The sequence below is a fragment of the Neorhizobium lilium genome, from assembly GCF_004053875.1.
Classification (GTDB): Bacteria; Pseudomonadota; Alphaproteobacteria; order Rhizobiales; family Rhizobiaceae; genus Neorhizobium; species Neorhizobium lilii.
The window spans coordinates 111,752-339,570 of the sequence record NZ_SBIP01000004.1; the positions used below are offsets into that span (position 1 = coordinate 111,752).

Sequence of the window (227,819 nt, forward strand, 5' to 3'; positions counted from 1 at the left end):
CCAACCAAAGTGACCACGCCCGAGCCAAGGCTTGCCTTGCCCTCGTCTGCCAGGCTCTTGAGGTCCTTGGCATCGATGCCGGACAGCACCTTGCCCATGAACTTGATACCGGCGACCTCACGGATTTCGCTTGCCGAACCACCCTCGCCGCCACCCATGGCGAGGCGACGCTTGGCATCCGCCAGTTCCTTCTCCAGCTTGCGGCGTTCTTCCACAAGCGTTTCGACGCGGGAGACGACTTCGGCAGGCTGTACCTTCAGCGCGCCGGCAAGCGCCTTGATCCGTTCGTCCTGCTCGGCAAGATAGGCGCGTGCCGCATTGCCCGTGACGGCCTCTACCCGCCGCACGCCGGACCCGACCGCACTTTCGCCCAGCACCCGAACCAGACCGATATCGCCCGTCGCATTCACATGCGTGCCGCCGCAGAGTTCGATCGAGTATGGCTTGCCGGCCTTGGGGCCTTCCACCGATGTTCCCATGGAAACGACGCGAACCTCGTCGCCATACTTCTCGCCAAACAGCGCCATGGCGCCTTCAGCAATGGCATCGTCCACGCTCATCAGCCGAGTAGTTACAGGCGCGTTCTGAAGAATGATGGCATTGGCCATGTCCTCGACCGTCTGCAGTTCTGCGGCGGACATCGGCTTTGGATGCGAGACGTCGAACCGCAGACGCTCTGGCGCCACAAGCGAACCCTTCTGGGCCACATGGCTCCCTAGAACTTCGCGCAGCGCCTCATGCAGAAGATGGGTCGCCGAGTGGTTCGAGCGTAACCGCAAGCGGCGCGCGTGGTCGACGACGAGCTGGACACTGTCGCCCACCTTCAGCACGCCTTCAACCACGGTCGCGACATGAACGAAGACGCCCTCGCCTCTTTTCTGGGTGTCGGTGACATCAAGACGGGCATGATCCGTCGAGATGACGCCCGTGTCGCCCATCTGCCCACCGGATTCGCCGTAGAAGGGCGTTTGGCTGACCACGATCTGGACCTGCTGCCCGACGGAGGCGCTGTCGATCGCCTTGCCGTCAACCACGATCGCTTGGACGACCGCTTCCACGGTTTCCGTGTCGTAGCCGAGGAATTCGGTCGCGCCGAACTTCTCCTTCAGTTCGAACCAGATCGTTTCCGTTGCCTTGTCGCCGGAGCCGGCCCAATGCGAACGGGCCTCCGCCTTCTGGCGCTCCATGGCGTCGGTGAAGCCTGAAATATCGACGCCGATTTCGCGGGCGCGCAAGGCATCCTGCGTCAGATCGAGCGGGAAGCCGTAGGTATCGTACAGCTTGAAGGCAGTCTCGCCGTCCAGCATGTCGCCCTTGTCGAGCGTGTTCGTGGCATCGGACAGAAGCGAGAGGCCGCGCTCAAGCGTCTTGAGGAAGCGGGTTTCCTCAAGCTTCAGCGTCTCGGAAATCAGCGATTCCGCTCGCACAAGCTCCGGATAGGCACGGCCCATCTCCTGCACCAGCGTCGGCAGCAGCTTGTAGATCAGCGGCTCCTTTGCGCCGAGCAGCTGCGCGTGCCGCATGGCACGGCGCATGATGCGGCGCAAGACATAGCCGCGGCCCTCATTAGACGGCAGGACGCCATCCGCAATCAGAAAGGCGGACGAGCGCAGATGGTCGGCGATCACCCGATGGCTAGCGCTGTCCTTGCCAGAGACGCCCATGACATCCTCGATCGTGCCGATCAGGGTGCGGAACAGGTCGGTGTCGAACACGCTCTGGACGCCCTGCAGGATGCAGGCCATGCGCTCAAGGCCCATACCGGTATCGATCGACGGACGTGGCAGCGCTATACGCTCGCCGGGCGCCAGCTGGTCGAACTGCATGAAGACGAGGTTCCAGAACTCCAGGAAACGGTCGCCATCCTCTTCGGGAGAACCGGGCGGGCCACCCCAGACGTTCTCACCCTGATCGATGAAGATCTCGGAACACGGGCCGCAGGGACCGGTGTCGCCCATCTGCCAGAAATTATCGGAAGTCGGAATGCGGATGATCTTGTCGTCGGAGATGCCGGCAATCTTCTTCCAGAGCGTAGCCGCCTCTTCGTCCTCGGAATAGACGGTGACGAGAAGGCGATGCTTGGGAAGATCGAAGCCCTCGGTTACGAGCTTCCAGGCAAGCTCGATAGCGTGCTCCTTGAAATAGTCGCCGAAGGAGAAGTTGCCCAGCATTTCGAAGAAGGTCAGGTGCCGCGCCGTGTAGCCGACATTATCGAGGTCGTTATGCTTGCCGCCGGCGCGTACGCTCTTCTGCGCTGTCGTCGCCCTCGTGTAGGGCCGCTTCTCCAGACCGGTAAAGACGCTCTTGAACTGCACCATACCGGAATTGGTGAACATCAGCGTCGGGTCGTTGCGCGGCACCAGAGGACTGGATGCGACAACCTCATGGCCGTTCTTCTGGAAATAGTCGAGGAAGGTCGACCGGATCTCATTCACGCCGCTCATGCCAAGCCCTTTTCACCGCCCCTTGGCGGTCCGAAATTCGAAAACAATGGCTTGTATCGTCCGCCTCCGCCACTGTCCAGCCGCCCTTAGTGCGTCGCGATCATTCAGATTGGCTTGGCCACGCTTCAGATATTTTTCTGCCGATGTCATTGGCACAAACTGAGGCCCATCTTCGCGCTATATGCTCGTCCCGCAACACAACGAGAAACCGGCCGCTCATCTTTCAATGGCGACCGGTTTCAGCAAGCAGCCAGGGAAAACCCTGAAGGCGGCGGAACCGCTTACATTCCGTTCAAACCCAATTACAGATCCGCGGCAACCTCACCATCATCGGCGTCAGGACCACCATTCTGCAGGAAGCGGTCGGCAATCAGACCGGCATTCTGGCGAAGCGACGTCTCGATCTCGCGCGCAATTTCAGGGTTGTCGCGCAGGAATGTCTTGGCGTTCTCGCGACCCTGTCCAAGACGCTGGCTGTTATAGGAAAACCAGGCACCGGCCTTCTCGACGATGCCGGCCTTGACGCCGAGGTCCACCAGCTCACCGGTCTTGGACACGCCTTCGCCATACATGATGTCGAATTCGACCTGCTTGAAGGGAGGCGCCATCTTGTTCTTGACGACTTTCACGCGGGTCTGGTTGCCGACAACCTCTTCACGCTCCTTGACCTGGCCGATGCGACGAATGTCGAGGCGAACCGAAGCGTAGAATTTAAGGGCATTGCCGCCGGTCGTCGTTTCCGGAGAGCCGAACATGACGCCGATCTTCATGCGGATCTGGTTGATGAAGATCACCATCGTATTCGACTTGGAGATCGAGGCGGTCAGCTTGCGCAGTGCCTGGCTCATCAGGCGGGCCTGCAGGCCCGGCAGGCTGTCGCCCATTTCGCCTTCGATTTCGGCACGCGGCGTTAGCGCAGCAACCGAGTCGATGACCAGCACGTCAACCGCGCCCGAGCGGACAAGCGTATCCGTGATTTCCAGTGCCTGCTCGCCTGTGTCCGGCTGCGAAATCAGCAGGTTATGCAGATCGACGCCGAGCTTGCGGGCATAGACCGGATCGAGCGCGTGTTCGGCGTCCACGAAGGCGCATATGCCGCCCTTCTTCTGAGCTTCTGCAATCGTCTGCAGGGCAAGCGTCGTCTTGCCAGAGCTTTCCGGACCATAGATCTCGACGATACGACCCTTTGGCAAGCCACCGATGCCGAGGGCGATATCGAGGCTCAAAGAACCCGTAGAGATAGTCTCGATCTCGACGATGCTCTCGTTCGAGCCGAGCTTCATGATCGAGCCCTTGCCGAAGGACCGTTCGATTTGCGACAGTGCCGCTTCCAGCGCCTTACTCTTGTCCACGCCTTTTTCCTCTACGAGCCGCAAACTATTTTGAGCCATCTGGTCCACCTTTAGGTTATTGCCGCCCTGCACGCAACGAAGCAGTCGATGGACTTCATGTACATGTTTTGTTCTGGTGGTGCAAGGACCATATAAGGCGCTGGAACAAAATAATTATCTCGCCTTCGTTCTTGATGCGTTCTCGCCCGCTTTTTCCGCGACTCCGGCCTTTAAAAGCCAGGTGTCTGAGCTGCTGAGGGGCCGAATCAAATGCCGTAAGATCGTCCGGTCGGCCCCTCTATTCGGCGTCCAGCATCTCCCGCACGGCCACAGCCAACTGCTTGAGCGAGAACGGCTTTGGCAGGAAACCGAACTTGGCGTCGGCGGGAAGGTTTCGGGCAAAGGCATCTTCCGCATAACCCGACACGAAGATGAATTTCAGGTCGGGATAGGTCTTGCGCAGTTCGCGCAGGAGCGTCGGTCCATCCATTTCGGGCATGACCACATCCGAGACGACGATATCGACCTGCCCGTTGAGCTCTTCCATGATCTCGAGCGCTTCGGTGCCGGACCCAGCCTCATGCACGGTATAGCCACGGGTCTCCAGCATGCGCTTGCCGCCGCGGCGCACGGCCTCCTCGTCCTCGACCAGCAGAACGACGGCGGATTTGCCGGTAAGGTCGAGATCCGAAGGCGGCAGCGAGACGACGGGAACGGGTTGCGGTGATTGTGTCGAAGCATCGGCTCCGCCGGATCCAGGCAGGATGGCGGGCTGCTCCGGAATATGTCTGGGCAGGAAAAGGCGGAAGCTCGTTCCGCGGCCAAGTTCCGATTCCGGGTAGATATAGCCGCCCGACTGCTTGACGATGCCGTAGACCATGGAGAGCCCAAGCCCCGTCCCCTTGCCCACTTCCTTGGTGGTAAAGAAAGGCTCGAAGATCTTGTCCATGATCTCCGGCGCGATCCCCGTACCGGTATCGGCAACCTCCACCATGACCAGATCTTCCCGCGGCAGGTCGGCCTGATGGAAGGTCACGGCCTCGTCCGCCGTCACATTGCGGGTTTTGATGAGGATCGTGCCACCCTGGGGCATGGCGTCGCGCGCATTGACGCAGAGATTGATCAGGACCTGCTCGAACTGGGAAAGATCGGTGCGGACGGGCCAGAGGTCGCGGCCGTAATCCACCTCCAGCTTCACATTGGTGCCCGAGATCAGCCTATCGACCAGCATCCGCAGATCGCCCACGACATCGGTCAGATTGAGAACAGCCGGCCGCATGGTCTGCTTGCGGGAGAAGGCAAGCAGCTGACGCACGAGAACGGCGGCGCGGTTGGCGTTGCGCTTGATCTCCATCAGGTCCGCGAAGCTGGCGTCCGAGGGCCGCGCCTGCAGCAGCAGATGGTCGGAGGACAGCAAGATGGCGGTCAGTACATTGTTGAAGTCGTGGGCGATACCGCCGGCAAGCGTTCCCACAGCGTTCAGCTTCTGGGTCTGCGCCATCTGGGTTTCGAGCGCCTTCTGCTCGGTCGTCTCGACGGCGTAGATGATGGCGGCTTCTTCCGGTGCCTCGTCGCTCTCGTCGATTACGGCATTGACGTAGAAGCGGACATAGCGGGTCTCGTCGCCCGGACGGCGGGACTCGATCGGCGTGATGTCGCCCTGTCCGTCCTTGGCCGCGGCCAGGGCCTGCATCAGCTGCGGGCGGACGCTCTCGTGAACGATGCGTTCAAGCTCGGCTCCCTCTTCCACGTCGTCGCGCGAGACGACGCCCGCGAACAGACGGAGGAAGGGCGCGTTGATTCGCAAGATCCTGCCAGCGCCGTTGACGGATGCGATAGCCATGGGCGTGTTGTTGAAGAAGCGCGTGAAGCGCATCGCGGAGGCCGATTGGTCACCCTCCCCGCCCCGCGGACGGACAAGAACCACGCTGCGGCTTTCGCCGGGCGCGCCGTCGCGCATGGAGCTGACGCTGTGGATGAGGCGGACCGGCAGGCTTTGGCCGCTGGTGCGCCGCAGGTCCAGATCCAGCGTTTCCGTGCGTTTCAGGCCAGGCGCCGGATGCACGGACTGAATGAGCGCCATACCCTCGCCCGCCACGATATCGTCAATGGACAGGGATCGCGGCACGAACTTGGTCAGGTCCAGGCCCAGCCATTCCGCAAGGGTGGCATTGAGGTAGAAGAGTTCGCCGTTCTTGCCGGCCGAGAAGAAGCCGACAGGCGCATGGTCGAGATAATCGATCGCGTTCTGAAGCTCACGGAAGAAACGTTCCTGGTCCTCACGCTCCGCGGTAATCTCGGTGATCTGCCATATGTCAAGCTGCCTGCGGCTGGCACCTTCCGACGGCGCCAGCAAACCGGCCTTCAGCCTGTACCAGAAGGCGGAGCTTCCATTGCCGGTATCGCGGCCGAGCGGCTGCAGCAGGCGGAACTCCTCGTGCCCCTCGCGTCCTTCGCGAAGCGCCGTCGTCAAGCGATACAAGGCCTCGGTGGATTCGCGGGTCTTCGACAGCAGGGTCTCGATGGATTGTACGTTATTGGATTTGGTGGCGCCGGTCATGCGGCCATAGGCGGCATTGGCGTAGACGATGCGACCCTTGGCATCGGTAATCAGTATGCCGTCCGGATGGTTTGCCAGGAAAGCGCGCGCCAGTTCGTCCGATCGCGATTGCGGCATCACTTCCACGAGGCCGATCAGCGAGGATACCACGAAGAATATCCCGACCATGGCAAGAATGCCGAGCATGCCGAGCACGACCTGATTGTCGAGCGCCTGCTGAAAGACAACGAAAGCGATCGCAACGGCGATCAGGACAAGGGCGAGGAGCACGATCTTCAATACCGTCCCGCCCCGTGTACCGCGATCCACCAGAGGCGTTTCGTAAGTGCCGCCGGGCTGCAGCTTCGTCATCAATCCCTCACACTTCGCCAGGGCCACCAAATGCGCGCCCACGGACTGTTGCGGGAAATCCCGCGATTCTTGTCTTAGCAATTTGCATATCAAGCAAAAAGCTCCATGGCTCCATAAAACCCGGGACAGACGCCAGTTCTGACCTATCTAATCATTGGCAGCCATTCACCGCTGAACAAAAACCACCGATGGCTTGCCTCAAGCTGAAAAAAATCGTCTCTGCAGAGCGTTCGAACCAGGAGTGCCATACATGATCGAAGAATTGATGGGCGCCTATGGTGGCCGGCTCGTGATCGCGGTGATCGGGGTTGCCATTGGTCTCGTCTGCCTTATCGGCATCCTGTGGCTGTTGCGCGGGCGCAACGGCCCCTCCCCCTTCGTGCGGGGCGGGCGCAATCGTAACCCGAGGCTTCAGGTTCTGGATGCGGCAGCAGTGGATACGCGGCGGCGCCTCGTGCTCGTCCGGCGCGACGACGTCGAGCACCTGATCATGATCGGCGGCCCGACGGATATCGTGGTGGAAAGCGGCATCAGGACTGGTTCGCCTGTCCGCGCTCCGGTCGAAGCAACCGCCCCGACTGCTCCCATCGGTGTATCGGACCTGCGGAGCCAAGCCCCGGCGCGCCTTGCAGCTCCCGTAGCGGAACCGCGCCTGCCGGCCCGCGAACCACCCAGGCAACCAACTTTGTCGGAAGACCCAGCCCGCGAGGCAGCCCTCCGTCCGGCACCGCGCGCTGTGTCTGCCCCCGCCGCCCCGCCTTCGCCCGAGCCACGCCCGGAGCCACGCCTCGACCAGGGGCCAGCGCAGCGCGTTACGCCTTCTGCGGTCGTTGCGCAGCGGAGCGAGCCCGCCGCGCCTCCGGCTATCGCTGCAACCAGGAGCGAGCCCGCTTCTTCGCCTGCCGCCAAGATGCCCGCTTCCAGTGCCACGCCACCTTCTCCGGCCGTGAACGAGGCTGCGAACGCCCTTGACGCTGCCCGCGGTCGCGTGCTGCAGGAGCGTCCCGAACCGCCCAAGATCGTGCCAGTCGGCGCTGCTGCCGCTGCTCAGCCCGCTCTGCAGCAGGCTGCGGAAAAGCCAAAGATCCTGGGCAGCGATTTCGAGCAAATTCTCGAGGAGGAAATGGCAAGCAATCTCGCGGGCCGCGAAGCTCCGGCAATTTCACCCGCTGCGCCGCAAGTGCCGCCGCGGGATGCCCGAGCCGCGCCGATTATTACCGGCGCCACAGCCGAGCCTTCGCTTCAGGACGAAGTCGCGCGCATCTTCGGTGAAATGTCCGTTACCCGCGACAAATAGGCGAGAGCGCCAAACGAAAAAGGCACGGAACGCTTCCCGTGCCTTCGTAAACCAGTGGTTGAGCCCTGGCGTCTATTCGTCGCGATAGACTTTTTCGCGCCGCTCGTGCCGCTCCTGCGCCTCGATCGACAGGGTGGCGATCGGGCGGGCATCCAGGCGCTTCAAGCCGATGGGTTCGCCCGTTTCCTCGCAATAGCCATAAGTGCCGTCATCGATGCGCTGAAGTGCCGAGTCGATCTTCGAGATCAGCTTGCGCTGGCGGTCTCGGGCCCGAAGCTCAATGGCTCTGTCCGTTTCGGACGAGGCGCGGTCCGCGAGATCGGGGTGATTGGCGCTTTCTTCGGCCAGGTGACCCAAGGTCTCCCGGGCCTCCCTCAGAATGTCGTTTCTCCAGGCGATAAGCTTCGCGCGGAAATAAGCCTTCTGATTGGCATTCATGAACTCATCGTTTTCCGAGAGCACATAGTTACTAAGATCGATCTTCTCACTCAACGCGATTCTCCTGAAGAACATCTCGTGGGCGCTCTATATCCTATTCAGCTAGGCTGGTTCAAGCCTCGCGCCATAGCTGCGAACATTTTTAAAACTGTTACAAAAATCGGCTAAACGACTATTTTTTCATCTTTATTGCAGCTTTGCGTCAAAGCCCGACCACGCTTCTAGCCATCCTGCCTTGAGCACCTGGTCGGGCGCGAAGGCAGTTGACGAGAGGCCGGACGAAGGGCTACCCATTTCAAAACGGAGCTTGCGGAACTGCAATGGCCTCAATCGATCCCCCTCCCTTTCGGATCTACCTCCTGCGGCATGCAAAGGCAGTGCGCGGCGACCCCGGGCAGCGTGACTTCGACCGAGGCCTCGACGATCAGGGCTATGCCGAGGCGGAGATGATTGCCGAAAGGGCGGCCGATTGCGGTTACCGTCCGGATATGGTGATCAGTTCCACCGCAGTTCGCTGCCGCCAGACGGCGGATGCGGTGCGCCGGGCGATCAGCGAGACGATCGAGCCCATGTTCGTCGACGATCTTTATAACGGCTCCGCCGAGATCTATCTCGATATCCTGTCCGCGCAGCGCGACAGCCGCTCCGTCATGCTCATCGGCCATAACCCGGTGATCGAGCAGACGCTGGCGGCACTTATCGGAACGAGCCAGGTTTCCGCTGCCATTCCTTCAGGATATCCGACGGCAGGGCTAGCCGTTCTGGATCATCAGGGCAGCGGCACTGTCTGGACGCTGACTGATTTTCTCAAGGCCTGATGCAGCCGCTTTGCGCCGACCTGCGGGGACCCTATATAGGCGTGGACCCTCGGATCCGGGAATGACGCCTTGCCGCCTTCGCTGACCAGTTTTTCCGATGACGCGCGTATCGCGTTCGACAACCTTGCCGACCGCGCATCCGGTCTGCTGCACCCGACCATACGGCTCGGGGTTACAGGGCTCTCCCGAGCGGGCAAAACCGTCTTCATCTCGTCTCTCGTCCATAATCTTTTGAACGGTGGCCGCCTGCCGCTGTTCGAGTCGCTGCGGTCGGGGCGGGTTTCGTCGGTCCGGCTGGAGCCTCAGCCAGACGATGCCATTCCCCGCTTCCAGTACGAGGATCATATCCAGGCACTGGTGCGCGACCGGATCTGGCCAGACTCCACCCGCGCCATTTCGGAGCTGCGGGTCACTCTCGACTACCAGAGCGCCAGCGGCTGGGGGCGGATGTTCTCGCGCGGCAAGCTGTCTATCGACATCGTCGATTATCCGGGCGAATGGCTTCTCGACCTGCCGCTCCTGACCAAGGATTTCCGCAGCTTCGCTCAAGACACAGTAACTCTGGCACGGACCGGCATCCGGCAGGAACTGGCGGCGGAATGGCTCGCGCTCTCTTCCAGCATCGATAGCGAGGCACCGGCGGACGAGACGACCGCGCGACGGCTGGCGGAAGCCTTTGCCGGCTATCTCAGGGCCTGCAAATCCGATGAGCGTTCTCTTTCCACCTTGCCGCCCGGCCGGTTTCTGCTTCCGGGGGATCTGGAGGGCTCGCCCGCCCTCACCTTCGCGCCCCTCCCCGATATGCTGGACACCAAGGCGCCAAAGGGGTCGCTTCGGGCGATGATGGAGCGGCGTTACGACGCCTATAAGAATATCGTCGTGAAGCCATTCTTCCGGGAGCATTTCGCCCGGCTCGATCGCCAGATCGTGCTGGTCGATGCGCTACAGGCGATCAATCGGGGGCCGGAAGCGGTACAGGATCTGGAGAGAGCGCTGACCGATGTGCTTGCGTGCTTCAACCCGGGGCACAACAGCCTGATTTCCTCGCTGCTCGGCAAGCGCATCGACAAGGTGCTGGTTGCCGCCACCAAGGCGGACCATCTCCATCACGAGAGCCATGATCGGCTCGAGAGGCTGACCGGACGCCTTGTCGACAGGGCGATCCAGCGCATCGGCATGGCCGGTGCCGGCATCGAGGTCATGGCCATCGCTTCGGTGCGGGCAACGCGGGAGGCGACTGTCCAGGATGGCTCGGACGTCATTCCGGTCATCGTCGGCACGCCGATCGCCGGAGAAACGATCAATGGAGAGCGCTTCGACGGTCTGCGAACGACGGCAATCTTTCCTGGCGAACTTCCGGAAAATCCGGAAAGCCTGTTCCGCCAGCTGGATGCCGACAAGGCGGCGCTGCCGGAAATCAATGTGGTGCGGTTCAGACCGCCCGCGCTGGACGAGGCGGCGGGCGGCCTGAAGCTCTCCGTGCCGCATATACGGCTAGACCGCGCCATGCAGTTCCTGTTTGGAGACCGGCTCGCATGATCGAACCAGAAGACATCCGCAAAGGCAGGCGGCCCTCCTCATTTTCCGTGCAGGACGAGGGCGCGCCGCGAACAGAGCTCTCCCCGCCTCCCCGCCGCAGTCCTCGAAGCTTCGAAGATGGCGTGCTCGTCACTCCGGATGCCGAGGATCCCTTCCTCGCTTCCGAGCTTGATGCAGAAGCATTGGCGGTTGCCGTGCCGCGTCCAAGGCGGAAATTCTCTTTCCTAAACCTGGCGGCCGGCGCATTCGGAACATTCCTGTCACTGGCCTTCGGCCTATGGGCGGATGGGGTCGTGCGCGATCTGTTCGCCCGCGCCGATTGGCTGGGTTACGCCGCCCTGACGGCTCTTGGGATCGGCCTCGCCGCCGTGGCCATCATCGTCGGCCGGGAGATATTCGGAATGATGCGCCTGTCGGCGGTGCAGACGCTGAAGACGAGCGTCGAGGAAGCCACCCTTTCGGCAAGGCCGGCTGCGGCGCGCACAACCGTGGCGGCGCTTACCAAGCTGCTTGGTCACCGGCCTGAGACAGCCAAAGGGCGCGCCGCCCTTGATGCCACGAAGGACGAGATCATCGACGGCCCGCAGCTCATCGAACTGGCGGAGCGCGAACTCCTTTCTCCCCTGGACCGCAAGGCGCGCGCGCTGATCCTCGGCTCGTCAAAGCGGGTTTCCGTCGTCACGGCCATCAGTCCGCGCGCCATCGTGGATCTGGCCTTCGTCCTGCTGGAGGTGACCCGGCTGATCCGGGCCATGGCGGATCTCTATGGTGGCCGGCCGGGAACGCTCGGGCTGCTCCGATTGATGCGCGACGTCATCGCTCATCTGGCTGTGACGGGTTCCATCGCCGTCGGCGACAGCCTTGCGCAACAGGTGCTAGGCCACGGCATTGCATCCCGCCTTTCAAGCCGGCTCGGCGAAGGCGTCATCAACGGCCTGCTGACCGCTCGGATCGGGATTGCCGCCATGGACCTCTGCAGGCCTATGCCCTTCCGTGCTTTGAAACGCCCTGGCATCGGAGATTTCATGGCCGACATCGTGGCGGTGGGCACAGGCAAGGAGCGCGCTTGACAGGTCTTTTGGGGTGTCGCAATCCACCCATCGATACCAGTCGTTAACCATTCGCAGCTAAATTCCAGCATACGTTCAGGTTCTGCTTGCAGGGGAAAGTTCATGTATCCGCGCTTCGTATCGCTCATCGGCGGGTTCGCTGCTCTCACAGTCGGGGCGATCGCAACCATGGCACCGCAGGCCGAGGCCGCATCGCGCGACAAGGCCTTCTTCCAGTCCGTTTCCGGCATCTGGAAAGGACCCGGCGAAATCGTGGCCGGCAAGTACAAGGGCACCAAGTTCAGCTGCAATCTCACCGGTTCGCCCGCGCCGGCCGGCGATGTCGGCATGAAGCTCGACGGCACCTGCCGCGTCGGCGTTTTCCAGCAGCCGATGTCCGCCGTGATCAGCCAGAGCGGCAGCGGCTATTCCGGCAAATTCCTGGACGGCGCCCAGGGCAAGGGCCTCGACATCATTTCCGGCTCGGTGAATGGCGACAAGGTCGTGATGGGCATCAACCGCGCCCAGCTCAATGGCGCCATGGTGGCGAGCCTGCGCGGCGACAACAAGATGAATATCACCATCTCGGTCAAGGTCGAAGACCAGATGGTGCCGGTCATCGGGCTGTCCCTCGACCGCGATCTGGATGCGATCGCCGTCGGCTCGATCAAGTAGTCCGGCGCGGAGCTTGACCGTCGCGCCACCACTCCCTGTCATCGTCGGCAATCCTGATCCCGGCGATATCAGCTTCCGATAGCCAATCCCGAACGCTTCTGCCCTGCACCATCATGTCAGGTGCAATATCGGCGAGCGGCATGATGACGAAGCCCCTCCCCGCCATGCGCGGATGCGGCAGTTCCAGCCTTTCCGTCTTCTGCTCAATGTCCCCATAGGTCAGGACGTCGATATCGATCGTCCTCGGTCCCCAGCGCTCGGCGCGCACCCGCTTCATCTGGCGCTCGATCGACAGACAGAGATCCAGCAACTGCTCGGCCTCTAGAGAAGTCTCCACCAGCGCACAGCAATTGAAGAAGTCGGCCTGGTCGGTCTTGCCCCAGGGCGGCGTGACATAGAGCCTGGAGACGGCAAGCACATGACAATCGTCCCGTTCATCGAGATGACGAAGGGCCTGCGCCATCGCGGAACGGGGATCGCCGAGATTTCCTCCAAGCCCCAGGGATGCGACCGTCTTGTCTGCGTCAGGCGACATGCTGAACCCGCACCTGCGCGTAATCGAGAATGCCGGCAATCGGTACGCTCGGCTTGCGCACCGTGATATCGGCACGGCGGATCAGCGGCGACCAGGCGCACAAGGCCTTGGCGATGTCGTTGGCCAGCGCCTCGATCAGGTTGCGCCGGCTACCGGTGACGATTTTTTCGACGATCTCGTAGACCAGCCCGTAATGAACCGTCTTGTCCACGTCATCCGTCTCCAGCGCCTCATCCGCCTCGACATCCAGTTCTACATCAACGAAGAAGCGCTGGCCAAGCGAAGCCTCCTGCTCGAAAGCGCCATGCCGGGCATAGAAGGCGCAATTCTTCAGCGTGATCGTATAAATGGCCATCCAGCCTCCCTTACCCTTGCCGCCGCGCTGCCAGAACGGCATCCGCCATGGCGAGCGCATCCTTGTTCGTCGGCACATCGTGGACGCGGAAGATTGCCGCACCCGCAAGCCTCAATATAGCAGTCGTCGCGGCCGTCCCCACATCTCGGTCCGACGGCTTTTCGCGACCTGTGACTCCGCCGATGAAGCGCTTGCGGGAAGTTCCGGCTAGGAGTGGGAAGCCGAGTTGATGCAGTTCGGCGAAGCGGGCGATCAGTTCCAGGTCGTCATCCCGGTCCTTGGCAAATCCGAAGCCCGGATCAAGGACGATATGGTCCTCCAGAACCTTCGCGTTTCTGGCGATTTCCAGGGACTGGCGCAGAAAATAGAGCTGGTCGTCGACAAGGTCCGCGCGCCGGTCGTCGCGGTTGCGGCCTGTGTGCATGATGCAAAGGCCAGCACCCGTTTCGGCCGCTACCGAAGCGATCTCCGGATCGCGCTGCAATCCATGGACGTCGTTGATGATGTGCGCACGGGCCGCCATGGCCAACCGTGCAGTTTCGGCGCGGTATGTGTCGATCGAGATCAGCGCATCCGTCTCTTGCGCCAGCTTTTCGATGACCGGCAGAACCCGGTCCTGCTCTTCTGCGGCGGAGACTTCGGCTGCTCCCGGACGCGTCGATTCGCCCCCGACATCCAGGATGACCGCCCCATTTTCGACGCAAGCAAGCGCCTGCGCGACCGCTGCCTCGACGCCATCATAACGGCCGCCATCGGAAAACGAGTCGGGCGTCACGTTGATGATCGCCATCAGATGTCCGGCCGCTTTAAGATCGAGGCTTCGCCCGCGCCCGACGATCCAGGTTCTGTTGCGCTGCGATGTCACCGGCCCACCATCTTTCAAGCGATAACGTAAATTTGGAAGTCTTCATGTTGCGCTTCGGCTGGCTATGCCCCAAGCTTCCGGCAAGTTCAACGTCGCAGGCCATAGAATGTTTTCGATACGCAGGGTCCACCGGATCTTCGGTGCTGTTTTCCTTCTCTGCGTGATCCCGGCCACGGCGTCAGCCGAGCCAGTCATCACCAAGACCTATTCCTATTTCCGGATCGGCGGGCGCACGGCGGACGACCTGGACCGTGAGCTGGATCGGCGCGGTCCGCTGACGCACAATACCGGTCATCGCCACCCCGGTGCCACGGAAATCAAGTTCGGCGGCGACGTTACCTACGTGGAAAAGGGCGGCCGCTGTTCGGTCGGCGGAACCCATGTGACACTACGAACCCACATGATCCTGCCGCGCTGGAGCAACCGCTCCCGCGCAGATGCCGATCTCGGCTTCATCTGGGACACGCTTTCCATGGATATCAAGCGCCATGAAGAGCGGCATGCGGAAATTGCGCGCAGCCATGCCAGGCAGCTCGAACGCACTCTTCTCGATTTGAGGCCGGAAAAGGATTGCGACATGCTCGAAAGGCGTGTGGCGGAAACGACCAGGCAATTGCTGGAGCAACACGACCTGGATCAGGCGCGATTCGATCAGGTCGAAGCGGCCAATTTTGACGCCCGCATGATGCGCCTGCTGCAATATCGCCTGCAGCAGAAGAAGAAATGACGCGGCTACGGCCCCCAAGCTGGTGCCAGGCTTGCGCCTGCCCTCGTCAATCACGGGTTACTTATCGCGATAGCCTAATACACATCTGTCGGATATAACTTCAGCCATAGCTTACGGAATGGCAGATCAAAGAGCTCCACTCCGAAAGTACCGAGGTTCCCGCACTTCATGTCAGTGCGAAAACGGCTCACCGTGTCATGGAGCCGTACAATTTCCGAGTTTCTGTTCCCGAGTTCTGTTCTCCTGGCGCGTCTTCAAGCCGCATGCGGATCCTCCCTCCCATGCCGGTGATGCGCCCGCCTCGCCTCGCTGAACGCTTTTGCGCAGCGAGGCTTTTTTTCGGTTCAGGCCTGGCGTTCGGGCACGTTGACCACGAGGCCGTCCAGGTCGGCCTTGATCTTGATCTGACAGGAAAGCCTCGACGTCGGGCGTACGTCGACAGCGAAATCGAGCATGTCTTCTTCCATGGCAGCAGGCGGACCAACCTTTTCGGTCCAGGCTTCGTCCACATAGACATGACAGGTTGCGCAGGCACAGGCTCCGCCGCATTCCGCCTCGATACCGGGAACGGAGTTGCGAACCGCATTCTCCATGACGGTCGAGCCCGGATCCACATCCAGCTCGAAGCGCGTCCCGTCGAAGGCAACGATGGTCAGTTTCGTCATTATAGGGAGTTCCGGTGTTGGTGGTGGCGCTCAAGCGCGGTGTCTTCCGATAAAACACTTGGCCAGTCAACACGAGCAGGCGACGTGACCTTGTCTCTCGACGCCCACTGTCTCAGCGACAGAGTTTCAGAATGAAATTCTCTGCTTCCACCACGGCAGCTCCGACCGCCGCTTGCAACGCGGCATCTCCGGCTTCTGCTTCAAGCCGCCCGGCGGCGGCGGAAACCTTGAAGGCTCCGACAGCTGACGCCGCGCCCTTGAGGCGATGCGCGGCGGCTGTGACGGCCGCCGGTTCGGCTCCGGCGATCTCCTGCAGGGACTTTCGTGCCTGACGCGCAAACATCTGCAGGACTTCGTTTTCGAGGTCCTTGTCCCCCATGGTCTGGTTCGCCAGATGTACCAAATCGACCGGCCGGTCCTGAGAAGGACATGGCATGCGAGCAGGTTGAAGATCGAAGGCGATATTGGCGGCGGCCATTCAGCATTTCCTTTTATTGCTTGGCTGTCCCGAATTGTGCGGGAGCCGCGCGTCTATCCCGTTAAATTCCGGCACAATCGCGGCCAAATTCTCCACTCATGGTTAATTTCCGCTAAGATCTCGGTAATTCAACGCTTTCCGCCTAAAGCATGGTTTAAATCCTGTTAACAAGGACTGGGCCTGCTTGGCACATGACGGGCATCTAATTGTGCGGCTGGCGCGAATGTGCCACTACAGTACGGTTAGAGCGACGGGATCCGGCATCACGGCGCTATCGACGGAAGCATGGTAAGCTTTCATTATCATCCGTTTGAAAGAACGGCCGTTCGACCTGGAAATGAACAGGAAACACCGTCTCCATGATGGGAGGTCCGGGTTTCCCGGCAGGCAAGACGTTTACGCCACGCGGCAGTGGCTGAGATGGAGAGCCTGGCGTATGTAACGAGGCGTAACCGCATGGCGAAGAACACGGGCACCGAGTCGATCGACGAAACGGCGTTCCAGGCACTGGAAGAAGCGCTGAAGATCGACTTCAGCGATGACGAGCCGCCTCGCGCCAAGCCTGCTGCACGGGCATCGGAAGCTCGCGTCTCGGATACGAACAAGCAGCGCTCCGCCGCTCCCCGCCGTGAATCCCAGCCGGAGCCCCAGCGTCAGGCTGCCGCCGAGACTGCGGCACGCGCACCTGCCTTCGAACCTGCCAATGACAGCGGCCGCCGCAACCCTGCCAGCATATTGCGGTCGCTGGAGGGCGGATCCATGCGCTCCGCCCTGCGCAATGCCTCGTTCATCTCCGTGCTTTGGGCCCTTGCAGGACTTGGCCTCGGTCAGTTGATCTATGGCAGCCAGCTTTGGCAGACGACATCGGTGGCCGGTGTGCTTGCAGCACCTGGCATCGTCGCGCTGGCGGTCGGCATCATCGTGCCGATCCTGCTTTTCTTCGCCTTTGCCACCATGATGGCCCGCGCCCACGACCTGAAGAACGCCGCCCGCTCCATGGCGGAAGTGGCCCTGCGCCTATCGGAGCCGGAAACTATCGCGTCCGAACGCATCATGAGCGTCGGCCAGGCCGTTCGCCGCGAAGTGTCTGCGATGAACGAAGGCATCGAGCGCACCATAGCGCGTGCCGCCGAACTGGAAACGCTCGTGCACTCCGAAGTCAATGCGCTGGAGCGCAGCTATAGCGACAACGAACTGCGCGTCCGCGGTCTCGTGCATGAGCTCAGCGCCGAGCGTGATGCCATCGTCAACCATGCCGAACGCATTCGCTCGTCCATCGTCGGCGCCCATGACCAGCTGAAGGAAGACCTGTCTCTCGCGACGGAAGAAATCTCCGTACGTCTGGCGACGACCGGCCAGGCACTGGCATCGCTGATCGACACCCGCGCCGCCATCCTGATGGAAAAGACGGATGCAGCCGGCGAAGCCTTGAGTTCGCTGCTGTCCGCCAAGACGGACAATCTCGTCCAGACGCTGAGCTCTTCGGGGATCGCGCTGGCCAATGAATTCGACGATCGTCTGGAAACCCTCTCGAGCACCATGTCCCAGCGCGGACAGGCGCTTCTCGGCGAATTTGCCACCCGCGCCTCGACGCTGGATGCAAGCACCGAAAAACTCAATGCCGCGCTTGCGGACCGTACCCGCCAGCTCAACGAAACCCTGCTTGCCCGCACCCGCGAAATCACCGAGGGGCTGAACGGCAGCGAGCGGACGCTGATGGGTTCGTTGGACACGGCGCTTGCGACGCTCAACCGTTCGCTGAACGACAAGGGCGCAGCCTTCCGCCAGACGCTGCAATCGGCTGCCGACGACGCGGTCATGGATCTCGACCTGCGCTCCGGCCTGTTCGAGGAACGGCTCCACGCCACCGTCGGCCAGCTTAGCACCACGTTCGATGAGGGCCTGTCGCAGTTTACGACCGCCTTCGATCAGCGCGCCGGCTCGCTTGACAGCAAGCTGATGGACAGCCTTGCCCGCATCAACGAGACGGTTGCCGGCGGGACGGAGGCTATGGAAGGCCTTCTCAGCACCAGTGTGGAACGGATCGGCAATGCCCTGACCGACCAGCAGCTGACGCTGGCGACGACGCTCGGCACAGGCCAGGAAGTCCTGGACTCCATGCTTGAAAGCCGTTCACGCGAGTTTTCCGATGCACTGGCCGCACGGGCGACGGAAATTCAGGATAGCATCGGCAACGCCCATCAGAAGATCGATACGGTCATGGCCGAGCACGGCGGCGCGCTGGCGAATGCCCTGTCGGAAACGCAGAACCGATTCGAAGACACGATCGCTACGCGTACCGGTTCAATCATCGAATCCGTCACGGGCAGCCATGACCGCCTCGCGACACTGCTCGACGAACGGACCGCATCCATCGGCCAGCTGATGTCCGGCACGCCGGAGCGCCTGGCCGGCTTGTTCGACGAAAAGACATCTTCTCTCGCGCAGACCCTGTCGCAGGGCGAGGAGCGTCTGGGCGGCGAGCTGGAACGGCGCGCAACGCAGATCGACGCGACCCTTTCGGCCAATCAGGCTCGCATGAGCGAAATCCTCGACGACAAGTCCATGGAGCTTGCAACCTCGCTCGCACTGCATGAAGACCGCCTGACCGGCGAACTGGACCGCCGCGCGACGCAGATCGATGCCACACTTTCGGCCAACCAGGCCCGGATGAGCGAGATCCTCGACGACAAGTCCATGGAGCTTGCAACCTCGCTGGCGCTGCACGAAGATCGCCTGACCGGCGCCCTGGACGAGAAGACGACGACGCTTCTCGGCGCGGTGGCCGATGCAGACCGGCGCATCGAGAATGCCTTTGCCCAGCGTGCGGAAGCCATCCACTCGGCTTACGCGGACAACCAGCTCAACCTCGACATCTCGCTCGAAACCCGGACAGCGGAGCTTGCCCGTCTTCTGGAACATGGCGGCGCCCGTCTCGAAGAAACCGTCGGCGGTGCCGCCGGCCGGATCGAGACCGCACTTGCCGAAGGCTCGTCGCGTTTCGACACCAGCTTTACCGAAGGCCTGCAGAAGATGCAGGATACGCTCGGCACCAGCCAGGATCGAATGACCGCAACGATCGGCATCGGTCACCAACAGTTGGCCGATACGCTGACTTCCGCGAGCCAGGATATCGCCACCACCCTCGGTTCCGCCAGCCAGGGTATCGCATCCACACTTGGCGCCGCGCATCGGGAGATTGCCGGCACGCTCCGGACCGGCCATGAGCAAATCTCGACAACGATCGGCGCCGGCCACCAAAAGATGGCGGACACGCTCGGTTCGGCAAACCACGAACTTGCGGAAACGCTCGGCGCTGCTACGCAGCAGCTCTCCGGCACGGTTGAAACCGCAAGCCGCGAAATCGCCGGTAGCGTCGGCACAGCGCATGTCCTGATCGGCGATACTCTGAGCACGGCAACCCGCGACATTTCCGAAACGCTCGGCTCCGGTTACGAGCGGCTGCGCGCAGCTCTCGACGATCGTTCCAATGCCATTGCGACCACGCTCTCCGAAGCGCAGGACAATCTCGGCAACCTGCTGATGGACCAGACCACAGTTATCGGCACGACTTTGGCAGCCAGCGCCGGCATGCTCGAAATGTCGCTGGAAACGCAGCAGGATGCGCTTCGTGCCACCATTGACAGCGCCGGCGAAGCTCTAGAAACCCGTCTTCGCGACAATGTCGGTGCCATTGCCGGGCAGCTTGGCGTGGCCGCCCGCGACATCAGCCAGTCGGCCGACATGTTCTCGAGCCGCGTCGAGCAGACGGTCGGCGGCGTATCGTCCGCGCTCGACACGGCCGGCTCGCGCATCGAGACCACGTTCGGCGGTCTTGAGGATCGTATCCGCAACGAAGTTGGCAACGTAACCCAGCTGGTCGACACCGCCGGCGACACCCTCGCCAGCGCACTCGGTGCCCGCACCGCCGAACTGGAGCGCATCACCAACGACGTCACCGAACGCGCCTCCACCGTCATCGGAGCCCGCACCGCGGATCTCGAACGCGTCTCCGGCGATGCTGCGAACCGTCTTGAAGAAACGCTTTCCAGCCGTGCCGCGGAACTGGATCGGCTTTCGGGAGACACAGCAAACCGCATCGACCAGGCGCTAGCTACCCGCGCTGCCGAGCTGGAACGCCTTGGTCTCGAAGCGTCGAACCGGATCGCAGATACGCTCGACAGCCGCACGGCACGCATCGAGGAACGTCTCGGCACGATGGACCGCGCCCTGACGGTCGGTCTGGATAACGTGACGAGGACCATCGAGGGCAAAGCTGTCGGCCTCGCCTCCACGCTGCGTGAAGCCGTCAGCGCCGCCGCGCATGACATGGACAGTGAAGCAACCCGCTCGGCGGAGGCTCTTGCCCGTGCAGGTGCTGAATTCACCCAGGAACTGACGACCCGCAACAGCGAGTTCACCCGTTCGATCGAGGAGCGTTCCAACGACATCGTCGGCCGGATCTCCGAAACCCAAGGCCGTCTTGCGGGCCAGGCGGCGACGGTGGCGCAGGCCTTCTCCGAGGCCGGCAATTCCATCATCAACAAGGTGGCGGAAGCCGACAACCTGGTAAAGAAGCAGGTCACTGCCATCAACGAGGCGCTGGACGAGGCCGAAAAGGTTCTCGATGCACGCGGCAGTTCGCTGCGCACCAACCTCACCGAGACGGCAGGCGAACTCAATGTGGCGCTGGAAGCGGTCGATCAGGCTCTGGCTGCTCGTGGCGACGCCATCCGCTCGGCGCTCGACAGCCGCGCCCGCGACCTCAACTCCATGCTTGCCAGCCGTTCGGCCGAACTCTCGCGCCTGCTGGACGAGAAGGCAAAGCCCATGGTCGAGCAGTATGCGGAGACCGGTCGTTCGGCCGCCGAACGCATCGGGGCTGCAGCACAGGAAGGCGCAGAGCGTCTTTCCGCTGCCGCCTACGACACCGGCAACCGCATTCGCAACGAAAATGCCGCCCTCATCGACGCCATTTCGGCACGTACCAACGAGACGCTGGCCGCCATCAACCAGCGAACGGAAAATGCCGCCGGCACGATCCGCGCCGCAGAACAGGGCCTTGCCGCCAATGTCAGCAGCCTGATCGACCGGCTCGAACAGAGCAATTCCGGCATTGCCGCGCTGGTGCAGCAGGCAGCGCAGGAAATCGGCCAGGTCGCAGACCAGGCAACCCAGCAGATCAGCGAGGCGGATCAGCGGCTGGATGCGACCGCCAACCGCTTCGCCCAATCCGCCAGCAACGCGGCCGATCTCGTTTCCGGCTCCAGCCGGCTTCTCGAAAACAATATCGACCGTCTGGTCAATGTGTCGGGTCAGACACTCAGTCAGGTCGGCGGCATTGTCGGCCGCTTCGAGGAGCATTCCAAGGTTCTCGGACAGGCATCGGAACTTCTGGGCGCCGCGCAATCCAACCTTGCCAGCACTCTCGAAGAGCGCCAGAACGCGCTGCGCCATCTGTCTGCCGGCCTCGTCAAGCGATCCGAAGAAATCGAAGGCGCGCTGCTCAACCTCACCACGCTGGTGGACGGCGCCTTCCAGAGGGCCGAAGAGCGGTCTTCGCAGGTTGGCGTTTCTCTGCGGGAGAGCCTGCATGCGTCCTTCGCAGATATTGGCCGCCGTCTGGGCGAAACCCAGCAGCGCGCGGAACTAACGGCTGAAGCCATGCGTGAAGCGCTGCGCGGTGCCGGTGACGAAGCGACCCGCAACATCGAAGCAAGCCTGACGGATGCCGAGAAGCGCGCTCGCGAGCTTTCGGAACGCATGAGCAGCAGCCTTGCCAGCTCGCTTGGCGATGTGGACAAGCTGTTCGGCGATGCCGCCAGCCGCTCGGGCACTGCGGCACAGCAGCTTCGCGAGACGATGCGGGAGTCGGTCGAAGATGCTATCGGCCGCTTCGCCGGCGCCACGGACGAAATCCGCCGCTCGGCACAGGATATCCGCCAGGAGCTGGACGCGACCCGTTCGGAGCTGAAGCGTGGTGCTTTCGACCTTCCCGAAGAAGCGAAGGAAAGTGCTGCCGCCATGCGTCGGGCTGTGTCCGAGCAGATCAAGGCCTTGCAGGACATTTCCCAGCTCGTCGGCCGTTCAGCCCAGCAACTCGAGATCGCCGAGCCCACCCCGGCTCCTGCTTCCGCGCCGGCACCGCGCCCGGTCGCTCCGGCTCCCGTTCCTCGTGCGGCTGCCCCCGCGCCGCAGGCCGCTGCTCCTCAGCCGGTCGCACCGCAGGCCTTCACCCAGCCTGCACCGGCGCCGCAGATCACCGAGCGTGTGCAACCGGCTCCGGCCGCCGCACGTCCGGATCCTTACGCCGCCAACTCCCTGCGCGGCACGCTGCCGCTTGATCGTCCCGCCCCGGCAGCGCCTGCCCGGGTTTCGGATGCAGCGCCACGCAGCGGCGAAGGCGGCTGGATCAGCGATCTGCTGCGCGGCGCGTCGCGAGACGAACATCGCGACGCTGCTCCTGTTCGCCAGCAGTCGGCCCGCCCGCCCGAGCCCGCCCAGGCACAACGCCCGGCGACCGATAACCGCAACCCGCGTCATATGGTGGAGTCGCTCAACTCGCTCTCCGTGGACATCGCTCGCGCCATCGATCACGACGCCTCCGTGGATCTATGGCGTCGTTACCAGCGCGGCGAGCGCGACGTCTTCACCCGTCGCCTCTATACGCTGAAGGGCCAGCAGACCTTCGACGAGATCAAGCGCAAATACGACCGCGAACCGGAATTCCGCACCGCCGTCGACCGCTATATCGCTGATTTCGAGAAGCTGCTTGCCGATGTGGCCCGCACCGATCGCGACAAGACGGTAACGCAGAGCTACCTCACTTCCGATACGGGCAAGGTCTATACGATGCTAGCCCATGCCGCTGGACGGTTCGGCTGATCAGGCGCTAATGCTAATGTGAAAAAAGCCGTCCTGAGGACGGCTTTTTGAGCTTAAAGACTTCGATGATACTGCAGCTTGGCATGCGCATGCCTCTCGGCCAGGAAATGGCGCAGTTGGTGTTGTGAACGTCCAGACGCGGTACAGCAACTTCAGGAGGCAAGATGACTTTGGACAGCCGAGCAGTCTCGGCAGCCGCAAACAATGCCGACTTGTATCGCTGCGTCTTTGAAGCGCATGGGCTTCGCTACGCGTTGACACGATTCGCTTTCATTGGACTCGATCCACCTCCACCATACTATTCTAACCTCACGACCCTCACTCCGCATGATCAGCCTGAGCAAGCGGAGTGCATTGCGACCTTGCGGAGCGCAAATAGCGGCAGCTTTGGTTTCAAGGACAGCTTTTCTAACTTTGACATGAGTAAGGCCGGAATGACCCGACTGTTCGAGGCCGCTTGGCTCTGGGCACCGGCCGCAGCAGTAACAGCGCAGCCACTCGATGGCTGGAAACGCATTAAAACCGACGACGACCTGAACCTTTGGGAGGCAGGCTGGAAGGCTGGAGGCTCGCCTTCTTCACAGCGCATGTTCCCTGCTACGATGCTAAGCAGGCCCGATATTGGCTTTTACGGTCGCTTTATCGGTGCAACTTGCCAGGCAGGCTGCATCGCGAATCTCTCGGGAGATTGTGTGGGTCTGTCGAATATCTACTCGGTAGAGCCGGGCCGTGCGCAGGTCAGAGCATCCGCCGCACGTTGTGCCGCTAATTTCGCGCCGGGGAGACCGGTGGTAGGTTACGATCGCGGCAATGCATTCGAAACGATGGTCTCGATCGGTTTCGAACCGGTGGGGAAACTTATCGTGTGGGTCGATCCGCCGAGTAGATCGATGGCGGATCAATCACACGTTACATCGACTTGAGCGCCCAATCGACAATCTCGCCGCCGACCTTCGCGAAAGCCTTGTCCAACGCTTCGATGAAGCGCCGGTTCTCGGTCCCTGCGACGGGCACGGTTGCCTTGAAGACGCTTTGCGCCTTTACGGTGCCGTTGCGGTCGTTGAGGAGCTTTGCGGAAATCTCCACATTGGCGACGCGCGTACCTGCCGTCGTCACCTCGAAATTGCGGATATCGGTCACGATCTGGTAGTCGATCGCCAGGCCCTGCCCCGGCTTGCCGACGCCGCCGAGCCTGCCCGAGTTCTCGAAGGCTTCCACGAGCTTCGACTGGACGAGGCGCGGAAGGCGGTCTCCCCAACGCGAATTGGCGAGATACTGAACCTCGGAGGAAGAAACGCGCACGACCACCTGATCGCTGTCCAGCATCTTCACCGCTGTCGGCTCGGGCACAAGGATCTGCCGGTTGCGGGCCGAGGGGCCGGCCGCAGACGGCGTCAGCGACAGATCGAACGTGTCGTTATCGGCCTTGCTGCCGCAGCCGCTCAAAAGCGCGGCGACAAGCGGAAGCGTGACCATCCATCGATTGCGCATCATGCGCTCCGTTACAGAACTCGAACCCATCAAACCCTGAACTCCCGCACTAGCGTCGTGCTCTGCCATTGTATTCCTTGACCGTTTCTCCGCCGAAAATCAGGCGTTGCGGGTTCTGGTCGAAATTGTCGATTGCGTTGTTCAGCGACTGCACTGTCTGGCGCGTATCGGTCACCAGTGTCTGAATGTCTCTCAGGCCACCGGCGGAGAAACGCTGCAGATTGTCGGCGATCGGGCCGACACGCGCGTTGATGTTGTCGGCAACCGTCTTGAAGGACTGCAGCGTCTCGCGCGCCTGGGCGAACAGCCCTTGCGAATCGTCGCTGGAGACAAGCCCGTCGACTTTGGCGAGGATCGTATCCACGCGGCTGGAGGCTGTGTTCAGCTTGCTGGCGAGATCCCTGAAGTCGCTGATCGCACTGTTGATGTCGTCGCGGCGATGCGCCACGTCGTCCACCACGGTGCGGGCAGAGCTCATCGTCTGGCGCACGTCCTCGGATGCGGAGGCAATATTGCGGATCGCAGTGCTGATCTGCTCGGGGTTGGCAGCGGCCATGAGGCTGTCGGCGCGCTTCAATGCACTCTGCGCCTCGGTGCCTGCCTGGGCGAAGCTGGCGGCAGCGCCACGGACATTGTTGATCACGTCGTCGAAATTGTCGGACGCGTTGGCGACATTGCGGGTCAGGCGCTCGGCGTTCGATACAACGGCATTGACCTTTTCCGCATCGACGGCACGAACGAGTTGTTCAGCGGCTGCAAGCGTGGAGTTAAGCGTTGTGGATACCCGGTCGACGGCGGAAGACAGGGTCGCCAGGCTGTTCAGGAACTTGTCGATATTGCCTGAATTTGCGCTCAACGCCGCCGTGAAGACTTCCACATTGCGAATGGTCTGCGTCAGCGGCCCCCGGGCATCGCCGACAAAGCCCTGGATGTCGCCAATGGCATGATTGGCGCGGTCCATGATTTTGTCCGCCGTGGCGAGAAGGTTTGTCACGCTCGATTGATCGGCGATCAAGACGGCGGGGCGCCCGCTCTCGATCGCCTTCTGAAGGATATTGTCCTCGCCTTTGGCGCCGCCCGACATTTCGATGTAGGCTGCGCCGGTCAGACCCTGAACTTCCAGCACCGCCTTGGTAGACTGGTAGACCGGGGCATCCGCACGAACTTCCGTGAAGGCGATGGAATATTTGGGGTCGTCAGGGTCGATGCTGAGGCTACGCACGGAGCCGACCGGAATACCATTGAAGCGGACGGGAGAACCGACCGAAAGTCCATTCGCCGAACCCGGAATGCGAATCGCCAGCTCCGCTGTCGGACCGCCGCGGCCCGATTGCGCCATCCAGTAGACAAATCCGAAGGCGGCCGCGATCACCAGCAGTGTAAAGAAACCGACAAGGGCGTAATTGGCTTTGGTTTCCATAAGTTAGGCTACTTCTCTACTTGCCGGTGGGCAGGTTGTTCATTGGTCACGACAGAACGCGCGCGCTTGCCGCGGAAATAGGACTGAACCCACGGATCGTCAAAGGCGAACATATCCTTAAGCGTACCTTCCACCAATACCCGCTTCTGACCGAGAACAGCAATACGGTCACAAACGGAAAACAGGCTGTCGAGGTCGTGGGTCACCATGTAGACCGTCAACCCCAGCGTATCACGCAAACGGGCAATCAGCGCATCGAAATCCGCCGCCCCGATAGGGTCCAGTCCCGATGTGGGTTCATCGAGAAAAACGAGGTCCGGGTCGAGCGCAAGCGCCCGCGCCAGAGCGGCTCGCTTGATCATGCCGCCCGAGAGCTCCGAGGGGTACTTGTCGCCGGCATCCGGCGGCAGGCCGACCATTTCGAGTTTCAGATAAGCAAGCTCGTCCATCAGCGACTGCGGCAGGTCCAGATATTCCCGCATGGGCAGCTGGATATTCTCCTTGACCGTCAGGGCCGAGAAGAGCGCGCCGTGCTGGAAAAGCACGCCGAGGCGAGTATCGAGCGCGACGCGCTGTTCATCATCTGCCGTGGCATAATCGACACCGAGGATTTCGATCGTACCGGATCTTTGGGGAAGCAGCCGCAGCACGGTGCGCATGAGCACGGACTTGCCCGTTCCGGACGCACCGACGAAGCCGAGAATCTCGCCGCGATAGATATCGAGGTTCAGTTTGTCCAATACCAGATTGTTGCCGAAACCGACTGTCAGGTCCCGCACCGAAAGCACCACCTTGCGGTCGTCTTGCGACTTCGCTTCCGTTGTCTGCGGTTGGTCCAATTCGGTCTCCATCAGAAATCGATCGCGGAATAGAAGACCGCAAAGAAAGCGTCGAGCGCGATGACGGCGAAGATCGCCTTCACGACGGAAGCCGTCACATGGCTACCGAGCGATTCGGCGCTTCCCCCGACCTTCATGCCCTCGACGGCTGCGACGATGCCGATGACCAGCGCCATGAACGGTGCCTTGATCATGCCGGCTGCAACAGAGCTGTGATCGACAGCCTCGTGCAGGCGCGAAAGATAGGTGTCGAAGGTGATGCCGGAATAGGTGTAGGCCACCACCGCAGCACCGTACAGTGCCGAGAAATTGGCGATGATCGTCAGCAGCGGCAGAGCCACGGTGAGCGCGACGAGACGTGGGAAGATGAGGACGCCGATCGGGTTGAGGCCAATAACGGTGAGCGCGTCGATCTCTTCGCGCATCTTCATGGAGCCGATTTCGGCGGTGATGGCGCTGCCCGAGCGGCCGGCGATCATGATCGATGTCAGCAGGACGCCGATCTCGCGCAGCTGCAGAATGCCGACCAGATCCACGACGAAAATTTCGGCGCCGAAATAGCGCAGCTGGAACGCACCCTGCTGGGCGATGATCGCGCCGATCAGGAAGGACATGAGCACGATGATCGGCACGGCCCGCACTCCCATGCGGTCGATATGAGTAACCACCGATGCGGGTGAAACACCGGAGCCTCGGCCGAATTTCAGCTGCGCGCCCCGCACGGCCGAGCCAAGAATGTGCATGGCGGCATAAAAGTCGCCGCCGAGATCGACCATCATGCGACCGAGAGGCGTAAAGGCTTTCTCGAACAGAGGGCGGCGGTCGGCACCGGCGGGCGGCGGAACGGGCGCCTCTTCCGGCATGACATCGATGAGTTCCTGGACCGTCCCTCCGACGCCGGTCAATACCGCCTCGCGGCCCTGATGGGCCTTTGCGCTCATCAGGCGGCGAACGAGCCAGGCGCCGGCCGTGTCGATCCCCTCAATGCCGGAAAGGTCGATCTCCAACCTGCCCTGCCCCTCGGCTTTTTCCAGCTGCTCGAATTCCTTGAGCGTCTTGCCGATGGAGTGGTTGCGCCATTCACCTGTCAGAACGTAACGTTCGCCGCCATCAGGCGCATTCTCGGCTTTGATCTCGGCTGACTTGGTCGCCACGGATTGTTTCGCTTGTATTCGAAGGGGTTGGGCTGTGACCAGGTTGATCGCAGATCGAAGAACCGCAATATAGCCACCCCGATCAGATTTGCCACGATCCGCAATGGAAAACCTATGACGCGTCACCTTGAAGCAACAATCGAGAGTTTTCCGATCGCCGGCATCTTCACGATCTCCCGGGGATCGAAGACGCAGGCGGACGTCATCACCTGCACGATAACGGAGAACGGCGTGGCGGGTCGCGGCGAGTGCGTGCCCTATCGCCGCTATGGCGAAAGCCTGGAGGGTGTACTGGCAGATATGGAAGCCGCAGCGGACGCCGTGCGCAACGGCCTTTCCCGCCAGGACCTGCAGCGGCAGATGAAGCCGGGTGCCGCACGCAACGCCATCGATTGCGCCCTGTGGGATCTTGAAGCGAAGCAAAGCGGCCAGCGCGTGGCACAGACGATCGGTGCCACGGCGGACACTCCTCTGGTCACCGCCTTCACCCTGTCGCTTGGCGAGCCGAACGCCATGGCTGCCGAAGCTCGCAAGCATGCCGGCCGGCCGCTGCTGAAGGTCAAGCTCGGCACGGACAACGACGAGCCGCGCCTGCGGGCCGTGCGAGAAGCAGCTCCGGCGTCGCGAATCATCCTGGACGCCAATGAGGGCTGGACGGGGGAGAATATCGAGCGACACATGGCGCTTGCGTTGGAACTCGGCATATCCCTGATCGAACAACCCCTTCCGGCGGGCCGGGATGCCGCACTTGCCACCATCCGCCGTCTCGTGCCGGTCTGTGCCGACGAGAGCGTTCACGCGACGGCAGATCTCGAGAACCTCCGTGACCGGTATGATGCGGTCAATATCAAGCTGGACAAGACGGGCGGGCTGACGGAAGCACTGATCATGAAGGCAGAGGCGCAGCGTCTGGGCTTTGCGATCATGGTCGGCTGCATGGTCGGCACGTCACTTGCCATGGCGCCGGCCGTGCTTCTGGCGCAGGGCACTGATTACGCCGATCTGGACGGGCCGCTGCTTCTCGCCAACGATCGTCCGGAAGGGCTGACATATGAAGGTTCGCTGGTCTACCCGCCTGACCCGCTTCTCTGGGGCTGAAGCCTTGCCGCAAGGCTGATCGTCGCCAGCCCCGCCAGCGCAATCAGCGACATGCCGAGGAAACCGAACCCGCCGAACTGCTTGTAGAGCAGGCCTGATGCCAGTGTGGACAGGCCCAGCAGCGCGCCGCCATAGAAGACATAGGCGCCCTGCACCGACGCTTCCTGATCCTCCCGCACCGATTCGACCAACCTGTGCTGCAGTCCAAGATGAACCAGCGCGAAGGTCAGCGCGTGGGACAACTGGAGAGCCAGCGTACCCCATAGCCCGAGCGGCAACGGGAAGAGCGCCCAGCGGATCACGGACGCGACGCATCCCCAGCGCATCAGGGTCCAGGGCGAGACCCGCCTTGCAATCCAGCCGGACGAAAAGAAGACTAGGATTTCCGCAACCACGCCTGCGCTCCACAATACCCCGATCGTGCTGCTGGAAAGCCCTGCCTGCTGCCAGTACAGCGTGCTGAAGGCGTAATACATGCCGTGGCTTGCCTGGATGAGTGCGGCTCCCAGCATCAGCACATGCAGATGGAGAGGAGTGCGGCGGGCGGATGCCGACGCGCTTTGGGCTGCAGGCAGCGGCAGCGGCGTCCCGAGCTTGGGCGCGGCAAAGGCCACCGCCAGTGTTACGAGAAAGGTCACGACGAGAGCCGACGGCACGATGCCTGCACCCCAGATGCCGATCAGTTCGCCCACCGCAAGCGTAACTGCCACGAAGCCGATCGAGCCCCAGACGCGCATGGCGCCATATTCGAAGCCCCAGCGACGCACGCCTGTCACGGTGATCGCTTCGACGATCGGCGGATAAGGCGCGAAGACCGCAGCCTGCAGGCCGAAGACGATCAGCACCGGCCAGAAATTGGTGGTGCCGAACAGCATGACGGCGGTGATCAGGGACAGGATCGCCGACCAGGCCAGCATGCTGCTGCGTTCCGTCATCCGGTCCGCAAGCATGCCGGCAAACGGTGCGGCTGCCACCCGCAGGATCATCTGCGCGGCGAGCACGATGCCGATCTCAAAGGAACTGAAGGCCAGGCCTTGAAGCCAGACCGGAAAATAAGGGAGGATCACCCCGTTCACGGCAACCGCCGCGCCATAGGCGAGCGCACAGCGCAAGGGAAAAAGCCGAGGCGGCGAGAGCGCCTGATCTGCAGATGTCACGGAAACACGGAGAGTTGCGAAGGGATTCGCTTTGCTAGCACGGATCGCCGCGTGATTCCTATGCCAAGAACTGGCCGCCGACGCGATCCGCCAGAGGTCGCCCTATGCAGCCTGCATGCTGTTTGCAGACACGGGGCCGGGAAGCAGGGTGATTTCCGCCGTTTCGGAAATCTGTCCCCAGGTGATGAGTTCCAGCGTCCCGTCGTGATGCTCGGCAATCGCCGTACAGCTCTCCACCCAGTCACCGGTATTGACGTAGTGGATGCCGTCTATGTCCTCCATCACCGCGTGATGGATATGGCCGCAGATGACGCCCTCGACGTGGTTGCGGCGCGCTTCCTCTGCCACCACCCGCTGGAATTCGCCGATGAAGTTGACCGCATGCTTGACCTGCAGCTTTGCCCAGGCCGAAAACGACCAGTAGGGCATGCCGAGCTTGCGGCGTACGGCGGCCAGCACGACATTGATGGCGATGGCAGCGTCATAGGCCCAGTCGCCGAGATAGGCCAGCAGGCGGGCATTGCGCACCACTACGTCGAATTCGTCGCCATGCAGGACGAGGTATTTCTTGCCGTCGGCCATTTCGTGGATGGCGCGTTCTGCGACTTCGATGCCGCCGAAATGCGTGCCGGGGAAAGACCGGAGGAATTCGTCGTGATTGCCCGGGATGTAGACGATCCGCGTTCCCTTGCGGGCCTTGCGCAACAGTTTCTGGACCACGTCATTGCAGTTCTGCGGCCAGTACCAGCTGCGCTTCAACCGCCAGCCGTCGATGATGTCGCCGACGAGGAAGATCGTGTCCGCTTCGTGATAGCGAAGGAAGTCCAGCAGGAAATCCGTACGCGCTGCCTTGGAGCCCAGATGGACGTCCGAGATGAACAGTGTCCTGAAATGCTTCGGCTGAACTGTACCGGTCACGGAAGTCTTCCTCTCGTCGCCGCGGGATGACATTTCAAAATCAGACTCGTGTTTCAGGATGATGACAGGGGCGTCGGCTGGCAGCGGCGCGTCGCGGTGCGGCTGCGCAAGTTGAGGGTGGACCCTCCGCTCATTTGTAGTATTGAGGGAACCTTCCGGAACAGAAGACCGAGCTTGAAATGACATCCATTCCGTCGCAACCCACGTCCAGCTCAGAGACGCCTGGCGATCTCGACGAGCAGGCGCTGTTTTATCACCGCTATCCCCGCCCCGGCAAACTGGAGATCCAGGCGACCAAGCCGCTCGGCAACCAGCGGGATCTGGCGCTTGCCTATTCCCCAGGCGTTGCCGCTCCGTGCCTGGCGATCAGGGACAATCCGGAGATGGCAGCCGAATATACCGCGCGCGCCAATCTCGTCGCCGTCATTTCCAACGGTTCGGCGGTTCTCGGTCTGGGCAATATCGGCCCGCTCGCCTCCAAGCCCGTCATGGAGGGCAAGGCCGTCCTCTTCAAGAAATTCGCCGGCATCGACGTGTTCGACATCGAGATCGATGCGCCCGGCATCGACGCCATGGTTTCCACGGTTGCGGCATTGGAGCCCACATTCGGCGGCATCAACCTCGAGGACATCAAGGCGCCGGAATGCTTCGACGTGGAGCGGCGCCTTCGCGAGAAGATGAACATTCCGGTCTTCCACGACGACCAGCATGGCACGGCCATCATCGTCGCGGCCGCGATCGTCAACGGTCTGGAACTGGCAGGAAAGAAGATCGAGGACGTCAAGATCGTCACCTCGGGCGCAGGCGCTGCAGCACTCGCCTGTTTGCATCTGCTGGTCTCGCTTGGCGCCCGGAAGGAAAACATCTGGGTTCATGACATCGAAGGGCTCGTCTACGAAGGACGTGTCGAGCTGATGGACGAATGGAAATCGCTCTACGCCCAGAAGAGCGACAACAGGGTGCTTGCCGACAGCATCGGCGGCGCCGACGTGTTTCTCGGCCTGTCCGCGGCCGGGGTCCTGAAGCCCGAACTGCTGGTGCAGATGGCGCCCAATCCGCTGATCATGGCGCTTGCCAATCCCAAGCCGGAGATCATGCCGGAACTCGCCCGCGCCGCACGGCCCGATGCGATGATCTGTACCGGTCGCTCGGACTTCCCCAACCAGGTCAACAACGTCCTCTGCTTCCCCTATATTTTCAGGGGTGCGCTTGATTGTGGTGCGCGCACGATCAACGAGGACATGAAGATGGCCGCCGTGAAGGCCATTGCGGCTCTTGCGCGCGAAGAGGTCTCGGACGTTGCCGCCCGCGCCTATTCCGGCGAGACACCGATCTTCGGACCGAACTACCTCATCCCCTCGCCCTTCGATCCCCGCCTTATCCTGCGCATTGCGCCGGCCGTTGCCCGCGCCGCTGCCGAATCGGGCGTGGCTGCCCGTCCGATCCAGGACTTCGAGGCCTATCTCGACCAGCTGAACCGCTTCGTGTGGCGCTCCGGTTTCGTGATGAAGCCGATCTTTGCGGCTGCCAAGGATGCGGACAAGAAGCGGGTCATCTTTGCGGAAGGCGAGGACGAACGCGTGCTGCGCGCCGCCCAGGTTCTGCTGGAGGAAAAGACGGCGGTTCCGATACTGATCGGCCGCCCTTCGGTCATCGAGGCGCGTCTGAAGCGCTTCGGCATCCGCATTCGCCCGGACGTGGATTTCCAGGTGGTGAACCCGGAAGACGATCCGCGCTACCGTCAGTATGTCGATGACTACATCGCGCTGGTCGGCCGCCAGGGTATCAACCCCGAAGCTGCCCGCACCATCGTGCGCACCAACAACACGGTGATCGGTGCCCTGTCGGTGAAACGTGGCGAAGCCGACGCGCTGATCTGCGGCGCCGAAGGCCGCTACGACCGGCACCTGCGCGACATCAACCAGATCATCGGCAAGCGGTCGGGCGTCTGCGCGCTGTCGGGCCTCAGCCTGATCATTTCCCAGCGCGGCGCGGTCTTCTTCACCGACACCTTCGTGAACTACAATCCGACCGCGCGGGAGATTGCCGAAATCACGGTCCTGGCCGCTGAGGAAGTCAGGCGCTTCGGCATCGTGCCGAAGGCTGCCCTGATCTGCCACTCGAATTTCGGCTCGCGCAATTCCGAAAGCGCGTCGAAGATGCGCGAAGCTCTGGGGATTGTCCGCGAACGCGCTCCGGATCTGGAAGTGGACGGGGAAATGCAGGCGGGCTCGGCACTTTCGGAGACGCTTCGGAAACGTGCCATACCCAATAGCGCCCTGACCGGCGAGGCCAATCTGCTCGTCTTCCCGAACCTTGACGCCGCCAACATTTCGCTCGGCATTGCCCGGACCATGATGGATGCGCTGCATGTGGGCCCGATCCTTCTCGGCGCGGCCCTGCCTGCCCACATCCTGTCGCCCTCCGTTACCTCACGCGGCGTCGTCAACCTTGCCGCTCTTGCGGTCGTGGAAGCGTCGCAGGGTATTGTCGTCGGATAAGTTGGGACAGGATGCCTCCCGCCTTATGGGTTTTTAACCTGCATGGCCTTAAGCTCCCGCCGACGTCATCGAGCGGGAGTTAAAATACGTGGATCTTCGCCAGCTGCTGGTCTCTGTGGTCGTCCTTTTGCCCCAGGCAGCCGTGGCGCGCGACATTGCTGCCTGCGCGGATCTCTATCGGCAATTGCGGAATACCCCCGAAATCATCGGCAATACCCAGGAAATACGCCGCTATGCCCAGGAGCTCGGGCAGAAGAATAACGACATCCGCAATTTGCGGACAGAGATGCGCCGCAACGGCTGCGGCGGCGGCAGCATCGTCAAGCTAGGGGGCGTTTCCGACGGCAATTGCGAGGACATGCGCCAGAACCTTCAGACACTCGAGTCCGAGCGCGAATCCCTGGTCGTGGAACGCCGCAATGGCATTGCACTCGTCCGCTCCACGGATGAGAGGACCCCTATTCTCGCGGCGATTCGCGAAAACAGCTGCATCCCTTCCGATCTTGAGGAACAGCAGCGGCAGGAAGAGGAAGAGCGGTTGAAGGTGCAGGGGCTCGAACTGCCCAAGGAGCAACCCTATTCCGGCATCGTCGATCTACGGGGCCGGCCGCAAAGGCAAACGGCCGCCGCCGGTCCGCCGCCAGTGCCCGACCGGCCTTATGATCCGAATAAGAAGGTCCGCACCGTCGGTCCTGTTTTCTTTCCCGAGGAAAGCATCGACCTGGCGCACCCGAGGCTCAGCGGCACCCAACCGCAGCAGTGATGGCTGTCACCCCTATGGGTTGTCCCGCCAGCCATCCTCGAAGATCAGATCCTCCAGAGGCAGGCGCTGCCGCCAGCCTTTCACCGCCAGTTCCGGGTCGCAATACAGCTCGTCCACATAGCCAAGGCAGAGCCAGGCGACGATCTCGATGCGCTCCGGGATGCCAAGGATGGCGCGGACATCCGTCTCTTCGAAGATGCTGACCCAGCCGACGCCCACGCCTTCCGCCCGCGCCGCAAGCCAGAGATTCTGCACCGCGCAGACGGTGGAGTAAACATCCATGCGCGGATTGTGGGTGCGGCCAAGCACCACCGGCCCAGCACGATCCGGATCGCAGGTGACGCAGATCGACAAGGGCGCCTTCCTGATCCCCTCCAGCTTGAGGCTGCGGTAGAGATCGCGGCGCTCCGGCGGAAACAGGGCGGCTGCATCTTCATTGGCGCGACTGAAAGCCTGCCACGCCCTCTCTCGCACGGTTGGGCTTCGCACGAGGATGAAGTTCCACGGCTGCATGAAGCCGACCGATGGGGCGGCATGGGCAGCGCGCAACAGGCGCATTACCAGATCGTCCGGCAAAGGATCCGGCCGGAACTGGTCGCGCACATCGCGCCGCGTCTCGATTGCCTTATAGACGGCGGCGCGTTCGCAACGGTCAAAAGGTGCTGCCGGTTGCAGCGCCGGAAAAACAGGTTCAGGTCGCATCGTTTATCCCAACAATGCCGTGTCCGACACGCCTTAATCGGTCGGACCGTCACAACCTGCCCGCCGTCCGCGCGGGTGGTCCATGATGCCAGGCCGGTCTTCTGACTTGGCGTCATCCGCAGGCTGCGCCTTCCCGGTTTCCCAGTGGCTTTGTCGCAGCAGCGTCGGCCTTACAGCGTTGGGCACGTTCCGGATCTTCCCCGGATTCCCGATTCTCCCGCTTGGCACGGGCACCTGACCGTGCAGTTATGCACCAGCCAAGCAGGCCCCGGCAAGCGCTCAAGCCTCTGGAAAATAGCGGACATAGGCGAATTCCTCGCCATCCGGCCCCCAGTTCGGCGAGTTCATCGTCCCCTGTCCGCCGAAGAGATCGAACAGCGTCTCCACATTGCCGCCATCCATGTCCATCAGCCTGATCCGGACGTTCAGATCGCGCGGATGGTCGAAGACATCACCGTCGTAGGAGAGGAAGACCACCTTGTCACCTTTCGGTGACGGATGGGGAAACCAGTCGCCATAGGGGCTGTCGGTCATGCGCTCCGCCTCGCCGCCCTCGGCGGGAACGCGCCAGATCTGCATGCACCCGCTGCGGCTGGAGTTGAAGTAGATCCAGCGCCCGTCGCCTGAAAAGTCAGGGCCGTCATTGCGACCCTCTCCGAAGGTCAGCCTCCTCTCCTCGCCGGCCTCCACGCCCATCGTGTAGATGTCAAAGACATTGTCCCGGATGCCGCAATAGGTGAAGCGCTGCCCGTCGGGCGACCAGCCGTGCCAGTAAGAGGGCAGGTTTTTCGTGACGAGCCTCGGCTCGCCGTAGCCTGCGGTCAGGACATAGATGGCTGTCTTGCCGAATTCCACCTTGTCAGAGATCGCGATGCAGGTCCCGTCCGGCGAGATGCCGTGATCGTTGTTGCAGCGCGTGGCAAAGCCGGTGTCTACGGCGACGGGCTCCGCATCACCCTCCAGCGACAAGCGATAGAGGCGGCCTTCGCTGTTCAGCATCAGGTAGTGGCCGTCCGGCGACCAATTGGGTGCCTCGAACAGCCGCTCCGTCTGCCATACCACGCGGTGCTGACGGGTGCGGATGTTGAAGGTCTCGACGGAACTGCGGATGGGCATGCGCTTCAGCCTGAGCTCGGGCGATCGCCGGGATAGCGCGGCGCTTGATCATCGGGAAGATCGTAGAAGTCGCCCCTGTCCGCGCAGTAGATGTGTTCGGCAACCTTCAGGCCGAGAGGCTGGTCGAAGGCGCCGGCCATGATGGAAATGTCGGGCGAACCATCCGCCTGCCAGAACAACGCCGAACCGCAGATGGAACAGAAGCCGCGATTGGCCGTCTCGCTTGCCCGATACCATTGCAGCCGGTCTTCGCCATGAAGCGTCAGGCGCTCCATGGAGGTTCGGGTTGCAACATAGTGGAGACCGGTCTGGCGACGGCATTGAGAGCAGTGGCAAGCCGTCAAACCCTCCAGCGGCCCTTCCGTCTCGAAGCTGATTGCGCCGCACAGGCACTGTCCGCGGTGGGTGTCTTGCACGCTCTTTCCTCCGTCAGGTTGCGGCCGCAGTCTTCCTTCACTTCGGCTAATCGTCAAACCGATTCCGTTCAATCTTCGAATGAATTTGGATTGACCCTGGCTCGAGGTTGGGGCTGCAAAAGGAAAGGCCGGCGTCTCCGCCGGCCTTTGGAAGTCCCGATTTATCAGCGATATCAGCCGTTGACGACCATCCGCTTTTCGTCGCGGCCACTCTTCATGCGCTCGGCCAGAAGGAATGCCAGCTCCAGCGCCTGATCCGCGTTGAGGCGCGGGTCGCAATGGGTGTGGTAGCGGTCCTGCAGATCGCCGGCCGTCACCGCACGGGCGCCGCCGGTGCATTCGGTCACGTCCTTGCCGGTCATCTCGATATGGATGCCGCCCGGATGCGTGCCCTCTGCCCGATGGATCTGGAAGAAGCTCTCCACTTCCGACAGTATCCGGTCGAAAGGCCGGGTCTTGTAGTTGTTGAGCGTGATGGTGTTGCCGTGCATCGGGTCGCAGGACCAGACGACCTTGCGGCCTTCCCGCTCCACGGCGCGCACGAGCTTGGGCAGGTGATCCGCCACCTTGTCGTAACCGAAACGGCAGATCAGCGTCAGGCGGCCGGCCTCGTCGGCCGGGTTCAGCGCGTCGATCAGCCTGATCAGCTCGTCCGGCTGCAGCGACGGGCCGCATTTCAGGCCGACCGGGTTCTTGATGCCGCGGAAATACTCCACATGAGCATGGTCGAGCTGACGGGTGCGGTCGCCGATCCAGATCATATGGCCGGAGGTCGCGTACCAGTCGCCGGTGGTCGAATCGACGCGAGTCAGCGCTTCTTCATAGCCAAGCAGCAGCGCTTCGTGGCTGGTGAAGAAATCCGTCTCGCGCAGGCTCGGATTGTTGTCCGCCGAGATGCCGACAGCCTGCATGAAGTCCATGGTTTCGCTGATGCGGTCGGCAAGCTTCCGGTAGCGCTCGCCCTGAGGCGAATCCTTGACGAAGCCCAGCATCCACCTGTGGACGTTTTCGAGGTTCGCGTAGCCACCCATAGCGAAAGCGCGCAGCAGATTCAGCGTTGCTGCCGACTGGCGATATGCGTCCAGCTGACGCTCCGGGTTGGGAATGCGCGAGGCTTCCGTGAAGTCGATGCCGTTGATGATGTCGCCGCGATAGCTCGGCAGCTCGATTGCACCCTGCTTCTCGATGTTGGAGGAGCGCGGCTTGGCGAACTGGCCGGCAATGCGCCCGACCTTCACCACCGGCAACTGGGCGCCGAATGTCAGCACCACGGCCATCTGCAGGAAGGCGCGGAAGAAGTCGCGGATATTGTCGGCGCCGTGTTCGGCGAAGCTTTCGGCGCAGTCGCCGCCCTGTAGCAGGAAGGCGTTGCCTTCCGCCACACTGGCGAGCTGCTTTTTCAGGCGGCGGGCCTCACCGGCAAAAACCAGCGGCGGAAAGGTTGCGAGCTGGGCTTCCGTTGCTGCCAAAGCAGCCGCGTCCGGAAAATCCGGAACCTGCTGGATCGGTTTGTGCCGCCAACTGTTCGGGGTCCAATTCTGTGCCATCTCGCTCACCTATCCCGCCTCGGCGGATTTGCCGGGCGTTGTCTTTCAATTTGAGCGGGGCTTATAAACCTTAACGAATGCCTTGCATAGCCGCTTCCTCAGGACCGTCTCAGCCGGCTTTAAGCGGCATTCTCTCACTCTTAAAAGACAGGATTTACTTGCGTTTTTTACGGCGGCGTTAAGCGGCATTTCACGTCTATAGGGCAATGTCAGATCATGATGGCAATGGGCGTGGGGGCAAGCATGCGTCGGTTCTTGAAAGAGCGCGGGGGCAACTTCGGCATAATGACGGCGTTGCTGCTCGTGCCACTCTGTGGGGCCGCCGGCCTCGTCATCGATTTCGGCCGGGCGCTTTCAGTGAAGTCAGAGCTGCAGGCGGCAGCCGATGCGGCCGCTGTTGGTGCCATTGCAGAAAAGTCCAAGGCGGTGGCGCAGGCTTTGACCTTGCCCGGCGACGGGACTGTCACGCTCGACCAGACGGAAGCCCGCAAGATCTTTTTCGGGCAGATGTCGAACGATCTTTCGGACGTGCCGGTCGATGTGGACATAGTGCTCACCAAGACCAACGGCATCATCACGTCCCGCGTCGCATTCAACGCCACGCTTCCCACGACATTCATGCGCGTGTTGGGCCGCGAACAGATCAGCGTCTCGGATGCCGCAACCGCCCAGTACCAGACACCGTCCTTCCTCGATTTCTACATGCTGCTGGACAATACGCCGTCCATGGGCGTGGGCGCGACACCGGCGGACGTCGCCAAGCTGCGGGCCGCCACCGTGAACGGCCGCAACGGTGCCGACAAGGACTGCGCCTTTGCCTGCCACGTGGTTTCCGAAGCCGGCGTGGAGGATAAGGGAAGCTATTACAACCTCGCAAAATCAATTGGCGCGACTATCCGCATCGACGTTGTCGCTGAAGCGGTATCCGCATTGATGGAGACGGCACAGGACAGCCAAACGGTGACCGGGCAGTTCCGAATGTCCGCCTACACGTTTGGAAAGACCGCACTGGACGCCGGTCTTTATACGGTCTCAACGCCTACGACGGATTTCAGCAGTGTCAGCAAGGCCACCTCCAAGATCGAGCTGATGAGTATTCCCAGCCACGACTATCCCAACAACCAGACCGATTATAATGCAGCGCTGACCGGCATCAACGACAAGATCAAGGCGACCGGAAGCGGTATCAGCAGCGCCGACCGCCAGGCCATCGTCTTTCTGGTCGCAGACGGCGTCGGCGATGCACCGCGCTCCAATTGCACCAAAAAACTCGCTGGCGGGCCTCGCTGCATGGAGCCGCTCAACACCCAATACTGCGATACGCTCAAGGGCCGGGGCATCAAGATCGCGGTGCTCTATACGACCTATCTGCCGCTGCCTGAGAACGGTTTCTACAATAGCTGGATCGCGCCCTTCCAAGCGGAGATTCCCAACAAGATGAAGAGTTGCGCGAGCTCGGGCTATTACTTCGAGGTGAGCCCCACCCAGGGAATTTCAGACGCCATGAACACGCTGTTCCACAAGATTGTCAGCACGCCGCGCATCACCAGTTGATGCGCCTCAGACGCGTTGGCCGTCTCTGATCCGGTAGCTCGGATTGTACATGGTCACCAGTTCCTCCGAGGCAGTCGGGTGCACCGCCATGGTGCGGTCGAAATCGTCCTTGGTGACACCGGCCTTGAGCGAGACACCCAGCAGCTGGGCCATTTCGCCTGCGTCATGACCGAGAATATGGGCGCCCACCACCTTGCGGCTCTCTGCATCCACGACCAGCTTCATGATGGTCTTCTCGGCTCGGCCGGACAGCGTCGCCTTCATTGGGCGGAACTCGGCGCGATAGATTTCCAGTTCCGGATAACGTGCCGCGGCTTCCTCCTCCGAAAGACCGACCGTGCCGATCTCCGGCTGCGAAAACACCGCGGTCGGAATCAGGTCGTAATCCGGCGATGTCGGGTTATTCCTGTAGACGGTCTCAATGAAGCACATGGCCTCGTGGATCGCGACCGGCGTCAGCTGGACCCGGTTGGTAACGTCGCCGAGCGCATAGATGTTCTCGACACTGGTGCGGGAGTACTTATCGACGACAACCGCGCCACGCTCGTCCACCGCGACACCCGCTGCATCGAGCCCCAAGCCTTTGGTGTTCGGATCGCGCCCCAGCGCCAGCATCACCGTATCAACGGCAATCGTCTCGCCGCACATGGTCTTGGCAATCAACCCGCCCGCCGGCGCCCGCGTGACCTCCTGGATCACATCGGTCAGAAGGATGCGGATGCCTTTTTCCACCATTGCCTTGTGCAGGCCCTGGCGCATGTCCTGATCGAAGCGCGACAGGATCTCCTGTCCGCGATAGATCAGCGTTGTATCGACGCCGAGGCCATGGAAGATATTGGCGAATTCGACCGCGATATAGCCGCCGCCGGCGATCAGGATGGAGCGCGGCAGTTCCGGCAGATGGAAGGCCTCGTTGGATGAAATGCAAAGTTCGTGGCCCGGCAGAGCCGCATGGGGATTGGGCGTTCCACCGGTCGCGATGACGATCTTGTCCGCCGTTACCGTCTTGCCCGTCTTCAGCAGCCTGACCGTATGCGCGTCGACAAGCTCAGCCCGCGTGGCAATGATTTCCGCGCCATTGTTCTCCAACCCGCGGCGGTAGAGACCTTCGAGACGCTCTATTTCCTTGTCCTTGGCAGCGATCAGCTTCTTCCAGTCGAAGCTTCGTTCACCGACCTCCCAGCCGAAACCGACGGCGTCCTCAAAGTGCTCGGTATATTGCGAGGCATAGACGAAGAGCTTCTTCGGCACGCAGCCACGGATGACGCAGGTTCCGCCGAAACGGTATTCCTCGGCGATCGCCACCCGCTTGCCAAGCGACGCGGCAACGCGGGCCGCCCTCACCCCGCCGGATCCGCCGCCAATGACAAAAAGGTCATAATCATAGGCAGCCATGGCATTCTCCTTTGGGCAGGCGGCGGGACGCAGCGCTCTGATATAGTGCCTGGCGCAGACAAGCAAAAGCCCGGATCGCTCCGGGCTTTGTCTAGATTGAGAAGATCCGAATGCTCAGGGCTTCGGCGCCGGGGGAACAGTGAGCTTGAGAGGTGCGCTCGGCTGCTTGCCAGCTGCCGGAGCGGCAGGCTTCTGGGTAGCGGGCTTGGCCGGAGCCGGCGTCGCTGCCGGTTCGGCAGGTGCAGGATCGGCGACAGGAGCCTGAACCGGAGTGGAATCGATGATGCCCTTCAGCTTGGCAGTGCTCTGATTGGTCAGGTCGCGTGAAATGCCGTTCGCCCAGATCTGGACCGCCTTGCCGAGTTCGCGGGAGACCAGCGGCTGATTGGTAAGAAGCTTCTTGCCGGTTTCGGTGTTGAAGAAGGTGGAGATCGCCTTCAGTTCTTCGGTGGTGAAGCTCTTGGCGTAAATCGTCGCGGCTTCCTTTTCGAGATCCGCACGACGCGGAGCGAGCGCGAGTGCCTGCGCATCCACGACGGAGGAAATCTGGGTCTGGTAGTTCGGGGATGCCTGGATGAACTGCCCCTTCAGGCGCTCAGCCACCGTGGGCAGGATGTTGTCGTAGAGGTCGGTCGCCTTCAGCGCGGCGATGGCGTCACGGGCGGCCGCAATCTGGGCGTCGGACACTTCCTGAGCGTGGGCCGACATGGTCATGGCGCCGGACAGGAGGATAGCGAGAGCGGCGGCACGGCCGAATACCGCGTGTTTGATCATGGGATGTCTGCTCCTAGTTATTTCGCCTTCAGCGTCCACGCACCCGCCTCGCCGGCGATGATCGCTAAAGACGCCATGTGAATGAAAAGCCCGTGTTCCAACACACCTGGGATGGAATTCAGTTCGCCAGAGAGAGCCTCTGCATCAGGAATACGGCCAAAAGATGCGTCGAAGATATAGTGGCCGCCATCGGTCGTGAAGACATCTTCGCCGCCTCTGCGCAGCTTGACCTCGCCGCTGAGCCCCAGCCGGGACGCCGCTTTCTCGATTGCGATGCGGGTCGCCTTGTGACCGAATGGATTGACCTCGATCGGCAGGGGAAAAGCGCCGAGCGTATTTACCAGCTTGCTTTCGTCGGCGATTACCAGCATCCGCGCCGAGGCCGCCGCGACGATCTTTTCGCGCAGGAGAGCACCGCCGCCACCCTTGACCAGGGTCAGATCGGCGTCAAGCTCGTCGGCGCCGTCGATCGTCAGGTCCAGTTCCGGCAGCTCGTCCAGCGACTTCAGCGGAATGCCGAGCTCCACGCATAGCCTCGCCGTCCGTTCCGAAGTAGGCACGCCCTGTATCCTCAGCCCGCCATGAACTTTTTCGGCAAGGAGACGTACGAACTCGTCGGCGGTCGAACCGGTGCCGATGCCGAGCCGCATTCCGTCTTCGACATGGGCCAGCGCCGCCTCGGCTGCCTTGACCTTCATTTCCCGGGCGTCCATCCGCCAGAAGCTCCCGCTGTTTCTTCGAGTGCTGTGTACACGCTGGTTTTCACAAGCGAAAGTCCCCTTTCCCGGTTTTGACGGCCATCGTTCGGCCAGTCTCTCGGATTTGCAATTTGGCCGGGACATGATTATTCCAAGACCAACTTCCGACAGAGCATGCGAGGCAGTTTTTGAGCAATCCTCTCGTCATATTCGATCTCGACGGCACGCTGATCGACACGGCGCCCGATCTGATCGACAGCCTGAACCACACGATCACCGCCGTCGGGCTAAAGCCGGTGTCCTTCGGCGATTTGACCTATCTCGTCGGCCAGGGCGTACGGGTGATGATCCGCCGCGCCTTCGAGCTTCGCGACACGCCGCTGGACGAGCAGATGTTCGAGCAGCTGATCACGCGCTTCATGGATCACTATGCGAGCCAGATGCCCGGCAGAAGCCGCCCCTATCCGGGAGCGCTGGAATGCCTTGACCGTCTTGCGGCAGCAGGGCTCGGCATGGCCGTGTGCACCAACAAGCCGGAGCAATTGGCGCTCCTGCTGATGGGTAAGCTCGGCCTCACCGACCGGTTCGCAGCTATCACCGGGGGCGATACGTTTCCGGTTCGCAAGCCGGATGCGCGGCATATCCTGGGCACGATCGACATGGCGCTTGCCGATCCGGCGCGCAGCATCATGGTGGGCGACAGCGTCAATGACATCCTGGCGGCGCAGAACGCCGGCATCGCCTCGATCGCGGTCTCATTCGGCTATTCGGACGTGCCGGTCGAGACGCTGGGTCCCGACCATGTGATTGCAAGCTATGACGAGCTGACGCCCGCCCTCGTCGAACAGGTTCTAAGCCGTCATTCGGCAAAGGCTGCCCTGTCGAAATAGCCGACAAAGAAAAGGCGGCCCGAAAGCCGCCTCCATACTCTTCAGCATTTCTCGCAACGGGTTAGATGTGGCTAGCGCGGGCCTTGGTCGTAGTCTCGAATGCCTTTACCGTTGCGGCATCGCGGCCATAGACATCACCGAAATATTCGACGCGACCATCCTTGTTCGGCCATGCAGTGAAGTAGGCGACGTAGACGGGGATCTTTACCGGCACCTTGACCGCAGCATTCTGGCCGGTGGCGATGCGCGCATCGACGTCCTGCTGGGTCGTTCCGAGCACAGCCGCCGCCATCTTGCGCGGCTCCGCCAGGCGAACGCAGCCATGGCTGAGTGCCCGCATGTCGCGCTGGAAGAAGCTCTTCGAAGGTGTGTCGTGCATGTAGATGGCATGCGCGTTCGGGAACAGGATCTTCAGGTCGCCGAGGGCGTTGTCGCCCGAGGGCGGCTGGCGAACGGAAACGTTCTGCGTGGACCCGTACCAGTTGACGCTGCTCGAAGGCACCGCCTTGCCGTTGACGGCGACCTCGTAGCCCATGCGATCGAGATAGCTCGGATCCTGGCGCAGATGCGGCAGCATTTCATTGACGATGATGGACTGCGGCACGCCCCAGTAAGGGTTGAATTCGACCGTTTCGATCTCGTCCTGGAAGAAGAAGGTCTGGTGCGCCTTGGCGCCCACGACGACTCGCATGGAAAACTGCTCCACGCCCTGGTCATGGTAGTAGACGGTGAAGGCCGGCTGGTTGATGAAGACATAGCGCTGGCCGAGGTCGTTCGGGAGCCAGCGCGCCTGCTCCATGGCAACCACGAGCTTGCCGACCTTGTCCTGCGCCCTATCGCCGATCATCTTGCGCACCGTCGCCGCGCCGATCACGCCATCGGGCTTCAATCCGACTTCGCTCTGGAACGACTTGACCACTTCCACCAGTTCCGGCGTGTAGTCCGGGCTCTGGCTGTAGGCGGCAAGCGTCGCGGCATGCTTGGTCTTCAGCGCTTCCGACCCCGTATGCTGGATGGCGGCGATGATGCCGGGCATGTCCGGGCTCGTTGCGCCAGGCTTCAGCAGCAGCTTTTCGGGAAGCGCGATAGGTGCGGATTCCTGCCCGGCCTCGGCCAGAACGCGGTCGAGCTCGGCCTTCAGCGCCTGGAACTGCGGGCCCTGGGGAACCGTGCTCTGCAGATATGCGACGGCATCCTGGCTCTTCGCAGCCGGGAGTACAGCGGAAAGATTGACGTCCTTGCGCTTGAAATCGTGATAGCCCGAAATGCCGTTCGGATCGAGCCTGCCGCGTACCATGTCCTGCGCGAACATCAGGACCTTTGCGGACAGCGCCAGTTCGAACTGCATCAGAACGCGGTCGTGTTCGTCTCCCGGCGAAGCAGGTGCAGCCGGCTTATCGTCCACCGATGTCGTCGTTGCAGTGTCGGTTGCCGATGCAATTTCGCCCGGAGCCTGGCTCTGGGACGGGGTCGTGACGCTTGCCGTCGTCAGAGCCGGTGCCGGCAACATGTAATCGGATGGCTCCAGGCCATACTGATCCGCATGCTCGAACAGGTTCAGGACGCCGCGCGCCTTGTCGTTCACGTCGCCGGAGGCAACCCATAGCGGTTCACCGTTTCCGGCGTAGAAGGCCTCAAGCGCTGCGGCGATATCCGGAGCGGCAAAAACCTTGGCCTGAACCAGGAAGCGTGTGGCATCGGACGCCGAGACAGAGGCAAAGCCCGCGGTCCTGACCGCGCGCGTCGCAGCCGGTTTGTATGTGTAATATTGCGGGCCGGACACTTTCGGCAGCGGCTCAGGGTCGGCAAGCGCTTTCTCGCTCGGCATGCGGCCGACATCGACGCCCGGAAGCGCCGTGGTTCCACGGTTGCCGCTGTTGCCAGGACCGCCGCGGATGAAATCCATCAGCGTCATCGCCTGCGCCGGGGCGGCAAGGCTTGCTGCGATCGAAATTCCGGACAAGAGGGCCAGCGCGATGGAGGCCTTGTTTTTCTGTCTGTGAAGCAATGTCGTCCCCGTCACCTGATCCGCACTGATTTGCGGTCGAACACTTAGCACGCCCTCTAGCCGATGACATGCGAGAAGCAAAGAAGCACCTATGAGGCCAATATGTTGGAAATTGGCCGCAAGCGCGCCGAAGCAGCCGGAAGGTTAAGAAAATATTGGTTAAATATTTACTGACACAGTGGGCCGGTCAACATTTTCTCTCGCTAAAACACGTGCATAATTATTGCCTTCGTGTTCAAAAAAGCACGCGCGGAGTGCTGCCGAACCAAGGGCTTGCGACTTGCAGACTGGCTGCAATCGTATAGTAATGCCGCCGCTGGCCATGCAGGCAGTCACGCCTTTTTGATCTTGATCCGACCGGCACAGCGCAGACGCGAACAGAGGCACCGACCATGGCGACGACCCGCACCGAATCCGATACGTTTGGCCCGATCGAGGTCGCGAGCGACCGTTACTGGGGCGCGCAGGCCCAACGCTCCCTCGGCAACTTCAAGATCGGCTGGGAAAAGCAGCCTCTCGCCATCGTGCGGGCGCTCGGCATCGTCAAACAGGCTGCCGCGCGCGCCAACATGCAGTTGGCGGGGTTGGACCCGGCCATCGGAAAAGCCATTATCGATGCCGCCCAGGAAGTCATAGATGGTAAGCTCAACGACCATTTTCCCCTCGTCGTCTGGCAGACCGGGTCGGGCACGCAGTCCAACATGAATGCCAACGAGGTGATCTCCAACCGGGCGATCGAAGTGCTGGGCGGCGTTATGGGCTCAAAGAAGCCCGTACATCCCAACGACCATGTCAATATGAGCCAGTCGTCGAACGATACATACCCGACGGCCATGCACATTGCCTGCGTCGAAACCATCGTGCACCACCTGATCCCCTCGCTGAAGCATCTGCACGAGGCACTGGAAGCCAAGGTGAAGGCCTTTGCTCACATCATCAAGATCGGCCGCACCCATACGCAGGACGCAACCCCGCTGACGCTCGGTCAGGAGTTTTCCGGCTATGCCGCCCAGGTCGCTTCGGCAATCGCCAATATCGAGCTGACCCTGCCTGCGCTTTCGAAGCTCGCCCAAGGCGGCACGGCCGTCGGAACCGGGCTCAACGCTCCGGTCGGCTTTGCCGAGAAGGTCGCCGAAGAAATCTCAACGATCACCGGCCTGCCCTTCGTGACCGCGCCGAACAAGTTCGAGGCCCTCGCATCGCACGACTCCATGGTCTTTGCCCATGGCGCGATCAATGCCGCCGCCGCGGCCCTGTTCAAGATCGCCAACGACATCCGCTTCCTCGGCTCAGGCCCCCGCGCAGGTCTCGGCGAACTGTCGCTGCCGGAAAACGAACCCGGCTCCTCGATCATGCCGGGCAAGGTCAACCCGACTCAGTCGGAAGCCCTGACCCAGGTCTGCGCCCATGTCTTCGGCAACCATGCCGCCCTCACCTTTGCCGGCAGCCAGGGCCATTTCGAGCTCAACGTCTACAATCCGATGATGGCCTACAACTTCCTGCAGTCGGTGCAGTTGCTCGGCGATGCCGCCGTCTCCTTCACCGACAATTGCGTCGTCGGCATCGAGGCGCGCGAGGACAACATCAGGCGTGGCGTGGAAAACTCGTTGATGCTGGTCACGGCGTTGAACGGCAGGCTGGGCTACGACATCTGCGCCAAGATCGCCAAGACGGCCCATAAGAACGGCACGACGTTGCGCCAGGAAGCGGTCGGCGGCGGATATCTTACTAACGAAGAATTCGATCAGTATGTCCGGCCCGAAAACATGATCGGTCCGAAGTAATACCGAAGCGTCAATTGAAAATCGGAAGGCCTGAACATCACAGGCCTTTCTTTACAACACTAAAAATCAATCCGAATTTACGTGCTTCGGTGATCACTGTCGCCAATCCGGCATCTGTGTTTTTCCTAGACAATTGTTATTGCTAGCCTTTTTGAAGTACAACCTTAAGAGGATAATCGATTTTACTTACCGCAATGGATGCAGCTCTTAATTCTTTTCCAATAGTTTCGTTATACTCATTGTTCAAGTAAACATGGTCCGAATGATAGGGAATTGTCGATGACGACGGCAATGGCGGCAAAGGCGCAGTCTGGAGACATCGTAGGGCAGATCATCTATGCCGTCCGCTCGATGGGTGTCGCGTCGATTCCCCGAAACTACCAGCTGTTCTATGAAGCCTATCTGGGCTCCAATCCCGAGCTGACGCGAGATTTGGCGGCGCTCGGCAGCCGCGCCACCCAGGAAGAACTCGATGCGATTGCGGCTCGGTATCTTGGCACCGGGCAGGTCGCCGTCATCGAGAAGGCGCATGACCGGCTCCTGGCCGAGCTCGATGCGCTCCTCAAGCTGCTGCGCCAGGAACAAGCGTCCCTGGAAAGCTACAGCCGTCTGCTTGGCGAAACGGCAAGCCGCATCAACTCCAAGACCAATTTCTCCTCCGAACTCATCCGCAACGCCATCAGCCTGCTCACCGAAGCGACGGGCGATACCATGGCGCATGGTGAAAAGACCGTCGGAAATGTCGCCGAACGCTCTCACGAGATGGACCTGGTTCGCAAGGAACTGGACGAATACAAGCGCATTGCCAACACGGACTCGTTGACACGGCTCGCCAATCGTCGTGCCTTCGACGAGAAGCTGGCCGCAGTTTTCGACGATCGGGCAGCCCTTCCGGTCACGGCGCTGGTATTGGCCGACATCGACAACTTCAAGAAGATCAACGACAGCTACGGCCATCCGGTCGGCGACAAGATCCTCGCCACCGTCGCCTCCGTCATCCGCGCCAATGTCCGCAACGACGTCTTCGTGGCCCGCACCGGCGGGGAAGAATTCGCGATCATCGTCCAGGGCAATACACCGGAAGAAGTGATGGCAATCTGCGAACGAGCGCGGCGGGCGATCGAAACGCGCTCCTTCCGCAACTCCCGTTCGGGCGTGAACTACGGGCCGGTGACGATCTCGCTCGGCTATGCCATGGCATCCAATGCGGCCGATCCGGGCGAGCTTTACGACAAGTCGGACAGTGCCCTCTACTACGCCAAGAACAACGGCCGCAACCGGACGGTGGGCTTCGAGGAAAGCATGCAGAAGGACTCCGTCAACAAGAGCTGGTTGATCTACAAGAAGTAGATCACCATTCCGTCCTGCAACGCTACCACATGGTCTTGGCGGCGCGCTCCGGCCATTCCCGGTCATAAGTTTCGCTGTCGAAATCGGCCTTGGCGGCTTTCAGCAACGTGCCGGGCGTCGGCAGGCTTTTCGGATCGACGAAACGCTCCGGGTTCCACAGATCGGACCGCATCAGTGCGCGGGCGCATTGGAAATAGACTTCCTGCGTCGTAACGACCGTCACCGACCGCGGATGGCGACCATCCATTTCGAAGCTGGCGAGAAGTTCAGGATCGATCGAAACGACCGCTTTCCCATTGACGCGTATTGCGGTGTTCGACCCGGGGATGAGGAACATCAGCGCCACTCTCGGGTCGCGCACGATGTTGAGGAGCGAATCGATCCGATTGTTGCCGCGCCAGTCGGGCAGAAGCAGCGTCTTCTCATCCTGAACCCGAATGACACCGCCGAGATCGCCGCGAGGGGAGCAATCGAGACCTTCCGGCCCGACCGTCGCCAATGCCACGAACGGCGCCATCTCGATCATCTGGCGGTATTCGGCGGTAAGCCCGCTCGTTACCTTGGCAACGGAGGCTTCGGATACCCCATCGTAAATCGCCTTCAACTGTTCGACAGTCGTGATAATGCTCATTTCCAGTCCCCGCGTTCGCGCCCCCGCCGTAGATCGCCTGTGCGACGGGAGTATGACAAGGTCCTCCCGCCTGCCGAGACAAACGGGTCGTCTAGTGCCTCTGGCCAAACTGATCGCGGCTTAGGCCTTTCTCGGCCAGTTCCCGCTCGTATTCTCCAAAGAGTTCCGCACCCTTCTCGCCGAGTTCGCGCAGATAGGTCCAGGTGAAGATGCCGCTATCGTGACCGTCGTCGAAAGCGATGCGCACAGCGTAGTTGCCGGTCGCCGTGACCCCGGCGATGCCCACGTCGCGCTTGCCCGGCACTGTCACCTTCTGACCCGGACCGTGGCCCTGAACTTCGGCAGACGGCGACAAGACGCGCATCATTTCAGCAGGAATCGCAAAGCCCGCCCCGTCGTTGAAGGTTACGGTCAGGTTGCGGCGATCCTTGGAAACCCGCAGCTCCGTCGGCCAGATATCGCTCATCGCCCAGGATTCCTTTTAACGCATGGCCCCGCCCGAGGATTAGAAGCTGGCGCAGGAAGGGGCAAGCCTTTTCGTCCTGCACCCGAGCGCCGCCGGGCCTGATGCCCTCCCTTGACGTGCAGCGGCGGAAGGCCCATTTTCCCCTCTCAAGGGAGACGCATGTGAACAGTTTTGCAGGACCAGTCGGCGGGGCTACACCGCTTATCTCCGACAAGGCGCCGATGATCGATCCCTTCGGCCGCTCCGTCACCTATCTTCGCGTCTCCGTCACGGATCGCTGCGATTTCCGCTGCACCTACTGCATGGCGGAGAACATGACCTTCCTGCCGAAGAAGGACCTGCTGACTCTGGAAGAGCTGCAGAGGCTCTGTTCCGGCTTCATCGACAAGGGCGTTCGAAAGATCCGCCTGACGGGCGGCGAGCCCCTGGTGCGCAAGAACATCATGTTCCTGATCTCGGCCTTGGGCGACAAGGTCAAGGCGGGCCTGCTGGATGAACTCACCCTCACCACCAATGGGTCCCAGCTAGCCCGTTATGCCAACGATCTTTTCGAGGCGGGTGTGCGGCGCATCAACGTATCACTCGATACGCTCGATCCGCATAAGTTCAAGGAAATCACCCGCTGGGGAGATTTCGGCAAGGTGATGGAAGGGATCGATGCCGCGCAGAAGGCGGGGCTGAAGATCAAGCTCAATGCGGTGGCGCTGAAGGGATTCAACGATCGCGAGCTGCCTGAGATGATGCGGTTTGCGCATGGCCGCGGCATGGATCTGACTGTGATCGAGACCATGCCGATGGGCGAGATCGAGGAAGACCGCACCGACCGGTATCTGCCGCTCTCACAGGTCAAGGCCGACCTCGAGCAGCGCTTCACGCTCAAGGACATCCCCTACAAGACGGGTGGCCCTGCCCGTTATGTGGAAGTTCAGGAAACCGGCGGACGCCTCGGCTTCATCACACCGATGACCCATAATTTCTGCGAAAGCTGCAACCGGGTGCGGCTCACCTGCACAGGCACGCTCTATATGTGCCTCGGGCAGAACGATGCAGCGGATCTGCGCACGGCGCTGCGCGCCTCCGACAGCGATGACTATCTTTCCGCCGCCATCGACGAAGCCATCCGCCGCAAGCCGAAAGGCCACGACTTCATCATCGACCGGACACATAACAAGCCCGCCGTCGCACGCCACATGAGCGTTACCGGCGGCTGACGAGATGTCCTGGAAACGAAGAGAGCCGCGGCGTGGACCGCGGCTCTTTTTGTTTGTTGCGCGTGCTTGCTGTCAGGCGGCATCGCTGCGACGATAAGCCGACCTCGCCTGAGGAGCGGCACGGTGGAACGAAGGCTCCTGCCCTGTCTTGAAGCGCTCGATCTTCTCCGACAGCATCTCCACCCGGCGGCGCAGGCCGTGGATCTCGGCGTTGTTTTCTTCGACCATCGCCGCATTGCGCTGGGTGATCAGTTCCACCTCGTGGACGGCATTGGTCACTTCGCTGATGCCGGTGGACTGCTCTGCCGTCGCCGAAGAAATGTCGGAGACGAGTTTGCGGACATCGGACACATGGGCGATGATCTGACCGAGCGCCTGGCCGGTTTCCTCGACGAGGTTGACACCGTTGTTGACCTGGGCCGAGCTTGCCGAGATCAGCCCCTTGATCTCGCGGGCAGCGGCCGCGCAACGCTGCGCCAGTTCGCGAACTTCCTGCGCCACGACCGCAAAGCCGCGGCCCGCCTCGCCGGCGCGTGCTGCTTCGACGCCGGCATTGAGGGCCAGAAGGTTTGTCTGGAAGGCGATCTCATCGATGACGCCGATGATCGTGGCGATCTTGTCCGACGAGCGGCTGATTTCGGCCATGGCACCCACGGCGCGGGCGACGACGTCGCCGGAGCGCACCGCGAATTCCTCCGTTTCGTTGACGGAGACGGAGGTCTGCCGCGCGCTGTCGGCGGTCGTGCGCACGATCTCGCTCAGATGCCGCAGGGCACGCGAACTCTGTTCGAGGGCTGCGGCCTGCTGTTCCGTGCGCCGCGCCAGATCGTCGGCGGAGGATGCGAGGTTGCCGGTGCCGCCGTCGATATCGGCCGCTGCCGAGCGCACGTCGGCCAGGGTGAGCCGAAGGGCTTCGATGGCCTGGTTGTAGGTATGGGCCATTTCCACGAAGTCGGCCGGCAGGTTCTCGTCCATGCTGCGCTCAAGATCTCCCTCGGCAAGCCTGGATAGGACTTCGTTGAGCGCCGTCAGCGCCTGGCGCTGCTCGGATGCCACCTGGGCACGCTCGGCTGCACGCCGCTCGGCGTCGGCTGCCGAAAGCTCCCGCGCCGAGGTTGCCTCCTGCTCGAGCCGGATGTTTTCGATCGCCGCATCGCGGAAGACGGTGACGGAGCGAACCATGTCGCCGATTTCGTCGGCACGCTCGCGTCCTTCGATGCTGACCTCCAGATCACCATCGGCCAGACGCTTCATCACTTCTGTCACCCGGCGCAGCGGGCCACGCAAGGTTTCCACCAGCATGAGGCCGCCGGCAATGGCAAGCAGAGTGCCGACGACCATGGCAACGACCGAGACATTCGCCGAACGTTCGCTGTCCTGCTTGCCCACTTCCTGGGCCTGTGCCACGAAGTTCTTCAGTCCTGCCATGCCGCCGGTCAGCGTCTCGGTTGCGGCAGCGCGGGCCGCACTCCATTCGGTGCCGATCGCAAGTGTCTTGGTCGTGCCGTCCACAAGAGCATCGAGGAGCTTGGCGAGTTGCGGTCCGAAGTCGCGGGTGGCTGCATTGGTGGTGTTGAGCTGCGAGACCTTGTTGCTGGCGGCCCTGAGGCTGCCGATATCGTTCATGACGACCGATCGCGTATCCGGATTGGGATTGGCGAGAAAACGCTCCGTATTGAGCTGCAGGGAATTGGCGATCTGTAGAGACATTTCGATCTGCGAGAGTAGGTCGCGAAGATTGCTGACCTCGCTTTCCAGCTGCACGAAGCGTTCCGCAGCATCGCTCGACTTCTTGGCAACGTCGGCCGTCAGATCACCCTGCGGCTTCATGAAGGTGCTGGCCGCAACCCGCAAAGCCTGCGCCTTGTCGGCCGCGGCCGTGTCGCCCTTGGCTGTGGCGAGGAAGGCATCGGACGCCTGCATGATCGGCTGCATCACCTTGTGGCCTTCCGACGAGAGCATGCTGTCGATCTTGTCGAATTCCGCCTTGAGCGGCTCGCCGTAAAGCGTCGCAGCCTTCACGACGGCATCGTCGCTTTCGGCGCCGCGGATGGCATTGCGCAGGTTGTCCAGGCGTTTCGCGATCGACTTGTAGGCAAAGGCTTCGAACAGCAGCTTCTTGGCAAAGCGCTCCTTGCCGTCGAACTGACGCTGGATCACCGTCACCTGCTTGTCCACGCCGGCGGAAGCATCACGGATGCCGGTCAGCAGCGTGGCGATCGCCGCCGTGTTCTGCCTGCGCTTCTGCTCGATCGACCAGAGACCGTCCGTGCTGGCATTCAGCTTTTCGGCCAAGGCCGCGACGACGGCGATCCGTTCCCGGTCACCGTCCGTGACGAGCAGCGCTTCCAGCCGGTCGACGCCTTGGGCCTGGCGGTCGATGCTTGCGCGCATGCCGGTGAGCGTGTTGTCGCTTGGCTTCTCGGTAAAGGATTGCAGCGCGGCCTGGAGGTTTTCGAAGTCGCCGATGTTCTCGATCGTCGCACGCGTCACGGTCATATGGCCGTTCAGCGTGTTTGCCGTATAGTAGCCGGCAAGACCTATGCCGGCGATCAGCAACACCAGGGGGACCACGAACAGAAGAACCTTGGTGACGATCTTCCGGCTTTGAAGCATACGATCGATGAAAGACATGATTTTCCCAGCGCAGATCATGTGCCTGTTTCGCGCAGGCATTCGCGAAGTCATGGCCGAAGCTTTCCAGCATCATGCGGGAATCATTGGGTCTCACAGTCAGAACTTTGCATTTAGCAAGAGTTAAAGACGAACGTCACAATTTGCCATTCCGGCCGTTTCTTGGAAAAAATGGATCTGCAAGACTTCGCTACGGTTAGCTAAACCTGAAAGAGGCTGGCTTGAGCTGCGGCAGTGATCTAAGAAATCCGGCAGTGGAGGAATCGCATGGCATTGTCGGATAATTCTCGCGGCGCGCTGCTGATGTCGCTCGCCATGGCCTCCTTCGCCTGCAACGATGCCATCGTGAAATCCATCACCACGGAATTGACGATCGCCCAGATCATGGCCGTACGTGGCGTCATGACCACGGGTCTCGTCTACCTGATAGGGCGGCGGATGGGCGTCGATCTGTCCTGGCAGGCGCTGAAGAACCGCCATGTATTGCTGCGAATCTTCTTCGAGCTCGGAGCCACGCTCACTTTCTTCTCGGCGCTGTCTCGCATCCAGTTCGCCACTGCCTCCTCCATCATGCAATCGCTCCCCTTGGCCGTGACGCTCGGCGCCGCACTCTTTTTCCGCGAGCCGGTGGGTTGGCGCAGATGGGCTGCAATCGTGGTCGGCTTCCTCGGCGTGCTTCTGGTGATACGCCCGGGGCCGGAAGGGTTCGCGCCGGCTGCGCTGTTTGCCGTGGCGGCCGTCTTCTTCACGGCAAGCCGCGATCTCACGACACGCCGGGTCAGGGCAGATATCCCGTCGCTCACCATCACGCTTTATACCGCAGGGGCCAATGCGCTGCTCGGCGCGCTGCTGATCCCGGCCATGGGCGGCTGGCAGCCGGTCAGCGCCGTGACCTTCGGCCATCTCGTTTTCACAGCGTTCGCCGTGCTTGCCGGCTACCAGACCGTCATCATGTCGATGCGTCGCGGGGAGATCTCCTTCGTTGCGCCGTTCCGCTATACGAGCCTCATATGGGCTCTGCTGATCGGCGTCTTCGTGTTCGGAGAACACCTGACGGCGAGCATGCTGACCGGGGCCGGGATCGTCATCGCGTCCGGCCTCTATACGTTCGTGCGCGAAAACAAGAGGCGCCGAGCTCTCGCAGAAACTGCGGGCATGGTGCTAGAGGCCGGCAGCGCCCAGCGTGAGGGCAGCCGATGACGGAAGGCCGCCTGCCCGGCCTGATCCTTGCCGGCGGACGCTCCAGCCGGATGGGTGCCAACAAGGCCCTGCTGGCGCTCGGCAGTGACACGATCCTCGGCCATGTGGTGCGTCGTCTGTCCCCGCAGGTGCAGCCTCTCTGGCTCAATGCCGCGGCCGATCTGGCGCGGATGTTCGCGCTGCCGGCCGTCCCGGACACGATTGCCGACCATGCAGGGCCGCTGGCGGGCGTGCTCGCAGGGCTTCGGGCGCTGGCAGACGCAGACGCCACGCATCTCCTGACAGCCCCTTGCGACAGCCCCTTCCTTCCGCGTGATCTGGCAGAGCGACTTCAGGCTGCCTGCGACAGCCCAAGCAGCATCGTGGTTGCTTCCTCTGCCGGTCGGGACCACCTGGTCTTTGGCTTGTGGCCATTTTCCCTGGCGGACGATCTGGAAGCCTGGCTGTCGGATGCGAACAACCGGCGGCTCAACGCGTTCCTGCGTCGTCACCAGGTGGTGACGGTCGATTTTCCTCTTGTGGAAACCTCGAACGGGCTCCTTGATCCTTTTCTCAACCTCAATACGCCGGAGGATCTGGCGGAGGCGCGGAACTTTGTGGGGCTGCTTGCATGACGTCGCAACCTGTTTTCGGCATCGTGGGATGGAAGAATTCCGGCAAGACTGGGCTTACCGCGCGGCTGGTCGAAGAATTCACCCGCCGAGGCTACCGGGTCTCGACCATCAAGCATGCCCACCACGAATTCGACATCGATAAAGTGGGCGCCGACAGCTTCCGCCATCGCGAAGCGGGTGCGCACGAGGTGGCAATCGTTTCGGACACGCGCTTCGCGATCATGCACGAGCTGCGCGGCGACCCGGAACCAACGCTGGAGGATATTCTCGCGCGCCTCGCCCCGGCGGATCTGGTGCTGATCGAAGGCTACAAACGCGAACCCGTGCCGAAGATCGAGGTGCGCAGGCTGGATGCCCGCAGCCGCGAGCCTCTGGCGCCGAACGATCCCCATGTTGTGGCGATCGCCGCAGACCATCCCGTTTCAGACACGTCGCTGCCCGTGTTCGATCTGAACGACACTGTCGCGATTGCCGATTTCATCTGCAGCCTGCCACAACTGGCAGTCACGTAAAAAGCCGCCGGATCGCTCCGGCGGCCTTGTTTCAAACCAGCTCCAGGCTGCTACTTGGAAGCGACCGGCTTCACCAGCGCCGTGATGCGGCGGATGGTGACGCGGCGGTTCTCCTGGTTCGGTCCATCGACGCGCACCTTCAGATACTGCTCGCCATAACCCTGAGTGGTCAGGTTTTCCGGCGGGATGTTGAACGCATCCGTCAGCACCCGTGCCACCGACTCGGCCCGCTGGTCCGACAGGACGAGATTGTCCTGGTCGGAGCCGACCGCATCCGTATGACCTTCGATCAGGAAGGTTTCGGACGGGTCCTTGCGCAGGACCTTGTTGATGGCATCGGCAACCTTGCGCAGCGAGCTTGCCTGGTTCATCGGGATCTCGGCACTGCCCGTCGCGAAGGTGATCGTGTCCAGGTCGATGCGCGGAACCTTGTCGCGGATACGTGCGGAATAGCGCACTTCATCCAGCGAATAGACACGTTCCACAGCTTCCACCGGCGGCTGTTCCAGGAACTGGTAGTAGTCGCGATCGGGATCGCTCGACGTGTCCATGATGTAGCGGTCGAGCGGCACGCTCAGGCGCATGGGCGGCAGGTCCTGGCCTGGGTCGCGCCAGACGTAGTTGCGGTCGCGACCGTTATCCATCAGCTCGGGCGCTTCATAAAGGACGTATTCCTGGCCGCCACGAACGACGCGGGTCCGCTGGACGATTTCGCCGTAGCGGTTGCGGATCGTGACGACGCGGGTGCCGTCGTCGCGGACGATGACTTCACGATAGCGGTCGTCGTCCAGACGCTCATATTCCGGCTGGCGGCCGTCGCGGTCATAGAAGCGGCGGCTATCGTCGTGGCGGACGACGGGCTGATTGTCGATCGAGATGATGACGCGGCCATCGTCGCGGTCACGACCACCTGGCCGCTGGGCCTGGCCGTCGTAATCCCACCCTTGGGGACGCTCGAAATCCGGGCGACGGTCGAGCCGTTCGCCGCGAGCTTCGTTCAGCTCACGGAACTGAGCGCGCTGTTCGCGCGACATGCGCGTGCTCTGCTGGGCATCGGCGTCGTTGCGCGGCGGCGGTCCGACCGGCCGGTCGTCGGCCTGCGGCTGCTGGCGCCTTGGGCGATCGCTGTCGCCGGGCTGCTTGGCACTGTCGAAGACAGCGGCGCCGTTTTCAACCGGAAGGTTCATCTGTTCGCCATTGGCGGCGGCGTTCGGATCGCGGGCCAGTTGGCGGGCGCGCTCAACCTGCTGGGGGGTGTTGGCCGTTGCCGGCTGGCCCGGCTGCTGCCCAAGCTGCTGGCCCGGCTGTTGTCCTTGGGCCGGACGCTGCTGATCCGCCTGGTTGCGCGGCGGCTGGCCATCGAGGGTCGGCTGTCCGTCGGTGGTTTGGCGGCGAGGACGTTCACCCTGGGGCTGCTGGCCGTCAGGCTGCTGGCCTTGACCTGCCTGGTTGTCGGAAGGACGCACCTGCTCCGGCTGCTGCTGGCCGTTCTGGTCGCGGCTCGGCCGGTTTGCACGGTTCTGGCCATCGGGAGCGGTCTGCTTCGTAGTGTCGGTAGCGCCATTGGTGGCCGGCGCGGCGTTCCCAGGCGCATTATTGAGAGCGGGGCGCTCTTGCGTCGCATCCGGAGCAGCCGGACGATCCTTACCCGGCTTGACGGGCTGTGCGGGCTGTTCCTGCGTCGGCTTGGCCTGCTCCGGCTTGGCCTGCTCTGGAGTTACGGCGCTGCTCGGCGGCTGTGCAGCCTTGTCGGCTGGTGCCGGCTTCTGTTTCGTGTCGGGTGCGGCGGGCGGCTCCGCATCCGGAGCGGCATTCTGAGGTTTGTGGTCTCGGGGAAGCGGCGTGCGGCCGTTGTCGGGTTTGTTGTTCTGCTCAGCCGACTGCTGGCGCTGCGGGCGAACAGCCGGCGCTTCTTCGGCCGGTGGCTCGGCTGGCTGTGCACGGCGGGGATTGGCCTGCTGGGGAGCGGTCTCCGCATCGGCGGGACGCGGCCGTTGCTGCTCCTGTTGGCCTTCGGGCGCCTGGGCAGCCTTTGGCGGGCGCGGCGGACGGTCGCGCTGTTCTTCGCTCGGCTGACCCTGGCCTTGGCCCTGGCCGTTGTCCTGGCCCTTCTGGCGCCGAGGCTTGAGCGGCTCTTCGCCCTGCGGTTCGCCTTCCGGTGCTGCCTGGGCAAGAATGATAGGCTGCCGGCTATCGGTGAGGCCCGGCACACTGCCCGACTGCAGCGACGACAGCGCCGCGGCGGGCTGAACCATCAGCGGCAGCGACACCAGTGGCACCGCCACGCTGGCGAACAGTCTGAATTTTTTCGACATCGACAAGTTTCCTTCTTACGCGTGCCGTCCCTAGATGCGCGTCCTTTGTTTCGGCTTCAGGAGCCGGACTGGCGCCGCGACTGAATGCTCTCAGTCGCGATTTGTTCCAAAGCGAGACTGGGCCTGGCTGGCTGAACCCTCTATGAACGGTGACGCAGATGCCTCCCTGCCCCTCCCGCCAATGCGCGAAGCCCGTTGCATTTTGCACGGGCCGGTCTTTATAAGATGAGGCAAGGGCGACCGGAGAATGCGGGCGCCCTCACCCTTGCGTCGAGAAAAACCAAGACGCCGCAAGCAAGGTCAACAGAGAGGATCATCATGAACATCTCCACCCGTTTCTTCGCCGCTGCTTCGATTGCCGCGCTTTCCATGACTGCCGGTTCGGCGATGGCGCAGGACAAGCTGGTTATCGGTACGGAAGGCGCCTACCCGCCCTTCAACAGCCTGGAAGCCAACGGAGACCTGACCGGCTTCGACATCGACATCGCCAAGGCGCTGTGCAACCAGATGAAGGTCACCTGCACCTTCGTCACCAATGACTGGGACGGCATCATCCCGGCGCTGCAGGCCAAGAAGTTCGACGCGATCGTGGCCTCCATGTCGATCACGCCGGAGCGCAAGGAGCAGGTCGCCTTCTCCAAGAAATACTACAACACGCCGCCAGCGATCGCCGTACCGAAGGATTCGCCGATCAAGGACGCCTCGCCGGCTTCGCTGAAGGGCAAGACATTCGGCGCCCAGGGCTCCACGACCCATTCCAACTATGTCGAGAAGCACATGCCCGACTCGGAGCTGAAGCTTTATCCGACTGCCGACGAATACAAGCTCGACGTGTCCAACGGCCGCATCGACGGTGTGGTCGATGACGTCGTCGTTCTGTCGCAGTGGGTGAAGTCGGATGCCGGCAAGTGCTGCAAGATCCTGAGCCCGCTGCCGATCGATCCCGAGATCAATGGCGAAGGCGCCGGCATCGCCGTGCGTAAGAACGAAACGGCGCTTGCCGACAAGTTCACGGCCGCGATCGCCGCCATCCGCGCCGACGGCACCTACAAGAAGATCCAGGACAAGTATTTCGACTTCGACGTCTACGGCGACAAGTAATCGCTCCCGGCACGACACGCTCGGCGGAAGGCTTGCCCTTCCGCCGATTTTCTTTTTAATGGCTTCAAAGACAACAAGGCAGAAGCGGCGCCTTTGAAGCTGCAGGGGAAGACAATCATATGGGCGGAGCCCTTTCCGCACTTCTCGACGGCCTCGATCCGTTTTGCGGACCGGTGGGCCTCTTCCGGCTGTTCGGTGCAAATTCCATTATCGCCTGCGGCGATGCCGGCTGGGGCGACGAGATCGCTTTCGGCGTCAAGGTCACCATCTCGCTGGCGCTGGCAACGGTGCCGGTCGGGCTCGTCCTCGGCTTCCTCATTGCCCTCGCGGCCCAGTCGCAGGACAGGTTGCTGCGTATGGCAGCAGGGATTTACACAACCATCTTTCGCGGCCTGCCGGAGCTCCTCACCCTCTTCATCGTCTATTACGGCGCACAGATTCTGGTGCAGTCGGTATTGTCGTCATTCGGCGTCGAGGAGCGGATCGAAATCAACGCCTTTGTAGCCGGCATGATCGCACTTGCCGTGGTCTTCTCCTCCTATTCGTCGGAAGTGCTGCTGTCGGCCTTTCGTGCCATCCCGCGCGGACAGTACGAGGCGGGTGACGCACTCGGCCTGCGCCGCCACCGCACGATGCGGCTGATCGTCCTGCCGCAACTGATCCGCATCGCCCTGCCCGGCCTCACCAATCTCTGGCTCATCCTTCTCAAGGATACGTCCTACGTTTCCGTGGTCGGCCTTTCCGACATCTTGCGGCAAACGGGGATTGCGGCGCGGGTCAGCAAGGAAGCCTTCTTCTTCTATTTCATCGCCTGCCTGCTCTATCTCATCCTGGCGATGATCTCCTCCTTCGGGCTCGGCTTCGTTGAACGTTGGGCGAAACGTTCGGGGGTCAGCCGATGAGTGCCGTCAGCGAACTCATTCCGCCGCGTGCTCCGCCTCCCTCCGCAAAGGTGCCCGTCACGGCGGCCCGGATTGCCGGTATTGCAGTGCTTATCCTGTGGGGCCTGCTTGGCATCGGGCTGATCATGACGGTGATCAACGGATGGGACCAGACGAAATTCCTGCGCTACGGCCCTCGCTACCTGCATGGGCTATGGGTGACTGTCTCGCTGGTCGGCCTGTCGGTCGTGTTGGGTGCGGCCCTATCGCTGCCGGTCGCCTTTGCGCGCATGTCGCAGAACCGCGTGCTGAACGGAATTGCCTATGGCTATGTCTATGTCTTCCGCAGTACACCGCTGCTCGCCCAGCTGTTCCTCATCTATTACGGGCTCGGCAGCTTCAGGCCGGAACTGGAAACGGTCGGCCTCTGGTGGTTCTTCCGCGAGGCATGGTATTGCGGCCTCCTGTCCTTCGTGCTCAACACCGCCGCCTATCAGGCAGAAATCCTGCGCGGGGCGATCCAGAGCGTACCGCGCGGCCAGCACGAAGGTGCCGCCGCGCTTGGCCTCTCACCAAGCATCGCCTTCCGCAAGATCGTCATGCCGCAGGCGCTGATCGTCGCGCTGCGTCCCTACGGCAACGAAATCGTCCTGATGATGAAGGGTTCGGCGGTCGTGGCGATCGTCACCGTCTTCGACCTGATGGGCGAAACACGCTACGCCTTCTCCCGCACCTTCGACTACCAGGCCTATCTCTGGGCGGCGATGTTCTATCTGGTCATGGTGGAGGGCCTGCGCCAGGTCTGGGCGCGTTTGGAAAAGCGTCTGACGCGTCATCTGCGCCGTTAGCAGCACTCAAGATACGTCGCTGCTAACACATTGAATTTCTTTGGATATCTCCATGTAGCGGGCAATTGTTAATTGCGCATTAAGCATGACATGTTCTCCTTGAGAAGAGCGCACAAAGCGCCGTTTATCAAGAATGGGAACAGCCGATGTCTGACATGGAATTGATGCTGAGGGGCTACGGCCTCACCACTGCGGAAATCTTCTACCGCCTTCCCGACCATCCTGCCCTAATCCAGACCTATGTCTGGCAGAACTACGATCTGGCGCCGGACTTCCCGGAGATGAACGGCTTCCTGAAATTCTGGCGAGAAAAGCTGGACGGGCCGCTGCATTCGGTGCGTTACGTGCATCGCAAGCTGATTTCGGCCAGCGAATGGCGGTCGGTCAAGGGCGAGATCATCGTCCACTGATCGACGCCACAACAACGCTATCCGGCTCTCCCGATTGCCGAATGTGGATCCTGATCCGCTGCATGGACAAACAGCGCATATACGCTTAAATCCCCGGTCAAACGAGGATATGCCATGAAGAAGATCGACGAGGAAGCACTGGCGGAAGCCTATAATCGCGCACTGGCACTGGAGAAGGCTGGCGATCTGGATGCTGCCGCCAAAGCCTATGAGGAAGTGCTGGCAATCGATCCGGAAGATCACGGCGGTGCGGCTGTCCGCCTTGCCTCCATGGGACGCGGCGAAGCGCCGCCCAAGGCTCCGGACGCTTATGTGGAGACACTGTTCGACCAGCATGCGGAGAGTTTCGAAGACATCCTCGTCGAGCAACTCGGATATGCGGTGCCCGTTTTGGTGCGCCAGCGGCTGCAGGCCCTGGAGCTCGGGCCGTTCAAGCGCATGCTCGACCTCGGCTGCGGCACCGGCCTGACCGGCGGCGCATTGCGCGACATGGTGGAGGACGTCACCGGCATCGACATTTCCGAGAACATGGTGGAGATCGCCCACGAGAAGGACCTCTACGACACGATTTACGTCGCCGAGATCGAAGACTTCCTTGAGGACAATGACGACGAGCCATTCGACTTGGTGACCGCCACCGACGTGCTGCCTTATCTCGGCGCGCTCGAGCCCTTGTTCTTCGGAACTGCGGAAAACCTGTCGGCAGGCGGCATATTCGCGTTCTCGTCGGAAACCGTGCCGGCAGGAGACGAGCGCCCCTATACGGTCGGCCCACACCAGCGCTTTCTTCATTCGGAAGCCTATGTCCGGCAACGGCTCGCCGATACCGGGTTCGACGTGGTCGAGATCAGCGATATCAACGTGCGCATGCAGGACGGCCAGCCAAGCCCCGGCCATCTGGTTATTGCGCGTCGCAAAGCATAGCCGGGAGGCTCCGGCCCGGCAGCACAGGCTCATTTCCATTCGCTCAGCATCTCGATCCAGGAACCAGACCATGCTCTATTTCGTCATCAAGGCCCTGCACATCGTCTCCGACTTTCTCCTGATCGGCGGCATGTTGATCAACGCTTTCGTGATCGGCATGGTGCCGCCGACGATCCGGGTGGGCGTGATTACCGCGCTGCGCCGATATGACCGCATCGTCACCACGGCAGCGCTTGCCGGCGCCTGGATCTTCGGCCTTTGGCTGATCTTTGGCTGGGTCGGGTTTTCGCAGGGCTGGCTTCATGCCAAGCTCGTATTCGTGGTCCTGCTTTCCGCCCTCCACGGCATGCAGCAGGCTTCCATGCGCCGGATGGAAGCAGACCCGAAGCTCGATCCGAACGCCTTCGTGCGCGCCGGAATTCCGATCATTCTGGTCTCGACCCTGGTGGTCATCTGTCTGGCCGTGATCAAGCCGTTCTGACCGAAGCAAGCTGCTCCGGTCAGAACGTGCGGGATCAGGTGCGCGATGTTTCCGTCGGCGGCTCGACATCCGAGGGAGCCGCAGGCTCTTCCCTGGGTGCGTCGGACACTGCTACTGGCGCGACGATGTCCTGATCTGTGGCAGCAGGCCGTTCAGCATAGTCGTCATCCGCCTCATCCGTCCGCTCGAAGCGGTAGTGGATCTGGTCGAGGCTCTGCAGCATGCCATAGGCGATTTCGCGCTCGCCCATGATGGTCCGGTCTGCACCCAGCTTGTCCAGATGTTCTATCTCCGCATCGGTATTGGCGCGGCACAGGACCAGCAGCGCCGGGTTCACCTGCCGGGCCTGCATTACCACATTGCCCGCCTCGAAGGCATTCGGGATGGCAACAACCAAGCTCTTCGCGCGGTTGAGATTGGCGAGCTCCAGCACACGCGGCGAGGCCGCATTGCCGACGATGACCTCGATCCCCTGCTTCAGCAATTCCTCAACCCGGTTTTCCGAATCCTCGATCACCAGGAAGGGGATGCCGGAAGATTTCAGGTTGGCGACGACGATGCTGCCGACCCGGCCATAGCCGGCGACCACGGCATGGTCTGTCAGGTGGCTCGTCGCCAATTCTCCTTCGGCACCGGCCGTGGTCAGAACCGGTTCCGCGTCCTTCGCCGTCGTTGTTTCCTGTCCGGGAAGGGCCTTGTCACCCTCGGCACCGGCAATATGGGCTATCTCCGATTCGCCCTCGCCGGCCGGCGCGCGGATGAGGCGGGCTTCCAGACGCGGGGCCAGCTTGTCGCTTAGGTAGAACATGATCGGATTGAGGATGATCGATATGATCGCGCCGGCGAGGATGAGATCGCGTCCTTCTTCCGGCAGAAGCTTCAGGCCCACACCTAGTTCCGCCAGGATGAAGGAGAACTCGCCGATCTGCGCCAGACTGGCGGAGATCGTAAACGCGGTCGGGATCGTCATCCGGAAGAGAAGCACGATGACGAAGGCCGCCAGCGACTTGCCGATGACGATGATGAAGACGGTGGCAAGCAGCGGCAGCGGGTTGGACAGGATAATGTTCGGATCGAACAGCATGCCGACCGACACGAAGAACAGCACGGCAAAAGCATCCCGCAGCGGCAGGCTTTCCTGCGCGGCCCGATGGGAGAGCTCGCTTTCCGACAGGATCATACCGGCGAAGAAGGCGCCGAGCGCCAGCGACACGCCGAACAGCTTGGCTGCACCGAAGGCGACGCCGAGCGCGATCGCTAGTACGCCGAGACGGAAGAGTTCGCGCGAGCCGCTATGGGCGATGCGGTGCAGTATCCACGGGATGACGCGCCGGCCGACGACCAGCATCAGTCCCAGAAAAGCACCGACCTTGAGGAGCGTGATGGCGATGATACCAACTATGCCAAGCTCGATGTCGAGCAGTTGCGCGACCGCGACCGCAAGCGGGTCGGGATGCGCCACCTCTCCGCCGCCCATGCTGGCGATTGCCGGGATCAGCACCAGCGCCAGTACCATGGCCAAGTCTTCTACGATCAGCCAGCCGACGGCGATCTTGCCGCGCACGGTCTCCACCAGCCGTCGCTCTTGCAGCGCCTTGAGAAGCACCACCGTCGAGGCGACGGACAGGGCAAGACCGAACACCATGCCGCCGCCGAGCGACCATCCCATCAGCCATGACAGGCCCCAGCCGAGAAGTGTCGCAAAAGCGATCTGGACGATGGCGCCTGGAACGGCCACACCGCGCACGGACAGAAGATCTTTCAGGGAGAAATGCAGGCCGACCCCGAACATCAGCAGGATCACCCCAATTTCCGCGAGTTCCGGCGCCAGGTTCTGGTCCGCTACGAAGCCCGGCGTATGGGGGCCGACGAGAATGCCCGCAAACAGGTAGCCGACCAGCGGCGGGAGCCGGAAACGATGCGCGATCGCCCCGAAAATGAATGCAAGCACAAGGCCGCCTACAATAGTCGATATCAACGGCGTATCGTGCGGCATCCGCGTCTCCCTCTGGAAATCTCCTGTAGAACCTGCCATATATGGCTTAAGTTGACCAATATGGGTATGTATTTATGATGGGTCAAGACGCGCGGCCGATTTTAACGCCGGCTTTGTGCCGTGCGGCACGAGGGCTTCTCGACTGGACGCAGGCGGATCTCGCGGAGCGTTCCGAAGTCTCCCGCAGCACGATCCGCGATTATGAGGGGAGCCGCCACGATATCCATCGGGCTACGGCGGCGCAGCTGTTGCGTGCGTTTGAAGATCAAGGCGCGGTCCTCGTGCATGTCGAGGGTCACGGCCTGGGTGTCTGCTGGAAAAATCAGGACGACGCCGTAGCGACGGGCTGATCAGGCTTCGCCGAGGATGGAGGCGAGCAGCTGGCCTTCCAGCTCCGCCAGAACCGGATCGCCATGCCGCCTTGGATGCGGCTGCGGCACTGGGAGATCGAGCTTGATGCGCCCCTCCTCCAGCACGATCACCCGGTCGGCCAGATGAACGGCCTCTGCCACGTCGTGGGTCACCAGCACTGCGGTGCAGCCCAACTCCCGCCAGACCCTGTTCAGCAGCTTCTGCATGCTGATCCGGGTCAGCGCATCCAGCGCGCCAAGCGGTTCGTCGAGCGCCAGCAGGCCGGGCCGGCTGACCAGAGCCCGCGCCAGCGCCACCCGCTGTTTCTGACCGCCGGAAAGCTTGGCCGGCCATTCCCGCGCCTTTTCCGCAAGCTGCACCTCGCCCAGTGCTGCTTCCGCAAGCCGGCGGGCTTCCGGCTTCGGTACATCAGGTCCCAGCCCCGCGGCGACATTATCGGCCGCATCGAACCAGGGCAGAAGCCGCGGTTCCTGGAAAACGATGCGGGCATTGCTGGCGGTCTCACGGCCCTCCTCATCCAGGAAGCCGATATGCCCATCGGTCGGCACGTCGAGGCCGGTCAACAGGCGCAGGAGCGTGCTCTTGCCACAGCCGCTCTTGCCGACGATGGCGAGAAACTGACCTGGCTCGAGATCGAGATCAATGCCACGCAGGACACGATTGTCCCCGAACTGCTTTTCCACCTTGTGAAGCTTCAGCGCTACCGCTTTCGGCGGGGATATCCGGAAATCCCTCGGCGGAGGCTCGTCGGCGACGTCCGTAGAGATGAAGGCGAGCGGATGCTGGTATGGACCAATGACCATGGTTCTTGCCCTACTTCTGGTAAACCGGGTTCCAGGCCAGCGCCCGGCGCTCCAAAGCCCGCGCAACGACGTCGGCGAGCTTGCCGAGCGCCGCATAGATCAGCAACGCCAGCACCACGACATCGGTCATCATGAATTCGCGGGCATTGTTGGCCATGTGGCCGATGCCCGACGACGCGGCAATCGATTCCGACACGATTAACGTCAGCCACATGATGCCGAGACCGTAGCGCAGGCCGACGAAAATGGATGGCAAGGCTCCCGGAAAGATGACCTTGCGGAACAGCGACCAGCCGCTCATGCCGTAGATGCGGCCCATTTCGAGCAGGTCGCGATCGACATTCCTGACGCCGTGATAGGTGTTGAGATAGATGGGAAAGAGGACGCCTAGCGAGGTCAGGAAGAGCTTAGCTTCCTCGCCGATCCCGAACCAGAGAATGACGAGCGGAATCAGCGCCAGATGCGGAATGGTGCGCAGCATCTGCAGTGTCGTGTCTGTCAACTGCTCCGAGAGCTTGGACACGCCATTGGCAAGGCCTAGCAGGAAGCCGATCGAGCCGCCGACGATCAGGCCTGCCAAAGCGCGGGCGCCGCTGACGGCGATGTCGTTTGCAAGCGCGCCCGAGGACGCGGCCTCCCAGAAGGCAGCGAGCACAGCCGCAGGAGACGGCATGATCCGGTCCGAGATCCAGCCGATAGACGAGCCTGTCTGCCAGACCAGCACAAGAACCGCCGGCAGCAGATAGGGCAGTAGCACATCCCGAGAGAGTGATGGCAGCCGCAACTGCCGCCGGGAGGAGACAGCCTTGTGCCGCCGGGAGGAGACAGCCTTGCGGCCGGTATCGGCGAAAGTTTCGAAGGTCGTCATGGCTGTCCTCCAGCTCGGGTCAGTCGGGCGGCTTGATGCACTCATCCGGCTTCGGCCGGTCAGGACGCCGAAACGGCCCGCGGCCTTTCATGCCCTCCGCCGGCAAAGACGCGGGCGCCGCCGAACTCGCTGGCGAAGCTGGTGCGCTGCTCTTCGCGGGCGATGCCCAGTTCCGGGAAGAGAAGCTCGGCCACGCGATATGCCTCTTCCAGATGCGGATAGCCCGAGCCGATCACCGTCTCGATGCCGAGCTCCTGATATTCCCGCAGCCGTGCCGCAACCGTCTTGGGCGAGCCCACAAGCGCCGTTCCGGCACCAGAGCGAACCAAGCCGATGCCGGCCCAAAGATTGGGTGCCACTTCCAGCTTATCGCGCCGTCCGCCATGCAGAGCGGCCATGCGCTTCTGTCCGACGGAGTCTGAGTTATTGGCGAAATTGGCCTGTGCCTTTGCAATGGTTTCGTCGTCAAGCTTCGAGATCAGGCGATCGGCCGCTTCCCAGGCTTCCTCGTCGGTTTCGCGCACGATGAAATGCAGGCGGATGCCGAAGCTGACCTCCCTGCCCTTGCGCTCGGCTGCGGCGCGCACAGCCTTGATCTTCTGTTCCACCTGCTCCGGCGGCTCGCCCCAGGTCAGGTATTTGTCGGCCCGTCCAGCGAAGAAATCGATACCGGCATCCGACGATCCGCCGAAATAGAGAGGCGGCCGCGGTTGCTGCACGGTCGGGAAACCGAGCCGGGCATTCTTGGCCTGGATGTGTTTGCCGTCCAGATCGGCGTGGCCTGTCGTGACCAGATCCTCCCATACCTGGAAGAACTCTTCGGCATGGGCATAGCGTTCGTCATGCTCCAGGAAGATTCCGTCGCCGGCAAGTTCGCCCGGGCTGCCGCCGACCACGATATTGAGAAGCAGGCGGCCGTTCGACACTCGGTCGAGGGCGGCGTCCAGCCGCGCATAATAGGCGGGGGACGCCGTGCCGGGGCGGATCGCGACGAGGAATTTCAGCTTTTCGGTAAAGGGTGCGATGGCGGCGGCCGTCACGAAGGATTCCTCGCAGGACACCCCGGTCGGCAACAGGACGCCGGAATAGCCGAGACGATCCACGGCCTGGGCGATCTCGCGCAGATAGCGATGATCCGGCGCGCGGTTCAATTCCGTGCCACCGAGATAGCTGCCATCGCCGGCCGTCGGAATGAACCACAGGAAGTCGATGGGATTGGATGTGCTGGACATGAAGGTAATTCCTTGGCGTAACCTGATGACGGCGGGCGCTCAGCTCTGTTTGGGACGCCAGACGATGTCAGCGATGGTGAGCTTCTTCGGGATGATCTTCAGGTCATAGAATTCGTCGGCCAGCGCCTGCTGGTAGGCGACCGCCTCATCCGGCAAGGTCGATACGGCCCCTAGATCCGCATTGTTGCGGGCCAGCGTCTTGCGCGTGATCTCTTCCGGCACGCCCGTGATCGAGGAGATGTCCTTGGCTGTCTGGCCGAGATTTGCCTGCGCCGCGGTGCCGACCTTCTTCAGTTCGTCGATGATCTCGACGATCACATCGCCATTCTTGGCCGTGAAGTCGCCATTGGCGAGGAAGTAACTCCAGGCCGGCACGATGCCATCGGCGGTGATGAGGACGCGTGTCTGGGGATCGTTCTCGGCAATCGCGGTATAGGGATCCCAGATCGACCAGGCATCGATCGAGCCGTTCTTGAAAGCGGCCGCGGCATCCGGCGGGGCGAGATCGATCTGCGTGACATCCTCGGGCTTGAGGCCGCCCTTGCGCAGGATCTTGACCGCCACGTTATGGGCGCTGGAGCCGCGCTTGAAGGCCAATTTCTTGCCCTTGAGATCAGCGATCTCCTTGATGGGCGAATCCTTGTGGACTAGGATGGCGGAACCCGCAGAACTGCCGCGATAGGTGCCGACATAGAGCAGGTTGCCGCGCGCGGCCTGGGCAAACAGCGGCGGAACATCGCCGGTCGGGCCGAAGTCGAGAGCGCCTGCGCCAAGCGCTTCGAGAAGCGGCGGACCGGAGGTGAATTCAGACCAGCTGACCTTGATGCCGCGATCGGCAAAACGTTTCTCCAGCGAGCCCTGGCTCTTCGCGAGCGCCAGCACGCCATTCTTCTGCCAGCCGATACGCAACTCACCCGATGCCGCCCTGGCCTTGCCCGTGCCCGTGCCCGGCAGAAACGCAGCGGTCGCAGCTGCCCCGATCAACCCCAGTGTCTGTCTGCGCGTCGCCATGTCCGTCACCCTCTCCTAAGGTCGCGGCACCAGCTAGAATTCCAGCCGATCACCGCATGACGGAATGCTTCCATAGTCTACGGGGCGAGTCGATATTGCCCTGTTTCAATCTCGGCAGCATCGGGAGCAAATTCATTCGCTGAACTCGATATTGGAAACATATTCCTCTGAGCACGTTCAAACTGCCCGCCAAGAGCAACCGATTTTCGATTTCGGCGCCTTTCGCAAATGTCTGCTTTGTTCTACTTCTTTGCTCATCTGAATTCTGGAGGTCGGCATGGCGAAAGTGGCATTCATCGGTCTGGGCGTAATGGGGTTTCCGATGGCGGGACATCTGAAGCTGAAGGGCGGCCACGACGTCACCGTCTATAACCGCACCTCCGCCAAGGCGTCGGACTGGGTCGAGAAGTTCGGCGGCCAGAAGGCGGACACGCCGGCCGAGGCTGCAAAGGATGCGGAATTCGTCTTCACCTGCGTCGGCAATGACGAGGATCTTCGCTCAGTGACATTGAGCGAGACGGGCGTGCTGGCAGGCATGAAGCCCGGCGCTATCGTGATCGACAACACGACCGCGAGTGCCGAAGTCGCCCGCGAACTGGAGGCGGCTGCCAGGCAGAAGAACATCGGATTCGTGGATGCACCCGTGTCGGGTGGCCAGGCCGGTGCCGAAAACGGCGTGCTGACCGTCATGTGCGGCGGCGACGAGGCGACCTTCGACAAGGCCAGGCCGGTGATCGAAGCCTATGCGCGCATGGTCGGTCTGATGGGGCCGGCAGGCTCGGGTCAGCTGACCAAGATGATGAACCAGATCTGCATCGCCGGCGTCGTTCAGGGACTGGCGGAAGCCATCCATTTCGGCAAGCAGGCCGGGCTCGATATCGAGAAGGTCATCGAAGTCATCTCCAAGGGCGCTGCCGGTTCATGGCAGATGGAGAACCGCTACAAGACGATGAATGCCGGCAAGTACGATTTCGGATTCGCGGTCGATTGGATGCGTAAGGATCTCGACATCGTGCTGACGGAAGCCCGCCGCAATGGTGCGGCGCTTCCGGTGACGGCACTGGTGGATCAGTTCTACGGCGACGTTCAGCAGATGGGCGGCAAGCGCTGGGACACATCCTCGCTGCTGGCCCGCCTCGACAGGAAGTAGGCCGGGTGAGAGGCAGGAGCCGGGCGCTCCTGCCTCTCTTGGAGATCAGTCCTCGCCGGACTTCTGGTTGTCGATCATCATGTAGTCGAGCGGCAACTGCGTCGTGTACTTGATCTGCTCCATGGCAAAGACCGAGGAGACGTCGCGGATCTCGATCTTGGCGATCAGCCGCTTGTAGAACGCGTCATAGGCGCCGATATCGGGCACCACAACCCGCAGCAGGTAATCGACATCGCCGCTCATGCGGTAGAATTCCACCACTTCGGGAAACTCCACCACCACTTCCGAAAAGCGCTTCAGCCATTCGATCGAGTGGCTGGCCGTGCGGATCGAGACGAAGACGGTGACCTTGGTGTTGACCTTGCCCGGATCGAGAAGTGCGACCCGGCGGCGGATCACGCCATCCTCTTCCATCTTCTGGATGCGCCGCCAGCATGGCGTGGTCGACAGGCCGACTTTTTTCGCGAGATCCGCGACGGCGAGGGTGGAGTCCTCCTGGAGAATACGCAGAATCTTGCGGTCAAGCCGGTCCATTATGAGCCCTTTCGAAATGATTTTTCGTTATACACTGATTTGGCGGTCATAAAGCGAAATCTGTTTCAACGGATATATCTATCCACATCCTGTCGCAGAACAGGCAGAAGCTCTGCCTCGAACCACGGATTTTTCTTCAACCAGCCGGAATTTCGCCAGCTCGGATGCGGAAGCGGCAGGATGCGCGGTCCCTGATTCGCAAAATAGTATTCCCGCCAGTTGGCCACCGTTTCCGTCATACTTTTCCTCGCTCGCGCACCGAGATGCCAGCCTTGAGCATATTGACCGACCGCCAGGACCAGCTCGATCTGCGGCATGACGTTCATTACGACTTCCCGCCAGTGCGGCGCACATTCCCGCCGCGGCGGCAGATCGCTGCCGTTTTCGTCATATCCCGGGAAGCAGAACCCCATCGGCACGATGGCAAAGCGATCCGGGTCGTAGAAGGTGTCGCGGCCGACGCCCAGCCAGTCGCGCAGCCGGTTTCCGGACGCGTCGTCGAAGGGCAGTCCACTCTCATGGACCCGCAGCCCCGGCGCCTGGCCGGCAATCAGGATCCGCGCCGTTTCCGAGATCACCACGACGGGCCGCGGCTCGTGGGGCAGCGGACCCTGCCCCGCCAAGTAAGGCCCGTCGCGACAGATGCGGCAGGTGGCGATCGCCGCCCGCAGCGCGTCCACACCGGAAACCGTAACACTCGCGCTGTTCATATCGCGGTCCTGCCCAGCTTTTCCTTCAGCCAATCCCAAAATCCCTCAAGCGGATCCGCTTCTTTCGTTCTTGCGTGTTCGTCACGCCACTGGCGCGGCCGCTCGAACTCGCCAGCCCACAACCCTTGCCTGGCCTGCTGGGCCTCGGCCTCTTCATGTTCATAACCACCGGACGCCACCGCCAGTCCCTCTCGCACCATCCGGCCGTTGATGCTGTCTGCCCCGCGCCGACACTCGACCAGCAGCCGGTGGTAGCGGTCGCGCGCCCTGCCCCGGCATTCGACGTCGCCGGCTTCAACAAGCCGGATCAGCCCCATCCTTGCAGCAGAACCGCAGCGCCAGTCCCGGCCTTCGGCATCCTTGCAGATCTGGTGAAGCTCAGGCGCGTCGATGCCGAGCAGGCGCAACCTCTCCCCGCCAGCGCTCAGCGTGTCGCCGTCAATCACATGGAAGGGACCTCTCATGTCGGTCTCCTTCCCAGTGTCGAGCCTCGCTGCAATCAGCAGCAGCACTCCGAGCAGGGCCGTGGCTAGCAGGAGGTCGCGGAGGATCGGCATTGTTCGGGTCACAATCCCGCCCCAGTTGAAAACGGAAACTTCACAAGAATGGAAAACAAAACCTTTCCCGGCAGGATCTTCTTAAGGTTTGGAAACTAGTCTCACAAGCTTCACAGGTTATCAGTTTGCAAGCCATGAGTAGCGGCGTCAGTACCTCGACCGACAAGAACATAGTTGATCGATCGCGCGGCCATCGCAACAAGGCTGTGTCGAAGGCGGTCCGCGCCACCCGTGAACGTCTGCAGTCCAGCGCCAATGGCAGCCATGTCTTCGACCGCGACATGCTGGGCATGCACATCAACACCATTCTTCAAGGCGCGGCCATCATGCCGCTCATGGTTGCGCTGGTCACGGTCGTCGGCATTTACGTCAACCCGGATGCGCATCTGTTCGGCTGGGCGCTCATCATGCTCTGCCTGCACGCCGTCAACGTGTTCCTGGCGCGGCGGGCATCACGACAGGATATTTCTGCTGCCGGCATCGGCAAATGGCGGTGGCGGTTTCTTGCCGCGCAGGTTCTGACCGGCTGCGGCTGGGCGCTGTTTGCGCTCCAGAACTGCCCTACCTGCACCGGCGACAGTTTCTACTTCTACAAGGGCGCTGTTCTGCTGTTTGGCGTCTCGATCACGGCCATGGGCAGCTTCATGCTGCGGCAGGGCCTGCTATTCGGCTTCCTGCCGACGATCGGTGCGCTGCTCCTAACGGCAATCCTCTCCCGGCACGTCCTCGATATCGGCCTCACCGCCATGTCGGCCACCGCGCTTGTTTTCTTTCACTATATCGCCGACCGGCTTTATCGCACCAATCTGACGCTGATGTCCTACCAGTCGGAAAAGGACGATCTCATCGCCGAGCTCGAGGTCGCAAAATCCATGTCGGACGAGGCACGCCGGAGGGCGGAAGAGGCGAACCTCGCCAAATCACGCTTCCTCGCCTCGATGTCGCATGAGTTGAGGACGCCGCTCAACGCGATCCTCGGCTTTTCCGAAGTGATGAGTTCGGAGGTTCTGGGTCCCCTCGCCAACCCCACCTACCGCGAATATTCCGGCGATATCCATCGCTCCGGGCAGCACCTCCTCAACCTCATCAACGAGATCCTCGATCTCTCCCGCATCGAGGCTGGCCGCTACGACCTCAGCGAGGAATCGCTATCGCTTCTGGAAGTGGCGGAAGATTGCATCGGCATGGTGCAGCTTCGAGCGCGCGGCAAGAACATCACCATCCAGTCGCAGTTCGAAACACAGTTGCCGCCCGTCTGGGCGGATGAGAAATCCATGCGCCAGGTGATGCTCAACCTGCTGTCGAACGCGGTGAAGTTCACCCCGCAGGGCGGCGAGATCACCGTCAAGGTCGGATGGACGGCGGGCGGCGGCCAGTATGTCGCGATCAAGGACGATGGTCCCGGCATTCCCGAAGACGAAATCCCTGTCGTCCTCTCCGCCTTCGGTCAGGGCTCGATTGCCATCAAGAGCGCGGAACAGGGCACGGGCCTCGGCCTGCCCATCGTTCAGGCCATTCTCGCCAAGCATGACGGACAGTTCATCCTGCGCTCGAAACTGCGCGAGGGCACGGAAGCCATTGCCATCCTCCCCTCCACGCGTGTGCTGCAAAGCGTTCCGGCGGTGGCCGAGGCTACCGCTATCGAACGACGCCGCCGCAGCTTTGCCTGAGGCCGACGAGGGCCTTTTCTGCGCCTGGTTTTCAGGGCATAATGTGGCCATGACAAAGCTCCTCGACATTGCTATCGAAGCCGCCAAGGACCTTCCTGCCGAAATGCAGGACGAGATCGCGGGGATTCTGCTGAGGTTCATGGGCGAGGGTGAGGGTGAGATCTATCAGCTCACGCCGGAAGAAGAGGCCGATCTCGATGAGGCGCTTGCTGAAGCCGAGCGCGGTGAATTTGCCACGGATGAAGAAGTCCGCGCCATGTGGGCAAAGTACGGCCTGTGAAGCTGAGATATACGCCACGAGCCCTTCGCGAAGTGAAGCGTGCAATCTCCTATATCGGTGAGCGTTCTCCTGAAGGTGCACGTAGTGTAGCGGAGCGACTTAACGGCATACTGATATTTTTGCAGGAACATCCCTTTGCCGGCACCAGCAACAGTTACAAAGGCACAAGGCACTTCTTCATGAAACCGTATCCCTACGTCGTACATTATCAGGTCGTCGGGGCCGAGGTCGTTATTCTGCGATTTCGTCACACATCGAGAAAAGTTATTTGAGGTAGCTCAGCCCCAAACTGTCCGCGCCACCACGTAAATGGCAAACATCCCGTTGGCGCCGAGCAGGCAGAAAACCGCGAATGAACCGAGATCCTTGGCATAGCGGCCGACGGTTGAGATTTCCGGCGAGATGCGGTCGACCAGTTCCTCGATCGCCGTATTGAGCGCCTCTACAGCAAACAGCACAAGCATGAGAACCAGGAAGACGAGGTAATCGGCAGTCTGCGCGCCGATGGCGGTAAACAGGATAATCCCGGCGATGAAGGCGATCACCTCATGCCGAAACGCCTCCTCCCGCCACAGCCGTATCGACCCTTGAGCGGAATAACGCGCCGCGGCGACAATCCGACGGATGCCGCTCGCCTTCTGGAGATTATTGTCGAGCGGCGCCTTGTCCATCGACTAATGGCTCTTGTTGCTGACGCCGGCCTGTTCGAAGGTCGCCATGCCGGAATGGCAGGCGGCCGCCGCCTTGACGATGCCGGCAGCGAGTGCCGCACCGGTTCCCTCTCCAAGCCGCATGCCGAGCGCCAGAAGCGGCGTCTTCCCAAGCATTTCGATGGCTCTCATATGTCCTGGCTCACCCGACACATGCCCGATCAGGCAGTGATCGAGCGCCGTCGGATTGGCGGCCTTGAGAATGGAGGCAGCCGCCGTCACCACATAGCCGTCGAGCAACACAGGGATCTTCTCCATCCGCGCCGCCAGGATGGCGCCGCAAATCGCGGCGATCTCGCGGCCGCCGAGACGGCGCAGGATCTCCAGCGGATCATGCAGATGGTCGCGGTGGAATTCCACCGCCTGCTTCACCACCGCCACCTTGCGCGCCAGAAGTTCGCCATGCGAGCCGGTGCCGGGACCGACCCAGTCCTCGGCCTCGCCGCCGTAGAGCGCAAGGTTGATGGCGGCTGCGATTGTGGTGTTGCCGATCCCCATTTCGCCGATGCAGAGCAGGTCCGTGCCGCCGGCAATCGCTTCCATGCCGAACGCCATGGTGGCGGCGCAGTCGCGCTCGGAAAGGGCTGCGTCCGTTGCGATGTCGCCGGTCGGATAATCCAGTGCGAGATCGAAAATCTTGAGGCCAAGATCATGAGTCACGCAGATCTGGTTGATGGCGGCACCGCCGGCCGCAAAGTTCTCGACCATCTGCTGCGTTACGGACGATGGAAACGGGGTGATGCCGTGACGCGTGACGCCGTGATTGCCGGCAAAGATGGCAACCAGCGGCCGGGTGACGGCGGGCGGGCGCCCGGACCAGGCGGCAAGCCAGAAGGCGATCTCCTCCAGGCGTCCCAAGGCGCCGGGCGGTTTGGTCAACTGCGCATCGCGCTCGCGCGCCGCCACCAGGGCACGGCTGTCGGGACCCGGAAGGTTTTGCAGCAGGCTACGGAAATCGTCAAAAGGCAGGCCGCTCACGCTCATGCAGTTTCTCTCGATCTTGAAGCCGGCGCTTGTGTTTCCCGGCAAATCGCGCTTGTCTGCGCCATCTCATAGTCGGGGACGACGGGAGGGACAACTGCCAAACGCGACCCAATTCATCGCCGACCTCGCCCGTTCGGTTGGCTTCCTCAGCCGTTTGCCCGTGCCGGACCGGTTTTTCAGCGGCCACGACGGAACGGTTTCGCGCGCCGTGCAGGCGTTTCCGGTCGCCGGGCTGGTGATCGCGGTCGTCCCGGCGCTCGTGCTTTTCCTGCTATCGCGCTCTCATGATCCGCTGCTGCCTGCAATCGTCGCACTCGGCCTGCAGAGCCTGCTTACCGGGGCACTGCATGAAGACGGGCTGGCGGATGCCGCCGACGGGCTTGGCGGAGGGCGCGACCGGGAGCACTCTCTTTCCATCATGAAGGATAGCCGCGTCGGCTCCTACGGGGTGATCGTGCTGATCCTGTCCTTCGGCCTTCGGGCATCGGCGCTGTCAGCGCTTGCCCAATATGATCCGGCGCTTGCATCTCTCGCTCTGCTCGCCGCTGCCGCTATCAGCCGCGCGTTCATGGTGGCCCATTGGCGGTCACTGCCGCCGGTTCGCGAAGGCGGCGTTGCGGCCAATGCCGGCCAACCGGAGGAGAAAGCCCGAAACATCGCGCTCGGCATCGGGGTTGCTTCGGCGCTTCTGCTTCTCATCCCCGTTGCGGGTCTGCCGCGAGGCGCATTGTCGCTCGTCTTTGCCGGCCTCGTTGCCTTCGGCTTCACCCGCTATGTCGGCGAAAGGCTCGGCGGCCATACCGGCGATACGATCGGCGCGACCCAGCAACTCAGCGAGATCGCCATGCTCATCGCCCTTGCACTGCTCCTGTGACACCACGATATTCATCCCTATGATCTCGCCCTGCATCCTCGTCTGCTCCATCGATACAAAGACCGGCTACTGCTTCGGATGCGGCCGCACCGGCGGCGAAATCGCGGGCTGGCTCGACTATTCCGATGAGGAAAGACGGGCGGTGATGGCAGCCCTGCCGGCGCGCATGGAAACGGTGGAGCGCAAACCGCGACGGGAAACGCGCCGACGGCAGATGGCCAGGGAGCGCGGCTAGGGCCAATCGACAATCAGGGTTTGGAGCGTGGTATGAGGGGAAATCATTCATTTCGAGGAGCGAAGCCGAAGGTGGATCCTATATCCATCGAGGGTTCGCGACGTGGAAATGGGCGATTTTCACCATATCCCTGCGGGACGCGGCGGATTTTACCTCTGGGCCTTCGGGCGTTTGGCTGGCAAAAGGTCCACTGGACCTTTTGTCGGGCAAGCCCGATAAACCAGACCTCACCGTCGGAAAGGCCTTGTGGAGGAGAGGCTCCACTGCAGCCTTCCCTCCTGTTCAGAAACAAAATCCGCTCGCGCCACGCCCGAAACCTGATTGCCGATTGGTCCTACACATGAAGGCGCTCACGCTCGTCTTCCTGTGCCTCGGCGCCGGCCTGGCTCTGTTGATCTTCAACCATGATAGCGGCCGCACGCTCGGCCTAGACAATGACGATTTCGGCCGGCTGGTCTACCTCGTGCCGATCGCAGCGCTGTTGTCGGCCGGCATACTTCAGGGCGGCCGGGGAGCTTTGGGTCAGGTCGTGCGGCAGTTGGCGATCTGGCTGGTGATCGTGCTTGGCCTTGTCGCAGCCTATCTCTATCGCGACGACGCCCGCAGCTTCGGCGCACGCATGACCGCGGGGCTCTTTCCGGGCACCGCCGTCGTCGTGACGACCAGCGACGGCAGCAATGAAGTGATCATCCACAAGGCGCACAGCGGCCACTTCCAGACCAATGTCACCGTACAGGGCACCGTGCTGCCGATGCTGGTGGATACGGGCGCAAGCAGCGTCGTTCTCTCCTATGAAGACGCCCGCGCCATCGGCATCGACCCGAAAATGCTCAACTATACGATCAGCGTGATGACGGCGAACGGCGCGGCCATGGCAGCTCCGGTTCGGCTCGACGAGATATCGATCGGCCCGATCATCCGCCGGGACGTGCGCGCCATGGTGACCGAAGAGGGAAAGCTCGACGAGAGCCTGCTCGGCATGACCTTCCTGTCGACGCTGGACTATCTGCAGATGCGCACCGACGAGCTCAGGCTGCGGGACTGATCTCGGTTAGGGTGAGGACTCAATCATGTTGTTGAAATGGCGCAGTGGACGGCAATGATATGCGAGAAGAAGCGCGCACGCATGGGTTCCAGACCCATTCAAGCGCTTCGACAAAGCAGATCGCAGCCGTTCGCGCGTCCTTCGGATGTGGGCGCTCCGGCGATCTACGTCGTTGAAAAGCCTCGCCGATGCGTCAAGCATCGCCTGCGTTTTTCGCCTCGTATCTCATCCGGATCGCCTCACACCATTTCAACAAGATGATTAAGTCCTCACCCTAGGGTTTCCATGTGCCGCGGTTCACCTGCCCCGACCCTTTTCCTGAACTCGCTCGGAGGCGCGCCGATGACCCGCTTGAAGGCGCGGCTGAACGAGGCTTCCGCATCATAGCCCAGCCGCTCGGCGACGGAAGCGACACGCATGCCGTCCTTCAGCCATAGCCGCGCCTGGTGCATGCGCACCTTCGCCACATAGCGTGCCGGAGTTTCGCCGACGACGCGCGCGAAACGTTCCGCAAAGCCGGATCGCGATGCGCCCATCAACCTTGCCAGTTCGCCCACCGTCCAGTCCCGGTCGGGCTCCAGATGGACGGCTGCCAGAACGCGCCCGACATCGGGGCTGCGCACGGCGGCGATCCAGCCTGCGGTCTGTCCGCAGCCATGCTCCACCCAGGCGCGGATCATGGTCGCCATCAGCACATCCGCCAGCCGCGCCAGTATGCCGCCCGCGCCCACGCGGTCCATGTCCACTTCGCGGCCCATGGCCTCCAGCAGATGCGGGATGGCAGGCTCGTTGCGGGCGAGATCGCTGGTCAGCATGGTCTCCGGCATGAGTTGCAAGAGCGGATGCAGCTTGTCGATATTAAAGCGCATGGACGCCGTGAACGCCAGCGTGCCGCCACGAACCTGCGCGCACTGAACATCGAACACGCCCTGGCACACTTCCGTGCGGCCGTATTGTTCAAAGGGTATCGGATCGGCATCCGGGGCGCTGGCGAACACATGCGAATCGCCGCGCGGCAGAAGTGCCGCATCGCCGGCATTCAACTGCAGCCATTCGCCCGACGGCGTTTTCAACCAGGCGGAACCGGAGGATATGAAGTGAAATCGCGCCGCTTCCTGCGCGGGAAAGAAGGTCGCCCAAGGGTCGGCCAAGCGGCAACGGCCATAATCCACGCCGTCCAGGCGAAGACCGCGGAGCATTTCGGTGAGCGGATCACCAAAACTATCGGAAGAGATTTTGGACGAATGATCAAGCATATCGGATTTCCTAGCATGGAAAAGACAGGCTGTCATCCATAGAACCAGAGTACGCCCTCCCAAGGCAAAACACTGCTCCATCTTCGAATACAGGACATGACAATGACAAACCGATCTTTCGATGACGCCAGCGATGGCGACCCTGCGGCAAATGCCGGTTCGCAAGCCCGGGCCCGCTGGGATGCCATCGTCTCGCTGACGCTTGGCGTATTCGGACTGGTCACAGCCGAATTCCTGCCGGCGAGCCTGCTGACACCGATTTCCGCCGACCTCGGCATCAGCTCCGGCACGGCCGGGCAGACCGTGACTGTGACGGCTGTGGTTGCCGCCATTGCCGGACCTGCGATCGTCATCGGCACGCGCAGCCTCAACCGGCGGTGGACGCTTTACGGCCTGACCGCCCTGCTCATCGTCGCCAGCGCGCTTGCGGCACTCGCCAATGGCCTTCCGCTCCTGCTTCTGTCGCGCGTGCTGCTCGGCATCGGGCTTGGCGGCTTCTGGGCCATGGCGGGCGCACTCGCCATGCGGCTCGTGCCGATGGAGCAACTGCCCCGCGCCATGGCGATGATCTTCACCGGCGTCTCGGTGGCGACGGTCATGGCGGCGCCGCTCGGCGCCTATATCGGCGCCACCTTCGGCTGGCGCGCCGCCTTCGTGCTTTCGGGCACGGTCGGGGTCGTGGCGCTCATCGCGCAGGCGTTCACCGTACCGTCGCTGCCGCCGGCCGGTCATGCGGGCCTCGGCACCATGCTGGCCGTCCTGCAGCGGCCGAAGATCCGCATCGCCCTCTTCGCCACGCTGCTGACCGTCGCCGGTCATTTTGCCGGCTTCACCTATATCCGGCCTTATCTTGAAGGCATTCCGCATCTGGGCATCGATATGGTCTCGCTGGTCCTGCTCGCCTATGGCGTCGGCGGCTTCTTCGGCAATATCGTCGGCGGTATCATCACCAGCCGCAGTGCCACGCTCGGCACCGTGTTCGCCTCCGGCGGGATCGCGGCTGCCGCCGTCATTCTCGCCTTGCTCGGAACATCCGAAATGGCATCCGCCGTTGCGGTTACGCTATGGGGCTTCGCCTTCGGCGCCTTCCCGGTCAGCATCCAGAGCTACGTCACCCGTGCCGCACCCGATGAGGCGGAAAGCGCCGGTGCGTTGTTGCTCACCACGTTCCAGATCGCGATCTCGAGCGGTGCGGTGCTGGGCGGCGTGCTAATCGACCTGCAGGGGCCGATGGGCGTGGTGTCCTTCCTCGGCGTCGCGGCCGCTCTCGGCGCCTCGGTCATGGTCGCCCGCGGCGGCAGGCAGATGCAGCTCAGCCAGGGCTGAACCGGTTTTGCCCCTACCGGTTGCGCATTAGAGCGCTTCAGGGCTCTAGCTGCGCAGCCGGTAGCCGGTCTTGAACATCCAGCCGAGCACCGAAAGGCATAGCAGCAGGAAGAAGCCGATCATGGCCAGGCTGATCCCCGGGTTGACGTCGGCGATCTCGTAGAAGCTCCAACGGAAACCGCTGACGAGATAAAGCACCGGATTGAAGTGGCTGACCGTCTGCCAGAAGGGCGGCAGCATATTGATCGAGTAGAAGCTTCCACCCAGGAAGGTCAGCGGCGGCACGATGAGCATGGGCACGACGTTCAGCTGCTCGAAATTGCGCGCCCAGACGCCGATGATGAAGCCGAACAGGCTGAAGGTGACCGCCGTCAGCACCAGGAAGACGACCATCATGAATGGGTGCGCGATCCTGATGTCCACGAAGAAGGACGCAGTCGCCAGAATGATCAGCCCGATGATCAGACCCTTGCTCGCCGCCGCTCCCACATAGCCCAGCAGGATTTCCGTCATCGCCACGGGTGCCGACAGGATCTCGTAGATTGTGCCGGTGAATTTCGGGAAATAGATGCCGATCGAGCCATTGCCGATGCACTGGGTCAGAAGCGTCAGCATGATCAGGCCTGGCGTGATGAACGCGCCGTAGGACACACCCTCCACCGTCTGAATGCGCGAGCCGATCGCCGTGCCGAAGACGATGAAATAGAGCGAGGTGGTGATGACCGGCGAGATGACGCTCTGCAGGAGCGTGCGGCGCATACGCGCCATCTCGAAGGTGTAGATCGATTTTACGGCTTCGAAGTTCATGCCTTTTCTCCCACCAGCGCCACGAATATGTCCTCGAGCGTGCTTTGCCGTGTCGACAGGTCCTTGAAGTGAATGTTCTCCTGGGCAAGCCTGTTCAGCAGCGACGGCACCGTCCCTTGCGCTTCGTCGCCGTGATATTCATGCAGCAGCGCCGAGCCGTCCTCCGATAGCGCAAGATTGTAGCCAGCCAGGCTTTCCGGCAGGCTCGTCATCGGTTCAGCAAGTTCGAGCCGCAGCTGCTTGCGTCCGAGCTTCTTCATTAGCGTCTTCTTGTCTTCCAGAAGCAGAAGCTCGCCGCCATTGATGACGCCGACGCGGTCGGCGATCTCTTCCGCCTCCTCGATATAATGCGTGGTCAGAATGATGGTGACGCCGCTTTCCCGCAGCTTCTCCACCACCTGCCACATCTCGCGGCGCAGATTGACGTCGACGCCAGCGGTCGGTTCATCGAGAAACAAAACGCGTGGCTCATGCGACAGGGCCTTGGCGATCAGCACGCGCCGCTTCATGCCGCCGGAAAGCTCGCGGATCATATTGTCCTTCTTGCTCCACAGCGACAGCTCCTTGAGCACCCGCTCGATCAGCGCCGGGTCCGGCTTGTAGCCATAGACCCCGCGCGAGAAGCTGACCGTATTCCAGACCGTCTCGAACTGGTCGGTGGTCAGTTCCTGCGGCACCAACCCAATCAGTGCTCTCGTCCTGCGGAAATCCTTCACTACGTCATGGCCATCGACCAGAACCTTGCCGCCGCTCGGATTGACGATGCCGCAGATGATGGAGATCAGCGTGGTCTTGCCGGCGCCGTTCGGACCGAGCAGGGCCAGGATCTCGCCCTCCTTGATGTCGAGATCGACGCCCTTCAGCGCCTCGAAGCCATTGCCATAGGTCTTCGTGAGACCTTGAACCGAAATGATGGGTGTCATGATAATCTTCTTCTGTAGGACCGATTTGCGCAAGCCGCGCCAGATATAGGCGAGACTATTCCCCGAGCCATCCCCCGATGGAAGAATATTGCGTTCCGATTTCCGGCCCAATCCGCAGCCGGTCCGAATTCATGTCGGCCTGTCATGTTCCCGTGACCTTGATCGGCCATAAATTGCAGCAGGCAAGCACCGGTTCTGCCTCGCGCCGCTGACCTCCTCACAGGAACCGGGATCGTTTATTGTTTGATCTAGCTGTTTCAGCTTGCCGACTATGTTTGGTCGTTACTTCGACACAAAACCTTTAGGAGCAGGTCCGCATTGGACCTTTCTCCACCCATGCCGGCCTCTGGCCGGCATTTTTTATTGGGCAGTGGTGCTTGTTCGTCAGTCGCAGTAGCGGCGGCTGCCCTTGCGGGAGCGCAGGTCGAAATGGAAGTGATTCCAGTGCTCGGCATTGCTGCCTGGTCCCAGCACGGTGCTGAAATACTTGCAGCTGTCGGTGCGAACCGATTTCAGCAGCCCGCCTTCGCGGAAGGAGAAGAGCCCCTTCTTGCGCACATCGATCTCATGGCCGTTCTTCAGAACAATCGCGCCGATGTCGATCGCGTTGCCTTTGGCGTGCTCCGAGATGGGGTTATACCGCTGACGGCTGTTGTTCATGCGACGGCAGGAATAGCCGCCCAAGGGCACGATCGTCTGGACGCCGGTCAGGTAGCGGTAGCGGGCGGACGGCGCAAGCTCTCCCTTCACCCATCTGGCGAAGGCAAGCGTCGTCTGGCAGTTCAGCGTCACCGCCGGCTTCACGTCGATATTGCCGGAGAGGCCCGAGAGCTTGACCGGGTAATCAATGCCGCAGCTCGGGCCGCTGGAGATGCGCGGACGCTCCTGGAACTCGACTCCCAGGCGCCGCAGCTCGGCGCGGCAGCTCGCTTCCGATTGCGGCATGACGCTTGGCATGAACGACTGGTTGGGTTCGCTTATCGGGCCATCGTCGCTCATGGGATTGTTCGGCCGCAGCATGGCCACCTGCTGGGTACCGGCGACTGGCGCTCTGCCTGCCGGAGCCATGGCGACGCCATTGTTCCAGACCGAGCTGCCGCTCGACATGTCGCCCTGAAGGCCGGCCGGCTGACGCTTGGGCGGCACGATGATGCGGTCGTCCGAAACGGGCTGGCGGCGGGGATTGATGGCGCGAGGATTGTCCGTGCCAATCCCATCTACGACCGGCTGGCTGCCGACGCCTTCGGCCATGTTGTCGGCTTCCTCCTCGGCCAGTCCCGTCACGTCGCTTTCGTCCGGGGAGAAGCCGAGCTCCCCGTCTATATTCACACCCTGCTCGGGAATGCTCGTCAGGCGGCTGGACGGCGATGCGGGCGCGGCGCGGCGCGGCGTCTGACGCATCGCCTCGTCGCTATCGATCATGGGCAAGCGGCCAGCAGGCGCTGCCGCCATACTTCGCGGGGCTTGAGGAGCGACGGGCACGCTCTGATCGGGAGCCCGCAGATAGTTCCCGGTGTCACCCGTATAGGCGTCGCCGACACCCGCCGACGGCTGGGGATAGCCATAGCCTGACGCATCCCCTTGGCTCATGGGCGCCTGGCTCGTGGGCGCCTGCCCATCCTGGTATGCGGGCTGAGGCGGCAAGCCGCGGCTTGGCCGGATCGCGCCGACACGCGTGCCGCTGTCGATCGATGCCGGCGGCACAAGGTCTGCAGAAGAACAGGCCGCCAGCATTGTCGTGATCATCAGCAAAGCCACGGCCCGCCGAGAAGAAAGAGCATACGCCATACCAGTTGCCAGTCTTCTGATGCCGAAATGACACAAGCGTCTATTTTGGCGCAGACTGGTAAACGAAGCCTTGAGCGATCTGGGCGGTTTCATGGTCTTTTCGCGCAGGAATTGCGCAACCTCTTGTCGCAAATGTCTATCTTTCGCAAAAGAACGAGGTGGGATTTTCCAAAGTCCGCCTTTAGGTTACCGATGGAGGGCAACATCCAGGAACAGGAAGACTGATGACCGATACCGCCAAACCCACTGGGGAACTGACCCTTCGCACACTTGCCATGCCGACCGACGCCAATCCGGCAGGCGATATCTTTGGCGGCTGGGTGATGTCGCAAATGGATTTGGCAAGCGGCATTCGCGCGGGCGAACGTGCCCATGGCCGGGTGGTGACGGCGGCCGTCAAGGAGATGGCCTTCGAACTGCCGGTGAAGATCGGCGACACGCTCAACGTCTATACCGAGATCACCCGGGTCGGCCGCACGTCCATCACCCTTCAGGTGGAAGCCTGGGCCCATCGCGGTCGCCACCGCATTCTGGAAAAGGTCACGGCCGGCATCTTCATCATGGTGGCTCTGGACGAAGACGGCAAGCCAACCCCGCTGCCGGTGGAAGGCTGACCATGGACAAGGTGACGGCTGCCGAAACATTCTCCCAGATCCGCGTGGTGATGGGCATGGTCGTCAGCCTCAGCCTTGCCCGCCTGCTCAACGGTCTCGCAGGCATCGTCCAACATCCGCGAAGCACACGGATCTACCCTACTCATCTCGGGTGGGTCACCTTCATGATCCTGTTCCTCGTGCATTTCTGGTGGTGGGAGTACCGGTTGCACACGCTTCCGGTGATCAGCTTTGCCGGCTACCTTTTCCTGATATTCTTTTGTTCGCTGTTCTTCTTCCTGTGCGCGCTGCTGTTTCCCACCTCCATGCAGGACTATGATGGCTACGAGCACTATTTCATGTCTCGTCGGAAATGGATTTTCGGCCTGCTGGCGGCGCTCCTTGCCACGGATATCATCGATACGGCGCTGAAGGGCCGTGACTATTTCATGTCGCTGGGGTTCGAATATCCCGTCCGCACGGCGATCTATATCCTGCTCAGCCTTACAGCTGCGGTGACGGCCAACAGGCGATATCACGCAGCCTTCGTGATCTTCGCGCTGACGTATCAGCTCTACTGGATTTTCCGCATTTACGACTTCATGGATTGAGGAGGCCCATCACCCCCTCAGATACTGCGAACTCTTGTCGAAGCTCAGGCCCGGAAAGATCTTTGCGGTCAGGTTGTCGGGGCTGACGCCGAACTGCCGGTAGAGTATGGCGGCTGCGATCTCGCGGACATCGCCGGTCGGCATGAGGTCGCGCTGGTCCAGCAACTGGTCCTCTCTGAGGCCGGGCCAGCGTCCCATAACCTTGCCGCCGCCGATCACCCCACCCGCCAAAACCGCGAGACTGCCCGTACCATGATCGGTGCCATCAGTGTCGTTTTCCCCGGCGGTCCGGCCGAATTCGGTCATGGCGAGCACTGCCGTCTTGCGCCAGGCATCCTCGCCCAGCGCCTCTTTCAAGGTGAAGATCGCTGTTGAAAGATCGCCTGCCGCTTTCCTAAACTGCGCCTGCTGGCCAACATGCGTGTCCCAGCCGTTGATCGAGAAGCTGGCGATCCTGTAATCCCCGCGCAACATGCCGCCGGCAAGCCGCGCCATGTCCGCAATTCCGTCGCTGTAGAGCGTGTCGGCGGATTGGTCCGCGGTCCGGGCTTCCTCCAGCGCCTGCGCGAAGGGCGCATCATGGGCATAGAGGCGCTCCAGAAAGGCGATCTCGTCCTCGGCTAGCGCGAAATCGCTTTGGCTCGACCAGGAGGCGACCTTGTTCGGCCCGGTCAGGATCAGGTCCATGGAGGTGTTGATATCGATCGCCGTGCGGGCGCCGGACTGGGGAATGACGCCGAGCGCCCGGTTCAGCCAGCCGGTCTTCATGCTCTTGTCGCTGCCGCCGGTCTCGAGAATATCCTGACCGTCGAAATGGCTGCGCTGGTTTCGGTAGGCCGTGGAGACGGCATGGACGAAGGACAGTTCCTGCGCCTGCCAGAGCGGCATGAGCGCCGCGGCTGCCGGGTTGAGCCCGAAGAATCCGTCGAGATCGAACAGGCCCCCGTCCGGCGTCAGCCCAAGCTTCGGACGCAGGGCCGCATAACCCGGATCGCCATAAGGCTGGACCAGGTCCAACCCATCCATGGCGCCGCGCAGAATGATCGTCACGAAACGGTTGTCGCCCGGCATGGCGGCAAAGGTAACGGGCGTCATGACCGGAGCAGCGGCGGCGCAGCAGGCACCGGCCAGGAAACCGCGGCGGGACAAGAGGACGCGTTCTGATGCGGCCATGACTATCTCCTGTTGAACTCGGGCGAAGCGAGAACCATGGTGATCCCGTGCAGCCTGTTGGGCGCCTGCGAAATAATCTGCCGCGTATCCGGGCCAGCCGCATCGGCAAGGGCCGCCTCCAGGAATTGTGACGGCTCCATCTTCTGGCCGAAACTCTTCGCAACCATTCGCGACCAGCTGATCCTTTCCGTCAGCTGGTCCGGCGACAACCACAGATCGGCCTTGTCGGGAAATCCTGCCGGGCTCGGGGGCTGCCAGATGGGCTGCCCCATGCGCTGCAAGGCTCCAAGCGTCAGGGAGCTCGCCCTGCCGCTCCGGCGCTTGACCTCGTCATCGGTCGGGAGACCCATCGGGCCAGCCGATTGCCCTGTCATCTGGCCCGCCACGTCGCCGGCCATCTTCATGGCCTTGTCGACCGGGCCCTCCTCCACATCGACCGTATCCATGTCGCGCAGCAGGGTTGCGAAATTGCTTTCCGGCAGGCCCAGCGACCGGAAGCCGGAGGCGACGAACTCGAAAGGCTGCTTGATCTTCTGGCCGGGTTCGGCCCAGGCCCGCGGATGCGTGAGCATGGCGCGGTAGACTTCGGTGAGATTGCCCTGGCTGCGGGCCCAGGCTGCCACCATGGGCGCAACCAGGTCTTCCGGCGGGTCGTCAGCAATGAAATGGGCGACGAGCTTGCGGCAGATATGCTCGGCCGTCTTCGGCTTTGCGGCAAGATCCTCCAGCATCAGCACATGGTCCTGCCCCTCGCCCTCGTCGCCATCGTAATCGCGCCCGAGCAGGGTGATGGCGCCGCCTTCCGCGAAACGCGGGCGGTAGACGACCTGAAGCGCGCGGTTATCGACCGACAGGCCGGTCAGGATCAGCGCCGCCGCCCGAACATCGCTTTGCGTGTAGCTGCTGCCGGCGCCCAGCGTGTGAAACTCCAGCAATGCACGGCCGAGGTTCTCGTTCAGCCCTCGGCCCGCCTTTTGGGCCGTCGCCGGGTCCACCCCGGTGTTCTGGTCCTGGTCCAGGTAGATGAGCATGGCCGGATGGAGGATCGAAGCCGTCAGCAGTCGCGAGAAGCTGCCGCCGATATTGGGGCGGATCGCCTCGGCTTCGTAAAGCGGAACGACCATGCGCATGGGCAGCGATTTCAGCGCGCTCGTGGAAAAATGGTCGGTCCAGAAACTTGCCAGCCGCTCGTAGAAGCCGAGCGGAGAATGCACCGCCTGCGCCAGACGGGCCATCGCGTCCTGCCAGTAGATGCGCTGCATCTCACGCTGGGTCTGCTTGCGGATGTCCTCGTTGGGCTTGCCTTCCCTGGCGGCCTTGGCTTCGGCAGTGCGCAGCGAGATGATGCGGGTCGCGGTCTCGCGCCGTCCGGCAATGCCTTCACGCGGGAATCGCGCCCTCCTGGTGGGTCCCTCCGCAACCTGGGCCAGCAGGCCGGCCGCATCGCCCGGCATCGGTTCGCCCGGCCGCAGACCATAGCCGTACCGGATGGCGGCCAGGGTTTCGTTCGCAAGGGCCATGCGACCACTCCTTTGTCTCTCAACCGGAGCAAGTAGGGCGATTCCGAGACATATCCAAATCGTAATCTGCGCCTAACCGGGACAAATCTTCGCGACGTCCCCGGTTTCGGCAAGCGCGGACGATGAAATCCGTTGCCCTTTTGTACCGGTTTTTGACGCCGTGCCTCTTCACATTGCGGTGTGCTGGCTCCATATTCCGCACATGGCCAGATCCCCGAAAACTTCGCCCTCCCCGACCCCAGAGCATGACGGTTTCGAGGAAGCCCCGCAATCCGCCTTCGAAGGCGCGCCGCTTTCTGGAAGTGTCTCCGATTGGGTGAAGCAGCTGGAGGCGGAGGCCGAGGCATCGGGCGTGGAGACCCGGCGCGAGGTCGCCTCCAAGGCCGGCAAGCACCGCAAGAAGATAGAGATCGCCGCCCGCGAGGAGGCCATCAAGGCCGCCGCGAAGCAGGCGCCGAAAACCGCCAAGCATACGACCGCCTCGAAAACCGCCCGCGGCGTTTCCATCGGCGCGTCCACCGATCCGAAAACCCGCGCCGCCGCCGGCCTCAACCCCGTCGCCGGCATGGATGTCAGCCTCGAGGAGGCCGCCAATCTGGCGCCCGGTGCCGTCACGGCCACGGTCGAGGCACTGTCGGCGCTGATCGAGAGCGGCAATCCGCTGTTCAAGGACGGCAAGCTGTGGACGCCGCACCGCCCGCACCGGCCGGAGAAATCCGAAGGCGGCGTGACGATCCGCATGCAGTCCGATTACGAGCCGGCCGGCGACCAGCCGACCGCCATTCGCGACCTCGTCGCCGGCATCAACGAAAACGAACGCAGCCAGGTGCTGCTCGGCGTCACCGGCTCCGGCAAGACCTTCACCATGGCCAAGGTGATCGAGGCAACGCAGCGCCCGGCGGTCATCCTGGCGCCCAACAAGACGCTGGCGGCGCAGCTCTATTCGGAGTTCAAGAACTTCTTCCCCGACAATGCGGTCGAATATTTCGTCTCCTATTACGACTATTACCAGCCGGAAGCCTATGTGCCGCGCTCCGACACGTTCATCGAGAAGGAGTCGTCGATCAACGAACAGATCGACCGGATGCGCCACTCCGCCACCCGCTCGCTGCTGGAGCGCGACGACTGCATCATCGTCGCCTCGGTATCCTGCATCTACGGTATCGGCTCGGTCGAAACCTACACCGCCATGACCTTCCAGATGGCCGTCGGCGACCGGCTGGACCAGCGCCAGCTGCTGGCCGACCTCGTCGCCCAGCAATACAAGCGCCAGGACATTAATTTCGTGCGCGGCTCGTTCCGGGTGCGCGGCGACACGATCGAGATCTTTCCGGCCCACCTTGAAGATGCGGCCTGGCGGATCTCCATGTTCGGCGACGAGATCGACGCGATCACCGAGTTCGACCCGCTGACCGGCCACAAGACCGGCGACCTGAAGAGTGTCAAGATCTACGCCAATTCTCACTATGTGACGCCGCGCCCGACGCTGAACGGCGCCATCAAGTCCATCAAGGAAGAGCTGAAGCATCGCCTCGCCGAGCTGGAAAAGGGCGGCCGCCTGCTGGAAGCGCAGCGGCTGGAACAGCGCACCCGCTACGATATCGAGATGCTGGAGGCGACCGGCTCCTGCGCCGGCATCGAGAACTATTCGCGTTACCTCACCGGACGCAATCCCGGCGAACCGCCGCCGACCCTGTTCGAATACATTCCCGACAACGCCCTGCTGTTCATCGACGAGAGCCATGTCTCCGTCAGCCAGATCGGCGGCATGTACCGGGGCGACTTCCGCCGCAAGGCGACGCTCGCCGAATACGGCTTCCGCCTGCCGTCCTGCATGGACAACCGGCCGCTGCGCTTCGAGGAATGGGACGCCATGCGCCCGCTCACCGTCGCCGTCTCCGCCACGCCCGGCAATTGGGAAATGGAACAGTCCGGCGGCGTTTTCGCCGAACAGGTGATCCGCCCGACCGGCCTCATCGATCCGCCCGTGGAAGTACGGCCTGCCCGCTCCCAGGTGGACGACGTGCTGGGCGAAATCCGCGAGACCGCCGCCAAGGGCTACCGCACGCTCTGCACCGTGCTCACCAAGCGCATGGCGGAAGACCTGACCGAATACCTGCACGAGCAGGGCGTGCGCGTGCGCTACATGCACTCGGACATCGACACGCTGGAGCGCATCGAGATCATCCGCGACCTGCGCCTCGGTGCCTTCGACGTGCTTGTCGGCATCAACCTGCTGCGCGAGGGCCTCGACATTCCCGAATGCGCCTTCGTGGCCATTCTCGATGCCGACAAGGAAGGCTTTTTGCGCTCGGAGACGTCCCTTATTCAGACGATCGGCCGCGCCGCCCGTAACGTCGATGGCAAGGTCATCCTCTATGCCGACAACATTACCGGCTCGATGAAGCGGGCGATGGACGAGACGGCCCGCCGCCGCGAAAAGCAGGTGGCCTACAATACTGAACACGGCATCACGCCTGAGTCGGTCAAGGCCCGGATTTCCGACATTCTCGACTCGGTCTACGAGCGTGATCATGTGCGCGCCGATATTTCCGGCGCTTCCGGCAAGGGTTTTGCCGATGGCGGCCACCTGGTCGGCAACAATCTGCAGAGCCATCTCAACGCGCTCGAAAAGAGCATGCGCGATGCCGCCGCCGATCTCGACTTCGAAAAGGCCGCGCGCCTGCGCGACGAGATCAAGCGTCTCAAGGCCTCCGAACTCGCCACAATGGACGACCCGATCGCCCGCGAGGAATCCAAGGCCCAGGAAGGCGTGCGCCGCAGCGCCGAGGCCACCCGCACGTCGCTGGGCGGTGGCAAAAGTGGCAAGGGCGGCCGCAACGATCCCCCTTCTACCCAAGGGGGAGAAGGTGCCCGAAGGGCGAATGAGGGGGAAGCTTCACCCTCTTCCTCCCTCTTCGCCAAACCCTCGCTGGACGATATGGGACCGGGCACGGACGCCGTGAAACCCCTGTTCCGCCGCAACACGCTGGACGAAATGACCGTCGGCCGCACGGAAAAGCCGGCGCAGGGCTCGCTTCCCGAACGCCCGCCGGAAACGATCAGCACCAAGAAACGTTTCTCGCCGCTGCTCGAAGGCCAGCCGGAACGGCCGGATGGCGGCAAGGACGACCCTCGCCCGCTGGTGCGCGGCAAGGTCGGCGCCGGAAGCTACGAGGATGCCGGTGAGCAGAAGCGCAAGAGCCGGACGAAGGGCAAGACGGGGCGACCGGGGCGGTGAAACAAGTCCTTTGCGTGCCGACTCCGAGATTGCGTCGGCAGACGCACCAGCGCGACTAAGTCCCCTTTTTATGAGGCCAACCGTCGGCTGCTATTGCCATTAAGTGACGTTTTAAACGAATCTCCGGCTGCCCGTGTCAACAAAGCCGCGACACGCGCAAAAAATCAGCATCTCAGACAGTGACTATCGCTGCTTTACAAAGTCGGCCACATCGATTGTGCCTGTATGCATCGATGTGGGTCTTATCGCCACTATTTGTCATACTCAATATTTAACTATCTGAAAAATTAACAGATTTTATTATTCTTGAAGGCAGCATTTTTACACACATAGCTACATACACGCACACTCTGATAGGGGCCCAGTCTAAGCGGCAGCCTGCGCAGCAATTTTTATTTGAGAATGACTTTAAATTTGTGAAAATTCATCATCTCTACTTGACTTTCAAATCTGTTATTTACACATTGAATGCTGTCAAGGAGGGTGAAATGAGCCAAGAGATCACAGCCATGCAGCTGATATCCGACACCTTAGAAAAACTTGGGGAGGACGAGCGTTCCCGCGTCTTAACTTGGGCGATGTCAAGGTTTTGCGCACCGGCCGCAAATGCAGATCCCACGCACAGCGGTACCAAAGATAATCCTCAAAAACCTACAGATGATGCTTTCTCTGAATTTGCAGACTTATATTATGCCGCCTCGCCAAAAGACCACGGCGAGAAGGCGCTTACGGCGTCCTATTGGCTTTCTCTTGAGAATGGTGGGCAATCGTTTCCCTCTCAAGATGTGAACTCACTGCTTAAAAACTTGGGCTTCGCTGTACCTAACATCACCGATGCGTTGAATCAGTGCCTAAGGGAAAAGCCTGCCACGATCATTCAGACGCGAAAGAATGGCACCACCCGCCAAGGAAGGAAGCTCTACAAAATCACCGACGCAGGAGTGAGGCGTGTTCAAAGTATGACAGCGAGAGGCAATCAATGAATCAGATCAAGTTGTCCGTCAGTCTCGGCTCCGCAACCCTCAGCTTCGAGGGAGATCCGAAGGAGTTTAGGGAAGCAGTTTCATTTGCGCTGGAAGCGTTGCAAAACAGACAGGCTGATAGCAAATCAGCAGATGAAGACGTCCGAGGATTTGGCCAAGCAAATTCCAGCAGGGCCTCTGCATTAGAGATGTCAATGAACTCCGTTGTAGCCAAGCTCGGTGGGAACACCTGCACAGAGTTATTAAAATCGGCGGCGGTCTATCTGACCCTCGTGATGGGCAAGGAAAAATTTACTGCAAGAGAGTGGGATGATGCAGCGCGAGAGTCAAAGTCATGGAAAATTAGCTACACGAAGCAAAAAGCTGACCGAAGGCTTCGCCTCGTTAAATCAGGATACGTGATCGAAAATCAAAAGGAAGTTTACTCGCTCTCCTTTGACGAAGTGACGCGAGCAGGAGGGCTAATTGGATCTTGATGCGCCACTCAGGGATGTACTTAGTAAAAAGAGTCTTTCTCAGATAGACAAGGCGATCGTTGTTCTGTCAACGTTCTCGCGTGAAGCTAGCGTGAGCGAGATCAAGACTAGAGGACTAGCATTAGGCGTTAGAGCAATTTGCAAGTGGAACATATCAGCAGTCCTCGGCCGGCATTCTGAACTCGCCATCAGAACGCCTGACGGCTGGCGTCTCTCGACACAAGGGGGACTTCGAGCTGAAGAACTCAATGCATCGCGGAAATCTTTATTGATCGACTCGACGGCTAGAGCTCTACACGCCGAAATTGAAAGGTTATCAGACCCACTTCGCCGCGAGTTTTTGAGTGACGCCCTGAAATGTTTCAATTTGTCGCTGAATAAGCCCGCTGTGGTGTACTCGTGGATCGGAGCGGCATGGATTCTTCAGACTATAGTCATGGAACTGCATTTAGAGGCTTTTAATAGCGCAGCAGGAAAAAGGTACAACCAGAATAGTCAGAGCATTTTCCGAAGAATTAGGACGATCGAGGACTTTTCACGCTTGAAAGAAAGCGACCTTCTCCAAGTACTGGAAGATATTTCGCTGATAGGAAAAAGCTTACATCGCGAACTGAAAGCGCGCTTGGATCTTCGCAACGCCTGTGGACACCCGACTACTATGATTGTTGATGGTCACACTGCTGCAAGCCACATCCACTTCCTCCTCGAGAACGTTTACCGGCGCTTCTAGCGATTGGAAGCTCCTAATCACGCTTGTCTCGACCTGTCACATCGAATGTTCTTTCCACCCTCACCCGGGCTTGCCCAGAGGGCTCACGCGTAGGCCCTGCCCAGCAGGAAGTGGGGCACTCTGACTCTATAGTTTGTTTTACATCCATGGGTCAGCCAAAGGATGACTATCGTTAGGGCGATGGATGATGACTGTTTTCCGCTAGGCGACGTCGAAAATGCAACCCCACCCCTGGGCACGTCGCCTTCCCCGGCCCTCAGCCTCTTCAATCCCTTGCGGCAAATTTCCTCCTCCTTCATCCCCGCCCTTTGCCCTCGCGCCTACAATCTGCGCGTCCCGTTTTCGGATACACCAGGAGGCGTTCTGGCGAGGCGGGACCGGCGCTGTGGGTGGAGGGACGACGTGAACCTCCATCACCGGGGTCCGCGGAAAATGGCTTCCCTCCGGCAGGTCGGGGGAAGCGGAGGCCTCGACCGGCCGGCCGCTTCCACATCCCGATCAGCCGGGCGTGCCTGTGCGGCACACAGGGTGGTGGGACCGCATCGCATGCGGGTCTGCCAAGGCGTCAAAGGCCTTGGGAAGCATGCGGCGCAGGTGGAAGACCCCGGCTTTAGGCAGTCATGGCCTGGCGGGGGTAAGTCTAAGGGCGTGCATGACGCTTCTCCTGACGGACAAAGGCGCGCCACCGTTCCCACACATCCCGTCACAGCAGAGAAGCCGAAGTCGCGGATAAAAACAGCCGAACGGGGCGCCGGAAGGTGTCACTACTACACACTATCAGACGGCAGCTTCCGGCACCCCGTCCGAAACCTCTTCGCCCCTCTCTCTCCCGGGGCGGAAAAACGAAACCGAGATCGCCAAGGGAGTCCCATGTCCGACGACAATCTGATGCCCCTGAACCCCCATCTTGCCTGCCGTGTCGCAGACCATATGGGCTTGCCCTATCGGGTCTGCCGCCGGCGCTTCTGCCGCCGCCGCGGCTTCTGCAGCCGGGTGCTGGTGAAGGACGGCATCCCCGCCTGCTGCCTCAATCTCGACGACAAGGAGCTGGCGCTGTTCCTCGTTCGCTATGAAGACTTCCTGAAGAAGGGGATCTCGCCCGCCTCCGCCGGCTCTCCTGCTTGAGTCAGTCGAGGAGATCCCTTATGCCCGAGGTGACCCAGAGCTTCATTGACGCTCTGCACCGCCTGGAAACCGCCTCACCCATCGAAAGCCCCATGCGCGCCCTCACCACTCTCCTCGCCCTCGCTCTCCTCATCCTCTCCACCCTCCCGAGCTTCGCGGCAGAGACCTTCAAAACCCCGCAGGCGCTCATCAAGGCGCTCTATGCCTATGACATCGAGGAGACGGCGGCGGATGCGCCTTCCCCCTACCAGCCCTTCTTTTCGCGCGGGCTGAACCGGCTGTTCCAAAAGGACCGCGATTCGACAGGAGATGGCGAAGTGGGCGCGGTGGATTTCGATCCGGTGATTTCCGGTCAGGACGGCGAAGCGAAGGGCGTCACCATGTCGCCGCCGATCCTGCTGGACGACACGGCCGAGCTGGAAGTGAGTTTCCGCAACGGTTCGGAAAAGGTGACGCTCTATTACACGCTCAAGCGCGAGGGCGGCGGCTGGAAGGTGGACGATATCGCCAACCAGCAGGGCGAATATCCCTGGAGCCTGCGCGACCTGCTCGGCGGCCAATAGCCGCGGCCCGCACTTGGCTCCATCCTGGCTCTCTTTGCCCAACAACTTCCTCGTCCGCCGTTCGATACAGCTGATGCGTGTCTTTGGCGGGCCGCGCTAACGGTCCGTCAACCGGTTCATGGCATAGGTCGTCGTACAGAGATTTTATGATAGTGCATGGACGGGAGACAGGCTGCAATGGCGATGGTCGGATTCAAGAACACCAATAATCAGATCGTCTACATCAATCCGGCCCAGGTTCTGTACGTCACGACATTCGAGCCGGACGTTTCCATGGTTGCCTTTGCCGTGGCCGGTCAGGGCGGCGGGCCGGTGCATCTTTATGTGCGCGGCAATGCGGAACTCGTGCAGTCCAAGCTTTCGGTCGGGATGACCGCCAAAGCCTGACGTGCCAGCGCCATTATCCGAAACGGTCAGGGATGGGCGAGATCCGGATCCGTGCCGACCTGCCGCTCGATCGCCTTTGCGGCCTGCCACAGCTCTTCCATCCGCGCCAGCGTCGCATCCTCCAGCGTCTCGCCCTCGCTCTCAAGTTCGGTCTCGATGTGTTTGAACCGACGTCGGAATTTCGTATTTGTTCCGCGCAATGCCTGTTCCGGATCGGCCTTGACATGACGGCCGATATTGACGACCGCAAACAGCAGGTCGCCCAGCTCGTCGGCCACTTTTTCCGGATGCCCGGAGGCCAGCGCTTCGCGCAGTTCGCGCACCTCCTCCTCGATCTTGTCGAGGATCGGTTCAGGCTCCGACCAATCGAAGCCTACCTTGGCGGCGCGCTCCTGAAGCTTCAGCGCTTCCATCAGCGCCGGCTGGGCGCGATGAACGGAGCCGAGGAAACCGGCATCGGCATCCGGCGGGACGCCGCGCCCGGCACGCCGCTCCGCCCGCTCCCGCTTCTCCTGCGCCTTGATCTCGTCCCACTGCGCCTTGACCAGGCCCGGCGTATCGGCATCCGATTTCGCAAACACATGCGGATGGCGGCGGATCATCTTTCGGGTGATCGCCTGCACCACATCGCCAAAATCAAACTCGCCCGTCTCCTGCGCCATGCGGGCATGGAACACGACCTGCAGAAGCAGGTCGCCCAGTTCCTCGCAGAGATCGGCCATGTCGTTGCGCTCGATCGCGTCGGCCACCTCATAGGCTTCCTCGATCGTGTATGGCTTGATGGACGCAAAATCCTGCTCCAGGTCCCAGGGGCAGCCGGTGACGGGGGTTCGCAGAGCCGCCATGATCTCGATCAGGCGGGAAATGTCGGTGGAAGCTTGCATGGATTCGTCCCCGCTCCTCAGTTCAGCGGTATGCTGTTCACGTCCTTGCCGGACTGGTAGCTGGCCGAGAGCCGCTGGTAGGTATCCTTGATGCGTACCGTCTGCGCTTTCAGCGTCTCCCGCAGCGGCTCCTCCTCCGTCTCCACCAGGTCGGCAATAAAGTAGGAGGTCCAGAAGGCGTTGGCGCGACGGTAGCCGCCGGGCTCCAGGCCGAACACCTCCTTCAGGATCTTCAGGTCGTGCGGGATGGCGAAGGCGTCGCGCGATTCCTCGTGGCTGAAGAAGGAGTAGAAATTGTCGAAACCGGCCCAGGTGATGGCGGACATGCACATGGTGCATGGTTCGTGAGTCGAAAGGAAAATCAGATCCTTGGTGGAAAGTCCTGATGTATTTTTATAGAAACGCTTCAGCGTGTGAATCTCGCCGTGCCAGAGCGGATTTTCAAGTTCGTTATTGGTCTCGGCCACGACCAGCGACAGATCCGATTTCCTCAGAATGGCGGCCCCAAAGACCTTGTTGCCAGCCGCGACACCCTTCTGCGTCAACGGCAGAATGTCGTGCTCGATCACGTCGAGAAGGCGGGCGGCTATGGTCATGATCGGTTCTCTACGGGCTTTCCGTGCAGTTTAGGCTTTCAGCAGAAACGCTCCAGAGGAAAAGCGCCAGCTATCGGGAAAAACTGGGGAAAGCATGGGCGTGGCGGGATATGCTCCCGAACGGGGAAAAGCGGGAACAGAAATACCGCGATGCTGGAGGATTTGCATATCCATTTCTTCACGACGCTGGCATAATCGATCATGTTCGCGCTAATGAATACCGGTAATTCAATGCCCATCGAGCAAGAACGACTGTCGGTCTTTCCGGCCTTTTTTCGTGTGCGCGGGAAAAGGGTTCTGATCGTGGGCAATGGCGACGAGGCCTATGCGAAAGCGCGCCTGCTGCGCAACACGGACGCTCATATTGTCGCCTGTGCGGACGAACCGGAAGCGGACTACGCCGCCTTCCTGTCAGCGCAGCTAATAGAACTGGCTCGCACTCCCTTCGAGCCCGACTTCGTTGAGGATGCCGTGCTGGTGTTTGCCGCGACCGGCAATGCAGAACAGGATCAGGCGATCGTCGCTGCTGCCCGCGCCCGGAAGATTCCGGCCAATGCGGTCGATCAACCCGACTTCTGCGATTTCCTGACGCCCGCCTTGGTCAATCGGGCTCCGGTCGCGGTCGCGATCGGAACCGAGGGCGCCGGTCCGGTGCTCGGCCAGATGATCCGCGCCCGGATCGACATGATGCTGTCGCCGTCGCTCGGGCCGCTGGCGCGGCTTGCTACCCATTATCGACAGGCCGCGGACGTGCTCGTTCCCCGTGGAGTGTCCCGCCGCCTGTTCTGGCGCCGCTTCTTCACCGGAGCCGTTGCCGATAGCGTCGAAGCCAGCGACATGCTTGCCGCGCGGCGAGCCGCAGACGACCTTCTGGCGGTAACCGGCAAGGCAGATGGCAAGGTATGGCTGGTCGGAGCGGGTCCCGGCGCCGAGGACCTGTTGACGCTTCGCGCCCAGCGGGTTCTGATGGAAGCCGACGCCATCGTCTACGATGCACTCGTGCCGCAGGCGATCGTCGACATGGGCCGCCGCGATGCGGACCGTCTTTCGGTCGGCAAGCGCAAGAACTGCCATTCCAAGTCGCAGGATGAGATCAACCGGCTGCTGGTCGAGCTTGGCCGCGAAGGAAAGCGCGTCGTCCGGCTGAAATCGGGCGACCCGCTCGTCTACGGGCGTGCCGGCGAGGAAATGGCGGCGCTTCGCGATGCCGGCATCGATTACGAGATCGTGCCCGGCATCACCTCCGCCTTTGCCGCTGCCGCCGATTTCGACCTGCCCCTGACCTTGCGCGGTGTAGCCTCATCGCTCGTCTTCACGACCGGCCATGACCTGTTGGGCGAAGTTCTGCCGGACTGGGCGAGCCTTGCAGTTTCCGGGGCAACAATTGCCGTCTATATGGGCCGCACCGTTGCGGCATCCGTTGCCGAACGCCTGATGGATGCCGGTCTTGCGCGGGAAACGACCGTCGCAGTGGTGGAGAATGCCAGCCGTCGCGACCGGCGGCTGTTCCACGGCATACTGAGCGAACTGCCGGCGCTTGAGGCCCGTGACGATCTCACGGGGCCGGTGATGGTGATCATCGGAGAGGCTGTCGCCGGTGCCAATTTTGCAAAATCCGAGCCGCTGTCCGCCCATCGCCCGGTCGGGCTGCACAGTCTTTCGGAAAACATGGGAACGGAACGATGACCGACAAGGTTCTGACCGCCAACCGGCTACTCGATGGCATCGCCGTCTGGCTCGATGCGAACGGCCAGTGGACCGAGAGCCTGCAGGATGCGCTGGTTGCCCGCCATGCAGAAGCCATCGCATCGCTGGAGGAGATCGGCAAACGCGATTTCGCGGACAATCTGGTCGTTGACGTAGCGGTCGTCGACGTGCAGGAACTGGACGGCAAGCTCTGGCCGATCCGGCTGCGCGAACGCATTCGTGCCCAGGGTCCAACCATGGATTATGCTGAGGGTTACCGCCCTGCGGATCCCAAGTTCATCGCAGTCTGAGGAAGTCATGTACCGTTACGACGAATTCGACCACGCATTTGTGACGAGCCGCGTGGAGCAATTCCGCGATCAGGTCGCGCGCCGCCTGTCAGGAGAGCTTGCAGACGACGTGTTCAAGCCGCTGCGGTTGATGAACGGCGTCTATCTGCAGCTGCATGCCTATATGCTGCGGATCGCCATCCCTTATGGCACGCTGAACTCGCAGCAGATGCGCATGCTGGCACATGTCGCCCGCAAATACGACCGCGGCTACGGGCACTTCACGACGCGCCAGAACATCCAGTTCAACTGGCCGAAGCTGGGCGACATTCCGGATATCCTGGCGGAACTGGCGACGGTCGAAATGCACGCGCTGCAGACCTCGGGCAATTGCATCCGCAATGTCACCGCAGATCATTTCGCCGGAGCTGCAGCGGACGAGGTGGCGGATCCCCGTCCCTATGCGGAAATCCTTCGCCAGTGGTCTTCCGTCCATCCGGAATTTTCCTACCTGCCGCGCAAGTTCAAGATCGCGGTGACGGGCGCCGAACGCGACCGGGCGGCGATCCAGGTGCATGACATCGGCCTGCACGTAAAGAAGAACGACCGGGGAGAACTGGGCTTTGCTGTCTATATCGGCGGCGGCCAAGGCCGCACGCCGCTGATCGCCAAGAAGATCCGCGACTTTCTGCCGGAGGAGGATCTTCTCTCCTACACGACCGCGATCATGCGCGTGTACAATCTGCATGGCCGCCGCGACAACAAGTACAAGGCGCGCATCAAGATCCTCGTGCATGAGACGGGCGTAGAGGAACTGACCCGCCAGGTGGAAGAAGAGTTCGCGCATCTCCAGGGCGGCGAACTGAAGCTCCCCGAAGCGGATGTCCAGGCCATCGCCGCCTATTTCGCGCCGCCGACGCTTGCCGATCGCCCCGAAGGCTGGGCGCAGCTTGCCGGATGGAAGAAGCAGGACGAGGATTTCGCCCGCTGGGTCCAGCGCAATGTCCAGCCGCACAAGCATCCCGACTACGGCATGGTGACGATTTCCCTGAAGCCGATCGGCGGCATTCCGGGCGATGCGTCGGATAAGCAGATGGACCTGATCGCCGACCTCGCGCAGGAGTACGCCTTCGACGAAATCCGCATCAGCCATGAGCAGAATGTCATCCTGCCGCATGTGGCGCTGGCGGATCTGGAGCCGCTTTACCGTGCGCTTGCGGCACAGAACCTCGGCACTGCCAATGCGGGGCTGATCACCGACATCATTGCCTGTCCCGGCCTCGACTACTGCGCGCTTGCCAATGCGCGCGCCATCCCGGTCGCGCAGGAGATTTCCACCCGTTTCGGCTCCTATGAGCGACAGGCGGAAATCGGTGAGCTGAAGATCAAGATTTCCGGCTGCATCAATGCCTGCGGCCACCACCATGTCGGCCATATCGGCCTTCTGGGTGTCGAGAAGAAGGGTGCCGAACTCTACCAGATCACACTTGGCGGTTCGGGCGACGAGAACACCTCGATCGGCGAAATCATCGGGCGCGGCTTTGAGCCGAGCAAAGTGACGGACGCGATCGAAACAATCGTGGACACCTATCTCGGGCTTCGCCTGTCGGCGGAGGAAACATTCCTCGCCGCCTATCGCCGGGTTGGGCCGCAGCCGTTCAAGGACGCGCTTTATGGCGATGCCAAGGCTGAAGCGGCGTGACGGGAGCGAGCGGAACCATGAGCGAGACGGCGAAGATCTGGCGCGAAACCGGTTTTGTCGAAAACGACGTATGGGTTGTCGAGACGGACGACGTGAAGGCGAGCGAGGACCAGAGGGCGTTGCTGCCGCTCGATGCGCTGATCGAAAAAGCCGAGAGCAGCAATGATGTCGGGCTTGGCGTGCTGATCAAGCCGGCCGACGATGTCCGCAAGCTGGAGCCCTATCTCTACCGCCTCGAGATCGTCGCGGTGGAAATTCCATCTTTCAGCGACGGTCGCGCCTTCAGCCATGCCTCGCTGCTGCGCGAGCGGCTGGCCTACAAAAACGAGCTGCGTGCGGTGGGCGATGTGCTGATCGACCAGATCCCTCTCATGCTGCGGTGTGGCGTGGACAGTTTTGCGGTCAGGAACGCATCGGCATTGAAGCATCTCGCGGAGGGAAGGCTTCCCGGCATCGACGTGCATTACCAGCCGACGGCTCGCCCGGAAGAAAAGGCGGGCGGCTATAGCTGGCGCCGCAGCACCACTGGCGCCTGACGCCTGACGCCTAAAGAAGAGAGAAACGCACATATTTTCCTTGGGGCATGCGGTTGCGACACTGCAATAGCTTCAAATGCGGAGGCTTTTGGTATATTCGCACCTGCGAAAGCCAGATGACGAGAAGACGGACAGGTTGATGAACGCTCCAGCAAAGACCGAAGATTTCGTAGCAGCGAAGATCCCGGACGGCGTCTACGCCGAAACGGTGCTGAGCGTCGACCATTATACGGATCGCCTGTTCCGCTTCCGCATGACGCGTCCTTCCGGCTTCCGCTTCCGGTCCGGCGAATTCGCAATGATCGGGCTGATGGTGGGCGAAAAGCCCGTCTACCGCGCCTATTCGATCGCAAGCCCGGCCTGGGACGAAGAACTGGAGTTCTTCTCCATCAAGGTGCCGGACGGCCCGCTGACCTCCCACCTGCAGATGATCAAGCCGGGTGATACCGTGCTGATGCGCAAGAAGCCGACGGGCACGCTGGTGCTTGACGCTCTGACGCCGGGCAAGCGGCTCTACATGTTTTCGACCGGCACCGGTATTGCGCCGTTTGCGAGCCTGATCCGCGATCCCGATACCTATGACATGTTCGAGGAGGTCATCCTCACCCATTCTTGCCGCGAGGTGGCGGAGCTGAAATACGGCTTCGACCTGATGGAAGAGATCCGCAGCCATGAATTCCTGTCGGAAATCGTTGGCACAAAGCTCAAGCATTATCCGACGGTGACGCGGGAAGCCTATCCCTATCAGGGCCGTATCACTGACCTGATGGAAAACGGCAAGCTCTACACCGATCTCGGGGTTCCGCCGCTCGATCCGGCGGTCGATCGCGGGATGATCTGCGGTTCCGCCGCCATGCTGAAGGATACGAAGGCGCTGCTGGAGAAGGCGGGCCTCAACGAGGGCGCCAATAGCAAGCCGGCAGAATTCGTCATCGAACGCGCATTTGTGGGGTGAGGTCTGATCGGCGAAGCCGACGAAACGATCCAGTGAATCGTTTCGAAGACCGAACGCCCTGAGCTTAAAGCGAAGGGCTGGGTAAGCGACGACCGAAGGCAGCTAACCTTAAGCCGCCCCATAAAAGATCCTCTTCAACCCGCAGCCGCTCCATCCCCGGGCTGCTTTAGGCGTGATATCCTTGCGGTAGACGAAGAACACCGCAAGGGCGAGGAGCGCGATACTGCCGCAACCAGATGCGAAAGAGGATAGCCGCCCGCCCTTGGCGCCGCTACCGCTCCCAATCCTCTTTTTCAGGCTTGGGACCGTTGCCGAGTTTCCGCTCAAGCTCGTCCGCCTGGGAAGCCGAAAGGCGCAGATCGAGGGTGACCGATCCATCCTCGTTGTCGTCGCGGTGATCGACCTGGGCGTTTTCGTAGACCCAGGAGACGACGGCCAGCTTTTCCGGCGGGATGGTGATGGTCGCCTCGGTCTGGACGCCGGACAGGCGGCTGCCGATCTCGTCCATCAGCCGGTCGATACCCTCGCCCGTCACCGCCGACAGCGCCATGATGTCGTCGCGTCCCGCTGCTCTTTCGGCAATCGCCTCATGCGCTTCCGCGTCGAGAAGATCGATCTTGTTCCAGACTTCGATCAGGCGCTCCGAGCGCTCCTTCTCGCCGATGCCGAGATCGTCCAGAATGCGGATCACATCCCCGGACTGTGCGGCATTGTCCGGGTCGGACATATCGCGCACATGCAGGATCAGGTCCGCTTCGAGCACTTCTTCGAGCGTCGCGCGGAAGGCGGCGACCAGATGCGTCGGCAGGTCGGAAATGAACCCGACCGTATCGGACATGATGACCGTGCGGCCATGCGGCAGCTTCATGCGGCGCAGCGTCGGGTCGAGCGTGGCAAACAGCATGTCTTCCGCCAGCACGCCGGCGCCGGTGATGCGGTTGAACAGCGTCGATTTGCCGGCATTGGTGTAGCCGACAAGGGCCACGATCGGATGCGGCACCTTGCGCCGCTTGGCGCGGTGAAGCTGGCGGGTCCGCACGACCTGTTCGAGCTCACGTTCGAGCCTGACGATCCGATCCTGGAGAAGGCGGCGGTCGGCCTCGATCTGGGTTTCACCGGGACCGCCCATGAAGCCCGCGCCACCGCGCTGGCGTTCAAGGTGGGTCCAGCTGCGAACCAGGCGGCCCTTCTGATAATTGAGATGCGCCAAGTCGACCTGCAGCGTGCCTTCCTTGGTGGAGGCGCGGCGGCCGAAGATCTCGAGAATGAGGCCGGTCCGGTCGATGACCTTGGCGTTCCATTCCTTTTCGAGATTACGCTGCTGCACGGGTGTCAGCGGATGATCGACGATCACCAGGCCCGCGTCGTTCTCATCGAGAATGGCCTTGATCTCTTCGATCTTGCCGGTTCCGATCAGCGTGGCAGGCTTGGGCTGGTTCACCGGCACGATCAGGCCAGCGACGATCGTCAGGTCGATCGCCCTGGCAAGGCCGATCGCCTCTTCCAGACGGGCTTCGTTGGAGCGCTGCGGAGCCGGGACGGTAGCCGCCTCCGCCTGGCTGCCGCGGGCCCTCACCTGCTTGAGGACGGGAACCACAACGGCTGCGCGCATATCATCCCGGCGCTTTTCAGCCTCGGGAATGAGCGACTCATTCGACGTATCGCGATTTGTAATTTGTTCTTGTCCTGGTTAGGCGGCAGTTTCCTCGGTCTCGAACATCTGCAGCGGCTGGCCCGGCATGATGGTCGAGATAGCGTGCTTATACACCAACTGAGAGTGTCCGTCACGCCGAAGCAGCACGCAGAAATTATCAAAAGACGTAACGACGCCCGTAAGCTTGACCCCGTTGATGAGGAAAATCGTCAAGGAAATCTTTTGTTTGCGAACTGTATTGAGAAACAAGTCCTGAAGGTTCTGAGAACGTTCCGCCATAGCGCCGCTTCTTTCTTTTGCCGGCCAAAGCCGGATCATGAGCAATTTTAATAAAGAGACGATCGGGAAGCGCCCCCGTGCTTCCCTTCCCCCAATAGTCTGGTTATCAAATCGCCGTCTTTTCCGCAATGTCGAAAAAGGCGTCACGAATGGCAGCCGATGTGGTGCCGGGGTGGCCGTTGGCAATCGTCCTGCCATCCACTTCAACGATCGGAACACAACTTCCCGTCGCAGAGCTGAAGAACACTTCTCGTGCACCCAGAAGCTCGTCCATCTTGAACTCTCGCTCCGCCACCTTCAACCCAAGCCGCGTGGCCACATCGAGAATCGTCGTGCGGGTGATCCCTTTGAGGATGCCGTGCTCTGCCGGCCGCGTCACCAGGGTGCCGTCGGATGCCACGATCCAGACATTGGAGGAGGCGCCTTCCATGACCACACCGTTCCGGTCCACGTAGATTGCGTCCTGGGCGCCGGCATCCCTTGCCTGCTGCTTGGCAAGCACGTTCGGCAGAAGACCAACGGACTTGATATCGACCCTGTCCCAGCGATTTTCGGGGACGGTGATCACCTTGATGCCGTTTGCGTATTTCTTCGTCACGACAGCAGGATCCGTATTCTTGGCGGTCACGACAAGCGTGGGGACGGTCTCTGCGGCCGGGAAGAAGTGGTCGCGGCGCGCTGCTCCACGCGTGACTTGCAGGTAGAAGATGCCGTTGCGGACGTGGTTGCGGCGAAGCACTTCGCGGATCACGAGGGTCAGCGAACCCCGCGCCATGGGTGCCTTCATCCTCAATTCCCGGAGAGAACGGTCGAGACGGTCCAGATGGCGCGTCAAATCGACAATCAGTCCCTGCCTCACTTCGCATACTTCGTAGACGCCGTCCGCAAACTGGAAGCCCCGGTCTTCCACATGCACCGCGGCATCGGCATGCGGCACGTAACGACCATTCACATAGGCAATTCTGGACATTGGGGTGTTCCGGTTATGAAGAACTAGAAGTGACAAACATGTGGAAAACAGCCGGCAGCATGCGCCACCGCCGAGGCGGCGCGCATTGCCGAGCGGCATCAGACGCCGAGCGACTTCAACTTGCGATGCAGTGCGGAACGCTCCATGCCGACGAATTCCGCCGTGCGGGAGATGTTGCCGCCGAAGCGGTTGATCTGCGCGACCAGATAATCGCGCTCGAACATTTCCCGCGCTTCACGCAAGGGCAGCGTCATGATGTGCACGTCACCCTTGGAGGAGACCTTCGGCAGCATGTCGCCAAGGTCCGGCGGCAGCATGTCGGCGGAAATCGCCGTATCCGGACCGTCGGTGCGGGCCAGGATCATCAGGCGTTCGATGTTGTTGCGCAACTGGCGGATATTCCCGGGCCAGTCGTTCGCCTGCAGGACGGCCATGGCATCATCGCCGATCTTGCGCGGTCTGATACCGGCCTGCTCGGAGACCTGGCGCATGAACATGTCGACCAGAAAGGGAATGTCCTCGCGGCGCTCTGCCAGCGCCGGAACCTTGACCGGCACGACGGCAAGCCGATGGTAGAGATCCTCACGGAACGAGCCATCTGCGATCAGGCTTTCAAGGTTGTAGGCGGTCGAGGAAATGATACGGACATCCACCTTGACCCGCTTGGAACCGCCGACGCGTTCGAATTGCTGATCCACCAGAACGCGGAGAATCTTGTTCTGCGTTTCGCGGGGCATCTCGCCGATTTCGTCCAGGTAGAGAATGCCGCGATGCGCTTCTTCAAGGGCTCCGATCTTGCGGGGCTGGCCGGGCGTTCCTTCCGTGCCGAATAGCGCCATTTCCATGCGCTCGGGTGTAATGGTCGCGGCATTGAGGGCGACGAAAGGACCGCCGGCGCGGGAGGATTTGCGATGGATCATCCGCGCTACCAGTTCCTTACCGGAGCCGGAAGGCCCAAGGATCATGATGCGGCTGTTCGTTGGCGACACCTTCTCGATGGTCTGGCGCAATTGCGAAACGGCGACGGAGGTGCCGACCAGCTCGGCTGCGTCACCGGTGCGCTTCTTCAGCTCCGTCACTTCCCGCTTGAGCTTGGAGTTTTCGAGCGCACGTTCCGCGATCAGGATCAGCCGATCGGCCTTGAACGGCTTTTCGATGAAGTCGAAGGCGCCGCGCTTGATGGCCGATACCGCCGTCTCGACATTGCCATGACCGGATATCATGACGACCGGCAATTCCGGGTGACGGCTCTTGATCTCGTCCAGCAGCGCCAGTCCGTCGAGCCGGGAGCCCTGCATCCAGATATCCAGAAAGACGAGCCGCGGAACACGGTCGGAGATGGTCGCCAGGGCGCTGTCGCTGTCATGCGCAGTGCGGGTTTCGTGTCCTTCATCCGAAAGAATGCCCGAAACAATGTCGCGGATATCCGCCTCGTCATCCACGACCAAAATATCAGACGCCATAGGCTACTTCCTTGTCATTTCCCGTTTGAGGCACCGCGGCCCGCTCGATATGCGGCAGCAGCACTCTGATCATGGCGCCGTTGCCATGGTCGAATTCCGGAGGCGCATCATGCAGTTCGAGCTGCCCCCCATGTTCTTCGATGATCTTCTTGACGATAGCGAGCCCAAGGCCGGTGCCCTTGTCGCGCATGGTCATGTAAGGCTCCAGAATGCGATGGCGGTTTTCCTGCGGCAGACCGCTGCCGTTGTCGATCACGTCCACGACGAAGAGGTCGCGTTCATGGTCAAAGGCGGAGCGCACCATGACCTTGCGCCCGTCGCGCTGCTGGTCGCCGGGCACAGCCTCGATCGATTCCACCGCGTTCTTGATGAGGTTGCCGAAAGCCTGGCCCAGCATGCGCGCGTCGAACATGCCGGTCAGCGGCTCGTCGCCGAGTTCGCGAACGAAGTCGACATGGGTGGTTCCCATTTCGCGCAGGAACATGGCGTCACGCAGAATGCCGCGCAGGTCGGTCGGCTCCTTCGATGGTTTGGGCATGCGGGCGAAGGACGAAAACTCGTCCACCATCCGGCCGATATCGCCCACCTGGCGCACGATCGTATCCGTGCACTGGTCGAAAATGGCGCGATCGTTTTCGTCGATCTGCTTGCCATAGCGACGCTTCAGGCGCTCCGCCGAGAGCTGGATCGGGGTCAGAGGGTTCTTGATCTCATGAGCAATGCGGCGAGCGACGTCAGCCCAAGCCGTCGAACGCTGCGCGATGACGAGGTCGGTGATGTCGTCGAGCGTGATGACATAGGAATCCTTGGCCGAACGCTGTTCTTCACGGGTCACCTGCACGGACAAGGTTCGTTCCTTGCCGCCACGCATGAGGTTGACCTGCTTGCGAAAATCATTGCGGGAACGAGCCATAGCCTCTGTCATCACATGATCGATTTCCGGCGCCACGTCCTGCAGGGTCTTCCCGAGCAGGCCTTCGGCGGAAATTCCCAGAAAGGCTTCGGCCGAGGGATTGCCGATAGTGATCCGTCGATCGGCATCGACGCCGATGACAGCCGCCGTCACGCCGGACAGTACCGCTTCGATAAAGCGCCGGCGGTCATCGACCTCATCCTTCGCCTCCAAGATCTCGTCGCGCTGGCTGCGGATCTCCGAGATCATCTTGTTGAACGTGCGCGACAGGCTGCCGACGTCGCCATCCGCCGCGCGGACCGGCACGACCACGGCAAGATTGCCGGTCGCAACGCTGTCGGCAGCGCTGATCAGCAGCCGGATCGGCCGCACGATACGGTCGGCAACCGCGATTGCCGCCCATATCGCCGCCAGAAGAACGATGAGCGCAAAGCCGAGATAGAGGACCGCGAAGGCGAACTGCAGCGACATACGGCCCGCTTCCATCGACTTATATTCGGCCGTGTTCTCCTCCATCAGCCGCATCGCGTTCATGACCTTCGGATCCACCGCACGGATTGTGTAGAGGAAGGTGCCCGGCATGTTGTCGATCTTGATGACGGCGCCGACGAGATTGGTAACGCCCGGTGGAATAAGCGTTGGCTGTCCTCCAGCCGCACTTTTCAACGCATCCTGGGGGATGGCCGGAAGCGGCTTCTCGGTCTTGATGTCGGCCTGGGCGATCGCCTGACCGTCCTCCTGAACAAGAAACGCGCCCAGCATGCCGCGTCCCCTCGCCTGACGGGTCATCAGTTCTACGAAGCCGGTGCGGTCGAGGTAGAACATGGCGCGGTTGCGCTCGAGGTCGTTCGACATCGACACGGTCTGGCCTTGCAGATAGCTGGCATTCTCCATCATGTAGGCGCGTGCCACGTCCTGAGAGGACTGGACGATCGACTGGGTACGGATGGAGAACCAGCGGTCGAGGCCGACATTGAGCGTCAGGCTGGCGAAAATGGCGACAAGAACGGCCGGGGTGATTGCCACGATCGAGAAGAGAACCACGATGCGCACATGCAGCCTTGCTGCCGCACGGCCGCGATTGCGTGCTCTGACGAGGCGGGCGACTTCCCGGCCGATCAGATACATAAGGCCCAGAATGTAAAGCGAGTTGATGACCGCCGAGGCGATCACGACATTCGTGGTAGGCGCGACGGGAGTGAGGCCGAGCAGCACGAAAAGCGTCAGCGTAGCGCAAATGAGAGCCCCACCGGCCAGAAGCAAACCCGGCAGCGCGAAGGAGGCGCGCCGATCCTGGACCGGTACTATAGGTTCGCTCGCCATGGACACTGCCACGTCGTCCGCCATCGCTTGCTCCGGTCCCCGAACCCTGGCTCTGCCCTCGCCCGGGTCTTTGCCGGGAACAAGAAAAGCGTCCGCCTTGAATGGATGTTCTCAGTTGCGCCGGCGGTCGCCGCCCCGCGTCAGCAACTGACACCCTGCGTGACTTCTAAGCAACGCATTGTGGCGAAAATGCAACGGAGGTGTTTGCGTGTCAAGCCGCAGGGTTGGAGATCATGCGCCGCGGGCGCTGCGGTAGACGGAGACGCCCAGTTCGCGGATCTTCTTGCGAAGCGTATTGCGGTTGAGGCCCAAAAGATCGGCTGCCTTGATCTGATTGCCGCGCGTTGCCGTCAGCGCAGCCAGAATCAGCGGATATTCCATCTCCGTCAGGACTCGATCGTAAAGGCCAGGCGGCGGAAGATTATCGCCGAAGCTCGAGAAATAGGTCCGCATGTTTTCCTCGACCGCCTGCGAAATGGTGAGCGAACCGCTACGGGCGCCCATCTTGTCAATCGGGCTGTCGGGAACATCGGAGCGCAGTTCCGATTCGATGATTTCGCGGGTGATGACCTCCTGCGGATAAAGCGCCATCAGGCGGCGGACGAGGTTTTCCAGCTCGCGGACATTCCCCGGCCAGGCATAGGATTTCATACCGTCCAGCGCTTCATTGTCGAAGCGCTTTGCGTCGAGGCCTTCCTTTTCGGCCATCTGCATGAAGTGCCGCACAAGATCGGGAATATCCTCGGCGCGGTCGCGAAGCGGCGGGAGACGCAAGGGGACGACGTTCAGGCGGTAATACAGATCCTCGCGGAAGAGGCCCTGGTTGATGAGCGTCTTCAGGTCCTTGTTGGTGGCCGCAACAATCCGCACGTCGGTCCGGATCGGGGTACGCCCGCCGACCGTGGTGTATTCGCCCTGCTGCAGCACGCGCAGCAGCCGGGTCTGCGCGTCCATTGGCATGTCGCCGATTTCGTCGAGGAACAACGTGCCGCCTTCGGCCTGTTCGAAGCGGCCGGTGGACCGGTTCTGGGCTCCCGTGAAGGCGCCCTTCTCATGGCCGAAAAGTTCCGATTCGATCAGGTCGCGGGGAATGGCCGCCATGTTGATCGCAACGAAGGGGCCGTTGCGGCGCTTGCCGTAATCATGGAGCGCGCGGGCCACAAGCTCCTTGCCCGTGCCGGATTCGCCGGTGATCATCAGCGTCAGGTCGGTCTGCATGAGACGCGCCAGCACGCGGTAGATTTCCTGCATGGCGGCGGAGCGGCCGACCAGCGGCATGCCGTCCTGCATGTCGTCATCCAGACGAGCCGGCTTGCGCTTCGGCTCGGCAAGCGCCCGGCCGATGATGGCGATGAGTTCCGTCAGGTCGAAGGGCTTGGGCAGGTAGTCGTAGGCACCTTTTTCCGACGCCTTGATCGCCGTCATGAACGTGTTCTGGGCACTCATGACGAGAACCGGCAGATCCGGCCGTGCCTTCTTGATGCGCGGCAGGAGGTCGAAGGCGTTCTCGTCCGGCATGATGACATCCGTCACTACGAGGTCACCCTCGCCGGCCGAAATCCAGCGCCAGAGGGTTGCAGCGTTCGAGGTGATGCGCACATCGTAACCGGCTCTCGTCAGGGCTTGGTTCAAGACGGTGCGGATGGCCGCGTCGTCGTCGGCGACAAGGATCGTGGCAGTCATTTAACGCTTCCTGTGAAGTTGTCGGCACGGCCGTCGCCGGCCTCTTCCTTGTGCATGGGCATCAAAACCCGGAAAATGGTGCGCCGGCTCTGGCTGTCGCATTCGACGATGCCGCCATGGCCACCGATGATCTTGGCGACGAGGGCGAGACCGAGGCCGGAACCGTTGGTCTTGGTGGTGATGAAGGGATCGAACAGATGCGGCAGAAGATCGAGCGGCACGCCAGGCCCATTGTCGATGACGCAGAATTCCAGCGGCAGCGAGATTTTCTCGCGGGTGCCGGCGACCGAGAGACGGATACCCGGGCGATAGGCGGTCGTCAGCATGATCTCGGCGTCCGACTGGTCGGAAACGGCTTCCGCCGCGTTCTTTACGAGGTTGAGGAAGACCTGCACGAGCTGATCGCGGTTCGCATAGACCGGTGGCAGCGAGGGGTCGTACATCTCGGAAAACTTGATCTTGCGGGCAAAACCTGCCTTGGCGATCGCCTTCACATGATCCAGCACCGAGTGAATGTTGATCGGCGACCGATCTACGGGCCGCTCATCCGAAAAGACTTCCATGCGATCGACTAGGGAGACGATCCGGTCCGTCTCATCGCAGATAAGTCGCGTCAGGGCGCGGTCGTCGTCTGGCACCGAGGTTTCCAGCAGCTGCGCAGCGCCCCGAATGCCCGAAAGCGGGTTCTTGATCTCGTGGGCCAGCATGGAGGCAAGCCCGGTGACGGATCGAGCGGCGGCGCGATGCGTCAGCTGACGGTCGATCTTGTCGGCCATCGACCGTTCCTGAAAGACGACCACGACGGAACCGGGCTCGCTGACGACTGGCGCGACGTAAAGATCGACCAGCTTTTCCTGTCCGAGCCGCGGCGACGACAGATCGACCCGGTATTCGTTGACCGGCGCCTTGCGCTCGCGCACCTGGTCGATCAGCGCCAGCAACGGGCTACCGAAAGGAATGAAGGTCGAGATCTTGTTCTTCGCGAGATGGGCGGCGCTGGAGCCGAAAAAGGCTTCCGCCTCCCAGTTGGCGAAGGCGACCTTGCCGGCCGCATCCACCAGGATCACCGGATTCTGCACCGAATTCAGGACGGCCATGGCAAGGGCCTGCCCCTGCGCCGTGCTCTGTTCAGAGGTCTTGGTCATGCAGCCTCCCTGCGGGCGTCATGTGTTGTTCCGGCTGAAAGCGCGTCCGCCATGCGCCGCAGAACCTCGTTCGGATGCCTGCATGTCATGATCGCCGCCTTCGCGTCGCCCGGTAGGTCCGGTGCGAAGCGCTCCAGATACCAGCCCAGATGTTTGCGCGCATGCCGCAGACCAGCTTCCTCGCCATAGAGCTGCAGCATCGCTTCGTAATGTTCAGAAACAAGAGCGGCGATTTCGTTCTGCTCGGGAACTGCATGGCCGGCAAGCCAGCCCACATGCCAGGGGCGGCCTTGCGCACCACGCCCGACCATGACCGCATCTGCGCCGGACCGCTTCAGGATCTCGGCGGCATCCTGCGGCGATTCGACATCGCCATTGGCAACAAGAGGAATGGAGACCGCATCGCGCACGAGACGGATCGCATCCCAGTCCGCCCTGCCCTCGTAGAACTGCATGCGGGTGCGACCGTGGATCGTCACAAGCTGGATACCGGCCTCTTCGGCGCGGCGCGCAATCTCTGGCGCGTTGATGGAATTGTCGTCCCAGCCCAGCCTCATCTTCAGCGTTACCGGCACCGTGACCGCCTTCACGGTTGCCTCGATCAGCGACAGCGCATGATCCGGGTCGCGCATCAGCGCTGAGCCGGAATAGCCTCCGGTCACCTTTTTTGCGGGACAACCCATGTTGATGTCGATGATATCGGCGCCGTTGTCTGCGGAGATCCTGGCAGCCTCTGCCATCCAGTGCGCCTCGCGACCGGCAAGCTGCACCACATGCGGGGTAATCCCCGTGCTTTTCAGCCGCGCCCAGGATTCGCCCCGGTTCATCACCAGTTCGCGGCTTGCCACCATCTCCGTCACCACCAGGCCGGCACCGTAGCGCCAGGCAAGCGTGCGAAACGGCAGGTCCGTCACACCCGACATCGGAGCGAGGAGGACTCGATTGCGAACAGGAACGGACCCGATCTCAAACGGCGTGGCGAGATGTTTTAGATGCAAATGATGATCTTTCGGGCATGCGGGCTTGTTGCACTATTTTTATTCAGGCCAAACGCATTTGCCAAGAGCTATTCCCGTTTTGCGTTATTTTTAAGCGCCCTGCTGGAAATGCGGCTTTTGAGGCTATAGTCCTGCGCCTGTCAATCTTCAACCACGGGACAGGTAAAGGCCATGGGCGACAGCGCCATGACAATCGGGATCGTGATCGTTGCAGCCGGCCGGGGCGAACGGGCTGGTTCACCTGGCGACGGACCGAAGCAGTACCGTCCGATCGGCGGACAGCCGGTCATACGCCATACGCTCGCTGCCTTTCTCCAATGGCCTCTCAGCGGCCCGGTGGTGGTCGTCATCCATCCGCAAGACGAATCACTGTTTGCCGAAGCCATCCATGGCCTGCCGAATGCTTCCCACATCATCACTACCTTCGGCGGAGACACCCGCCAGCGCTCCGTCTATGAAGGGCTCAAGGCTTTAGCAACCACGGACGCCACCCATGTGATGATCCATGACGCGGCCCGACCCTTTGTTGACCACGCCCTGCTGAACCGGATCGCCTCGGGTTTTGACGAAGGACATGATGGCGTGCTGCCGGCAGTGCCGGTGACGGATACGTTGAAGCGCGGCGGCTCGGATGGATTGGTGCATGAGACGGTTCCTCGGTCGGGGCTTTACGCTGCCCAGACGCCACAGAGCTTTCTCCTCTCGGCGATCCGCATCGCTCACGAGAAAGCCGCAGCGTTGCGCCGCGACGATTTCACCGACGATGCCTCGATTGCCGAATGGGCGGGCATTCCGGTGCGCCTTGTGGAAGGCTCTGTCGACAACATCAAATTGACCGTGCAACGGGACATCGCCATGGCCGACGAAAAGCTCTCCCGAAACTCCAGCGTGGCTCTACCGGATGTTCGTACCGGCAATGGTTACGACGTCCATCAGCTGGTGCCTGGCGATGGCGTGACGCTGTGCGGCGTCTTCATTCCACATGACCAGACGCTCAGCGGCCATTCGGATGCCGATGTGGCCTTGCACGCCCTGACCGACGCCCTGCTCGCCACCTGCGGCGCCGGCGATATCGGCGACCACTTCCCACCCTCCGACATGCAATGGCGCGGCGCGCCGTCCAGGATCTTTCTCGATCATGCCGCAAAGATCGTGCGCGAACGCGGCGGCACGATCATGAATGCGGATGTGTCGCTGATCGCCGAGGCCCCGAAGATCTCACCGCACCGGGAGAAGATGCGCGAGAACCTGGCGGAAATCCTTGGAATCTCGCTCGACCGTTGCTCGGTAAAAGCCACCACAAACGAAACGATCGGCTTCGTCGGAAGGCGGGAGGGCATTGCCGCCATCGCCACCGCCACCGTCGTTTATCGTGGGGATGTTTCATGAGCCTTTTTCCCGAAGACATCGAGGAGCAGGCGCGGCGGATCATCGTCTCCTTCGGCGCAAGAGGCTTGATGGTTGCAACAGCGGAATCCTGTACGGGTGGCCTGATCGCCGGGGCATTGACTGAGATTTCCGGCTCCTCGGCCGTCGTCGATCGCGGCTTCGTCACCTATACGAACCAGGCAAAGATGGACATGCTGGGAGTTTCGGAAGCGACGCTTGCGACGTTTGGGGCCGTTTCCCGCGAGACGGCGCTGCAGATGGTGCATGGCGCCCTCTTCCGCTCACGCGCTTCCGTCGCGGTGGCAGTTACCGGGATTGCCGGCCCCGGAGGCGGATCGGCGGAAAAGCCGGTAGGCCTTGTGCATTTGGCCGCCGGTCGCCGCCAGGGCCCGGTGCTGCATCGGGAAATGCACTATGGAGATATAGGTCGCACCCAGGTGAGGCTTGCCACGATCAGAACGGCACTCGATATGCTTGTCGAGGCTGCAGGCGAGATCGGTTGACACGACCTCCCGGCCGAAACGTCAGGCTTTTGCGTAGATCTTGTCAGCCCGCTTTTCGAAGGCTTCGGCAAACATGCGGAATGCCCGGTCGAACATGGATCCCATCAGGGCGCCGAGAATCATGCTCTTGAACTCGTAGTCGATGAAGAAGTGCACGGTGCAGCCGGTCGCGGTCGGCTCGAAATGCCACTTGTTGTCCAGATATTTGAATGGGCCTTCGACATATTTGACGTCGATCGCCCGATCTCCTGGATTGAGCAAAACTTGGGTCGTGAAGGTTTCGCGGATCGCCTTATAGCCCACCGTCATGTCCGCGATCAGCAATTCCTTGCCGTCGCGCTCCTTGCGGGACCGGATCGCCAGTCCATCGCAAAGCGGCAGGAACTGCGGGTAGGTTTCGATATCGGCGACCAGCGCATACATATCTTCTGCGCTGTGCTTGACGGGACGATGGTTCTCGAACTTAGGCATAATCCGGCAGTTAAGCGTCCTTGGCGCCAAGATCAAGAGAGGCATGAAGTGACGGCAGTTTTGCGCGCCGACTTGCTGCCGAAGCCGCGCATTCTTTGACCAAAATCAAGTTCATGATTAACAAGATTTAATGCTCTGTGACAGAGTTGTAATAGCGACTGTAGACAATCTTGCCTATGATGGTGCAATGCAACATAGCACCGCCTGAAGCTTGGAAGATCCTGCCATGGACGATTTTACCCAGATGATAAAGCTGCTGGAGTCTGCTCGGCAACTCGCCGACATGAACCAGATGCCAATGCTTGTGTATCTCCTGGAGATGGCGAAGGCGGAGGCACGTGGGCACCGTTTCGTTCTGCGCGAACGGCATCGCGGTCAGGACAAGACTATCAAGCTGCAGGCGGCCGAGTAAGCGGCTTGTTCCGATCGCCGCTATTCGGCAGCGATCAGAAGCTTCCGTTCGCGGGCCGCCCTCAGGCGGGCGAAGTCATCCCCGGCGTGATGCGAAGACCGTGTCAGCGGACTGGACGAAACCATTAAGAACCCCTTGGTATAGGCGACGGTCTCGTAGGATTTGAATTCCTCCGGGGTGACGAAGCTCATCACCGCGTGATGCTTGCGCGTCGGCTGCAGATACTGGCCGATCGTCAGGAAATCGACGCCCGCAGTCCTGAGGTCGTCCATCAGCTGCAGCACTTCGTTACGCTCCTCGCCAAGCCCGACCATGATGCCGGACTTGGTGAACATGGTCGGATCGAGTTCCTTCACCCGCTGCAGCAGGCGCACGGAGTGGAAATAACGGGCGCCAGGACGAACCGTCAGGTAGTTGCCTGGAACAGTTTCCATATTGTGGTTGAAAACGTCGGGCTTAGCCGCGACGACGCGCTCAAGAGCCCCCGGCTTCTTCAGGAAGTCCGGCGTCAGGATTTCGATCGTCGTGTTCGGGGAAGCAGCGCGGATCGCCCAGATGACCTTCTCGAAATGCTCGGCGCCACCGTCTTCCAGGTCGTCGCGATCGACCGAAGTGATGACCACATGCTCGAGGCCCATCTGCTTGACGGCCTTGGCGACGTTTTCCGGCTCTTGCCAGTCAAGCGCATTTGGTTTGCCGGTGGCGACGTTGCAGAAGGCGCAGGCGCGGGTGCAGATCTCGCCCATGATCATGAAGGTGGCGTGCTTCTTATCCCAGCACTCGCCGATATTGGGGCAGCCCGCTTCCTCGCAGACCGTCACCAGCTTGTTTTCCTTCACGATGGAGCGGGTTTCCTGGTAACCCTTGGAGACCGGTGCGCGCACACGGATCCATTCCGGCTTGCGCAGGACTTCCTGATCGGGCCGGTGCGCTTTTTCCGGATGGCGGAGGCGCTTCTCTTCCGAAAGGACCGTTCTATCGAGGATGGTGACCATCAAAAACCTGCTTTCCAGCGCGGGAAACCGCCGAATACCGTCAGCGCCTGACGAGCTTGGCAATAAATAGCAAAATACATGAACCGATGAAACCTGTTACGAGGTAACCCAGCCAACCGCTGTGAACATAGATGCCGGCGCGGGCGAATATGGCGCTGCCGAGGACCGCCCCGACTATGCCGATCACGATGTTCATGAACAGACCAAAGCGCAGGTCCATAAGGATGCCGGCGAGCCACCCAGCCAAACCTCCGATGATGATCGCCGTCAACCAACCCACGCCCATGTGAAACCCCGTTTGATCCGTCAAGAGGTAGGTGGGAAGTCGCCCACCCACCTGCAATGCTTGGCTGAAGCCTCAGCCCCGTGCCCCGTCATCCCTGTGCTTGTCACAGGAATGACGGGGTGGAGGCTGTTGCTCCTCCCCGGCAATTACGCGTTCAATGCGCGTCCGTAGGCATCGAGCACGCTTTCCTTCATCGTTTCCGAAATGGTCGGATGCGGGAAGATGGTGTGCATCAGGTCTTCCTCGGTCGTCTCGAGGTTCATAGCGACGACGAAGCCCTGGATCAGCTCGGTGACTTCCGCGCCGACCATATGGGCGCCGATCAGTTCGCCGGTCTTCCTGTCGAAGATCGTCTTGACCAGGCCCTGGTCCTCGCCGAGCGCGATCGCCTTGCCGTTCGCCACGAACGGGAAGCGGCCGACGCGGATATCGCGGCCTTCCGCCTTTGCCTTGGCTTCCGTCAGGCCGACCGAGGCGACCTGCGGATTGCAATAGGTGCAGCCCGGGATCTTGTTGCGGTCCATGGGATGGACGTTAGGTAAGCCCGCGATCTTTTCGACGCAGATAACCGCCTCATGCTCGGCCTTGTGGGCGAGCAGCGGGCCACCTGCGACGTCGCCGATCGCATAAATGCCGGGCACGTTCGTCTTGCCGTAGCCGTCGATGGTGATGAAGCCCCGCTCGGTCTTCACGCCAGCGGCTTCAAGCCCGATATTCTCGATATTGGCGACGACGCCGACCGCCGAGATCATCCGGTCGGCCGTGATCTTCTCGACCGAACCGTCCTTTTTCTCGACATGCGCCGTGATCGAATCGGCACCCTTTTCCACCTTGGAGACCTTGGCCTCAAGATGGATCTTGATGCCCTGGCGCTCGAACTGCTTCTTGGCAAGCGCCGAGATCTCGGGATCCTCGACCGGCATGACCTGGCTCAGCACTTCGACCACGGTCACGTCCACGCCCATGGTGCGGTAGAACGAGGCGAATTCGATGCCGATCGCGCCCGATCCCATGACGAGCAGGGATTTGGGCATCTCTTCCGGCTTCATCGCCTCGAAATAAGTCCAGATCAGCTTGCCATCGGGCTCGATGCCCGGCAGGGCGCGCGGGCGCGCACCTGTCGCCACGATGATGTGCTTGGCCGTATAGGTGCCTTCGCCCAGCGTGTTCTTCGGCACCGGGCCCTGCGGCTCCACGACCGGCTTTGTGCTTTTGCCGACGACGATCTCGCCGGGCTTGGTGATCTTCGCTTCACCCCAGATGATATCGACCTTGTTCTTCTTGAACAGGAAGCCGACGCCGTTGTTCATACGGTGCGCAATGCCCCGCGAGCGGGCGACGATCGCCTTTAAGTCCGGCGCGATGGTGCCACTCAGCGTCAAGCCGTAGTCCTTGCCATGCTGGGCGGTGTGCAGCACATCCGCCGAGCGCAGCAGCGCTTTGGTCGGGATGCAGCCCCAGTTGGAGCAGATGCCGGCCAGATGTTCCCGCTCGACACAGGCGACCTTGAGGCCCAGTTGTGCGGCGCGGATGGCAGCGATATAGCCGCCCGGTCCGGAACCGATAACGATGACGTCGTAGGATTGAGCCATTGCTTTCCTGCCTTTGTTTTCAGCGTTCCCCGGCAGCCGGCTTGAAGCGGCTTACTCTGAGGAATCCAGTTATTCAGAGCCCGAGCATGACGCGGACGATCGGCTCCAAGCCGCGTCCGACGGCGCGTGTGCTTTCAGCCGTCAGATGAACGCCATCGACGGGTGTGGTCTCCGCAACCGAGCCTGCGTCGAAAAAGCCGCAGCCCAGATCATCCGCCAGATCGCGGTATAGCGAGGCCAGCATGCGCGATTCCTCGATGCCACCCCGGAACATAGCGGAGAAGATCGGATCGGCCGTTTCGCGAAGCGGCGGCGGCGAAACAATCAGAACGTCCGGCGCGTCGTAGTCGAACGAATATTCGTGATGCCGTATCAGGCCCACCAGCCGCTGCATGCCCGAACGGGCGGCGTGTGCCGTTCCGGCAATCATCGGCTTCATGTCGTTGGTGCCGAGCATGATAACCACCAGATCGAGTGGCATATGCGTGTGCAGCACCGTCGGCAGGTTCTTCACCCCGTTGCGGTCGCAGTCGGCCAGATGATCGTCGAAACCGGTCGTGCGGCCGTTCAGGCCTTCGGCAATGACATTGACTTCAGGCCCCAGTGCGGCCTGAAGCACGCTCGGCCAACGATCCTCAAAGGCATGCCTGCCGGGACCTTCGGCGCTGTAGCCCCAGGTGAGAGAGTCGCCGAAGCAGAGGATGGTTTTCATGGACGCGCTCACAGTTCCCCTCCCCCTTGTGGGGAGGGGTTAGGGGTGGGGGTGGCAAGGGCCACCGCCAAACTTCTTAATACGGATGTCATCTCCAGCATCACCTTATCGTTCGAAAACCTCAGAACACGAAAATTCTCGCTTCGAAGATAGGCATCACGGTCGGCATCACGAAGCCTTTGATCGGGCGTATCGTGAAATTTTCCATCCACCTCGACAATCAGCCGACGCCTTAGACATACAAAATCCACCACATACGGCCCAATCGCCATCTGCCGCCGGAAATGCGTACCGGGCGTTTCCGGCATTTCCTTTCGAAGCGCAGTCCAGAGACGGCGCTCCGCATCCGTCATAGATTTGCGCAGGCGCAGGGCGTTGCGGGCGGCGCCAGCGCTGGGTGGATTTGGACTCTCCTTGTTCCAAGCCATCAGCGTCACCGCGTGTTGCATCACCCCCACCCGTCCGCTTGGCGGACACCCTCCCCGCAAGGGGGAGGGAAAGACAAAGCTAAACCAACATGGCCATCGGGTTTTCGATGTAGCGCTTGAACGCCGAAGCAAGCTCCGCGCCGAGCGCGCCGTCGATGACGCGGTGGTCGAAGGCGAAGGTCGCCGTCATCACCGTACCAACTTCGATCTTGCCGTTCCTGACAACCGGCTTCTCCACGCCAGCACCGATGGACACGATCGAAGCCTGCGGCAGGTTGATGATCGAGGTGAAGTTGGAGACGCCGAACATGCCGAGGTTGGACACGGAGGTCGTGCCGCCCTGGTATTCTTCCGGCTTCAGCTTCTTGTCGCGGGCGCGCTTGGCCAGATCCTTCACCTCGTTGGAGATGGCGGACAGGGTCTTCGTCTCGGCCTTGCGGACGATCGGGGTGATCAGCCCGTCTGGGATCGAAACGGCAACGCCTACATCGGCATGCTTGTGCAGAATGCGGGCGGTCGACGTCCAGGAGGCATTCGCCATCGGAACATCGCGCAGTGCCAAAGCCATCGCCTTGATGATGAAGTCGTTGACCGACAGCTTGAAGGCGGGAATGTCGCCCTTCTCCGTCTTCTTCACCGGCGCAGACGCATTAATCTCGGTGCGCAGCTTCAGCATGGCATCGAGTTCGCAGTCCATCGAGATGAAGTAGGACGGAACCGTCTGGCTCGACTCGGTCAGACGAGAGGCGATCGTCTTGCGCATGCCGTCATGCGGCAGAAGCTCGTAGGAACCTTCCGCGAACAGCTTCAGGACGTTTTCGTCCGACGGAGCCTTGGCTGGGGCCGGTGCAGCAGTACCGCCAGCAGCCGGAGCGGCAGCGGGCTGTGCCTTGGCACCACCAGAAGCGGCGGCTTTCTCGACATCTGCCTTGATGACGCGGCCGTGCGGGCCGGAGCCGGAGACCGCCGCAAGGTCGAGGCCGGCTTCCTTGGCGAGACGCCGGGCAAGCGGCGACGAGAAAACGCGTTTGCCGTCAGCGCTGGGTGCCGGCGTCGATGGTGCCGGAGCCTTGTCGGCAACAGGCGCAGCGGCCTGCGGCGCAGGCTCGGATGCCTTGGCAGAAGGCGCAGCTTCGGCCTTCGGCGCTTCCGCCTTGGGTGCCGCATCACCGCCGGCCGCAGCCGCGGCGACATCCTCGCCGTCGGCGGCGAGGATTGCGATCAGGGCATTTACCTTGACGCCCTCCGTGCCGGCCGGCACGACGAGCTTTGCGACAACGCCTTCATCGACAGCTTCCACTTCCATGGTCGCCTTGTCGGTTTCGATCTCGGCCAGCACGTCGCCTGATTTGACCGTATCGCCTTCCTTGACCAGCCATTTGGAGAGGTTGCCCTCCTCCATGGTCGGAGACAGGGCAGGCATGGTGATGTTGATAGGCATCGAGACGCCCTCCCCTTACTTGTAGCAGACGGTCTTAACCGCCTGGACGACTTCACCGACATTCGGCAGGGCGAGCTTTTCGAGGTTCGCCGCATAGGGCATTGGCACGTCCTTGCCGGCAATCGTCAGCACCGGCGCATCGAGGTAGTCGAAGGCCTGTTGCATAACGCGTGTGGCGATTTCGGTGCCGACGGAGTTCTGCGGGTAGCCTTCCTCGACGGTGACCAGACGGCCGGTCTTCTTCACCGATTCGATCACGGTCGGCAGGTCCATCGGGCGGATGGTGCGAAGATCGATCAGCTCGACATCGATGCCTTCCTTTTCCAGCTCGGCAATCGCCTTGACCGCATAGGTCATGCCGATGCCGAAGGAGACGATGGTGACGTCCTTGCCGGTCTTGTGGATGCGTGCCTTGCCGATCGGCAGAACGAAATCATCCAGCTTCGGCACCTCGAAGGACTGGCCGTAGAGGATTTCGTTTTCGAGGAAGACGACCGGATTCGGATCGCGGATCGCGGCCTTCAGCAGGCCCTTTGCGTCGGCTGCCGTGTAGGGCATGACGACCTTGAGGCCCGGGATCTGGCTGTACCAGGCGGAGAAATCCTGGCTGTGCTGGGCACCGACGCGGGCGGCTGCGCCGTTCGGGCCGCGGAAGACGATCGGGGCACCCATCTGGCCGCCGGACATATAAAGCGTCTTGGCGGCCGAGTTGATGATCTGGTCGATCGCCTGCATGGCGAAGTTGAAGGTCATGAACTCGACGATGGGCTTCAAGCCGGCCATGGCAGCACCGACGCCGACGCCGGCAAAGCCGTGCTCGGTAATCGGGGTATCCACAACGCGGCGTGCGCCGAATTCCTGCAACAACCCTTGCGTGATCTTGTAGGCGCCCTGGTATTCGGCGACTTCCTCACCCATGACGAAGACGTTCTCGTCGCGGCGCATTTCTTCGGCCATGGCGTCGCGGAGCGCTTCGCGAACCGTAGTCATGACCATCTCGGTGCCTTCAGGAATATCCGGATCGGCGGCAAGATCGATCTTCGGCTGGGCGGGGACCTTGCTGTCGGCGACCGCGCTTGGTTCATCCGCCGACTGGCGGGCCTTGCCTCCGGCTGCGTCGGAGGCCGCTGCCGGAGTATCGGCATCAGCTTTCGGCACTTCCGGCTGGGCCGGCTTTTCCGCCGAAAGAGCGTCGGCGCTTTCGCCTTCGACCAGCAGCACGGCGATCTTGGTGTTGACCTTGACGTTCTCGGTGCCGGCAGCAACCAGAAGCTTGCCGATGACGCCTTCGTCCACGGCTTCCACTTCCATGGTCGCCTTGTCTGTTTCGATCTCGGCGATCACATCGCCGGAGGTGACCTTGTCACCCTCTTGCTTGAGCCATTTGGACAGCGTGCCTTCCTCCATGGTGGGAGAAAGCGCCGGCATCAGGATATCGATTGGCATTTATGTTTCCTCCCCGCGCTCAGAGCAGGATGTCGGTGTAGAGCTCGGACGCATCCGGCTCCGGATCGGCCTGGGCGAAATCGGCGCTGTCAGAGACGACGTCGCGGATATCCTTGTCGATGGCTTTCAGCTCGTCCTCGCTGGACCAACCCTTGTCCAGCAGGCGCTTGCGCACCTGCTCGATAGGGTCGTGCTCGGAACGCATCTTCTGCACCTCGTCCTTGGACCGGTACTTTGCCGGATCGGACATGGAATGGCCGCGATAGCGATAGGTGAGCATTTCGAGGATGATCGGGCCGTTGCCGGTGCGGCAGTGTTCCAGCGCCTCGTCACCCGCCGCCTTGACGGCGCGCACATCCATGCCGTCCACCTGAATGCCGGGAATGCCGAATCCGGAGCCGCGCAACGAGTAGTTGGACTGAGCCGTGGCGCGGGACGTAGACGTGCCCATGGCGTAACGGTTGTTCTCGACGATGTAGACGATCGGCAGCTTCCACAGCGCTGCCATGTTGAAGCTCTCGTAGACCTGGCCCTGGTTGGCCGCGCCATCGCCAAAATAGGCGACCGAAACGCTGTCATTGCCGCGATACTTGTTGGCAAAGGCAAGACCGGTGCCGAGCGACACCTGGGCGCCGACGATGCCGTGGCCGCCGTAGAAGTTCTTTTCCTTGGAGAACATGTGCATGGAGCCGCCCTTCCCCCTGGAATAGCCGCCCTGACGCCCCGTCAATTCCGCCATGACGCCCCGCGCGCTCATGCCGGTTGCCAGCATATGCCCGTGGTCACGGTAAGCGGTGATGACTTGATCACCTTCCTTCTGAGCCATCTGCATGCCGACGACGACGGCTTCCTGCCCGATATAGAGGTGACAGAAACCGCCGATGAAACCCATGCCGTAGAGCTGACCGGCCTTTTCCTCGAAGCGGCGGATCAGCAGCATCTCGCGATAAGCATGGAGATCCTCCTCCTTGCCGAATTCGAGCGAGTTCTTGCCGGTAAAGTCACCGGCCCGGGAAAATAGTTTGGTAGCAGACTTTGCCGCGGATTTGCGGCCGGATGCAGACGCAAGATTTGGTAGCGCCATCGATCCCTCCCTATGTGCTGCACATTTAGAGCGGTATTGTGCCAAACCGATACGGCCGGCACAATCCACTCCGGTTTCGCCGCGTACCATAGGGAAGAACGACGGCCCCAGCAATGCCATAATTGCATGGCTGACGTGTTAGTCAAGTCACTGATAAGGTTGATTAATTGTGAAATTAACCAACATCCGGTTAATTTAGAAGTAGTTGTTAAAGATGACGATCTCGTCCGGGCGCGAGACATTCAGCTGGTAACGGGCAATCTCGTCCAGCATGTCTTTTTCGAGCGAACCGTCGCTCATCAGGCTCACCTGTCGCTCAAGCTGCTGCCGCTTCTCGGTGAGCTTCGACAAGTCCTTTTCGCGATCCAGCCGCTGTTGCTCGAACTTCTCGGTAGCAATCAATCCAAGATCGCCGTGAATGCAGTGGTAGCCGAAATAGGACACGAAAGCGACCGTGATGGCGGGTATGACGAGGCGGCCGAATCTTCTCTGCTTATGATGCTTCGTCCACATGCCTTCGACGCCTGTTACGCTGAACCAATCCCTAACGAAGGCTCAAACTGACAGAACTTGCTTAAGCAATGGTTGACTGCTGACGCATGCAAAGGGCCCGCGCCGTTGGCGCGAGCCCTTAAGGTCTCTCAGGTGTTTGATACTCAGGACTTGAGGATGGACCGGCCGGCATAGGCAGCCTGCGGTCCAAGCATCTCCTCGATGCGGATCAGCTGGTTGTACTTGGCAAGACGATCCGAGCGCGACAGCGAGCCGGTCTTGATCTGACCGCAGTTGGTGGCGACGGCGAGATCGGCAATGGTCGAATCCTCCGTTTCGCCGGAACGGTGCGACATGACGGCCGTGTAGCCGGCCTTGTGGGCCGTCTCGACCGCGTCGAGCGTTTCCGTCAGCGAGCCGATCTGGTTGACCTTGACGAGGATCGAATTGGCAACGCCCTGGCGGATGCCATCGCGCAGGCGGGCGGAGTTGGTGACGAAGAGATCGTCTCCGACCAGCTGGCACTTGGTACCAACCTTGTCCGTCAGCGCCTTCCATCCGGCCCAGTCGTCTTCGGCCATGCCGTCTTCAACCGAGATGATCGGATAGCGGCCGACCAGTTCGGCCAGGTATTCGGCCATGGCTTCCGGCTCGAGCGTACGGCCTTCGCCTTCCATGACGTATTTGCCGTCCTTGAAGAATTCGGTCGAGGCGCAATCGAGGCCGAGGCAGACGTCGTCGCCGGGTGTGTAACCGGCCTTCTCGATCGACTTCATGATGAAGTCCAGTGCTTCCGGCGCGCTTTTCAAGCCAGGCGCGAAACCGCCCTCATCACCGACATTGGTGTTGTGGCCCTGCGCGGCCAGTTCCTTCCTGAGGACGTGGAAGATTTCAGAGCCGATGCGGACGGCGTCGCGCAGCGTGTCGGCGCCAACGGGCAGGATCATGAATTCCTGGAAGTCGATCGGGTTGTCGGCATGGGCGCCGCCATTGATGATGTTCATCATCGGAACGGGCAGAAGGTGGGCGCCGGCACCGCCGATATAGCGATAGAGCGGCAGACCGGACGACTCGGCGGCAGCTTTGGCCACGGCGAGCGATACGCCGAGGATGGCATTGGCGCCCAGGCGCGACTTGTTTGGTGTGCCGTCGAGCTCGATCATCGTCTTGTCGATGTGGATCTGGCTTTCCGCGTCGAAGCCGCCGATCGCGTCGAAGATCTCGGTGTTGACGGCCTCGACCGCCTTCTCGACGCCCTTGCCGTGATAACGCGAGCCACCGTCGCGCAGTTCGACGGCCTCATGCGCGCCGGTCGACGCACCCGATGGAACGGCGGCCCGGCCCATGGAGCCGTCTTCCAGATAGACGTCCACTTCCACAGTAGGATTGCCGCGGCTGTCGAGAATTTCCCGGGCGATGATGTCGGTAATGGCGGTCATGATCTTATCCTGATGGCTTGTGGTGACGAAAGACGGCTCTCTCTTACTTCACGGCTTAGAAATTACAATGACAGCCGGACGGTTTGCCGATGCGTGTGCGCCCGGACCGATCAGGACTTGGCGACCGTATCCAGGGCCAGAAGCTTTTCCAGCAGCCGCGGCATATCCTTCAAGTGTACCATGTTTGGCCCGTCGGACGGCGCGTGGTCCGGATCCTCATGGGTCTCGATGAAGACGCCGGCAACGCCCACGGCCACGGCTGCACGCGCCAGCGTTTCCACGAACTCCCGCTGGCCCCCGGAGGTGTCGCCCTGCCCGCCCGGCTGCTGCACCGAATGGGTGGCATCGAAGACGACCGGCGAACCGAGCGAGGCCATGATCGGCAGCGAGCGCATGTCCGAGACAAGCGTATTGTAGCCGAAGGAGGCACCGCGCTCGCAAAGCAATACGTTGGGATTGCCGCTCTGGGTGAATTTGGCCAGCACGTTCTTCATGTCCCAGGGTGCCAAGAACTGGCCCTTTTTCACATTGATCACCCGCCCGGTCTTTGCAGCCGCGACCAGAAGGTCCGTCTGTCGCGACAGGAAGGCCGGGATCTGCAGAATATCCACGGTCGGCGCCACTTCCGCGCACTGCTCCTCCGTGTGGATATCGGTGAGGACCGGAAAGCCGAATTCCTTCTTGAGGTCGGTGAAGATCTCCATCGCGGTTTCGAGCCCGATGCCACGCTTCCCGGACAGCGAGGTCCGGTTGGCCTTATCGAAGGAGGACTTGTAGACGAGCCCTATTCTCAGCCGGCTGCAGAGCTCCTTCAGCGTGCCGGCAATCATGAAGGCATGATCGCGGCTTTCCATCTGGCAGGGCCCAGCGATGAGAGAAAAGCGCTGCGTATTGGAGAATACGACCCGCCCGTCTCCCTCGCCGACGAACACTTCCGAATTGGGGGACACGTCCATGATCTATTCCTCGAAACCGAACAACACGCCTTGGCCGGGAGCGGCGGCGACAAGAACGCGGCCCTCCCTGCGGATGAAGGCCACGTCGTTAGCAGCAAGCGTGATCTCTGTCACCGCCAGATCGGCGCTCTTAAAGATCACGGCACGGCCGTTGAGACCGCCAAGCTTCGGATCCGGTTCAAGCGCGAATTCGGCCCGAAGATCCTTTTCGCGGAGGACCCGAATGCCGACATTGGCGGTCTCTAGGCGAACGGCCTCCTCGCTGCTCTCGGCTGCAGCCTCGAAAACCGCTTCCAGAAAGGGCACGGCGGCGACGGGCTCTGGAGCCGAAAGAATGATCTCGCTCAAGCCCGTGACCGTATTGGCGTGCAATTCAAGCTCGCCCCGGTCGGCGGGAAGCGGATTGATCCTCTGACAGCAGAAAAGAAAGAAATCTGCCGCATCCGGATCTGCGGCGAAGGCGAGACGGAAGCTTGCCAGCGCCTCGCCGCCATCCGGCAGGCTCATTGCTCGGGAAAACTCCAGCATGTCGCCGCCGGACAAATTTAAGCCCTCGAATCGCTTGTGATCGTGGGCAGCGTCATCCGTTGCCGCGACGAGCGCCGAAAGCCCCTCACGGTTGCGGCTGCGGCGAAAGGCGATATCTCTGCCGGTAAAAACATTGCCCCGCTTGGCCGCCGCGCTTGCATTGCGCCGATTGGCAATCGCAAGCGGCTCCAGATAGGTTCCGTCCGCCAGAAAAACGCAGGCGTTGGCGGTGCCGAACGGATGCAGAGCGTCCGCAGCCACGGTGAAGCCGAGAGCCGAAAGGCGCGCACGCGCCCGGCTCAGTTCCGCCACCGGCAGAACAAGATGATCGATCGGTCTTCTACTCAAGCGAACCCCCCAGACTTGCAGCCAGTCAAGTACATTGGCCATAGTCGCGTATCGCGCAAGTGGCGTTAGCGCCGAAGTTTCGCATCCATAAATGAAATTTGCAGAGACTTCACCGAAATTTAGGGACTTGCAGAACACAAGTGGAACATATAGTGTCTGTTCTGGATTTGTTTCCGACTCTCGAAGGATGCCTCGGCCATGCTCACCCGCAAACAGCAGGAATTGCTTCTGTTCATTCACGAACGCATGAAGGAATCCGGCGTGCCGCCATCGTTCGACGAAATGAAGGACGCGCTCGACCTGGCGTCCAAATCCGGCATCCACAGGCTGATCACCGCTTTGGAAGAACGCGGCTTTATCCGACGGCTTCCCAACCGGGCAAGGGCACTCGAAGTCATCAAGCTGCCTGAGGCTTACGTTCCGAGCCTGCAACCGCGGCGGGGTTTTTCGCCAAGCGTCATCGAGGGCAGCCTTGGCAAAGCGCAATCTTCCGCCTCCGCGCCGAACAAGTCTGCCGCAAACGACGACAGTTCGAATTCGGCAACCGTGCCGGTCATGGGTCGGATTGCAGCCGGCGTACCGATTTCGGCAATCCAGAACAACACGCATGACATTGCCGTGCCTATCGAGATGCTGGGATCGGGCGAGCATTACGCGCTGGAAGTCAAAGGCGATTCGATGATCGAGGCCGGTATCCTGGATGGCGACACGGTGATCATCCGCAATAGCAGCACCGCCAATCCGGGCGACATCGTGGTTGCCCTGGTGGACGACGAAGAGGCAACGCTGAAGCGTTTCCGTCGCCGCGGCGCCTCCATTGCACTCGAAGCGGCGAATCCCGCCTACGAGACCCGGATCTTCCCTCCGGATCGGGTCAAGGTTCAGGGGAAGCTTGTCGGCCTCATCCGCCGCTATCACTGATGATCTGCTGAAGCGGCTCCGGCAGTATCGTGTCGAAGGAGCGGCCGCGCCAATTATAGTGCCGATGCCGGTTCCAGCCTCGGTCTTTGCCGACCATAGCTGTGTGAATGCGCCATGCTTCCATGTCGGCTGTGTTGTTCAATGCGATCTCCAATGCTCCCGTCTTGCGCAAGATGTCGCCGTTGAACATCAGCGCGCCGGAGCGGCAATTGTCAAAGCGCGCTCGGGGAGCGATGACGATATCGGCGACATCGCAGGCAACACCTGCATAGCGGCCATCCTCCACGGCCACAATCAGGGCACCCTTTCCCGATCTGGCCGCGCACCAGGCACGGGACGTACAAAGGAAACGGTTGCCGGGCGCTTCCCTCATGCCGGCTCGGGCAGCCTCGATCTCCGGCCCGGTCAGTTCGATGAACCGGCCATCTCGTTTTGTCGGTTCGGCGCCTCTCGGTAACATATCGGGTTTGACCGGATCGCCAAGCAACAGCGCGCGCCGCCACTGATCATAGATGAAACCCGGAACGCGGTTACGGTTGGTCGCAACGCCATCCGGCCCGAGCAGTGCGACCGTGGTCCCGTCCTCCGAGACCAAGATATCCGGCTGAGACAGCCTTCCCGCCTGCCAGGACAAGAACAGGGCCACCGCAATGAATGGCAGTCCTATCAGGCGCAGCCTCGTGCGCAGCAAAGTCAGGAGCACGAATCCCAGCCCGGCAAGGCCAAGGAACCACGCGTGCTGTCGGCCCACACCCACATCACCACCCCAGGCGGCGACATATCTCGCGATCTCGATGACCCCTTCCAGCCCCATCGCCATCAGCTTCAGGAACGGCGCGTCCAGCCCGAAGGGCATGAACAGCATGGCGACAAGCCCGGCAGGCATGACGATGAAGGAGATGAGCGGCATGGCTGCAAGATTGGCGGCAAGCCCGTATGTCGCGATCCTATGGAAATGTTCGACTGAGAACATCGCCGTTGAGACGCTGCCGATCAACGACGTCATGATGATGCCGGCAACAAAGCGGCCCGCCTTCGAGACCGACGTCACCATCCGGTGACTGGTTTTTTGCGGTCCGGCTTCCGGAGTTATCCGGCGGCGCTGCCAGGCTTCATAGCCGGCAATCAGGGCAGCCGTCGCGGCAAAGGACATCTGGAAGCTCGGCCCCAGAATTTCAGAAGGCGATATGGCGATGATGATCAGGGCGGAGAGGGCCACATTGCGGAGGCTGAGCGACTGCCGGTCGAAGAGCACCGCAACGAGGATGACCGCCATCATGATATAAGCCCGCTCGGCGGAAACGCCGAAGCCGGAAATCATGTAGTAAGCGGTGACCATGACGAGTGCGCCAAACGCTGCGATCTTCTTGATGGAATAGGTTTGGGCAAAGCCCGGAAAGAGCGACAGCACGGTCCTGACGCCGACGAAGAAGATGCCGGCAGCCAGTGCCATATTCAGGCCGGAGATCGCGATGATATGCGCTAGACCGGCAAGTCGGAGTGCTTCTGTCGTTTCCTGCGAGATTGCCCGGCGTTCGTCTGTGACGATGGCGGCAGCAAAGGCACCGGCATCGCCGGCCACAGTGGCGCGGATACGGTCCCCGATCGTACTGCGCAGATCGAAGAGGCGGCTCTCTATGCTGTCCCACGCCTGCGCAGAGTCTGCCTGCTGCGGTAGCAGTTCGGGCGCGCCGTAGAAAAAGCCAACAGCCCCGACCCCATCGAAGTAAGAGGAGAAGGCAAAATCGTTAAGCCCCGGCAGAGCCGGTCCCGAGGGCGGCGATATTCGGACGCGACCGGCGATAGTGTCGCCTAAGGCTGCCGGATCATGCCGGCCCCTTGCCAGCAGGGAGACACGCTGCGGCGCGCGGCTCAGTTCCGGCTTGGTGGTTTTCTGTAGCCGAACGATATAGCGCCAGCGACCCTGCGCATCGGATTCCCGTCGCTCGACCACGCCCGTCACGTTGGTTGTCACAGGCGTATCGAGAATGGTCGTGTCCAGGCGTCGCGTCTCGGTGTCCGCCAGCAGCATGCCACCAACAAACAAGGCAAGACCGCATGGCAGAAGGCGGAGGCTGCCGGTGCCGTGCCTGACAACCATCGCAACACCGCTGAAGATCAGGAAGGCGACCAAGAGCGGCCAGAATGCCGGATCCTGCGGCAGGGAAAACCACGTAATCGCCCCTGCCCCGATGAGAACCGGCACAAATAAGAAGGCATGACCGTAGGCCGCTTCCTGGGCAAGCAAGGCAGGCACCTGCCGAGCGATGCGGGCGAGGCGCAGATCCATCGCATAGCGCGCCGCCCGCCAGCCGGACGGTGCCGTGGGTCGCCGTTCGGGCAGGCCGGCCGCCGAAGGATTGTGAAGCAGTCGTTGCGACTCAAGGGCAGGCGGATTCCGCAAAGGCGCAGGCTGCCAAGAGCCTGGCCTTCCCGTATCGCGCGTTTTCAGAAACGACGTTTCGTCCTCCGGCATGAAAATCCAGCCGCCTGTGCTCACCCAAATGCAACCTGCGCGCTTCTGTTTCGAGCGTCAACGGCCGAAACTCGTTGAGTTTTCGAATGGACATTCCTTCGAGTGCAATAGCCGTTTGGAGCATGCAACTCATGGCATGCCCAATATGTTTCCGCGCTGCACAAAATGGCGTCAGGACAGCTTGGCAGCGGCTGGCGGATCATATAGCTAAACGGGGACGCTTAACCCTTACGGCGCTTTTTAGGCGCCATGCCGCCAATAGGTTGGAGGATCAGCATGACGGATAAAAGCGGAAATCTCGTACTCGGTGACAAGAAGGTCGACTTGCCTGTCAAGTCGGGTTCGATCGGTCCTGACGTGATCGACATCGGCACACTTTACAAGCAGACAGGCGCCTTTACATACGACCCGGGCTTCACCTCCACGGCGTCCTGCGAATCCAAGATCACCTATATCGATGGCGATGCCGGCATATTGTTGCATCGCGGCTATCCGATCGAGCAGCTGGCGGAACAGGGCGACTTCCTGGAGACCTGCTACCTGTTGCTCTACGGCGAACTGCCGACAGCTGCGCAGAAGAAGGATTTCGACCACCGCGTGACCATGCACACCATGGTTCATGAGCAGATGAGCCGCTTCTTTACCGGCTTCCGCCGCGACGCCCATCCGATGGCGGTCATGGTCGGCACGGTTGGCGCTCTGTCTGCCTTCTACCACGATTCCACCGACATCACCGATCCGCACCAGCGCATGGTCGCTTCACTTCGCATGATCGCCAAGATGCCGACGATCGCTGCAATGGCCTACAAGTACCACATCGGCCAGCCCTTCGTTTATCCGCAGAACGATCTCGACTATGCGTCGAACTTCCTGCGCATGTGTTTCGCCGTGCCTTGCGAAGAGTACAAGGTGAACCCGGTTCTGGCCCGCGCCATGGACCGCATCTTCATCCTGCATGCCGACCACGAGCAGAACGCATCCACCTCCACCGTGCGTCTTGCCGGTTCCTCCGGTGCCAACCCGTTTGCCTGCATTGCAGCCGGCATTGCCTGCCTCTGGGGTCCGGCCCATGGCGGCGCCAATGAAGCGGCGCTCAACATGCTGCAGGAAATCGGCACGGTCGACAAAATCCCGGAATATATCGCCCGCGCCAAGGATAAGAACGATCCGTTCCGCCTTATGGGCTTCGGTCACCGCGTCTACAAGAACTACGATCCGCGCGCCAAGATCATGCAGAAGACGACGCATGAGGTTCTGGCCGAACTCGGCCACAAGGACGACCCGCTTCTGCAGGTTGCCATGGAACTTGAAAAAATCGCGCTAACGGATGAGTATTTCATCGAAAAGAAGCTTTACCCGAACATCGATTTCTATTCGGGTATCACGCTCAAGGCGATGGGCTTCCCCACCACCATGTTCACCGTGTTGTTCGCTCTGGCCCGCACCGTCGGCTGGATCGCCCAGTGGGCCGAGATGATCGAAGATCCGCAGCAACGCATCGGCCGCCCGCGCCAGCTTTACACCGGCGAGCCGCAGCGCGACTACGTACCGCTTTCCAAGCGGTAAGCCAAAACTCGCAAGATCAAAAACCCGGCCCGAAATGGCCGGGTTTTTTGTTACGCGGTAGCCTTGAAGAGATGATGATCGCTATGCGGCACTTATAGGCGGCTGGCGCGCTTCTTATCCATAGCGTCGAAGACGGCCGCGGCGGCCGCCTCTCCTGACGGCACCGGAACCTGCAGCCTTTGCCAGACCAACTCATAGCCTTCCAGCATGGCTTGCCGCTGCAGCGTGTCTGCCGAAAGACGCTCCGCCGTGCGGCAAAGACTGGCCGGCCGCAACACGTCGTTTACGTATTCGGGAACGATGGGATAATCGGCGATCAGGTTGGGCAAGGCCCCGGTCCAGGTCTTGATGCGCCCTGCAAGCAGCTTGATCAGCCAGTCTGTTCGGTAGGCCGAGACGACCGGCACGGTTGCCAGAGCCAATTCCAGAATAACGGTCCCGGAGGCGGCCATCGCAGAATCCGCTTGGATGAAGGCTTGCCGTTTACCTTCCTCATCCGCGGTGATCTCCACCGGCACCGGCAAATTTGTGGCCAACTGCCGCACCAGTGCCTCACGGCGCGGCACGGTGGGCAACAGGAAGCGGGTTGCGCCATTGCGGCTTGCGAATTCATGAGCGGCCTCTCCGAATACCGGGAGCAGTGCGTTGATTTCCGCCGAACGCGAACCCGGCAGCAGGACGATTGTCCTCGGCTCCCCCAGCTCCCGCTGGAGACGCTCTCCGCGGGCCTGGCGGATACGCAATATACCCGGATCATCCGTCAGACGGTGGCCGACGAAGGTGGTTTCGGGGCCGCCGAGGCGCTGCATCACCTCCGGCTCGAACGGCAGCACCGCCAGCACGCGATCGACATAGCCTAGCATGGCCTGGGCGCGATATTCCTTCCAGGCCCAGACACTGGGGCAGACATAGTCGATAATTGGCAAATCCGGCAGGGCCGCCCGCACCCGCTTTGCGACCCGATGGGTAAAGTCGGGGCTGTCGATGATAATAAGCACGTCCGGCCTCGCTGCGATGATCGCATCGGCAGTCTGACGGATGCGGCGGATCAGCTTCGGCAGGCGCGCAAGCACCTGCGTCAGTCCCATGATCGACAGCTCGGAAAAATCGAACAGGGATTTCAGGCCCTGGGCTGCGAGGCCATCGCCGCCCACTCCAGCAAGGTGTAGCGGACCGGGATGAAAAGACCGCATTGCGTTTATCAGATCAGCCCCGAGAAGATCCCCCGACACTTCGCCGGCAACGACGCCAACCGTCAAGCCGCCTGCCGATACGCTGTCGGTCATGCGGCGCCCCTTCCCTCAAGGCCTAGGTCGATGCCAGTCACGAACATGTCGGCAGCATCGGCCGCGGCGACCAGTTGCGTCTCGTCCAGCACCAGGGCCCGACCTGCCTCCACAGCAATGCCGGCCAGCCCAGCCTTCCTTGCATTCTCCAAGGTCGACAAGCCGATCGTCGGCAGGTCGGCGCGCATATCCTGCTGCGGCTTGCAGAGCTTGACGAGCACGCCACGGCGTCGGGAAGAAATGCGGCCCGCAGCACGCAGTTCGGCGACCCGCTGCAGCATCTGGTCGGTGCCTTCGACACCCTCGAGCGCCACCACCCTTCCGCCGACGCAGACGGCCCCCTGGCCGATATCCAGCCGACCCAGCATCTCGGCCGCCTCGACTGCCTTTTCGATATCGCGGAGATCGTCATCTCCCGGAACAACGCTCCCAAGGACACCGGTTTTTGCCAATAAGCCTGGGGCGATCTCCTGGGCGCCGATGACATGGCAGCCCATAGCCTCGATGAGCTTGATCACCATTTGCAGAACGGCATCGTCGCCGCTCGACATCAGCGTGCGAACCACGGACGGTATCTTGATCAGCGTCTTGAAGGTCGGCTTGATATCACGCCATTCCGGCCGACGCGACACGCCGCCGGACATGACGACCCGCACTATCCCGCCAACCCGCAATAGCGACTGGATCTGCGCCAGATCTCCAATGCCAACACGAACGACGTCGAAGCCCTCGAAGCGCTGATCGGCTTCGTTCTTCAAGGCAAGGATAAGAGGTTGCTCGCCTGCCCGCCGGGCAGCCTCGGCGAGGTAGACCGGAAGCTGGCCGCGCCCGGCAATGATCGCCAGCCGGCCCTCCGGCGCAAGGCTCGGGGTGCCGGCCACGGCCATCACGCTTTTCTGCGAAATGGAGACGAAATCGCGCGGTCACTCTCGGCGGTGATGAAGTCGATGATCTCAAGCGCTTCCGGGCAATCGACATAGGTTTCACGGACGTCTGCCGCCTTTGCCCGGACATTGCCTTCGGCTTCGAAGATATCCTTGTAAGCCCGGCGCACGCTATGGATCGTGGCCCGCTCGACGCCGGCCCGTGTCATGCCGACCACGTTCAACCCGCCAAGAACGCCTGGATTGCCGTTCAGCATGCCATAGGGAATGACGTCGTAGTTGACGGCGGAGAGCCCGCCGATAAAGGCCTGACGTCCAATGCGCGTGAACTGATGCACAGCACAGCCGCCGCCAAGGATGGCCCGGTCACCGACGTGAACATGGCCAGCCAGCATGACATTGTTCGACATGATGATGCCGTCGCCAAGCTGGCAGTCATGGGCGACATGGCAATTGGCGAGGAAGAGGCCATTGCTGCCCACGACCGTCTTGCCACCGCCACCGACAGTGCCCGTATTCATCGTCACCCCTTCGCGCATGGTGCAATTTTCACCAATGGTTAGGCTCGATTCTTCACCTGCCTCATGAAGACTTTGCGAGACCCCACCTATGACGGCCATGGGGAAGATGCGGCAGCCGCGGCCGATTTCGGTCCTGCCGGTTACGACCGCATGCGAAACAAGCTCCACATTGTCGCCGAGCACGACTTGGGACCCGATGTGGCAAAAAGGCCCGATAGAGACATTCTCGCCGATGACGGCGCCATCTTCGACAAGGGAGGTCGGATGGATGCGCGCACTGGCGGCTATCATGCTCATTCGCTTCCCTTACGCATCATTGCACCGATATCGGCTTCTGCCACAAGAACGCCGTCGACCTTGGCATCACAATGGAACTTCCAGATGTTGCCGCGCTGCTTCTGCTTGACGACGTGATATTCGACCCGGTCACCCGGCACCACGGGCTTGCGGAACCGAGCATTGTCGATGGTCATGAAATAGACCAGGTTACCGCCGTCGCCCTGCTTGCGCGCGCATATGGCGCCGGCCGTCTGCGCCATGCCTTCCACGAGAAGAACACCCGGCATGATCGGTTTGTCGGGAAAGTGGCCGGTGAAATGCGGCTCGTTGGCCGTCACGTTCTTGATACCGATGGCGGAGTTATCGCCATCGATTTCGATGATCCGGTCCACCAGCAGAAAGGGGTAACGATGAGGCAGGAGCGTCATGATTTCCTGAATATCGGCCGCGCCGAGCTCCGGCTTGGTCTCATCAGTCATTGTTGTCTCCTCTGCGCTTTGCCCGTTCGTCGGTTCGGGACATGATCGCCGCCAAATCCCGCAAAAAGTCCTTCATCGGCCTTGCCGGTACACCGCCATAGCGCGCCCCTGGCGGCACATCGCCCACCACACCGCTCATGGCAGCGATCTGGACGCCATCGCCGATCTTGATATGTCCATTAATGCCGGATGCGCCGCCGATCAACACGCCATCACCGATATGGGTGGAACCGGCAATGCCGACGCCGGCCGCAATGCCGCAATGCCGGCCGATCCGCACATTGTGTGCGACCTGAACCAGGTTGTCGATCTTGGTGCCTTCACCGATCACCGTATCGTCCATGGCGCCGCGATCGACCGTGGTGTTGGCGCCGATCTCCACATTGTCCTGGATGATCACCCGGCCGATCTGGACGATCTTCAGCATGCCGCGCGGGCCTGGCGCAAAGCCGAAGCCGTCCTGCCCGATACGAGCGCCGTTGTGGATAATCACGCCATTGCCGATCAGGGCGGCAGTTATGCTGGCGCCGGAGGCAATCGTGCAGCCACGCCCGATCTTGACGTTCGAGCCGATAATTGCGCCCGCCGCGATACGGGTGCCAGATCCGATCTCAGCACCCGCGCCGATGACGGCCATGGGCTCGATTTCGACATCCGGCTCAAGCTTGGCGGTCGGGTCGATAAAAGCCATGGGCGATATCGCGGCAAGCAATGAGGTGACGAGCGTCGGACGCATAGCTTGCGGATGCAGAATTTCGCCGGCCATGGCGAAGGCAGCGTGCGGCGACTTGCTGAACAGGATGGCGACATGTTCTGGCACGATGGAGGCCAAAGCCGCATCGCACAAAATCGCAGAAGCCTCGCATGTTGCAAGCTCCTCGCGGTTCTTGCGCGACAGGATATAGCAGATCTGGCCGGGCTTTGCTCTGGATACAGGCGCGACGGAGCGGATGATACGATTTCCGGCATCCGCATCACGCAATTCAGCCCCAAGACGGTTCGCCAACTCACGCAGGCTTATCCCGTCATGGGGCGGGTAGAAGTCGTTTTGGTCCATAAAGCCAGAGCTCCAGATCAGATTTCCGGTCGCAACCGCGACCGGAGCCTATCAGAACTGGTTCGACATGCTGAACCGGAACTGCTGCACCTTGTCGAAGTCTTCCTTCACGATAGGCTCTGCATAATCGACGCGAATGTTGCCGAAGGGCGAAGCCCACATGATGCCGGCACCGACCGAAACGCGCCAGGACATGCTCGTTCCCTGCAAGGCATCGCCGCGCATGTTGACGTCATTGCCGTATAGCGTACCCGCATCGGTAAAGACTGCAGCGCGAACACCGGCATCTTCCGGAATGCCAGGCATGGGTATCGACATTTCAGCGGACGCCGTGAAGTAGGTCGTGCCGCCGATCGCATCGTCGTCGTGGTTGACGGAGCGCGGGCCGATGCCGTCGTTCTTGAAGCCGCGGATCTGCTTGCCGCCGATCGTGAACTGATCGAAGACATTCAGGTCGTCGCCCGTCTTGAAGACGTGACCAGCACCAACGGCCAACGAACCGATCAGGTCGGCTTCGGTGGAGAGCGTATGGAAATAGCGCGCCCGACCGGAGATCTTGTAGTAGTCGGAATCGCCACCCAGACCGGCATATTCATGCGTGCCGGTGACGTAGAATCCTTCACGCGGCAGTGTCTGACTGTCCAGCGTATTGTAGGTCAGCGTCTGAGACACCAACGACTGGCTGAAGTCTTTCTTATTTATCAAGTAGGCATAAGGAGCCGAGACATTGTCGTCCGCTGTGAACGGCAAGCCATCATCGCCGAGACCGCCGTCGTCTTCATACTTGATCTGCTTGTATGTGTAGCGGAACGTCGTTGCCAGATCGTCGGTGATCGGCGCCGTGACGCGAAGGGTGATGCCCTGCTCGTTGTACTTGTAGTAATCGTTGGACGAGGTCTGGCTCTTGAACAGATCGAAGCCAGCCGCCAGTCGATATCCGAGGAAGTAAGGCTCGGTGAACGAAAGCGTATAGCTGCGGGCATCGTCCAAGCCGCCGCCTGCAGCGACGCGGATATACTGGCCACGGCCGAGGAAGTTCTTTTCTTCGACCGACGCTTCGAGCAGGAAGCCCTCACCGCCAGCGGCATAGCCGGCGCCGATGCCGAACGAACCGGTGGGCTGATCCTCGACATCTACGATGACCACTACACGATCCGGAGCACTGCCCGGAGCGGTCGTGATATTGACGGAGGTGAAGTAGCCGAGCGCTTCGAGGCGACGCTTGGCGCGAGAAATCATGTTCTGATTGAAGGCGTCGCCTTCGCTGAAGTCGAATTCGCGGCGAATGACATAGTCGCGGGTACGGGTGTTACCGCGTACTTCGATCCGCTCGACATAGGCGCGCTCGCCCTGATCGACCATGTAGGACACGCCGACGGTATGGTTTTCAAAGTTGCGGTCGCCACGGGGCGTTACGCGAGCAAAAGGATAACCAGCCGCTGCGACACGCTTGGAAATCGAGTCGATGGTCTTCTGGATCTGCCGGGAATCGTAGACGTCTCCGCTACGGGTTTCGACCAGACCCTTGAGGTCCTCGCTGCTGACGCCTGAGACCGTCGATTCGACATCGACGTTGCCGAACTGGTAGCGCTCACCTTCCTCAACCGTGAAGGTGATGTTGTACTTGTTGCTGGCCTCGTCCAGGACAGCCTGCGACGAGATCACCCGGAAATCCGGATAGCCATGGCTGTAATAGAACTGGCGAAGCGACTCTTCGTCGGCATGCAGCTTGTCTTCGTTGTAGACGTCCTTACGGGTCAGGAACGACAGAGGGCCGGATTCCTTGGTGGCGATGACCGCCTTGAGGCGACCCGTGCTATAGGCCTGATTTCCGCTGAAGGTGATATCGGCAATTTTCGTCCGCTCACCTTCGTTGATGACGAAGGCGAGATTGACGCGGCCCTGGCCGACTGGCGCGGTCTGCGTTGTCACTTCGACATCGCTGCGGCCCGTCGCGGCATAGGCTTCCTTGATGCGCTGGATATCGGCATTGACCATGGCCTGGTTGTATGGACCGAGAGGCTGGGTCTGAACGACGCCCTGCAGCTTGTCGTCCTTGATCTTGCGGTTGCCGTTGAACACGACCTGGTTGACGAGCTGGTTTTCGCTGACGGTGACGATGAGCGTGCTGCCCGAGACGGACATACGGACATCCGAGAAATAGCCGGTCGAATATAGCTTCTTCACCGAATCGTCGATGTCGGTGCTGGAGAAAGCGACGCCGGGCCGGATGGTGAGATTAGAGCGAACCGCTTCTTCGCCGGCGCGCTGAGTACCGCGCACCTGAACGCTGCGGATTACCGCTGCTTCGGCAGCAGGAGCGGAAGCAAGCATCAGAACACTTGCGCCAGACGCGACAACACCAGCAGACAGCGCAAACGCCGACACTGCGTTCAAAAACTTTGAACCAGCCTTCATTTCAATTCTTACCTTTTCCCGTTGTCCCTCGGCGGGTGGAGCCCGACTCCGGCCACGTGTGTCGTTTTACCTTCTTTTGCCCTACAAGCAAGGTATCGCGTTAATTTCTGTTTACTTCCTTTCCAGGCGTGACCCATCAGCCACGGAAGCCTGAAATTATGGTGAATAAACAGTTTCTTTCACGGACGGCTTCAGTCAACCGATCAAATTGCTGATGTCGTTGAAAGTCGCAAAAACCATCAAGCTCAGCACCATCGCGAGACCGATCCGGAAAGCAATCTCCTGCGCCCCCGCAGCAAGCGGCCTGCCGCGGATTGCCTCAATCGCGTAGAATACCAGGTGACCGCCGTCAAGCACCGGAACCGGCATCAGGTTGAGCAGTCCAATGGAAACGGAAAGCACGGCGGCAAGCTGGACGACGGCGGCGACCCCGAGGCTCGCCATCTGGCCCGATGCCTGCGCGACCCGAACAGGACCGCCGAGCTGATCCGCCTTCATGCGGCCGGTAAAGAGATTGCCGATATAGCGGAAGGTTCCGGTGACGATGTTTCCGGTTTCGGTAACCCCTTCCGATACCGCCTGGAGCGGCGTGAAGGTTTCCACACGAAAATTGCCGCGCTCCTCATTGGTGACGATGCCGATGAGGCCAAGCTCGATCTTGTTGCCGAACTGATCCGTCATTTCCGTGCGCTTCGGCACCATGGGCAGTTGAAGTTCCTGCCCGTCGCGTAAAACGGTAACCGTTATCGGGGTTTCCGGCCGAATGCTGACATAGCGGCGGACGTCATCGAACGTCTTGATGCGGTTACCGTCCATCGCCACCAGCCGGTCGCCTGGCTGGACGCCGGCTGCCAGAGCGGCGCTGTCGGGCTTGACCTCGGCAACCACCGGATCGGCCACGACTTTGCCGTAGACGCTAAAGAGCACGGCGAAGATGGCGATCGCCAGGATGAAGTTTGCGATCGGGCCGGCGGCAACCGTGGCAGCTCGTTTCCACAGCTTTGCACCCGCCAGCGTCTGAGCTTTTTCGGCCTCGCTCATATGAGCGACTGCGCCCGCGTCCGGCATGCTGGCGGCATCGTCGTCGCCGTAAAACTTCACATAGCCGCCCAAGGGGATGGCGGAAAGTTTCCAGCGGGTCCCGTGACCATCGGTGAAGCCCAGAAGCTCAGGGCCGAAGCCGACCGAAAAGGCAGTAACGCGGATGCCGCACAAGCGCCCCACGAGGTAGTGCCCCATCTCGTGGACGAAGACGAGAACCGACAGCACGATGACGAATGGGAGGATGTATCCAGTCAAAAAGCCCAAAATAGCCATCAAGGTTTCCGCTTCCAGTTCGACAGTTGGCCACGCTTCTACAATCCGAACAGAAATGCCGCGACGCTCTCATCTACATGGCCCGTCAGGGCCGCATGCGCAAGTGTCAGTAGAAACGCTGCGAAGCAGGCGAAAACGAGACCATCCACCCGGTCCATGACCCCGCCATGGCCTGGGATGAGCCGGCTGGAATCCTTCACGCCGAACCGGCGCTTGATGAAGGATTCGAACAGATCGCCGATCTGGCTGGCAATCGACAAAACGAGAGCGATGGCGGCTGTCCATATAGCAAACTGCGAGAAGGCCACACCGGCAAGCGCTGAAGCTGCAATGATGCCGGCAATCGTTCCGCCGATTGCACCTGACCAGGTCTTGCCTGGAGAGATTCGCGGCGCAAGCTTTGGCCCGCCGATCGCACGGCCGACGAAATAGGCGAAGATGTCCGTGCTCCAGACGACGGCGAAGACGAAGAGCGTCGCTACCAGCCCTGCCTGATTGTCGCCGCGGATGGCAACCAGCGAAATGCCGCTCAACCCGGCATAGACGATGCCGCCAGGGAGCCACCAGGTGCCGCTGCGCCGCAGCAAGGTCAAAAGTGCGGCGGTGATCACGCCGCCGCCCATAAGCGGTATGGACATGCTGTCATCGCCGAACAGGATATTGCCCGCGACAAGCCCAATGATGAGCCAGGCAAAGGCATGGCCTGTAAAATCCCGCTCGCCAAGCCGAGTAATCGTGGACCATTCGTAGTAGACGAGGATGGTGATGAGTGCCGCCACGACACGGAAGGGAAAGCCACCCATCCACGTCGCGTATATAACGATGGCAGCAAGCACCAGGGCGGAGAGGATGCGCTGCTTTAACTCGGTGCCCATCAGCCGCCTACCGCAGCCGTTTTGGATGAGAGTCCACCGAAGCGCCTGTCCCGCGACGCAAAGACCTTGAGTGCATCGAAGAAGAGGTTGCGGTCGAAGTCCGGCCAGTAATCGGGCATGAAGAGAAGCTCGGAATAAGCAGCCTGCCACAGAAGGAAGTTCGAAAGGCGCTCCTCTCCGCTCGTACGGATAATGAGATCCGGGTCCGGAATATCGGCCGTATCGAGTTCACCGCTGATCATCTGGGCCGTGATGTCGTCGGGGCTCAGCCTGCCCGCCTGCACCTCGCGGGCGAGCTTGGCGGCGGCCCGTACGATCTCGTCGCGGGAGCCGTAGTTGAAGGCGATCACCAAAGTGAGCGACGTGTTGTGGCGGGTCGTTTCTTCCGCCTCCAGCAGCAGCGGCAGAATATCGCTGCGCAGCTTCTCCCTTTCGCCGATAATCCGGATGCGAACATTTTCGCGGTGAAGCTCGGCAAGATCGCGGCGGATGAACTTGCGCAGCAGGCCAAGGAGATCGTTGACCTCCGTTTCTGGCCGCGACCAGTTTTCGGACGAGAAGGCAAAGAGCGTAAGATATTCCACACCTGCATCGGCGGCGGCCTTTACCGTCTCGCGCACCGCTTCGACGCCCTTGCTGTGGCCGATCGTCCGGGGCAGCCCACGCTTGTTGGCCCAGCGCCCGTTGCCATCCATGATGATCGCAACGTGGCGTGGAATAATCGCAAGTTCGGGGCTGACCATATCCGCCGTCGTTCCTTTCTTAGCCGAGCTCAGATCCAGCAGGTTCGGCCTCGATTAGACCTGCATGATTTCCTTTTCTTTCTCCGCAAGCAAGCGCTCGACGTCGGAAATCGTGTCGTCCGTCATCTTCTGCACCTTCTCCGACAGCGAGCGGCTTTCGTCCTGTCCGAGCGTGCCATCCTTCTCCGACTTCTTCAGCCCTTCCATACCGTCGCGGCGTACGTGGCGAATCGCGACCTTGGCCTTTTCGGTATAGTCGTGCGCCACCTTGACGAGCGACTTGCGGCGCTCCTCGTTGAGCTCCGGCAGCGGGATACGCAAATTCTGGCCATCGACGATCGGGTTGAGGCCGAGATGCGATTCACGGATGGCGCGCTCGACGGCGCCGACCATCGACTTGTCCCAAATCGATACACCCAGCATGCGGGGCTCGGGAACCGTGATGTTGGCAACCTGGTTCAGCGGCACGCGCGAGCCGTAGGCTTCGACCGTGATCGGCTCCAGGATATTGGCCGAAGCGCGCCCGGTGCGCAGCGAGGCGATATCGCTCTTGAACGCGGCGACCGCGCCTTCCATGCGGCGCTTGATGTCGTTGAGATCAACTGATCCGCTCATGCAAGTTTACTCCCGTATTGTTCTTCGGCGGCCTGGCCGCGTCTCAGTTCAATTGTCAGATACGATCGTCTTTCGCCCGCCACCGGTCAAGATTTGAGCAAAGCCGCCCTTCTCATGGATGGAAAACACGATGATCGGAATAGCATTTTCACGCGCCAGCGCCACGGCAGCGATATCCATCACGGCAAGGCCCTTGTCCAGAACCTCGCCATGGGTCAGCGTTTCGAAGCGGGTGGCCGTCGGATCCTTCTTTGGATCGGCCGAGTAGATGCCGTCCACCTGGGTGCCCTTGAAGATGGCCTCGGCGCCGATCTCGGCCGCGCGCAGAGCTGCAGCCGAATCCGTCGTGAAGAATGGGTTGCCTGTGCCGCCGGCGAATATGACCACCCTGCCCTGCGCCATGTGGTGAAGCGCCTGGCGCTGCGAGAAGCTCTCGCAGATCTCCGGCATCGAGATGGCGGAGAGCACGACCGTGTCGATCGAAAGCTTGCGCAGCGAGGTTGCCAGCGCCAGCGCATTAATGACGGTGCCGAGCATGCCCATGTGGTCGCCAGTCACCCGGTCGCCGCCCTTGGAGGCCACCGCTACGCCGCGAAAGATATTGCCGCCGCCGACGACCACGCCCACTTCCACGCCCATAGCACGCGCTTCGGCTATGTCGGATGCAATGCGGTCGGCGACCGTTACATCGATACCGAAGCCCTGGCTGCCCATAAGAGCTTCCCCGGATGCCTTGAGCAGAACACGCTTGTAGATGGGCGTAGCGGACATGGAGGCTCCTTGAAACATGAGAGGCTTGCGGAGAGGTCAAACGGGTTGCGGATACACGAAGGGCACCGGCTTGTCACCCGGTGCCCCACTGTTTTACCCGTTTTCCGGATAGGCCTTGATCAGCCCTTGGCGACTGCAGCCACTTCCGCGGCGAAGTCGGACTCTTCCTTTTCGACGCCGTCGCCGAGCAGGAGGCGCGCCATGCCAGTGACTTCGATTCCGGCGCCAGCAAGCTTTTCAGCGTCCTTGACGGCCTGACCGACGGTCACGTCCGGGTTGACGACGAAAGCCTGCGACAGGAGCGCGACTTCCTCGAAGAACTTGCGCATGCGGCCTTCGACCATCTTTTCGATGATGGCTTCCGGCTTGCCGGATTCGCGGGCCTGCTCGATGAAGACGTTGCGTTCGCGCTCGGCGACGGCCGCATCGACTTCCTCGGGGCGGATCGCCAGCGGGTTGGTCGCAGCGACGTGCATGGCGATCTGACGGCCGAGCGACGACAGGACTTCCTTGTCGCCGATCGACTTCAGGGCGACCAGAACGCCGAGCTTGCCGATACCTTCGCCGGCCGCATTGTGGATGTAGGTCGCCACGACACCGTGCTCGACCTGAAGCAGAGCTGCGCGGCGCAGCGTCATGTTTTCACCGATCGTGGCGATGGCGTCCTTGATGGTGTCGGCAATCGGCTTGCCGGAAGCAGGATAGGTCGCAGCCGAGATCGCCTCGACCGAGCCGTCGGTCGTGAGGGCGACGCTGGCAATGCCGCGAACCAGATCCTGGAAGGCGTCGTTACGCGCAACGAAGTCGGTTTCCGAATTGAGCTCGACCACGACGGCCTTGTGGCCGGCGCCGGCGATGCCGATCAGGCCTTCAGCCGCGGTGCGGCCCGACTTCTTGTCGGCCTTGGAGATGCCCTTGGCGCGCAGCCAGTCGATTGCTGCTTCGATGTCGCCGTTGTTTTCGGTCAGCGCCCTCTTGCAGTCCATCATGCCTGCGCCGGACTTTTCGCGCAGTTCCTTAACCAGTGCAGCGGTGATTTCAGCCATTTTCGTGCCTCTTGTCGGTTCAAGTTGCGGATCGCCGGAGAATATCGGCGACGTCAATGTGTTGGGACGAATGTACCCGGAAGTATGACAACGTGATGAAGACATCACGTTGTGGCAGCCTCGACGCCGAGCGCCACGTCTAACGGTGGTCCAGCGGAGGCCGTATCAAACGGCGAAGGCCAGGGATGTCAGTATCTCTGGCCTTCGTCACGTAGGTAAGGTGGAGCGGCAGTACCGCTCCAGCGAGGCTTTAAGCGCTCGCTTCGTCTTCGAGTGCCGGCTCGATCGGAGCTTCCGAAGAAGCGCCCAGGTCGCGGCCCGAAGCGCCCTGCTGGCGCGCGATGCCATCGATGGCAGCACGGGCGATCAGGTCGCAATAGAGGGCGATTGCGCGCGAAGCGTCGTCATTGCCGGGGATCGGGTAGTCGATCAGGTCCGGATCGCAGTTCGAATCGATGATGGCGACGACCGGGATGCCCAGGCGCTTAGCTTCGTCGATCGCGATCTTTTCCTTGTTCGTGTCGATGATGAACATCAGGTCCGGCGTGCCGCCCATGTCGCGGATACCGCCAAGAGCCTTTTCAAGCTTCTCGCGTTCGCGCTCGAGGGTCAGACGCTCCTTCTTGGAGTAGCCGGACTGTTCGGAACCGAGGATCTCGTCGAGCTTGCGAAGGCGCTGGATCGAGTTCGAGATCGTCTTCCAGTTCGTCATCATGCCGCCGAGCCAGCGGGAGTTGACGTAGTACTGGGCCGAACGCTTCGCCGAATCGGCGATCAGCTCGGAAGCCTGACGCTTGGTGCCGACGAACAGAACGCGGCCGCCGCGGGCAACGGTGTCGGACACGACCTGAAGGGCGCGCGACATCATTGGAACCGTCTGAGCGAGGTCGATAATGTGGATGTTGCTACGATCGCCGAAGATGTACGGCTTCATCTTCGGGTTCCAGCGATGGGTCTGGTGGCCGAAGTGAACACCAGCTTCCAGAAGCTGGCGCATGCTAAAATCAGGCAATGCCATGCCTTTTTCTCCTTTTCCGGTTGAACCTCCGCAAGGCGAACAGCATCCCTTCGGAATGCCACCGGGCGGAGCGATCCGGATTTCTCCCGGATTGCCCCACGCCTTACGTGTGGAATGCGGCTGGCCATACAGGCGATTAGCCGCAAAGGCAAGTGTGGTCGCGGAAAAAGCCCAAGACGACCCGAAGATGTGCTCGGTTTGCGGCCTAGTCCTTGTCGGCGCAGGGCCAGGACTGCGGCGCATTCAGCCCCGGAGGCAGCTTGGTCTTGTCATCCCCGCAGGCCATGTCCAATTGGTGCTGCTCGATACCGATGGAAGAAGACAGATCAACGCCCTCGACCCTGGTCAGGGACAAGAAGGCATTGCTGAAATCGAGAGGGCCTTCAAAGACCGCTTTGGTCAGATCGGCCCGCGCCAGGTTGGCGGAGTTGAAGCTGGTGCCCGTCAGAATCGCCTGATCGAAGATGACCCGGCTCAGTTCTGCCTTCTCGAAGCTGACGCCCTTGAGATTGGCACCCTGGAAATTGGCACGCTGCAGTTCGGCAGCGCCGAAAGATGCGCCCTCGGCATCCATCTTCTGGAAGCCGGTGCGATAGCCTTCAACCTTCTCGAAATTCGCCTTTTCAGCACGAGCCCCGCCGAGCCAGGCGCGCGCCAGCTTCGCCTTGGACAAATTGGCGCCGGTGAAGTCCGAGTCGCGCAGATCGGTTGCGCTCAGGTCTGCTTCCACCAGATTGGCTTTGCTAAAATCGCTGCTCGTCAGCATCAGGTTCTTCTTGGCGCAACGGCTCCAGTCGACACCGGCCGAAGGGGTTGAGCGGCAGTCGCCTGCATGCGCGCCTCCGGCCAGCGGAAACGCAATCATGACCAAAAAGGTCAAACCCAGACCGGAGCCCAAAAACCGTCTTGCCACAGTATCGATCCCTTTACCGGCGAAGAGCTTCGCCGCTTCTAGAGTTCATATAAGGTATGGAGAATGCGATTTCACCTCACCTTTTCTGCCGAAAGCAGCTTTACTTGCAGTCCTGCTTATCCAGCAGCTCGAGCTTGCTCAGGCTGCCGGAAAGGACGAAATCGCCATAGTCCATGGTCAGATCGCGGGTGATGCCGTTCTCGTAGAGCTTGAACGACATATTGTAGACCGGCGTCGGATCCCCGGCAGCACTGTCGTTGAAATAGGCGATAGTAACCGGCCAATATGACGTCTTGGCGAAATCTCCCGCCTTGTCGGCATCCACATCGTCTTTCGCAGGCTCCTGCTGCTTGCCGATGACGGTGGTGGTCAACAGCGACTGGTCGCCGTTTTCCGATCCGTCGAAGACGCGCGCCTCGAAAAAGTTCTTCCCATCCTTCGCATTGCGTATGACTTCCAGCATGTGATCGGTTGGAAAATCGCTTGTGGGAAGGTCGAGTTCGCGGCCGTTCGGCTCCTTGATCGCGACCTTGACCCCTTTGCCTTCCTGGCTGGCGTCGCCAACAAGCTGCTTGTCCAGCTGCTCATCGGTGAAAGACTTGGTCTCGAAGTGAAACTGGCGCGACGACAAATCCTCGAAGGTTTTCGTCTGCTGGTCGCTCACGCGGGTATCCTCTCCCGTATCGATCTTTGTGACCAGGCGGAAGTTGGTGGTGAAGCCTGTGCAAGCCGAGCCCTTGAACTCGTAGACCATGCGGCCAAACATACCTTCTATGCCCGAGCGATCGGAGGCATCCTTGAGCTTCAGGTCGTAAATAGCGCGATGCGGCACGAGGAGACGGGCAGCATTATCGGCGTTGATCGGCGCCGCCTGGGCAAATCCGGCACCAGCGACAAGGAACAGCGCGAGGCTCGTGCGCAGCATTCAGTTTCTCCTGTTGGTCTCAGGTCATGGTGTTATTCGAACGCCATCAGCCGAGGGTAGAGCTTTTAAAGGCCAAATGGAATCGCCCTGCCGGAATGATCTCCGTTGAGATCCAGGCCCAGCGAGGCGTATTCATCAGTCACACACACGACGAAAGCCGAAGATCATGGCAGAAAACCAGCCGATCTCCAGATTGCCGCAAATGACACCTGCCCTATCGACCGGCATTGCGCGCCGCTCTCTCCGAACCTGCCTCACTTGCGCCACCAGAACCGTTTCCATTTAGCCTTGAAAGGCTCTAAGGCCTTGATGCAGGATTTTTGAAAGATTGACAACAAACGAGGACCGAATGCGCAACGCTATCGATAGCCGTCTTGAAGAAATGGGAATCACGCTTCCGCAGGCCGCCGCTCCGGCTGCCAACTATCTTCCCTTCGTGATCAGCGGCAACCTGCTCTTTATTTCCGGCCAGCTCCCGAACGAAAACGGCAAGGTCGCGGTCACCGGTCTGGTCGGCAGCGATGTCGATGTGGCGACCGCCCAGCGTGCTGCGGAACTTTGCGCCATCAACATCCTGGCACAGGCGAAGGCGGCCCTTGGCGGCGACCTCACACGCATCAAGCGGGTGGTCAAGCTGACCAGCTTCGTGGCTTCCGCAGCCGGATTCGTGGAGCAGCATGTGGTGACGAACGGCGCTTCCAACCTGATGGCGAACGTGCTCGGCGAGGCCGGCAAGCACGCTCGCGCCGCCGTCGGCATGGCCGCCCTGCCCTTCAACGCTTCGGTCGAAGTGGAAGCCATCATCGAGATCGCCGGATGACGTCTGTCGACTGGATCAAGGATGTGCCCGTAGCGCATCGCGGCTACCACGACATGAACGGGCAAATCTGGGAGAATACCCTCTCGGCCTTTTCCCGGGCGGTGGAAGCCGGCTTTGCGATCGAATGCGACGTGCAGCTTGCCGGCGACAGCGTGCCGGTCATTTTCCACGATGGCGACCTTCAGCGCCTTTGCGGCATCAGCGGCGACCTGCGGGAACGTACCTCCGCCGAGCTCGGCATGCTGGCCGTGGGCGGAACGAAGGACAGGATCCCGACGCTCAAGCAGATGCTGAACCTGGTTGCGGGCCGGGTTCCCCTGGTGATCGAGATCAAGGGCCGCACCAGCGAAGAGGATGACGGTTTTGCCGACACCGTGCTCGAGGTTCTGGAAGGCTATCAGGGCAAGATCGCGCTGATGAGCTTCGACTACCACATCCTGCGGGAGCTGAAAGCGGCGGGCTCGCCCTACCCCCTTGGGCTGACCGCCGAAGGCAACAAGCCGGAGGAGTTCTTCGACCATGACGAGGCCATGCAGCTTGGGCTCGATTTCATCTCCTATTACTGGGGACATCTGCCGAACAGCTTCGTCACCGCGCAAAGAACAGCTGGAGTTCCGATCGTCACCTGGACGGTCAGGGATGAAAATGCCCGCGAACAGACCCATCGTCATGCGGACCAGATGACCTTCGAGGGGTTTGATCCAAGAACCTCCCCTTCGGCGTAATACCAAGCATGGCATCAGATCTCACCATCCGCATCGAACAATCCTTCAGGGCGATCAGCCAGGAAAGCTGGTCGAGGCTTTCGGGCGCCGCGAAGACGGCGGGTGAGGTCGCCTACAACCCGTTCCTGTCGCATGCCTTCCTGTCAGCGCTCGAAGAGTCCGGATCGGCGACGGCCAAGACAGGCTGGCTCGGGCACCATCTTCTGCTGGAGGATGAAAAGGGCGCCCTTGTCGGCGCTGTGCCGGGCTACCTCAAGAACCACAGCCAGGGCGAGTACGTATTCGATCACGGCTGGGCTGATGCCTTCGAGCGGGCCGGTGGCTGCTACTATCCGAAGCTGCAGTGTTCCGTTCCTTTTACCCCGGCCACCGGACCGCGGCTGCTGGTCTCGCACGGCTATGACAGCGGTGTCATGGAATCGACGCTTGCGGCCGGTCTCCAGGAGGTGACACGGCAGCTCGGTGTATCTTCCGCGCATGTAACTTTCATCGCCGAAGAGCAGCTTCCTGCCTTCGAGGACAGCGACTATCTGCATCGGACCGACAAGCAGTTCCACTTCATCAACGACGGCTATGCCAACCACGACGCGTTCCTGGAGACGCTCGCATCACGCAAGCGCAAGGCGCTGAAGAAGGAACGGCGGGCGGCGCTGGAGAACGGCATTACCATCGACTGGCTGACCGGCAGCGACCTGACCGAAGACATATGGGATCAGTTCTACACCTTCTATATGGATACCGGCAGCCGCAAATGGGGCAAGCCCTATCTCACCCGCGGGTTCTACTCCCTGATCGGAGAGCGTATGCCGGAGGATATCCTGCTGGTCATGGCCAAGCGCGACGGCAAGTATATTGCAGGTGCCATCAACTTCATCGGCGGCGATGCGCTTTACGGGCGACACTGGGGCTGCATCGAGGATCATCCCTTCCTGCATTTCGAAGTCTGTTATCATCAGGCCATCGATTTTGCTCTTGCCAAGGGGCTGAAACGGGTCGAGGCCGGAGCGCAGGGAGAGCATAAGCTGGCGCGCGGCTATCTGCCTGTCACCACCCATTCCATGCACTATATCGTCCATCCGGGCCTGCGAAGCGCCATTGCCGATTATCTGGAGCGCGAGCGGCAGGACGTGGAGGACATGACCGGCTTCCTGTCCGAGCACAGCCCCTTCCGCAAGGGTGAGCGGCAGCAGGAACAGGACTGACATCATTCAGGGAGATCACGCCATGAGCGACGCAAGCTATGACAGCAACAACATCTTCGGGAAGATCTTGCGCGGCGAGATCCCCTGCCATCGCGTCTACGAGGACGACGATACTCTGGCCTTCATGGATGTGATGCCGCAAGCGCCCGGCCACGTCCTGGTGGTCCCGAAGGCGCCGTCCCGCAACCTGCTCGATGCGGATCCAACCGTGCTGTCGAAGCTGATGCCGGTGGTGCAGAAGCTTGCCCGCGCTGCCAAGGATGCCTTTGAAGCGGACGGCATCACCATAATCCAGCTCAACGAGCCGGCGGCCGGTCAGACGGTCTTCCACCTGCATTTCCACATCATCCCGCGTCATGAAGGTCAGCCGCTGAAGGCGCATTCCGGGAAAATGGAAGATGGCGAAATCCTCGCCACCAATGCCGAGAAGATCATCGGCGAACTCGGCAACTGAGACTTCAGACGCCTAGGGTGAGGATTTAATCATCTTGTTGAAATGGTGTGAGGCGATCCGGATGAGATACGAGGCGAAAAACGCAGGCGATGCTTCATGCATCGGCGAGGCTTTTCAACGACGTAGCTCGCCGGAGCGCCCACATCCCCAAGGACGCGCGAACGGCTGCGATCTGCTTTGTCGAAGCGCTTGAATGGGTCTTGAACCCATCCGTGCGCGCTTCTCCTCGCATATCATTGCCGTTCACTGCGCCATTTCCACAACATGATTAAGTCCTCACCCTAGCCACCAGAGACCGATCACCAGCAAGGTGATCGGCACGGAGACACCAACCGCTACGCGGCGTCCGGCAGCCAGGAAGACGGCAAAGCCTATTCCGGCGGCGCCCAGCCTTAGCCACAGAGGCGAATGCGAGAGCGTTCCCGTCGGGAAGACGATCAGCTTGGCCGTAACCGCCATGACCAGGGCCGTCGCCACTGCCCTCACCCAAAGCAGCGACTCAGACTCCTCGTTCAGCCGGTTGCCCGCCAGAACGCCCAGCCAACGCCAGACGTCCGTCGCGAGAAAACCGGCAACTATAATGACAAGATAGGTCCACCAGCTATCGAACATCAGGCGCCCGCTCCAGCGCGCATAGCGGATTTACGCCGATACCGATCGAGGAGATAGGCAGCGGTGCCGCCGCCCAAACCCGCATAGAGCACGTCGAAATCCGGCGCGACGAGCGCCATCAGCGGGCCAAGCACGATGCCTGCAACGAAGGCGACCTTGACCACCGGCTGCTTCGCGCTCGCCCAGATCGACGAGATGAAATAGACGGGCGTCATCATGAAGAGCGCGCCTGCGATCATAGGCGGAAAGGACGAGACGACACCGTAGCTCACAGCGACGATCAATGTGTTCGTAAGCGTCAAGGTGATTCCGAAGCCGGCGAAATAGGCAACCCGGTAGTGGCGTGGAACGCTTTCCAGACGCTGCGTGGCAAACACCCAGGACGTGATCGCCAGGAAGTGCGAGAGAAACAAAAGCACCGCAACGGGTGTCCGTTCGGTGCGCATCTGCGGCATGATCGAAGCCACCATCGGCATCATGCGGATCGAGGAAAGGGTTACGGCTGCAAAGGACGCCGCGAGAGGTGCTCCTCCGGTCATGGTGCCGATCAGGATCATCTGGGCCGGCAGCGCCCATATGGAAAGGGTCATAAAGACCGCTTCGCCGCGGGTCAGGCCGGACTCGAGCGCAAAGGCGCTAAAGCCCACATAGGACGCCATCAGGATCAGCGCCGGCAGCGAGGTGATCCCGCGCATGCCGCGGAGAAACCAGAGAAAGTGGCGTTGCTCTTCGATCTCGCCGGCCATCGGTCCCCCCAGTTGCTGTCGCATTTTCGCTTCTGGTTTCGGACCTACAGAAACAGCGACGCCGGGACAAGCCCGGCGTCGTTTCTCTCAGCAGTCGCAGATAAACCTGCGGCTTATTTCTTCTTCGGCACACGCGGCACCGTGCCGCCCTTGCGCGGCTTGGCGCCTTCATGGGGAGCCTCGTCCGATGCGATCACGTCCGCATCGAGGAGAGCCGCAACCGTGCCGCCATCCTTATCCTTGGGTGCCGACTTCTTCGGCGCCTTCGGCTTGACAGCCTTGGCCTGAGCTTCCTCGGCGGCCTCTTCGACCTCCGCCTCGAGCTTCGGCTTCACGGGAACCGTTTCGGAGAGGCAATCAAGCACGAGCTTGCTCTTGCCGTCTTCGCCCTTGCCAACCGTGACCTGGACAACGCCGCCCTTGCGCAGCTTGCCGAACAGGATCTCGTTGGCGAGCGGCTTCTTGATATATTCCTGGATCACGCGGGACAGCGGGCGGGCGCCCATCTTCTCGTCGTAACCCTTGTCGGCAAGCCAGGCAATCGCGTCCTCGTGCAGGTCGAAGGTGACGTTGCGCTCGGACAGCTGCGTTTCCAGCTGCATGACAAATTTCTGCACGACCTGGTGAATGACCTGGGTGGGCAGCGGCGCGAAGGGAATGATCGCGTCGAGGCGGTTGCGGAATTCCGGCGTGAACAGGCGGTTGATCGCCTCCTCATCCTCACCCGTGCGCCGGGAAGAGCCGAAGCCGAACGCGGCCTTGGCCATTTCCGATGCACCCGCATTGGTCGTCATGATCAGGATGACGTTGCGGAAGTCGATCTTCTTGCCGTTGTGGTCGGTCAGTGAACCATGGTCCATGACCTGTAGCAGGATGTTGTAGATATCCGGATGCGCCTTCTCGATTTCGTCGAGCAGGACCACGCTGTGCGGATGCTGATCGACGCCATCGGTCAAAAGACCGCCCTGATCGAAGCCGACATAGCCGGGAGGTGCACCAAGCAGCCGAGAGACCGTGTGGCGTTCCATGTATTCCGACATGTCGAAACGCAGCATCTCGACGCCCAGCGACGAGGCAAGCTGCTTGGCGACTTCCGTCTTGCCGACGCCTGTGGGGCCGGAGAAGACGTAGGAGCCAATCGGCTTGTTCGGTTCGCGAAGGCCGGCACGCGCCAGCTTGATCGCCGTCGAAAGCGCTTCGATGGCCGTATCCTGACCATAGACGACGGACCGCAACTCCTTCTCCAGGTTGGCGAGAACCATCTCGTCATCCTTGGAAACGGTCTTGGCCGGTATCCGCGCCATGGTGGCGATCGTCTGCTCGATCTCCTTTTCGGTGATCAGCTTGCGACGCTTGGAGGCGGGCAGCAACATCTGGGCCGCGCCGGTCTCGTCGATCACGTCGATCGCCTTGTCGGGCAGCTTGCGATCGGAGATGTAGCGGGCCGATAGTTCCACTGCCGACTTGATGGCGTCGTTGGTGTAGCGCAGCTTGTGATACTCTTCGAAATAGGGCTTCAGACCCTTCATGATTTCGATCGCATCCTCGATCGACGGCTCATTGACGTCGATCTTCTGGAAGCGCCGAACCAGAGCCCGATCCTTTTCGAAGAACTGGCGATACTCCTTGTAAGTGGTCGAACCGATGCAACGGATCGCCCCGGAGGACAAAGCCGGCTTCAACAGGTTCGACGCATCCATGGCGCCACCCGAAGTCGCACCGGCGCCGATCACTGTATGGATCTCGTCGATGAACAGCACGGCGCCCGGGAACTCCTCGAGTTCCTTGACGACCTGCTTCAGGCGCTCCTCGAAGTCGCCACGGTAACGGGTGCCGGCGAGCAGCGTGCCCATATCGAGGGAGAAGATGGTGGCGTCGGCGAGAGCCTCCGGCACCTTTCCCTCGATGATCCGCTTGGCGAGACCTTCGGCGATCGCCGTCTTGCCGACGCCCGGATCCCCCACATAGAGCGGGTTGTTCTTGGAGCGGCGGCACAGGACCTGGATCGTCCGGTTGACTTCCGAATGGCGGCCGATCAACGGGTCGATACGGCCGTCGCGGGCCTTGTCGTTCAGGTTGACGCAGTAAGCCTTGAGGGCGTCCTGCGGCTTCTTGGCCGAACTTTCGTCCTGGTCCCGAGATGGCTTGGAGTCGGAGTCCGGCTCTTCGGCACCGCGGGGCGTACGGGTCTGGGAGGCGCCCGGACGCTTGCCGATTCCGTGAGAGATATAATTGACCGCGTCGTAGCGGGTCATCTCCTGCTCCTGCAGGAAGAATGCCGCATGGCTTTCCCGCTCCGCGAAAATGGCGACGAGCACGTTGGCTCCCGTCACTTCCTCGCGGCCCGAGGATTGTACGTGAATCACGGCGCGCTGAATGACCCTCTGGAAGCCCGAAGTGGGCTTGGAGTCTTCGTCGTAGCCGGTGACGAGGTTGGAAAGCTCGTGATCGACATAATCGATGACGGTCTTGCGCAGGTTTTCAAGGTTGACGTTACAAGCGCCCATGACCGCCGCTGCATCCGCGTCGTCGATCAACGCCAGGAGCAGGTGTTCGAGCGTGGCATATTCGTGATGCCGCTCGTTAGCGAAGGTCAGTGCCTGGTGCAGCGCCTTTTCGAGACTAGGCGAAAATGTTGGCACGTCGGGTTCCTCACTTCTTTTCCATAACACATTGCAGCGGATGCTGGTGTTGCCGGGCGAAGTCCATGACCTGGGACACTTTTGTTTCCGCTACTTCATATGTGAATATTCCGCATTCACCCACGCCGTGATTGTGGACGTGGAGCATGATACGCGTTGCTGCCTCCCGATCCTTCTGGAAAAAACGCTCCAAAATGTGGATGACGAACTCCATCGGCGTATAATCGTCATTCAAAAGGAGAACGCGGTAGAGGTTGGGCTTCTTTGTTTTCGGTTTCGTACGCGTGATAACGGAGGTGCCGCGGTTGGTATTGTCTCCGTCGCCGCCTTTTTCACGTTGCATCAAGATCGGCCGTGCGATCATCTTTGTTCATTCCCCAGTCGTCCGGCGGCGGCTCATGCGAACACTCTCCACCGAACTTCAGTCTATTAACTTAGTTCATCGGAAGGCAATTTTAAGACCCCTGCGTACCGGCGCAATCACTATTACGCCAAACATGCCCGGAACGCCTTACAAAACAGCCTTTGTCGGAGGCGCCATTTGCTGAACCGACTGACATCCCGAACCCGCAAGACACTCATAGTGCGCGCCGAGACTGGCGCCGGTCTTACGTCGCGCATGGTCTCACTCCCGATCTTCCTCAAGCACCGGGTTCGTTCGGATCTCTTCATAGAAAGGTATCCGGACTGCGAATGTCAAGAATCAGGACAACCCATCGGCAACCGAGTTGGCGCAGCCATGCGACCGCAACAGTCGCAGTCGACAACAGTTGCAGCGCCCAATAAAAAAGCGGACCGAAGCCCGCTTTTTTATTGGCTAACGATCGAGCGCGATCACAGATCGACTTCGAGGATCGCCATGGAAAAATTGTAGGATCGCTCACCGTCCTCGTCATCGACGTAAACGACGCCGAGGAATTCCTCGCCGAGATAGACTTCAGCGGAATCATCTTTGCGGGGGCGGGCCTTGACGATGATCTGCGGGTTCAGAAGGCGCTTGAAATAGGCGTCGATCTTCTTGATTTCGTCCGGTTTCACAAATTCTCTCCGTCAGCGGTTCGCATTGCCGCGCTTTTGGCATGGGACAAAGGCGAAAGTAAAGCCGCCATGCCACACGCTGCTGCTTGGCAACCGGGCTTCAGTCCTCGGCGCCGAGAAGCTGATCCATGAGCCTAGCCGGTTCGGAGCAGCCAGCGGTTCCGACGACCTTGGCGGGGACCCCGGCCACGGTGGTCTTGGGCGGCACCGGCTTCAGCACCACCGAACCCGCAGCCACTCGCGAGCAGTATCCTATCTCGATATTGCCCAGGATCTTTGCACCAGCACCAATCAGCACGCCATTGCCTATCTTGGGATGGCGGTCCGCACCCTCCTTGCCCGTGCCGCCCAGCGTTACGCCATGAAGGATAGAGACATTGTCGCCGATGACAGCCGTCTGCCCGACGACGAGACCGGTCGCATGATCGAGGAATATGCCCTTGCCGATCCGGGCCGCCGGGTTGATATCAGTCTGGAAGACGCCGGAAGAGCGGCTTTGCAGGTAGAGCGCGAAGTCGCGCCGGCCGCGTTTCCAAAGCCAATGGGCAAGACGGTGAGTCTGGATGGCGTGAAAGCCCTTGAAGTAGAGCACCGGCTCCAGGAAGCGCAGGCAGGCCGGATCGCGGTCGTAAAAAGCCTGGATGTCGACGCGCAGCATGGCACCCCATTCCGGCCAATCCGCCAGCATTTCCATGAAGGTCTGGCGGAGAAGAACAGCCTGCAGATCAGGATGATCCAACCGTTCGCAGATGCGATGGATGACCGATTCTTCCAGCGAATGATGGTTGAGGACCGTCGAATACAGGAAGGTCGCCAGCAGAGGATCATGTTCGGCCGCGGCTTCTGCCTCGTGACGCAGCGTGTCCCAGATGGGGTCTACGGTCGCAACAACTTCCTGCTGGCGAATATCGGTACGTGCGGCCATCGCCGTCTCCTTACTTGCGCTAACGCAACCTCTTCTTGCGAAGATATATAGAATAAGATTACGACAAAACCAACGTTGCTAAAATCGCATTCCGTTGATCGTAAAGATTAGGAAAACGGGAGCCCGCTTCACAGCTCCGCGTAAAAATCGAGCACGGCCTTCTTGAACACGCGATCCCCGACGGCCAGCATGTGGTCGCGGCCGGGGATATCGAGCGCTTGGGCATTCGGCATAAGATCGGCGAGTTCCTGCGCGGAACCCGCAATGTCATCCTTGGTGCCAACGCCGATCAATGTCGGCGCTTCGATCCTTCCCATATCGTTGCGTGCGACCAGATCGCGAGAGCCCTTGATGCAGGCGGCAAGCGCGTTTCTGTCGCTCTTCGTCTGGTCCGCAAAGGCGCGGAACATGCGGCCTCGGTCATGCGTGACGTCATCCAGCGCCGGCGCGAGAAGCGCATCCGCGATCGGATCCCAGTCACCGACACCATCGGTCATGCCGATGCCGAGCCCGCCCAGTACCAGCGAGCGGACGCGGTCCGGATGCCCAAGGGCCGCAAAAACGGAGATGCGCGCGCCCATGGAATAGCCGAAGAAATGCGCTTCCGGGATGCGCAGATGGTCGAGAAGCGATACCGAATCCTCGGCCATCACCCAGGGACGATAGGCTTCCGGATCAGTCGGCTTGTCACTTGCCCCATGACCGCGATTGTCCATGGCGATGACCCTGTAACCGGCATCGCCAAGCGTCTTCAGCCAGCCGGGATGCACCCAGTTGACAACTGCGCTCGAGGCAAAACCGTGGATCAGCAGAACCGGTACACCAGCGGGATCGCCCTCGTCGAAATATGCGAGCTTCAGGCCGTCATGGGTGAAGGTGGAAAAGGATGGCGTATTGAGGTTCATGATGACGTCCTGTCTTTGCGGTGACCATAGGCGATCCCCTGTCCCGGTTGAACCCTCGGTGCGGAGAAATCGGAACCGCGACGCTTTGCTACTACACAATCCGTGCGCAGGACGATAATGTCGCGCGCAAATCAAGACTATTGGAGACCATCATGGCCGGGCACAGCATTCCCCACTTCCAGAACGACGGCGGCTATCCGACGATCCAGATCGGCGTGAAGGAGTTCATGTGCACGGGTGCGTCGGCTCCCTTCGATCACCCGCACATCTTCATCGACATGGGCGACGACGTGGAGAAGGTGTGCTCCTACTGCTCGACGCTCTACCGCTACAATCCGGCGCTTGCCGCAGATCAGACCGACCCGCCGGGCTGCACCTATCACGTCAAGGCCGCCTGATCGGCCACCCCTATGCCCGTGGAAAAAGTTGCGATCGTCGGGGCCGGTATTGCCGGCCTTGTGACGGCGCTTGCCTTTGCCAGACAAGGCATTGCCTCCGATGTGTTCGAACAGGCGCCTGAGCTTACCGAAGTCGGTGCCGGGCTGCAGGTCTCGCCCAATGCGTCGCGGCTGCTGGCGGAGCTTGGTCTTCTCAGTCAGTTCGAGGCGGTCTGGACTGAGCCTGAGCGGATCGCCTTGGTGTCCGGGACGTCGCTACGCTCCCTTGCATATGTCCCTGCAGGTCCGTCTGCGCGAAAACGATGGGGAGCGCCTTATGGAGTGCTGCACCGGGCAACCTTGCAACGCGTGCTGCGGGACGCGGTGGAAGCCAATCCCCTCTGCACCCTCCACCTGGATACGCCGGTCCGCGAAGAGCCGCATGCCGCGCTTTCCAGACTGACAGGCCAAGCCTACCCGCTGGTGGTGGGCGCCGATGGCGTGTGGTCGAATATTCGCACCGCGATCGACGGCAGCCCGCGCCCAAGCTTTTCAGGCCATGTCTGCTGGCGTTTCACCATCCCAGACAGGATCGTGCCGTCTTGGCTCAAGCCGGATCAGGTCACTGCTTTTCTCGGCCCATCCACACATCTCGTCGCCTATCCCTTGCGGGAGATCGGCGGCTTCAACATGGTCGCCATCGCTTCGGGCGTCAGCCCCGGTCGGACCTGGCATGCGGAAGCCAATGAAAGCCAGAAAAGCAGGCTTTACGGCGAGTTTCGCCGCTGGGACCGGCGCATCGTGGACCTGTTGCAGCGAGCCGATCAGCCGACGTTCTGGCCGCTCTTCGAAGTGGGAACCGGCCGTTGGCAAAACGGTCGTGACACGGTGCTGGTGGGCGACGCGGCCCATGCAATCACGCCCTTCGCCGCGCAAGGGGCATCCATGGCAATCGAGGATGCCTTTACCCTCGCCCGCTGCGTTTCCGAAGGAAAAAACCTTTCGCAGGCGCTTATAGCCTATGAGACGAACCGCCAGGAGCGTGTGGCAAAGGTAAGGTCGCGCGGGGCCTTCAACCGCTTTGCCTACCACGCCCGAGGTCCGGTTCGACTCGGCCGCGACCTCGTGCTGTCGCTGCGTCCGCCTGAGGCGCTCGCAGCCGATCTCGACTGGCTCTATGGCTACAAGGGGAGCTGATCAGACCAGCGCTGCCGCCGCAAACCCTGCCTCAAGATCGCTCTTGAGATCGGCGACATCTTCCAGCCCGATCTGCAAGCGGATGACCACGCCATCGCTCGGCGCCTTGCGGATGGTGCGGTCCGACAGGTTGACTGCAACCGCGAGGCTCTCGAAACCACCCCAGGAATAGCCGAGGCCGAAATATTTCAGGGTATCGAGGAAGGCATGGGTCCTGGCCCTGGCATTTTCAGCATCTGCGTTCAGGACGAAAGAAAACACACCGCTCGATCCCTTAAAGTCGCGCTTCCAGATTTCATGACCGGGAAAGCTTGAAAGAGCCGGATGGAGCACCCGCGCCACATCGTCTCGACCTTCCAGCCACTGAGCGATGTCCAGCGCGCTTTTCTGGTGATGCTCTAGACGGATGCCCATGGTCCTCAAGCCGCGCAGGATCTGGTAGGAATCGTCCGGCGAACCGCAGATGCCCATGGCAACCCGGGTATCTTCCAGCCTGCGCCAGTGCTTGGCATTGGCCGAGACCGAACCCATGACGATGTCCGAATGGCCTGACGGGTATTTGGTCGTTGCGTGGATGGAGACATCGACGCCGAAATCGAGAGGACGGAAATAAAGCGGGGTTGCCCAGGTATTGTCCATGGTGACCACGCAATCATGCCGGTGGGCAACATCGCTGATCACGCGGATATCCTGCATTTCGAACGTGTTCGAGCCTGGCGCTTCCGTATGGATCAGCCTTGTGTTCGGCTTGATGAGCGCCTCTATGCCCGCACCGATTTCCGGGTCGTAGTATTCGATTTCCACGCCCAGCCTCTTCAGCATGGTGTTGCAGAAATCCCGGCAAGGCGTGTAGACGGAATCGACGATGAGAGCGTGGTCGCCAGCGGACAGATAAGCGAGAAACGGTATCGAAATAGCCGCAAGGCCGGACGGGACGAGGATAGTACCCGCCGCGCCCTCCAACTCGTTGAAGGCGTCACAAAGAGCGTCCGTGGTCGGTGTCCCACGGGTCCCGTAGGTGTATTTCTGACCACGCTTCTCCATGGTGGCGACATCAGGAAAAAGGACCGTCGAGGCGCGGACTATCGGAGGGTTGACGAAGCCGTGATAGTCCCGCGGATTATTGCCCATGTGTGCAAGGCGCGTGTTGACGCCGGCATCGGCGCTTTGAGGTCGGTTGTCACTCATCTTCGGGGGATTCACTTTCACTGCAGAAACCAGCCAAGTTCTGCCGGTTGGCAGATGAACGGTCAACCCCGATCTTACCGGCAGAACGGCCAAAGCCCCGCAGCAACGGGCGTAAAATTAAGCAAAAACGGCACAAAAATCAGGCGACTGCATACTCAACAGGCAGCCCAGGCGAATTTACCTCATTTTGACCGCAATTTAGGCGAGCGAGACTTGACCCTGCCAGTGTTTGTGAATGACATAAGAACACCCGCACTGGGAGGCCAGCGGGCGGCCGGCCGCGTTCAGAGGAAACAGGGCAACGGCCCGCGTCGTCGGATCATAGATAAACATAGAAAAAGGTTGGGAAAATGAAAAAGACGCTTCTGTCCGCCGCGATTGGCGCAGCGGTTCTTGGCTTCGCTTCTGCCGCATCCGCGGCGACGCTCGACGACGTCAAGGCAAAGGGTTTCGTCACCTGCGGCGTCAGCGCTGGTATTCCGGGCTTCTCGAACCCTGACGACAAGGGCGAGTGGACAGGCCTCGACGTCGATTACTGCCGAGGCATTGCGGCCGCGGTGTTCGGCGATGCCAAGAAGGCAAAGTTCGTCCCTCTTTCGAGCAAGGACCGCTTTCCGGCCCTGCAATCCGGTGAAGTGGATGTGTTGACGCGCAACACCACCTGGACCATCAGCCGCGACACATCGCTGGGCTTCAACTTCCGCACCGTCAACTACTACGACGGCCAGGGCTTCATCGTGAAGAAGAGCCTGAACGTGAAGTCGGCCCTGGAACTCTCCGGCGCCGCTGTCTGCGTCCAGACCGGCACAACGACCGAGCTCAATCTCGCCGACTACTTCAAGTCCAACAACCTGCAGTACAACCCGGTCGTGTTCGAAAAAGAAGCCGACGCCACGACGGCTTACGATTCCGGCCGTTGCGACGTCTACACGACCGACCAGTCGGGCCTCTATGCAATCCGCCTGAAGATGAAGACCCCGGATGAGAACGTCGTGCTTCCGGAAGTCATCTCCAAGGAGCCGCTTGGACCTGCTGTGCGCCAGGGCGACGACAAGTGGTTCGACGTCGTAAGCTGGGTTCACTACGCAATGGTGAATGCGGAAGAATACGACCTCACGTCGAAGAACGTCGATGAGAAGAAGGCAAGCGGCGGCCCGGACATCAAGCGTCTGCTCGGCGCGGAAGAAGGCTCCAAGATCGGCACCGACCTCGGCGTTACCAACGACTGGGCTTACAACATCATCAAGCTCGTCGGCAATTACGGCGAAGTGTTCGACCGCAACGTCGGTGCAGGCTCTCCGCTGAAGATCGAGCGCGGCCTCAACGCGCTGTGGAACAAGGGTGGCCTGCAGTACGCTCCGCCAATCCGCTAAGATAAAACTTTTCGATCAATAGCCTGGAGGCGGGCCAGATCCGCCTCCAGATCATAAAAATCCCGAATGGGAAAAGTGTCCAGCAAGGACATAAAAGGGGAAAGTGCTAATGGCAGGCATGGCGCTCAATTCCGATACGCCACATACCAAAAAAGCTTCGTCGCTCATCTATGATCCGAAGGCCCGCGGGATTTTCTATCAAGTCCTGACGGTGGCGCTTCTCGTCCTATTCGTCTGGACGATCGCGCAAAACACCATTCACAATCTCCAGAGAGCCAATATTGCTTCCGGCTTCGCGTTCCTGAAGGGCCGCGCCGGGTTCGACATCGGCCAATCGCTGATCGCCTACAGCAGTGATTCCACCTATGGCCGGGCTCTGGTCGTCGGCATCCTGAACACGCTCCAGGTCGCAATCATCGGCATCATCACGGCCTCGATCGTCGGCTTCATCGTCGGGATCGCCCGCCTCTCGAAGAACTGGCTGATCGCCAAGCTGGCGCAGGTCTATGTGGAAGTGTTCCGCAACATTCCGCCGTTGCTGGTCATCTTCTTCTGGTACAAGGGCGTGCTGACCATTCTTCCGCAGGCCCGCGACTCCCTGCACCTGCCGCTCGGCAGCTATCTCAACAATCGCGGCCTGTTCGTTCCCACACCCATTTTGGGCGCCGGCACCTGGATGATGCTGGTCGCGCTGCTGATCGGCATCGTATGCACCGTGGTCATCGCACGCTGGGCGAAGAAACGGCAGATGCGGACGGGCCAGCCGTTCCACACGGTGTGGACCGGCATTGCTCTGATCGTCGGCTTGCCCCTCGTCACCTTCCTTGCACTCGGTTCGCCGATCACCTTCGACTTTCCGATTGCCGGCAAATTCAACCTGACGGGCGGTTCCGTTCTCGGACCGGAATTCATGTCACTCTATCTGGCCTTGTCCTTCTACACGGCCGCCTTCATCGCCGAGATCGTCCGCGCCGGCATCAGATCCGTTCCGAAGGGACAGACGGAAGCAGCCAATGCGCTCGGCCTGCGTTCCAACGCCGTGACACGCCTGATCGTGCTTCCCCAGGCGTTGCGCATCATCATTCCGCCGCTGACCAGCCAGTATCTCAACCTGACGAAGAACTCGTCGCTCGCGGTCGCTGTCGGGTTCTCGGACGTCGTCGCAATCGGCGGCACAATGCTCAACCAGACTGGTCAGGCCGTCGAGATCGTCGCACTCTGGCTGGTGATCTATCTCTCGATCTCGGTCAGCACCGCGATCTTCATGAACTGGTTCAATACCAAGATGGCGCTGGTGGAGAGATGACCATGGCAAACGCTAGTCCTGTTTTCGTGCGCCGCGAAATGGTTGCGGCGCAACCAGCACCGCCCGGCGCGACCGGTGCCACCTACTGGCTTCGCACCAAGCTGTTTGCGACGCCGAAAGACATCGTCCTGACCCTGCTGGCGATCGCACTGATCGTCTACATCGTGCCTGGCATGATCGAATGGCTTTTCATCCATGCCAGCTGGACAGGCGAAAACCGCGCTGCCTGCGCGACCATTGCCCAGGGCGGCGTGCTTCCGGACGGTCAATCCGGGGCCTGCTGGGCCTTTATCGGCGCCAAGTTCCAGCAATTCATCTTCGGCCGTTATCCGTTCGATGAACGCTGGCGGCCGCTGCTGGTCATGGCGCTTTTCGTGATCCTGCTGATCCCGATGCTGCTTCCCAAGGTGCCGTACAAAGGCTGGAATGCCTTGGCGCTTTTCATCATCCTGCCGATCGTCGCCTTCTTCCTGCTGATCGGCGGCTCTTTCGGTCTTCCCTATGTGGAAACCCCACTCTGGGGCGGCCTGATGGTAACGCTGATCCTCTCCTTCTTCGGGATCACCGTCTCCCTGCCCTTCGGCATTGTCCTGGCCCTCGGACGCAGGTCCGAGCTACCGGTGATCAAGATGCTCTGCGTCATCTTCATCGAGGTGATCCGCGGCATCCCGCTGATCACGGTTCTCTTCATGGCAAGCGTCATGCTGCCGCTGTTCCTGCCCGATGGCTGGACATTCGACAAATTGCTGCGCGCGCTGATCGGGGTCTCGATCTTCTCGTCAGCCTATATGGCGGAAGTCATCCGCGGCGGTCTTCAGGTCATACCGAAGGGTCAGTTCGAAGGCGCCGACTCGCTCGGCCTGAGCTACTGGCAGAAGATGCGCCTGATCATCCTGCCGCAGGCGATCAAGCTGGTCATACCGGGCATCGTCAACACATTCATCGGCCTGTTCAAGGACACTTCGCTCGTCTCGATCATCGGAATGTTCGACCTTCTCGGCATCGTGACCCTTAACCAGTCGGATGCCAACTGGTCGACGCCGGTGACGCCCGTCACGGGTTACGTGTTCGCAGGCTTCATCTTTTGGCTGTTCTGCTTCGGGATGTCGCGCTACTCGGCTTTCATGGAGCGCCATCTCGACACCGCTCACCAGCGGTAACGGCCACAAGCGATAACAAAGGGGAAAAACATGGCTGAAGCCCAACCCAAAAAAGTGACTGTCTCCGCCACTGACGTTGCGGTTGAAATCATCGGCATGAACAAGTGGTATGGCGACTTTCACGTACTACGCGACATCAACCTCAAGGTCATGCGCGGCGAGCGCATCGTCATTGCCGGGCCCTCCGGATCCGGCAAATCCACCATGATCCGCTGCATCAACAGGCTGGAAGAACACCAGTCCGGCTCGATCCTGGTCGATGATATCGAGCTTACCAACGATCTGAAGAAGATCGACGAGGTTCGGCGTGAAGTCGGCATGGTGTTCCAGCACTTCAATCTTTTTCCACACCTGACAATCCTGGAAAATTGCACGCTCGCGCCGATCTGGGTTCGCAAGATGCCGAAGAAGGAAGCCGAAGACGTGGCGATGCACTATCTGGCGCGCGTCAAGATACCGGAACAGGCTCACAAATATCCGGGCCAGCTATCCGGCGGACAGCAGCAGCGCGTCGCCATTGCGCGTTCGCTCTGCATGAAGCCGAAGATCATGCTGTTCGATGAACCGACCTCGGCGCTCGACCCGGAAATGGTGAAAGAGGTGCTCGACACCATGGTGAGCCTTGCCGAAGAAGGCATGACCATGCTCTGCGTCACTCATGAAATGGGCTTTGCGCGGCAGGTTGCTCACCGGGTCATCTTCATGGACCAGGGCCAGATCGTCGAGCAGAATTCACCGGCGGAATTCTTCGATCATCCCCAGCACGAGCGGACCAAGCTGTTCCTCAGCCAGATCCTGCACTAATCGACACCGCAACATGACAAAAGGGACGCTATCGGCGTCCCTTTTTCCTGTCTACCACTTGAAGCTGTAGCTTGCATTGATGCTCGCGATCGCGCCCGACACATCGGAGCTTCTGTCCAGCGAGCCACTGACCGTCATGTGCCCGCCAAGCTTCTGTTCCAGGCCAATGCCCGCGCCCGCGACCTTGAAATTGCCGGTGGCGGACGCCCTCACCACGAAGGCGGTGCCGGTCGCGGTCTTGGAGACTTTGATGGACTGGCTGACATCGACCCCCGCCCACTGCTGTGCCGCCGCGTCGTAGCGGACCGCATAGGCGCCTTCCCTCTCGACGTCGATCGACGGCGTGGCAATATGCTTCTCATAAGCATTCATGGTGATGGCAGCGCTACGCGCATTGCCGTCCACCTGGAAGCCGACCTCCCGGTTCATCTCATAAGCGGGACGCTGGATCGCCTGCGCCTTGAAGCTAGACCAGAACCTGACCGGCGTCCTCAACGCGGCGCCGCTCTTCGACGTGTCCAGCCCTAAGTCAAAGCCTGCCTCAGGCTCCAGCTCCATCGGCAACTTCAAGCCGAGCTTGACGGAGTAGCTGGTATCGGAGGATTTCGATGGCTGCCAGATCAACGGCTTGTCGAGCGCCAAAACCGGCCCGGCCCCCACCGCCGTCGCCGTAGCAATTGCGAGGCTCAAGGACGCACAAGATCTGCTTTTCATATCGATCTCCGTGAGTGAAATCTTGCTGAGCTCGCGCAAACTCGAGCGACTATGAACTTATGGTTTCAGGACCCATCGCCCGTACCGCACCTGGCGGAACAAGCACCGGATACTTTGGAAATGCGGCGGGAAGGAATGGGAAATGCGGCATAAGTAGGTGTTCGGAATCGGTTATGTCCCGATCGCCTTGCTATGCAGTGCGATACAAGCCTTGTGGCAGCGGGAACAAAAACGTGATGCTCCCGTTCCTCCCGCGTTTGGACCCAAATGGAGAACGAGATGAAGCTGAAGCTTATGATCGGGGCGGCCTTGAGCTTAGCCTGCATATCGGCTGCCGAGGCGCCTTCAAACTACCGAACTTATGGTGGGTCGAGCCTGGATCGAGATCCTGTCCTGCTTTCCGCCTACGACAATGCTCTTTCGAGATGCGTTCCTGAAGCGATGACGCCGCCACGAGGTACGCCTCATACCAACAGCCTGCACTACAACGCCGCCTTGCGCTCGTGCCTCTACCGGCAAGGTTACGTTGACCGCGGCGTTTCGGCTTACCCAGCGACCCTGGTATTCGATAACTTCTTCGATCGTTAAGGGAGAGCATGCTTACGGAAGATGCTCCGATGCCTGGAACCCTCCGAGATCAGCATTGTTAGAGATGTCTCAAACCGGAGAGCATCATGGCTGATAATCAAGCAAGAAGTATTTTTGTCATCGGACTGAAGAACGCCCATGCGATGGAAAACCAGGCGCTTTCGATCATGAAGCCGCAACTGAGCCGAATTGAGAACTACCCGGAAGTTGCCGCCAAGCTCAATGAGCATATCCGCGAGACGGAAGGGCAGATTAAACGACTCGATGAAGTTCTCGATAGCCTGGCCGAAGACCGCTCTGCGCTTAAGGACTTGGCGCTTTCCTTTTCCGGCACGATGGCCGCCTTGGGTCACACCGTCGCGGGCGACGAGATCCTCAAAAACTCCTTCGCCAATTTCGCGTTCGAAAACTTCGAGATTGCCGCCTACCGGTCGCTCATCGCCGTGGCCGAATATTCGGGCCTGCCTGCGCTCGCAACGCCTCTGAAAGCCAATCTCGAAGAGGAACTGGGCATGGCAAAGTGGCTTGAGGAGAACCTTGTCAGCGTCACCACAAAATTTCTGGCGTTAAAGGAGGCTGGCGAAACCGCCAAGGTCTAGCAAGAACAATTTCAAGGCTGCTTTTGGCGGCCAAGGTTCTAGCAACCTCATGAACAAGCCGCTTCTGTGCCTCCAGAAGCGGCTATATTTTTGCAACGTCGATATCTAACGCCCAATAGGTTTCAGGATCGCAACGCGATGCACACAGATGATCTGCGGAATGGACACACGAAAAAATGGCGACCCCTGCAGGAATCGAACCTGCGACAACCTGCTTAGAAGGCAGGTGCTCTATCCAGCTGAGCTAAGGGGCCTTGACCGTGCGAAGAAGCGGGCTGACCGCTCTCAATGCGTCCAGGGCTGCAAACGGTTGAAGCGGAAATTATCGGGGTAAGACACAACCTGGCGGGCAGCTTCCTTCGGGGGAACGACGCGGTATTCTATGCCTTCGCGCTTGGCATAGGCTTCCGCCTGCTCCTGCGTTTCGAAGTTGAGACGCACCTGCTGCTTCATATCAGCCGAAGACGTGTAGCCGAGGATTGGATCGATCCTGCGTGGCTGCTCCTGGTCAAACTCCAGCACCCAAAGATGAGTCTTGGCCTTGCCGGATTGCATTGCAGATTTTGCCGGACGGTAGATCTTTGCAACCATAGCCTTAACGCACCTCATCAGCCTGAAAAATGAGCCGCCGCAGGAAGCGTTGGTCGGAGTGGAGAGATTCGAACTCCCGACCCTCTGGTCCCAAACCAGATGCGCTACCAGACTGCGCTACACTCCGTTCCTACGTGAGTTGCGAGATACACGGTTCGTCGCCGACCCGCAACAGTAAAACCCACTCGTTCAACCAGAAAAATGATAAGCCGAACAAGCGGCTCAGGACGCATTGCCGATCTGCTTGCTGACGACCTTGTCGCCGGGCTTGATACCCAGCGCCTTGGCGCGGCCTGCATTCAGCTCCAGCACGAAGTGCACCGGTGTTTTGGAATCGATGATATCCCGTGAGTAGGGAACCGCGTCGGCATGAACGGATGAGATGGTCCCATCCTTTTCGATGAACACCATGTCGAGCGGCAGAATGGTATTTTCCATCCACATCTGCACTCGCCGCGTGTCACCAAAGTCGAACAGCATGCCTGCATCCGGCGCCATCTCCTTGCGGAACATCAGGCCCTGCATGCGCTGTTCGTCATCGAGCGCGAGCTCAACAGTAAACTTGTGGGTTTTGTCGCCGGATTTGATCTCGAGGTCCTGACGGGAAAACGTCGCCTGCTGCGCCCAGACGGCGCCCGCCAGACACATAAAAAGCGCCGCGAAGGCGCCTTTGATTAGGATGGAGAAGGAGTTGCGCATCAATGCGACCGGTTTCCGGGGCTGGGATTGTCGGGATGGATTTCCGCCGCCATGAGCCCTTTGTCGCCAGGCCCGAAGCGGACCAAAACCACCTGCCCGGGACGCAGTTCCGCCAGGCCGAATCGACGAAGCGTTTCCATGTGGACGAAGATATCCTCGGTGCCCTCACCTCGCGTAAGGAAGCCGAAACCCTTGGTGCGGTTGAACCATTTGACCAGGGCACGTTCCAGGCCGCTGGTGGGCGTTACCTGCACATGGGTGCGAACCGGCGGCATCTGGGAGGGATGAATCGCGGTCGACTGATCCATGGAAAGAATACGGAAAGCCTGGTAACCCCGGTCCCGCTTCTGGATCATCGCTACGATGCGCGTTCCTTCGAGGATGGTCTGATAGCCGTCGCGCCGTAAACAGGTCACATGCAGAAGAACATCCTGCATGCCATTGTCCGGAATGATAAAGCCGAAACCCTTGGCCACATCAAACCACTTTACCACACCAGTGATCTCGATCAGATCAACCGGCTCGCCGGGGAGCTCCTCGAAACTGGCAATGCCCTTCGATGACATCCTGTCTGCCATATCCTATCGGCCCCTCGATCTACGCGTTACGACATGACGTTAACTGATTCTTAGAGGATAGATTAACATTGCGGTAACCGTCCAGCGCAAGTGTTAGTCCCTGCTATTACCGGCATTTTCTATTCGGAGTGGCTTGCTCCAGGCTGGCGGCTGCTCCATATCCGCCGAGCCTTCCGGCAGGATTTCCGGCCAGCACCAATTTTCATGGAGCACTTCAGATGCGCTATCTCCACACCATGGTTCGCGTCAAAGACCTCGACGCCTCCCTTCACTTCTATACAACCGTCTTGGGGCTCCAAGAGATCCGCCGCTTCGAGAATGAGCAGGGACGCTACACCCTGGTTTTTCTTGCCGCCAGTGACGATTTTGGCGCCGCCAAGGAGCATCTCGCCCCTTGCGTGGAGCTCACCTACAATTGGGATACGGAAGACTATACGGGCGGGCGCAATTTCGGCCATCTCGCTTATGAGGTCGATAATATCTACGAGTATTGCCAGCAGCTGCAGGACAAAGGCATCACGATCAACAGGCCCCCTCGCGAAGGCCGTATGGCCTTCGTCCGCTCACCCGACGGCATTTCGATCGAGCTCCTTCAAAAGGGCGAGAACCTGCCGGTCTCCGAACCCTGGTCTTCCATGCAGAATATCGGCAGCTGGTAATATCCGGTGAGCGGCGGCATTGCCCGCCGCCCCTACCCTTGCCGTTCAACGGCTTCCGGGAGATGCTGTAGGCCACGATTCGCGGAAGCCCGCGATCCGAGCCAAGGGACATGATGTGCCTGCGTCCATCTTCCACATACGCACGACTTGCCGCCACGTGACCGTCGCCTTCTTCATTGCCATCGCGCTCTGCGGCTGCATGACCAACAAGAAGTCGGCTGACGCCTCGAAAGACCCTGTGCAGGCGGAGGGTGAACAGCCGCTGCAGGCCAAGGGAGGAACCACAGCCTCCACTCACTATGTCGATCCTGTGATTGCCAAAGCGTCTTCGCAGCAGCAAGCTAAGGCGGGGCTGCCGGGTTCACCCACCGAGCAACCGTCGCCCACTGCGGCCAGCGCTTTTCCGCCGACGCCGGTGCAAGCGTCAGGATCCATCGCCGGACTGACCACACAGCCCACCGGTGTCCGCGCAGGCAGTTTCAGCATCTTTTCCGCTGGTGCCGCACCCTCAACGGCAGCACCAAACACGGGGGCTGTGCCATCCGGTCCGGGTATCAGCGCAACAACGGGCAGCGTCTATACATCGCACCAACCGCCGGCTTCTACCGCTTGCCCGACCGACAGCGCCGGACTTCCGCTAAACTGCTGATTCGATGGGTATTTCATAATTCTGCGACCAATGAAAACCGGCGTCATTTTTTTGTAAAAAAGATAGACTTCCCGCTTGCGATAAAGAAATCCGCTCTCTATAAGGACGCCACCACGAAGCGCAGGCGCCCTTCGTCTATCGGTTAGGACACCAGATTTTCATTCTGGGAAGAGGGGTTCGACTCCCCTAGGGCGTGCCACTTCACTTATTCCAAAGCTCAAATTTCTCTTTATGTATCGGCACTTGCACGCGATTTCTCGTGCAGGTGATTTTTTGCATTTCTACCTGCCGAAAAACCGCATTTTGCGCTTGCGAGATAGGATTGCCGCCCATATAAGGGCGCCACGGAGCGCACGCGCCCTTCGTCTATCGGTTAGGACACCAGATTTTCATTCTGGGAAGAGGGGTTCGACTCCCCTAGGGCGTGCCACTTCCTCTCCTTTTTCCCTGACCATTCAGTTGCTACGGCGCACGAACCGCATCCAGAAGCCGAAGCTGGATTCGCCTATTGCCCTGCCACTGATCGGCGCTCAGGCAGCCGGCCGCATGGATCTGCATGCCACGGGAATTCAGCAGGAAATTGCCGAGCGGGGTATCAATGGCGCGGAAAGCTATCCCGTCCAGACGGGTTCCATCCAGGGATTCAAGGGTGATCTTCACATGCGCTGCTCCTACCTGGCGCGCGTCCTTGAGCCTGTGCGAGGGAATGGCGAAAACGGGTTGGGCGTGGCCGGAACCGTAGGGTCCCGCCTGTTCCAACTGGTCGAACAATTCCGTGGTTGCACCCGAGGCAGACAAGGCTCCGTCGATCTTCAGGACGTGGTTCGCGACTAGCGCCGGCACGTTGCGGCCTGCCTCCTCCTCGAAAAATGCGCGCAGTTTTCCGAGATTGGATCGCTCGACGGTCAGCCCCGCCGCCATGGCGTGGCCCCCGCCCTTCACCAGCAGCCCGGCATCCACTGCGGCTCGCACCATGCGGCCCATGTCGAAGCCGTTGATGGAGCGGCCCGAACCGGCGCCTTTGCCAGACGGATCGAAGGCGATGGCAAAGGCCGGTCGCTTGAACTTTTCCTTCAGCCGCGCCGCGATCAGGCCCACAATGCCCGGATGCCAGTTGTCGCGCGCCGTCAGAAGCACGGAAACGCCCTCGCCGTTTCCATATTCGGCCAGCACTTCAGCCTCTGCTTCCGCCAGCATGGCAGCCTCCATGGCTTGACGCTCGCGGTTAAGGTCGTCCAAGCGTCCGGCGATCTCTTCAGCTTCGATAGTGTCGTCTATCGTCAGAAGACGGCTGCCGAGCGCGGCATCCCCGATGCGGCCACCTGCATTGATTCTCGGGCCGATCAGGAAGCCGAAATGATAGGGAGAGACAGGACCGCCGAGACCCGCCTTGCGAAACAGCGCCGCCAGCCCGGCATTACCCATGTGACGCGCTGCCAGCAGGCCCTTGACGACATACGCCCGGTTGAGACCCTTAAGCGGCACCACGTCGCAGACTGTCGCAAGGGCCACGATATCGAGCCAGGCCAGAAGATCGAGCGACCTTGCCTTTGCGTCGCCGCGCTCCCGCATAAGACGCGCCGCCGCCACCAGAACCAGGAAGACGACGCCTGCGGCGCAGAGATGCCCCTGCCCCGACAGATCGTCCTCCCGGTTGGGATTGACCAGCGCCAGGCATGGCGGCAGTTCGTGACCAAGCTGGTGGTGGTCTATCACCACCACGTCTATTCCCTCGTCGCGAGCTGCCGCCAGTGCGTCATGGCTGGTCGATCCGCAATCGACGGTGACGATCAGCCGCGCGCCGCGGCCGATCAATTGGCGAATCGCGGCCGGATTTGGCCCATAGCCCTCGAAGATACGGTCCGGAATATAGATCTCGGCTTCCACGCCGAAGTGACGAAGGAACCGGTAAAGCAGGGCCGACGAAGAGGCTCCATCGACGTCGTAGTCGCCGAAGATCGCCACACGCTCGCCGCGATCAATGGCAGTCGCCAGCCGGCCCACTGCCTTTTCGCAATCTGTCAGCGTGAAAGGGTCGGGCATCAGCGAGCGGAGGGTGGGATCGAGGAAGGCGGGCGCATCGTCCAAGGTCACGCCGCGGCCGGCCAGCACACGCGCCACCAACTCTGGAATGCCGTGGATCTGGGTGATTGCCAACGCCCGGTTCTGCGCCGCCTGATCGAGGCGCGATACCCAGCGCTGTCCGCTCGCCGACTGCTCGACGTTCAGAAAAGCACGCGGCACCGGATCGACGGGTGTGGTCGATAGCGGACCAACCAGAGTTTCTCTCGTGTTCATCCGCCGCTTTTAGCGCATACAGACCGAAACAGAAACAGGCTCAGCCACCGTTTGAAACGCCACGAAAACGCTAGTGCAAAAGCGCCAACACAAGCGGCATGGCCACAATACCGGCTGCGGCGGCGACAAAGATCAATATAGGCGTCCAGTTACGGCTCTCGTCGGGCGGAGCTAAGGGTCTGTCCCAATCGCGCGAGTATACAAGCCGCAGGTGCACGGCTTTGCCATGTCTCCGACTGGCAATCGTATGACTATGACTTCCCCTGGGGGTATCCTCCAAAGAAATCACTCAAGCGCCTCCTCGCGGCTGGTGACTATGTTTATCGAGGATACAGCGAACCGGTCGCCCCCGCCAGCCGAAAGCTTACCCTCCAGCCAGAAAACTGCCGGCGACACGCCGAAGGCCCGCCTCAGAAGGCTTTCGGGCGTTCGATACGGATCACCTGCGGCTCGCCAGCAAGATAGCTCTCCGCCTTGATGGCATCGACAGCCTTGCGGACCGAGTCTTCCATGGTCGCATGGGTGACGAGGATGATCGTCTTGGCCGTGTCGCTGCCGTCGGGCTTGGCCCGCTGCACGATCGATTCGAGCGAGATGTTGTTTGCGGCCATGCAGGCGGCAATGCTGGCGAAGACGCCCGTCCGGTCGGCGACCGTCAGGCGGATGAAATATCCGCCCTCATGGCTCCGCATCTGTGCCCGCCTGTAGGGCGCAAGCGATGCGGCCGGCGTTCCCAGAACCGGCACCCGCTGCGCACCGGGGCTGCTCTTGGCGATATCGGCAATGTCACCCAGCACGGCAGAAGCGGTCGCATCGCCACCGGCGCCAGGGCCAACCATCAACAACTCGCCAAGAATATCGGATTCGACCGCGACTGCGTTCGTGACGCCATCGACCTGCGCAATCACAGAATCGCGCGGCACCATGGTCGGATGAACGCGCTGCTCAATGCCGGTTTCGGTGCGTTGGGCAACGCCGAGAAGCTTGATCCGGTAGCCGAGATCGGCAGCCGCATGGATGTCCTCGATGGTGATATTGCTGATGCCTTCGAGATAGATCTCGTCCGGCGCAATCTCCGTTCCGAAGGCAAGCGTCGTGAGGATGGACAGTTTGTGGGCCGTGTCATTGCCTTCGATGTCGAAGGACGGATCGGCTTCCGCATAACCCAATCGCTGCGCCTCCGCCAGGCAATCGGCAAAGGACAGCCCCTCCTTCTCCATCCGCGTCAGGATGTAGTTGCAGGTGCCGTTCATGATCCCGTAGACGCGGGACACGGTATTGCCGGTCAGCGATTCGCGCAGCGCCTTGATCACCGGAATGCCGCCTGCAACGGCTGCCTCGAAATTGAGGAGGACACTCTTTTCCTCTGCGATCCGCGCCAACTTGACGCCAGAGGCCGCAAGCAGCGCCTTGTTGGCGGTTACCACATGGAGACCGCGCTGCAGGGCAGCTTCTACCGAACGCGCAGCGGAACCTTCCGCGCCACCCATCAACTCGACGAAGACGTCGATGTCAGCCTCGGCAGCGAGTGCCTCCGCGGTGTCGAACCAGGCTGCGCGGGACAGATCTATACCACGGTCACGGCTCTTGTCGCGTGCCGTAACAGCTGTGATCTCGATTGGCCGGCCGCAGGTGATCGCAAGTTCGTTTGCGCGGCTGTGGATGATCCGGACCAGCGAGGCACCCACAGTGCCTAGACCCGCAATGCCAACTTTGAGGGCGTCTGTCATAAATGTCTTCCTGGGATTCGAAGGCAGCGGCCCGGACGGACCACCGCAGAGGGAGGTAAATCAGCGGCGCGTGTTGAGCGTAATCACGTTGTGCATCGTCTCATCGACCGTCGAGAGGAAACGCTTGATATTGCGCGCGGCCTGGCGGATGCGGTGCTCGTTCTCCACCAGCGCAAGGCGGACGTAATCATCGCCGTTTTCCCCGAAGCCTATGCCTGGAGCCACCGCAACGTCGGCCTTCTCAACGAGCAGCTTGGAGAATTCCAGCGAGCCGAGATGACGGAACTTTTCCGGGATCTTTGCCCAGGCAAACATTGTGGCAGGCGGCGGCGGCACATCGAAGCCGGCCTTGCCGAAGCTCTCGACCATGACGTCGCGGCGGCGACGGTAGACAGAGCGAACCTCTGCAATGTCGGAGCCGTCGCCATTCAGCGCATGGGTGGCTGCCACCTGGATCGGCGTGAAGGCGCCGTAATCGAGATAGGACTTCACCCGCGTCAGCGCCGAAATCAGGCGCTCATTGCCGACGGCAAAGCCCATGCGCCAGCCGGGCATGGAAAAGGTCTTCGACATGGAGGTGAATTCCACCGCCACATCCATAGCGCCCGGCACCTGCAGGACCGATGGCGGCGGCGCGTTTTCGTCGAAGTAGATTTCCGAATAGGCAAGGTCGGATAGCACGATGAGGTCGTGCTTCTTCGCGAAGGCGACGACGTCGCGGTAGAAATCGAGGCTGGCGACATGCGCCGTCGGGTTCGACGGATAGTTGACGATGAGGGCCAGCGGCTTCGGGATCGAATGCTTCACGGCCCGTTCCAGAGGCGCGAAGAAGCTGTCATCCGGCTCCACGGACATGGAGCGGATCACCCCCCCCGCCATCAGGAAGCCGAAGGCATGGATGGGATAGGTCGGGTTCGGGCACAGAATGACGTCGCCCGGCGCGGTGATGGCTTGCGCCATATTGGCGAAACCTTCCTTGGAGCCGAGGGTTGCGACCACCTGCGTGTCGTGGTTCAGCTTCACACCAAAGCGGCGGGCATAATAGGCGGCCTGAGCGCGCCGCAAACCCGGAATGCCTTTGGACGACGAATAGCGATGGGTACGCGGGTCCTGGACCACTTCGCACAGCTTGTCGACAATGCCCTGCGGGGTCGGAAGGTCAGGATTGCCCATGCCGAGATCGATAATGTCGGCGCCGCCAGCTCGCGCGCTCGCTTTCAAACGGTTGACCTGTTCGAAAACATAGGGCGGCAGACGCCGGACTTTATGAAACTCTTCCATGGCTTTTTCCCGAGTGAAAGGACGCAGCAGGCTCACCCGATCCCGCTTCGCCGCCTACCTTAAGCGATTTGCGCTTTGCGGCCAAATCTTTCGAAAGGCAAGCGCTACTTGGCGCCTTCGGCTGCAATATCGGCCAAAGCATCATTGCCGTGCTGAGCGGCGAGCTTGCGATATTCGGCTACTCGGCGCTTATATTCTGCCTCGGAAATTGTGCCGGACTTGCGGGCCCTTGCAAGAGCTGCCATGCGCGGCTCGCTCTTCTGGTAATCCGCGTCCTCGATCTGCTCGTTGGCTGCCGTCAAGGTCGGCGCGAAAGTCGGGTAAGTGCCGGTATCGCGGCGGGTCAATGGGCCGGGCGGCGGGGCCGTCCTGGACTGGACGATAACAGCAGGCGGCGGCGTGTTTGGAATGCCGTCATCGAGCGCGAAGCTTTTGCTATTGCACCCGGACAAGCCAGGCAATGCTGCCACAGCCGTAAGAAACGCAAGGCGGCTCGGCCAATGCCTCAGTTTATCCATGTCTTTAACCCAATCTCCGTCGCCCCAGACGTCCACCAGCCATGCCGGTGGCTGGCACTTGTATTCGCTTTCGGGCACAATGTACAAACGAAAACAACCAACAACCAGTGGAGAGACCGCACGTGGCGGACAAGACCGAAGAGAAGGGGGCAGCCGGAGCAGATTTTCCGGGCTTCGACCCCAAGTCGGTCGAGGCCTACCTGGTCAAGGACCCGCAGGCGCTGGCCACAAACCTTGCCAAGGCCATGGAAAATCTCGGCCAAGCCGCTTCTGCCTGGCTTGAACCACGGGAAAGCGGCAAGTCCGGCGATTCTCTCGCAGACCCGTTCGTCGATGCGGTCCGCACTCTTTCGAAGGTCGCCGAATACTGGATCTCCGAGCCGCAACGTACGCTCGAGGCACAGACCCTGCTGCTCTCCAGCTATATCGGCATATGGACGCGGTCGCTCAACCAGTTCGCCGGCAAGCCGGTCGAGCCGGAACCGGAGCCGCCCCGAAAGGACAGGCGCTTCACCGACGAGGACTGGACCAGCAACCCCTTCTTCGCATTTTTGAAGCAGACCTACCTTGTCACGACCGCATGGGCGGAAAAACTGGTGACCGAGGCGGAAGGGCTGGACGACAGCACGCGTGAGAAGGCTCTCTTCTATCTCAAGCAGGTCACGGCGGCGCTCTCGCCCTCCAACTTCGCGTTCACCAACCCCGAGGTCTACCGGCAGACGGTCGCCACAAGCGGCGCCAATCTCGTTGCCGGCATGAGGATGCTGGCCGAGGACATAGCCGCCGGTGGCGGTCAGTTGAGGCTGCGGCACACGGATGCCACGCGCTTTGCCATCGGGCACAATATGGCTTTGACGCCCGGCAAGGTCGTGGCGCGCAACGAGCTGTGCGAAATCCTCCAATACGAGCCGACCACCGAGACGGTGCTAAAGCGCCCTCTCCTCATCGTGCCACCCTGGATCAACAAGTTCTATATTCTGGACCTGACGCCGGAAAAAAGCTTCATCAAGTGGTGCGTCGATCAGGGCCATACGGTCTTCGTCATCTCCTGGGTGAACCCCGATTCGAGCCACGCTGCGATGGGCTGGGAATCCTACATGTCCGAGGGGATCGATTTTGCACTCGACACCATCGAGGCGGTAACATCCGAGCCCGAGGTCAATGCGATCGGCTATTGCGTCGGCGGCACGCTGCTTGCTGCAACACTCGCCTACCATGCCCAGAAGAAGAAGAATCGGCGCGTCGCATCCGCCACCTTCCTGACCGCGCAGGTGGACTTCACCCATGCCGGCGATCTCAAGATCTTCGTGGACGAGGACCAGATTGCAACGCTGGAAAAACACATGGAGACGACAGGCTATCTTGCCGCAGCCAAGATGGTCAGCGTCTTCAATATGCTGCGGGCGTCCGAGCTCATCTGGCCCTATGTGGTGAACAACTATCTCAAGGGTCGCGAACCGCCGCCCTTCGACCTCCTCTACTGGAACTCCGACGCCACACGGCTGACGGCGGCAAACCATGCCTACTACCTGCGCAACTGCTACCTCAACAACCGGCTGAGCAAGGGCGAGATGACGCTTGCCGGCACGGTCGTCTCGCTTGAGGACATCACGCTGCCGGTCTTTAATCTCGCGACCCGTGAGGACCACATCGCGCCGGCAAAATCCGTTTTCCTTGGCTCGGCGCTGTTCGGCGGTCCGGTGGAATTTGTGCTTTCCGCCTCGGGCCATATTGCCGGGGTGATCAATCCCCCCGAGCGGAAGAAATACCAGTTCTGGACCGGCGGTAAACCGGAAGGCACGTTCGAAGACTGGATGGCCGCCGCGCAGGAGACCAAGGGATCATGGTGGCCGCATTGGCAGAAATGGATCGAGGACAAGTCAAACGAACGCGTTGCGGCGCGAAAGCCCGGCGGCTCGGCTCTCACCCCGCTCGGCGACGCACCCGGAACCTATGTGCTCGTCCGTGCCTGAGACCTTGTAGGATGCAGTTCGACCCTCCGCTGGTGCCGGCGCGCCTTCTGCAGCGCTACAAGCGCTTCCTGTTCGATGCGGTTCTGGAAGACGGAACGGCCTTTACCGGCTTCTGCCCCAATACCGGTTCCATGCTCGGGCTGACCTCCCCCGGTTCCCGCATCTGGGTCTCGCTGCATGACAGCCCGACCCGCAAATACCGCCACATGTTCGAAATGGTCGAGGTCGATGGCGAAATGATCGGCGTCAATACCGGCCTGCCCAACCGCCTCGCCGAAGAGGCGATCGTCAAGGGCGTCATCCCGGCGCTCGCCGAGTACCGCACGCTCCTGCGCGAACAGCGCTATGGACGCAATTCACGCATCGATCTGCTGCTGAGGCAGGGTGGTTTGCCTGACGCCTATGTGGAGGTGAAGAACGTCCATTTCAGCCGCAGCGCTGGTTTGGCGGAGTTTCCTGACACCGTGACCAAGCGAGGCGCCAAGCATTTGGAAGAACTGGGCGATATGGCCGAGCTTGGTCACCGTGCGGTCATGCTCTACCTCATCCAGCGGCACGACTGCGAGCGCTTCAGAATATGCGGCGACCTCGATCCCGCCTATGCAGCCGCCTTCGGACGCGCCAGGCGCCGAGGCGTGGAAGCCTATGCAATCTGCTGCCGGGTAACGCCGCAGGAAATCGCCCCGTCCGGTCTGGTAGAGATAGACGAACCCCGTCTTGCTGCTTTATGAACGGGGAGTTGCGAGAGAATAGTCATGGTGAATTATATCGAGGCGGTTTCCGCCCCCCTGAAGAACACGGGCGCGATCCGGCTTTACGATACTGCGGACGACTTTGCAGGCATGCGCAAGGCCTGCCTGCTGACAGCGCGCTGCCTGGATGAGTTGGCGGCAATCGTCAAGCCGGGTATCACCACCAGCGCCATCGACCGCTTCGTGTTCGAATTCGGCATGGACCATGGCGCACTTCCCGCCACCCTGCACTACCGGGGCTACAAATACTCCGTCTGCACATCCATCAACCATGTGGTCTGTCACGGCATGCCGGACGACAAGCCGCTGCGCGAGGGCGACATCGTCAACATCGACGTCACCTATATCCTCGATGGCTGGCACGGGGATTCCAGCCGCATGTACCCGGTCGGCCAGATCAAGCGGGCGGCGGAACGTCTGCTGGAAGTCACCTATGAATGCCTGATGCGTGGCATTGCAGTGGTACGGCCGGGTGTACGCACCGGCGCCATCGGCGAAGCAATCCAGACCTACGCCGAAGCCGAACGATGCTCCGTCGTGCGCGATTTCTGCGGCCATGGCGTCGGCCGCCTGTTCCACGATTCGCCGAACATCCTGCATTACGGCCGCGCCGACGAGGGCCCCGAAATGAAGGAGGGCATGATCTTCACGATCGAGCCGATGATCAATCTCGGCAAGCCGCATGTGAAAGTGCTGTCCGACGGCTGGACAGCCGTCACCCGCGATCGATCACTGTCTGCCCAATACGAGCACGCGGTGGGGGTGACGGCGACGGGATGCGAGATCTTCACGCTTTCCCCAGCCGGGCTCGACCGTCCCGGTCTCGCGCCGCTTCCGAGGTAACATGACCAAGCGTCCTGCCCCGCCGGTGCCAAGGACTGAAAGCGAGCAGACCTCCCTTCTGGAGGACGAGCGCGGCTTTTTTGCCGAACAGCTCGCCAAGCCGAAAAACGCCCGAAAAACGGTTCGCCCGTTAGACGAGACGCCGCCCGAGCATTTTCATGGACATCGGGAGAGGCTGCGCGAAAAATATCGAGACCATGGTGACACCTCGCTTGCCGACTACGAAATTCTCGAACTGCTTCTCTTCCGCTCCATCCCACGACGGGACACGAAGCCGCTGGCCAAGGCTCTGATTGGCAGGTTCGGAAACCTAGCTGGGGTGATCGGCGCGCCGCTCGGTCTGCTACAGGAAATGAAGGGCGTTGGCGAAGCGGTCGCGCTAGACTTGAAGCTGGTTGCGACGGTTGGACAGCGGATGCTGAAAAGCGAATTGCGTGAAAAGCAGGTGCTCTCTTCGTGGTCCTCGGTGATTGACTATTGCCACGCCGCCATGGCCTACGAGTCGCGCGAGCAATTTCGGATCCTGTTCCTCGACAAGCGCAATGTCCTGATCGCCGACGAAGTTCAGGGCCATGGAACGGTCGATCACACGCCGGTCTATCCGCGGGAAGTGGTGCGGCGGGCACTGGAGCTTTCCGCCACCGCCATCATTCTCGTCCACAACCATCCGAGCGGCGACCCGACACCGTCGCGAGCCGACATCGACATGACGAAGACCATCGTCGATACGGCAAAGCCCCTCGGCATCACCGTCCACGACCACATCATCATCGGCAAGGATGGGCATGTCAGCCTGAAGGGGCTGAGGATGATTTGACCGGCGTCAGAAGCTTGGCACCAGATCGTCACCCCACCTGTACCAGATGCCCTGCCGAGACCTCGCGATACTCCCGCTTAGGCGGCTGGTAATCCATGCCGCGAACCGCGCTTTTCAGTTCGTCATTTGAGATCCCCCGTCGGATGCCGCGCCGGGCAGGATCCGGCACTGGCACGGCCGCCATGAGCTTCTTCGTATAGGCATGCTGCGGATTGTCGAAGACCGCGACGCGCGGGCCGATCTCCACGATTTCGCCTAGATACATGACCGCGACGCGGTGGCTGACGCGCTCCACCACAGCCATATCGTGGGAGATGAACAGGAAAGCCAGGTTCAGGCTCTGCTGCAGGTCGAGAAGAAGGTTGCAGACCTGCGCCTTGATCGAGACGTCCAGCGCCGACACGCTTTCGTCGGCGACGATCAGCTTGGGGTCGAGAGACAGCGCCCGGGCAATCGCGATGCGCTGGCGCTGGCCACCCGAAAACTCGTGCGGATAGCGTCTGGCCATATCGGTCGAAAGGCCGACCTTTTCCAGCAGATCCGCAGTCTTGTCTTTTGCCTGCCTAGCCGTTCCGAGCTTGTGCTTGACGAAGGGTTCTGCGATGGCGGCGCCGACCGTCATACGTGGGTTCAGCGATGAAAACGGGTCCTGGAAAATCATCTGGACGGATTTGCGCATGCCTCTCAGGCCTACCGGGTCCAGCCGCAGCACGTCATAGCCGTCGAGCTCGATCTGACCTCCGGTCGGCTCCACGAGACGCATGATGGAACGGCCGGTGGTGGACTTACCGCAGCCCGACTCGCCCACCAGTGACAGCGTCTCGCCCTGGAAGAGGTCGAAGGAGACGTTCTCGACGGCATGGACCGAGCCGGTCTGGCGCGACAGCAGGCCGGAGCGAATCGGGAAGCGCGTGACGAGGTTCTTGACGGCAAGGATCGGCGTCATGCCCTTGGACACCGTCCCGGCAACTTCGACCGGTTCCGTCGCCAGGCCAGTTTTCATGTCGACCACCGGGAAACGCGTTGGCCATGGTCGGTTTTCCATGGAACCCAGTTTCGGCACGGCCGACAGGAGCGCCCTCGTATAGGGGTGCTGTCCGTGGTGGAAGATCTCTGCCGTCAGTCCCGTCTCCACCTGCTCGCCGCGATACATGACGATCGTGCGGTCGGCAATTTCGGCGACCACCCCCATATCATGGGTGATGAAGAGGACGGACATGCCCTCCTCCTCCTGCAGGATCTTGATGAGGTCGAGGATCTGTCCCTGAATGGTGACATCGAGCGCCGTCGTCGGTTCGTCGGCGATCAGCAGTTTGGGCCGGGAGGCCAGCGCCATGGCAATCATCACCCGCTGGCGCATGCCGCCGGAGAATTGGTGAGGATAGTCATCGAACCGCGCCGAGGCATTCGGGATGCGTACCTTTTCCAAAAGCCGGACCGTCTCTGCCCGCGCATCCTGCTTCGACAGTCCCTTGTGCCGGGTAAGAACTTCCGAGATCTGTCGGCCGATCGTGAAGATCGGGTTGAGCGAGGTCATCGGCTCCTGGAAGATCATCGAGACCTCGTTACCCCGCACACCACGCATCTCCTTTTCGGAGAGCGATAGGAGATCCCTACCCGATAGCATGACATGCCCCTCGATCCGGCTCGACGCGGTGTCCAGCAGCCGCATGATGGACAGAGATGTCACGCTCTTTCCGGAACCGGATTCGCCGACGATCGCAACCGTCTCGCCGGCACCGACATCGAAAGAGGCCTTGCGCACCACACTCTTCCATTCGCCATCGACAAGAAAGGAGGTGGTGAGATCGCGGACGGAAAGAATGGGTGTGCCGGCCATGATCACCGCCCTATCGCATAAGCTTGCATGAGGCGCGGCGTGGCTGCTGCCCGCAGCAATCCGTCCGCATCGCGGCGCGCGGCGGTCAGCCGGCCAACCGTCCATTCGTCGGCGACGGTGACCTTATGGCCGCGGCGGCGGAGCTCGTCGAGCGTCTCCGTGCCGATATTGCTTTCCACCATGATCTCGCCCGGCGAACTGGTGCGCGGATAGAAGGAACCCGGGAAATGCGAGGTGTGGAAGAGCGGCATGTCGATCGAGGCTTGGAGGTTCTTGCCGTGGTGGACATAGCGCAGGAAAAACGGAAGCTGCCACTGGTCCTGCTGGTCGCCGCCGGGCGTGCCGAAGACCATGCTTGGGCGTCCCTGATGGAGCGCCAGCGAGGGGGTCAGCGTCGTGCGCGGCCGCTTGCCGGGTGCGAGCGACGTCGGTAGTCCGTCCTTCAGCCAGAACATCTGGGCGCGGGAGTTCAAGGCAAAGCCGAGACCCGGCACGATCGGCGAAGACTGCAGCCAGCCGCCGGAGGGCGTGGTCGAAACCATGTTGCCCCAGCGGTCGATGACGTCGATATGCACCGTGTCGCCACGCTTCTCGGTCAAATGCGACATGGTCGGTTCGTAGACGGTGCCGGTTCCACTCATCTCGGCCAGCATGGCCATGGTCGCATCCAGCTGGCGCTCATAGCCGGGCACACTGCCGGGACGCAACTCGAGGGAAGCCTGGCTGCCGATCAGCTTGCGGCGTTCGTTGTTATAGGCGTCGGAGAGGAGATATTCTGTCGGGATCTGGCCGAATTCCGGGTCGCCGTAATAGACTTCGCGGTCGGCGAAGGCGAGTTTCATTGCCTCGACCACCGTGTGGACGAAGTCCGGCCCAGTCGGGTCCATGGCGGCGAGGTCGAAGCCCTTCAGCAGCGCTAGTGATTGCAGGAGGACAGGTCCCTGCCCCCAGGCCGGTGTCTTGGCGACCGTCCAGTCATGATAGTCGTAGGTCTGCGGCGCCTCGACCGTGGCGCTCCAGCCGGCCATGTCCTGCGCCGTCAGCACGCCCTTGTGCTTCATGCCGCTTGCGTCCATGACCTCCGCGGTCTGAACGTAACTGTCGATCGCCTCCGCAACAAACCCGCGGTAGAAGGCGTCGCGGGCGGCTTCGATCTGATCTTCTCGGCCCGTTTTTGCCTCCGCTTCCGAGATGATTCTCGTCCAGGTCTGGGCTAGAACGGGATTCCTGAAATTGGCGAGCGGTTCGGGGGCAGATCCGCCCGGCAGCCATGTTTCGTAGGAGGTCGGCCACTCCTTCTCGAAGAAACTGCCGAGACCCTTGATGGTGGCGGAAACGCGCGCCAGGACCGGGTGACCCTGCTCGGCATAATAGATCGCAGGCTCCAGTACCTCGCGCACGCTCATGGTGCCGTAGTCGCGCAGCATCAGCATCCACCCGTCGAAGGCGCCGGGGATCACGGTTGCAAGAAGACCGTCGCCGGGGATCAGCTTCAGGCCCTCGGCCGTATAATGCTCGATCGTCGCGCCGGCCGGTGCAGGTCCCTGGGCGCAGATGACCTCGACCTTGTCCTTGCTCTTGGAGTAGAAGACAGCCGGCATGTCGCCGCCCGGGCCGCAGAGATGCGGCTCGACGATCTGCAGCACAAAGCCGGTCGCCACGGCCGCATCGAAAGCATTGCCGCCCTTTTCGAGGATCGACATGCCGACCGCCGAGGCAATCCAGTGGGTCGATGTCACGACGCCAAAAGTGCCAAGGATTTCGGGACGTGTGGTGAATTCAGTCATTTACAGGTTCCTTGCAAATCATGCTTCGCGGGGATCGAGCGCGTCGCGCAGGCCGTCGCCGAGAAGGTTGAAGCCGATGACGACCAGGAAGATCGCCGCGCCGGGCCACATGGCCATCCAGGGCGCCTGGCTGAGGAAGTTCTTGGCCACGTTCAGCATCGATCCCCAGGACGGAGACGGAGGCTGCTGCCCAAGCCCGAGGAAGGAAAGGCTCGCCTCGGCGATGATGGCGGTGGCGACGGTGAGCGTAGCCTGGACGATGATGGGCGCCACGATGTTGGGCAGGATGTAGCGCAGCATGATCTCGAAATGGTTGAGGCCGACAGCGCGCGCGCCCTCAACATAGTCCTCCGTCTTGACGGCAAGCACCTGTCCGCGGGTCAGACGTATGAAGAGCGGTGTGGCCGAGACGCCGATGGCGATCATGGCGTTCGTGAGGCTCGGGCCAAGGAAGGCGGCGAGTGCAATCGCCATGATCAGGAAGGGCATGGCAAGCAGTGCTTCCGTGACGCGCGAGATCACCATGTCCACCCAGCCGCCGAAATAGCCGGCGACGAGGCCGAAGGGCACACCGATGACCAATGCGATGACGACGGAAAAGACACCCGCCATCAGCGAGGCTCGGGCGCCCCAAATCATCCGGGCGAGGATATCGCGGCCGAGGTCGTCGGTGCCCAGCCAATGGGCCGCCGATGGCGCCTTGCGGATCGCCGACCAGCTCGTGGCGATCGGATCCGGAATGGGCAGGAGCGGTGCGGCAATGGCGAGCAGCGCGAAGAAGGCGACGATGCAGAGCCCGACCAGAGCGCTCCGGTTTCGCTTCATCTTGCGCCAGGCGCGGCTCTGCTCCCGCTTTGCCGGAATGGGCAGGGTTTGATCGACGGCGGTCATATCGTTGCCCTCAGACGGGGGTTGAGGAGGACATAGGCGACGTCGGCGATCAGGTTCATGAGGATGAAGCCGACCGCGGTGCACAGCACGATACCCTGCACCACCGCGTAGTCGCGGTTGAAGACCGCATCGACCGTCATCTTGCCGAAGCCGGGAATGGTGAAGATCTGCTCAGTCAGGACGGCGCCCGCCAGAAGCTCGCCAAACAGAAGCGCAAGCAAGGTGACCACCGGCAGGAGGGCATTGCGAAAGCTGTGCGAGAGGATGATTTCGCGCGGAGACAGGCCCTTGGCGCGCGCGGTTCGAATATAATCAGCACTCATGACGCCTACCATGGCCGAGCGCGTGTGCCGCATGAGTGTTGCCGCAAGCGCATTGCCGAGTACAAAGGCGGGCATGACCATGGTCTGCAGCGAGCGAACCGGATCGACGAAGATCGATTCATAGCCGGATGCCGGAAGCCAGCCAAGCTTCACCGAGACCAGGAGGATCAGCATGATGCCGAGCCAGAAATTGGGGATAGACAGGCCGGTCAGCGCCACGATGTTGGCGACATAGTCGATCCAGGTATTCTTCTTGACGGCCGCCAGGATGCCGATCGGGATGCCGATCACCATGGCGAAGAACATCGCCATGGTGGCGAGCTGGATCGTTACCGGCAGCTTCTGGCCGATGAGCTCCAGAACCGGCTGGTTGGTGCGCAGGGAAATGCCGAAATCGCCGGTCAATATGCCTCCCAGCCAGGAGAAATACTGGAGGATGATCGGATCGTTGAGGTGGTATTTGGCCCGCAGGAATTCGAGCGTCGCCGGGTCGCGCTCCTCGCCGGCCATGGCCAGGATCGGATCGCCTGGCAGCAGCTTCTGCAGCGAGAAGACGAAGATCGAGATGATCAGCAGGGTCGGGATCGCGACCAGCAGCCGTTTTCCGATGTAGACAGGCATGACATCGCCCTCATGAGGTTGTGGGCTCGTCCAGACCACCCGGATCATCCGGGCGGCCCGAGACAGGGACGGCTTACTTCTTGGATACGCCGAGCAGCCGGATCATCCCGTCCGGCGACGGCGCAAAGCCGGATACCTTCTTGGAGATGGCATAGGCATAAGGCTGGTGACCGAGATAGATAATCGGCATGTCGTCATTCAGGATGACGGCGGCGGCATCATATTTCTGCTTGCGGACCGCGTCGTCCGTGGAGGTACGAGCTTCGTTCAGAAGCTTGTCCACTTCGGGATTGCAGTATTTCACGTCGTTGATGCCGCCCTTGCAGGTGACGAACTGGTGGATATTGCCATCGGGATCGATGCGGCCCGACCAGTCGGAACGGCTCAGCTGATAGTTGCCGGCTGTCTGCTCCGAGAGCAGCGTCGCGAATTCGGTGGACTTCAGCGTCACGTTGAAGCCCGCCTCTGCGACCATGGACTGAATGACCTGCATCATCTGAGTCTGCGTCGTGTTGTTGGCATGCTGCAGCTCGATATCAAGGGTTTCGTAGCCGGCTTCTTTCATCAGCTTCTTGGCCTTTTCCACGTCGCGGGCGGGGACGGGAATATCCTTGTCGAACCACGGGCTCGACGGCGGGAAAGCCTGGTTGCCGGCCATGGCCGTCCCTTCGAAGACGATCTGGCTGATCGCCTCGCGATCAATCGCCAGCGAAAAGGCTTCGCGCAGGCGCTTGTCCTTGCCGAGCGGGTTGTCGGCGCGCGGACCATTGGCGATGTTGACATACATCGCCATGTAACCGGGGCCGATGATGTCGGCATAGGTGAGCTTCGGATCGTTCTTCACCGATTCCGCATCGGAGGCCGAGATACGCTCGGCGATGTCCAGATCGCCGGAGCGGAGGTTCGCCAGCTTCACGGTTGTATCCGGGATCGGCAGGTAGGTGACCTTGTCGACCAGCACCTTGTCCTTGTCCCAGTAGTCCGCGAACTTCTCAAGCACGATGCGGTCCTGCTGGATGCGTTCGACGAACTTGAACGGGCCGGCGCAAACCGGATGGCTGCCGAAGTTGGCACCGAGTTCCTTGGCGGCCTTGGGCGAAACGATCACACCGGCACGGTCGGATAGCTGGGCAAGCAGCGTCACGTCCGGCGACTTCAGGGTGAACTTCACCTCGTATTCGCTTGTCGCTTCCACCTTTTCGACGGAGGAAAGCTCGCTTTTGCGGCGCGATTCCGGCAGCGTCAGATTGCGCTGGATGGTGTAGACCACCGCTTCGGCATTGAAGGGCGTCTCGTCCTGGAACTTGACGCCTTGGCGCAGCTTCATGGTCAGCACCTTGCCGCCTTCGGACCACGCCCATTCGGTCGCGAGCTGAGGGACGATCTTCATGTCCTGCGAGATATCGACCAGCTTGTCGCACATGGCCGTGTAGACGATGCGGCCGACAAAGGTGCGGGACTGGGCGGGGTCGAGAACGTCTGCATCGTCATTGAGCCCAATCCGCAGTTCAGTCGAAAGCGCTGGGAAGGCTAGCAGTGCGCCGGTAAGCAGCGTGGTGGTGAATCTGGTCGTCCTGTTCATCGTCTTTCCTCTGGTCTGATTTCTCTTGTTTGGGCTTTTGTTCTTGGCCGGACGTACGGCTGGTTCCGATGTTGATCAGGATGCTTCGCTGAAGACCTCTGTCTGCCCCGCGGCTTCCAGCGAGGTCGCGCGGATCAGTCGCTCCTGCAGCATCAGCAGGTGCTGGCGCATGGCCTCTCCTGCCCGCGCCGGATCGCGCGCCTCGATAGCGTCGATAATTCCAATATGCTGGGCGAACGAGACGCTGACCGTGTTGGCGGAGATGCGAGCGCGCTCTCGGATCGCCTGCCATGCCTCGTCCTGGCGCACACGATTAACGACGTCGAAGATGGACAGGAACAGCCTGTTACCGGCACTCTGGGCAATCTGCCGGTGAAGCGCGCCGTCCCACAATTCCTTGGCGTCGGCGTCGTCGCTCTCGATGATCTTCTTGGCAAGATCCCGCATACGGGAAATATCGGTGGGCTTTGCACGCAGGGCGGCCAGTTGTGCCAGCTGCGGCTCTATGCGCAGGCGCACCTCCATGATCTCCATGAAGTCGGTTCCGGCCACGAGGTCGCCGACCTGATCGTGCCAACGGTCTGGACGTTCGCCGACAAAGGTCCCCGAGCCTTGACGCCGCCAGACCAAGCCTTCCGCCTCCAGCACTTCCAGAGCACGACGCACAGCACGACGACCCACATTGATCATCTCAGCCAGCGCCCGCTCGGTCGGCAGTCGCCCGTCTGCCCCAACCTCTCCCGACTGAAGTAGCTCACGCAGCTTGCCCAGGGCGTAGTTGGAGTTGTCAGAAGCCACCGCGTCGAGATCCTGCACCATTGCCTGAACCAATTCATGATTGGTGCAGTGGAAGATATTTCCGTAGCGTGGTCAAGATGTTTTTTGAGCATCTTCTAAAGATGCCTATACTCTAGGCACAATGCCCGTATTATGGTTGCGAGAGTTGCAATCAAACATTTAGATTACCCTGCTACAACGAAACAAAGCGGCGAACCTTCAGCTGCCATGATTTCAAGCGGAGCATTCTCATGAACGAATACGACCTCATCGTCGTCGGCAGCGGGCCAGCCGGCCGACGTGCCGCCATTCAGGCAGCCAAGCTCGGCAAGAAGGTGGTGGTGATCGAGCAAGGCCGGCGGGTTGGCGGTGTTTCGGTGCATACCGGCACCATTCCGTCCAAGACGATGCGGGAAACGGCGCTCAATCTCTCCGGCTGGCGGGAACGCGGATTCTACGGAAAGGCCTATCGCGTCAAGGAAGAGATCAGCGCCGAAGACCTGCGCCGTCGCCTGCTGATCACGCTAGATCACGAGGTCGAGGTTCTGGAGCACCAGTTCTCCCGCAATCGCGTGCACCATCTTCGTGGCAAAGCGAGCTTCCTCACGCCGGACACGATGCAGGTGCTTAAAGACGACGGCGAAACTCTGCATGTCATCGGCAAAAGCATATTGCTTGCCGTCGGCACAAGGCCCTTCCGACCGGACTACATCCCCTTCGACGGCAAGACCGTAGTGGACAGCGACGAACTTCTGGAAATTCAGGATCTGCCGCGTTCCATGGTGGTCATCGGCGCCGGCGTCATTGGCATCGAATATGCCACGATCTTCAGCGCGCTCGATACGGCGGTGACGGTCATCGATCCCAAGCCCAATATGCTGGAGTTCATCGACAAGGAAATCGTCGAGGACTTCACCTATCAGCTGCGCGACCGCAACATGAAGCTGCTGCTCGGTCAGAAGGCCGAGAAGGTCGAACGGCTGCCGGATGGCAAGGTGTCCGTACAAGTCGATACGGGTCGCCGTATAGTGACGGATATGGTTCTGTTCGCTGCGGGCCGCATCGGCGCGACCGATACGCTCAATCTCGCCGCAGCCGGACTGGAAGCGGATAGCCGCGGGCGCCTCAAGGTCAATCCGGAAACCTTTCAGACAATGGTCCCGCATATTTTTGCGGCTGGCGACGTCGTCGGCTTCCCGAGCCTCGCCTCCACGTCCATGGAACAAGGGCGAATCGCTGCCCGCGTTGCCGTCGGCGCGATCGGCATGGAGCCGCAGAAATACTTCCCCTACGGCATCTATGCCGTGCCCGAAATTTCCACTTGCGGCCTGACGGAAGAAGAGATGAAGGAACGCGGCATTCCTTACGAATGCGGCATTGCGCGTTTCCGCGAAACCTCTCGCGGCCACATCATGGGGCTGGAAAGCGGTCTGCTGAAGCTGATCTTTTCGCTGAAGACCCGCAGGCTGCTGGGCGTCCATATCGTCGGCGAAGGTGCAACCGAACTTGTCCATATCGGCCAGGCGGTGCTCAACCTGAAGGGAACCGTCGAGTATTTCGTCGAGAACACCTTCAATTATCCGACGCTCGCGGAAGCCTACAAGATCGCCGGGCTCGATGCCTGGAACCGCATGGGCGAGGTCCCGACGGGCGCGCCTGCTCCCTCGACGCAACCCTCCGACCCCCTGGTGGCCGAAGCAGTCGCACCGGACACGCAGAAGAAATCCGCTGGTAAATAGGCCAACGGGCGTCCTTGGCATTCCAGCCGGGGCGCCTTTCCCCGGCTCAGCTGATTCACTACAAAAGAAAAGCCGCGTCGAGGACGCGGCTTTTCAAATTTGCAGAACGGCGCCCTGAAGGGCAAGCCATTAGCGCGAGTAGAATTCGACGACCAGCTGCGGTTCCATGATGACGGCATAAGGCACGTCGGCCAGGGTCGGAACGCGGGCGAAGGTCGCAACCATCTTGTTGTGATCGACTTCGATGTAGTCAGGAACGTCACGCTCGGCGAGCGAAACAGATTCGAGAACGGCAACCATCTGCTTCGACTTCTGCCGAACTTCCACGACGTCACCAGCCTTGCAACGGTAAGAACCGATGTTGACCTTGACGCCATTGACCGTGACGTGGCCATGGTTGACGAACTGGCGCGCAGCAAACGGCGTCGGTACGAACTTGGCGCGGTATACGATCGTGTCCAGACGCGATTCCAGCAGGCCGATCAGGTTCTCCGAAGTGTCGCCCTTGCGGCGGTTGGCTTCGTCATAGATGGCGCGGAACTGCTTTTCACGCAGGTCGCCATAATAGCCCTTCAGCTTCTGCTTGGCGCGCAGCTGCACACCGAAGTCGGAAAGCTTGCCCTTGCGGCGCTGGCCGTGCTGGCCAGGGCCGTATTCGCGGCGGTTCACCGGGGACTTCGGACGGCCCCAGATATTCTCGCCCATACGGCGGTCAATTTTGTACTTAGACGATTCGCGCTTGCTCATCGTGGTTCCTTATCAAAGGTTTGGACCAGTCTGTTACCAGACTGGATCAAGGAAACACGCCCTCCTCTGAGCTTCGTTTTAGAAGCTCTGACAGGTTTCTCACGAAAGCGATCGGAGAAAACCACGGGACATGTCAGTGAAACACCAGACGTCGCCACCCAGTGTTGGTGGGGTCTTTAGGGGTAAGCCGTGATGAAGTCAACCAAGCTGGGCCAGTTTATGCTTGGCTTATTCAGCCGCAAGCCGCGCCTCACCGGCATCCGGCGCATCTGCATTGCCAGGTGCAGTCTCAGCCTGCAGATCAGGAAAGGCGACGATGCGCTTGCCGGAGAAATCCGCGTGGACGACGATCAGCCCCTGCTCTTCAAAATAACCGAGAAGCCGGCGCGCACGACGGGCAGAGTGGGTTCCGTAAGCGCGGGCGATTCGCGCATCCGATGGGCAGGGTTCTCCGCTTAGCGCCGCTTTCGCCATCATCAGGAAGACCCCTTGAAGATCATCCGACACGGCAGCAGAAAGTGAAAGCGCGGTTGCCCAAGCATCGGAGGCGGCCAGCTGCGCATCCACGCCCGATCGGGCAATGGCGGCACGACGGCGGAAATCCGATAACGACATGGGTGGCCCCGGAAGCCGGCGCATGCGGGCACGCACGAGGAAATCCTGATAAAGCACTGAATCCGTACGATAAGCGGACTGCGGATCATCCAGGACTTCGCAGAGGACTCCCGATAACCGATCCGCCCGCTCTTCCGCGGACAGTTCCGGCTGGGACTGTCTCGTCTCCTGCGGCGCGACCGTGGCAGCTGGAACCGATCGGGAAAGCTCGGCCAAGATATCCGTCGTCGGACGCGGTGCAGGCGTTGCGCGGCGGGCGACCGGCGGGCGGGTGAACTCTTCCGGATCCGGCGTGAAGATCAGATCCTCGACGTCCTGCGGCGCATCGGGCAACGGCATGAGTTTCGGGCTCGATGATCGCGCCGAAGTCTCTACCGTTCCGATCGCGATCGGCAGCGGGCGGCGCGACAGTGCCGGGCCAAGCGCGACGAAGCTGCCGCGTTTCAGGTCGCGGAACATCTCCGCCTGACGGCGATCCATGCCGAGCAGGTCGGCAGCGCGGGCCATGTCGATATCGAGGAAAGTGCGACCCATCAGGAAGTTCGAGGCTTCGGCAGCGACGTTCTTGGCGAGCTTGGCGAGGCGCTGGGTTGCGATGACGCCGGCCAGCCCGCGCTTTCGGCCGCGACACATGAGGTTCGTCATGGCGCCGAGCGATAGCTTGCGCGCATCTTCGGATACTTCGCCCGCCACCGAGGGGGCGAACATCTGCGCCTCGTCCACCACGACCAGAACCGGATACCAGAACTCGCGATCCGCATCGAACAGGCCGTTCAGGAAGGCACTCGCGGCCCGCATCTGGTCTTCAAGGTCGAGACCTTCGAGCGTCAGCACGCAGGACACGCGGTTCTTGCGAATGCGGTTGGCGATGCCGGTCAACTCCGCTTCGGAGCGCTCACCGTCCACCACAACGTGGCCGAACTTATCGGAGAGGGTGACGAAATCGCCTTCGGGATCGATCACCACCTGCTGAACCCAGGGCGCCGACTGCTCAAGCAGGCGTCGGAGAAGATGAGATTTTCCCGAGCCGGAATTGCCCTGGACCAGCAGGCGGGTCGCCAGAAGCTCCTCGATATCGAGCGAAGCCGGCGCACCGCCCGCCACCGTTCCCATATCGATTCCAACCTGCACTGCAATGACCTCGTATGCCGTCTCTTCTTGGCGACCTTTGGCCCCAACTCCTGACCTCTAGCAGAGATCAGGATTCGTTTCGCCGGGCAACATGGGAAATGCACAGGCTTTGCGTGGCCTCATAACGAGGATCAGCCCGCGGCGCGCTTGAAGCTGAGCGACAGGAGCCCGGCGCCGATCATCAGCGAGCCGCCGGTGCGGTTGACGATCCTCTGCACTTTCGGTTTGCGGATCGAGTTGCGCGCCATGGAAGCCAGCAGACCGTAAAGGGTCGCATTGATGGTCGCGAGGATCAGGAAGGTGACCTCGAAGATCGCCATCTGCGCCAGGAGCGGTCGGCTGAGGTCCAGGAATTGCGGCAGGAAGGCCACGAAAAAGACGATACTCTTGGGGTTCAGCGCCGTAACGACATAGGTATGCAGAAAAATGCGAAAGGGCTTGGAGACCTGCTTTTCCTCGGCACCTTCCTCCATTGCCGCCTTGGTGACCGGAGTCTTCCAGAGCTTGATGCCGAGATAAATGAGATAGGCAGCGCCGACCCATTTCAGCACGGTGAACAGCAGGGCGGACGCCGCAAGCAGCGCACCGAGGCCCAGCATGGACGCTGTCATGGCAGTGAAGTCACCCAGCGCTACGCCTGCGACAGTGGCCGATGCCGCTTTGCGCCCGTGGCTAAGCGCATAGGAAATGACAAGCAGGATCGTCGGACCCGGAATGGCAAGCAGGATGGAAGATGCGGCGGCGAAAGCCAGCCAGTGCTCAAGCGACATATAAGACTCCTTGTCCAGATGAGGGCAAGCAAGCCATGACGGCGGAGCGTTGGCAAGGGCTCTCAAGCGGCGATAATCCATCGACTGACCTGCCACAGGCCCGTGCGAGCAGCCGGCTGGGGACCCATCCAACCGCCGGCAGCGGCGGGAGAATGGGTCCAGCTATCAGGCGAGCCTCCCTCGCGGAGGCCCGCGCGTCAAAGGCGCAACCTCCGCCGCTCAAAGCCTATCGGAACCCCTATCAGACGATGCTCCCTGACTTGAGTGTTCGGCTCCAGGCCGATGTCGCGTAGCATCCGGTCGTCAAGGTCCTGCATATTGTTGGTCTTGTGGCGGCGGCTGATAGCGGACACCAAGAGAGCGCGCGCTATCCTCCAGAAGCCGTATTCCTGATGCAGGTCGCTAACGACGTCGACAACCATAAGAGGTATTTTTGACATGGTTCTTCATTCCCGCGGCGTCGCAGCGGCGGGTCCTTTGCTGGTTTGGAAAACGCGCAGAGAAACGGCTACATGTCGCGAGACATGCACGGTTTCGCTTCGCGTCAACTCGGTTGGATAAATCGCCGTAGGGCTAGGGAATTAGGCGGAATACGCCTGCACAGGGCGAACGCGGACCGTGCCAGACAGCATCTGGTTGCGCGTGGCCGAATGTCCGCGAGTAAGGCGCATCTGCGGGATAAAATAAGTCATCATGCGCCTCCTTTCGTTCACGAATTGCGGACTTAGCGAAGGTGACACAGGTCCCCGCTGCCCACAAGCCTGCAATCTGCGTTTGCAGGACATACGTCCGGAATGTTGCAGATCCGCTACAGTCGCTCGGTTAGCGGCTATGCAGGCCGAAGCCCTGTATGAGGCGGCTCGTGGCAAAATCCGGCGTACCAGAGGTGAAGACAGCGAAGTCGTAATGCTCGGGATGAACGGCGCCATCCACTTCCGGCACCTTGCGGCGGGCCTGACGGGCGATAGCCTCTGCCGGATCGAGCCAGTCCACCGGCCATGGTGCCAGCCGCCGGAACAGGTTCGCCATGAAGGGATAATGGGTGCAGGCGAGTACGACAATGTCGGTCTTCTGCCCATCCTTCTCGACAAAGCAGGGCGCGATCTCGGCCATCACCGCTTCATCGGACAAGGCGTCGCCTCGGATATAGGCCTCCGCCATGCGGGCAAGATTTTCCGAGCCGACCAGCCGGACATGGCATTGGCTGGCAAAGGACTGGATAAGGTCACGCGTATAGGCGCGTTTGACGGTTCCCGGCGTCGCCAGCACGGAAACAAGACCTGAGCGGGTTCGCTCGGCAGCAGGTTTTATGGCCGGCACGGTGCCCACGAAGGTCATGTCAGGGAATGTTTCGCGCAATGCCGCGCCCGCAAGCGTGAAAGCGGTGTTGCAGGCGATGATGCAGATCTCAGGCCGGTATTCGACCAGCAGCGTCTCGAACAGCGAGAGGATTCGAGCTGTCAGCGCCTCCTCCTCCCAGCTGCCATAAGGAAATGCCGCGTCGTCGGCGACGTAGATGAAGCCGCGCTCCGGCATCAGTACGCGCGCTTCACGCAGCACGGTCAGGCCGCCGATCCCCGAATCGAACATCAGTACCGGCTTCAGGTCACGTGTCGCTGTCATTCCCTGAAGTCTCCCCTTCCCCACCGCTATCGTTCCCGGCCAGCAGGGGCTCGGGTCGCTTGCGCGGAAAACGGTCGATCGACCGGATTACGCCGCGAAAAACGCTAATCTCCTGTTCTGTGAAGCTCCGTCGCGATAGCACGGCCCTCAGGTTGTCCACCATCTTGGGCTTTTTTTCGGGCGGATGGAAATAACCGCGCGCATCGAGCGCCTCCTCGATATGCTCGAAAAGGCCGAAGACCTGTTCCTTGGTGGAGGGCCGCTGCTCGAGCGACTGGAACGGCGTACGTCCCATATCCTCCATGCCGGACTTCATCCACTCATAGGACATGAGAAGCACGGCCTGGGCGATGTTGAGCGATGCGAAGGCCGGATTGACCGGGAAGGTGACGATCTCGTCGGCGAGCGCCACTTCCTCATTGGTCAGGCCCCAGCGCTCGCGCCCGAACATGATGCCGGTCTTCTCGCCGCCAACGAACTTTTCGCGCAGGGTCGTGGCTGCCGTCACCGGCGACCGCACGGGCTTGAACCCGTAACGCTCCCGCGCCGTGGTCGCATAGACGAAATTCAGGTCGCGCAAGGCATCTTCCAGCGTATCGAATACTTGCGCGCCATCGATGACATGATCGGCCTTCGATGCCGCAGACCGCGCCTTCTCGCTGGGCCAGCCATCGCGGGGGCTGACGAGCCGAAGTTCCGCCAGGCCGAAATTGGCCATGGCGCGTGCCACCATGCCGATGTTTTCCCCGAGTTGCGGTTCGACCAGAATGATGGCCGGGCCTTCCGCAATCAGTTCTCTTTCGCTGTTCGTGCCTGACATATCCGTTTCCGCTGATGTTTTGACGGCAATAACGATCCCTCGTCACACCCGCAAGCACGTTATGTCCGAGGGTAAAGCCGATCGAGCAGATTACCGATCATAACGAGCCCAAGACGCGACCCGTCTTCAGATATGGGAAGATAGCGGCTGCCGGTGCGCCGCTCGTCCCGGCGCTGAAGAAAACAGTCGGATCCGCGCGGCGCGACAGCTTCCAGCGCCTGCCGCGCCGAGGATATTGCCTCAGTGACCGCGTTATCCGCCGATATCGAGGCGGTCGTGTTGGCAAAGATGCGAGCCCAGTAGGTAGATGCCATGAATATGGCAAGCGTCTGCCGTATCTGTCCCGGCCGCGTCACGACAGACCAGGACGCACCGAGCGGCTTTGCGGCGAGCGTCAGATCCTTGTAAGCGGCATCCAGTTTCCGCGACAGTTCGATGAGTTCCAGGCGCCCTCGCCCTTCGTCGGCCGCATCAAGAAGCTGACGCAGCCCATCGTACCAGCGGGCAAGCGCTTCATCGAGCACGGCACGCGTAGATGCAGGAAGCACGACGAAGGCGGCAAATGTGCCTGCCAGAGCACCGATCAAGGTCTCCTCCAGACGCAGAAACAGAAGATCGACCGTCAGTTGGCCGATCAGGCCATAGACCAGGCAGAGCGTGATGGTGATGAAGAAGCTCATCACCGCATAGGAAACCTGAAGGAAATAGAAGGCGAGGAACACCGTCATGGAGGCGAGCACGACCGTCGCCACCATATTGCCGACAAGAAGCGTCGCGATGCCGAGCCCGATCACGACCCCCAACAATGTGCCTGTCGAACGTTGGACGGCCCTGATCGCCGTATCGCCACGCGACTTGGTATTGGTGAAGACGAGGAAGGCGGTCAGAACGGACCAGAACCACCGTTCCCGCGACAGGAGAAGGCCGAAGACCATGGCAATGGCCGAGGCGATAGTAATCTGCAACGCCGCCCGCACCGCCGGATTCTTGAGCGACAAGTCGAGCGTCGCCGAAGGCGTTGCGGGTCTGTCCCCGCCCGCCATGTCCAGATCTCCATGATCGATCCGGCCAATGTCGGCGGCCAGCGCCTCGCGTGCTCCATGGAGCCACATGAGTGCGCGGACGCTTTCGCCTGCCGGTAGCTTGGCTTTGGACGTTTCCTGATCCGCCCGTGCGGAAAAGTGGCGGACGCGGTCGCCATCGCCATTCAGCACGGCCTCTATCAGCCCCACCGGAGGCAAGCTCTCCAACGACAGTACTATGAGGCTTTCGGCCGCCAGATGCAGATCGAAAAGGCGCATGGCGACCGCGGCCAGCCCGCTGTCTTCGCGGCGATTGTTCGCATCCTCCTCCGCCGCCATGGGCAGAAAACTATCCGCCATCAGCACAACATCCTTGAGGCGCTCCTCCAGCCGATGAAGCCCCGTCCGGTCCTTCTCCGTCCATTCTCCGGCCACCGCCAGCAGTTCCAGACGCGCCAGGATATCGTCGGTGCGAGCTTGAACCGCCACCAGAGCCTGCAGCGCATCCCGTCTGCGATCATCGAAGAATATCCATTTGCGCACGGCGTAGCCAACCGCCACGGCCACCACCGGACCCAATGCCGCGAAAGGAAGCTCTGCCGGCGAAGGATGTAGATAGGCGCCGATGAAATAGGAGGTGAAGGCGAACATGCCGATTGCAAAGCCTCGCGGTCCGAAGACTCTCGCCAGGCTGGCGCAGAAGATGACCAGAAGGAATACGAGATCGGAAACAACGCGGTGATCTTCGAGGACGGCGGCAACGGCCACGCAGAGAAGACTTGCGACGCAACCAAGCAGCCGGGTCTTGGTCTGATCTCGCTGGGACAGGTCCCGGACCGCCACTCCGCTCTCGATCGAGAGGATGATCGTGAGGCCGTAAGCAATCGGCGGCAGAGCCGCAACGAGGAGATGGAAGAGAATCAGAAGCCCGACCGAAACGAGAATGGTGAGCGTGACACGGCCGCCCATCCGAGCCCTGGACAGGGCGGGATCATGCGCCAACAGCCAGTCGGGCAAGGCCAAGCGTCGGGTCATCACTAGTCCTTCGAAATGTAGAACAGCCTCCCGAAGGTCTCTTAGAGGGGAGGCGCGGCGTTTGTCCAGCCGGTCGCTCCTCGTGCATGCTCACTCGCCCTTGGCTACCGATTCCATTTCCTCGACCAACGAATCCCGTTCCCCGTCAGCTAAGCGGTGGATGTCGTTGATGACGGGTTTGCCGTTTTCGTCGATCACGTCGAAATGCACTTCGGTGACGCTGTTCTTCACCTCCGCATCATCCACGCAGGTCCACTGCTTGAAGGTGACGGTGACGTCTGTGACGCCGTTTACCGCAGGCGCCGCCTTCATTGTGACGTCCTGAAGCGGGCAGCCATCCTGGGAGCTGGTGATCACGTCGTAGCCGAAGGGATCACCCGGCTTGTTGTTTTCCGTATCATAGGCGGGGTGCTTGGCCGCCTCCGCATAGGTCGTCTGAAACTTCTTGCTGTAGAGCCGGGACAATGGATCCGGATCGAAAATATACTTCCCGTCGCTGTCTACAGTGTTCCAGTTGTCCTGGGTGTCCTTTAGGACTTCCTTGACTGGATCGGTGGGATCGGCAGCGGCAGCAGCGCTGCCGATCAGCGAAAGAGATAGAGCAATGAGCGCGGTCCGCATGGCTGTCACCCAGACGTTGGAGGTGGTTTGCGCGGGACATTACGCCCGGTTTGTGGTTTGGCAAGGGCATTCGAAAACTGCGTTTGCCGGTAGGCCGACCAGATGCGGAAAAGCATCCGCCGGCGCCTGAATGGCTTTGCGTTCCGCCGTTGCGATGCTATAGCGCAGCCACTGGCAGACAACCCGTCGGGGCCCCGGCCCCCGCTTACGTCAAGAGGAATCCATGCAAAAGATCAAGGTAGCAAACCCGGTCGTCGATCTCGACGGTGACGAGATGACCCGCATCATCTGGCAGTTGATCAAGGACAAGCTGATCCTGCCCTATCTCGATCTCGACATCGAATATTACGATCTCTCGGTCGAAAATCGCGACGCTACCAACGATCAGGTGACGATAGACGCCGCCCATGCGATCAAGAAGCACGGCGTCGGCATCAAATGCGCGACCATCACGCCCGACGAGCAGCGTGTCGAGGAATTTGGCCTGAAGCAGATGTGGAAGAGCCCGAACGGCACGATCCGCAACATCCTCGGCGGCGTTATCTTCCGCGAACCGATCATCTGCAAGAACGTACCCCGCCTTGTTCCCGGCTGGACCAAGCCAATCGTGGTCGGCCGCCATGCTTTCGGCGACCAATACAAGGCAACCGATTTCAAGTTCCCCGGCAAAGGCAAGCTGACGATCAAGTTCGTCGGCGAAGACGGCCAGGTGATCGAGAAGGACGTGTTCGACGCGCCCGGCGCCGGTGTCGCCATGGCCATGTACAATCTCGACGAATCGATCCGCGAATTTGCCCGTGCCTCTATGATGTACGGCCTGATGCGCCAGTGGCCTGTCTACCTGTCGACCAAGAACACGATCCTCAAGGCCTATGACGGCCGCTTCAAGGATATCTTCGAGGAGGTCTACCAGACCGAGTTCAAGGCGAAGTTCGACGAAATCGGCATCACCTACGAACACCGCCTGATCGACGACATGGTCGCCTCGGCGCTCAAGTGGTCCGGCGGCTACGTCTGGGCCTGCAAGAACTATGACGGCGACGTGCAGTCCGACACGGTTGCCCAGGGCTTCGGCTCGCTCGGCCTGATGACCTCGGTTCTGCTATCGCCGGATGGCCGCACGGTCGAAGCCGAAGCTGCGCACGGCACGGTGACACGCCACTATCGCCAGCACCAGAAGGGTCAGGAGACCTCGACGAACTCGATCGCGTCGATCTTCGCCTGGACTCGCGGTCTTGCACACCGCGCCAAGCTGGACGACAATGCAGAACTCGCAAAGTTCGCAACGACGCTCGAAACCGTCTGCGTTGCGACGGTCGAATCCGGCTACATGACCAAGGATCTGGCCTTGCTGATCGGACCGGACCAGCCCTGGCTTTCGACCACTGCCTTCCTCGACAAGATCGACGAAAACCTTAAGACGGCCATGTCTGCCTAAGCAGCAAAATATCGGTTAAGATGGAGCGGCGGGGAGCAATCTCCGCCGTTTTCATTTGGGGTATCATCATGCCGATTACCGTTCGTCCGCTTCAGCCTTCTGACCACGCAGCCTGGACGCCGCTGTGGGAAGCCTATCTCAGCTTTTATGACACCGTCCTGCCGGATGAGATCTACGACCTGACTTGGAACCGGTTTCTCGATGAGGCCGAGCCTATGTATGCGCTTGGCGCCTTCGATGAAACGAGCAGGCTGGTGGGCATCGTGCACACCATCTTCCATCGCTCCTGCTGGCTTCCCGACTGGACCTGCTACCTGCAAGATCTCTACGTAGACGACAACCAACGCGGAAAGGGTACGGGTGAAGCGCTGATCGAAGCCGTCGCCAGTCTTGCGCGGGAAAAGAACGCCAGCCGTCTATATTGGCTGACGCATGAGAGCAATTTGGTGGCCAGGAGGCTTTACGATCGCGTCGCGCTGAACGCCGGCTTTATCCAGTACCGCAAGCCACTTTGATATCCGACTCGTCCAAGTCTTGATCCTGTGACATAGCCGTCCTAGAACGAATAGCGAACGATGAGGAGGTTTCATGACCGACGAACTGGTACTCTACACGAACCCGATGTCGCGAGGTCGTATTGCCCGCTGGATGCTGGAAGAAGCCGGCGTTGCCTACCGCGTGGAGATCCTCCAGTTTGGCACGACCATGAAGGACGATGGCTATCGGGCCATCAACCCGATGGCAAAGGTGCCGACACTGGTGCACGGAAAGAGCGTCGTGACGGAGTGTGCAGCCATCTGCGCCTATCTTGCCGACGCCTTTCCTTCCGCCGGGCTGGCGCCGCCTGTCAACGCACGCGCCAATTACTATCGGTGGATGTTCTTCGGTGCAGGTCCTTTGGAAGCGGCGGTGACGAACCGCGCGCTCGGAGTCGACGTGCCGGCAGGTCGAGAACGCATGGTTGGCTACGGCAGCTTCTCCGACGTCATGAATACCCTCGAACTGGCGCTGCGCACCAACTCGTACATCGCCGGAGACAGTTTCACAGCAGCCGATGTCTATGTCGGCTCGCAGATCGGCTGGGGCCTGCAGTTCGGCAGTATCGAAAAGCGTCCGGTATTCGAGCAGTATTTCGGCCGGCTCGCACTACGCCCCGCCTATCAACGCGCAAGTGAAAAGGACGATCAAGCGGCTGGCGAGCTTCAGACAGCCGTCTGATCGCAGAAATGGCAACTTCATCGGCAGTTTCCGCCCGCCAAGTAACTTGCCGGAATTTACCATTAACGCCGAGCCTTGTTGCAGACCGGCCCCGTTATGATATGTCTGCTTCACCCGTTTTTTGGGGAAGAGGGGACATTCGTGACAAAGATTATCTTTGCTGCAGCGGGCGCGCTTGCAGCTATCCTTATATCCGCAGGTGCATCTCAGGCAGAAGATCTCGTCTTTACGCTGAAGAACACGACCAGTGGCACGCTGGAGCGTTTTTATAGTTCGCCTGTAGGCGTCGATAACTGGGAAGAAGATGTGTTCGGCAAGGACACGCTCGGCCCAGGCGAGAGCATGCAGATCACCATCGCCGATGGCCGTGCCGTCTGCAAATACGACATGCGATTCGAATTCACGGCAGATTCCGGCTTCGAAAACATGGAAGATACGCAGGACCTTTGCGCCATGGGATCATACACGATCCATCAGTAAGACCCGACCTCCAAGTCGAACAAAAGCCCTGCCGTATGAACTGGCCCATTCATTTGGGCTGTTCATATGCAGGGCTTTTTCTTGTGCAGGTGACTGCGAAAGGATCAGGCAAAGGTTTCATTCAAGATCCGTTAAGCTTGAAAATGCCATGATGGGTCCTGACACTGTCAATCTCGCCCCACCTTCCCGGGGCGCGTAAATCGGGACGCAAATATGAAGAAGACCGCGTTTTCCACCTTGGCTTTGGCCGCCGCGCTCAGCACCGCGATTCTGCCGGCGACCAATGCCTTCGCTCAGTATTACGACGGACCGCCACCGCGCTGGGACGACCGCCGCCCGCCACCGCGCTGGGACGATCGCGGCTCATCGCGGCATCACCATCGTGACAATACCGGCAGGGTCATTGCAGGTGGCCTGGCTGCCGGCGTGATCGGCGGATTGATCGGCGGTGCTATCGCCAATGGCGGCCCGCGCTACGTGGAACCGCCGCCACCGCCCCCACCACGGTGCTGGATGGAAGATCGCCGCGTTCCCAACGCCTATGATGGCGGCTGGCATATCGAGACGCTCCGCGTCTGCAACTGACGGATCCAATGTCCAGAACCGACACGCAGCCGGCTTCAACGCCGGCTGTTTACGTTTGAGTCAGCGCCCCAGCGGGGAATTGTCGTAGTCCGCCAGCAACGCTGCCACATCGTCGTATATGACAAGCGCGCCCGCATCGCGGAGCACGGTATCCGAAAAGCCGCCGGATCTGAGTGCAACAGTCGCAATGCCGCATGCCTGCGCCGCCTCGATATCGTAGGGAGTGTCTCCGACGACGAGCACCTCTTTGGCCTCGACGCCCGGTAGCTTCCTCAAGGCCGTCGAAAAGATATCCGGGGCCGGCTTCGTCTTTTCCACATCGCTGCCGCTCGTCGTCGCGGTCACGACGTCATGGACGTCGAGAAGACCCAGATAGTAATCAAGCTGCTCCTGGGAGGAAGAGGTGGCCAGCACCACCTTTTGCCCGCGCGCCTGCACATGAGCCAGCAGATCATGCGCCTGCGGGAAAGGCTTTGCCTGTTCCAGATATTTCGCCTTGTAGATTTGCCCCTGCTTCTCGGCCAATTCCTCCCGCTTCGCCTCATCGAGATCCGGAAGAAGCGTCGGGATCAGCATGTCGGCGCCCTTGCCGATCTGGTCATGAATGGTTTTTCGGTCGAAGGTCTTGCCGATGCCTGAAAAAGCTTCCTCCCAGGCCATAACGTGCATGTCGTTGCTGTCTACCAACGTGCCGTCGATATCGAAGAGAATGGCCTTGATCTGCATGCGAACGCTCCTTGAGCCTGATGGGATTACCGGGCCGCGTAACACGCCGCGCCCGCCGAGGTTCCCGAAGAACAGCCGTTCTTTTATCAAGGCGCTCGCGTTCGACTTGCTCAAGCCTGCAGGCCAGGTGCCTCGTAACCGGTACGTGACACATATTCCGTGTAGCCGCCGTCATACCGCTGAATGCCATCCGGCGTCAGTTCCAACACCCGATTCGACAGCTCAGACAAGAAATGCCGGTCGTGGCTGACAAAAAGCATGGTGCCTTCATAATCTGACAGCGCCTTGATCAGCATTTCCTTGGTGTCGAGATCAAGATGGTTTGTCGGTTCGTCCAGCACCAGGAAGTTGGGCGGATCGAAGAGCATTGCCGCCATGACGAGACGTGCCTTCTCGCCACCGGAGAGCACCCGGCATCTCTTTTCGACGTCGTCGCCGGAAAAGCCGAAGCAACCGGCAAGCGCGCGCAAGGCGCCCTGCCCGGCGCGCGGAAACTCTGCCTCCAGCCACTCGAAAACGGTCAGTTCGCCATCCAGCAGATCCATGGCGTGCTGGGCGAAATAGCCCATCTTGACGCTGGCGCCGATATTGACGCTGCCCTCATCCGGTTCGGCCGATCCCGCGATCAGCTTCAGAAGCGTGGACTTGCCGGCGCCGTTGACGCCCATGATGCACCAGCGCTCCTTGCGGCGGATCATGAAATCCAGGCCTTCATAAATCGTCCGGCTGCCATAGGTCTTGTGGACGCCTTTCAGGTTGACCACGTCCTCGCCGGAACGCGGAGCCGGCTGGAATTCGAAAGCGACCGTCTGGCGGCGGCGCGGCGGTTCGATCCGATCGATCTTGTCGAGTTTCTTCACCCTGCTCTGCACCTGAGCGGCATGCGAGGCGCGCGCTTTGAACCGCTCGATGAACTTGATTTCCTTGGCAAGCATGGCTTGCTGGCGTTCGAATTGCGCCTGCTGCTGCTTTTCGTTCTGGGCGCGCTGCTGCTCGTAGAAGCCGTAGTCGCCGGCATAGGTCGTGAGTGAACCGGCATCGATTTCGATGATCTTGTTGACGATGCGGTTCATGAACTCGCGGTCGTGCGAGGTCATCAGCAGAGCGCCGTCGTAATTCTTCAGGAACTGCTCCAGCCAGATCAGGCTTTCCAGATCCAGATGGTTCGAGGGCTCGTCGAGCAGCATGACGTCCGGGCGCATCAGAAGGATGCGGGCAAGCGCCACGCGCATCTTCCAGCCGCCGGAGAGCTTGCCGACATCGCCTTCCATCATTTCCTGGCTAAAGCTGAGACCTGCCAGGACCTCGCGGGCACGCGCCTCCAGCCCGTAACCGTCCAGTTCCTCGTAACGGGCCTGAACCTCGCCATAGCGCTCGATGATGGCATCCATCTCGTCTATGCGATCAGGGTCGACCATGGCCGCTTCCAGCTCCCGCAGCTCGGCCGCAATGACGCTGACGGGGCCTGCCCCATCCATGACCTCGGTGACGGCGCTGCGTCCCGCCATTTCGCCGACATCCTGGTTAAAGTAGCCGATCGAGACGTTCTTTTCGACCCCGACCTGACCTTCATCCGGCGCCTCCTGGCCGGTGATCATCCGAAACAGCGTCGTCTTGCCGGCGCCGTTCGGGCCGACCAGGCCGATCTTCTCTCCCCGGTTCAGCGCGGCAGAGGCTTCTATATAAAGGATGCGGTGGCTGTTCGACTTGCTGATGTTTTCGATGCGGATCATGGCGGCAGACTTCGGTGAGTGGTGACAACAAAAAAGCCGGATCGTTACCGACCCGGCTTCTTTAACGCATTGATGCGAAACTTATTCGGCGCTGTCTTCAGCAGCCTTCTTCTTCGGCGCGGCCTTCTTCTTCGGAGCAGCGGCTTCGGCGCTTTCAGAAGCAGCCTCGGCAGTTTCTGCCGTGTCAGCCTCAGCCTTGGCAGCCTTCTTCTTGGAAGAAGCCTTCTTGGCTGGCTTGTCGGCGCCGTCTGCGCCCTCTTCTTCCTCGGCCATCAGCTCTTCCTTCGTCACGGTCTTGTCCGTCACGTTGATTTCGGAGAGCAGCTTGTCGATGACCTTTTCTTCGAAGATCGGAGCGCGCAGCGATGCGGAAGCGCCGGGGGTATTGCGGAAGAAGTCGAGAATTTCCTTCTGCTGGCCGGGGAACTGCTGCAACTGCGCATAAAGCGCACGCTGCATTTCTTCCTCGGTCACTTCGACGCCGGCCTTTTCGCCGATTTCGGAGAGGACCAGGCCCAGGCGCACGCGGCGTTCAGCCAGCTTGCGATACTCGACACGGGCTTCTTCTTCCGTGGTTTCTTCGTCTTCAAATGTCTTGCCCGACTGCTGCAGATCGGTGTTGATCTGCCGCCAGATGTTGTCGAATTCGGCGTCGACCAGGGTCTGCGGCGTTTCGAACTTGTAGATCTCGTCAAGCTGGTCGAGAATCTGGCGCTTGACCTTCTGACGCGTGACGTTGCCGTACTGGCTTTCGATCTGGCCGCGTACGACCTCCTTAAGGCGATCGACCGACTCGATGCCGAGCTTGGAGGCTAGGTCGTCGTTGATCTCGAGTTCGGCAGGAGCCGCTACTTCCTTGACGGTGATGTCGAAGGTGGCTTCCTTGCCGGCGAGTTCGGCTGCAGGATACTCGGTCGGGAAGGTGACGATGATCTGCTTCTCGTCGCCTGCCTTGATGCCGACCAGTTGCTCTTCGAAGCCAGGGATGAAGCGGCCGGAACCGATGACCAGCTCGGCATCTTCGGCAGCACCGCCATCAAAGGCCTCACCGTCGACCTTGCCGAGGTAATTCATGGTGACGCGGTCGCCGTCCTGAGCTTCGCCCTGCTTGGCTTCGTAGGTACGGGCGCTTTCGGCGATCTTGAGGATCTGCTCGTTGACCTCGTCTTCCGAAACTTCCACGACTTCGCGGGTAACGGTCAGGCTGTCGGTCGCCTTCAGCTCAATCGGCGGGATGACTTCATAGGAGAGCGTGAATTCGAAATCGGCCTGGGCGTTGAGGATCTTGTCTGCTTCCGACTCGTCCTCGGTCATTGCGACCGACGGCTGGGTGGCAGACTTTTCGCCGCGCTCGGAAAGGATCTGGCTCGGACGGTCACGGACGATCTCGTTGACGAGCTCAGCCATGATGGACTTGCCATACATCTTCTTCAGATGCCCGACCGGCACCTTGCCGGGACGGAAGCCGTTGATGCGGACCTTATCCTTGGCATCGGCGAGACGCACGTTGAGCTGCGCCTCCATGTCCTGCTTCGGAATGATAACCTTGATTTCGCGCTTCAGCCCTTCAGCGAGCGTTTCCGTAACCTGCATTTTTATACCTTTTTATCGTGGCGGCGGTGCTCAGACAGCCGTTCGTTTCAATGAGCACTCCACCGAAACTTCAAAGTGACCAATCGCGGCTTTAGAGCGATTCAGTTCGCCAGGACCTCGTGCGGACCGCACCCCTGGCAATTCTGGTGCGGGTAGAGAGACTTGAACTCCCACGCCTTGCGGCACCAGAACCTAAATCTGGCGTGTCTACCAATTTCACCATACCCGCGCTCAAACCGCGTCGAAAACCCTCGCGCCGAGGCCTTCCGGAGCGCGCGTCTCTATATCACCCGTTTCGGCGGGCGCAAAGGAAAAATGACAGTCTTACAAAGAGCATCCTGCCCGCTATTTCCGGGTCTTCCGCGGCTCCGCGCCCCTTGTCCTCCCTGCTGGCTTGTTAAGGTTTTATTCAAATCTAATGTATAGAATCGGAATAAGAGATTGCCATGCAAAACCCGCATGGCATTCATTCTTCTATCGCAGTGCACAAGACACGCTGAACTGAATATAAGTAGACTACCGAGACGGACGGCTTTTTACCTAAAGTCTCCGGCTCTGCAGATTTGGCAACCCGTATAACGACACGCCCGCGGATATCTTCGCGACTGTAATTCGAGCCGCGCATTCCTCCTCCCGGTGCGGCTTCGAGGGGACTGGCGATACTCCTCCTCCCAATCGCTGGTCATTATGACAACGCCCACCGGATCCTCCCCCGGTGGGCGTTGCTCTTTGCCTTGGCGGCATTCATTCGCCTAATTTCGCGTCACTTCCTTCGGAAAAACGTATAGTTAATCGTCTCGAAATGCGCGTAGCGCATAGGTGACATACGGAATGGGCGCTATTCAATTTCGCGGCGCAGCATATATTCGGGGCATCAGATCAAGCCGGAAAAAGAGCCGGCGACGCGCACCGAAGAGGACACGCACATGAACATCGCACAGAAGCTTACCAACTGGCGCAAGTACCGCGAAACCGTCACGGAACTCGGCCGCATGACCGATCGCGAACTTTCGGACCTCGGCATCGGACGTTCCGACATTCGTCGCGTTGCTCGCACGGCAGTCGGTTTCTAAGCCTGATTCCAAAGATATATCGGTTTTAAAAGCGCCTCCTTCGGGAGGCGTTTTTCGTTTGTGCTTAGAGCTTATCCACCTCAAGCGGCCCTATTGATAACCCCGTAACGCGATGCCCTTTTTTCAGGCTCCGCCGAAAAAGACGCCAACGCATTGCACAAATGCATGGCAGTCGCATATTTTTTGCACTGCACATTTTTATTATGCGGATGTATAAGAACGCCATCGCCGGGGACAAAAGATCACCGGGACAAAGTTGATTTGAGGAAACGACCATGAACCCGATCCGCATTGCAAAGAACTGGATCAGCTACCGCCGCACGATGAACGAATTGGGCAACCTGTCCAACCAGGCTCTCAGCGACATTGGCCTGACCCGTTACGACATCCGCAATATCGCTTCTCGCTCTTTCCGCTAATCGGCCTTAGGCCAGCCGCGCAGCATGAAGCCGCTGCGGCTATAGCGGACAGAAAAAGCGACATAGTTGCATGACGAAAGGCACCTTTCCGGGTGCCTTTTTGATTCCGGTCTCACGGTCTGCGTGATAAACACCGCGGCCATGAGCAATAACTCCTTCTCCCCCATTCATGTCGTCGGCGGCGGTCTTGCCGGTTCCGAAGCTGCATGGCAGATCGCCCAGTCCGGTGTTCCGGTTATCCTTCACGAAATGCGCGGCGTCCGCGGAACCGATGCGCATAGGACGGACAGCCTTGCAGAGCTCGTCTGTTCCAATTCCTTCCGGTCCGACGATGCGACGGCAAACGCCGTCGGCGTCATTCACGCGGAAATGCGGCTTGCCAACTCCCTGATCATTGCCTGCGCCGATCGTAACCAGGTTCCCGCCGGCGGGGCGCTGGCGGTGGATCGGGATGGTTTCTCAGCTGCCGTGACGCAGGAAATCGATGCCCATCCGCTGATCACGGTGGTGCGTGAAGAAGTGACCGGCCTGCCTCCGAAGGAGTGGGATCTCGCGATCCTTGCAACCGGGCCACTCACCTCACCGTCCCTCGCCCAAGCCATTCAGGCGGAGACGGGCGAAGATCACCTCGCCTTCTTTGACGCCATCGCGCCGATCGTGCATCGCGATTCGATCGACATGAACATTTGCTGGCATCAGTCCCGTTACGACAAGGTCGGCCCTGGTGGTAACGGCAAGGACTACATCAACTGCCCGATGGACCAAGCGCAGTACAATGCTTTCTTGGACGCCTTGATCGCCGGAGACACGGTGGGCTTCAAGGAATGGGAGGGAACACCCTATTTCGACGGCTGCCTGCCGATCGAAGTCATGGCGGAGCGCGGTCGTGAAACATTGCGGCACGGGCCGATGAAGCCGATGGGGCTGACCAATGCCCATAACCCGACCGTCAAGGCATATGCGGTGGTGCAGCTTCGCCAGGACAATGCACTCGGCACGCTTTTCAACATGGTCGGCTTCCAGACGAAGCTGAAATACGGGGCACAGGCGGAGATCTTCCGGATGATTCCGGGGCTGCAGAATGCCGAATTTGCCCGCCTCGGTGGCCTGCACCGCAATACCTATATCCAGTCACCGATGCTTCTCGACCGGACCCTGACGCTGAAGAGCAGGCCGGGCCTACGCTTTGCGGGCCAGATCACCGGCTGCGAGGGCTATGTGGAAAGTGCGGCGATCGGGCTGCTTGCAGGTCGGTTCGCGGCCGCCGAGCGCAAGGGTGTCGATCCTGTGCCGCCGCCATCAACGACTGCCTTCGGCGCTCTTCTCAGCCATATCACCGGCGGGCATCTGATGTCGGAGGACGAGCCCGGCAAGCGGTCGTTCCAGCCTATGAACGTGAATTTCGGGCTGTTTCCGGAGCTGGAGCCCGGCTCCATCGTCAGGCCGGAAGGCGTCAAGCGTTTTCGAGGCAAGGACAAGACGATCATGAAGCGGCAGCTCATGGCCGCCCGGGCCCTTAAGGATTGCTCTCGCTGGCTGGCTCTAGGCTAACCGGCTCCTCGGCCAGTTCTGCCTGACGGTCGGCAATGCTGACATGATTATCGAGCAACCAGAGCGAGACTTCGGCTGCTTCCGTCTCGCTCCCAAACAGAAAATTGCCGTTGTGGCTGGGCAAGTCGAGAAATTCGGCGCTGAAGCCTTTGGCATCGGGCAAGGGAATGACGCGCACCCGGCCTGGCCTTATCAAAGAGCAAGCATAGTGCGAGCGGTTGTTTCGCATGAATCCCGCCTTGCCATCGTGCAGGCGAACGAAAATTGCGTTGCCGTCGGCCGTCGCGTGCAGTGCGCGAATGGCTTCCTGGGGAAAGGCGCGCCCGAATTCCAGGATGGCAAGCCCCGTATCCTGACGGCTATCCGCCTCCTCGCTCTTGGCGATGCGAGTTACGTAATAGGCAAGAGCAATGAGCGCGCCCACGATACCCAACCAGACGATCCAGGAACTCACCCACTTTTTCCTTTGCTGCGCGGACACCGCAATGGCTGTAGCAGCCGAGCCTTGCGCGAATGTGGCGAGGAGATCGGCTCAAAAACGCTTGGCGAAGGCCGCCCGCATCATCCGCAGCTGCCGCCGCCATTGGGCCGGCTGTAGCCCGCCATCGAGAACCGCTGCTCCCAGACGGGCAGCGCGTTGAAGGATCGGACCGGTCGAGGCCACGGGAAGATAGGCGGCGAACACCGAAGCCGGAACAGGACCGGCATTGCGCGCTTTGGCCAGGTGCTCCAAGCCCAGACCGGCAAATGCCTCGATGGCTGCCGAAATGCGAGGCTTGTCAGTGGCGTTCAGGAAAGAGGTTCGATCAAGCCCTGTTGCAGCCAGGATCTCCAGAGGCAGATAGAGCTGCCCGCGGCTGCAATGAACCGGCAGGAGGAGCATGACACCGGCGATCGCCTGCGCCACGCCGGCGTGGCCGGCCGAGTCGGCAGCACGGGCGGCATCGCCCGGTGACAGGATAAGGCTTGCAAGCTGGATCAATGCGGAAGCCGTTTCGCCGGCATAGCCTTCGAAGGCGTTGCGGTCGGTGATCGGATCATCGTAAAGGTCGAAGATGCGCGCATCGATCATGTCGATCAGCGTCTTGCGCGGCAGACGGTAGCGCTCGACGGTCTCGATCAGGGCCGCCGCAACCGGGTTGCCGCCGCTGTCGCCGCTCGCATCGCCCTCCAGCAGATCCCGCCACCACTGCAGACGAATTTCGCCCGGTAACGGTTCGCGCACAACGTCACGCACGCGGGCAATCTCGGCATTGAAGGCATAAAGAGCGGCCAGAGATCCACGCTTATCTTCCGGAGACAGCAGGCAGGCAAGATACCGGTCGCGATCCGTATCCCGCAGCATGGCAAGACAGGTATCCGCGTTCTGGGTTGCCTCGTCCTGCATGTTTAAACCGCTATCAGGGCAGCGGCCACAGACCGGGATTCCGCAAGCATGATATTATAGGTGCGGACCGCGGCGCCGGTGCTCATCGGGTCGGACGAAATACCTCTCGCCCTCAGCGCCGCTTTCACCTCGGCCGGGATGGGCCTCAACTTCGAGCCAGTGCCGACCAGCAGAACTTCGATGTCGGAAGCTTCGCTCAACAACTCCGCCAAGGCGGCAACTGTCAATGGATCCCCCTCCTGCATATCCCAACCGTGAATGCCCGAGGGAAGGCACAGGAGAGAGCCGCGATGAGACATGTCGGCAAAGCGAAAGCCGCCATTGCCATAGGCATCGATGGGAGCGCGGCCCGGAAAATGGGCCTCGCGAATTTCAATGCCTTTGGCCATCGTCAGGTCTTTCCTATCGGCAGCAAACGGACAGTTCCCCGTCCGCACACGGCGTGAAGCCGCCCTGTAGCGCCTTATACTTTCGCGGGCGTCTCGGCCTTGACCGGCTCGCCCTTGACGCGAACTTCGGCGATATAGGAACGCATTGCCCGAACCTTGATGCCATCGGCGATTTCGACCTCGACTTCGTTGTCGTCGATCACTTTGGTCACCTTGCCCAAGAGACCACCACCGAGCACGACCTGGTCACCCCGGCGAATGCTGGAAAGCGTGTCTTGACGCTTTTTGGCCTGGGCGCGCTGCGGACGGATCAGGAAGAAATACCAGACCACCATCAGCGGGGCGAAGAGAAGCACCATCTGCATGATGGAATCCGTCCCATATGCTGACGGCGCTGCGGCACCAGTCTGGGCGAATGCTTCGGTGATGAACATCAACAACTCCTACAATGATCGGAGCCGTCGGCCCCCGCTACAAGCCGCCGGAATATAGTTGCGATCGATGCGAATGCAACAAAAAGCGGCCGCTTTCCGTACCAAATCCACCGTCCAGAGCCTTTTGACACCGACACTTGCATGTTACCGCAGCATTTGACGACCGATGAGACCGGAACATCATGATGAGCGAAGAACTGAACCTGAAGATTCTGCATGAGGTCCGCCGACTGGCGGACGCGCTGGAACGCCTGGCGGGGGCCGCACCTGCGGTCAACGACTGGCAGGCGGCAGACTGCTTCGTCTGGGTGCCGGCAAACCAGCGTCTGCAACCGGTGCCGCGGCCCAACCGGGTGGCGCTTGGCCTGATCCGGGGTGTCGATCATGTGCGCGATATCCTGCACGAGAACACGCTGCGGTTTGCCGAAGGTTTTGCAGCCAACAACGTACTGCTTTGGGGTGCGCGTGGCATGGGCAAATCGTCTCTCGTCAAGGCGGTGCATGCGGATGTGCGCGCATCCACCGGAAACCCGTTGAAGCTGGTCGAGGTGCATCGGGAAGACATTGCGACGCTCCCCAACCTGCTGGACATTCTCAAGGCGTCTGATCAGCGCGTCATCCTCTTCTGCGACGACCTCTCCTTCGACCACGACGATACCGCCTATAAATCGCTGAAGGCGGCGCTCGACGGCGGCATTGAGGGGCGGCCAGAAAACGTTCTGTTCTATGCGACGTCCAACCGGCGTCATCTCCTGCCGCGCAACATGATGGAGAACGAGCAATCGACCGCCATCAACCCGTCCGAAGCGGTGGAAGAGAAAGTATCCCTGTCCGATCGCTTCGGTCTCTGGCTCGGCTTCCACAAGTGCAGCCAGGAAGACTACCTGACCATGATCAACGGCTATGCCGACTATTTCGATCTGGGGCTGGACCGTGAAACCCTGCATGCGCAGGCGCTTGAATGGGCGACGACGCGCGGCGGGCGCTCGGGTCGCGTCGCCTGGCAGTATATCCAGGATCTCGCAGGCAGGCTCCGCAAGCCGCTGAACAGGAGCTGACCCTCCTAAGTCCCTCACCACGAAACGCAAAAAAGCCCGGCATTGCCGGGCTTTTTCGTCGTCCCCCTGAAACGCACTACTCTATTCAAGGAAGGTGATGGGGTTGACCGGGGTCGCATCCTTGCGGACTTCAAAGTGAACCTGCGGACGCTTGGCGTCGCCGCTCATGCCTGAGGATGCAATCGACTGGCCGCGCGTTACCTTCTGGCCGCGCGTCACGTTGATCGCTCCGGCGTGGCCATAAACGGTGACCTTGCCATCGTCATGACGGACCAGCACGGTGTTTCCGAGCTGCTTGAGCCCGTTGCCAGCATAGATAACGACGCCGTTTTCGGCCGCCTTGATCGGCGTGCCTTCCGGCACCGAGATATCGATACCGTCATTACGGTTGCCGTCCACGTTCGCGCCGTAGCCCGCGATCACGGCGCCACTAACGGGCCAGCGATATTTGCCGATGCCAGTGGACTGAGGCGCGGCAGTACCGTTGTCGGACTTCTTCTCGACATCCGTCAACGAGGCAGTTTCCGCTGCAGGCTTTGCGGCAGCCGGAGCAACGGCGGCAACAGGAGCCGTAGCGGTCGTCGCTGCCGAGGCAACAGGCTTCGGCGCTACGGCCGGCTTTTCAGGAATGGACGCTGTCTTGACCGTATCCTGAGCAGCAGCCCCGTTGACGACCTTCAGGCTCTGCCCGATCCGGACACCCTGCGCAGTGATCCCGTTGGCGGCCTTGAGCTGGTCAATTGGCGTATCTGTGGCCTTGGCGATCTTGGCAACCGTATCGCCAGGCTTCACCACATAGTTCCCGCCCAGCGGCTTGCCGCCGGGAGGCGTGAGCTTGGCCGGCTCCGCCATGGCCTTGTCGCGGCTGGCGGAAGGCAGGACGGCAACCTTCTGCTCCGGCTCACGCGAGGGAGTTGGAACCTTGTTCTGCAAGTCGATATCGCTCGCGGCCGTCTTGGCAGAGGCACGGGCGGGACCGAAGGTCGGGATGATGACGGACTGTCCGGCGGCAAACACGCCGCCATTCGCCTTGACGATCTCCTTTTCCGGCACGCCATAGCGCCGCGCAAGCGTGGCTGCCGTCTCGCCGGGCTTCAAAGTGACCCGAGGCGCGTTGACTGTCGACCATCCGGACATGGGTGTCGTGCCGGTAACGACATTGTCTGCCCTGGTTGGACGCTGTGTGGGAGCTGTCAGCGTTTGGCCCGCGGGAGCGCGACCGGGGAAAGGCTGCGCCATGGCTTCCTGCCTGGTGCCGGGGTCGCGATTGGCGACAGGCGCTCGGGACATGGCCGAAGAACTGGGTGCATTCGGCGCCGAAAGATCCGAGCGCTGTACCGCAACCGGCGCTGCCGCCGAACGGGCCGGGGAAGCGTAGCCTCCGGAATTGCCCGGATATGGCTGGTTCATCGCTGCGGAGCGCGAACCGTATGTATTCTGCTGGACAGGCGGCAGAGCCTGCCCTGCCCCCATATCGCCCTGCGGCGTCGGCGCTTGACCGTAAGCACCACCGACCTGCCGCTGCGGGATCGATGCGGTGGTGAAATTATCCTTGGAAAAAAGGCCGGAAAAACGGGTCGCATCTGAACTGCAACCTGTTGCCGCGCTGGCTAGCAAGGCCGCAACCGCAAACTTTGCGACTGATGTTCCGATTTTCGGAGAACTCTTGAGACCCATGACTCGACCTACAAATGACGCAACCATCGTGAGAGTCATTAAAGCCGGTTAGTCTTACCGCGCGGTTAAGGCGGAGACCTGAGGATCATATTTTTTGGAAATTGCTAACCATGTCGATGAAGGGACTGCCTGAAGCGGAACCTTCAGAGCGCTGAGGCAATCTGTGGCACGATCGGAAGATAAGGCGCCTGGAACAAGTCCTCGCGCTCGAAACGGCTTCCGGTCTTCGTCAGGCGGGTCATCATGCAATTCTCGCCGTCGAGCATCAGCGGTGCCACCATCGAGCCGCCATGGGTCAGTTGCTCGGCATAAAAACGCGGGAGCGTCGTGAAGGCTGCCGTTACAAGTATCCGGTCGAAAGTGCCCTCACCCGGCATGCCGTTGCTGCCGTCCGCCTGCCGCACGATCACGTTGCGGAGCCCCATCGCATCCATACGGGCCTGAGCTTCCGTCACGAGCGTCTTGTAACGCTCGACGCTCAAGACCCGTTCGGCGATTCGACCGATGACGCCGGCCATGAAGCCGCTGCCTGTGCCGATTTCGAGCACGCGATGGCCGGGCTTCACCTGCAGCCGGTGAAGCAGTCTCACAGCAAGATCGGCGCCTTCCATGAAGGAGCCGCATTCGATCGGGATGGTCCGGCTCGAATAGGCTTCATCCGTGAGCGTCGGCGGCACGAATTGCGAACGAGGCGTCTGCTCGACAGCCGTCAATAGATCGAGGTCGGAGATTCCCTCTGAGCGAAGACGCAGCACGAGTGCCGCAAAGCCTTCCTTCTCGACCATTCCGGACCTCAAGACGAAGCTCCGGATCCGAGCGCCGAAGCGACCTGATCCTGCACGGAGTAGTCCGTCAGATCGAGCTTCAGCGGCGTTACGGATATCTTGTTGCTCTTGACCGCATGCACATCCGTTCCTTCACGGAACTGGCTCTTGCGGTCCGAAAAGCGCAGCCAGTAATAGGGCCGGCCACGTCCGTCCTCGCGCGCATCGATTTCAAGGCCGGAATCAAGCTTGCCTTGCGCGGTGACTTCGACACCCTGCACATCCTGAGGGTCGCAGTTCGGAAAGTTCAGGTTAAGAAAGGTGCCGGCAGGCAGATCGAGATTAGACAGCTTGCGGATCAGGTCCGGCGCATAGGTCTCGGCTACGTCCCACGGCGCGAAGCGACCGTTTTCCCGCCGCACCATCTGGCTCAGCGCAAAGGAGCGCACGCCCTGGAGCGTGCCTTCGATCGCGCCGGCAACCGTACCGGAATAAGTGACATCGTCGGCCATGTTCGCGCCGTCGTTGACGCCGGAGAGAACCAGATCCGGCTTGCCACGCATGATCTCGCTGATACCCATGATGACGCAATCCGTCGGCGTTCCGCGCAGAGCAAATCGTTTTTCGCCTACCTGGCGCAGGCGAAGCGGCTCCGACAGCGTCAGGGAATGCGCGAGTCCACTCTGATCGGTTTCAGGTGCCACGATCCAGACATCGTCGGACAGGCTGTGGGCGATCCGCTCGAGGACGGCCAGACCTTCCGCATGAATGCCGTCGTCATTGGTCAGCAAGATCCGCATCAGCTTGCCCGCTCGATCCTCGTTATTCCACCCATATAGGGCACAAGCGCGTCCGGAATTGTGACGGAGCCATCTTCGTTCAGATAGTTCTCAAGCACCGCGATCAGGCACCGACCGACAGCGACGCCGGAACCGTTCAGCGTGTGAACGAAGCGGAGCGCCTTCTCGTCCTTGCCACGATAACGGGCATTCATGCGCCGACCCTGGAAATCGCCGCAGACGGAACAGGAGGAAATTTCGCGGAAGGCATCCTGACCCGGCAGCCAGACCTCGATGTCATAGGTCTTGCGGGCACTGAAACCTATGTCGCCGGTACAAAGCGTCATGGTGCGGAAATGCAGGCCAAGCCGCTTCAGAACGTTCTCGGCACATTCGGTCATGCGCTCGTGTTCGGCAATGGAGCTTTCCGCGTCGGTGATCGACACCAGTTCGCATTTCCAGAACTGATGCTGGCGCAGCATGCCGCGGGTGTCGCGTCCGGCCGAGCCCGCTTCCGAGCGGAAGGACGGCGTCAACGCCGTGAAGCGCAGGGGCAGCTTTTCCTGCTCCAGCGTTTCGGCCGAGACGAGATTGGTGAGCGTGACCTCGGCGGTCGGGATAAGCCAGCGGCCGTCGGTGGTCCGGAACAGCTCTTCGGCAAATTTCGGCAGCTGGCCGGTGCCGAACATGGCTTCGTCTCGCACCATCAGCGGCGACGAGACTTCCGTATAGCCATGCTCGGTCGTGTGCATGTCGAGCATGAACTGGCCGAGAGCCCGTTCGAGCCTTGCAAGCGGTCCCGTCAGTACCGTGAAGCGGGCGCCCGAGAGCTTGGCGGCGCGCTCGAAATCCATGTAGCCGAGAGCTTCGCCGATTTCGAAGTGCTCCTTGGCAGGATGGTTCCAGCCGGGCTTCTGGCCGATGGTGCGCGCAACGACGTTGTCGTGCTCATCCTTGCCGACCGGCACATCATCGAGAGGGATATTGGGGATGCGAGACAGGGCGTCGTCGAGGGCCGCGACGGCTTCCCGCTCTTCCTGCTCGGCCGCCGGCATGGCGTCCTTCAGGCTGGCCATCTCGGCCTTCAGCTTCTCGGCGAGCTCCGTGTTCTTCTGCGCCATGGCCGCGCCGATCTCCTTGGAGGCGGAGTTGCGGCGCGACTGCATGTCCTGCAGCGTCTGGATCGCGGCGCGTCGCTTGTCGTCCATCGCCAGGAGAGTTGCCGACAAGGGTTCTGCACTGCGCTTCTTCAGCGCCTCGTCCAGAGCTTCGGGGTTATCGCGGATCCATTTGATATCGAGCATCGGTCTCTGGCCTTTGAAGCGGAAGCCGCATGACGACCGCAAGCGGAAGGCTCAAGGACCTTCCGTCGTTGCGACGCTCGACGGGGATTCCTCGGCAAGAGATTCCTCCCGTTTGCGCTCGACGAGTCGCGCGGCGTAGATGGAAATCTCGTAGAGAAGGATGGTGGGCAGCGCAAGACCGATCTGGGACATGGGATCGGGCGGCGTCAGCACCGCAGCGACAATGAAGGCCATGACGATGGCGAACTTGCGCTTCTGCCTCAGCCAGTCGCTGGAGAGAATCCCGACACGCGCCAGAAGCGTCGTAATGACCGGCAGCTGGAAGACGAGACCGAAAGACAGCACCAGCGTCATGATCAGGCTGAGATATTCGGACACACGCGGCAAAAGCGAGATGCCGATTTCTCCCTCGGTGGGCGCCTGCTGCATCGCCAGGAAGAACCACATGACCATGGGAGTGAAGAAGAAATAGACGAGTGCCGCACCCAGGAGGAAGAGAACGGGCGAGGCAATCAGAAACGGCAGGAAGGCTGCGCGTTCGTTCTTGTAGAGACCTGGCGCGACGAACTTGTAAAGCTGTGATGCGATCACCGGGAAGGCGATCACGAGGCCACCGAACATCGCAACCTTGACCTGGGTAAAGAAGAATTCCTGCGGGGCCGTGTAGATGAGTTCGGACTTGGCAATGTCGAGATGCGCCCAGATCACCGCCCATTTGTAAGGTATGACGAGCAGGTTGAAGAGCTGCTTGGCGAAGAAGAAGCAGACGACAAAGGCCAGGAAAAACGCACCGATCGACCAGATCAGGCGCGTGCGCAGTTCCATCAGATGCTCGATAAGCGGCTGCGGCTTATCCTCGTAATCACCGCTCATGCGTCGTCCTTCGGGGTGTCAGTCTTTTTGGCCACGCGTCGGCGCGGCTTTTCAATAGCGGCTGCTATCTCGACAGCGGCATCGATTTTCGGTGCAGGAGTTGCCTTACGTCCAACCGTCACACGCTTAAGCTTTTCGGCCTGCTCTAATGCGACCGGTTCAGCGGCCGATTGAGCCACGACGGGAGCTTTGCGCGCACGCTTAGGCTTTTCAGGGGCTGGCGCTGCGGTGTTCACGACGACCGGTGACGGCATAGGCGCCGAGGTGACCGGCATGACCGGTACAGGCGTCGTCGAAGCCACAGAAGCCGATACCGGGATCTCCGGAATTGGATCCGCCGCAGCGCCTTCGACGGCCTGCTGTGCCTCGATATCGGTCTTGCTGACTTCAGGCGCGCTTGGAACCTGCGTCGCCTTCTGGAGATCGCTGCGGATATCCTGGCCCATCTGACGAAGCGGATTGATCGCTTCACGCAGAGCATTCGTGGGATTCAGTCGCTGTGCGTCGCTCAGCGTCCTCCTGACGTCATCCAGTTCCGACTCACGCAGAGCCTCGTCGAACTGGGTGCGGAAATCCCCCGCCATCTTGCGCAGGTTCGCCGTCATCTTGCCGAAAGCCCTCAGCATCGGCGGCAGGTCTTTCGGACCCACCACGACAATCAGGACGACGGCGATGACAAGCAGTTCGGTCCAACCGATATCGAACATTCAATGAGGCTCCTGAACCCGGCAGCCGGCTCTTAGAACCGGCTTGGTTCCTTGACCTCGTCCGGCTTATGATCGACCGTCTTCGCAGTGGTCGTCGTGGTCGTGGCGCTGGGCGCCTCCGGCGCGTCGTCGTCGGACATGCCCTTCTTGAAGCTCTTGATGCCCTTGGCAACATCGCCCATCAGTTCCGGAATCTTGCCGCGTCCGAACAGAACAAGCACGATGACCAGAACGATCAGCCAATGCCACACACTAAAAGAACCCATAGTCCAACTCCATAATAACCTGTTGTTCGATGTAAGCTCATTACAGTGCTTTTTCAAACACCAAATGTCCCACCCAACATGCCGGACGAGGCAATGCGTGCTCTGCCAATAGCCGGCCAACGCATTTCCTGAACCATCACCTCAAACAACGATCACCCGCAAAGGCCAACGTATTGGATGATGCGACGCTTGCGCTAATTCTCGGCACCGCCGCTGGGCGCAAGAAGACCAAGCTCTGCGAGGTCCATCTGCGTGATGGGATCCTCGTCCTCCGCCAGTTCATCCTCCGTGCCCGGAAGCGGAATGCTGAGGCTCGGCGGGATACGCCCAGACAGCAATCCGGCGCCCTTCAATTCTTCGAGACCAGGGAGATCGCGCAGTTCCTCCAATCCGAAATGGTCAAGAAACTCCACCGTGGTGCCGAGTGTAACGGGACGGCCTGGAGACCTGCGACGACCCCGGAAGCGGACCCAGCCTGCCTCCATCAGCACGTCGAGCGTTCCCCTCGATGTCTGGACGCCGCGGATATCCTCGATCTCGGCCCGGGTTACCGGCTGGTGATAGGCGATGATGGCCAGCACTTCGAGGGCTGCGCGCGACAGCTTCTTGACCTCGTTGTCATCCTTGCGAATGACGAAGGAAAGATCCGCCGCAGTACGAAAAGCCCACCGGTCCGCCATGCGCACAAGATTGACGCCGCGGGGCGCATAAAACTCCATCAGCCTTGCCATGACCTCCGAGACGTTCGTTCCATGCGGAAGCCGGTCTGCAAGAAAGGCTTCCGACACCGGCTCCGCCGAGGCAAACACCAGCGCTTCTGCAATCCGCATAAGCTCGGGCATGTCCATCATCGCAATCTCGATGGGAGCCTCGTCCGACATGGCGATATCGCTCTCGACTTCGACCATTATTGTGTGCCCCCCGAAGGAGATTGCCGCCCGGGACCTTTGCGCAGGTATAGCGGCTGGAAAGCGCCGTCCTGGCGGATTTCGAGCGTACCTTCACGAACCATTTCCAGTGACGCCGCAAAGGCGCTGGCCGTCGCCGTAACGCGATCATGCGGAGGGAGATAGGGCAGCAGGTACTGCTGAAGCGCTGTCCAATCGGCGATCTCGCCCAGCATGCGGGTCAGGAGGTCGCGGGCTTCCACCAGCGACCAGACCTTGCGCCGCTCGATCGTGACTTGCGTGACCGAGGTCCGCTGCCGCAGGTTGGCATAGGCCGAGAGGAGATCATAGAGCGTCGCGTCATAGGCCGATTCCACCCGGTGGGGGATATGCTCCGGCGCACCCCTTGCGAATATATCCCGACCCAGACGATTACGGTTGACCAGCGCCGTGGCGGCCTCCCGCATAGCCTCGAGCCGCCTCAGGCGGAAGGCCAGAGTAGCGGCCATTTCTTCGCCGCTCGGTCCGTCGTCTCCCCTCACCGGCTGAGGAATGAGGAGCTTCGACTTGAGAAAAGCGAGCCACGCCGCCATCACCAGATAGTCGGCAGCAAGCTCGATGCGCACCCGCCGCGCGCTATCCACGAATGTTAGATATTGCTCCGCCAGCGCCAGGACGGAAATCCGAGAAAGATCCAGCTTTTGGCTGCGCGCCAGGTGGAGCAAGAGATCAAGTGGGCCCTCAAAGCCTGCAACGTCGATCATAAAGGCAGGTTCGTCGGCCGCACGCTCTTCGGCATTCTGCCAGAGCTTGTCCGCCGGAATGGCATCCCGCGACGATGTTCCTGCCACTCCGAAACCCCTTTCCCCTCGCCGCGATCAGGACACGGCGACCAGACTGTGAAATTCCTGCCGTACGGCATCCTCGTTGGCAGCGTCCGCCGGTCGGAAACCTGCCTTTACCGCCTGGGCCCGACGAAGAGCATTGCCGGCAAGCGGCACCGCTTCTTTCACGACCGCTTTCATTTCGTCCATCAGGCCATTGCAATGCAACACAATATCGCAGCCGCCGGCCACGATTCTGGCAGCGCGCTCGCCAAGCGTCCCCTTGAGCGCATTCATCGATGAATCGTCCGAGACGAGAAGTCCATCGAAGCCGATATGGCCGCGGATGATCTCCTCGATGACCTTTGGCGAAGTGGTAGCAGGCTGCTCAGCATCTATAGCCGTGAACACGATATGGGCGCTCATGGCCATCAGTTCGTCCTTCAGGGCGACGAAGGGCTGGAAATCATGGGCCTCGAGTTCGGCGCGGGAGGCGGTCACGACCGGCAGCTCATGATGGGAGTCAGCCATTCCCCGGCCATGGCCGGGGATGTGCTTCATGATCGGCAGCATGCCACCCGCCTTCAAGCCTTCCGCCGCCGCCTTGCCCATCTCCGCTACCGCCTGTGGATCGAAACCATAGGCGCGGTCGCCGATGACGTTGCTCGCGCCTTCCACCGGGACATCCAGCACCGGAAGGCAGTCGACATTGATGCCGAGCTTCATAAGGTCGAAAGCGTGTAGTCGCGACATCAGCCACGCCGCCCGCAGCCCCTGGTCACGGTCGCGGCGATAGATCTCGCCGAGCACCGCCGCCGAGGGATAGCGCTCGATCATGGGAGGGCGGATGCGCTGTACGCGCCCGCCCTCCTGGTCGATCAGCACAGCTGCATCCGGACGGCCGACCGCCTCGCGCATAGACGCCACCAGATCTGTGATCTGAGGAAGCTCGATGCAGTTGCGGGCAAACAGGATGAAGCCCCAGGGCCGTTCGTCCCGATAAAGGGAGACTTCGTCCGGGGTGAGTTGGGCGCCGCTGCAGCCCAGGATCATTGCTTTTGATTCGCTCATAACTCACGCTACCCCATAGACACCAAACGAAAAACGGGGCGACATGCGCCCCGTTCGTCTATCTCGAATTCCTCAAGCTCTTTTATTTGGCCACGAGGCAGGTGCCGCCAGCCGACCGATAGCGTTCGCAGAGCGCAACCGCATCCGTCTTGCTGCCTGCGGGGATGCGGACACGGTAGAACGTACCCTTGCCAGCCACTTCCGCAGCCTTGATATCGACGCCGCGACCACCAATCACCGTGCCGAACTTGGACGACAGGTTCTGGTAGGACTTCTGGGCATCGGCCTGGCTCGGCAGCGACGCGATCTGGATGACGTAGCCGCCATCGCCAAGAGAAGCGACCTGCGTACCTGCCGAAGGCGAAGCTGCCGGTGCCTGGGCAGGACGCACGTTACCCTGGTCCGTTACAGCAGCGACGACATTCACGGGTTGCTGCGACGGACGCGTGGCCGGAACCGGAGCACGGGCCGCCGGTGCCGCCACAGCCGGCTGAACCGAAGTCTGTTCGGCTGCCGCGGGAGTGGGCTGAGCAGATTTGGCAGCATCGATCGGGGCCGAGACCGGAACGATCCCGGAAGGCTTGGGTTGGGAGCCCGGTGTAGCCGAGACCGGCACCTGCTCATGCGTCGGCAACGCAGCCAGTTCCACGGACTTCGACGCGGCGGAGGGGATCTTTTGAGCTGCGAGAGCCGGAGCTGGCGTGGTGACTTCCTGCTCGACCAGCTTTCCATCCGGTCGAACGATCATCGTCTTGACCTTGCGCGGCGTAACCGTGACCGGATCCTGCTGGCTACCGGGGGCGGCCTGCTGATCCTGCTGCGGCAGCAGCCTTGCATCTTCCGTCTGGCCGACATCGGTCGGTTCGACTTCCTCTTCGCCTTCCAGCGGCAGGTTATCCGGCATCAGCGTCTTTTGAACGACATCGACCGGTTCTTCATTGCTGGAGATCAGCGTCTGCTGCTTCGGCGTTTCCGGCGGAGCGCCGGCAACGCGATCATAAACCGCCTTATCCTGGTTCGGCACGGTTTTGCCGCCGGGATTGTCCGGTGCGATCTTGATCGGCTCCTTATCTGCCGCAATGACGACCGGCTCTCCAGAGACGATGCCCGGGACGCCATTGCCGAGCAAGGCATAGGCACCGCCCCCGGCGACAGCCAGGACGCCCACAAAAGCTAGCGGCAGAACCCAGCTGCGAGACGAGCCACGGCTCTGTGGTTCGGCAAGCTCTTCACTATAGCCGCTATTAACCTCCGCATAGCGCTCGGAAGCGGGTAGCGGGGTGGCAAGGCTGCGCCGAAAATCTTCTTCCAAAGCACGTTCGAATTCGTCCAGATCCGCATAGACCGAACGTGGTTCCTGGGACTTGCTTTCCGTCGCAGGCGCGGCAGCGGAACGGGCAGGCTCGACGGCAGCGGCAGGCGTTGCGGCAACCAGCAACGTCGCCAGTTCCGCATCGATGTCGATGTCGTAATCCGGGCGATACGCAGGCTCGTGCTCAGGCTCCTCAGCCGGCAGAGCAGGCACGTCCAGATCTGCAATGGCTTCGGGGCGCTCTTCGGACTCGGAGATCAAAGCAGGGTCGAAAGGAAGATCCGATTCCGGCTCGAGCGAATCATAGGTTTCCTCGAACACCGGCTGAGCAACGACCACAGGCTCGGGAACCGGAACGGGCGTCGCAACCGGCTGAACGGTTACGGGCTGAATAAATGTTGGCTGCGGAACGACGGGCCGCTGGACAGCCACTGGTGGCGCCTCGACAGGAGCGGCCGCCCTGACAGGCTCGGCTGCAAGCCTGCTGTTCTCGGCTACGACGACATCTGCGAGATCCAGTTCCAGATCATCGAGCGCAAGTTCGAATTCATCGTCCGTGAAGGGATCGAAGGTCGGCTCTTCCGAAGCTTGCGGCATTTGCGCTGAAGCGTCCTGGATCGGATCGGCCTGTAATGCTGGCGCTACCGGGACGACAGGCTGCACCGAAAGTTCGGGCTCTGATTGCGCCTGCTTGACAGGCTCAGTCACAGGGAAACGCGCAACGTCATAGATCAGATCGTCCAGCGCCGAGAACTTGGCCGAGCCGCTCTCGGGCGAAGACTTGCTTACTGGTATTTCAGCCGAGACGGGCGGAACCACCGTGACAGGTGCCGGGACCACATCCTGCATCGGCATGACCGATGAAGCCTGCGCGGCAGACCAGGGTTCGCTCGCGCCGGTCGGTGCCGGCGGCACGAAGTCCCAAGCCGGCATCTCAGGGGCGATCGAAGGCGCCTGAGCCGCCGTCTCCGGCGCTACGACTGCTCCAGTTCTCGTATTGGTATTGAAATTCGCAAGCGGCATACGGAAGCCGGGGACATAGGCACCGCCCCGTTTCGGTTCCGGCTTAGGTGCGACAATCGGCGCAGATTCAGGCGAAATGGACGATTCGAGCTCGTCGGCGAGATCGAAAGCATAGGGTTCTTCGACAAACGAAGGTTCGGCCCGAGCCTCCGCGGGAGCGGGTGCAAATTCGGCTGCAGCAGGCTCGAACTCGGCTTCTACAGGCCGATCGAAGGCGGCATCGTCATCCTGACCCACATCGAAACCCGGTTCGACACGCGGCTCTTGCGCGTGGAAAGGCTCTGCGGCCGCGGCAGGCTTTGTTGTCAGATCAAACACGTGGGCAGGTTCGGCATGACCATGCCAATCCTGGTCCGCAAACGGATCAGGCGTCCCGGTGATACCGGTGGGAACCAACTCATGCTCGCGAAGCTCTGAGGAAGCAGCAGCATCGAGGCCCGGATCGGGCTGCGGCTGGTCGTCCGGCTGTTCGCTCAGAACCAAGTCATTGGCCGGATCGAGACGCGGCGAATCGTAGCGCTCGAATTCGCGCAGAAGCTCATCTTCGAGATTGAAGGCCGGCTCGCGACGCGGAGCCGTCAGTGCGGCTGGCACAGGCGACTGCGGAGTCGGAACAAGCCGCTCGTCATAACCGACAATCCGGGCAAGTTCAGCCAGCGGGTCGTCATCGGCAAAGATGTCCGGGATATCATTCCGGTTACGCGCAAGGTTGTTTTCGGCCATTACCTCGTCCACTCACCTACATTACAACGCTTTGCCAGTGCAATGTGGGGAAATGGTGGCGATTTACCGCATTTCTTCTGGTGCTGCTGTGCCTGTAATTGCAAGTCCGGACTTCAAGACAGAGGCGACAGCATGCACCAGCCCAAGTCTGGCAACGCTCAATTCTCGGTTTTTATCATTAACAAAACGTAATTCAGGTTGTTCTTTACCCTTATTCCAGTGCGCATGGAAGGAACTTGCCAGGTCGTATAGGTAGAATGCAAGCCGATGCGGCTCTTGCGCAATGGCCGCGGCTTCCACGACACGCGGGTATTCTGCGAGTTTCGCAACTATCTGCAACTCGTTGGGATCATTGATCAAAGCAGTGGAGCGAGCAAGGTCCGCCACACTCGGATCGAGATCGGCAAAGGCTTCCTTTGCCTGCCGTAGAACCGACATGCACCGCGCATGCGCGTACTGCACATAAAATACCGGATTGTCCTTGGATTGCTCCGTCACCTTGGCAAAATCGAAGTCCAGGGGTTCGGAACTCTTGCGGTAGAGCATCATGAAGCGGACCGAATCACGTCCCACCTCGTCCACCACTTCCCGTAGCGTGACGAAGTCGCCGGAGCGCTTCGACATCTTCACCGGCTCGCCGTTGCGGTAGAGTTTTACCAGCTGGCACAGCAGAACCGTCAGCTTGGCCTTGCCTTCGGAAACGCCGCGGGCGACGGCCTCCAGCCGCTTCACATAGCCGCCATGGTCCGCGCCCAGCACGTAGATCATCTCGTCGTAGCCGCGGTCGAACTTGTCCTTGAAATAGGCGACGTCGGCCGCAAAATAGGTGTAGCTGCCATCCGACTTTATAAGCGGGCGGTCGATATCGTCGCCCACTTCGGTCGAGCGGAACAGGGTTTGCTCACGGTCTTCCCAATCCTCCGGCAACTGGCCCTTGGGCGGCGGAAGCGTTCCGCGATAGACGTGACCCTTGAAGGTCAGGTCGTTGATTGCCTGGCGAATCCGCTGGGCGCCGTTGGCATGAAGCGTGCGCTCCGAGAAGAAGACATCGTGATGGACGTTGAGGGCCTCGAGGTCCGAACGGATCATCGCCATCATGGCGTCAATCGCCTTGTCCTTGACCAAAGGCAGCCAATCCTCTTCCGACATGTTATGCAGCCGCGGACCGTATTCCGCCGCCAGTTCCTGGCCGACCGGGACCAGATAATCGCCGGGATAGAGGCCTTCCGGGATCGCGCCGATGTCTTCGCCTAGCGCCTCGCGGTATCGCAGGAAGACCGAGCGCGCCAACACATCGATCTGCCCGCCGGCATCGTTGATGTAGTATTCCTTGGTAACGTCATAGCCGGCAAACTGCATCAGGTTGGCAAGCGCGTCGCCAACCACCGCCCCACGGCAATGACCGACGTGCATGGGGCCGGTAGGGTTGGCAGAGACATATTCCACATTGGCCTTGTGGCCGGCGCCGATCTGGGAGCGGCCAAAGCTGGTGCCGAGCTCGATCATGGTGGCCAGCAGCCGCTGCCAGTAGCTAGTCGATAAACGAATGTTGATGAAGCCGGGACCGGCGACGGACACTTCGCTGATATCGCCGTCGCCCTTGAGTGCAGTCGCGATGATATCGGCCAAGGCGCGCGGATTTGTGCCGAGCGGCTTGGATAGAACCATGGCGGCATTGGTTGCCACATCTCCATGGCTCGGATCGCGCGGCGGCTCGACCGTAATGCGGCCGAAATCGACTTCGCCGCGCTTTTCCTTAATCAGATCAAGCGTTTCCAGCGTGCTCTTTATTCTGGTTTCGAAGTCGCTAAAAATATTCATGTCACTCGCTCGCATGCCTGATAGCGACAGCCTTTGGAAAGCCGCTGTTGTGGCCGGCTGCCTAGCGCAAATCAGGTGTATGGTCAAACAACTCGCCATGGGCACGGACGGCGTAGGTATCCGTCATGCCCGCCAGATAATCGGCCACGTGGCGGGCTTTAGCCCCATCATCCAGCCCCGGGATATGATTGACCCAGTAGTGGCTTCGCATGAGCGAAGGGTCGTTCATATAGGCCTGAAAAAGGTCTGACAGGATCTGCGCGGCTCCGGCACGGATGCGCATGATGTCCGGATGACGATAGATGCGGGAAAAGAGCAGTTTCTTGATCAGCCGGTCGGTTTTTGCCATTTCCGAGGAAAAGGTGGCGATGACATGGTCTGCCGCGCGAATATCAGCCGCACTTTGCGGCTGCAGTTTCTGTAGATTGTCTTGGGCAATCCCGATGACGTCTTCCACCATGTGGGTGATCTGCCGGCGCATGATCTCGTGAGCAAAGCGGCTTGGCTCAAGGTCCGGATAGCGTGCCCGGACCTCCGCCATCAACCCGGCCAGAAATGGCACGTCCTCCAGCATCTCGAAAGTCAGCAGGCCGGACCGCAGCCCATCATCGATGTCATGCGTGTTATAGGCGATGTCGTCGGAGATTGCGGCAACCTGCGCTTCCAGGCTGGCAAAGCTTGCCAGTTCCAGGTCGTGAAGTTCGCAGTAGTCGCGGATAGGCCGCGGGATCGGTCCTTTGATGCCCTCGCCTGTCGTCGTCTGCAGCGGACCGTTGTGCTTCACCAGGCCTTCCAGGCTTTCCCAGGTAAGGTTCAGGCCATCGAACTCCGCATAGCGCCGCTCCAGCTTGGTGACGATCCGCAAGGACTGCGCATTGTGGTCGAAGCCGCCATAAGGCTGCAGCAGTTCGTCCAGCGCATCCTCGCCGGTATGACCGAAAGGGGTGTGGCCGAAATCATGCACCAGCGCTACGCCCTCTGCCAGGTCCTCGTCCAGCTTCAGGGCTCGGGCCAGGGAGCGAGCAATCTGCGCCACCTCGATCGTGTGGGTGAGACGCGTGCGATAGTGATCGCCATCGGGACTGATGAAGACCTGTGTCTTATGCTTGAGCCGCCGAAAGGCAGTGGTATGGACGATGCGGTCCCGGTCTCGCTGGAACTCTGATCGCGTCAGGCTATTGGCTTCGGGAAAGAGACGCCCGCGCGATGTCCATGGATTGGTTGCATAAAGGGCACGCTCTCCGCTGCCAAAGCCAAGCGCCCCGGTATCGATCGTCATGCACTCACCTGCGTGTTCGTCTCGTCATAGAGCTTGCAACCATTGACGCGCCCTTTGTGTCTTCATACCTATAGTCAGGGCCTGCGCAAAGCGGGTGACATGAAATCTCTCCGGGCCTTGACCCCGGCAGGAGCGAACGATGCAAGCGAATGTAACTCTCTCGGATGCCGCCGCAAAGAAGATCGCTCAGATCGTTGGCGGTGAAGCAGGCAAGCAGGCTCTTCGGGTTTCCGTCGAGGGCGGTGGCTGTTCCGGCTTCTCCTACAAGTTCGATCTCGCGGAAGCACCGCAGGACGATGATGTGGTCGTCGCCAATGGCGAGGCCAAGGTGCTGATCGACAGCCTCTCGCTCGTCTATATGGCGGGATCGGAAATCGACTTCGTCGATAATCTTCTCGGCCAGTCCTTCCAGATCAACAATCCCAATGCCGTTGCCAGCTGCGGATGCGGAACGAGTTTCTCGATCTGACCTTCAGGCTTCGGTCTTCCCAAAGGATCGGCTTTCGCTAAAAGGAATGCGGATAGCGGAAGGAAGATGCTCATGAAGATCGCCACCTGGAACATCAACGGCGTGAAGGCCCGCCTTGAAAACCTATGCCAGTGGCTGCGCGAGTCGTCGCCTGACATTGCTTGCCTGCAGGAGATCAAGTCGGTCGACGAG

General features: G+C 61.0%; 214 protein-coding genes, 5 tRNA genes and 1 riboswitch (2 of these 220 running past the window's edge). Of the genes, 85 read left to right on the forward strand and 134 right to left on the reverse strand.

Translation table 11 applies throughout. The annotated features are described in order from the left end of the window. The 3 genes from alaS to cckA all read right to left on the reverse strand — a co-directional run. Window positions 1-2,444, reverse strand: partial view of an alanine--tRNA ligase gene (gene alaS, locus EPK99_RS17435; protein WP_128444371.1) — the 5' portion only. It extends 211 nt beyond the left edge of the window; the window shows 2,444 of its 2,655 coding nt (coding positions 1-2,444); its start codon is at window positions 2,442-2,444; the stop codon falls past the left edge of the window. A gap of 302 nt (window positions 2,445-2,746) precedes the next feature. Beyond that, entirely contained in the window at window positions 2,747-3,835 is a 1,089-nt protein-coding gene (recA, locus tag EPK99_RS17440; protein WP_128444372.1) for a recombinase RecA, read from the reverse strand. Window positions 3,836-4,073: 238 nt separating this feature from the next. Then, complete coding sequence (gene cckA, locus EPK99_RS17445; RefSeq protein ID WP_128444373.1) at window positions 4,074-6,686, reverse strand: cell cycle histidine kinase CckA; 2,613 nt, start codon at window positions 6,684-6,686, stop codon at window positions 4,074-4,076. Between the two features lie 250 nt (window positions 6,687-6,936). On the opposite strand from cckA, the gene EPK99_RS17450 reads away from it, so the two are divergent. Then, window positions 6,937-7,983, forward strand: coding sequence for a flagellar biosynthetic protein FliO (locus tag EPK99_RS17450; RefSeq protein WP_128444374.1), 1,047 nt, complete (start codon window positions 6,937-6,939; stop codon window positions 7,981-7,983). Between the two features lie 72 nt (window positions 7,984-8,055). Here EPK99_RS17450 and dksA read toward each other — a convergent pair whose 3' ends face one another. Further along, complete coding sequence (gene dksA, locus EPK99_RS17455) at window positions 8,056-8,475, reverse strand: RNA polymerase-binding protein DksA (protein ID WP_128444375.1); 420 nt, start codon at window positions 8,473-8,475, stop codon at window positions 8,056-8,058. A gap of 266 nt (window positions 8,476-8,741) precedes the next feature. Between dksA and EPK99_RS17460 the strand changes: the two genes are divergently transcribed. From EPK99_RS17460 to EPK99_RS17475, 4 genes are all read left to right on the forward strand, one after another. Continuing rightward, window positions 8,742-9,239 (forward strand): SixA phosphatase family protein, encoded by a 498-nt coding sequence (locus tag EPK99_RS17460; RefSeq protein WP_128444376.1) that lies wholly within the window; start codon window positions 8,742-8,744, stop codon window positions 9,237-9,239. A gap of 69 nt (window positions 9,240-9,308) precedes the next feature. Continuing rightward, window positions 9,309-10,778, forward strand: a complete 1,470-nt coding sequence (locus EPK99_RS17465; protein WP_128444377.1) for a YcjX family GTP-binding protein — start codon at window positions 9,309-9,311, stop codon at window positions 10,776-10,778. Continuing rightward, complete coding sequence (locus tag EPK99_RS17470; RefSeq protein WP_128444378.1) at window positions 10,775-11,848, forward strand: YcjF family protein; 1,074 nt, start codon at window positions 10,775-10,777, stop codon at window positions 11,846-11,848. Before EPK99_RS17465 ends, EPK99_RS17470 begins: the two co-directional genes overlap by 4 nt. A gap of 102 nt (window positions 11,849-11,950) precedes the next feature. Next, window positions 11,951-12,502: a hypothetical protein gene (locus tag EPK99_RS17475; protein WP_128444379.1), complete on the forward strand. Its 552-nt coding sequence runs from the start codon at window positions 11,951-11,953 to the stop codon at window positions 12,500-12,502. On the opposite strand, the gene folK is transcribed toward EPK99_RS17475, so the two are convergent. From folK to folP, 3 genes are read right to left on the reverse strand one after another with little or no spacing between them, the layout of a single operon-like run. Further along, window positions 12,495-13,037, reverse strand: coding sequence for a 2-amino-4-hydroxy-6-hydroxymethyldihydropteridine diphosphokinase (folK, locus tag EPK99_RS17480; RefSeq protein ID WP_128444380.1), 543 nt, complete (start codon window positions 13,035-13,037; stop codon window positions 12,495-12,497). The genes EPK99_RS17475 and folK overlap by 8 nt on opposite strands. Beyond that, on the reverse strand, window positions 13,027-13,392 hold the full coding sequence (gene folB, locus EPK99_RS17485) for a dihydroneopterin aldolase (protein ID WP_128444381.1): 366 nt from the start codon (window positions 13,390-13,392) through the stop codon (window positions 13,027-13,029). Before folB ends, folK begins: the two co-directional genes overlap by 11 nt. 10 nt (window positions 13,393-13,402) lie before the next feature. Continuing rightward, window positions 13,403-14,257 carry a dihydropteroate synthase gene (gene folP / locus EPK99_RS17490; RefSeq protein WP_245582477.1) on the reverse strand — a complete coding sequence of 285 codons (855 nt, stop codon included), beginning with the start codon at window positions 14,255-14,257 and terminating at the stop codon, window positions 13,403-13,405. A 106-nt stretch (window positions 14,258-14,363) separates the two neighbouring features. Here folP and EPK99_RS17495 point away from each other — a divergent pair, with 106 nt between their 5' ends. Beyond that, window positions 14,364-14,984, forward strand: coding sequence for a DUF922 domain-containing Zn-dependent protease (locus EPK99_RS17495; protein WP_128444382.1), 621 nt, complete (start codon window positions 14,364-14,366; stop codon window positions 14,982-14,984). A 344-nt stretch (window positions 14,985-15,328) separates the two neighbouring features. Here the strand turns inward: EPK99_RS17495 and EPK99_RS17500 are convergent, their stop codons facing one another. Beyond that, a complete protein-coding gene (locus EPK99_RS17500) occupies window positions 15,329-15,649 on the reverse strand; it encodes a 2Fe-2S iron-sulfur cluster-binding protein (protein ID WP_128444383.1) in 321 nt (106 codons plus the stop codon). A gap of 112 nt (window positions 15,650-15,761) precedes the next feature. Next, a complete protein-coding gene (locus EPK99_RS17505) occupies window positions 15,762-16,127 on the reverse strand; it encodes an Hpt domain-containing protein (protein WP_128444384.1) in 366 nt (121 codons plus the stop codon). Window positions 16,128-16,583: 456 nt separating this feature from the next. On the opposite strand from EPK99_RS17505, the gene EPK99_RS17510 reads away from it, so the two are divergent. Both EPK99_RS17510 and EPK99_RS17515 read left to right on the forward strand, forming a co-directional pair. Continuing rightward, the gene (locus EPK99_RS17510) at window positions 16,584-23,012 is read left to right on the forward strand and encodes an apolipoprotein A-IV repeat region-like domain-containing protein (protein WP_128444385.1); all 6,429 of its coding nucleotides are present in this window, start codon (window positions 16,584-16,586) and stop codon (window positions 23,010-23,012) included. Window positions 23,013-23,176: 164 nt separating this feature from the next. After that, window positions 23,177-23,935, forward strand: a complete 759-nt coding sequence (locus tag EPK99_RS17515) for a hypothetical protein (protein WP_128444386.1) — start codon at window positions 23,177-23,179, stop codon at window positions 23,933-23,935. Here the strand turns inward: EPK99_RS17515 and EPK99_RS17520 are convergent. From EPK99_RS17520 to EPK99_RS17535, 4 genes are read right to left on the reverse strand one after another with little or no spacing between them, the layout of a single operon-like run. Beyond that, window positions 23,922-24,506, reverse strand: coding sequence for an ABC-type transport auxiliary lipoprotein family protein (locus EPK99_RS17520; RefSeq protein ID WP_425374222.1), 585 nt, complete (start codon window positions 24,504-24,506; stop codon window positions 23,922-23,924). The two genes, EPK99_RS17515 and EPK99_RS17520, sit on opposite strands and share 14 nt — an antisense overlap. A 46-nt stretch (window positions 24,507-24,552) precedes the next feature. Next, on the reverse strand, window positions 24,553-25,923 hold the full coding sequence (locus EPK99_RS17525; protein WP_128444387.1) for an MlaD family protein: 1,371 nt from the start codon (window positions 25,921-25,923) through the stop codon (window positions 24,553-24,555). A gap of 8 nt (window positions 25,924-25,931) precedes the next feature. Continuing rightward, window positions 25,932-26,774 carry an ABC transporter ATP-binding protein gene (locus EPK99_RS17530; RefSeq protein WP_128444388.1) on the reverse strand — a complete coding sequence of 281 codons (843 nt, stop codon included), beginning with the start codon at window positions 26,772-26,774 and terminating at the stop codon, window positions 25,932-25,934. Beyond that, the gene (locus EPK99_RS17535; RefSeq protein WP_128444389.1) at window positions 26,774-27,916 is read right to left on the reverse strand and encodes an ABC transporter permease; all 1,143 of its coding nucleotides are present in this window, start codon (window positions 27,914-27,916) and stop codon (window positions 26,774-26,776) included. Before EPK99_RS17535 ends, EPK99_RS17530 begins: the two co-directional genes overlap by 1 nt. Window positions 27,917-28,030: 114 nt before the next feature. On the opposite strand from EPK99_RS17535, the gene dgcA reads away from it, so the two are divergent. Then, window positions 28,031-29,014, forward strand: a complete 984-nt coding sequence (gene dgcA / locus EPK99_RS17540) for an N-acetyl-D-Glu racemase DgcA (RefSeq protein ID WP_128444390.1) — start codon at window positions 28,031-28,033, stop codon at window positions 29,012-29,014. On the opposite strand, the gene EPK99_RS17545 is transcribed toward dgcA, so the two are convergent. Both EPK99_RS17545 and EPK99_RS17550 read right to left on the reverse strand, forming a co-directional pair. After that, window positions 28,984-30,171, reverse strand: a complete 1,188-nt coding sequence (locus tag EPK99_RS17545) for an MFS transporter (RefSeq protein WP_128444391.1) — start codon at window positions 30,169-30,171, stop codon at window positions 28,984-28,986. The two genes, dgcA and EPK99_RS17545, sit on opposite strands and share 31 nt — an antisense overlap. Before the next feature lie 102 nt (window positions 30,172-30,273). Next, window positions 30,274-31,089 carry a UDP-2,3-diacylglucosamine diphosphatase gene (locus tag EPK99_RS17550; RefSeq protein ID WP_128444392.1) on the reverse strand — a complete coding sequence of 272 codons (816 nt, stop codon included), beginning with the start codon at window positions 31,087-31,089 and terminating at the stop codon, window positions 30,274-30,276. Between the two features lie 179 nt (window positions 31,090-31,268). On the opposite strand from EPK99_RS17550, the gene EPK99_RS17555 reads away from it, so the two are divergent. After that, window positions 31,269-33,590: an NADP-dependent malic enzyme gene (locus tag EPK99_RS17555; protein WP_128444393.1), complete on the forward strand. Its 2,322-nt coding sequence runs from the start codon at window positions 31,269-31,271 to the stop codon at window positions 33,588-33,590. A gap of 88 nt (window positions 33,591-33,678) precedes the next feature. Beyond that, on the forward strand, window positions 33,679-34,353 hold the full coding sequence (locus EPK99_RS17560; protein ID WP_128444394.1) for a hypothetical protein: 675 nt from the start codon (window positions 33,679-33,681) through the stop codon (window positions 34,351-34,353). Window positions 34,354-34,365: 12 nt separating this feature from the next. On the opposite strand, the gene bluB is transcribed toward EPK99_RS17560, so the two are convergent. The 4 genes from bluB to EPK99_RS17580 form a co-directional block, all read right to left on the reverse strand. Further along, on the reverse strand, window positions 34,366-35,055 hold the full coding sequence (bluB, locus tag EPK99_RS17565) for a 5,6-dimethylbenzimidazole synthase (protein ID WP_128444395.1): 690 nt from the start codon (window positions 35,053-35,055) through the stop codon (window positions 34,366-34,368). A 74-nt stretch (window positions 35,056-35,129) separates the two neighbouring features. After that, window positions 35,130-35,308, reverse strand: a riboswitch (cobalamin riboswitch). 26 nt (window positions 35,309-35,334) lie between these two features. Beyond that, window positions 35,335-36,165 carry a TolB family protein gene (locus EPK99_RS17570; protein ID WP_128444999.1) on the reverse strand — a complete coding sequence of 277 codons (831 nt, stop codon included), beginning with the start codon at window positions 36,163-36,165 and terminating at the stop codon, window positions 35,335-35,337. A gap of 11 nt (window positions 36,166-36,176) precedes the next feature. Then, window positions 36,177-36,587 (reverse strand): GFA family protein, encoded by a 411-nt coding sequence (locus EPK99_RS17575; protein ID WP_128444396.1) that lies wholly within the window; start codon window positions 36,585-36,587, stop codon window positions 36,177-36,179. 173 nt (window positions 36,588-36,760) lie between these two features. Further along, complete coding sequence (locus EPK99_RS17580) at window positions 36,761-38,134, reverse strand: class II 3-deoxy-7-phosphoheptulonate synthase (protein WP_128444397.1); 1,374 nt, start codon at window positions 38,132-38,134, stop codon at window positions 36,761-36,763. Between the two features lie 243 nt (window positions 38,135-38,377). Here EPK99_RS17580 and EPK99_RS17585 point away from each other — a divergent pair, with 243 nt between their 5' ends. Further along, window positions 38,378-39,688, forward strand: a complete 1,311-nt coding sequence (locus tag EPK99_RS17585; RefSeq protein WP_128444398.1) for a TadE/TadG family type IV pilus assembly protein — start codon at window positions 38,378-38,380, stop codon at window positions 39,686-39,688. A 6-nt stretch (window positions 39,689-39,694) separates the two neighbouring features. On the opposite strand, the gene gor is transcribed toward EPK99_RS17585, so the two are convergent. The 3 genes from gor to rpiA all read right to left on the reverse strand — a co-directional run bounded on the left by gor (window position 39,695) and on the right by rpiA (window position 42,570). Next, complete coding sequence (gor, locus tag EPK99_RS17590) at window positions 39,695-41,083, reverse strand: glutathione-disulfide reductase (protein ID WP_128444399.1); 1,389 nt, start codon at window positions 41,081-41,083, stop codon at window positions 39,695-39,697. A gap of 114 nt (window positions 41,084-41,197) precedes the next feature. Next, entirely contained in the window at window positions 41,198-41,857 is a 660-nt protein-coding gene (locus EPK99_RS17595; RefSeq protein ID WP_128444400.1) for a DUF2059 domain-containing protein, read from the reverse strand. Between the two features lie 17 nt (window positions 41,858-41,874). After that, window positions 41,875-42,570, reverse strand: coding sequence for a ribose-5-phosphate isomerase RpiA (gene rpiA, locus EPK99_RS17600; RefSeq protein WP_128444401.1), 696 nt, complete (start codon window positions 42,568-42,570; stop codon window positions 41,875-41,877). Window positions 42,571-42,743: 173 nt separating this feature from the next. Here rpiA and EPK99_RS17605 point away from each other — a divergent pair, with 173 nt between their 5' ends. Then, entirely contained in the window at window positions 42,744-43,445 is a 702-nt protein-coding gene (locus EPK99_RS17605) for an HAD family hydrolase (RefSeq protein WP_128444402.1), read from the forward strand. Window positions 43,446-43,506: 61 nt separating this feature from the next. Here the strand turns inward: EPK99_RS17605 and EPK99_RS17610 are convergent, their stop codons facing one another. Then, window positions 43,507-45,351 (reverse strand): L,D-transpeptidase family protein, encoded by a 1,845-nt coding sequence (locus tag EPK99_RS17610; protein ID WP_483466562.1) that lies wholly within the window; start codon window positions 45,349-45,351, stop codon window positions 43,507-43,509. A gap of 494 nt (window positions 45,352-45,845) precedes the next feature. Here EPK99_RS17610 and fumC point away from each other — a divergent pair, with 494 nt between their 5' ends. Further along, window positions 45,846-47,237 (forward strand): class II fumarate hydratase, encoded by a 1,392-nt coding sequence (gene fumC / locus EPK99_RS17615; protein ID WP_128444403.1) that lies wholly within the window; start codon window positions 45,846-45,848, stop codon window positions 47,235-47,237. A gap of 279 nt (window positions 47,238-47,516) precedes the next feature. Continuing rightward, the gene (locus EPK99_RS17620) at window positions 47,517-48,587 is read left to right on the forward strand and encodes a GGDEF domain-containing protein (protein WP_128444404.1); all 1,071 of its coding nucleotides are present in this window, start codon (window positions 47,517-47,519) and stop codon (window positions 48,585-48,587) included. A 22-nt stretch (window positions 48,588-48,609) separates the two neighbouring features. On the opposite strand, the gene EPK99_RS17625 is transcribed toward EPK99_RS17620, so the two are convergent. Continuing rightward, complete coding sequence (locus EPK99_RS17625) at window positions 48,610-49,218, reverse strand: pyridoxamine 5'-phosphate oxidase family protein (RefSeq protein WP_128444405.1); 609 nt, start codon at window positions 49,216-49,218, stop codon at window positions 48,610-48,612. Window positions 49,219-49,309: 91 nt separating this feature from the next. After that, entirely contained in the window at window positions 49,310-49,684 is a 375-nt protein-coding gene (locus EPK99_RS17630) for a gamma-butyrobetaine hydroxylase family protein (protein WP_128444406.1), read from the reverse strand. 221 nt (window positions 49,685-49,905) lie between these two features. Between EPK99_RS17630 and moaA the strand changes: the two genes are divergently transcribed. Further along, a complete protein-coding gene (gene moaA / locus EPK99_RS17635) occupies window positions 49,906-50,895 on the forward strand; it encodes a GTP 3',8-cyclase MoaA (protein ID WP_425374223.1) in 990 nt (329 codons plus the stop codon). Window positions 50,896-50,967: 72 nt separating this feature from the next. Here moaA and EPK99_RS17640 read toward each other — a convergent pair whose 3' ends face one another. Further along, window positions 50,968-53,529 carry a methyl-accepting chemotaxis protein gene (locus tag EPK99_RS17640; protein ID WP_128444408.1) on the reverse strand — a complete coding sequence of 854 codons (2,562 nt, stop codon included), beginning with the start codon at window positions 53,527-53,529 and terminating at the stop codon, window positions 50,968-50,970. 267 nt (window positions 53,530-53,796) lie between these two features. On the opposite strand from EPK99_RS17640, the gene EPK99_RS17645 reads away from it, so the two are divergent. The 3 genes from EPK99_RS17645 to mobB are packed head-to-tail and all read left to right on the forward strand — an operon-like array spanning window position 53,797 to window position 55,855. Continuing rightward, window positions 53,797-54,729 carry a DMT family transporter gene (locus EPK99_RS17645; protein WP_128444409.1) on the forward strand — a complete coding sequence of 311 codons (933 nt, stop codon included), beginning with the start codon at window positions 53,797-53,799 and terminating at the stop codon, window positions 54,727-54,729. Next, window positions 54,726-55,343, forward strand: coding sequence for a molybdenum cofactor guanylyltransferase MobA (gene mobA, locus EPK99_RS17650; RefSeq protein ID WP_128444410.1), 618 nt, complete (start codon window positions 54,726-54,728; stop codon window positions 55,341-55,343). Before EPK99_RS17645 ends, mobA begins: the two co-directional genes overlap by 4 nt. Continuing rightward, window positions 55,340-55,855, forward strand: a complete 516-nt coding sequence (mobB, locus tag EPK99_RS17655) for a molybdopterin-guanine dinucleotide biosynthesis protein B (RefSeq protein WP_128444411.1) — start codon at window positions 55,340-55,342, stop codon at window positions 55,853-55,855. Before mobA ends, mobB begins: the two co-directional genes overlap by 4 nt. A gap of 50 nt (window positions 55,856-55,905) precedes the next feature. Here the strand turns inward: mobB and EPK99_RS17660 are convergent, their stop codons facing one another. Continuing rightward, complete coding sequence (locus tag EPK99_RS17660) at window positions 55,906-58,170, reverse strand: OmpA family protein (protein ID WP_128444412.1); 2,265 nt, start codon at window positions 58,168-58,170, stop codon at window positions 55,906-55,908. 318 nt (window positions 58,171-58,488) lie between these two features. On the opposite strand from EPK99_RS17660, the gene EPK99_RS17665 reads away from it, so the two are divergent. From EPK99_RS17665 to EPK99_RS17690, 6 genes are all read left to right on the forward strand, one after another. Continuing rightward, window positions 58,489-59,271, forward strand: a complete 783-nt coding sequence (locus EPK99_RS17665; RefSeq protein ID WP_128444413.1) for an ABC transporter substrate-binding protein — start codon at window positions 58,489-58,491, stop codon at window positions 59,269-59,271. Window positions 59,272-59,390: 119 nt separating this feature from the next. Then, on the forward strand, window positions 59,391-60,173 hold the full coding sequence (locus EPK99_RS17670; RefSeq protein WP_128444414.1) for an ABC transporter permease: 783 nt from the start codon (window positions 59,391-59,393) through the stop codon (window positions 60,171-60,173). Then, a complete protein-coding gene (locus EPK99_RS17675) occupies window positions 60,170-61,000 on the forward strand; it encodes an ABC transporter permease (RefSeq protein WP_128444415.1) in 831 nt (276 codons plus the stop codon). Before EPK99_RS17670 ends, EPK99_RS17675 begins: the two co-directional genes overlap by 4 nt. Before the next feature lie 146 nt (window positions 61,001-61,146). Then, window positions 61,147-61,410, forward strand: a complete 264-nt coding sequence (locus EPK99_RS17680) for an usg protein (RefSeq protein ID WP_128444416.1) — start codon at window positions 61,147-61,149, stop codon at window positions 61,408-61,410. 114 nt (window positions 61,411-61,524) lie between these two features. Next, window positions 61,525-62,334: a class I SAM-dependent methyltransferase gene (locus EPK99_RS17685; protein ID WP_128444417.1), complete on the forward strand. Its 810-nt coding sequence runs from the start codon at window positions 61,525-61,527 to the stop codon at window positions 62,332-62,334. Between the two features lie 70 nt (window positions 62,335-62,404). Beyond that, on the forward strand, window positions 62,405-62,815 hold the full coding sequence (locus tag EPK99_RS17690; protein WP_164901811.1) for a CopD family protein: 411 nt from the start codon (window positions 62,405-62,407) through the stop codon (window positions 62,813-62,815). 34 nt (window positions 62,816-62,849) lie between these two features. Here EPK99_RS17690 and EPK99_RS17695 read toward each other — a convergent pair whose 3' ends face one another. Continuing rightward, the gene (locus EPK99_RS17695) at window positions 62,850-64,811 is read right to left on the reverse strand and encodes a cation:proton antiporter domain-containing protein (protein WP_128444419.1); all 1,962 of its coding nucleotides are present in this window, start codon (window positions 64,809-64,811) and stop codon (window positions 62,850-62,852) included. Between the two features lie 77 nt (window positions 64,812-64,888). Between EPK99_RS17695 and EPK99_RS17700 the strand changes: the two genes are divergently transcribed. Continuing rightward, window positions 64,889-65,161, forward strand: coding sequence for a helix-turn-helix transcriptional regulator (locus EPK99_RS17700; protein ID WP_128445001.1), 273 nt, complete (start codon window positions 64,889-64,891; stop codon window positions 65,159-65,161). Here EPK99_RS17700 and EPK99_RS17705 read toward each other — a convergent pair whose 3' ends face one another. Genes EPK99_RS17705 through EPK99_RS17720 form a run of 4 tightly spaced genes read right to left on the reverse strand, consistent with a single transcriptional unit; the run spans window position 65,162 to window position 69,097 of the window. Next, complete coding sequence (locus EPK99_RS17705; protein ID WP_128444420.1) at window positions 65,162-65,986, reverse strand: ABC transporter ATP-binding protein; 825 nt, start codon at window positions 65,984-65,986, stop codon at window positions 65,162-65,164. 10 nt (window positions 65,987-65,996) lie between these two features. Beyond that, window positions 65,997-66,854 carry an aliphatic sulfonate ABC transporter permease SsuC gene (gene ssuC / locus EPK99_RS17710; protein ID WP_128444421.1) on the reverse strand — a complete coding sequence of 286 codons (858 nt, stop codon included), beginning with the start codon at window positions 66,852-66,854 and terminating at the stop codon, window positions 65,997-65,999. 59 nt (window positions 66,855-66,913) lie between these two features. Further along, on the reverse strand, window positions 66,914-68,086 hold the full coding sequence (gene ssuD / locus EPK99_RS17715) for an FMNH2-dependent alkanesulfonate monooxygenase (protein WP_128444422.1): 1,173 nt from the start codon (window positions 68,084-68,086) through the stop codon (window positions 66,914-66,916). Between the two features lie 39 nt (window positions 68,087-68,125). Then, window positions 68,126-69,097, reverse strand: a complete 972-nt coding sequence (locus EPK99_RS17720) for an aliphatic sulfonate ABC transporter substrate-binding protein (RefSeq protein WP_128444423.1) — start codon at window positions 69,095-69,097, stop codon at window positions 68,126-68,128. 277 nt (window positions 69,098-69,374) lie between these two features. Here EPK99_RS17720 and EPK99_RS17725 point away from each other — a divergent pair, with 277 nt between their 5' ends. Further along, entirely contained in the window at window positions 69,375-70,247 is an 873-nt protein-coding gene (locus tag EPK99_RS17725) for an NAD(P)-dependent oxidoreductase (RefSeq protein ID WP_128444424.1), read from the forward strand. 45 nt (window positions 70,248-70,292) lie between these two features. Here the strand turns inward: EPK99_RS17725 and EPK99_RS17730 are convergent, their stop codons facing one another. The 3 genes from EPK99_RS17730 to EPK99_RS17740 all read right to left on the reverse strand — a co-directional run bounded on the left by EPK99_RS17730 (window position 70,293) and on the right by EPK99_RS17740 (window position 72,060). After that, the gene (locus tag EPK99_RS17730) at window positions 70,293-70,781 is read right to left on the reverse strand and encodes an Lrp/AsnC family transcriptional regulator (RefSeq protein WP_128444425.1); all 489 of its coding nucleotides are present in this window, start codon (window positions 70,779-70,781) and stop codon (window positions 70,293-70,295) included. A 65-nt stretch (window positions 70,782-70,846) separates the two neighbouring features. Beyond that, window positions 70,847-71,491 carry a uracil-DNA glycosylase family protein gene (locus tag EPK99_RS17735; RefSeq protein WP_128444426.1) on the reverse strand — a complete coding sequence of 215 codons (645 nt, stop codon included), beginning with the start codon at window positions 71,489-71,491 and terminating at the stop codon, window positions 70,847-70,849. Continuing rightward, window positions 71,488-72,060 carry a thermonuclease family protein gene (locus EPK99_RS17740; protein ID WP_128444427.1) on the reverse strand — a complete coding sequence of 191 codons (573 nt, stop codon included), beginning with the start codon at window positions 72,058-72,060 and terminating at the stop codon, window positions 71,488-71,490. The genes EPK99_RS17735 and EPK99_RS17740 overlap by 4 nt, the downstream gene beginning before the upstream one ends. A gap of 122 nt (window positions 72,061-72,182) precedes the next feature. Between EPK99_RS17740 and EPK99_RS17745 the strand changes: the two genes are divergently transcribed. The 3 genes from EPK99_RS17745 to EPK99_RS26100 are packed head-to-tail and all read left to right on the forward strand — an operon-like array spanning window position 72,183 to window position 74,270. Then, complete coding sequence (locus tag EPK99_RS17745) at window positions 72,183-73,718, forward strand: sensor histidine kinase (protein WP_128444428.1); 1,536 nt, start codon at window positions 72,183-72,185, stop codon at window positions 73,716-73,718. 49 nt (window positions 73,719-73,767) lie between these two features. Next, window positions 73,768-73,998: a hypothetical protein gene (locus EPK99_RS17750; RefSeq protein ID WP_128444429.1), complete on the forward strand. Its 231-nt coding sequence runs from the start codon at window positions 73,768-73,770 to the stop codon at window positions 73,996-73,998. After that, complete coding sequence (locus EPK99_RS26100) at window positions 73,995-74,270, forward strand: type II toxin-antitoxin system RelE/ParE family toxin (RefSeq protein ID WP_205909109.1); 276 nt, start codon at window positions 73,995-73,997, stop codon at window positions 74,268-74,270. Before EPK99_RS17750 ends, EPK99_RS26100 begins: the two co-directional genes overlap by 4 nt. Window positions 74,271-74,276: 6 nt before the next feature. On the opposite strand, the gene EPK99_RS17760 is transcribed toward EPK99_RS26100, so the two are convergent. Continuing rightward, complete coding sequence (locus EPK99_RS17760) at window positions 74,277-74,669, reverse strand: diacylglycerol kinase (protein ID WP_128444431.1); 393 nt, start codon at window positions 74,667-74,669, stop codon at window positions 74,277-74,279. Between the two features lie 3 nt (window positions 74,670-74,672). Further along, window positions 74,673-75,692, reverse strand: coding sequence for a nicotinate-nucleotide--dimethylbenzimidazole phosphoribosyltransferase (gene cobT, locus EPK99_RS17765; protein ID WP_128444432.1), 1,020 nt, complete (start codon window positions 75,690-75,692; stop codon window positions 74,673-74,675). 94 nt (window positions 75,693-75,786) lie between these two features. Here cobT and EPK99_RS17770 point away from each other — a divergent pair, with 94 nt between their 5' ends. The 3 genes from EPK99_RS17770 to EPK99_RS17780 all read left to right on the forward strand — a co-directional run bounded on the left by EPK99_RS17770 (window position 75,787) and on the right by EPK99_RS17780 (window position 77,846). Further along, window positions 75,787-76,566 (forward strand): adenosylcobinamide-GDP ribazoletransferase, encoded by a 780-nt coding sequence (locus EPK99_RS17770; protein ID WP_245582505.1) that lies wholly within the window; start codon window positions 75,787-75,789, stop codon window positions 76,564-76,566. A 19-nt stretch (window positions 76,567-76,585) separates the two neighbouring features. Continuing rightward, on the forward strand, window positions 76,586-76,801 hold the full coding sequence (locus EPK99_RS17775) for a DUF1289 domain-containing protein (protein WP_128444434.1): 216 nt from the start codon (window positions 76,586-76,588) through the stop codon (window positions 76,799-76,801). 340 nt (window positions 76,802-77,141) lie between these two features. Beyond that, on the forward strand, window positions 77,142-77,846 hold the full coding sequence (locus EPK99_RS17780) for a retropepsin-like aspartic protease family protein (RefSeq protein WP_128444435.1): 705 nt from the start codon (window positions 77,142-77,144) through the stop codon (window positions 77,844-77,846). Between the two features lie 269 nt (window positions 77,847-78,115). On the opposite strand, the gene EPK99_RS17785 is transcribed toward EPK99_RS17780, so the two are convergent. Then, a complete protein-coding gene (locus EPK99_RS17785) occupies window positions 78,116-79,102 on the reverse strand; it encodes an AraC family transcriptional regulator (protein WP_128444436.1) in 987 nt (328 codons plus the stop codon). 102 nt (window positions 79,103-79,204) lie between these two features. Here EPK99_RS17785 and EPK99_RS17790 point away from each other — a divergent pair, with 102 nt between their 5' ends. Further along, entirely contained in the window at window positions 79,205-80,428 is a 1,224-nt protein-coding gene (locus tag EPK99_RS17790) for an MFS transporter (protein WP_128444437.1), read from the forward strand. Window positions 80,429-80,473: 45 nt separating this feature from the next. Here the strand turns inward: EPK99_RS17790 and EPK99_RS17795 are convergent, their stop codons facing one another. The 3 genes from EPK99_RS17795 to EPK99_RS17805 all read right to left on the reverse strand — a co-directional run bounded on the left by EPK99_RS17795 (window position 80,474) and on the right by EPK99_RS17805 (window position 83,946). Then, complete coding sequence (locus tag EPK99_RS17795; protein WP_128444438.1) at window positions 80,474-81,235, reverse strand: ABC transporter permease; 762 nt, start codon at window positions 81,233-81,235, stop codon at window positions 80,474-80,476. Further along, a complete protein-coding gene (locus tag EPK99_RS17800) occupies window positions 81,232-82,158 on the reverse strand; it encodes an ABC transporter ATP-binding protein (RefSeq protein WP_128444439.1) in 927 nt (308 codons plus the stop codon). The genes EPK99_RS17795 and EPK99_RS17800 overlap by 4 nt, the downstream gene beginning before the upstream one ends. A 384-nt stretch (window positions 82,159-82,542) precedes the next feature. Further along, window positions 82,543-83,946 carry an extensin family protein gene (locus tag EPK99_RS17805; RefSeq protein ID WP_128444440.1) on the reverse strand — a complete coding sequence of 468 codons (1,404 nt, stop codon included), beginning with the start codon at window positions 83,944-83,946 and terminating at the stop codon, window positions 82,543-82,545. A gap of 224 nt (window positions 83,947-84,170) precedes the next feature. On the opposite strand from EPK99_RS17805, the gene EPK99_RS17810 reads away from it, so the two are divergent. Together EPK99_RS17810 and EPK99_RS17815 are read left to right on the forward strand one after the other, a co-directional pair. Continuing rightward, on the forward strand, window positions 84,171-84,560 hold the full coding sequence (locus tag EPK99_RS17810) for an acyl-CoA thioesterase (protein WP_128444441.1): 390 nt from the start codon (window positions 84,171-84,173) through the stop codon (window positions 84,558-84,560). 2 nt (window positions 84,561-84,562) lie between these two features. Continuing rightward, on the forward strand, window positions 84,563-85,150 hold the full coding sequence (locus tag EPK99_RS17815; protein ID WP_128444442.1) for a hypothetical protein: 588 nt from the start codon (window positions 84,563-84,565) through the stop codon (window positions 85,148-85,150). Window positions 85,151-85,159: 9 nt separating this feature from the next. Here the strand turns inward: EPK99_RS17815 and EPK99_RS17820 are convergent, their stop codons facing one another. Together EPK99_RS17820 and EPK99_RS17825 are read right to left on the reverse strand one after the other, a co-directional pair. Next, window positions 85,160-86,323 carry a DUF1501 domain-containing protein gene (locus EPK99_RS17820; RefSeq protein WP_128444443.1) on the reverse strand — a complete coding sequence of 388 codons (1,164 nt, stop codon included), beginning with the start codon at window positions 86,321-86,323 and terminating at the stop codon, window positions 85,160-85,162. A 2-nt stretch (window positions 86,324-86,325) separates the two neighbouring features. Continuing rightward, window positions 86,326-87,843: a DUF1800 domain-containing protein gene (locus EPK99_RS17825; protein WP_128444444.1), complete on the reverse strand. Its 1,518-nt coding sequence runs from the start codon at window positions 87,841-87,843 to the stop codon at window positions 86,326-86,328. Window positions 87,844-88,045: 202 nt separating this feature from the next. On the opposite strand from EPK99_RS17825, the gene uvrB reads away from it, so the two are divergent. From uvrB to EPK99_RS17860, 7 genes are all read left to right on the forward strand, one after another. After that, a complete protein-coding gene (gene uvrB / locus EPK99_RS17830) occupies window positions 88,046-91,084 on the forward strand; it encodes an excinuclease ABC subunit UvrB (RefSeq protein ID WP_128444445.1) in 3,039 nt (1,012 codons plus the stop codon). A 488-nt stretch (window positions 91,085-91,572) separates the two neighbouring features. Further along, a complete protein-coding gene (locus EPK99_RS17835) occupies window positions 91,573-92,067 on the forward strand; it encodes a hypothetical protein (protein ID WP_128444446.1) in 495 nt (164 codons plus the stop codon). Beyond that, the gene (locus tag EPK99_RS17840) at window positions 92,064-92,543 is read left to right on the forward strand and encodes a hypothetical protein (protein WP_128444447.1); all 480 of its coding nucleotides are present in this window, start codon (window positions 92,064-92,066) and stop codon (window positions 92,541-92,543) included. Before EPK99_RS17835 ends, EPK99_RS17840 begins: the two co-directional genes overlap by 4 nt. Further along, window positions 92,533-93,273 carry a hypothetical protein gene (locus EPK99_RS17845; RefSeq protein WP_128444448.1) on the forward strand — a complete coding sequence of 247 codons (741 nt, stop codon included), beginning with the start codon at window positions 92,533-92,535 and terminating at the stop codon, window positions 93,271-93,273. The genes EPK99_RS17840 and EPK99_RS17845 overlap by 11 nt, the downstream gene beginning before the upstream one ends. Before the next feature lie 870 nt (window positions 93,274-94,143). Continuing rightward, window positions 94,144-94,398 carry a hypothetical protein gene (locus EPK99_RS17850; protein WP_128444449.1) on the forward strand — a complete coding sequence of 85 codons (255 nt, stop codon included), beginning with the start codon at window positions 94,144-94,146 and terminating at the stop codon, window positions 94,396-94,398. A gap of 92 nt (window positions 94,399-94,490) precedes the next feature. Continuing rightward, a complete protein-coding gene (locus tag EPK99_RS17855; RefSeq protein ID WP_128445002.1) occupies window positions 94,491-94,961 on the forward strand; it encodes a DUF3828 domain-containing protein in 471 nt (156 codons plus the stop codon). A 177-nt stretch (window positions 94,962-95,138) separates the two neighbouring features. Then, window positions 95,139-95,348: a hypothetical protein gene (locus tag EPK99_RS17860; protein ID WP_128444450.1), complete on the forward strand. Its 210-nt coding sequence runs from the start codon at window positions 95,139-95,141 to the stop codon at window positions 95,346-95,348. A 26-nt stretch (window positions 95,349-95,374) separates the two neighbouring features. On the opposite strand, the gene mazG is transcribed toward EPK99_RS17860, so the two are convergent. Then, entirely contained in the window at window positions 95,375-96,232 is an 858-nt protein-coding gene (gene mazG / locus EPK99_RS17865) for a nucleoside triphosphate pyrophosphohydrolase (RefSeq protein WP_128444451.1), read from the reverse strand. 17 nt (window positions 96,233-96,249) lie between these two features. Next, the gene (locus EPK99_RS17870; RefSeq protein ID WP_128444452.1) at window positions 96,250-96,828 is read right to left on the reverse strand and encodes a deaminase; all 579 of its coding nucleotides are present in this window, start codon (window positions 96,826-96,828) and stop codon (window positions 96,250-96,252) included. Between the two features lie 231 nt (window positions 96,829-97,059). Between EPK99_RS17870 and cysG the strand changes: the two genes are divergently transcribed. From cysG to EPK99_RS17895, 5 genes are all read left to right on the forward strand, one after another. Further along, on the forward strand, window positions 97,060-98,514 hold the full coding sequence (gene cysG, locus EPK99_RS17875; RefSeq protein ID WP_128444453.1) for a siroheme synthase CysG: 1,455 nt from the start codon (window positions 97,060-97,062) through the stop codon (window positions 98,512-98,514). Next, window positions 98,511-98,825, forward strand: a complete 315-nt coding sequence (locus tag EPK99_RS17880; RefSeq protein ID WP_128444454.1) for a DUF2849 domain-containing protein — start codon at window positions 98,511-98,513, stop codon at window positions 98,823-98,825. The genes cysG and EPK99_RS17880 overlap by 4 nt, the downstream gene beginning before the upstream one ends. 7 nt (window positions 98,826-98,832) lie before the next feature. Continuing rightward, the gene (locus tag EPK99_RS17885; RefSeq protein ID WP_128444455.1) at window positions 98,833-100,506 is read left to right on the forward strand and encodes a nitrite/sulfite reductase; all 1,674 of its coding nucleotides are present in this window, start codon (window positions 98,833-98,835) and stop codon (window positions 100,504-100,506) included. Window positions 100,507-100,523: 17 nt separating this feature from the next. Beyond that, window positions 100,524-101,042 (forward strand): DUF934 domain-containing protein, encoded by a 519-nt coding sequence (locus tag EPK99_RS17890; RefSeq protein ID WP_128444456.1) that lies wholly within the window; start codon window positions 100,524-100,526, stop codon window positions 101,040-101,042. Window positions 101,043-101,181: 139 nt separating this feature from the next. Further along, window positions 101,182-101,997 (forward strand): ferredoxin--NADP reductase, encoded by an 816-nt coding sequence (locus EPK99_RS17895; protein WP_128444457.1) that lies wholly within the window; start codon window positions 101,182-101,184, stop codon window positions 101,995-101,997. Window positions 101,998-102,268: 271 nt separating this feature from the next. On the opposite strand, the gene hflX is transcribed toward EPK99_RS17895, so the two are convergent. The 8 genes from hflX to dusB form a co-directional block, all read right to left on the reverse strand. Further along, window positions 102,269-103,609 carry a GTPase HflX gene (gene hflX, locus EPK99_RS17900; RefSeq protein WP_128444458.1) on the reverse strand — a complete coding sequence of 447 codons (1,341 nt, stop codon included), beginning with the start codon at window positions 103,607-103,609 and terminating at the stop codon, window positions 102,269-102,271. Window positions 103,610-103,687: 78 nt separating this feature from the next. Beyond that, window positions 103,688-103,930 carry an RNA chaperone Hfq gene (gene hfq / locus EPK99_RS17905; RefSeq protein ID WP_128445003.1) on the reverse strand — a complete coding sequence of 81 codons (243 nt, stop codon included), beginning with the start codon at window positions 103,928-103,930 and terminating at the stop codon, window positions 103,688-103,690. A gap of 106 nt (window positions 103,931-104,036) precedes the next feature. After that, window positions 104,037-104,900, reverse strand: coding sequence for a D-amino-acid transaminase (locus EPK99_RS17910; RefSeq protein WP_128444459.1), 864 nt, complete (start codon window positions 104,898-104,900; stop codon window positions 104,037-104,039). 98 nt (window positions 104,901-104,998) lie between these two features. After that, window positions 104,999-106,363 (reverse strand): nitrogen assimilation response regulator NtrX, encoded by a 1,365-nt coding sequence (gene ntrX, locus EPK99_RS17915; RefSeq protein ID WP_128444460.1) that lies wholly within the window; start codon window positions 106,361-106,363, stop codon window positions 104,999-105,001. Beyond that, on the reverse strand, window positions 106,353-108,623 hold the full coding sequence (locus EPK99_RS17920; protein WP_128444461.1) for a sensor histidine kinase NtrY-like: 2,271 nt from the start codon (window positions 108,621-108,623) through the stop codon (window positions 106,353-106,355). Before EPK99_RS17920 ends, ntrX begins: the two co-directional genes overlap by 11 nt. 207 nt (window positions 108,624-108,830) lie before the next feature. Continuing rightward, window positions 108,831-110,282, reverse strand: a complete 1,452-nt coding sequence (gene ntrC, locus EPK99_RS17925) for a nitrogen regulation protein NR(I) (RefSeq protein WP_128444462.1) — start codon at window positions 110,280-110,282, stop codon at window positions 108,831-108,833. Then, a complete protein-coding gene (locus EPK99_RS17930; RefSeq protein ID WP_128444463.1) occupies window positions 110,279-111,427 on the reverse strand; it encodes a two-component system sensor histidine kinase NtrB in 1,149 nt (382 codons plus the stop codon). Before EPK99_RS17930 ends, ntrC begins: the two co-directional genes overlap by 4 nt. After that, window positions 111,424-112,425: a tRNA dihydrouridine synthase DusB gene (dusB, locus tag EPK99_RS17935; RefSeq protein ID WP_128444464.1), complete on the reverse strand. Its 1,002-nt coding sequence runs from the start codon at window positions 112,423-112,425 to the stop codon at window positions 111,424-111,426. The genes EPK99_RS17930 and dusB overlap by 4 nt, the downstream gene beginning before the upstream one ends. Window positions 112,426-112,596: 171 nt before the next feature. On the opposite strand from dusB, the gene EPK99_RS17940 reads away from it, so the two are divergent. After that, the gene (locus EPK99_RS17940; RefSeq protein ID WP_128444465.1) at window positions 112,597-113,814 is read left to right on the forward strand and encodes a bifunctional 2-C-methyl-D-erythritol 4-phosphate cytidylyltransferase/2-C-methyl-D-erythritol 2,4-cyclodiphosphate synthase; all 1,218 of its coding nucleotides are present in this window, start codon (window positions 112,597-112,599) and stop codon (window positions 113,812-113,814) included. Continuing rightward, window positions 113,811-114,317, forward strand: coding sequence for a CinA family protein (locus EPK99_RS17945; protein ID WP_128444466.1), 507 nt, complete (start codon window positions 113,811-113,813; stop codon window positions 114,315-114,317). Before EPK99_RS17940 ends, EPK99_RS17945 begins: the two co-directional genes overlap by 4 nt. A 21-nt stretch (window positions 114,318-114,338) precedes the next feature. Here EPK99_RS17945 and EPK99_RS17950 read toward each other — a convergent pair whose 3' ends face one another. After that, complete coding sequence (locus EPK99_RS17950; RefSeq protein ID WP_128444467.1) at window positions 114,339-114,788, reverse strand: type II toxin-antitoxin system RatA family toxin; 450 nt, start codon at window positions 114,786-114,788, stop codon at window positions 114,339-114,341. A gap of 226 nt (window positions 114,789-115,014) precedes the next feature. Here EPK99_RS17950 and EPK99_RS17955 point away from each other — a divergent pair, with 226 nt between their 5' ends. After that, window positions 115,015-115,200 carry a hypothetical protein gene (locus tag EPK99_RS17955; RefSeq protein ID WP_128444468.1) on the forward strand — a complete coding sequence of 62 codons (186 nt, stop codon included), beginning with the start codon at window positions 115,015-115,017 and terminating at the stop codon, window positions 115,198-115,200. Window positions 115,201-115,220: 20 nt separating this feature from the next. Here the strand turns inward: EPK99_RS17955 and lipA are convergent, their stop codons facing one another. The 12 genes from lipA to EPK99_RS18015 form a co-directional block, all read right to left on the reverse strand. Next, window positions 115,221-116,195, reverse strand: coding sequence for a lipoyl synthase (lipA, locus tag EPK99_RS17960; RefSeq protein WP_128444469.1), 975 nt, complete (start codon window positions 116,193-116,195; stop codon window positions 115,221-115,223). A 40-nt stretch (window positions 116,196-116,235) separates the two neighbouring features. Further along, a complete protein-coding gene (locus tag EPK99_RS17965) occupies window positions 116,236-116,481 on the reverse strand; it encodes a GlsB/YeaQ/YmgE family stress response membrane protein (protein ID WP_128444470.1) in 246 nt (81 codons plus the stop codon). 146 nt (window positions 116,482-116,627) lie between these two features. Continuing rightward, window positions 116,628-118,073 carry a dihydrolipoyl dehydrogenase gene (gene lpdA / locus EPK99_RS17970; protein WP_128444471.1) on the reverse strand — a complete coding sequence of 482 codons (1,446 nt, stop codon included), beginning with the start codon at window positions 118,071-118,073 and terminating at the stop codon, window positions 116,628-116,630. A 73-nt stretch (window positions 118,074-118,146) separates the two neighbouring features. Further along, entirely contained in the window at window positions 118,147-118,785 is a 639-nt protein-coding gene (locus EPK99_RS17975; RefSeq protein WP_128444472.1) for an SGNH/GDSL hydrolase family protein, read from the reverse strand. Between the two features lie 8 nt (window positions 118,786-118,793). Continuing rightward, on the reverse strand, window positions 118,794-119,234 hold the full coding sequence (locus EPK99_RS17980) for an endonuclease domain-containing protein (protein ID WP_245582480.1): 441 nt from the start codon (window positions 119,232-119,234) through the stop codon (window positions 118,794-118,796). 58 nt (window positions 119,235-119,292) lie between these two features. Then, window positions 119,293-120,654, reverse strand: a complete 1,362-nt coding sequence (locus EPK99_RS17985) for a pyruvate dehydrogenase complex dihydrolipoamide acetyltransferase (RefSeq protein ID WP_128444473.1) — start codon at window positions 120,652-120,654, stop codon at window positions 119,293-119,295. A gap of 15 nt (window positions 120,655-120,669) precedes the next feature. Further along, complete coding sequence (locus EPK99_RS17990) at window positions 120,670-122,100, reverse strand: pyruvate dehydrogenase complex E1 component subunit beta (RefSeq protein WP_128444474.1); 1,431 nt, start codon at window positions 122,098-122,100, stop codon at window positions 120,670-120,672. Window positions 122,101-122,119: 19 nt separating this feature from the next. Then, on the reverse strand, window positions 122,120-123,184 hold the full coding sequence (gene pdhA / locus EPK99_RS17995) for a pyruvate dehydrogenase (acetyl-transferring) E1 component subunit alpha (RefSeq protein ID WP_128444475.1): 1,065 nt from the start codon (window positions 123,182-123,184) through the stop codon (window positions 122,120-122,122). Between the two features lie 195 nt (window positions 123,185-123,379). Then, a complete protein-coding gene (locus tag EPK99_RS18000; RefSeq protein ID WP_128444476.1) occupies window positions 123,380-123,697 on the reverse strand; it encodes an FtsB family cell division protein in 318 nt (105 codons plus the stop codon). Window positions 123,698-123,840: 143 nt separating this feature from the next. Continuing rightward, window positions 123,841-125,115, reverse strand: a complete 1,275-nt coding sequence (eno, locus tag EPK99_RS18005; RefSeq protein ID WP_128444477.1) for a phosphopyruvate hydratase — start codon at window positions 125,113-125,115, stop codon at window positions 123,841-123,843. A 110-nt stretch (window positions 125,116-125,225) separates the two neighbouring features. Then, complete coding sequence (kdsA, locus tag EPK99_RS18010) at window positions 125,226-126,071, reverse strand: 3-deoxy-8-phosphooctulonate synthase (RefSeq protein WP_128444478.1); 846 nt, start codon at window positions 126,069-126,071, stop codon at window positions 125,226-125,228. 3 nt (window positions 126,072-126,074) lie between these two features. Further along, the gene (locus EPK99_RS18015) at window positions 126,075-126,947 is read right to left on the reverse strand and encodes a VOC family protein (protein WP_245582481.1); all 873 of its coding nucleotides are present in this window, start codon (window positions 126,945-126,947) and stop codon (window positions 126,075-126,077) included. Between the two features lie 198 nt (window positions 126,948-127,145). Here EPK99_RS18015 and lexA point away from each other — a divergent pair, with 198 nt between their 5' ends. Then, window positions 127,146-127,868: a transcriptional repressor LexA gene (gene lexA, locus EPK99_RS18020; RefSeq protein ID WP_128444480.1), complete on the forward strand. Its 723-nt coding sequence runs from the start codon at window positions 127,146-127,148 to the stop codon at window positions 127,866-127,868. On the opposite strand, the gene EPK99_RS18025 is transcribed toward lexA, so the two are convergent. Continuing rightward, a complete protein-coding gene (locus EPK99_RS18025) occupies window positions 127,849-130,158 on the reverse strand; it encodes a ComEC/Rec2 family competence protein (protein WP_128444481.1) in 2,310 nt (769 codons plus the stop codon). The genes lexA and EPK99_RS18025 overlap by 20 nt on opposite strands. Before the next feature lie 462 nt (window positions 130,159-130,620). On the opposite strand from EPK99_RS18025, the gene gltA reads away from it, so the two are divergent. Continuing rightward, entirely contained in the window at window positions 130,621-131,910 is a 1,290-nt protein-coding gene (gene gltA, locus EPK99_RS18030) for a citrate synthase (protein WP_128444482.1), read from the forward strand. A 92-nt stretch (window positions 131,911-132,002) separates the two neighbouring features. Here gltA and lpxB read toward each other — a convergent pair whose 3' ends face one another. The 15 genes from lpxB to EPK99_RS18110 form a co-directional block, all read right to left on the reverse strand. Further along, a complete protein-coding gene (lpxB, locus tag EPK99_RS18035; RefSeq protein WP_128444483.1) occupies window positions 132,003-133,196 on the reverse strand; it encodes a lipid-A-disaccharide synthase in 1,194 nt (397 codons plus the stop codon). Then, on the reverse strand, window positions 133,193-134,083 hold the full coding sequence (locus tag EPK99_RS18040) for an LpxI family protein (protein ID WP_128444484.1): 891 nt from the start codon (window positions 134,081-134,083) through the stop codon (window positions 133,193-133,195). The genes lpxB and EPK99_RS18040 overlap by 4 nt, the downstream gene beginning before the upstream one ends. After that, the gene (gene lpxA, locus EPK99_RS18045) at window positions 134,083-134,898 is read right to left on the reverse strand and encodes an acyl-ACP--UDP-N-acetylglucosamine O-acyltransferase (protein WP_128444485.1); all 816 of its coding nucleotides are present in this window, start codon (window positions 134,896-134,898) and stop codon (window positions 134,083-134,085) included. Before lpxA ends, EPK99_RS18040 begins: the two co-directional genes overlap by 1 nt. Continuing rightward, the gene (fabZ, locus tag EPK99_RS18050) at window positions 134,895-135,359 is read right to left on the reverse strand and encodes a 3-hydroxyacyl-ACP dehydratase FabZ (protein WP_128444486.1); all 465 of its coding nucleotides are present in this window, start codon (window positions 135,357-135,359) and stop codon (window positions 134,895-134,897) included. Before fabZ ends, lpxA begins: the two co-directional genes overlap by 4 nt. Next, window positions 135,352-136,416, reverse strand: coding sequence for a UDP-3-O-(3-hydroxymyristoyl)glucosamine N-acyltransferase (gene lpxD, locus EPK99_RS18055; protein WP_128444487.1), 1,065 nt, complete (start codon window positions 136,414-136,416; stop codon window positions 135,352-135,354). Before lpxD ends, fabZ begins: the two co-directional genes overlap by 8 nt. A 51-nt stretch (window positions 136,417-136,467) precedes the next feature. Further along, window positions 136,468-138,834 carry an outer membrane protein assembly factor BamA gene (bamA, locus tag EPK99_RS18060; RefSeq protein WP_128444488.1) on the reverse strand — a complete coding sequence of 789 codons (2,367 nt, stop codon included), beginning with the start codon at window positions 138,832-138,834 and terminating at the stop codon, window positions 136,468-136,470. A 195-nt stretch (window positions 138,835-139,029) separates the two neighbouring features. Further along, window positions 139,030-140,151 (reverse strand): RIP metalloprotease RseP, encoded by a 1,122-nt coding sequence (gene rseP / locus EPK99_RS18065; RefSeq protein ID WP_128444489.1) that lies wholly within the window; start codon window positions 140,149-140,151, stop codon window positions 139,030-139,032. A 38-nt stretch (window positions 140,152-140,189) separates the two neighbouring features. After that, window positions 140,190-141,026, reverse strand: a complete 837-nt coding sequence (locus EPK99_RS18070; RefSeq protein WP_128444490.1) for a phosphatidate cytidylyltransferase — start codon at window positions 141,024-141,026, stop codon at window positions 140,190-140,192. Beyond that, window positions 141,026-141,769, reverse strand: a complete 744-nt coding sequence (locus tag EPK99_RS18075; protein ID WP_128444491.1) for an isoprenyl transferase — start codon at window positions 141,767-141,769, stop codon at window positions 141,026-141,028. The genes EPK99_RS18070 and EPK99_RS18075 overlap by 1 nt, the downstream gene beginning before the upstream one ends. Before the next feature lie 54 nt (window positions 141,770-141,823). After that, window positions 141,824-142,384 (reverse strand): ribosome recycling factor, encoded by a 561-nt coding sequence (gene frr / locus EPK99_RS18080; protein WP_128444492.1) that lies wholly within the window; start codon window positions 142,382-142,384, stop codon window positions 141,824-141,826. Between the two features lie 48 nt (window positions 142,385-142,432). Then, entirely contained in the window at window positions 142,433-143,155 is a 723-nt protein-coding gene (gene pyrH, locus EPK99_RS18085) for a UMP kinase (RefSeq protein WP_128444493.1), read from the reverse strand. 119 nt (window positions 143,156-143,274) lie between these two features. Next, on the reverse strand, window positions 143,275-144,201 hold the full coding sequence (tsf, locus tag EPK99_RS18090) for a translation elongation factor Ts (protein ID WP_128444494.1): 927 nt from the start codon (window positions 144,199-144,201) through the stop codon (window positions 143,275-143,277). A 250-nt stretch (window positions 144,202-144,451) separates the two neighbouring features. Continuing rightward, entirely contained in the window at window positions 144,452-145,219 is a 768-nt protein-coding gene (gene rpsB / locus EPK99_RS18095) for a 30S ribosomal protein S2 (protein WP_128444495.1), read from the reverse strand. A 205-nt stretch (window positions 145,220-145,424) separates the two neighbouring features. Then, window positions 145,425-145,985 (reverse strand): pentapeptide repeat-containing protein, encoded by a 561-nt coding sequence (locus EPK99_RS18105; RefSeq protein ID WP_342633747.1) that lies wholly within the window; start codon window positions 145,983-145,985, stop codon window positions 145,425-145,427. Between the two features lie 247 nt (window positions 145,986-146,232). Beyond that, window positions 146,233-147,057, reverse strand: a complete 825-nt coding sequence (locus EPK99_RS18110) for a cell envelope integrity EipB family protein (RefSeq protein WP_128444498.1) — start codon at window positions 147,055-147,057, stop codon at window positions 146,233-146,235. A gap of 349 nt (window positions 147,058-147,406) precedes the next feature. Between EPK99_RS18110 and EPK99_RS18115 the strand changes: the two genes are divergently transcribed. Genes EPK99_RS18115 through EPK99_RS18130 form a run of 4 tightly spaced genes read left to right on the forward strand, consistent with a single transcriptional unit; the run spans window position 147,407 to window position 150,258 of the window. Further along, window positions 147,407-147,877, forward strand: a complete 471-nt coding sequence (locus EPK99_RS18115; RefSeq protein ID WP_128444499.1) for a RidA family protein — start codon at window positions 147,407-147,409, stop codon at window positions 147,875-147,877. Continuing rightward, window positions 147,874-148,602 carry a glycerophosphodiester phosphodiesterase gene (locus EPK99_RS18120; RefSeq protein WP_164901813.1) on the forward strand — a complete coding sequence of 243 codons (729 nt, stop codon included), beginning with the start codon at window positions 147,874-147,876 and terminating at the stop codon, window positions 148,600-148,602. Before EPK99_RS18115 ends, EPK99_RS18120 begins: the two co-directional genes overlap by 4 nt. An 8-nt stretch (window positions 148,603-148,610) precedes the next feature. Continuing rightward, window positions 148,611-149,804: a GNAT family N-acetyltransferase gene (locus EPK99_RS18125; RefSeq protein WP_128444500.1), complete on the forward strand. Its 1,194-nt coding sequence runs from the start codon at window positions 148,611-148,613 to the stop codon at window positions 149,802-149,804. 22 nt (window positions 149,805-149,826) lie between these two features. Next, window positions 149,827-150,258 (forward strand): HIT family protein, encoded by a 432-nt coding sequence (locus EPK99_RS18130; RefSeq protein WP_128444501.1) that lies wholly within the window; start codon window positions 149,827-149,829, stop codon window positions 150,256-150,258. A 276-nt stretch (window positions 150,259-150,534) separates the two neighbouring features. Here the strand turns inward: EPK99_RS18130 and EPK99_RS18135 are convergent, their stop codons facing one another. From EPK99_RS18135 to EPK99_RS18165, 7 genes are all read right to left on the reverse strand, one after another. Next, window positions 150,535-150,870, reverse strand: a complete 336-nt coding sequence (locus EPK99_RS18135) for an AzlD domain-containing protein (RefSeq protein WP_128444502.1) — start codon at window positions 150,868-150,870, stop codon at window positions 150,535-150,537. Next, complete coding sequence (locus EPK99_RS18140) at window positions 150,870-151,640, reverse strand: AzlC family ABC transporter permease (protein ID WP_425374215.1); 771 nt, start codon at window positions 151,638-151,640, stop codon at window positions 150,870-150,872. Before EPK99_RS18140 ends, EPK99_RS18135 begins: the two co-directional genes overlap by 1 nt. Window positions 151,641-151,729: 89 nt before the next feature. After that, the gene (clpA, locus tag EPK99_RS18145) at window positions 151,730-154,258 is read right to left on the reverse strand and encodes an ATP-dependent Clp protease ATP-binding subunit ClpA (protein ID WP_128444503.1); all 2,529 of its coding nucleotides are present in this window, start codon (window positions 154,256-154,258) and stop codon (window positions 151,730-151,732) included. A gap of 10 nt (window positions 154,259-154,268) precedes the next feature. Next, window positions 154,269-154,622 (reverse strand): ATP-dependent Clp protease adapter ClpS, encoded by a 354-nt coding sequence (gene clpS, locus EPK99_RS18150; RefSeq protein ID WP_128444504.1) that lies wholly within the window; start codon window positions 154,620-154,622, stop codon window positions 154,269-154,271. 470 nt (window positions 154,623-155,092) lie between these two features. Next, window positions 155,093-155,296 carry a DUF3126 family protein gene (locus tag EPK99_RS18155; RefSeq protein WP_128444505.1) on the reverse strand — a complete coding sequence of 68 codons (204 nt, stop codon included), beginning with the start codon at window positions 155,294-155,296 and terminating at the stop codon, window positions 155,093-155,095. 100 nt (window positions 155,297-155,396) lie between these two features. Further along, complete coding sequence (gene cysE / locus EPK99_RS18160; protein ID WP_128444506.1) at window positions 155,397-156,221, reverse strand: serine O-acetyltransferase; 825 nt, start codon at window positions 156,219-156,221, stop codon at window positions 155,397-155,399. Window positions 156,222-156,349: 128 nt separating this feature from the next. Next, complete coding sequence (locus EPK99_RS18165) at window positions 156,350-157,126, reverse strand: alpha/beta fold hydrolase (RefSeq protein ID WP_128444507.1); 777 nt, start codon at window positions 157,124-157,126, stop codon at window positions 156,350-156,352. A gap of 152 nt (window positions 157,127-157,278) precedes the next feature. Here EPK99_RS18165 and EPK99_RS18170 point away from each other — a divergent pair, with 152 nt between their 5' ends. Beyond that, on the forward strand, window positions 157,279-157,524 hold the full coding sequence (locus EPK99_RS18170) for a zinc-finger domain-containing protein (RefSeq protein ID WP_128444508.1): 246 nt from the start codon (window positions 157,279-157,281) through the stop codon (window positions 157,522-157,524). 12 nt (window positions 157,525-157,536) lie between these two features. Further along, window positions 157,537-158,700: an FAD-dependent monooxygenase gene (locus tag EPK99_RS18175; protein ID WP_128444509.1), complete on the forward strand. Its 1,164-nt coding sequence runs from the start codon at window positions 157,537-157,539 to the stop codon at window positions 158,698-158,700. Here the strand turns inward: EPK99_RS18175 and EPK99_RS18180 are convergent, their stop codons facing one another. Further along, window positions 158,701-159,888: a cystathionine beta-lyase gene (locus EPK99_RS18180; RefSeq protein WP_128444510.1), complete on the reverse strand. Its 1,188-nt coding sequence runs from the start codon at window positions 159,886-159,888 to the stop codon at window positions 158,701-158,703. Window positions 159,889-160,238: 350 nt separating this feature from the next. On the opposite strand from EPK99_RS18180, the gene EPK99_RS18185 reads away from it, so the two are divergent. The 4 genes from EPK99_RS18185 (at window position 160,239) to EPK99_RS18200 (ending at window position 164,531) form a co-directional block, all read left to right on the forward strand. Beyond that, window positions 160,239-161,261: an amino acid ABC transporter substrate-binding protein gene (locus tag EPK99_RS18185; protein WP_128444511.1), complete on the forward strand. Its 1,023-nt coding sequence runs from the start codon at window positions 160,239-160,241 to the stop codon at window positions 161,259-161,261. Window positions 161,262-161,370: 109 nt separating this feature from the next. Then, window positions 161,371-162,567 (forward strand): amino acid ABC transporter permease, encoded by a 1,197-nt coding sequence (locus EPK99_RS18190; protein ID WP_128444512.1) that lies wholly within the window; start codon window positions 161,371-161,373, stop codon window positions 162,565-162,567. Window positions 162,568-162,569: 2 nt separating this feature from the next. Beyond that, on the forward strand, window positions 162,570-163,727 hold the full coding sequence (locus EPK99_RS18195; RefSeq protein WP_164901814.1) for an amino acid ABC transporter permease: 1,158 nt from the start codon (window positions 162,570-162,572) through the stop codon (window positions 163,725-163,727). Between the two features lie 30 nt (window positions 163,728-163,757). Further along, complete coding sequence (locus tag EPK99_RS18200; RefSeq protein WP_128444514.1) at window positions 163,758-164,531, forward strand: amino acid ABC transporter ATP-binding protein; 774 nt, start codon at window positions 163,758-163,760, stop codon at window positions 164,529-164,531. A 51-nt stretch (window positions 164,532-164,582) separates the two neighbouring features. Here the strand turns inward: EPK99_RS18200 and EPK99_RS18205 are convergent, their stop codons facing one another. Further along, window positions 164,583-165,245: a hypothetical protein gene (locus EPK99_RS18205; protein ID WP_128444515.1), complete on the reverse strand. Its 663-nt coding sequence runs from the start codon at window positions 165,243-165,245 to the stop codon at window positions 164,583-164,585. A 279-nt stretch (window positions 165,246-165,524) separates the two neighbouring features. Between EPK99_RS18205 and EPK99_RS18210 the strand changes: the two genes are divergently transcribed. Together EPK99_RS18210 and EPK99_RS18215 are read left to right on the forward strand one after the other, a co-directional pair. Beyond that, the gene (locus EPK99_RS18210; protein ID WP_128444516.1) at window positions 165,525-165,833 is read left to right on the forward strand and encodes a hypothetical protein; all 309 of its coding nucleotides are present in this window, start codon (window positions 165,525-165,527) and stop codon (window positions 165,831-165,833) included. Window positions 165,834-165,919: 86 nt separating this feature from the next. Next, window positions 165,920-166,432, forward strand: coding sequence for a ferritin-like domain-containing protein (locus EPK99_RS18215; protein WP_128444517.1), 513 nt, complete (start codon window positions 165,920-165,922; stop codon window positions 166,430-166,432). Between the two features lie 177 nt (window positions 166,433-166,609). Here the strand turns inward: EPK99_RS18215 and EPK99_RS18220 are convergent. The 5 genes from EPK99_RS18220 to EPK99_RS18240 all read right to left on the reverse strand — a co-directional run bounded on the left by EPK99_RS18220 (window position 166,610) and on the right by EPK99_RS18240 (window position 168,300). Then, window positions 166,610-166,686 (reverse strand) — tRNA-Arg (locus tag EPK99_RS18220). A 31-nt stretch (window positions 166,687-166,717) separates the two neighbouring features. Continuing rightward, window positions 166,718-167,023 (reverse strand): ETC complex I subunit, encoded by a 306-nt coding sequence (locus EPK99_RS18225; RefSeq protein ID WP_128444518.1) that lies wholly within the window; start codon window positions 167,021-167,023, stop codon window positions 166,718-166,720. A gap of 50 nt (window positions 167,024-167,073) precedes the next feature. Next, a tRNA-Pro gene (locus EPK99_RS18230) sits at window positions 167,074-167,150 on the reverse strand. A gap of 95 nt (window positions 167,151-167,245) precedes the next feature. Beyond that, window positions 167,246-167,722: a DUF192 domain-containing protein gene (locus EPK99_RS18235; protein ID WP_128444519.1), complete on the reverse strand. Its 477-nt coding sequence runs from the start codon at window positions 167,720-167,722 to the stop codon at window positions 167,246-167,248. Then, on the reverse strand, window positions 167,722-168,300 hold the full coding sequence (locus tag EPK99_RS18240) for a cold-shock protein (RefSeq protein WP_128444520.1): 579 nt from the start codon (window positions 168,298-168,300) through the stop codon (window positions 167,722-167,724). The genes EPK99_RS18235 and EPK99_RS18240 overlap by 1 nt, the downstream gene beginning before the upstream one ends. 218 nt (window positions 168,301-168,518) lie before the next feature. On the opposite strand from EPK99_RS18240, the gene gloA reads away from it, so the two are divergent. The 4 genes from gloA (at window position 168,519) to EPK99_RS18260 (ending at window position 170,038) form a co-directional block, all read left to right on the forward strand. Then, window positions 168,519-168,959 (forward strand): lactoylglutathione lyase, encoded by a 441-nt coding sequence (gene gloA, locus EPK99_RS18245; protein ID WP_128444521.1) that lies wholly within the window; start codon window positions 168,519-168,521, stop codon window positions 168,957-168,959. Window positions 168,960-169,074: 115 nt separating this feature from the next. Continuing rightward, complete coding sequence (locus EPK99_RS18250) at window positions 169,075-169,608, forward strand: hypothetical protein (RefSeq protein WP_128444522.1); 534 nt, start codon at window positions 169,075-169,077, stop codon at window positions 169,606-169,608. 124 nt (window positions 169,609-169,732) lie between these two features. After that, a tRNA-Glu gene (locus EPK99_RS18255) sits at window positions 169,733-169,807 on the forward strand. A gap of 156 nt (window positions 169,808-169,963) precedes the next feature. Continuing rightward, window positions 169,964-170,038 (forward strand) — tRNA-Glu (locus EPK99_RS18260). Window positions 170,039-170,070: 32 nt separating this feature from the next. On the opposite strand, the gene recJ is transcribed toward EPK99_RS18260, so the two are convergent. The 4 genes from recJ to EPK99_RS18280 all read right to left on the reverse strand — a co-directional run bounded on the left by recJ (window position 170,071) and on the right by EPK99_RS18280 (window position 175,435). Further along, window positions 170,071-171,906 carry a single-stranded-DNA-specific exonuclease RecJ gene (recJ, locus tag EPK99_RS18265; RefSeq protein ID WP_128444523.1) on the reverse strand — a complete coding sequence of 612 codons (1,836 nt, stop codon included), beginning with the start codon at window positions 171,904-171,906 and terminating at the stop codon, window positions 170,071-170,073. A gap of 410 nt (window positions 171,907-172,316) precedes the next feature. Continuing rightward, window positions 172,317-173,636 (reverse strand): homoserine dehydrogenase, encoded by a 1,320-nt coding sequence (locus EPK99_RS18270; protein WP_128444524.1) that lies wholly within the window; start codon window positions 173,634-173,636, stop codon window positions 172,317-172,319. Window positions 173,637-173,696: 60 nt separating this feature from the next. Further along, on the reverse strand, window positions 173,697-174,917 hold the full coding sequence (locus tag EPK99_RS18275) for an LL-diaminopimelate aminotransferase (protein WP_128444525.1): 1,221 nt from the start codon (window positions 174,915-174,917) through the stop codon (window positions 173,697-173,699). A gap of 104 nt (window positions 174,918-175,021) precedes the next feature. Continuing rightward, window positions 175,022-175,435, reverse strand: a complete 414-nt coding sequence (locus EPK99_RS18280; RefSeq protein WP_128444526.1) for a hypothetical protein — start codon at window positions 175,433-175,435, stop codon at window positions 175,022-175,024. A gap of 122 nt (window positions 175,436-175,557) precedes the next feature. On the opposite strand from EPK99_RS18280, the gene EPK99_RS18285 reads away from it, so the two are divergent. Genes EPK99_RS18285 through radC form a run of 4 tightly spaced genes read left to right on the forward strand, consistent with a single transcriptional unit; the run spans window position 175,558 to window position 179,820 of the window. Beyond that, the gene (locus tag EPK99_RS18285; RefSeq protein ID WP_245582482.1) at window positions 175,558-177,408 is read left to right on the forward strand and encodes a PHA/PHB synthase family protein; all 1,851 of its coding nucleotides are present in this window, start codon (window positions 175,558-175,560) and stop codon (window positions 177,406-177,408) included. A gap of 11 nt (window positions 177,409-177,419) precedes the next feature. After that, window positions 177,420-178,139, forward strand: a complete 720-nt coding sequence (sfsA, locus tag EPK99_RS18290) for a DNA/RNA nuclease SfsA (protein ID WP_128444528.1) — start codon at window positions 177,420-177,422, stop codon at window positions 178,137-178,139. Between the two features lie 24 nt (window positions 178,140-178,163). Continuing rightward, window positions 178,164-179,003, forward strand: a complete 840-nt coding sequence (gene map / locus EPK99_RS18295; RefSeq protein WP_128444529.1) for a type I methionyl aminopeptidase — start codon at window positions 178,164-178,166, stop codon at window positions 179,001-179,003. A 1-nt stretch (window position 179,004) separates the two neighbouring features. Continuing rightward, window positions 179,005-179,820 (forward strand): RadC family protein, encoded by an 816-nt coding sequence (gene radC / locus EPK99_RS18300; protein ID WP_128444530.1) that lies wholly within the window; start codon window positions 179,005-179,007, stop codon window positions 179,818-179,820. 28 nt (window positions 179,821-179,848) lie between these two features. Here the strand turns inward: radC and EPK99_RS18305 are convergent, their stop codons facing one another. The 6 genes from EPK99_RS18305 to EPK99_RS18330 form a co-directional block, all read right to left on the reverse strand. Next, the gene (locus tag EPK99_RS18305; RefSeq protein WP_128444531.1) at window positions 179,849-181,660 is read right to left on the reverse strand and encodes an ABC transporter ATP-binding protein; all 1,812 of its coding nucleotides are present in this window, start codon (window positions 181,658-181,660) and stop codon (window positions 179,849-179,851) included. 2 nt (window positions 181,661-181,662) lie between these two features. Continuing rightward, window positions 181,663-183,447, reverse strand: a complete 1,785-nt coding sequence (locus EPK99_RS18310; RefSeq protein WP_128444532.1) for a gamma-glutamyltransferase family protein — start codon at window positions 183,445-183,447, stop codon at window positions 181,663-181,665. 18 nt (window positions 183,448-183,465) lie between these two features. After that, window positions 183,466-184,338: an ABC transporter permease gene (locus EPK99_RS18315; RefSeq protein ID WP_128444533.1), complete on the reverse strand. Its 873-nt coding sequence runs from the start codon at window positions 184,336-184,338 to the stop codon at window positions 183,466-183,468. After that, window positions 184,335-185,282 carry an ABC transporter permease gene (locus EPK99_RS18320; RefSeq protein WP_128444534.1) on the reverse strand — a complete coding sequence of 316 codons (948 nt, stop codon included), beginning with the start codon at window positions 185,280-185,282 and terminating at the stop codon, window positions 184,335-184,337. The genes EPK99_RS18315 and EPK99_RS18320 overlap by 4 nt, the downstream gene beginning before the upstream one ends. Before the next feature lie 73 nt (window positions 185,283-185,355). Further along, window positions 185,356-186,864: an ABC transporter substrate-binding protein gene (locus EPK99_RS18325; protein WP_128444535.1), complete on the reverse strand. Its 1,509-nt coding sequence runs from the start codon at window positions 186,862-186,864 to the stop codon at window positions 185,356-185,358. A gap of 75 nt (window positions 186,865-186,939) precedes the next feature. Next, window positions 186,940-187,683 carry a FadR/GntR family transcriptional regulator gene (locus tag EPK99_RS18330; RefSeq protein ID WP_128444536.1) on the reverse strand — a complete coding sequence of 248 codons (744 nt, stop codon included), beginning with the start codon at window positions 187,681-187,683 and terminating at the stop codon, window positions 186,940-186,942. A 209-nt stretch (window positions 187,684-187,892) separates the two neighbouring features. Here EPK99_RS18330 and sthA point away from each other — a divergent pair, with 209 nt between their 5' ends. Then, window positions 187,893-189,380, forward strand: coding sequence for a Si-specific NAD(P)(+) transhydrogenase (gene sthA / locus EPK99_RS18335; RefSeq protein WP_128444537.1), 1,488 nt, complete (start codon window positions 187,893-187,895; stop codon window positions 189,378-189,380). A gap of 129 nt (window positions 189,381-189,509) precedes the next feature. Here the strand turns inward: sthA and rpsD are convergent, their stop codons facing one another. From rpsD to EPK99_RS18370, 7 genes are all read right to left on the reverse strand, one after another. Continuing rightward, window positions 189,510-190,127, reverse strand: a complete 618-nt coding sequence (gene rpsD / locus EPK99_RS18340) for a 30S ribosomal protein S4 (RefSeq protein ID WP_128444538.1) — start codon at window positions 190,125-190,127, stop codon at window positions 189,510-189,512. Window positions 190,128-190,355: 228 nt separating this feature from the next. Next, window positions 190,356-191,873, reverse strand: a complete 1,518-nt coding sequence (locus EPK99_RS18345; RefSeq protein ID WP_128444539.1) for a helicase HerA domain-containing protein — start codon at window positions 191,871-191,873, stop codon at window positions 190,356-190,358. A 131-nt stretch (window positions 191,874-192,004) separates the two neighbouring features. Then, window positions 192,005-192,643 carry a LysE family translocator gene (locus EPK99_RS18350; RefSeq protein ID WP_128444540.1) on the reverse strand — a complete coding sequence of 213 codons (639 nt, stop codon included), beginning with the start codon at window positions 192,641-192,643 and terminating at the stop codon, window positions 192,005-192,007. Window positions 192,644-193,465: 822 nt separating this feature from the next. After that, complete coding sequence (murI, locus tag EPK99_RS18355; RefSeq protein ID WP_128444541.1) at window positions 193,466-194,266, reverse strand: glutamate racemase; 801 nt, start codon at window positions 194,264-194,266, stop codon at window positions 193,466-193,468. Continuing rightward, the gene (locus EPK99_RS18360; RefSeq protein WP_128444542.1) at window positions 194,250-195,086 is read right to left on the reverse strand and encodes an RNA methyltransferase; all 837 of its coding nucleotides are present in this window, start codon (window positions 195,084-195,086) and stop codon (window positions 194,250-194,252) included. The genes murI and EPK99_RS18360 overlap by 17 nt, the downstream gene beginning before the upstream one ends. Before the next feature lie 59 nt (window positions 195,087-195,145). Further along, complete coding sequence (locus EPK99_RS18365) at window positions 195,146-197,143, reverse strand: FUSC family protein (RefSeq protein WP_128444543.1); 1,998 nt, start codon at window positions 197,141-197,143, stop codon at window positions 195,146-195,148. A gap of 90 nt (window positions 197,144-197,233) precedes the next feature. After that, window positions 197,234-197,764 carry a hypothetical protein gene (locus EPK99_RS18370; protein ID WP_128444544.1) on the reverse strand — a complete coding sequence of 177 codons (531 nt, stop codon included), beginning with the start codon at window positions 197,762-197,764 and terminating at the stop codon, window positions 197,234-197,236. A gap of 223 nt (window positions 197,765-197,987) precedes the next feature. Here EPK99_RS18370 and EPK99_RS18375 point away from each other — a divergent pair, with 223 nt between their 5' ends. From EPK99_RS18375 to EPK99_RS18395, 5 genes are all read left to right on the forward strand, one after another. After that, window positions 197,988-199,202 carry an NADP-dependent isocitrate dehydrogenase gene (locus EPK99_RS18375; RefSeq protein WP_128444545.1) on the forward strand — a complete coding sequence of 405 codons (1,215 nt, stop codon included), beginning with the start codon at window positions 197,988-197,990 and terminating at the stop codon, window positions 199,200-199,202. Window positions 199,203-199,270: 68 nt separating this feature from the next. Continuing rightward, window positions 199,271-199,717 carry a GNAT family N-acetyltransferase gene (locus EPK99_RS18380; protein ID WP_128444546.1) on the forward strand — a complete coding sequence of 149 codons (447 nt, stop codon included), beginning with the start codon at window positions 199,271-199,273 and terminating at the stop codon, window positions 199,715-199,717. 73 nt (window positions 199,718-199,790) lie between these two features. Beyond that, window positions 199,791-200,420: a glutathione S-transferase family protein gene (locus EPK99_RS18385; RefSeq protein WP_128444547.1), complete on the forward strand. Its 630-nt coding sequence runs from the start codon at window positions 199,791-199,793 to the stop codon at window positions 200,418-200,420. A 96-nt stretch (window positions 200,421-200,516) separates the two neighbouring features. Next, on the forward strand, window positions 200,517-200,900 hold the full coding sequence (locus EPK99_RS18390; RefSeq protein WP_425374216.1) for a hypothetical protein: 384 nt from the start codon (window positions 200,517-200,519) through the stop codon (window positions 200,898-200,900). A 213-nt stretch (window positions 200,901-201,113) separates the two neighbouring features. Continuing rightward, window positions 201,114-201,485: a hypothetical protein gene (locus EPK99_RS18395; RefSeq protein ID WP_128444549.1), complete on the forward strand. Its 372-nt coding sequence runs from the start codon at window positions 201,114-201,116 to the stop codon at window positions 201,483-201,485. 60 nt (window positions 201,486-201,545) lie between these two features. Here the strand turns inward: EPK99_RS18395 and EPK99_RS18400 are convergent, their stop codons facing one another. The 4 genes from EPK99_RS18400 to EPK99_RS18415 all read right to left on the reverse strand — a co-directional run bounded on the left by EPK99_RS18400 (window position 201,546) and on the right by EPK99_RS18415 (window position 205,766). After that, the gene (locus EPK99_RS18400; protein ID WP_128444550.1) at window positions 201,546-202,211 is read right to left on the reverse strand and encodes an HAD family hydrolase; all 666 of its coding nucleotides are present in this window, start codon (window positions 202,209-202,211) and stop codon (window positions 201,546-201,548) included. Between the two features lie 110 nt (window positions 202,212-202,321). Beyond that, window positions 202,322-203,944 carry an ABC-F family ATP-binding cassette domain-containing protein gene (locus tag EPK99_RS18405; RefSeq protein ID WP_128444551.1) on the reverse strand — a complete coding sequence of 541 codons (1,623 nt, stop codon included), beginning with the start codon at window positions 203,942-203,944 and terminating at the stop codon, window positions 202,322-202,324. Between the two features lie 81 nt (window positions 203,945-204,025). Continuing rightward, window positions 204,026-205,537 (reverse strand): trigger factor, encoded by a 1,512-nt coding sequence (gene tig / locus EPK99_RS18410; protein WP_128444552.1) that lies wholly within the window; start codon window positions 205,535-205,537, stop codon window positions 204,026-204,028. A gap of 144 nt (window positions 205,538-205,681) precedes the next feature. Beyond that, window positions 205,682-205,766: transfer RNA gene (locus tag EPK99_RS18415), tRNA-Leu, on the reverse strand. A 697-nt stretch (window positions 205,767-206,463) separates the two neighbouring features. Between EPK99_RS18415 and EPK99_RS18420 the strand changes: the two genes are divergently transcribed. From EPK99_RS18420 to trmFO, 3 genes are all read left to right on the forward strand, one after another. After that, complete coding sequence (locus EPK99_RS18420; protein WP_128444553.1) at window positions 206,464-206,610, forward strand: DUF1127 domain-containing protein; 147 nt, start codon at window positions 206,464-206,466, stop codon at window positions 206,608-206,610. A 275-nt stretch (window positions 206,611-206,885) separates the two neighbouring features. Next, window positions 206,886-207,029, forward strand: a complete 144-nt coding sequence (locus tag EPK99_RS18425; RefSeq protein WP_093000600.1) for a DUF1127 domain-containing protein — start codon at window positions 206,886-206,888, stop codon at window positions 207,027-207,029. 141 nt (window positions 207,030-207,170) lie between these two features. Further along, complete coding sequence (gene trmFO / locus EPK99_RS18430; RefSeq protein WP_128444554.1) at window positions 207,171-208,580, forward strand: methylenetetrahydrofolate--tRNA-(uracil(54)-C(5))-methyltransferase (FADH(2)-oxidizing) TrmFO; 1,410 nt, start codon at window positions 207,171-207,173, stop codon at window positions 208,578-208,580. On the opposite strand, the gene EPK99_RS18435 is transcribed toward trmFO, so the two are convergent. The 4 genes from EPK99_RS18435 to yajC all read right to left on the reverse strand — a co-directional run bounded on the left by EPK99_RS18435 (window position 208,546) and on the right by yajC (window position 210,790). Further along, on the reverse strand, window positions 208,546-209,034 hold the full coding sequence (locus EPK99_RS18435) for a hypothetical protein (protein ID WP_245582484.1): 489 nt from the start codon (window positions 209,032-209,034) through the stop codon (window positions 208,546-208,548). The two genes, trmFO and EPK99_RS18435, sit on opposite strands and share 35 nt — an antisense overlap. 78 nt (window positions 209,035-209,112) lie before the next feature. Then, complete coding sequence (locus EPK99_RS18440; protein ID WP_128444555.1) at window positions 209,113-209,967, reverse strand: phytoene/squalene synthase family protein; 855 nt, start codon at window positions 209,965-209,967, stop codon at window positions 209,113-209,115. A 2-nt stretch (window positions 209,968-209,969) separates the two neighbouring features. Further along, entirely contained in the window at window positions 209,970-210,356 is a 387-nt protein-coding gene (locus tag EPK99_RS18445; protein WP_128444556.1) for an Mth938-like domain-containing protein, read from the reverse strand. Between the two features lie 74 nt (window positions 210,357-210,430). Next, window positions 210,431-210,790: a preprotein translocase subunit YajC gene (gene yajC / locus EPK99_RS18450; RefSeq protein ID WP_128444557.1), complete on the reverse strand. Its 360-nt coding sequence runs from the start codon at window positions 210,788-210,790 to the stop codon at window positions 210,431-210,433. A gap of 185 nt (window positions 210,791-210,975) precedes the next feature. On the opposite strand from yajC, the gene EPK99_RS18455 reads away from it, so the two are divergent. After that, complete coding sequence (locus tag EPK99_RS18455; RefSeq protein ID WP_164901815.1) at window positions 210,976-211,848, forward strand: ATP-binding protein; 873 nt, start codon at window positions 210,976-210,978, stop codon at window positions 211,846-211,848. Between the two features lie 81 nt (window positions 211,849-211,929). Here EPK99_RS18455 and EPK99_RS18460 read toward each other — a convergent pair whose 3' ends face one another. The 13 genes from EPK99_RS18460 to EPK99_RS18520 form a co-directional block, all read right to left on the reverse strand. Continuing rightward, window positions 211,930-213,552 carry a LysM peptidoglycan-binding domain-containing M23 family metallopeptidase gene (locus tag EPK99_RS18460; RefSeq protein WP_164901816.1) on the reverse strand — a complete coding sequence of 541 codons (1,623 nt, stop codon included), beginning with the start codon at window positions 213,550-213,552 and terminating at the stop codon, window positions 211,930-211,932. Window positions 213,553-213,668: 116 nt separating this feature from the next. Next, complete coding sequence (locus tag EPK99_RS18465) at window positions 213,669-214,310, reverse strand: protein-L-isoaspartate(D-aspartate) O-methyltransferase (protein WP_425374224.1); 642 nt, start codon at window positions 214,308-214,310, stop codon at window positions 213,669-213,671. Window positions 214,311-214,318: 8 nt separating this feature from the next. Further along, window positions 214,319-215,089 carry a 5'/3'-nucleotidase SurE gene (gene surE, locus EPK99_RS18470; protein WP_128444561.1) on the reverse strand — a complete coding sequence of 257 codons (771 nt, stop codon included), beginning with the start codon at window positions 215,087-215,089 and terminating at the stop codon, window positions 214,319-214,321. Beyond that, window positions 215,089-216,372 carry a serine--tRNA ligase gene (gene serS, locus EPK99_RS18475; RefSeq protein WP_128444562.1) on the reverse strand — a complete coding sequence of 428 codons (1,284 nt, stop codon included), beginning with the start codon at window positions 216,370-216,372 and terminating at the stop codon, window positions 215,089-215,091. The genes surE and serS overlap by 1 nt, the downstream gene beginning before the upstream one ends. 51 nt (window positions 216,373-216,423) lie before the next feature. Next, window positions 216,424-217,245, reverse strand: a complete 822-nt coding sequence (gene tatC, locus EPK99_RS18480) for a twin-arginine translocase subunit TatC (protein ID WP_128444563.1) — start codon at window positions 217,243-217,245, stop codon at window positions 216,424-216,426. Further along, a complete protein-coding gene (gene tatB, locus EPK99_RS18485) occupies window positions 217,242-217,952 on the reverse strand; it encodes a Sec-independent protein translocase protein TatB (protein WP_128444564.1) in 711 nt (236 codons plus the stop codon). Before tatB ends, tatC begins: the two co-directional genes overlap by 4 nt. A gap of 32 nt (window positions 217,953-217,984) precedes the next feature. After that, on the reverse strand, window positions 217,985-218,218 hold the full coding sequence (locus EPK99_RS18490) for a twin-arginine translocase TatA/TatE family subunit (RefSeq protein ID WP_128444565.1): 234 nt from the start codon (window positions 218,216-218,218) through the stop codon (window positions 217,985-217,987). 194 nt (window positions 218,219-218,412) lie between these two features. Next, window positions 218,413-219,099 carry an SMC-Scp complex subunit ScpB gene (scpB, locus tag EPK99_RS18495; RefSeq protein ID WP_245582507.1) on the reverse strand — a complete coding sequence of 229 codons (687 nt, stop codon included), beginning with the start codon at window positions 219,097-219,099 and terminating at the stop codon, window positions 218,413-218,415. A gap of 26 nt (window positions 219,100-219,125) precedes the next feature. Continuing rightward, window positions 219,126-219,956, reverse strand: a complete 831-nt coding sequence (locus EPK99_RS18500) for a segregation and condensation protein A (RefSeq protein ID WP_128444567.1) — start codon at window positions 219,954-219,956, stop codon at window positions 219,126-219,128. A 27-nt stretch (window positions 219,957-219,983) separates the two neighbouring features. Further along, the gene (nagZ, locus tag EPK99_RS18505) at window positions 219,984-221,000 is read right to left on the reverse strand and encodes a beta-N-acetylhexosaminidase (RefSeq protein WP_128444568.1); all 1,017 of its coding nucleotides are present in this window, start codon (window positions 220,998-221,000) and stop codon (window positions 219,984-219,986) included. Between the two features lie 82 nt (window positions 221,001-221,082). Beyond that, a complete protein-coding gene (locus EPK99_RS18510; RefSeq protein WP_128444569.1) occupies window positions 221,083-224,058 on the reverse strand; it encodes an SPOR domain-containing protein in 2,976 nt (991 codons plus the stop codon). Between the two features lie 63 nt (window positions 224,059-224,121). Continuing rightward, on the reverse strand, window positions 224,122-225,879 hold the full coding sequence (gene argS / locus EPK99_RS18515) for an arginine--tRNA ligase (RefSeq protein ID WP_128444570.1): 1,758 nt from the start codon (window positions 225,877-225,879) through the stop codon (window positions 224,122-224,124). 61 nt (window positions 225,880-225,940) lie between these two features. Further along, window positions 225,941-227,158: a deoxyguanosinetriphosphate triphosphohydrolase gene (locus tag EPK99_RS18520; protein WP_128444571.1), complete on the reverse strand. Its 1,218-nt coding sequence runs from the start codon at window positions 227,156-227,158 to the stop codon at window positions 225,941-225,943. Window positions 227,159-227,297: 139 nt separating this feature from the next. Between EPK99_RS18520 and erpA the strand changes: the two genes are divergently transcribed. Continuing rightward, window positions 227,298-227,627, forward strand: coding sequence for an iron-sulfur cluster insertion protein ErpA (gene erpA / locus EPK99_RS18525; protein WP_128444572.1), 330 nt, complete (start codon window positions 227,298-227,300; stop codon window positions 227,625-227,627). A gap of 72 nt (window positions 227,628-227,699) precedes the next feature. After that, window positions 227,700-227,819, forward strand: the 5' portion of a protein-coding gene (xth, locus tag EPK99_RS18530; RefSeq protein ID WP_128444573.1) for an exodeoxyribonuclease III. The gene runs 684 nt beyond the window's last position; the window shows 120 of its 804 coding nt (coding positions 1-120); the start codon lies at window positions 227,700-227,702; its stop codon lies beyond the right edge, outside the window.

Bases quoted from the DNA above. Each gene is read 5' to 3' on its own strand.
- recA (WP_128444372.1), bottom strand. From the start codon at position 3,835: ATGGCTCAAAATAGTTTGCGGCTCGTAGAGGAAAAAGGCGTGGACAAG.
- cckA (WP_128444373.1), bottom strand. From the start codon at position 6,686: ATGACGAAGCTGCAGCCCGGCGGCACTTACGAAACGCCTCTGGTGGAT.
- EPK99_RS17450 (WP_128444374.1), top strand. From the start codon at position 6,937: ATGATCGAAGAATTGATGGGCGCCTATGGTGGCCGGCTCGTGATCGCG.
- EPK99_RS17460 (WP_128444376.1), top strand. From the start codon at position 8,742: ATGGCCTCAATCGATCCCCCTCCCTTTCGGATCTACCTCCTGCGGCAT.
- EPK99_RS17470 (WP_128444378.1), top strand. From the start codon at position 10,775: ATGATCGAACCAGAAGACATCCGCAAAGGCAGGCGGCCCTCCTCATTT.
- EPK99_RS17475 (WP_128444379.1), top strand. From the start codon at position 11,951: ATGTATCCGCGCTTCGTATCGCTCATCGGCGGGTTCGCTGCTCTCACA.
- folK (WP_128444380.1), bottom strand. From the start codon at position 13,037: ATGTCGCCTGACGCAGACAAGACGGTCGCATCCCTGGGGCTTGGAGGA.
- folB (WP_128444381.1), bottom strand. From the start codon at position 13,392: ATGGCCATTTATACGATCACGCTGAAGAATTGCGCCTTCTATGCCCGG.
- EPK99_RS17495 (WP_128444382.1), top strand. From the start codon at position 14,364: ATGTTTTCGATACGCAGGGTCCACCGGATCTTCGGTGCTGTTTTCCTT.
- EPK99_RS17500 (WP_128444383.1), bottom strand. From the start codon at position 15,649: ATGACGAAACTGACCATCGTTGCCTTCGACGGGACGCGCTTCGAGCTG.
- EPK99_RS17505 (WP_128444384.1), bottom strand. From the start codon at position 16,127: ATGGCCGCCGCCAATATCGCCTTCGATCTTCAACCTGCTCGCATGCCA.
- EPK99_RS17510 (WP_128444385.1), top strand. From the start codon at position 16,584: ATGGCGAAGAACACGGGCACCGAGTCGATCGACGAAACGGCGTTCCAG.
- EPK99_RS17515 (WP_128444386.1), top strand. From the start codon at position 23,177: ATGACTTTGGACAGCCGAGCAGTCTCGGCAGCCGCAAACAATGCCGAC.
- EPK99_RS17520 (WP_425374222.1), bottom strand. From the start codon at position 24,506: ATGATGCGCAATCGATGGATGGTCACGCTTCCGCTTGTCGCCGCGCTT.
- EPK99_RS17525 (WP_128444387.1), bottom strand. From the start codon at position 25,923: ATGGAAACCAAAGCCAATTACGCCCTTGTCGGTTTCTTTACACTGCTG.
- EPK99_RS17530 (WP_128444388.1), bottom strand. From the start codon at position 26,774: ATGGAGACCGAATTGGACCAACCGCAGACAACGGAAGCGAAGTCGCAA.
- dgcA (WP_128444390.1), top strand. From the start codon at position 28,031: ATGACGCGTCACCTTGAAGCAACAATCGAGAGTTTTCCGATCGCCGGC.
- EPK99_RS17555 (WP_128444393.1), top strand. From the start codon at position 31,269: ATGACATCCATTCCGTCGCAACCCACGTCCAGCTCAGAGACGCCTGGC.
- bluB (WP_128444395.1), bottom strand. From the start codon at position 35,055: ATGCGACCTGAACCTGTTTTTCCGGCGCTGCAACCGGCAGCACCTTTT.
- EPK99_RS17580 (WP_128444397.1), bottom strand. From the start codon at position 38,134: ATGGCACAGAATTGGACCCCGAACAGTTGGCGGCACAAACCGATCCAG.
- EPK99_RS17585 (WP_128444398.1), top strand. From the start codon at position 38,378: ATGCGTCGGTTCTTGAAAGAGCGCGGGGGCAACTTCGGCATAATGACG.
- gor (WP_128444399.1), bottom strand. From the start codon at position 41,083: ATGGCTGCCTATGATTATGACCTTTTTGTCATTGGCGGCGGATCCGGC.
- EPK99_RS17595 (WP_128444400.1), bottom strand. From the start codon at position 41,857: ATGATCAAACACGCGGTATTCGGCCGTGCCGCCGCTCTCGCTATCCTC.
- rpiA (WP_128444401.1), bottom strand. From the start codon at position 42,570: ATGGACGCCCGGGAAATGAAGGTCAAGGCAGCCGAGGCGGCGCTGGCC.
- EPK99_RS17610 (WP_483466562.1), bottom strand. From the start codon at position 45,351: ATGGATTTCATCCGCGGCGGTCCTGGCAACAGCGGCAACCGTGGAACC.
- fumC (WP_128444403.1), top strand. From the start codon at position 45,846: ATGGCGACGACCCGCACCGAATCCGATACGTTTGGCCCGATCGAGGTC.
- EPK99_RS17620 (WP_128444404.1), top strand. From the start codon at position 47,517: ATGACGACGGCAATGGCGGCAAAGGCGCAGTCTGGAGACATCGTAGGG.
- EPK99_RS17625 (WP_128444405.1), bottom strand. From the start codon at position 49,218: ATGAGCATTATCACGACTGTCGAACAGTTGAAGGCGATTTACGATGGG.
- EPK99_RS17630 (WP_128444406.1), bottom strand. From the start codon at position 49,684: ATGAGCGATATCTGGCCGACGGAGCTGCGGGTTTCCAAGGATCGCCGC.
- moaA (WP_425374223.1), top strand. From the start codon at position 49,906: ATGATCGATCCCTTCGGCCGCTCCGTCACCTATCTTCGCGTCTCCGTC.
- EPK99_RS17640 (WP_128444408.1), bottom strand. From the start codon at position 53,529: ATGTCTTTCATCGATCGTATGCTTCAAAGCCGGAAGATCGTCACCAAG.
- EPK99_RS17645 (WP_128444409.1), top strand. From the start codon at position 53,797: ATGGCATTGTCGGATAATTCTCGCGGCGCGCTGCTGATGTCGCTCGCC.
- mobA (WP_128444410.1), top strand. From the start codon at position 54,726: ATGACGGAAGGCCGCCTGCCCGGCCTGATCCTTGCCGGCGGACGCTCC.
- mobB (WP_128444411.1), top strand. From the start codon at position 55,340: ATGACGTCGCAACCTGTTTTCGGCATCGTGGGATGGAAGAATTCCGGC.
- EPK99_RS17660 (WP_128444412.1), bottom strand. From the start codon at position 58,170: ATGTCGAAAAAATTCAGACTGTTCGCCAGCGTGGCGGTGCCACTGGTG.
- EPK99_RS17665 (WP_128444413.1), top strand. From the start codon at position 58,489: ATGAACATCTCCACCCGTTTCTTCGCCGCTGCTTCGATTGCCGCGCTT.
- EPK99_RS17670 (WP_128444414.1), top strand. From the start codon at position 59,391: ATGGGCGGAGCCCTTTCCGCACTTCTCGACGGCCTCGATCCGTTTTGC.
- EPK99_RS17675 (WP_128444415.1), top strand. From the start codon at position 60,170: ATGAGTGCCGTCAGCGAACTCATTCCGCCGCGTGCTCCGCCTCCCTCC.
- EPK99_RS17680 (WP_128444416.1), top strand. From the start codon at position 61,147: ATGTCTGACATGGAATTGATGCTGAGGGGCTACGGCCTCACCACTGCG.
- EPK99_RS17685 (WP_128444417.1), top strand. From the start codon at position 61,525: ATGAAGAAGATCGACGAGGAAGCACTGGCGGAAGCCTATAATCGCGCA.
- EPK99_RS17690 (WP_164901811.1), top strand. From the start codon at position 62,405: ATGCTCTATTTCGTCATCAAGGCCCTGCACATCGTCTCCGACTTTCTC.
- EPK99_RS17695 (WP_128444419.1), bottom strand. From the start codon at position 64,811: ATGCCGCACGATACGCCGTTGATATCGACTATTGTAGGCGGCCTTGTG.
- EPK99_RS17700 (WP_128445001.1), top strand. From the start codon at position 64,889: ATGGGTCAAGACGCGCGGCCGATTTTAACGCCGGCTTTGTGCCGTGCG.
- EPK99_RS17705 (WP_128444420.1), bottom strand. From the start codon at position 65,986: ATGGTCATTGGTCCATACCAGCATCCGCTCGCCTTCATCTCTACGGAC.
- ssuC (WP_128444421.1), bottom strand. From the start codon at position 66,854: ATGACGACCTTCGAAACTTTCGCCGATACCGGCCGCAAGGCTGTCTCC.
- ssuD (WP_128444422.1), bottom strand. From the start codon at position 68,086: ATGTCCAGCACATCCAATCCCATCGACTTCCTGTGGTTCATTCCGACG.
- EPK99_RS17720 (WP_128444423.1), bottom strand. From the start codon at position 69,097: ATGGCGACGCGCAGACAGACACTGGGGTTGATCGGGGCAGCTGCGACC.
- EPK99_RS17725 (WP_128444424.1), top strand. From the start codon at position 69,375: ATGGCGAAAGTGGCATTCATCGGTCTGGGCGTAATGGGGTTTCCGATG.
- EPK99_RS17730 (WP_128444425.1), bottom strand. From the start codon at position 70,781: ATGGACCGGCTTGACCGCAAGATTCTGCGTATTCTCCAGGAGGACTCC.
- EPK99_RS17735 (WP_128444426.1), bottom strand. From the start codon at position 71,491: ATGAACAGCGCGAGTGTTACGGTTTCCGGTGTGGACGCGCTGCGGGCG.
- EPK99_RS17745 (WP_128444428.1), top strand. From the start codon at position 72,183: ATGAGTAGCGGCGTCAGTACCTCGACCGACAAGAACATAGTTGATCGA.
- EPK99_RS17750 (WP_128444429.1), top strand. From the start codon at position 73,768: ATGACAAAGCTCCTCGACATTGCTATCGAAGCCGCCAAGGACCTTCCT.
- EPK99_RS17760 (WP_128444431.1), bottom strand. From the start codon at position 74,669: ATGGACAAGGCGCCGCTCGACAATAATCTCCAGAAGGCGAGCGGCATC.
- cobT (WP_128444432.1), bottom strand. From the start codon at position 75,692: ATGAGCGTGAGCGGCCTGCCTTTTGACGATTTCCGTAGCCTGCTGCAA.
- EPK99_RS17775 (WP_128444434.1), top strand. From the start codon at position 76,586: ATGATCTCGCCCTGCATCCTCGTCTGCTCCATCGATACAAAGACCGGC.
- EPK99_RS17780 (WP_128444435.1), top strand. From the start codon at position 77,142: ATGAAGGCGCTCACGCTCGTCTTCCTGTGCCTCGGCGCCGGCCTGGCT.
- EPK99_RS17785 (WP_128444436.1), bottom strand. From the start codon at position 79,102: ATGCTTGATCATTCGTCCAAAATCTCTTCCGATAGTTTTGGTGATCCG.
- EPK99_RS17790 (WP_128444437.1), top strand. From the start codon at position 79,205: ATGACAAACCGATCTTTCGATGACGCCAGCGATGGCGACCCTGCGGCA.
- EPK99_RS17795 (WP_128444438.1), bottom strand. From the start codon at position 81,235: ATGAACTTCGAAGCCGTAAAATCGATCTACACCTTCGAGATGGCGCGT.
- EPK99_RS17800 (WP_128444439.1), bottom strand. From the start codon at position 82,158: ATGACACCCATCATTTCGGTTCAAGGTCTCACGAAGACCTATGGCAAT.
- EPK99_RS17805 (WP_128444440.1), bottom strand. From the start codon at position 83,946: ATGGCGTATGCTCTTTCTTCTCGGCGGGCCGTGGCTTTGCTGATGATC.
- EPK99_RS17810 (WP_128444441.1), top strand. From the start codon at position 84,171: ATGACCGATACCGCCAAACCCACTGGGGAACTGACCCTTCGCACACTT.
- EPK99_RS17815 (WP_128444442.1), top strand. From the start codon at position 84,563: ATGGACAAGGTGACGGCTGCCGAAACATTCTCCCAGATCCGCGTGGTG.
- EPK99_RS17820 (WP_128444443.1), bottom strand. From the start codon at position 86,323: ATGGCCGCATCAGAACGCGTCCTCTTGTCCCGCCGCGGTTTCCTGGCC.
- EPK99_RS17825 (WP_128444444.1), bottom strand. From the start codon at position 87,843: ATGGCCCTTGCGAACGAAACCCTGGCCGCCATCCGGTACGGCTATGGT.
- uvrB (WP_128444445.1), top strand. From the start codon at position 88,046: ATGGCCAGATCCCCGAAAACTTCGCCCTCCCCGACCCCAGAGCATGAC.
- EPK99_RS17835 (WP_128444446.1), top strand. From the start codon at position 91,573: ATGAGCCAAGAGATCACAGCCATGCAGCTGATATCCGACACCTTAGAA.
- EPK99_RS17840 (WP_128444447.1), top strand. From the start codon at position 92,064: ATGAATCAGATCAAGTTGTCCGTCAGTCTCGGCTCCGCAACCCTCAGC.
- EPK99_RS17850 (WP_128444449.1), top strand. From the start codon at position 94,144: ATGTCCGACGACAATCTGATGCCCCTGAACCCCCATCTTGCCTGCCGT.
- EPK99_RS17855 (WP_128445002.1), top strand. From the start codon at position 94,491: ATGCGCGCCCTCACCACTCTCCTCGCCCTCGCTCTCCTCATCCTCTCC.
- EPK99_RS17860 (WP_128444450.1), top strand. From the start codon at position 95,139: ATGGCGATGGTCGGATTCAAGAACACCAATAATCAGATCGTCTACATC.
- mazG (WP_128444451.1), bottom strand. From the start codon at position 96,232: ATGCAAGCTTCCACCGACATTTCCCGCCTGATCGAGATCATGGCGGCT.
- EPK99_RS17870 (WP_128444452.1), bottom strand. From the start codon at position 96,828: ATGACCATAGCCGCCCGCCTTCTCGACGTGATCGAGCACGACATTCTG.
- cysG (WP_128444453.1), top strand. From the start codon at position 97,060: ATGCCCATCGAGCAAGAACGACTGTCGGTCTTTCCGGCCTTTTTTCGT.
- EPK99_RS17880 (WP_128444454.1), top strand. From the start codon at position 98,511: ATGACCGACAAGGTTCTGACCGCCAACCGGCTACTCGATGGCATCGCC.
- EPK99_RS17885 (WP_128444455.1), top strand. From the start codon at position 98,833: ATGTACCGTTACGACGAATTCGACCACGCATTTGTGACGAGCCGCGTG.
- EPK99_RS17890 (WP_128444456.1), top strand. From the start codon at position 100,524: ATGAGCGAGACGGCGAAGATCTGGCGCGAAACCGGTTTTGTCGAAAAC.
- EPK99_RS17895 (WP_128444457.1), top strand. From the start codon at position 101,182: ATGAACGCTCCAGCAAAGACCGAAGATTTCGTAGCAGCGAAGATCCCG.
- hflX (WP_128444458.1), bottom strand. From the start codon at position 103,609: ATGCGCGCAGCCGTTGTGGTTCCCGTCCTCAAGCAGGTGAGGGCCCGC.
- hfq (WP_128445003.1), bottom strand. From the start codon at position 103,930: ATGGCGGAACGTTCTCAGAACCTTCAGGACTTGTTTCTCAATACAGTT.
- EPK99_RS17910 (WP_128444459.1), bottom strand. From the start codon at position 104,900: ATGTCCAGAATTGCCTATGTGAATGGTCGTTACGTGCCGCATGCCGAT.
- ntrX (WP_128444460.1), bottom strand. From the start codon at position 106,363: ATGGCGTCTGATATTTTGGTCGTGGATGACGAGGCGGATATCCGCGAC.
- EPK99_RS17920 (WP_128444461.1), bottom strand. From the start codon at position 108,623: ATGGCGGACGACGTGGCAGTGTCCATGGCGAGCGAACCTATAGTACCG.
- ntrC (WP_128444462.1), bottom strand. From the start codon at position 110,282: ATGACTGCCACGATCCTTGTCGCCGACGACGACGCGGCCATCCGCACC.
- EPK99_RS17930 (WP_128444463.1), bottom strand. From the start codon at position 111,427: ATGACCAAGACCTCTGAACAGAGCACGGCGCAGGGGCAGGCCCTTGCC.
- EPK99_RS17940 (WP_128444465.1), top strand. From the start codon at position 112,597: ATGGGCGACAGCGCCATGACAATCGGGATCGTGATCGTTGCAGCCGGC.
- EPK99_RS17945 (WP_128444466.1), top strand. From the start codon at position 113,811: ATGAGCCTTTTTCCCGAAGACATCGAGGAGCAGGCGCGGCGGATCATC.
- EPK99_RS17950 (WP_128444467.1), bottom strand. From the start codon at position 114,788: ATGCCTAAGTTCGAGAACCATCGTCCCGTCAAGCACAGCGCAGAAGAT.
- EPK99_RS17955 (WP_128444468.1), top strand. From the start codon at position 115,015: ATGGACGATTTTACCCAGATGATAAAGCTGCTGGAGTCTGCTCGGCAA.
- lipA (WP_128444469.1), bottom strand. From the start codon at position 116,195: ATGGTCACCATCCTCGATAGAACGGTCCTTTCGGAAGAGAAGCGCCTC.
- EPK99_RS17965 (WP_128444470.1), bottom strand. From the start codon at position 116,481: ATGGGCGTGGGTTGGTTGACGGCGATCATCATCGGAGGTTTGGCTGGG.
- lpdA (WP_128444471.1), bottom strand. From the start codon at position 118,073: ATGGCTCAATCCTACGACGTCATCGTTATCGGTTCCGGACCGGGCGGC.
- EPK99_RS17975 (WP_128444472.1), bottom strand. From the start codon at position 118,785: ATGAAAACCATCCTCTGCTTCGGCGACTCTCTCACCTGGGGCTACAGC.
- EPK99_RS17980 (WP_245582480.1), bottom strand. From the start codon at position 119,234: ATGCAACACGCGGTGACGCTGATGGCTTGGAACAAGGAGAGTCCAAAT.
- EPK99_RS17985 (WP_128444473.1), bottom strand. From the start codon at position 120,654: ATGCCTATCAACATCACCATGCCTGCCCTGTCTCCGACCATGGAGGAG.
- EPK99_RS17990 (WP_128444474.1), bottom strand. From the start codon at position 122,100: ATGCCAATCGATATCCTGATGCCGGCGCTTTCTCCCACCATGGAGGAA.
- pdhA (WP_128444475.1), bottom strand. From the start codon at position 123,184: ATGGCGCTACCAAATCTTGCGTCTGCATCCGGCCGCAAATCCGCGGCA.
- EPK99_RS18000 (WP_128444476.1), bottom strand. From the start codon at position 123,697: ATGTGGACGAAGCATCATAAGCAGAGAAGATTCGGCCGCCTCGTCATA.
- eno (WP_128444477.1), bottom strand. From the start codon at position 125,115: ATGACCGCCATTACCGACATCATCGCCCGGGAAATTCTCGACAGCCGC.
- kdsA (WP_128444478.1), bottom strand. From the start codon at position 126,071: ATGGACGTGTCCCCCAATTCGGAAGTGTTCGTCGGCGAGGGAGACGGG.
- lexA (WP_128444480.1), top strand. From the start codon at position 127,146: ATGCTCACCCGCAAACAGCAGGAATTGCTTCTGTTCATTCACGAACGC.
- EPK99_RS18025 (WP_128444481.1), bottom strand. From the start codon at position 130,158: ATGGATCTGCGCCTCGCCCGCATCGCTCGGCAGGTGCCTGCCTTGCTT.
- gltA (WP_128444482.1), top strand. From the start codon at position 130,621: ATGACGGATAAAAGCGGAAATCTCGTACTCGGTGACAAGAAGGTCGAC.
- lpxB (WP_128444483.1), bottom strand. From the start codon at position 133,196: ATGACCGACAGCGTATCGGCAGGCGGCTTGACGGTTGGCGTCGTTGCC.
- EPK99_RS18040 (WP_128444484.1), bottom strand. From the start codon at position 134,083: ATGGCCGTGGCCGGCACCCCGAGCCTTGCGCCGGAGGGCCGGCTGGCG.
- lpxA (WP_128444485.1), bottom strand. From the start codon at position 134,898: ATGAGCATGATAGCCGCCAGTGCGCGCATCCATCCGACCTCCCTTGTC.
- fabZ (WP_128444486.1), bottom strand. From the start codon at position 135,359: ATGACTGATGAGACCAAGCCGGAGCTCGGCGCGGCCGATATTCAGGAA.
- lpxD (WP_128444487.1), bottom strand. From the start codon at position 136,416: ATGGACCAAAACGACTTCTACCCGCCCCATGACGGGATAAGCCTGCGT.
- bamA (WP_128444488.1), bottom strand. From the start codon at position 138,834: ATGAAGGCTGGTTCAAAGTTTTTGAACGCAGTGTCGGCGTTTGCGCTG.
- rseP (WP_128444489.1), bottom strand. From the start codon at position 140,151: ATGGCTATTTTGGGCTTTTTGACTGGATACATCCTCCCATTCGTCATC.
- EPK99_RS18070 (WP_128444490.1), bottom strand. From the start codon at position 141,026: ATGGGCACCGAGTTAAAGCAGCGCATCCTCTCCGCCCTGGTGCTTGCT.
- EPK99_RS18075 (WP_128444491.1), bottom strand. From the start codon at position 141,769: ATGGTCAGCCCCGAACTTGCGATTATTCCACGCCACGTTGCGATCATC.
- frr (WP_128444492.1), bottom strand. From the start codon at position 142,384: ATGAGCGGATCAGTTGATCTCAACGACATCAAGCGCCGCATGGAAGGC.
- pyrH (WP_128444493.1), bottom strand. From the start codon at position 143,155: ATGTCCGCTACGCCCATCTACAAGCGTGTTCTGCTCAAGGCATCCGGG.
- tsf (WP_128444494.1), bottom strand. From the start codon at position 144,201: ATGGCTGAAATCACCGCTGCACTGGTTAAGGAACTGCGCGAAAAGTCC.
- rpsB (WP_128444495.1), bottom strand. From the start codon at position 145,219: ATGGCATTGCCTGATTTTAGCATGCGCCAGCTTCTGGAAGCTGGTGTT.
- EPK99_RS18105 (WP_342633747.1), bottom strand. From the start codon at position 145,985: ATGCTGACGAGCAGCGATTTTAGCAAAGCCAATCTGGTGGAAGCAGAC.
- EPK99_RS18110 (WP_128444498.1), bottom strand. From the start codon at position 147,057: ATGCTGCGCACGAGCCTCGCGCTGTTCCTTGTCGCTGGTGCCGGATTT.
- EPK99_RS18115 (WP_128444499.1), top strand. From the start codon at position 147,407: ATGCGCAACGCTATCGATAGCCGTCTTGAAGAAATGGGAATCACGCTT.
- EPK99_RS18120 (WP_164901813.1), top strand. From the start codon at position 147,874: ATGACGTCTGTCGACTGGATCAAGGATGTGCCCGTAGCGCATCGCGGC.
- EPK99_RS18125 (WP_128444500.1), top strand. From the start codon at position 148,611: ATGGCATCAGATCTCACCATCCGCATCGAACAATCCTTCAGGGCGATC.
- EPK99_RS18130 (WP_128444501.1), top strand. From the start codon at position 149,827: ATGAGCGACGCAAGCTATGACAGCAACAACATCTTCGGGAAGATCTTG.
- EPK99_RS18135 (WP_128444502.1), bottom strand. From the start codon at position 150,870: ATGTTCGATAGCTGGTGGACCTATCTTGTCATTATAGTTGCCGGTTTT.
- EPK99_RS18140 (WP_425374215.1), bottom strand. From the start codon at position 151,640: ATGCGACAGCAACTGGGGGGACCGATGGCCGGCGAGATCGAAGAGCAA.
- clpS (WP_128444504.1), bottom strand. From the start codon at position 154,622: ATGATCGCACGGCCGATCTTGATGCAACGTGAAAAAGGCGGCGACGGA.
- cysE (WP_128444506.1), bottom strand. From the start codon at position 156,221: ATGGCCGCACGTACCGATATTCGCCAGCAGGAAGTTGTTGCGACCGTA.
- EPK99_RS18165 (WP_128444507.1), bottom strand. From the start codon at position 157,126: ATGAACCTCAATACGCCATCCTTTTCCACCTTCACCCATGACGGCCTG.
- EPK99_RS18170 (WP_128444508.1), top strand. From the start codon at position 157,279: ATGGCCGGGCACAGCATTCCCCACTTCCAGAACGACGGCGGCTATCCG.
- EPK99_RS18175 (WP_128444509.1), top strand. From the start codon at position 157,537: ATGCCCGTGGAAAAAGTTGCGATCGTCGGGGCCGGTATTGCCGGCCTT.
- EPK99_RS18180 (WP_128444510.1), bottom strand. From the start codon at position 159,888: ATGAGTGACAACCGACCTCAAAGCGCCGATGCCGGCGTCAACACGCGC.
- EPK99_RS18185 (WP_128444511.1), top strand. From the start codon at position 160,239: ATGAAAAAGACGCTTCTGTCCGCCGCGATTGGCGCAGCGGTTCTTGGC.
- EPK99_RS18190 (WP_128444512.1), top strand. From the start codon at position 161,371: ATGGCAGGCATGGCGCTCAATTCCGATACGCCACATACCAAAAAAGCT.
- EPK99_RS18195 (WP_164901814.1), top strand. From the start codon at position 162,570: ATGGCAAACGCTAGTCCTGTTTTCGTGCGCCGCGAAATGGTTGCGGCG.
- EPK99_RS18200 (WP_128444514.1), top strand. From the start codon at position 163,758: ATGGCTGAAGCCCAACCCAAAAAAGTGACTGTCTCCGCCACTGACGTT.
- EPK99_RS18205 (WP_128444515.1), bottom strand. From the start codon at position 165,245: ATGAAAAGCAGATCTTGTGCGTCCTTGAGCCTCGCAATTGCTACGGCG.
- EPK99_RS18210 (WP_128444516.1), top strand. From the start codon at position 165,525: ATGAAGCTGAAGCTTATGATCGGGGCGGCCTTGAGCTTAGCCTGCATA.
- EPK99_RS18215 (WP_128444517.1), top strand. From the start codon at position 165,920: ATGGCTGATAATCAAGCAAGAAGTATTTTTGTCATCGGACTGAAGAAC.
- EPK99_RS18225 (WP_128444518.1), bottom strand. From the start codon at position 167,023: ATGGTTGCAAAGATCTACCGTCCGGCAAAATCTGCAATGCAATCCGGC.
- EPK99_RS18235 (WP_128444519.1), bottom strand. From the start codon at position 167,722: ATGCGCAACTCCTTCTCCATCCTAATCAAAGGCGCCTTCGCGGCGCTT.
- EPK99_RS18240 (WP_128444520.1), bottom strand. From the start codon at position 168,300: ATGGCAGACAGGATGTCATCGAAGGGCATTGCCAGTTTCGAGGAGCTC.
- gloA (WP_128444521.1), top strand. From the start codon at position 168,519: ATGCGCTATCTCCACACCATGGTTCGCGTCAAAGACCTCGACGCCTCC.
- recJ (WP_128444523.1), bottom strand. From the start codon at position 171,906: ATGAACACGAGAGAAACTCTGGTTGGTCCGCTATCGACCACACCCGTC.
- EPK99_RS18270 (WP_128444524.1), bottom strand. From the start codon at position 173,636: ATGACAGACGCCCTCAAAGTTGGCATTGCGGGTCTAGGCACTGTGGGT.
- EPK99_RS18275 (WP_128444525.1), bottom strand. From the start codon at position 174,917: ATGGAAGAGTTTCATAAAGTCCGGCGTCTGCCGCCCTATGTTTTCGAA.
- EPK99_RS18280 (WP_128444526.1), bottom strand. From the start codon at position 175,435: ATGGATAAACTGAGGCATTGGCCGAGCCGCCTTGCGTTTCTTACGGCT.
- sfsA (WP_128444528.1), top strand. From the start codon at position 177,420: ATGCAGTTCGACCCTCCGCTGGTGCCGGCGCGCCTTCTGCAGCGCTAC.
- map (WP_128444529.1), top strand. From the start codon at position 178,164: ATGGTGAATTATATCGAGGCGGTTTCCGCCCCCCTGAAGAACACGGGC.
- radC (WP_128444530.1), top strand. From the start codon at position 179,005: ATGACCAAGCGTCCTGCCCCGCCGGTGCCAAGGACTGAAAGCGAGCAG.
- EPK99_RS18305 (WP_128444531.1), bottom strand. From the start codon at position 181,660: ATGGCCGGCACACCCATTCTTTCCGTCCGCGATCTCACCACCTCCTTT.
- EPK99_RS18310 (WP_128444532.1), bottom strand. From the start codon at position 183,447: ATGACTGAATTCACCACACGTCCCGAAATCCTTGGCACTTTTGGCGTC.
- EPK99_RS18315 (WP_128444533.1), bottom strand. From the start codon at position 184,338: ATGACCGCCGTCGATCAAACCCTGCCCATTCCGGCAAAGCGGGAGCAG.
- EPK99_RS18320 (WP_128444534.1), bottom strand. From the start codon at position 185,282: ATGCCTGTCTACATCGGAAAACGGCTGCTGGTCGCGATCCCGACCCTG.
- EPK99_RS18325 (WP_128444535.1), bottom strand. From the start codon at position 186,864: ATGAACAGGACGACCAGATTCACCACCACGCTGCTTACCGGCGCACTG.
- EPK99_RS18330 (WP_128444536.1), bottom strand. From the start codon at position 187,683: ATGGTGCAGGATCTCGACGCGGTGGCTTCTGACAACTCCAACTACGCC.
- sthA (WP_128444537.1), top strand. From the start codon at position 187,893: ATGAACGAATACGACCTCATCGTCGTCGGCAGCGGGCCAGCCGGCCGA.
- rpsD (WP_128444538.1), bottom strand. From the start codon at position 190,127: ATGAGCAAGCGCGAATCGTCTAAGTACAAAATTGACCGCCGTATGGGC.
- EPK99_RS18350 (WP_128444540.1), bottom strand. From the start codon at position 192,643: ATGTCGCTTGAGCACTGGCTGGCTTTCGCCGCCGCATCTTCCATCCTG.
- murI (WP_128444541.1), bottom strand. From the start codon at position 194,266: ATGACAGCGACACGTGACCTGAAGCCGGTACTGATGTTCGATTCGGGG.
- EPK99_RS18360 (WP_128444542.1), bottom strand. From the start codon at position 195,086: ATGTCAGGCACGAACAGCGAAAGAGAACTGATTGCGGAAGGCCCGGCC.
- EPK99_RS18365 (WP_128444543.1), bottom strand. From the start codon at position 197,143: ATGACCCGACGCTTGGCCTTGCCCGACTGGCTGTTGGCGCATGATCCC.
- EPK99_RS18370 (WP_128444544.1), bottom strand. From the start codon at position 197,764: ATGCGGACCGCGCTCATTGCTCTATCTCTTTCGCTGATCGGCAGCGCT.
- EPK99_RS18375 (WP_128444545.1), top strand. From the start codon at position 197,988: ATGCAAAAGATCAAGGTAGCAAACCCGGTCGTCGATCTCGACGGTGAC.
- EPK99_RS18380 (WP_128444546.1), top strand. From the start codon at position 199,271: ATGCCGATTACCGTTCGTCCGCTTCAGCCTTCTGACCACGCAGCCTGG.
- EPK99_RS18385 (WP_128444547.1), top strand. From the start codon at position 199,791: ATGACCGACGAACTGGTACTCTACACGAACCCGATGTCGCGAGGTCGT.
- EPK99_RS18390 (WP_425374216.1), top strand. From the start codon at position 200,517: ATGATATGTCTGCTTCACCCGTTTTTTGGGGAAGAGGGGACATTCGTG.
- EPK99_RS18395 (WP_128444549.1), top strand. From the start codon at position 201,114: ATGAAGAAGACCGCGTTTTCCACCTTGGCTTTGGCCGCCGCGCTCAGC.
- EPK99_RS18400 (WP_128444550.1), bottom strand. From the start codon at position 202,211: ATGCAGATCAAGGCCATTCTCTTCGATATCGACGGCACGTTGGTAGAC.
- EPK99_RS18405 (WP_128444551.1), bottom strand. From the start codon at position 203,944: ATGATCCGCATCGAAAACATCAGCAAGTCGAACAGCCACCGCATCCTT.
- tig (WP_128444552.1), bottom strand. From the start codon at position 205,537: ATGCAGGTTACGGAAACGCTCGCTGAAGGGCTGAAGCGCGAAATCAAG.
- EPK99_RS18420 (WP_128444553.1), top strand. From the start codon at position 206,464: ATGAACATCGCACAGAAGCTTACCAACTGGCGCAAGTACCGCGAAACC.
- EPK99_RS18425 (WP_093000600.1), top strand. From the start codon at position 206,886: ATGAACCCGATCCGCATTGCAAAGAACTGGATCAGCTACCGCCGCACG.
- trmFO (WP_128444554.1), top strand. From the start codon at position 207,171: ATGAGCAATAACTCCTTCTCCCCCATTCATGTCGTCGGCGGCGGTCTT.
- EPK99_RS18440 (WP_128444555.1), bottom strand. From the start codon at position 209,967: ATGCAGGACGAGGCAACCCAGAACGCGGATACCTGTCTTGCCATGCTG.
- EPK99_RS18445 (WP_128444556.1), bottom strand. From the start codon at position 210,356: ATGGCCAAAGGCATTGAAATTCGCGAGGCCCATTTTCCGGGCCGCGCT.
- yajC (WP_128444557.1), bottom strand. From the start codon at position 210,790: ATGTTCATCACCGAAGCATTCGCCCAGACTGGTGCCGCAGCGCCGTCA.
- EPK99_RS18455 (WP_164901815.1), top strand. From the start codon at position 210,976: ATGAGCGAAGAACTGAACCTGAAGATTCTGCATGAGGTCCGCCGACTG.
- EPK99_RS18460 (WP_164901816.1), bottom strand. From the start codon at position 213,552: ATGGTTGCGTCATTTGTAGGTCGAGTCATGGGTCTCAAGAGTTCTCCG.
- EPK99_RS18465 (WP_425374224.1), bottom strand. From the start codon at position 214,310: ATGGTCGAGAAGGAAGGCTTTGCGGCACTCGTGCTGCGTCTTCGCTCA.
- surE (WP_128444561.1), bottom strand. From the start codon at position 215,089: ATGCGGATCTTGCTGACCAATGACGACGGCATTCATGCGGAAGGTCTG.
- serS (WP_128444562.1), bottom strand. From the start codon at position 216,372: ATGCTCGATATCAAATGGATCCGCGATAACCCCGAAGCTCTGGACGAG.
- tatC (WP_128444563.1), bottom strand. From the start codon at position 217,245: ATGAGCGGTGATTACGAGGATAAGCCGCAGCCGCTTATCGAGCATCTG.
- tatB (WP_128444564.1), bottom strand. From the start codon at position 217,952: ATGTTCGATATCGGTTGGACCGAACTGCTTGTCATCGCCGTCGTCCTG.
- EPK99_RS18490 (WP_128444565.1), bottom strand. From the start codon at position 218,218: ATGGGTTCTTTTAGTGTGTGGCATTGGCTGATCGTTCTGGTCATCGTG.
- scpB (WP_245582507.1), bottom strand. From the start codon at position 219,099: ATGTCGGACGAGGCTCCCATCGAGATTGCGATGATGGACATGCCCGAG.
- nagZ (WP_128444568.1), bottom strand. From the start codon at position 221,000: ATGAGCGAATCAAAAGCAATGATCCTGGGCTGCAGCGGCGCCCAACTC.
- EPK99_RS18510 (WP_128444569.1), bottom strand. From the start codon at position 224,058: ATGGCCGAAAACAACCTTGCGCGTAACCGGAATGATATCCCGGACATC.
- argS (WP_128444570.1), bottom strand. From the start codon at position 225,879: ATGAATATTTTTAGCGACTTCGAAACCAGAATAAAGAGCACGCTGGAA.
- EPK99_RS18520 (WP_128444571.1), bottom strand. From the start codon at position 227,158: ATGACGATCGATACCGGGGCGCTTGGCTTTGGCAGCGGAGAGCGTGCC.
- erpA (WP_128444572.1), top strand. From the start codon at position 227,298: ATGCAAGCGAATGTAACTCTCTCGGATGCCGCCGCAAAGAAGATCGCT.